143 protein-coding genes and 62 pseudogenes are annotated in these 199,472 nt (G+C 58.0%); 115 read left to right on the forward strand and 90 right to left on the reverse strand.

Annotation, left to right across the window (positions count from 1 at the left end; all coding sequences use genetic code 11):
- From repA (QMO82_RS02315) to QMO82_RS02350, 8 genes and pseudogenes are all read left to right on the forward strand, one after another.
- Positions 1 to 1,209 carry a plasmid partitioning protein RepA gene (gene repA / locus QMO82_RS02315; protein ID WP_011427337.1) on the forward strand — a complete coding sequence of 403 codons (1,209 nt, stop codon included), beginning with the start codon at positions 1 to 3 and terminating at the stop codon, positions 1,207 to 1,209.
- Positions 1,206 to 1,877: a plasmid partitioning protein RepB gene (gene repB / locus QMO82_RS02320; protein WP_225882624.1), complete on the forward strand. Its 672-nt coding sequence runs from the start codon at positions 1,206 to 1,208 to the stop codon at positions 1,875 to 1,877. Before repA (QMO82_RS02315) ends, repB (QMO82_RS02320) begins: the two co-directional genes overlap by 4 nt.
- Positions 1,878 to 2,488: 611 nt before the next feature.
- Positions 2,489 to 3,751 carry a plasmid replication protein RepC gene (gene repC, locus QMO82_RS02325; protein WP_088939835.1) on the forward strand — a complete coding sequence of 421 codons (1,263 nt, stop codon included), beginning with the start codon at positions 2,489 to 2,491 and terminating at the stop codon, positions 3,749 to 3,751.
- A 533-nt stretch (positions 3,752 to 4,284) separates the two neighbouring features.
- Positions 4,285 to 4,691 (forward strand): annotated as a pseudogene (locus tag QMO82_RS02330) (transposase).
- A 102-nt stretch (positions 4,692 to 4,793) separates the two neighbouring features.
- On the forward strand, positions 4,794 to 5,327 hold the full coding sequence (locus tag QMO82_RS02335) for a hypothetical protein (RefSeq protein WP_246807262.1): 534 nt from the start codon (positions 4,794 to 4,796) through the stop codon (positions 5,325 to 5,327).
- Positions 5,327 to 7,411 (forward strand): recombinase family protein, encoded by a 2,085-nt coding sequence (locus QMO82_RS02340; RefSeq protein ID WP_283196499.1) that lies wholly within the window; start codon positions 5,327 to 5,329, stop codon positions 7,409 to 7,411. Before QMO82_RS02335 ends, QMO82_RS02340 begins: the two co-directional genes overlap by 1 nt.
- Before the next feature lie 28 nt (positions 7,412 to 7,439).
- Positions 7,440 to 7,526 (forward strand): annotated as a pseudogene (gene tnpB, locus QMO82_RS02345) (IS66 family insertion sequence element accessory protein TnpB); the annotation flags it as partial.
- A gap of 417 nt (positions 7,527 to 7,943) precedes the next feature.
- Positions 7,944 to 8,555 carry a hypothetical protein gene (locus QMO82_RS02350; RefSeq protein ID WP_011427344.1) on the forward strand — a complete coding sequence of 204 codons (612 nt, stop codon included), beginning with the start codon at positions 7,944 to 7,946 and terminating at the stop codon, positions 8,553 to 8,555.
- Positions 8,556 to 8,898: 343 nt separating this feature from the next.
- On the opposite strand, the gene QMO82_RS02355 is transcribed toward QMO82_RS02350, so the two are convergent.
- The gene (locus tag QMO82_RS02355; RefSeq protein ID WP_133118182.1) at positions 8,899 to 9,159 is read right to left on the reverse strand and encodes a hypothetical protein; all 261 of its coding nucleotides are present in this window, start codon (positions 9,157 to 9,159) and stop codon (positions 8,899 to 8,901) included.
- Between the two features lie 52 nt (positions 9,160 to 9,211).
- Between QMO82_RS02355 and QMO82_RS02360 the strand changes: the two genes are divergently transcribed.
- The 12 genes from QMO82_RS02360 to QMO82_RS02415 all read left to right on the forward strand — a co-directional run bounded on the left by QMO82_RS02360 (position 9,212) and on the right by QMO82_RS02415 (position 21,947).
- Positions 9,212 to 11,722, forward strand: coding sequence for a two-component system VirA-like sensor kinase (locus tag QMO82_RS02360; RefSeq protein ID WP_011427346.1), 2,511 nt, complete (start codon positions 9,212 to 9,214; stop codon positions 11,720 to 11,722).
- Between the two features lie 199 nt (positions 11,723 to 11,921).
- Positions 11,922 to 12,659: a type IV secretion system lytic transglycosylase VirB1 gene (locus QMO82_RS02365; protein ID WP_011427347.1), complete on the forward strand. Its 738-nt coding sequence runs from the start codon at positions 11,922 to 11,924 to the stop codon at positions 12,657 to 12,659.
- A 139-nt stretch (positions 12,660 to 12,798) separates the two neighbouring features.
- Positions 12,799 to 13,125: a type IV secretion system protein VirB3 gene (locus QMO82_RS02370; RefSeq protein ID WP_011427348.1), complete on the forward strand. Its 327-nt coding sequence runs from the start codon at positions 12,799 to 12,801 to the stop codon at positions 13,123 to 13,125.
- Positions 13,125 to 15,494, forward strand: coding sequence for a VirB4 family type IV secretion/conjugal transfer ATPase (locus tag QMO82_RS02375; RefSeq protein ID WP_183906978.1), 2,370 nt, complete (start codon positions 13,125 to 13,127; stop codon positions 15,492 to 15,494). Before QMO82_RS02370 ends, QMO82_RS02375 begins: the two co-directional genes overlap by 1 nt.
- Positions 15,495 to 15,510: 16 nt before the next feature.
- Positions 15,511 to 16,173, forward strand: a complete 663-nt coding sequence (gene virB5 / locus QMO82_RS02380; protein WP_011427350.1) for a pilin minor subunit VirB5 — start codon at positions 15,511 to 15,513, stop codon at positions 16,171 to 16,173.
- 98 nt (positions 16,174 to 16,271) lie between these two features.
- A complete protein-coding gene (locus tag QMO82_RS02385; RefSeq protein WP_011427351.1) occupies positions 16,272 to 17,159 on the forward strand; it encodes a type IV secretion system protein in 888 nt (295 codons plus the stop codon).
- Positions 17,160 to 17,188: 29 nt separating this feature from the next.
- The gene (locus QMO82_RS02390; protein WP_011427352.1) at positions 17,189 to 17,356 is read left to right on the forward strand and encodes a type IV secretion system lipoprotein VirB7; all 168 of its coding nucleotides are present in this window, start codon (positions 17,189 to 17,191) and stop codon (positions 17,354 to 17,356) included.
- Positions 17,343 to 18,056, forward strand: coding sequence for a type IV secretion system protein VirB8 (locus QMO82_RS02395; RefSeq protein WP_042119589.1), 714 nt, complete (start codon positions 17,343 to 17,345; stop codon positions 18,054 to 18,056). The genes QMO82_RS02390 and QMO82_RS02395 overlap by 14 nt, the downstream gene beginning before the upstream one ends.
- A complete protein-coding gene (gene virB9, locus QMO82_RS02400; RefSeq protein WP_011427354.1) occupies positions 18,053 to 18,934 on the forward strand; it encodes a P-type conjugative transfer protein VirB9 in 882 nt (293 codons plus the stop codon). The genes QMO82_RS02395 and virB9 overlap by 4 nt, the downstream gene beginning before the upstream one ends.
- Positions 18,931 to 20,034, forward strand: coding sequence for a type IV secretion system protein VirB10 (gene virB10, locus QMO82_RS02405; RefSeq protein ID WP_183906977.1), 1,104 nt, complete (start codon positions 18,931 to 18,933; stop codon positions 20,032 to 20,034). The genes virB9 and virB10 overlap by 4 nt, the downstream gene beginning before the upstream one ends.
- A gap of 40 nt (positions 20,035 to 20,074) precedes the next feature.
- A complete protein-coding gene (virB11, locus tag QMO82_RS02410) occupies positions 20,075 to 21,109 on the forward strand; it encodes a P-type DNA transfer ATPase VirB11 (protein WP_011427356.1) in 1,035 nt (344 codons plus the stop codon).
- Positions 21,110 to 21,206: 97 nt separating this feature from the next.
- Positions 21,207 to 21,947, forward strand: a complete 741-nt coding sequence (locus tag QMO82_RS02415; protein WP_011427357.1) for a response regulator — start codon at positions 21,207 to 21,209, stop codon at positions 21,945 to 21,947.
- 81 nt (positions 21,948 to 22,028) lie between these two features.
- On the opposite strand, the gene QMO82_RS02420 is transcribed toward QMO82_RS02415, so the two are convergent.
- Together QMO82_RS02420 and QMO82_RS02425 are read right to left on the reverse strand one after the other, a co-directional pair.
- A complete protein-coding gene (locus tag QMO82_RS02420) occupies positions 22,029 to 22,646 on the reverse strand; it encodes a conjugal transfer protein VirC2 (RefSeq protein ID WP_077991683.1) in 618 nt (205 codons plus the stop codon).
- A gap of 2 nt (positions 22,647 to 22,648) precedes the next feature.
- Complete coding sequence (locus tag QMO82_RS02425) at positions 22,649 to 23,344, reverse strand: conjugal transfer ATPase VirC1 (RefSeq protein ID WP_011427359.1); 696 nt, start codon at positions 23,342 to 23,344, stop codon at positions 22,649 to 22,651.
- Between the two features lie 891 nt (positions 23,345 to 24,235).
- On the opposite strand from QMO82_RS02425, the pseudogene QMO82_RS02430 reads away from it, so the two are divergent.
- Positions 24,236 to 24,941: pseudogene (locus QMO82_RS02430) on the forward strand (IS5 family transposase); the annotation flags it as partial.
- Positions 24,942 to 24,957: 16 nt separating this feature from the next.
- Here QMO82_RS02430 and QMO82_RS02435 read toward each other — a convergent pair.
- Positions 24,958 to 25,194 (reverse strand): annotated as a pseudogene (locus tag QMO82_RS02435) (transposase); the annotation flags it as partial.
- Between the two features lie 59 nt (positions 25,195 to 25,253).
- On the opposite strand from QMO82_RS02435, the pseudogene QMO82_RS02440 reads away from it, so the two are divergent.
- Positions 25,254 to 26,453: pseudogene (locus QMO82_RS02440) on the forward strand (IS256 family transposase).
- Positions 26,454 to 26,524: 71 nt separating this feature from the next.
- Here the strand turns inward: QMO82_RS02440 and QMO82_RS02445 are convergent.
- Positions 26,525 to 26,832, reverse strand: a pseudogene (locus tag QMO82_RS02445) (group II intron reverse transcriptase/maturase); the annotation flags it as partial.
- A gap of 544 nt (positions 26,833 to 27,376) precedes the next feature.
- Positions 27,377 to 27,827: pseudogene (locus QMO82_RS02450) on the reverse strand (helix-turn-helix domain-containing protein); the annotation flags it as partial.
- Between the two features lie 529 nt (positions 27,828 to 28,356).
- Between QMO82_RS02450 and virE1 the strand changes: the two are divergent.
- From virE1 to QMO82_RS02465, 3 genes are all read left to right on the forward strand, one after another.
- Positions 28,357 to 28,554, forward strand: coding sequence for a type IV secretion system effector chaperone VirE1 (gene virE1, locus QMO82_RS02455; protein ID WP_011427363.1), 198 nt, complete (start codon positions 28,357 to 28,359; stop codon positions 28,552 to 28,554).
- Between the two features lie 3 nt (positions 28,555 to 28,557).
- Entirely contained in the window at positions 28,558 to 30,225 is a 1,668-nt protein-coding gene (locus tag QMO82_RS02460; protein ID WP_011427364.1) for a type IV secretion system single-stranded DNA binding effector VirE2, read from the forward strand.
- A 65-nt stretch (positions 30,226 to 30,290) separates the two neighbouring features.
- Positions 30,291 to 32,240: a virA/G regulated protein gene (locus QMO82_RS02465; protein WP_167862631.1), complete on the forward strand. Its 1,950-nt coding sequence runs from the start codon at positions 30,291 to 30,293 to the stop codon at positions 32,238 to 32,240.
- A gap of 31 nt (positions 32,241 to 32,271) precedes the next feature.
- On the opposite strand, the gene QMO82_RS02470 is transcribed toward QMO82_RS02465, so the two are convergent.
- Positions 32,272 to 32,517, reverse strand: a complete 246-nt coding sequence (locus QMO82_RS02470) for a hypothetical protein (protein ID WP_183906976.1) — start codon at positions 32,515 to 32,517, stop codon at positions 32,272 to 32,274.
- Here QMO82_RS02470 and QMO82_RS02475 point away from each other — a divergent pair.
- A pseudogene (locus QMO82_RS02475) lies at positions 32,434 to 33,105 on the forward strand (IS3 family transposase); the annotation flags it as partial. The gene QMO82_RS02470 and the pseudogene QMO82_RS02475 overlap by 84 nt on opposite strands.
- Positions 33,106 to 33,127: 22 nt before the next feature.
- Here the strand turns inward: QMO82_RS02475 and QMO82_RS02480 are convergent.
- Positions 33,128 to 33,545 (reverse strand): annotated as a pseudogene (locus QMO82_RS02480) (recombinase family protein); the annotation flags it as partial.
- 144 nt (positions 33,546 to 33,689) lie between these two features.
- Between QMO82_RS02480 and QMO82_RS02485 the strand changes: the two are divergent.
- From QMO82_RS02485 to QMO82_RS02510, 6 genes and pseudogenes are all read left to right on the forward strand, one after another.
- Positions 33,690 to 33,973 (forward strand): annotated as a pseudogene (locus QMO82_RS02485) (IS21 family transposase); the annotation flags it as partial.
- Between the two features lie 71 nt (positions 33,974 to 34,044).
- A pseudogene (gene istB, locus QMO82_RS02490) lies at positions 34,045 to 34,743 on the forward strand (IS21-like element helper ATPase IstB); the annotation flags it as partial.
- A 933-nt stretch (positions 34,744 to 35,676) separates the two neighbouring features.
- Positions 35,677 to 36,123: a T-DNA border endonuclease subunit VirD1 gene (gene virD1 / locus QMO82_RS02495; RefSeq protein WP_011427368.1), complete on the forward strand. Its 447-nt coding sequence runs from the start codon at positions 35,677 to 35,679 to the stop codon at positions 36,121 to 36,123.
- 27 nt (positions 36,124 to 36,150) lie between these two features.
- On the forward strand, positions 36,151 to 37,395 hold the full coding sequence (locus tag QMO82_RS02500; RefSeq protein ID WP_167862633.1) for a relaxase/mobilization nuclease domain-containing protein: 1,245 nt from the start codon (positions 36,151 to 36,153) through the stop codon (positions 37,393 to 37,395).
- A 1,901-nt stretch (positions 37,396 to 39,296) separates the two neighbouring features.
- Positions 39,297 to 41,297 carry a type IV secretion system ATPase VirD4 gene (virD4, locus tag QMO82_RS02505; RefSeq protein WP_011427370.1) on the forward strand — a complete coding sequence of 667 codons (2,001 nt, stop codon included), beginning with the start codon at positions 39,297 to 39,299 and terminating at the stop codon, positions 41,295 to 41,297.
- Positions 41,298 to 41,462: 165 nt separating this feature from the next.
- Positions 41,463 to 41,612: pseudogene (locus QMO82_RS02510) on the forward strand (helix-turn-helix domain-containing protein); the annotation flags it as partial.
- 110 nt (positions 41,613 to 41,722) lie between these two features.
- Here QMO82_RS02510 and QMO82_RS02515 read toward each other — a convergent pair.
- A complete protein-coding gene (locus tag QMO82_RS02515) occupies positions 41,723 to 42,868 on the reverse strand; it encodes an IS4 family transposase (protein ID WP_183906975.1) in 1,146 nt (381 codons plus the stop codon).
- A gap of 163 nt (positions 42,869 to 43,031) precedes the next feature.
- Here QMO82_RS02515 and istA (QMO82_RS02520) point away from each other — a divergent pair.
- From istA (QMO82_RS02520) to QMO82_RS02545, 6 genes and pseudogenes are all read left to right on the forward strand, one after another.
- Positions 43,032 to 44,290: pseudogene (gene istA / locus QMO82_RS02520) on the forward strand (IS21 family transposase).
- A complete protein-coding gene (istB, locus tag QMO82_RS02525) occupies positions 44,287 to 45,168 on the forward strand; it encodes an IS21-like element ISRel3 family helper ATPase IstB (protein WP_003563080.1) in 882 nt (293 codons plus the stop codon). The pseudogene istA (QMO82_RS02520) and the gene istB (QMO82_RS02525) overlap by 4 nt, the downstream one beginning before the upstream one ends.
- 151 nt (positions 45,169 to 45,319) lie before the next feature.
- A pseudogene (locus QMO82_RS02530) lies at positions 45,320 to 46,431 on the forward strand (IS3 family transposase).
- A 61-nt stretch (positions 46,432 to 46,492) separates the two neighbouring features.
- Positions 46,493 to 46,738: pseudogene (locus QMO82_RS02535) on the forward strand (transposase domain-containing protein); the annotation flags it as partial.
- 3,812 nt (positions 46,739 to 50,550) lie between these two features.
- Positions 50,551 to 50,862 (forward strand): annotated as a pseudogene (locus QMO82_RS02540) (IS21 family transposase); the annotation flags it as partial.
- 81 nt (positions 50,863 to 50,943) lie between these two features.
- Positions 50,944 to 52,163 (forward strand): IS3 family transposase gene (locus QMO82_RS02545; RefSeq protein WP_183907042.1). Its coding sequence is split into 2 segments (ribosomal slippage): positions 50,944 to 51,280 and positions 51,280 to 52,163, totalling 1,221 coding nucleotides; the frame shifts between segments, so codons are not numbered across the junction.
- Positions 52,164 to 52,249: 86 nt separating this feature from the next.
- Here QMO82_RS02545 and istB (QMO82_RS02550) read toward each other — a convergent pair.
- Entirely contained in the window at positions 52,250 to 53,131 is an 882-nt protein-coding gene (gene istB / locus QMO82_RS02550; protein ID WP_003563080.1) for an IS21-like element ISRel3 family helper ATPase IstB, read from the reverse strand.
- Positions 53,128 to 54,386: pseudogene (gene istA / locus QMO82_RS02555) on the reverse strand (IS21 family transposase). The gene istB (QMO82_RS02550) and the pseudogene istA (QMO82_RS02555) overlap by 4 nt, the downstream one beginning before the upstream one ends.
- A 141-nt stretch (positions 54,387 to 54,527) precedes the next feature.
- On the opposite strand from istA (QMO82_RS02555), the pseudogene QMO82_RS02560 reads away from it, so the two are divergent.
- Positions 54,528 to 54,710 (forward strand): annotated as a pseudogene (locus tag QMO82_RS02560) (IS21 family transposase); the annotation flags it as partial.
- Positions 54,710 to 55,286, forward strand: a pseudogene (locus QMO82_RS02565) (ATP-binding protein); the annotation flags it as partial. The pseudogenes QMO82_RS02560 and QMO82_RS02565, both read left to right, overlap by 1 nt.
- A 772-nt stretch (positions 55,287 to 56,058) precedes the next feature.
- Here the strand turns inward: QMO82_RS02565 and QMO82_RS02570 are convergent.
- Positions 56,059 to 56,895: an IS5-like element ISRel20 family transposase gene (locus QMO82_RS02570; protein ID WP_011427384.1), complete on the reverse strand. Its 837-nt coding sequence runs from the start codon at positions 56,893 to 56,895 to the stop codon at positions 56,059 to 56,061.
- A gap of 1,918 nt (positions 56,896 to 58,813) precedes the next feature.
- Here QMO82_RS02570 and QMO82_RS02575 point away from each other — a divergent pair.
- The 4 genes and pseudogenes from QMO82_RS02575 to QMO82_RS02590 all read left to right on the forward strand — a co-directional run.
- Positions 58,814 to 60,292 carry a trehalose-6-phosphate synthase gene (locus tag QMO82_RS02575; protein WP_183907038.1) on the forward strand — a complete coding sequence of 493 codons (1,479 nt, stop codon included), beginning with the start codon at positions 58,814 to 58,816 and terminating at the stop codon, positions 60,290 to 60,292.
- A gap of 500 nt (positions 60,293 to 60,792) precedes the next feature.
- The gene (locus tag QMO82_RS02580; RefSeq protein WP_183907039.1) at positions 60,793 to 61,848 is read left to right on the forward strand and encodes an NAD/NADP-dependent octopine/nopaline dehydrogenase family protein; all 1,056 of its coding nucleotides are present in this window, start codon (positions 60,793 to 60,795) and stop codon (positions 61,846 to 61,848) included.
- A 1,055-nt stretch (positions 61,849 to 62,903) separates the two neighbouring features.
- Positions 62,904 to 63,209, forward strand: a complete 306-nt coding sequence (locus tag QMO82_RS02585; RefSeq protein ID WP_011427381.1) for a hypothetical protein — start codon at positions 62,904 to 62,906, stop codon at positions 63,207 to 63,209.
- Between the two features lie 579 nt (positions 63,210 to 63,788).
- A pseudogene (locus QMO82_RS02590) lies at positions 63,789 to 64,807 on the forward strand (IS3-like element ISRel21 family transposase); the annotation flags it as partial.
- A gap of 23 nt (positions 64,808 to 64,830) precedes the next feature.
- On the opposite strand, the gene QMO82_RS02595 reads toward QMO82_RS02590, so the two are convergent.
- Together QMO82_RS02595 and QMO82_RS02600 are read right to left on the reverse strand one after the other, a co-directional pair.
- Entirely contained in the window at positions 64,831 to 66,894 is a 2,064-nt protein-coding gene (locus tag QMO82_RS02595; protein ID WP_011427411.1) for a recombinase family protein, read from the reverse strand.
- Positions 66,884 to 67,081 carry a hypothetical protein gene (locus tag QMO82_RS02600; protein WP_183907041.1) on the reverse strand — a complete coding sequence of 66 codons (198 nt, stop codon included), beginning with the start codon at positions 67,079 to 67,081 and terminating at the stop codon, positions 66,884 to 66,886. The genes QMO82_RS02595 and QMO82_RS02600 overlap by 11 nt, the downstream gene beginning before the upstream one ends.
- 668 nt (positions 67,082 to 67,749) lie before the next feature.
- Here QMO82_RS02600 and QMO82_RS02605 point away from each other — a divergent pair.
- Entirely contained in the window at positions 67,750 to 68,586 is an 837-nt protein-coding gene (locus tag QMO82_RS02605) for an IS5-like element ISRel20 family transposase (protein ID WP_011427384.1), read from the forward strand.
- 124 nt (positions 68,587 to 68,710) lie between these two features.
- On the opposite strand, the pseudogene QMO82_RS02610 reads toward QMO82_RS02605, so the two are convergent.
- Together QMO82_RS02610 and QMO82_RS02615 are read right to left on the reverse strand one after the other, a co-directional pair.
- Positions 68,711 to 69,559: pseudogene (locus tag QMO82_RS02610) on the reverse strand (IS256 family transposase); the annotation flags it as partial.
- A gap of 52 nt (positions 69,560 to 69,611) precedes the next feature.
- Positions 69,612 to 70,600 (reverse strand): annotated as a pseudogene (locus QMO82_RS02615) (IS5 family transposase).
- A gap of 200 nt (positions 70,601 to 70,800) precedes the next feature.
- Here QMO82_RS02615 and QMO82_RS02620 point away from each other — a divergent pair.
- Complete coding sequence (locus QMO82_RS02620) at positions 70,801 to 71,754, forward strand: hypothetical protein (RefSeq protein ID WP_011427388.1); 954 nt, start codon at positions 70,801 to 70,803, stop codon at positions 71,752 to 71,754.
- Positions 71,755 to 72,062: 308 nt separating this feature from the next.
- Here QMO82_RS02620 and QMO82_RS33715 read toward each other — a convergent pair whose 3' ends face one another.
- The 5 genes and pseudogenes from QMO82_RS33715 to QMO82_RS02645 all read right to left on the reverse strand — a co-directional run.
- Complete coding sequence (locus QMO82_RS33715) at positions 72,063 to 72,368, reverse strand: hypothetical protein (RefSeq protein ID WP_009996984.1); 306 nt, start codon at positions 72,366 to 72,368, stop codon at positions 72,063 to 72,065.
- Positions 72,368 to 73,933: an IS66-like element ISRel19 family transposase gene (locus QMO82_RS02630; RefSeq protein WP_283196500.1), complete on the reverse strand. Its 1,566-nt coding sequence runs from the start codon at positions 73,931 to 73,933 to the stop codon at positions 72,368 to 72,370. The genes QMO82_RS33715 and QMO82_RS02630 overlap by 1 nt, the downstream gene beginning before the upstream one ends.
- A gap of 72 nt (positions 73,934 to 74,005) precedes the next feature.
- The gene (gene tnpB, locus QMO82_RS02635) at positions 74,006 to 74,353 is read right to left on the reverse strand and encodes an IS66 family insertion sequence element accessory protein TnpB (protein ID WP_009996986.1); all 348 of its coding nucleotides are present in this window, start codon (positions 74,351 to 74,353) and stop codon (positions 74,006 to 74,008) included.
- On the reverse strand, positions 74,350 to 74,712 hold the full coding sequence (locus tag QMO82_RS02640; RefSeq protein WP_029875542.1) for a transposase: 363 nt from the start codon (positions 74,710 to 74,712) through the stop codon (positions 74,350 to 74,352). Before QMO82_RS02640 ends, tnpB (QMO82_RS02635) begins: the two co-directional genes overlap by 4 nt.
- 107 nt (positions 74,713 to 74,819) lie before the next feature.
- Positions 74,820 to 74,999, reverse strand: a pseudogene (locus QMO82_RS02645) (IS3 family transposase); the annotation flags it as partial.
- 342 nt (positions 75,000 to 75,341) lie between these two features.
- On the opposite strand from QMO82_RS02645, the gene QMO82_RS02650 reads away from it, so the two are divergent.
- Complete coding sequence (locus QMO82_RS02650) at positions 75,342 to 75,539, forward strand: hypothetical protein (protein WP_183907041.1); 198 nt, start codon at positions 75,342 to 75,344, stop codon at positions 75,537 to 75,539.
- A complete protein-coding gene (locus QMO82_RS02655) occupies positions 75,529 to 77,592 on the forward strand; it encodes a recombinase family protein (protein ID WP_011427411.1) in 2,064 nt (687 codons plus the stop codon). Before QMO82_RS02650 ends, QMO82_RS02655 begins: the two co-directional genes overlap by 11 nt.
- Before the next feature lie 23 nt (positions 77,593 to 77,615).
- Here QMO82_RS02655 and QMO82_RS02660 read toward each other — a convergent pair.
- The 5 genes and pseudogenes from QMO82_RS02660 to QMO82_RS02680 form a co-directional block, all read right to left on the reverse strand.
- Positions 77,616 to 78,644, reverse strand: a pseudogene (locus QMO82_RS02660) (IS3 family transposase); the annotation flags it as partial.
- A gap of 171 nt (positions 78,645 to 78,815) precedes the next feature.
- Positions 78,816 to 79,110: pseudogene (locus tag QMO82_RS02665) on the reverse strand (hypothetical protein).
- Positions 79,110 to 80,744 (reverse strand): IS66 family transposase, encoded by a 1,635-nt coding sequence (locus QMO82_RS02670; RefSeq protein ID WP_183907035.1) that lies wholly within the window; start codon positions 80,742 to 80,744, stop codon positions 79,110 to 79,112. The pseudogene QMO82_RS02665 and the gene QMO82_RS02670 overlap by 1 nt, the downstream one beginning before the upstream one ends.
- A 59-nt stretch (positions 80,745 to 80,803) precedes the next feature.
- Positions 80,804 to 81,156, reverse strand: a pseudogene (tnpB, locus tag QMO82_RS02675) (IS66 family insertion sequence element accessory protein TnpB).
- Positions 81,153 to 81,560 (reverse strand): transposase, encoded by a 408-nt coding sequence (locus QMO82_RS02680; protein WP_183907037.1) that lies wholly within the window; start codon positions 81,558 to 81,560, stop codon positions 81,153 to 81,155. Before QMO82_RS02680 ends, tnpB (QMO82_RS02675) begins: the two are co-directional and overlap by 4 nt.
- Before the next feature lie 515 nt (positions 81,561 to 82,075).
- On the opposite strand from QMO82_RS02680, the gene QMO82_RS02685 reads away from it, so the two are divergent.
- Both QMO82_RS02685 and QMO82_RS02690 read left to right on the forward strand, forming a co-directional pair.
- Positions 82,076 to 83,974 (forward strand): potassium transporter Kup, encoded by a 1,899-nt coding sequence (locus QMO82_RS02685; RefSeq protein ID WP_183907036.1) that lies wholly within the window; start codon positions 82,076 to 82,078, stop codon positions 83,972 to 83,974.
- An 898-nt stretch (positions 83,975 to 84,872) separates the two neighbouring features.
- A pseudogene (locus QMO82_RS02690) lies at positions 84,873 to 84,995 on the forward strand (IS5/IS1182 family transposase); the annotation flags it as partial.
- A 156-nt stretch (positions 84,996 to 85,151) separates the two neighbouring features.
- Here QMO82_RS02690 and QMO82_RS02695 read toward each other — a convergent pair.
- Positions 85,152 to 85,541: pseudogene (locus QMO82_RS02695) on the reverse strand (transposase); the annotation flags it as partial.
- Positions 85,542 to 85,595: 54 nt separating this feature from the next.
- Positions 85,596 to 85,880 (reverse strand): annotated as a pseudogene (locus tag QMO82_RS02700) (transposase); the annotation flags it as partial.
- Positions 85,881 to 86,056: 176 nt separating this feature from the next.
- Here QMO82_RS02700 and QMO82_RS02705 point away from each other — a divergent pair.
- Positions 86,057 to 86,395: pseudogene (locus tag QMO82_RS02705) on the forward strand (transposase); the annotation flags it as partial.
- Positions 86,396 to 86,545: 150 nt separating this feature from the next.
- Here the strand turns inward: QMO82_RS02705 and QMO82_RS02710 are convergent.
- Together QMO82_RS02710 and QMO82_RS02715 are read right to left on the reverse strand one after the other, a co-directional pair.
- On the reverse strand, positions 86,546 to 86,719 hold the full coding sequence (locus QMO82_RS02710; protein WP_165779457.1) for a hypothetical protein: 174 nt from the start codon (positions 86,717 to 86,719) through the stop codon (positions 86,546 to 86,548).
- A gap of 147 nt (positions 86,720 to 86,866) precedes the next feature.
- The gene (locus tag QMO82_RS02715) at positions 86,867 to 87,772 is read right to left on the reverse strand and encodes a hypothetical protein (RefSeq protein WP_011427397.1); all 906 of its coding nucleotides are present in this window, start codon (positions 87,770 to 87,772) and stop codon (positions 86,867 to 86,869) included.
- A gap of 212 nt (positions 87,773 to 87,984) precedes the next feature.
- Between QMO82_RS02715 and QMO82_RS02720 the strand changes: the two are divergent.
- Positions 87,985 to 88,386, forward strand: a pseudogene (locus tag QMO82_RS02720) (zincin-like metallopeptidase domain-containing protein); the annotation flags it as partial.
- A gap of 6 nt (positions 88,387 to 88,392) precedes the next feature.
- On the opposite strand, the gene QMO82_RS02725 reads toward QMO82_RS02720, so the two are convergent.
- Positions 88,393 to 88,569 carry a hypothetical protein gene (locus tag QMO82_RS02725; protein ID WP_183741011.1) on the reverse strand — a complete coding sequence of 59 codons (177 nt, stop codon included), beginning with the start codon at positions 88,567 to 88,569 and terminating at the stop codon, positions 88,393 to 88,395.
- Positions 88,570 to 89,049: 480 nt separating this feature from the next.
- Here QMO82_RS02725 and QMO82_RS02730 point away from each other — a divergent pair, with 480 nt between their 5' ends.
- The 3 genes from QMO82_RS02730 (at position 89,050) to QMO82_RS02740 (ending at position 90,665) form a co-directional block, all read left to right on the forward strand.
- Positions 89,050 to 89,358: a DUF736 domain-containing protein gene (locus QMO82_RS02730; RefSeq protein WP_011427400.1), complete on the forward strand. Its 309-nt coding sequence runs from the start codon at positions 89,050 to 89,052 to the stop codon at positions 89,356 to 89,358.
- A 322-nt stretch (positions 89,359 to 89,680) separates the two neighbouring features.
- Entirely contained in the window at positions 89,681 to 89,845 is a 165-nt protein-coding gene (locus QMO82_RS02735; RefSeq protein WP_165779456.1) for a hypothetical protein, read from the forward strand.
- Between the two features lie 328 nt (positions 89,846 to 90,173).
- The gene (locus QMO82_RS02740) at positions 90,174 to 90,665 is read left to right on the forward strand and encodes a hypothetical protein (protein WP_042119538.1); all 492 of its coding nucleotides are present in this window, start codon (positions 90,174 to 90,176) and stop codon (positions 90,663 to 90,665) included.
- 141 nt (positions 90,666 to 90,806) lie between these two features.
- Here QMO82_RS02740 and QMO82_RS02745 read toward each other — a convergent pair.
- Positions 90,807 to 91,266: pseudogene (locus tag QMO82_RS02745) on the reverse strand (IS110 family transposase); the annotation flags it as partial.
- Between the two features lie 218 nt (positions 91,267 to 91,484).
- Between QMO82_RS02745 and QMO82_RS02750 the strand changes: the two are divergent.
- Positions 91,485 to 91,610 (forward strand): annotated as a pseudogene (locus tag QMO82_RS02750) (IS5/IS1182 family transposase); the annotation flags it as partial.
- Between the two features lie 63 nt (positions 91,611 to 91,673).
- Here the strand turns inward: QMO82_RS02750 and xopAG are convergent.
- Positions 91,674 to 93,353, reverse strand: a complete 1,680-nt coding sequence (xopAG, locus tag QMO82_RS02755; protein WP_011427403.1) for a XopAG/AvrGf1 family type III secretion system effector — start codon at positions 93,351 to 93,353, stop codon at positions 91,674 to 91,676.
- A gap of 303 nt (positions 93,354 to 93,656) precedes the next feature.
- Positions 93,657 to 94,245, reverse strand: a pseudogene (locus tag QMO82_RS02760) (IS5 family transposase); the annotation flags it as partial.
- A 155-nt stretch (positions 94,246 to 94,400) separates the two neighbouring features.
- On the opposite strand from QMO82_RS02760, the pseudogene QMO82_RS02765 reads away from it, so the two are divergent.
- Together QMO82_RS02765 and QMO82_RS02770 are read left to right on the forward strand one after the other, a co-directional pair.
- Positions 94,401 to 94,859 (forward strand): annotated as a pseudogene (locus QMO82_RS02765) (IS256 family transposase); the annotation flags it as partial.
- A 934-nt stretch (positions 94,860 to 95,793) separates the two neighbouring features.
- Entirely contained in the window at positions 95,794 to 96,951 is a 1,158-nt protein-coding gene (locus tag QMO82_RS02770; protein ID WP_011427406.1) for a hypothetical protein, read from the forward strand.
- 543 nt (positions 96,952 to 97,494) lie between these two features.
- On the opposite strand, the gene QMO82_RS02775 is transcribed toward QMO82_RS02770, so the two are convergent.
- A complete protein-coding gene (locus tag QMO82_RS02775) occupies positions 97,495 to 99,072 on the reverse strand; it encodes a hypothetical protein (RefSeq protein ID WP_103671223.1) in 1,578 nt (525 codons plus the stop codon).
- A 516-nt stretch (positions 99,073 to 99,588) separates the two neighbouring features.
- On the opposite strand from QMO82_RS02775, the pseudogene QMO82_RS02780 reads away from it, so the two are divergent.
- Positions 99,589 to 99,753: pseudogene (locus QMO82_RS02780) on the forward strand (transposase); the annotation flags it as partial.
- 97 nt (positions 99,754 to 99,850) lie between these two features.
- On the opposite strand, the pseudogene QMO82_RS02785 reads toward QMO82_RS02780, so the two are convergent.
- Positions 99,851 to 100,054, reverse strand: a pseudogene (locus tag QMO82_RS02785) (transposase domain-containing protein); the annotation flags it as partial.
- Positions 100,055 to 100,060: 6 nt separating this feature from the next.
- Between QMO82_RS02785 and QMO82_RS02790 the strand changes: the two are divergent.
- Positions 100,061 to 100,177, forward strand: a pseudogene (locus tag QMO82_RS02790) (transposase); the annotation flags it as partial.
- Positions 100,178 to 100,429: 252 nt separating this feature from the next.
- Here the strand turns inward: QMO82_RS02790 and QMO82_RS02795 are convergent.
- Positions 100,430 to 100,603, reverse strand: a pseudogene (locus QMO82_RS02795) (IS3 family transposase); the annotation flags it as partial.
- Between the two features lie 349 nt (positions 100,604 to 100,952).
- Here QMO82_RS02795 and QMO82_RS02800 point away from each other — a divergent pair.
- Complete coding sequence (locus QMO82_RS02800; protein WP_183907041.1) at positions 100,953 to 101,150, forward strand: hypothetical protein; 198 nt, start codon at positions 100,953 to 100,955, stop codon at positions 101,148 to 101,150.
- Positions 101,140 to 103,203: a recombinase family protein gene (locus tag QMO82_RS02805; protein ID WP_011427411.1), complete on the forward strand. Its 2,064-nt coding sequence runs from the start codon at positions 101,140 to 101,142 to the stop codon at positions 103,201 to 103,203. The genes QMO82_RS02800 and QMO82_RS02805 overlap by 11 nt, the downstream gene beginning before the upstream one ends.
- Before the next feature lie 23 nt (positions 103,204 to 103,226).
- Here QMO82_RS02805 and QMO82_RS02810 read toward each other — a convergent pair.
- Positions 103,227 to 103,433 (reverse strand): annotated as a pseudogene (locus tag QMO82_RS02810) (transposase); the annotation flags it as partial.
- 134 nt (positions 103,434 to 103,567) lie between these two features.
- On the opposite strand from QMO82_RS02810, the gene QMO82_RS02815 reads away from it, so the two are divergent.
- Positions 103,568 to 104,827 (forward strand): IS110-like element ISRel25 family transposase, encoded by a 1,260-nt coding sequence (locus tag QMO82_RS02815; RefSeq protein WP_029875536.1) that lies wholly within the window; start codon positions 103,568 to 103,570, stop codon positions 104,825 to 104,827.
- A 243-nt stretch (positions 104,828 to 105,070) separates the two neighbouring features.
- On the opposite strand, the pseudogene QMO82_RS02820 reads toward QMO82_RS02815, so the two are convergent.
- Positions 105,071 to 105,879: pseudogene (locus tag QMO82_RS02820) on the reverse strand (IS3 family transposase); the annotation flags it as partial.
- Between the two features lie 57 nt (positions 105,880 to 105,936).
- Between QMO82_RS02820 and QMO82_RS02825 the strand changes: the two are divergent.
- A pseudogene (locus tag QMO82_RS02825) lies at positions 105,937 to 106,029 on the forward strand (hypothetical protein); the annotation flags it as partial.
- Between the two features lie 17 nt (positions 106,030 to 106,046).
- On the opposite strand, the pseudogene QMO82_RS02830 reads toward QMO82_RS02825, so the two are convergent.
- A pseudogene (locus QMO82_RS02830) lies at positions 106,047 to 106,337 on the reverse strand (IS21 family transposase); the annotation flags it as partial.
- A gap of 661 nt (positions 106,338 to 106,998) precedes the next feature.
- On the opposite strand from QMO82_RS02830, the gene QMO82_RS02835 reads away from it, so the two are divergent.
- From QMO82_RS02835 to QMO82_RS02865, 7 genes and pseudogenes are all read left to right on the forward strand, one after another.
- Complete coding sequence (locus QMO82_RS02835) at positions 106,999 to 107,205, forward strand: hypothetical protein (protein ID WP_225882632.1); 207 nt, start codon at positions 106,999 to 107,001, stop codon at positions 107,203 to 107,205.
- A 195-nt stretch (positions 107,206 to 107,400) separates the two neighbouring features.
- A complete protein-coding gene (gene virB2 / locus QMO82_RS02840; RefSeq protein ID WP_077991700.1) occupies positions 107,401 to 107,766 on the forward strand; it encodes a pilin major subunit VirB2 in 366 nt (121 codons plus the stop codon).
- Positions 107,766 to 107,982: pseudogene (locus QMO82_RS02845) on the forward strand (type IV secretion system protein VirB3); the annotation flags it as partial. The gene virB2 and the pseudogene QMO82_RS02845, both read left to right, overlap by 1 nt.
- Positions 107,980 to 108,450, forward strand: a pseudogene (locus QMO82_RS02850) (SUMF1/EgtB/PvdO family nonheme iron enzyme); the annotation flags it as partial. The pseudogenes QMO82_RS02845 and QMO82_RS02850, both read left to right, overlap by 3 nt.
- Before the next feature lie 394 nt (positions 108,451 to 108,844).
- Positions 108,845 to 109,351 (forward strand): hypothetical protein, encoded by a 507-nt coding sequence (locus QMO82_RS02855; protein ID WP_011427416.1) that lies wholly within the window; start codon positions 108,845 to 108,847, stop codon positions 109,349 to 109,351.
- Positions 109,352 to 110,413: 1,062 nt separating this feature from the next.
- Positions 110,414 to 110,623, forward strand: a pseudogene (locus QMO82_RS02860) (DUF1403 family protein); the annotation flags it as partial.
- Positions 110,624 to 110,625: 2 nt separating this feature from the next.
- A pseudogene (locus QMO82_RS02865) lies at positions 110,626 to 111,012 on the forward strand (SMC-Scp complex subunit ScpB); the annotation flags it as partial.
- A gap of 51 nt (positions 111,013 to 111,063) precedes the next feature.
- Here QMO82_RS02865 and QMO82_RS02870 read toward each other — a convergent pair.
- Positions 111,064 to 111,360 (reverse strand): annotated as a pseudogene (locus QMO82_RS02870) (DUF1403 family protein); the annotation flags it as partial.
- Between the two features lie 125 nt (positions 111,361 to 111,485).
- Here QMO82_RS02870 and QMO82_RS02875 point away from each other — a divergent pair.
- The 3 genes and pseudogenes from QMO82_RS02875 to QMO82_RS02885 form a co-directional block, all read left to right on the forward strand.
- Positions 111,486 to 112,386 (forward strand): annotated as a pseudogene (locus QMO82_RS02875) (site-specific integrase); the annotation flags it as partial.
- Between the two features lie 186 nt (positions 112,387 to 112,572).
- Positions 112,573 to 112,974, forward strand: a pseudogene (locus tag QMO82_RS02880) (transposase); the annotation flags it as partial.
- A 192-nt stretch (positions 112,975 to 113,166) separates the two neighbouring features.
- A complete protein-coding gene (locus tag QMO82_RS02885; protein ID WP_011427421.1) occupies positions 113,167 to 113,619 on the forward strand; it encodes an RICIN domain-containing protein in 453 nt (150 codons plus the stop codon).
- A gap of 194 nt (positions 113,620 to 113,813) precedes the next feature.
- Here QMO82_RS02885 and QMO82_RS02890 read toward each other — a convergent pair.
- A pseudogene (locus QMO82_RS02890) lies at positions 113,814 to 113,989 on the reverse strand (IS256 family transposase); the annotation flags it as partial.
- Between the two features lie 1,409 nt (positions 113,990 to 115,398).
- On the opposite strand from QMO82_RS02890, the pseudogene QMO82_RS02895 reads away from it, so the two are divergent.
- Positions 115,399 to 116,818: pseudogene (locus tag QMO82_RS02895) on the forward strand (ISNCY-like element ISRel10 family transposase).
- 6 nt (positions 116,819 to 116,824) lie between these two features.
- On the opposite strand, the gene QMO82_RS02900 reads toward QMO82_RS02895, so the two are convergent.
- Positions 116,825 to 117,562, reverse strand: a complete 738-nt coding sequence (locus tag QMO82_RS02900; RefSeq protein WP_011053407.1) for a hypothetical protein — start codon at positions 117,560 to 117,562, stop codon at positions 116,825 to 116,827.
- 241 nt (positions 117,563 to 117,803) lie between these two features.
- On the opposite strand from QMO82_RS02900, the gene QMO82_RS02905 reads away from it, so the two are divergent.
- The 12 genes and pseudogenes from QMO82_RS02905 (at position 117,804) to QMO82_RS02960 (ending at position 132,379) form a co-directional block, all read left to right on the forward strand.
- A complete protein-coding gene (locus QMO82_RS02905) occupies positions 117,804 to 118,010 on the forward strand; it encodes a LuxR family transcriptional regulator (protein ID WP_183907023.1) in 207 nt (68 codons plus the stop codon).
- Positions 118,011 to 118,336: 326 nt separating this feature from the next.
- A complete protein-coding gene (locus QMO82_RS02910; RefSeq protein ID WP_170961508.1) occupies positions 118,337 to 118,513 on the forward strand; it encodes a hypothetical protein in 177 nt (58 codons plus the stop codon).
- Positions 118,514 to 118,714: 201 nt separating this feature from the next.
- The gene (locus QMO82_RS02915) at positions 118,715 to 119,746 is read left to right on the forward strand and encodes a DUF3991 and toprim domain-containing protein (RefSeq protein WP_183907022.1); all 1,032 of its coding nucleotides are present in this window, start codon (positions 118,715 to 118,717) and stop codon (positions 119,744 to 119,746) included.
- A 64-nt stretch (positions 119,747 to 119,810) separates the two neighbouring features.
- A complete protein-coding gene (locus QMO82_RS02920) occupies positions 119,811 to 120,416 on the forward strand; it encodes a DUF1419 domain-containing protein (protein WP_183907021.1) in 606 nt (201 codons plus the stop codon).
- A gap of 146 nt (positions 120,417 to 120,562) precedes the next feature.
- Complete coding sequence (locus QMO82_RS02925) at positions 120,563 to 125,662, forward strand: helicase-related protein (RefSeq protein WP_183907020.1); 5,100 nt, start codon at positions 120,563 to 120,565, stop codon at positions 125,660 to 125,662.
- A gap of 584 nt (positions 125,663 to 126,246) precedes the next feature.
- On the forward strand, positions 126,247 to 127,989 hold the full coding sequence (locus QMO82_RS02930) for a ParB/RepB/Spo0J family partition protein (RefSeq protein ID WP_183907019.1): 1,743 nt from the start codon (positions 126,247 to 126,249) through the stop codon (positions 127,987 to 127,989).
- Positions 127,990 to 128,084: 95 nt separating this feature from the next.
- Positions 128,085 to 128,561 (forward strand): hypothetical protein, encoded by a 477-nt coding sequence (locus QMO82_RS02935; RefSeq protein ID WP_183907018.1) that lies wholly within the window; start codon positions 128,085 to 128,087, stop codon positions 128,559 to 128,561.
- Positions 128,558 to 129,437 (forward strand): annotated as a pseudogene (locus QMO82_RS02940) (hypothetical protein). Before QMO82_RS02935 ends, QMO82_RS02940 begins: the two are co-directional and overlap by 4 nt.
- Entirely contained in the window at positions 129,434 to 129,793 is a 360-nt protein-coding gene (locus QMO82_RS02945; protein ID WP_183907017.1) for a hypothetical protein, read from the forward strand. Before QMO82_RS02940 ends, QMO82_RS02945 begins: the two are co-directional and overlap by 4 nt.
- On the forward strand, positions 129,790 to 130,197 hold the full coding sequence (locus QMO82_RS02950) for a hypothetical protein (RefSeq protein WP_183907016.1): 408 nt from the start codon (positions 129,790 to 129,792) through the stop codon (positions 130,195 to 130,197). The genes QMO82_RS02945 and QMO82_RS02950 overlap by 4 nt, the downstream gene beginning before the upstream one ends.
- A gap of 368 nt (positions 130,198 to 130,565) precedes the next feature.
- On the forward strand, positions 130,566 to 131,153 hold the full coding sequence (locus QMO82_RS02955; RefSeq protein ID WP_183907015.1) for a hypothetical protein: 588 nt from the start codon (positions 130,566 to 130,568) through the stop codon (positions 131,151 to 131,153).
- A 302-nt stretch (positions 131,154 to 131,455) separates the two neighbouring features.
- A complete protein-coding gene (locus tag QMO82_RS02960) occupies positions 131,456 to 132,379 on the forward strand; it encodes an ArdC family protein (RefSeq protein WP_183907014.1) in 924 nt (307 codons plus the stop codon).
- A 6-nt stretch (positions 132,380 to 132,385) separates the two neighbouring features.
- On the opposite strand, the gene QMO82_RS02965 is transcribed toward QMO82_RS02960, so the two are convergent.
- Complete coding sequence (locus tag QMO82_RS02965; protein WP_183907013.1) at positions 132,386 to 132,562, reverse strand: hypothetical protein; 177 nt, start codon at positions 132,560 to 132,562, stop codon at positions 132,386 to 132,388.
- Between the two features lie 441 nt (positions 132,563 to 133,003).
- On the opposite strand from QMO82_RS02965, the gene QMO82_RS02970 reads away from it, so the two are divergent.
- The 4 genes from QMO82_RS02970 to QMO82_RS02985 all read left to right on the forward strand — a co-directional run bounded on the left by QMO82_RS02970 (position 133,004) and on the right by QMO82_RS02985 (position 135,131).
- Entirely contained in the window at positions 133,004 to 133,312 is a 309-nt protein-coding gene (locus QMO82_RS02970) for a DUF736 domain-containing protein (RefSeq protein WP_015341939.1), read from the forward strand.
- A gap of 318 nt (positions 133,313 to 133,630) precedes the next feature.
- Positions 133,631 to 133,798: a hypothetical protein gene (locus tag QMO82_RS02975; RefSeq protein ID WP_183907032.1), complete on the forward strand. Its 168-nt coding sequence runs from the start codon at positions 133,631 to 133,633 to the stop codon at positions 133,796 to 133,798.
- A 337-nt stretch (positions 133,799 to 134,135) separates the two neighbouring features.
- The gene (locus QMO82_RS02980; protein ID WP_183907012.1) at positions 134,136 to 134,627 is read left to right on the forward strand and encodes a hypothetical protein; all 492 of its coding nucleotides are present in this window, start codon (positions 134,136 to 134,138) and stop codon (positions 134,625 to 134,627) included.
- Positions 134,628 to 134,957: 330 nt separating this feature from the next.
- Positions 134,958 to 135,131: a hypothetical protein gene (locus QMO82_RS02985; RefSeq protein WP_183845370.1), complete on the forward strand. Its 174-nt coding sequence runs from the start codon at positions 134,958 to 134,960 to the stop codon at positions 135,129 to 135,131.
- A gap of 33 nt (positions 135,132 to 135,164) precedes the next feature.
- Here the strand turns inward: QMO82_RS02985 and QMO82_RS02990 are convergent, their stop codons facing one another.
- The 5 genes from QMO82_RS02990 to traC all read right to left on the reverse strand — a co-directional run bounded on the left by QMO82_RS02990 (position 135,165) and on the right by traC (position 138,928).
- Positions 135,165 to 135,422 (reverse strand): WGR domain-containing protein, encoded by a 258-nt coding sequence (locus QMO82_RS02990; protein ID WP_183907011.1) that lies wholly within the window; start codon positions 135,420 to 135,422, stop codon positions 135,165 to 135,167.
- A 195-nt stretch (positions 135,423 to 135,617) separates the two neighbouring features.
- Complete coding sequence (locus QMO82_RS02995) at positions 135,618 to 136,079, reverse strand: thermonuclease family protein (RefSeq protein WP_210306219.1); 462 nt, start codon at positions 136,077 to 136,079, stop codon at positions 135,618 to 135,620.
- A gap of 372 nt (positions 136,080 to 136,451) precedes the next feature.
- A complete protein-coding gene (gene traG / locus QMO82_RS03000; RefSeq protein ID WP_183907010.1) occupies positions 136,452 to 138,419 on the reverse strand; it encodes a Ti-type conjugative transfer system protein TraG in 1,968 nt (655 codons plus the stop codon).
- A complete protein-coding gene (gene traD / locus QMO82_RS03005; protein ID WP_183907009.1) occupies positions 138,412 to 138,627 on the reverse strand; it encodes a type IV conjugative transfer system coupling protein TraD in 216 nt (71 codons plus the stop codon). Before traD ends, traG begins: the two co-directional genes overlap by 8 nt.
- 4 nt (positions 138,628 to 138,631) lie before the next feature.
- A complete protein-coding gene (gene traC, locus QMO82_RS03010) occupies positions 138,632 to 138,928 on the reverse strand; it encodes a conjugal transfer protein TraC (protein ID WP_183907008.1) in 297 nt (98 codons plus the stop codon).
- Between the two features lie 256 nt (positions 138,929 to 139,184).
- On the opposite strand from traC, the gene traA reads away from it, so the two are divergent.
- The 4 genes from traA to QMO82_RS03030 are packed head-to-tail and all read left to right on the forward strand — an operon-like array spanning position 139,185 to position 144,838.
- The gene (gene traA / locus QMO82_RS03015; protein ID WP_183907007.1) at positions 139,185 to 142,496 is read left to right on the forward strand and encodes a Ti-type conjugative transfer relaxase TraA; all 3,312 of its coding nucleotides are present in this window, start codon (positions 139,185 to 139,187) and stop codon (positions 142,494 to 142,496) included.
- Positions 142,493 to 143,059, forward strand: coding sequence for a conjugative transfer signal peptidase TraF (gene traF / locus QMO82_RS03020; RefSeq protein WP_183907006.1), 567 nt, complete (start codon positions 142,493 to 142,495; stop codon positions 143,057 to 143,059). The genes traA and traF overlap by 4 nt, the downstream gene beginning before the upstream one ends.
- Positions 143,049 to 144,212 carry a conjugal transfer protein TraB gene (locus QMO82_RS03025; protein ID WP_183907005.1) on the forward strand — a complete coding sequence of 388 codons (1,164 nt, stop codon included), beginning with the start codon at positions 143,049 to 143,051 and terminating at the stop codon, positions 144,210 to 144,212. Before traF ends, QMO82_RS03025 begins: the two co-directional genes overlap by 11 nt.
- A gap of 17 nt (positions 144,213 to 144,229) precedes the next feature.
- Complete coding sequence (locus QMO82_RS03030) at positions 144,230 to 144,838, forward strand: TraH family protein (RefSeq protein WP_183907004.1); 609 nt, start codon at positions 144,230 to 144,232, stop codon at positions 144,836 to 144,838.
- 16 nt (positions 144,839 to 144,854) lie between these two features.
- On the opposite strand, the gene QMO82_RS03035 is transcribed toward QMO82_RS03030, so the two are convergent.
- The 3 genes from QMO82_RS03035 to QMO82_RS03045 form a co-directional block, all read right to left on the reverse strand.
- A complete protein-coding gene (locus QMO82_RS03035; RefSeq protein WP_183907003.1) occupies positions 144,855 to 145,232 on the reverse strand; it encodes a DUF5615 family PIN-like protein in 378 nt (125 codons plus the stop codon).
- Entirely contained in the window at positions 145,229 to 145,861 is a 633-nt protein-coding gene (locus QMO82_RS03040) for a DUF433 domain-containing protein (protein ID WP_183907002.1), read from the reverse strand. The genes QMO82_RS03035 and QMO82_RS03040 overlap by 4 nt, the downstream gene beginning before the upstream one ends.
- A gap of 103 nt (positions 145,862 to 145,964) precedes the next feature.
- Positions 145,965 to 146,186 carry a helix-turn-helix domain-containing protein gene (locus QMO82_RS03045; RefSeq protein ID WP_183907001.1) on the reverse strand — a complete coding sequence of 74 codons (222 nt, stop codon included), beginning with the start codon at positions 146,184 to 146,186 and terminating at the stop codon, positions 145,965 to 145,967.
- 237 nt (positions 146,187 to 146,423) lie between these two features.
- On the opposite strand from QMO82_RS03045, the gene QMO82_RS03050 reads away from it, so the two are divergent.
- Positions 146,424 to 146,744, forward strand: a complete 321-nt coding sequence (locus QMO82_RS03050) for a transcriptional repressor TraM (protein WP_183907000.1) — start codon at positions 146,424 to 146,426, stop codon at positions 146,742 to 146,744.
- A 3-nt stretch (positions 146,745 to 146,747) separates the two neighbouring features.
- On the opposite strand, the gene QMO82_RS03055 is transcribed toward QMO82_RS03050, so the two are convergent.
- The 14 genes from QMO82_RS03055 to QMO82_RS03120 all read right to left on the reverse strand — a co-directional run bounded on the left by QMO82_RS03055 (position 146,748) and on the right by QMO82_RS03120 (position 158,601).
- Positions 146,748 to 147,452, reverse strand: coding sequence for an autoinducer binding domain-containing protein (locus tag QMO82_RS03055; RefSeq protein WP_183906999.1), 705 nt, complete (start codon positions 147,450 to 147,452; stop codon positions 146,748 to 146,750).
- Positions 147,453 to 147,531: 79 nt separating this feature from the next.
- Positions 147,532 to 148,272, reverse strand: coding sequence for a LuxR family transcriptional regulator (locus QMO82_RS03060; RefSeq protein WP_183907030.1), 741 nt, complete (start codon positions 148,270 to 148,272; stop codon positions 147,532 to 147,534).
- Positions 148,273 to 148,453: 181 nt separating this feature from the next.
- Positions 148,454 to 149,749, reverse strand: a complete 1,296-nt coding sequence (trbI, locus tag QMO82_RS03065) for an IncP-type conjugal transfer protein TrbI (protein ID WP_183906998.1) — start codon at positions 149,747 to 149,749, stop codon at positions 148,454 to 148,456.
- A gap of 11 nt (positions 149,750 to 149,760) precedes the next feature.
- Positions 149,761 to 150,204, reverse strand: a complete 444-nt coding sequence (trbH, locus tag QMO82_RS03070) for a conjugal transfer protein TrbH (RefSeq protein ID WP_183906997.1) — start codon at positions 150,202 to 150,204, stop codon at positions 149,761 to 149,763.
- A 2-nt stretch (positions 150,205 to 150,206) separates the two neighbouring features.
- Positions 150,207 to 151,019 (reverse strand): P-type conjugative transfer protein TrbG, encoded by an 813-nt coding sequence (gene trbG / locus QMO82_RS03075; RefSeq protein WP_183906996.1) that lies wholly within the window; start codon positions 151,017 to 151,019, stop codon positions 150,207 to 150,209.
- A 17-nt stretch (positions 151,020 to 151,036) separates the two neighbouring features.
- Positions 151,037 to 151,699 (reverse strand): conjugal transfer protein TrbF, encoded by a 663-nt coding sequence (locus QMO82_RS03080; protein ID WP_034523051.1) that lies wholly within the window; start codon positions 151,697 to 151,699, stop codon positions 151,037 to 151,039.
- A gap of 20 nt (positions 151,700 to 151,719) precedes the next feature.
- Entirely contained in the window at positions 151,720 to 152,901 is a 1,182-nt protein-coding gene (trbL, locus tag QMO82_RS03085; RefSeq protein WP_183906995.1) for a P-type conjugative transfer protein TrbL, read from the reverse strand.
- Positions 152,895 to 153,095: an entry exclusion protein TrbK gene (trbK, locus tag QMO82_RS03090; protein WP_183907029.1), complete on the reverse strand. Its 201-nt coding sequence runs from the start codon at positions 153,093 to 153,095 to the stop codon at positions 152,895 to 152,897. Before trbK ends, trbL begins: the two co-directional genes overlap by 7 nt.
- On the reverse strand, positions 153,092 to 153,889 hold the full coding sequence (trbJ, locus tag QMO82_RS03095; protein WP_183907028.1) for a P-type conjugative transfer protein TrbJ: 798 nt from the start codon (positions 153,887 to 153,889) through the stop codon (positions 153,092 to 153,094). Before trbJ ends, trbK begins: the two co-directional genes overlap by 4 nt.
- Positions 153,867 to 156,317, reverse strand: coding sequence for a conjugal transfer protein TrbE (locus tag QMO82_RS03100; protein ID WP_183906994.1), 2,451 nt, complete (start codon positions 156,315 to 156,317; stop codon positions 153,867 to 153,869). Before QMO82_RS03100 ends, trbJ begins: the two co-directional genes overlap by 23 nt.
- 10 nt (positions 156,318 to 156,327) lie before the next feature.
- On the reverse strand, positions 156,328 to 156,627 hold the full coding sequence (locus QMO82_RS03105) for a conjugal transfer protein TrbD (protein ID WP_183906993.1): 300 nt from the start codon (positions 156,625 to 156,627) through the stop codon (positions 156,328 to 156,330).
- Positions 156,620 to 157,000 (reverse strand): TrbC/VirB2 family protein, encoded by a 381-nt coding sequence (locus QMO82_RS03110; RefSeq protein WP_183906992.1) that lies wholly within the window; start codon positions 156,998 to 157,000, stop codon positions 156,620 to 156,622. Before QMO82_RS03110 ends, QMO82_RS03105 begins: the two co-directional genes overlap by 8 nt.
- Complete coding sequence (gene trbB / locus QMO82_RS03115) at positions 156,990 to 157,967, reverse strand: P-type conjugative transfer ATPase TrbB (protein ID WP_183906991.1); 978 nt, start codon at positions 157,965 to 157,967, stop codon at positions 156,990 to 156,992. Before trbB ends, QMO82_RS03110 begins: the two co-directional genes overlap by 11 nt.
- 10 nt (positions 157,968 to 157,977) lie before the next feature.
- Positions 157,978 to 158,601 carry an acyl-homoserine-lactone synthase gene (locus QMO82_RS03120; protein ID WP_183906990.1) on the reverse strand — a complete coding sequence of 208 codons (624 nt, stop codon included), beginning with the start codon at positions 158,599 to 158,601 and terminating at the stop codon, positions 157,978 to 157,980.
- Between the two features lie 376 nt (positions 158,602 to 158,977).
- Here QMO82_RS03120 and repA (QMO82_RS03125) point away from each other — a divergent pair, with 376 nt between their 5' ends.
- From repA (QMO82_RS03125) to QMO82_RS03140, 4 genes are all read left to right on the forward strand, one after another.
- On the forward strand, positions 158,978 to 160,201 hold the full coding sequence (gene repA / locus QMO82_RS03125) for a plasmid partitioning protein RepA (protein ID WP_040140230.1): 1,224 nt from the start codon (positions 158,978 to 158,980) through the stop codon (positions 160,199 to 160,201).
- A complete protein-coding gene (gene repB, locus QMO82_RS03130; protein ID WP_183906989.1) occupies positions 160,198 to 161,235 on the forward strand; it encodes a plasmid partitioning protein RepB in 1,038 nt (345 codons plus the stop codon). The genes repA (QMO82_RS03125) and repB (QMO82_RS03130) overlap by 4 nt, the downstream gene beginning before the upstream one ends.
- A 182-nt stretch (positions 161,236 to 161,417) precedes the next feature.
- Positions 161,418 to 162,632 carry a plasmid replication protein RepC gene (gene repC / locus QMO82_RS03135; RefSeq protein ID WP_183906988.1) on the forward strand — a complete coding sequence of 405 codons (1,215 nt, stop codon included), beginning with the start codon at positions 161,418 to 161,420 and terminating at the stop codon, positions 162,630 to 162,632.
- Between the two features lie 125 nt (positions 162,633 to 162,757).
- Entirely contained in the window at positions 162,758 to 164,146 is a 1,389-nt protein-coding gene (locus QMO82_RS03140; protein WP_183906987.1) for a hypothetical protein, read from the forward strand.
- Between the two features lie 169 nt (positions 164,147 to 164,315).
- Here QMO82_RS03140 and QMO82_RS03145 read toward each other — a convergent pair whose 3' ends face one another.
- Together QMO82_RS03145 and QMO82_RS03150 are read right to left on the reverse strand one after the other, a co-directional pair.
- Positions 164,316 to 164,849, reverse strand: coding sequence for a hypothetical protein (locus QMO82_RS03145; protein ID WP_183906986.1), 534 nt, complete (start codon positions 164,847 to 164,849; stop codon positions 164,316 to 164,318).
- Positions 164,850 to 164,966: 117 nt separating this feature from the next.
- The gene (locus tag QMO82_RS03150) at positions 164,967 to 166,124 is read right to left on the reverse strand and encodes a site-specific integrase (RefSeq protein ID WP_183907026.1); all 1,158 of its coding nucleotides are present in this window, start codon (positions 166,122 to 166,124) and stop codon (positions 164,967 to 164,969) included.
- Positions 166,125 to 166,561: 437 nt separating this feature from the next.
- On the opposite strand from QMO82_RS03150, the gene QMO82_RS03155 reads away from it, so the two are divergent.
- The 5 genes from QMO82_RS03155 to QMO82_RS03175 are packed head-to-tail and all read left to right on the forward strand — an operon-like array spanning position 166,562 to position 171,157.
- On the forward strand, positions 166,562 to 166,849 hold the full coding sequence (locus tag QMO82_RS03155) for a hypothetical protein (protein WP_183906985.1): 288 nt from the start codon (positions 166,562 to 166,564) through the stop codon (positions 166,847 to 166,849).
- Positions 166,846 to 168,252, forward strand: coding sequence for a His-Xaa-Ser system radical SAM maturase HxsB (gene hxsB, locus QMO82_RS03160; RefSeq protein WP_183906984.1), 1,407 nt, complete (start codon positions 166,846 to 166,848; stop codon positions 168,250 to 168,252). The genes QMO82_RS03155 and hxsB overlap by 4 nt, the downstream gene beginning before the upstream one ends.
- Positions 168,249 to 169,331: a His-Xaa-Ser system radical SAM maturase HxsC gene (hxsC, locus tag QMO82_RS03165; RefSeq protein ID WP_183906983.1), complete on the forward strand. Its 1,083-nt coding sequence runs from the start codon at positions 168,249 to 168,251 to the stop codon at positions 169,329 to 169,331. Before hxsB ends, hxsC begins: the two co-directional genes overlap by 4 nt.
- Complete coding sequence (gene hxsA / locus QMO82_RS03170) at positions 169,328 to 169,981, forward strand: His-Xaa-Ser repeat protein HxsA (RefSeq protein ID WP_011427310.1); 654 nt, start codon at positions 169,328 to 169,330, stop codon at positions 169,979 to 169,981. Before hxsC ends, hxsA begins: the two co-directional genes overlap by 4 nt.
- A gap of 24 nt (positions 169,982 to 170,005) precedes the next feature.
- A complete protein-coding gene (locus QMO82_RS03175; RefSeq protein ID WP_183906982.1) occupies positions 170,006 to 171,157 on the forward strand; it encodes a hypothetical protein in 1,152 nt (383 codons plus the stop codon).
- On the opposite strand, the gene QMO82_RS03180 is transcribed toward QMO82_RS03175, so the two are convergent.
- From QMO82_RS03180 to QMO82_RS03215, 8 genes and pseudogenes are all read right to left on the reverse strand, one after another.
- The gene (locus QMO82_RS03180) at positions 171,151 to 173,064 is read right to left on the reverse strand and encodes a DUF4236 domain-containing protein (protein ID WP_183906981.1); all 1,914 of its coding nucleotides are present in this window, start codon (positions 173,062 to 173,064) and stop codon (positions 171,151 to 171,153) included. The genes QMO82_RS03175 and QMO82_RS03180 overlap by 7 nt on opposite strands.
- A gap of 487 nt (positions 173,065 to 173,551) precedes the next feature.
- Positions 173,552 to 174,289 carry an IS21-like element ISRel16 family helper ATPase IstB gene (gene istB, locus QMO82_RS03185; protein ID WP_007539334.1) on the reverse strand — a complete coding sequence of 246 codons (738 nt, stop codon included), beginning with the start codon at positions 174,287 to 174,289 and terminating at the stop codon, positions 173,552 to 173,554.
- Positions 174,290 to 174,300: 11 nt separating this feature from the next.
- Complete coding sequence (gene istA / locus QMO82_RS03190) at positions 174,301 to 175,827, reverse strand: IS21-like element ISRel16 family transposase (RefSeq protein WP_183907025.1); 1,527 nt, start codon at positions 175,825 to 175,827, stop codon at positions 174,301 to 174,303.
- Between the two features lie 368 nt (positions 175,828 to 176,195).
- Positions 176,196 to 177,053: a DUF3800 domain-containing protein gene (locus QMO82_RS03195; RefSeq protein WP_166486932.1), complete on the reverse strand. Its 858-nt coding sequence runs from the start codon at positions 177,051 to 177,053 to the stop codon at positions 176,196 to 176,198.
- Between the two features lie 386 nt (positions 177,054 to 177,439).
- Positions 177,440 to 177,715 carry a hypothetical protein gene (locus QMO82_RS03200; protein WP_042119506.1) on the reverse strand — a complete coding sequence of 92 codons (276 nt, stop codon included), beginning with the start codon at positions 177,713 to 177,715 and terminating at the stop codon, positions 177,440 to 177,442.
- Between the two features lie 7 nt (positions 177,716 to 177,722).
- A pseudogene (locus tag QMO82_RS03205) lies at positions 177,723 to 178,701 on the reverse strand (caspase domain-containing protein).
- Positions 178,702 to 179,073 carry a TIR domain-containing protein gene (locus QMO82_RS03210; RefSeq protein WP_097667942.1) on the reverse strand — a complete coding sequence of 124 codons (372 nt, stop codon included), beginning with the start codon at positions 179,071 to 179,073 and terminating at the stop codon, positions 178,702 to 178,704.
- Between the two features lie 202 nt (positions 179,074 to 179,275).
- Complete coding sequence (locus tag QMO82_RS03215) at positions 179,276 to 179,413, reverse strand: hypothetical protein (RefSeq protein WP_176539351.1); 138 nt, start codon at positions 179,411 to 179,413, stop codon at positions 179,276 to 179,278.
- A gap of 45 nt (positions 179,414 to 179,458) precedes the next feature.
- On the opposite strand from QMO82_RS03215, the pseudogene QMO82_RS03220 reads away from it, so the two are divergent.
- A pseudogene (locus QMO82_RS03220) lies at positions 179,459 to 179,637 on the forward strand (transposase domain-containing protein); the annotation flags it as partial.
- Between the two features lie 155 nt (positions 179,638 to 179,792).
- Here the strand turns inward: QMO82_RS03220 and QMO82_RS03225 are convergent.
- The 5 genes from QMO82_RS03225 to QMO82_RS03245 form a co-directional block, all read right to left on the reverse strand.
- Complete coding sequence (locus QMO82_RS03225; protein WP_183906980.1) at positions 179,793 to 181,337, reverse strand: E2 ligase fold family C protein; 1,545 nt, start codon at positions 181,335 to 181,337, stop codon at positions 179,793 to 179,795.
- Positions 181,338 to 181,340: 3 nt separating this feature from the next.
- Entirely contained in the window at positions 181,341 to 181,706 is a 366-nt protein-coding gene (locus tag QMO82_RS03230; protein WP_245424011.1) for a Mov34/MPN/PAD-1 family protein, read from the reverse strand.
- Between the two features lie 119 nt (positions 181,707 to 181,825).
- Positions 181,826 to 182,443 carry a putative metal-binding protein gene (locus tag QMO82_RS03235; RefSeq protein ID WP_011427320.1) on the reverse strand — a complete coding sequence of 206 codons (618 nt, stop codon included), beginning with the start codon at positions 182,441 to 182,443 and terminating at the stop codon, positions 181,826 to 181,828.
- Positions 182,440 to 182,745 (reverse strand): DUF2604 domain-containing protein, encoded by a 306-nt coding sequence (locus QMO82_RS03240; protein ID WP_011427321.1) that lies wholly within the window; start codon positions 182,743 to 182,745, stop codon positions 182,440 to 182,442. Before QMO82_RS03240 ends, QMO82_RS03235 begins: the two co-directional genes overlap by 4 nt.
- Before the next feature lie 374 nt (positions 182,746 to 183,119).
- Positions 183,120 to 184,736: an amidohydrolase family protein gene (locus QMO82_RS03245; RefSeq protein ID WP_246807264.1), complete on the reverse strand. Its 1,617-nt coding sequence runs from the start codon at positions 184,734 to 184,736 to the stop codon at positions 183,120 to 183,122.
- Positions 184,737 to 184,879: 143 nt separating this feature from the next.
- Here QMO82_RS03245 and QMO82_RS03250 point away from each other — a divergent pair, with 143 nt between their 5' ends.
- On the forward strand, positions 184,880 to 185,110 hold the full coding sequence (locus tag QMO82_RS03250; protein WP_165779395.1) for a hypothetical protein: 231 nt from the start codon (positions 184,880 to 184,882) through the stop codon (positions 185,108 to 185,110).
- Positions 185,111 to 185,253: 143 nt separating this feature from the next.
- Here the strand turns inward: QMO82_RS03250 and QMO82_RS03255 are convergent, their stop codons facing one another.
- The 4 genes and pseudogenes from QMO82_RS03255 to QMO82_RS03270 form a co-directional block, all read right to left on the reverse strand.
- Positions 185,254 to 185,445: a hypothetical protein gene (locus QMO82_RS03255; RefSeq protein WP_239789426.1), complete on the reverse strand. Its 192-nt coding sequence runs from the start codon at positions 185,443 to 185,445 to the stop codon at positions 185,254 to 185,256.
- A gap of 162 nt (positions 185,446 to 185,607) precedes the next feature.
- A pseudogene (locus tag QMO82_RS03260) lies at positions 185,608 to 185,757 on the reverse strand (nucleotidyltransferase); the annotation flags it as partial.
- 23 nt (positions 185,758 to 185,780) lie between these two features.
- Positions 185,781 to 187,241, reverse strand: coding sequence for an FGGY-family carbohydrate kinase (locus tag QMO82_RS03265; protein ID WP_225882626.1), 1,461 nt, complete (start codon positions 187,239 to 187,241; stop codon positions 185,781 to 185,783).
- Positions 187,242 to 187,481: 240 nt separating this feature from the next.
- Positions 187,482 to 188,468 (reverse strand): sugar-binding transcriptional regulator, encoded by a 987-nt coding sequence (locus QMO82_RS03270; RefSeq protein WP_042119508.1) that lies wholly within the window; start codon positions 188,466 to 188,468, stop codon positions 187,482 to 187,484.
- Between the two features lie 154 nt (positions 188,469 to 188,622).
- On the opposite strand from QMO82_RS03270, the gene QMO82_RS03275 reads away from it, so the two are divergent.
- The 8 genes and pseudogenes from QMO82_RS03275 (at position 188,623) to QMO82_RS03310 (ending at position 196,877) form a co-directional block, all read left to right on the forward strand.
- Positions 188,623 to 189,954 (forward strand): iron-containing alcohol dehydrogenase, encoded by a 1,332-nt coding sequence (locus QMO82_RS03275; RefSeq protein ID WP_183907024.1) that lies wholly within the window; start codon positions 188,623 to 188,625, stop codon positions 189,952 to 189,954.
- Positions 189,955 to 189,957: 3 nt separating this feature from the next.
- Positions 189,958 to 190,763: pseudogene (locus QMO82_RS03280) on the forward strand (HAD-IIB family hydrolase).
- Between the two features lie 60 nt (positions 190,764 to 190,823).
- A pseudogene (locus QMO82_RS03285) lies at positions 190,824 to 191,083 on the forward strand (carbohydrate ABC transporter permease); the annotation flags it as partial.
- A gap of 155 nt (positions 191,084 to 191,238) precedes the next feature.
- Positions 191,239 to 191,733, forward strand: a pseudogene (locus QMO82_RS03290) (extracellular solute-binding protein); the annotation flags it as partial.
- A gap of 77 nt (positions 191,734 to 191,810) precedes the next feature.
- Positions 191,811 to 192,536 carry an SDR family oxidoreductase gene (locus tag QMO82_RS03295; RefSeq protein WP_086005040.1) on the forward strand — a complete coding sequence of 242 codons (726 nt, stop codon included), beginning with the start codon at positions 191,811 to 191,813 and terminating at the stop codon, positions 192,534 to 192,536.
- Positions 192,537 to 192,595: 59 nt separating this feature from the next.
- Positions 192,596 to 193,655, forward strand: a pseudogene (locus tag QMO82_RS03300) (ABC transporter ATP-binding protein).
- 73 nt (positions 193,656 to 193,728) lie between these two features.
- Positions 193,729 to 195,777 (forward strand): bifunctional aldolase/short-chain dehydrogenase, encoded by a 2,049-nt coding sequence (locus QMO82_RS03305; protein WP_011427331.1) that lies wholly within the window; start codon positions 193,729 to 193,731, stop codon positions 195,775 to 195,777.
- 76 nt (positions 195,778 to 195,853) lie between these two features.
- A pseudogene (locus QMO82_RS03310) lies at positions 195,854 to 196,877 on the forward strand (glycerol-3-phosphate dehydrogenase).
- Here QMO82_RS03310 and QMO82_RS33720 read toward each other — a convergent pair.
- The 5 genes and pseudogenes from QMO82_RS33720 to QMO82_RS03330 form a co-directional block, all read right to left on the reverse strand.
- Positions 196,769 to 197,143 carry a hypothetical protein gene (locus tag QMO82_RS33720; RefSeq protein WP_210306222.1) on the reverse strand — a complete coding sequence of 125 codons (375 nt, stop codon included), beginning with the start codon at positions 197,141 to 197,143 and terminating at the stop codon, positions 196,769 to 196,771. The pseudogene QMO82_RS03310 and the gene QMO82_RS33720 sit on opposite strands and share 109 nt — an antisense overlap.
- Before the next feature lie 10 nt (positions 197,144 to 197,153).
- Positions 197,154 to 197,459 carry an FAD-dependent oxidoreductase gene (locus QMO82_RS33725; RefSeq protein ID WP_011427333.1) on the reverse strand — a complete coding sequence of 102 codons (306 nt, stop codon included), beginning with the start codon at positions 197,457 to 197,459 and terminating at the stop codon, positions 197,154 to 197,156.
- Between the two features lie 77 nt (positions 197,460 to 197,536).
- Positions 197,537 to 198,349, reverse strand: coding sequence for a Ulp1 family isopeptidase (locus tag QMO82_RS03320; RefSeq protein WP_011427334.1), 813 nt, complete (start codon positions 198,347 to 198,349; stop codon positions 197,537 to 197,539).
- Positions 198,350 to 198,479: 130 nt separating this feature from the next.
- Positions 198,480 to 198,701, reverse strand: a pseudogene (locus QMO82_RS03325) (hypothetical protein); the annotation flags it as partial.
- The gene (locus tag QMO82_RS03330; RefSeq protein WP_063503098.1) at positions 198,674 to 198,892 is read right to left on the reverse strand and encodes an acyl-homoserine-lactone synthase; all 219 of its coding nucleotides are present in this window, start codon (positions 198,890 to 198,892) and stop codon (positions 198,674 to 198,676) included. The gene QMO82_RS03330 and the pseudogene QMO82_RS03325, both read right to left, overlap by 28 nt.
- Positions 198,893 to 199,472 lie beyond the last annotated feature (580 nt).

The following is a 199,472-nucleotide window of genomic DNA, read 5'->3' on the forward strand; positions in this document are numbered from 1 at the left end:
ATGATAACAAACCAGCAGCAGATCCAACAAGCTGAATCGTCGGCGATGAAGATCAGGCGACAGTCACAGTTGTTGTCTTCGCAACTCCAGTCAATTCGCGAACGACTTTATGAGCCTGAGGCTGCAAAATCCCTTAAAACATTTACGTCGCGCGAGGTTGCTGCGCTACTCGGCATTGCGGAATCCACGCTACGCCAGATGTCGCTTGACGGTGAGAGCGCTATCCCCGACCGACAGGACAACGGCCGGCGGATCTATACGCTTCACCAGGTAAATCAGATACGTGAGCATCTCGCCCAAAAGCGTCCAAACGAAGCACTGGTGTTTTTGCCCCGACGCCGGGCGGGTGACAAGCTACAGGTTGTTGCCGTCGCAAACTTCAAGGGCGGCTCGGCTAAAACTACCACAACCGTGCATCTGGCGCACTATCTGGCAATCCGGGGGCTTCGGGTGCTTGCAATTGATCTAGACCCGCAAGCATCATTGTCGGCAATGTTCGGATACCAGCCCGAGTTCGACGTTGATGAAAACGAAACTGTCTATGCCGCGATTCGTTACGATGATCGTCGCAGGTCTGTTCACGAGGTAATCAGACGAACCTATTTCGCAGGAATCGATTTGATCCCGGCAAACCTCGAGTTGATGGAGTACGAACACGAAACTCCGCATGCTATCGCGGATGGCTATGGGCGAGGAGACGAGATCTTTTTTCGCAGGCTTTTGACGGTCATCAGCGAAGTTGAGGCGGACTACGATATAGTCCTTGTCGATGCCCCTCCCCAGCTCGGTTACCTTACGCTCGGCGCCCTCTGTGCTGCCACCGCGCTGCTTATCACAATTCATCCAGCAATGATTGACGTTGCCAGTATGAATCAGTTTCTAGCTATGATGAGTGATCTCATGGGCGTGATCGAGAAACGCGGCGGTACACTCAGCCACGATTTCATCCGCTATGTGATCACGCGACACAACCCCAACGACGGTCCTCAAGTTAACGTCGTCACTTTGTTACGCTCCCTGTTTAAAGAGGATGTTTTGGCTCCGGCTGTTGCCGAGACTACTGCGATTGCAAGTGCCGGGCTTGAAAACAAGAGTCTTTATGAATTGTCAAGGGGTGTCGGACGCGATACGCTTAGTCGCGCACTCGAGTCGGTGGATTCGGTCAATCGCGAGATTTTCCATCATATCAAAAACGTGTGGGGTAGATGATGGTCAATCCCAAAGAGCGAAACCAGCGAATGAAGAGCCTGTTTGCTCAGGTCGATACGGAGGTCCTTGCTAAGCAATCGGCACCCTCACGCGCCGAGCAGGAAAAGCGGCGAGTCGGTTCGGTGGCTGTAAAATCAATGGATCGTGCCTTCGTCTCGATCGAAGATGAGAACAGGCGCCTTCATGATCAGTTGCTTTCGTGTGAATCGGTTATCGAACTCGATCCCGATCGAGTCGCCCCGTCGTTTATCAGCGACCGCTTGGATATAGAGGGCGATGGTACGTTTCAAGCGTTTGTCGAAGGGATTAGAGAGGCCGGGCAGAAACTTCCGATCCTCGTGCGTCCCTTGGCTGGGAGGCCAGGTCAATACCAGGCTGCATATGGCCACCGGCGTCTTCGCGCTTGCCAGATACTTAAACGCCCCGTCAAGGCGATCGTACGCGAGCTAAGCGACGAGGAGCTTGTTATCTCACGGGGTATTGAGAACTCGGAACGACTCAATCTATCCTTCATCGAGCAGGCCCTGTTTGCCTTTAATCTGAAGGAGCGGAAGTACTCGCGGGAATTAATATCGAACGCGCTTGGACGTAAAGAGGGCCAGCGCCTCGCCTCGATATCGATTCTTACAAATACCGCGGCCCTGATACCTGAGGGACTCATCCGGTGATCGGCCCGGCGCCGTCGGTTGGACGTCCAAAATCGGAAAAGCTGGGCGCTCGCGTCCACAATCGAATCCTGAACGCCCGGCAAAGGGAAATCTTGGCGGAGCTGACTGCGTCTCCAGCATGGGCTCAGTGCCGAAGCGACCAGCGGTTCGCGCTCATCATGGAAGCGTTTGATCTTTCTGCAAAAAGCAAACCGGATATTGTAGAGTCGCCTTGGACGATGGCATCGTCATAGTAACGAGGCGTACCGATAATTCGACTCGCTTTTCAATTCCTGACGATCGACTTCCGGGGCTTTCGGACTGGCTGCTGCAACGGCTACCCGATCTCTTTCAGGAGTTCAAAGACGACAAGGGAAGGGTTCTGGAATGATCTAGAAACGAGAAATGGAAAAAGGGCCTATCGACTGCAATCGACAGACCCTTCAATCACGGCCAACGGAGCATCTCGGCACCGTCAACGTCAGCTCTAGCGGGCTAATTCTAAGACGGATAAGGGTGTTAATCAAGTCGCTGTAACTGTCAGGGACGGTTTTTTTGCGCTTAGCTTCCGGCGGCTTCCTGAAAAATCGCATTATTGGGACTGCGATCGAGAGATCCGCAGCAGGATAGCTATGACTGAAGCTTTGTCAGTGGCGTCGTTCCGACGCGTGACTCCTGGAATTGCCGCAAGTGCACGTCTTGCAATGGCAAACGACATACCAGATACGACAAAATCGGAAATGGCTTTGCTCCTGAAGAAGGCTGCTCCAGTTTTGGGCATAGATGGCACGACGTATCATGTAATGGATATCCTTCTCGGTCTTTCCCAGGCCGATGACTGGAAAGGCTCTGGGCGTCCAATCGTGGCCATATCTAATGCGAAACTCGCTGAGTATACGCTGCGCTCGCAGCGCACCGTAATGCGATGCATCCGACGGCTCGTAGAGGCGGGTGTTGCAGCCTACCGGGACAGTTCGACAGGTCGGCGCTTTGTATATCGCAACGATAAAGGCGAAGTGACGGCTGGCTTTGGAATTGACTTCACACCATCCCGTGTAAGGGCTGGCGAACTTAAGCAGGCGGTGATCCAGTACCATCAGCAATTGAACGCCGAACTCGCTGCCAAACGCGACATCAGCCGCCTGTCGCGTGCGATTGAAGATCTCTGCCTGTCCAATCCCTCGCAGATGACGACTGAAAGATCCGAGCTCGAGTCCATACTGGCGGGTGGGGGCGGGTTGGTTGAACGCGCAAATCGTATAAGTTCGCTTCACGAACAGGCGTTGGCTGCATTGGCGCCGGAGGACATTCCGTTCCGTTTGTCATGCGAGGGTGACATTGATGACAGCGCTAATATCAATACAACCCATGAATCAGAATCTGAAAGTAGAAAATTGCGGGCCCGCTCTACAGAGCGGGAACAAATTAGCAAGAACGACCGCTCCGCGGTCGAAATGGCTTTTAAAAGAAAGTCTCGCGAAGCGGAGGGGGTTAAGCAAGACAACGGAAGTTGCGATGGCCGCGACTCTTCCACGATCCAAGGGGAGGTTTTGGGCTCTGTGTCAGTTGGGCTCATTCGCGCGGCGTGCCCCGGTGCTCAATCAATGATAGGCCAAGAGTTCGAAAGTTGGTATGCGATCGGCCGGTCAGGCGAAACGCTGCGCAGGATGATAGGGTTGTCCGAAGCAGGTTGGGCAGATGGTCAGAAGAAAGTGGGCCAGTACGCGGCAGCGGCGATCTTAGCGACCGTGCTTGAAAAGTCAATTCGAGATCCGGAGCAGATTTCCAGGCCGGGGGGCTATTTCCGGGCCATGATAGATCGAGCGATCGACGGAAGGCTGAACCTGGAGCGGAGCCTTTTCGGACTGGCAGACAGCAGGTATGAAAGTTCATGAGAGGAGTAACAGCTGTTACCTGTCCGGCCGGCCCAACAACTGATCGCTTGCGTCCATATGTGCGGCCTGTTGTTGCGTTCGCACATGAACGCTGGCCAAGATGGTTTCCGCAACACAGGCCCAGACATCAAGTCGGCCTTGAGGGTCCAAAGGGATGCCCAGAGTATCCTGTGTCCCGGATCGATCGATCACACCATCTGCTATTATCTTGCAAGTTGTCGTATTACCAACACGTGGTGAAGATCACGTTTCTCCTCTCGAAACAGAGATTCATGCGACTTCAGGTCGCACTCCGGCGTCAAGGACGACGCGGTCTCCCCCAATTTTTCCGCCGCTGCGCTTCTCAGAAAAATCGGTTCCCCCGCTTGCCGCCGCTGGCGGTCGCGTTCCGCGATCCCTGGCCCCTCGCGGCTACGGTGCGGTCTCCTTTCGTCAGAGACAGAAAGGAGAAACTGATATGTCCGATGACTGGTACGTAAGCGTCCGAGGAGCGCCGCCTTGAGCGCGTAGGATGAATCTGTCGTTTTGTGGCTATGGACAGGCATATGGACAGTTTTCGGACAGCGGTGAGCCGGCTTGAAATCATCGACATGGGGCGTCGGCGGCGTTTTACCGCCGAAGCGAAGCTGAAGATGCGTTTTCTGGCCATCGTCGCCAGGTTTCCGCGACGGCGGCGAAGCATGGGGTTTCCCGCTCGCAACTGTATCGCTGGCGTCAGTTGGTGCAGACCGGCAATCTGGGCAGCATTCGGATTGAGGGCTTCGTGCCGGCGTTGATCACGCCGGACGCCCCTGCGCCCGTGCCGGCTGCATCGAAGCCGGTGGCGGGTGGTGGTCGTATGGAGGTGCTGAGCGCGAACGGCCGGCGCGTGATCGTCGACCGTGACGTAGACGTCGCTGTGCTGCTGCGCATCCTGCGCGGGCTGGAGACGTTGCGATGATCCCGATCCCGACAGGCGTTCGGGTGTGGCTGGCGACGGGCCATACGGATATGCGGTGCGGGTTCCCGTCCTTGGCGCTGCGGGTGCAGGAGGTGCTGAAACATGACCCGCTGGGCGGTCATCTGTTCTGCTTCAGGGGCAAGCGCGGACAACTACCGACATTCTGCATACGTTTCCCGTTATTCGACGATTGCCTATCCTTGGCACCCGCTGTTCGGGAGGAAAGTGCAGGTCTCACCGTTCAGGCGTGGCAAAAGTTTAACCTGCATCTACACGGATGAGCGTCCAGATCTGTGCCGCGAGTTGCCGAATTGGATGTTCGATCAAAGCTATTGCACTACCATGGCGCTAGGGCTGCCTGAGATCAGCATTGCCGGTCTCAACGAATTGGCAGCGGCGCTGGCATCGTTCGGCGCGACTCACGCAATAGGAGCAAAATACCGTCCTTCGAGGAAGAAGGAGAAGGATGATGCGAAGCAGGCGACATCAAAATCGCGACCAACTCGTTCTGCAGTTGGAGCGCCAAAATCTACAGGTTCCGGCGGTCAAGAACGTCAAAGGGTTGGAGGAAGCGCTGGCGGATCTTCTGCTGGAAGCTTTGGACGCGAACAGAATGACGAAGACGGGAGGCGTTGATGAACACGAAGATCACGCCTGACCATCTTGGCCGCGCCGCTGTGGTCGATGTCCGCCAGTCCACAATGACTCAGGTCACCGGCAATCTGGAAAGTCAGCGCCGGCAGTATGATCTGGCTGGAGCTGCCGCAACGACCGGCTTTGCATCGGTGACCGTAATCGATGACGATCTCGGCCGCTCCGGCTCAGGCAGCATGGAACGGCCTGGATTCGAACGGCTTGTGGCACAGGTTTGCTCCGGCGATGTGGGAGCGGTCTATTGCATCGAGGCATCCCGCCTGGCGCGCAATGGCAGGGACTGGCATCATCTGATCGACCTTTGCGCCCTTGCCGGTACGCTGGTCATTGATCCGGATGGTGCCTATGACCCGCGGCTCGTCAACGATCGTCTGCTGCTTGGATTGAAAGGCACGATGTCGGAGTATGAGCTTAGCTTGATGCGTCAGCGCGGCATCGCAGCACGCGGTTCCAAGGCTGGACGCGGGGAACTGCGGTTCATGTTGCCGCCGGGCTTGTGCTGGAGCGAAGTGGGCAAGATCGAGATCGACCCGGACGAACATGTGGCTGAGACGATCAGGCTTGTCTTTGCCAAATTCCGGGAGCTGGGAAGTGGACGACAGGTCTTTTTGTGGCTGCGGTCGGCCGATATCAAGATGCCGGTCGTTCTGCGCAATGTGGACGTCTGCAAGCTCGTCTGGAAAGCGCCAGCGTACCACAGCGTCATGCAGATCCTCCACAACCCACTCTATGCAGGCGCCTATGCCTTCGGAAGACGCGCACAGCGAACGCGGATCATCGATGGTCGCGCTCGCAAGGCCACCGGGGTGCGCAAACCCCGGGATGAATGGAGCGTGTTGCTGCGCGACAATCATCAAGGTTACATCAGTTGGCGGGAATACGAGGAGAACCACAAGCTCCTGGCCGAGAACGCGCACATGAAGAAGAACTGCGATCGCAAGTCAGCGCGTGGCGGCCGTGCCCTTTTGACCGGGCTGATGCGATGCGGTCGCTGTGGCCGAATGATGCGCGTCTTCTACGGCAGCGCGAAGGGCAACGCGCATCGCTATCAGTGCCGCGGCGACGATGCACACGTGGGTGTCGGCCTTTGTATCGGCATTGGCGGCGTCAGGGTCGATCGCGCCGTTGCGGTCCAGATTCTGGAAGCGGTGTCTGATCGTGCCGTCGAAGCGGCAATCTTCGCCTCGGATCAAGTCGAGCGGTCCCGAAGAGATGGCATTGCGGCACTCGAGCGGGATCTCGAAGGCTCACGCTACGAAGCGCTGTTGGCCAGTCGCAGGTATGAGCTTGTGGACCCGGCCAAGCGGCATGTTGCACGCGAACTGGAGGCCCGATGGAATGATGCCCTGGAGCGAGTGGGCGTGCTTGAGCGCAAGATCAAGGACCTGTCCGCGCTGTCAGCAGCGCGCCCCGTCATCGATCGTGGCCGACTCCTGCAGCTTGCCCAGGATCTCCCGACCGTCTGGAATGCGCCCTCCACTGAGACGAGAACAAAGCAGCGGCTCATTCACATCCTGGTTCAGGAGATTATTTGCGATCTCGACGATGCGACCAACGAGGCGGTGCTGTTGATCCATTGGACCGGAGGTCGGCACACAGAGGTGCGTGTGGCGCGCGTCAAGACCGGAAGATATCCTGCTGAGCTCGCACCATCGGCCGTCGAAGCACTGCGCAAACTGGGCGGACATTGGCCAGATCGGGAACTCGCGGTCTCCCTCAATCGGATGCTTTGCAAGACAGGTAATGGCGAGAGCTGGACGGCCGTGCGTGTTCGTGACATGCGCGAGCGTCTGGGAATTCCCGAATATGATGCCACCAAAGTGGAGATACCGATGATCAGCTTGATGAAAGCGGCGGAGAAACTCGGTATTTGCGTGGGATCGGCCAAAAGCCTGGTGCAGAGGAATTCTTCCTGCAACGCAAATCCTTCCTGGCTCGCCGTGGATGGTTCCGGTAGATGCGTTAACCTCGGAAGCCGTCCAGGGGTGCAGGGTGTCGTCGATCGACGCCCCAAGTTTTATGAAGATTATCAATACGATAAAGTCGCCCGGTTGCCCGGAATTTGATGGAGGGATGCATTATGAAGCGCACTGTGGTGATCTGATCAAGGTCGTTTGGCACGATGGCCAGGGAGCCTGCCTGTTCACAAAACGGCTCGAAAGAGGCAGGTTTAAATGGCCTTCGTACTACGTCCATCAACTCGCAGTGCTTGCGGGTTTCAGGCTTATCGTCCTCGCCAATCGCATCGACTGCGCGGACGCATTCTTGCTGGAACTGCATGACGAGCTCGCCGAGGGTTGCGGCAGACAATGCAAAAGCATCGATGCGAAGCTTCAAGGATCTTGTTTCCCATTTGCTTTGTTCTCGACTGCCTACACGCACCTGGAATCCGGGTCTACTAAAGCCTTGGGCCGGGCGCCCCCCGGATTCCGCCATACCTTACTCCCAGCGCCTCCTGAGGAATGCGCGCCACTAACGATCAGTGAGTCTACGGCTTTTGTCTTGATCCCAACGAAGTGTTTCTAATGAAATACAAAATGCCTTGATGGATCGCGCCTGAGGGGTAATGTGATTGAAAGAAACAAGAGGAGCTCAATTATGGATAGTTCCACTCTGCAAGGTGGCGGATCCGGAACTGTAGCCGCGCATGACGCCCGCGAGACACAATTGCTTGATCTACCCGACTCGCTGCTGACGGAAGTAGCGAAACGTTTGACTACAGAAAATCCAGTCGAGACAGCGGAAAATGTCGCAAATTTTAACGAAACTCATGCCTTGACCAGCCTTTCGACTCGAACAGAACCTTTCGAGACGTTTAAATCGCGCCTCAAAATACTCAGCTATCATGCGAAACTGCTGCCTCACACGGTTAGGCACGCACCAACACTTCCAGACGGGGAACGGCTGACTGAAAACCAACTGGCACGCATGCAAAGCGAAGTTGCATATCGTCCAGTGTTGGGCACCGCGTATACCCATCACGCTGGCCAAGCTCCAGAACGGTTGGCAGGGACCGACTTGGCCCGTAGAATCGAGGGCATCTCTGACGAGGTCTTCGACGTGGCGGAACCCGTAATGTTTAGGGAGATCTCCGCTCATGAGTTGATGCCGAAGATTCGGCCGATCGCCAAATCAATTAAGGAAGCCCATGACGGTGCGCGAGCGGAATTGATGTCTGCGGATAGGCAGAGGGAAGGACGCGGTCGATAATATTTCCCGCGCCGCTACAGTGCCTTAAAGCATGTCGCGCAAAAGTGTGCAGCGGTTTTGCGGCAACGACATGCGTTAAAACAAAGAGCTAAAGCGCGTCGCATGAATCAAGTTTGACGCGACGCGCTTTAGTTGCAAACATTCCAATTGACGGGCTAATGCGTCCGTCGGAATCATACGAAGCTTCCCGGATAATGTCGTGTTCGAATTCTGATGAAAAGTCGGCGACGACGCTCTGTACGCACGATTAAAAACGCGTCCCTAGTGAGGTATCCCATTACGATGGCTGGCGCAGCGGCTGATGGCCCGCTCAAAATGACAAAAGCGCCGAACCGGCAGCTGTTTAACGATTGAGTGTGGCTGGCAACGGACGACCGTACCCGCTACGCCTGCCATGTAACTCACTCGGAGATGCATGATCAACCGCTTTGCTTTCTTCAACGACGGCATCTTCGGACGATGACGGCGACAACTCCTCTGTTTCTGGCAGACGCGCAAAAAATACTCCTGCGACCGGAATATTCTTCGGCATGCGGACCAATATTTCATTTGAAACCATTTCACGCGACCTTTGCACGTCGCGACCATTTACAAACCCTGCCATGCGGTAAGCGTCGCCCGGGTGGTCAATCGCCGGCGCGGGGAGGTATGTACGGATGAATGAAAGATATTCACCGACTCGCCAGAATTTCAAAATGGGTGCAAGGTCGTGGTCTATCCCAGCCCTCACCGTTACTGCGGTGATCTTTGGCGTGATGGCAGTTGTATGCTGGCAGGACAACGAAACCAATTGGGCAATCCTTACCCAGCTGCGAGCGATCAATATCGACAGCGCCTCGTTGCAGCGGGATGTCCTCCGCGCCCGTACCGGTATGGTTACGACCTACCGGCCCATCCTTTCCAGGTTAGGAAATTTGCGAAGAAATCTGGAAAATCTTAAGCTGCGGTTTCAACAATCTCCCCTTTTGAGCGGCGACGATTTCTCTCAAATGCTGAACCAGCTGAAGGTGTCCGTGGACACGACCGATGCTGCCGTCGCAACCTTTGGCGCGCAGAACGTCCTCCTGCAGGATTCGCTGGCCAGCTTCACCCGCGCGCTCAGCATTCTTCCAGGACCGTCGTCTACGGATCAAAGGGGCCAATTCCTGAAACTGGATAACCTGATGCTGCAGTATATACGTCAGCCAAGCCCAGCTCTTTCGGGGGCGATTAGCCTTGAACTTGACAGGATCCAAAACACCCGCGGTGCAGATGAAGCCACGTTGCGCATACTTTCGCGCGAGGGGCCAATTATTCTGTCGCTCTTGCCCCGGGTAAACGATGCGGTAAACGTGATTCAGATCTCCGATGCCACTGAAATCGCCGAAAGATTGCAGCGCAGATGTCTGGAGGCGTACAGCTTGGAAAGCGTGAGGGAGCAGCGTGCACGAACCTTCCTGGGTTTTGTTGCGGTTTGCCTCTGCATCTACATCATTTCACTGGTCTACCGGCTACGCCGCAAGACTGACTGGCTAGCGAGGCGGCTGGACCACGAGGAATTGATCAAGGAGATCGGCGTTTGTTTCGAAGCTGACGGAGTCTCGGCGCCATCGCTTGAGTCCTCGGCGCAAGTTGCGCTTGAAATTATCCAGCGCTTCTTTAATGCCGATGCATGCGCGCTGGCACTGGTGGACCACGGCGACAGGTGGGCTGTTGAAACTTTCGCCGCGACGCTTCCTTTGCCGGTATGGGAGGACCGGACGCTACGCGAAATGGTCTCGCTTGCCAAGTCGAATGAACGGGCGTCGGTGTTTCGCGTCATGCCGACGCGCAAGACTGGCTGTTTTTCGCGGGAAATTCCGGGCCTCTCGATACTTCTGGCACATAAATCCACGGATCAGTTGATAGCAATTTGCTCCCTGGGCTACCAAAGCTATCATCTGCGAGCGAGTGCTGGTGAAATTCAGCTCCTCGAACTCGCTACGGCCTGTCTATGTCATCACATCGATGTGCGGCGCAAGCAAACCGAATGTGGTATTCTTGGGAGACGCCTGGAGCATGCGGAACGCCTTCAGGCAGTCGGAACACTCGCCGGTGGAATAGCGCACGAATTCAACAACATCCTGGGCGCGATCATCGGGCACGCCGAAATGGCGCAAAATTCATTGCGTCGATCTTCGGTCGCGCGAAAATACATCGAGCATATAATCTCTTCGGGCGACCGGGCCAGGCTCATCATCGACCAGATTCTGACGTTGAGCCGAAAGCGGGAACGCGTGATCACGCCGTTCAGTGTCTCGGAACTCGTGACGGAAATCGCGCCATTGTTACGCGTTGCGTTGCCACGCAACATCGACCTCAATTTCCGGTTTGACGACAAACGGACCGTGGTCGAGGGAAGTCCTCTTGAGCTTCAGCAGATGTTGATGAATCTATGCAAGAACGCGTCACAAGCCATTAATACTGACGGTCGGATCGACATCGTCGTTGACCGGATTGTATCCGGACCGAAAGCACTGGCGCATGGTATCATGCCAGCCGGTGATTATGTTCTTCTATGTGTCAGTGATACCGGTGAAGGCATTTCCGAGGCTGTCCTGCCTCACATTTTCGAACCGTTCTTCACCACGCGCGCTCGTTGCGGTGGTACTGGCTTGGGGCTCGCCGCCGTCCACGGGCAAGTCAGCGGTTTTGCAGGATACATTGATGTTGCTTCAGCCGTTGGCGAGGGGACGCGTTTTGACATCTATCTGCCGCCATCCTCTAGGGAACCCGTCAGTCCCGACACATTTTTCGGCCGCTATGAAACGCCGCGCGGGAGGGGCGAGACAGTAGCACTCGTTGAGCCTGATCTCGTCTTGCGGGAGGTTTACGAGGACAATATCGCAGCTCTGGGCTATGAGCCTGCTGGTTTTAGAACATTTGGTCAGTTTCAAGACTGGATTTCGAAAGGCAAACAAGCCGATCTGATTCTGATCGACTACTCGTCCCTTCCCAGAAATCAGGCTGCGATTGCCCTGCAGCCGGCTTTCAAGACCGCCGTCATCGTCATTGGAGAAAGTGGCCTGAACATGTCTTCCCTGGGGGACGACATGTTGAGCGCCCTGTTTCTGCCGAAGCCCTTATCTTCCAGAACCATGGCGTATGCAATTAGTCTCAAGATCAGGACACAGGGTGCTATCCGGTGATTTCCCGCACCGGAGAGCTGTGTCTCCAAAGGGCGGGCTCTCAATGCCTATTGTGAGCCGGCCGCGCGCTTCATATGACATCGAAAATAAAAAATCGAAAATCCTAGTGTAACCGAACTGCCGATAATCGTGAGCATCAAACTGCGGCATCTTTTCCAACGAAGAGGGCCCGCTTTGGTGACGATTTGAGGAGACTGGAATGCTCAGGGAAACGGTACCGCTTTCGATCGTCATGCTGGTCTGGGTGTGCCCGCCGAGCGACGCGGCGCCGCTCTCTTTTGACGAGTTCAATCGTTTCGCTCGCGAATGCGCCCCCTCCGTTGCACCATCTACGCTCGCGGCGATCGCAAGGGTCGAGAGCCGCCTTGATCCGCTCACTGTACATGACAATACCACGCGCGAAACGCTTCGCTGGAACAACCACGCACAGGCAGCACAGGCCGTGATGGAGCGCCTCAAGGCCCGGCACTCGCTCGATGTCGGTCTCATGCAGATCAATTCTGGGAATTTCTCCGGTCTGAGCCTGTCAGCCGCCCTTGCCCTTGACGCATGTACCTCATTGTCCGTCGCGGCAAAACTGCTTGGTCGCAGTTATGCAGGGGGCGAAACGCCCAGTATGAAGCAACTGGCGCTTCGCAAGGCAATCTCGGCCTACAACACCGGTGACTTCACGCACGGCTTTACGAACGGCTACGTCCGAAAGGTCGAACTCGCCGCTCAACAACTCGTCCCGCCGATCACCGGGCGAACAACGGATGATCGCGATAAGCCGCGATCCGAAGAAACATGGGATGTTTGGGGCTCATACAAACGTCTTTCTCCCGAGGGCAAGTCTGGCGGCGCGTCCGGTGCGCCAACTGTGCCTGACCGGGACACTCGCAGGATCGAAGACGACGATCGACTGCCGTTTGACTTGGATCAAGGAGGTCAGCAATGAGGCAATGCATATATAGATGTCGGCTAAACCTGAATCGGGTCGCGCTCTCGAACGCCGTGATTCGCGCCGTATCCGGTTCTGCATCTAGCATGGGAGGGGCAATGTGGTGGAGCATTTTTTCCTCAAGCCCGGCCGGCTGATGAATGAGCGTCTCGAAGAAGCGACCCTTTACCTGGCAGCGACACGACCCGCTTTGTTTCTCGGGGTGCCGCTGACTCTGGCGGGGATATTCATGATGTTGGGCGGTTTCGTCATCGTTGTCGTCCAGAACCCGCTCTACGAAGTGGTTATCATACCCTTATGGTTCTCAGCACGACTTGTCGTGGAGCGAGATTACAACGCGGCAAGCGTCGTCCTGCTATTTTTGCAGACGGCCGGAAGGAATGTCGATGGTCTGGTTTGGGGTGGCGCAAGCGTCAGTCCGAATCCAATCAGGGTTCCCGCAAGAGGCAGAGGAATGGCGTAATGCTCGGCACAAGTGGCACGACCGAAAGATCCGGTGAAGTCTATCTACCCTACGTCGGACACCTCAGCGACCATATCGTCCTTCTCGAAGACGGCTCGATCATGACCATGGCACATATCAGCGGCGTGGCGTTCGAACTCGAGGATGCCGAAATGCGCAATGCGCGTTGTCGTGCATTCAACACGCTCCTGCGCAATATCGCCGATGATCATGTGTCGCTATATGCTCACCTAGTGCGTCACGACGATGTGTCGCCAGCACCGGCGCGACATTTTCGCAGCGCTTTTTCTGCCAGCCTGAGCGGAGCCTTCGAACAGCGGGTCCTGTGCGGCCAGCTTCTTCGCAACGACCACTTCCTCACGCTAATGGTCTTTCCGCGGACAGCGCTCGGGAAGGTGAAGAGGAAGTTCGCCAAACTCTACATGAAGAAGGAAAATGAACTCGCAGGCCAGATCAGGCACCTGGAAGACCTTTGGCATGCCGTTGCCGGTGCTCTTGAAGAATACGGCCTGCGACGCCTCGGCGTTCGCGAGAAGCAGGATGTAATTTTCTCGGAGGTTGGAGAGGCGCTGCGGCTCGTCATGACCGGTCGATTTGCACCGGTACCGGTCGTCAGCGGCTCACTGGGCGCCTCGATCTATACCGACCGTGTCATTTGCGGGAAGCGGGGGATCGAGATCCGGACGCCTAAAGAAAGTTACGTCGGATCGATCTACTCGTTTCGAGAATACCCCGCGCGAACGCGACCGGGTATGCTCAACACCTTGCTGTCCCTCGATTTTCCGATTGTTCTGACGCAGAGCTTTTCATTCCTGACCCGCGCGCAAGCGCATGCGAAGCTCAGCCTCAAGTCGCGCCAGATGCTAAGTTCCGGCGACAAGGCCGTTACCCAGATTAGCGAACTGGCCGAAGCGGAGGATGCATTGGCCAGCAACCAATTTGTTATGGGATCACACCATTTGAGCCTCTGCATATATGCGAAGGATCTTGAGAGCCTCGCCGACAAAGGAGCCCGGGCCCGGACGCGACTTGCGGATGCGGGAGCCGTCGTTGTCCAGGAGGGCATAGGCATGGAGGCGGCCTACTGGTCGCAGTTGCCGGGCAACTGCAGATGGCGCACACGCCCGGGAGCCATCAACTCGCGCAATTTCGCCGGCCTGGTCTCATTCGAAAACTATCCCGAAGGTGCCCGCTCTGGACATTGGGGCGATGCGATCGCGCGCTTCCGCACCAACGGTGGAACTCCATTCGATTACATTCCCCATGAGCACGATGTCGGCATGACGGCGATATTCGGTCCGATCGGCAGGGGAAAGACGACGCTTATGACATTCATACTCGCCATGCTCGAGCAGAGCATGCTCGAGCGTGAGGGTGCGGTCGTCTTCTTCGATAAGGATCGTGGCGGTGAACTGCTCGTTCGCGCCACCGGAGGAACGTATCTCGCGCTTCGCAGAGGTGTGCCCAGTGGACTGGCCCCGTTGCGCGGCCTGGAAAATACAGCAGCCTCACGTGACTTTCTGCGGGAATGGCTTGTCGCGCTCATAGAGAGCGATGGGCGGGGCGGAATATCCCCCGAGGAGAACCGGCGGCTGGTGCGGGGTATCCATAGACAGCTGTCGTTCGATCCCCCTATGCGCTCGATCGCGGGGCTGCGCGAATTTCTGTTGCACGGGCCTGCCGAAGGGGCCGGAGCAAGACTGCAGCGCTGGTGCCGCGGCAATGCGCTGGGCTGGGCATTCGACGGCGAGCTTGACGACGTTAGGCTGGACCCTTCGATTACCGGTTTCGACATGACGCATCTGCTCGAATACGAGGAAGTATGCGCTCCCGCGGCAGCATATCTCCTGCACCGTATTGGAGCGCTGCTCGACGGGCGCCGGTTCGTGATGAGTTGCGACGAGTTTCGCGCCTATTTGCTGAATCCCAAGTTTTCAGCCGTCATCGACAAGTTCCTGCTGACCGTACGCAAAAACAACGGGATGCTGATACTCGCGACACAGCAACCCGAACATGTTCTGGAATCGCAACTGGGCGCAAGCCTGGTTGCCCAGTGCATGACGAAGATCTTTTATCCGTCGCCTACGGCAAATCGGTCGGCCTACATCGATGGACTGAAATGCACCGAAAAGGAATTCCAGGCGATCCGCGAAGAGATGGCTGTGGGCAATCGAAAATTTCTGCTCAAACGGGAGAGCGGAAGTGTCATCTGCGAATTTGATCTGCGCGAAATGCGAGAATATATCGCCGTACTTTCGGGACGTGCGAACACAGTGCGCTTTGCAGATCAACTGCGCGAGGCACGGGGAGAAGACCCCTCTGCCTGGCTGAGCGAATTCATGAACCGTTACCACGAGGCAAAAGACTGATCAAAGGTGGGAAACCATGAAGATGTCGAGACTAGTTACTGCGGCTGTTGCCGGTAGCCTTCTTTCTGTCGTACCTGCCAGGGCGCAGATGGTTGTCAGTGACCCGGTGGCAGATGCCGAAACACTGGCGACGGCGCTCGCAACGGCAGATAATCTCGCCCAGACCATTGCGATGGTGACGATGCTGACGTCGGCCTATGGCGTGACCGGCTTGCTGACCTTACTCAACCAGAAAAACCAGTATCCCGCCACGAGGGACCTGGATACCGAAATGTTCTCGGCGCAACGGCCCGCGTCGACCACGGCGCGTGCGATCGCCGGCGACGCCGACCGTACCGTGACTGGTAGTGACGCTGAAGCGGACCTGTTGCGGTCGCAGATCACCGGTGCTGCAAACAGCACGGGAATTGCAGCCGACAACCTGGAAGCGATGGACAAACGACTGAAGGCGAATGCGGAAACTTCAGCACAGCTTTCCCGCTCCCGCAATATAATGCAGGCAACTGTCACCAATGGGCTGCTCCTGAAGCAGATCCACGATGCAGCGATTCAAAATGTCCAGGCGACCAGCTTGCTGACCATGACCACTGCGCAGGCGGGCCTTCATGCGGCGGAAGAAGCGGCCGAACAACGCAAGGAGCACCAGAAGACCGCGGCCATCTTCGGGGCGCTGCCATGAGGACGCGCAACCTGTCAGTGTCGCCGATTCGCGCGCCGGGGACGCCAACAGTCCTGCCCGATACTCCGTGACAAGACAGTCGAGATCAGGTGCAAGCGATGAATTTCACCATTCCGGCGCCGTTTACGGCCATCCATACGATCTTCGATCTGGCCTTCAAGACACGTCTTGATACAGTGCTGGAGGCGATCCAGGAGAAAGTGAGCGCTCCGCTGATCGCTTGTGTTACCCTCTGGATTATCGTCCAGGGTGTTCTTGTGATGCGTGGTGAGGTCGACGTACGCGGTGGTATCACACGGGTGATCATGGTCAGTGTCGTCGTTGCCCTTGTCGTCGGGCAGGCCAACTACCACGATTATGTGGTTTCCGTGTTTGAAGAGACAATCCCGGATTTCATACAGCAGTTTAGTGGCAGCGGCCTTCCACTGCAGACGATCCCCACGCAACTGGACTCGATGTTCGCGCTCAGCCAGGCCGCATTCCAGAAAATCGCGTCCGAAATCGGACCTATGAACGACCAGGACATTCTTGCCTTTCAGGGGGCTCAGTGGGTCTTTTACGGCACGCTCTGGTCTGCCTTCGGAATCTATGATGCCGTCGGCATTCTCACGGAGGTGCTTTTGACGATTGGTCCGCTAGTCCTCGTGGGATACATCTTTGATCGCACTCGCGATATCGCGGCCAAGTGGATCGGACAACTCATCACCTACGGTTTCCTGCTGCTGCTGCTCAACATTGTGGCGACGATAGTCATTCTGACCGAGGCGACTGCACTCGCCCTTATACTCGGTGTGATCACGCTTGCCGGTACGACCGCGGCTAAGATCATTGGTCTTTATGAACTCGACATGTTCTTTCTCACCGGGGACGCACTCATCGTCGCCCTGCCGGCGATCGCCGGCAATATCGGTGGCAGCTACTGGAGCGGTGTAACCCAATCTGCCAACAGCCTGTACCGCCGCTTTGCACAGGTTGAACGACGCTAGGGTGAAACATTGCGCCAAAGGAGGACTCAATGAAATATTGCTTGCTGTGCTTGGCTATCGTTTTGACCGGTTGCCAGACGAATGACAAACCGGCGAGTTGTAAAGGACCTATTTTCCCGCTGAATGTGGGACGATGGCAACCTGCGCCGTCAGATCTTCACCCGGGTATGGCGGATGGACAGCATGAAAGGGTCTGACTATGCGCTGCTGGTAGGGCGGGAAAAGCTGGCCGAGCACTACAAGGAAGTGGAGGCTTTTCAAACCGCACGTGCGAAATCGGCGCGACGTCTCTCCAGAGTGGCTGCGGTTGTCGCAGCCGTCGCAACCTTGGGCAATGTCGCTCAAGCGTTCACGATTGCCACAATGGTACCGCTGACAAGGCTTGTGCCGGTGTATCTGTGGATCCGGCCGGACGGCACAGTGGACAGCGAGGTATCCGTCTCGCGCTTGCCTGCCACCCAGGAAAAAGCCGTCGTCAACGCCTCATTGTGGGAGTATGTCCGGATGCGCGAGAGTTACACCGCTGATACTGCCCAGTACGCCTATGATCTGGTCTCGAACTTCAGCGCCCCGGCGGTGCGCCAGGATTACCAGCAGTTCTTCAATTATCCCAATCCAGGTTCACCTCAGGTCGTCGTCGGAAAACGCGGCAGGCTGGAGGTTGAGCACATTGCTTCGAACGATGTAGCGCCGGGTGTGCAGGAAATTCGCTACAAACGGACCCTCGTCATCGACAGCAAAATGCCGGTGGTGAGTACGTGGACCGCAACAATTCACTACGAAAAGGTGAACAGCCTGCCCGGCAGATTAAGGCTTACCAATCCGGGAGGTTTGGTCATCACATCATACCAGACATCCGAAGATACCGTTTCCAACGCGGGCGCCGGCGAACCATGAAAAAAAAAGAGCTTCTCACCTTGGCATGTCTGCTGTTTGCCGCGACCGGCGTGATGGCCGAAGAAACGCCAACGCCAGGCAGACTGGACCCGCGTATGCGTTATCTGGCCTACAATCCCGATCAGGTGGTACACCTGTCGACGGCGGTTGGAGCCACTCTGGTTGTTTCGTTCGCAGCCAACGAAACGGTGACGGCAGTGGCCGTTTCCAACAGCAAGACTCTCGCGGCACTTCCACGCGGAAACTATCTGTTCTTCAAAGCCAGTCAGGTTCTGCCGCCCGAGCCGGTGGTGGTGCTGACCGCAAGCGATGCCGGGATGCGGCGCTATGTCTTCAGCATCTCTTCCAGTACGCTGGCACATCTCGATAAGGAACAGCCTGATCTCTACTACAGCGTACAATTCGCCTATCCTGCCGATGAAGCGGCGGCCCGCCGAAAGGAGGCGCAGGACAAGGCAGCCGCAGACCGCTTGCGTGGGGAAGCGCAGTATCAACGCAGGGCGGCAGATTTGCTGGATCAGCCCGCCACAACAGGGGCCACCGGAGACAGGAACTGGCACTACGTGGCCCAGGGTGATCGTTCGCTGTTGCCGCTCGAAGTATTCGATAACGGATTTACAACTGTATTCCGCTTTCCCGGCAATGTTCGCATACCCTCCATCTACACGATTGATCCTGACGGCAAGGAAGCGGTTGCGAACTATTCAGTCAAGGGGAGCTATGTCGAGATTTCTTCAGTTTCTAGTGGTTGGCGGCTGAGAGATGGTAACACCGTTTTGTGTGTCTGGAATACTGCCTACGATCCTGTTGGCCGAAGGCCGGATACGGGTACGGTCAGGCCGGATGTGAAGCGCGTGCTGATGGAGGAGAGAGGGTGATCGGGGATGATCAGCAACCGTCCCACGATATCGATGCCGGCGGATCCCTTGTCTCCGGCACACATCACCAGCGACTTTCGGGACCCCGCAAGCTGATCGTTGCAGGTCTTGTTCTTGTGCTTTCACTTGGTCTCATCTGGCTCGGCGGGCGACAGAAGAAGGCGGATGCAAACCCGCCACCGTCTCCCATGATCTCCACGAACACGCAGCCGTTTCATCCGGCACCAATCGAGATTTCACCCGATGCCCCGCCGGCCGAGAGAGCCGTCCAGTTGCCTGCTCCGGAACCAGCACGCAGTGAGCCGCAGCCGGCGGAAACACCGATCTTCGCGTATACCGGTGGCGATGACCGCCCCGGTCATGGCGCCACCGGCCGGCAAGATGACAAGGACGAAGAGCGGACGCCGCCGAACGGTGAGGTGTCTGCAGGAAGCGATGTTTCGATACGCATGAAGCCCACCGAACTCCAGCCCAGCAAGGCAACGCTGTTGGCCCACCCGGATTTCATGATAACCCAGGGAACGATCATCCCGTGCATCCTGCAAACGGCAATCGACACGAATTTGGCTGGCTATGTAAAATGCGTATTGCCCAGGGATGTTCGCGGCACGACCAACAATGTTGTGCTACTTGATCGTGGTACCACAGTCGTCGGCGAAATCCAGCGTGGTCTGCAACAAGGAGATGCGCGGGTATTTGTTCTTTGGGACCGCGCGGAGACGCCCAATCATGCCATGATTTCGCTTTCATCGCCCGGCACGGATGAACTCGGCCGCTCGGGATTGCCGGGCACCGTCGATAACCACTTCTGGCAGCGCTTTGGCGGCGCCATGCTCCTTAGTGTCGTTCAAGGGGCATTCCAGGCAGCGAGCACCTATGCCGGCAGCTCGGACGGCGGAACGAGCTTCAACAGTATCCAGAACAACGGTGAACAAACGGCGGATACTGCTCTCAAGGCAACCATCAACATACCGCCGACCCTGAGGAAAAATCAGGGCGATACGGTCTCGATTTTCGTGGCTCGTGACCTTGATTTCTCCGACATTTACCAGCTTCGCGTGACGGGTGGCGCGACCCGATACCGGCAGCACCGCCGCTGACAAAGCCAACTTTTTCGCTCACAGAACGGGATGTGATACAATGGAGGTCAATACGCAGCTGCGATTTCTTCTCAATCCGGTTTTGGAATGGCTCGACGACCCGAGGACCGAAGAGGTTGCGATAAATCGACCTGGCGAGGCATTTCTGCGCCAGGGCGGCATCTTCACCAAAATGTCCCTGCCTCTGTCATACAACGATCTCGAAGATATCGCCATTCTGGCAGGCGCATTGAGAAAGCAGGATGTCGGACCACGAAATCCCCTTTGCGCCACTGAACTTCCGGGTGGTGAGCGGCTGCAAATTTGCCTGCCGCCCGCTGTCCTGGCGGGCACTGTGAGCTTGACGATTCGACGGCCAGCTTCCCATGTTTCCGGTCTCAACGGGGTTACGGACCGTTACGATGTTTCAAGATGGAACCAGTGGGAGAGGCGAAAAAGGCGCCGGGATCAACAGGATGAAACTATCCTCAGGCACTACGACAGCGGCGATCTGGAGGCATTTCTGCATGCATGCGTCGTGGGTCGGTTGACGATGCTGCTTTGCGGCCCAACCGGGAGCGGCAAGACGACGATGAGCAAGACTCTGATCAGTGCAATCCCGCCGCAGGAACGGCTGATCACAATCGAGGATACCCTCGAACTCGTCATTCCACATGAGAACCACGTCCGGCTGCTCTATGCAAAAAATGCGGGCGGACCGGACGCTGTAACCGCCGAGCACCTGCTGCAGGCCAGTCTGCGCATGCGGCCGGACCGGATTCTTCTCGGAGAGATGCGTGACGACGCGGCATGGGCCTATCTGAGTGAAGTCGTCTCAGGGCATCCGGGATCGATTTCCACCATACACGGCGCCAATCCTGTTCAGGGGTTCAAGAAACTGTTTTCACTGGTGAAAAGCAGCTCGCAGGGCGCTGGCCTGGAAGATAGAACACTGATCGACATGCTTTCGAGCGCGATTGATGTCATCATACCCTTTCGAGCCTACGGCGACATTTACGAGGTGGAAGAAATCTGGCTCGCCGCTGATGCGCGCCGTCGGGGAGAGGCGATTGGCGATCTTCTGGATCAGCACTAGATGTTGCTCAACTTTCAAGCAGGCGAGATATGTATCGGGTTATGTTTGTAACAAATCATTTTTATGCACGCTCAGCCTCAGCCGCTGGGATCCTGGAATGAAAGGTGAACGGTTGAAACACGTTCTTGTCATTGATGACGACCTCGCGATGCGGCATCTTATCGTCGAATGTCTCACGGTTCATGCCTTGAAGGTGACTGCCGTAGCCGACAGCCAGCAGTTTAACCGCGTCCTCTCATCCGAGACCGTCGATGTTGTGGTCGTTGATCTCAATCTGGGACGTGAGGATGGGCTTGAAATCGTCCGCACGCTAGCAACAAAATCAGACGTTCCGATCATAATCATCAGCGGAGATCGCCTGGAAGAAGCGGACAAGGTCTTGGCTCTCGAACTCGGAGCCACCGATTTTATCGCAAAACCCTTCGGAACGCGGGAGTTTCTGGCACGGATCCGCGTTGCCTTGCGTGTGCGTCCGACCGTCGCCCGCACCAAGGATCGGCGCACATTCTATTTCGACGGCTGGACACTTAATCTCAGACAACGCCGTTTGACTTCGGAAGGCGGCGCCGAGGTCAAGCTCACTGCAGGTGAGTTCAACCTTCTGGTCGCATTCCTCGAGAAACCGCGCGATGTGTTATCCCGCGAGCAGCTTCTGATTGCGAGCCGGGTGCGCGAAGAGGAGGTATATGACCGAAGCATCGACGTCCTCATCCTGAGGCTTCGCCGCAAGCTCGAGCAAGATGCGGCGAACCCTCGGCTGATCAAGACTGCAAGAGGTGCCGGCTACTTCTTCGATATTGATGTGAATGTTTCCTACGGAGGAGTGATGGCTGCCTGATCTGGCGTAGCAGCCATCCGGCGGTTCGATCCCGAACCAATTTTTCCCGCGTCCGGCAGGTGCTCGAATTGTTCGGGCATCTCACGTCCTCCGGCCGCGTCCCGGTGCCTTCGCCGCGTCAAAGAATGAAGCAAGCGCGGCGGTGGCGAGTTTAAGGCCAAACGCGCGCGAAGTCTCCAGTCCGGATGGATCGAAGTGATCGCGTGCGATTTTCAGCGCCGATACGGGGAGCATGCGGGATGTCTGAACAATGACGCGTTTTTCGGAAGTTTCCTGAGGGATTGGATAGCTTTGGGAAGCCTTGCTAAACGATCCGTCCATCAGCATGGTTTCGAAATCGTCGAGCGCACGACGCAGTATCATCTGCAGAGACTTGGAAGCGCTGTATTGCAGGATCAGACTGTCATATATTTCTGATACTCCAGGCGCGGGCGGCCGCGCTGAAAGAAAAACCTGGACCTTTTCCGGCGCCGTGCTCGAATTGAGCGCATCCACAGTTCTTATCGATTGCGATTCGGGGCCGGAACGCTTGGCAAGAGCAGATGTCGTTCGTCGCTCTTCATGGCCGGCTCTTTGGGGCAACCGTGGCGCGGCTGCATCCCGGGAGAAATGTTGCAGGTCCGGATGAATAATCCCGGGTCGAGCTGCAGCAAGCCGCTTCGCTTCGTCGACGGACAGGGCCGGTTTGCGGATACCCATCTTCAACCCTCCAGGGCGTCGCCAATCAATTTTGAGATGACCACGAGTTCCTCCATCGCAATCCTGATATTCCGCTCAAGCAGACGCATCGTTGAATCAGCTCTCATGTTCAACAATGTGAGATGCAACATGCCGCGTTCCTTCATTGCGGCAAAGGCATCCCTCTCGTGCATGGGAGCCTGCACAACCGGGAGGCTCGCGAGCATGTCCGACATCGCGCGCTGCGATGTGGTCAATCGGCCGACCGGAACACGTTGTCGCAATACGGTTGTGGGAACTGCGAGGTTCTCGCTCAGCAACAGCTCGATAACGTAGCGGTAGGTCGACAATGCCTCGTCAATATCGAGCGGGGTCAACATTGTAGGGATCAGAAGCATGTTTGAGCTGGCAATGATGGTGTTGTTGAGTTCGCTCGATCCTCCATGCGTATCTGCCAACGCATAATCAAATCCCTGAAGCTCGGCGTCCTCATAGGCTGCCTCGAGAAGGGCCATCTCCTCGGCGGCGTAAACCTCGCAGCAAGGGTCCCAGGTCCCGCTGCGTATTGCATTTTCCTTCCACCTCGGCAGCGGCCGGTTCTCGTCGGCATCGAAGAGAGCCACCCGTTTGCCGTCGTTTGCAAGGGCAGCGCAAACACCCATGAGCGCAGTCGTTTTGCCTGCACCTCCTTTGAAGGAGCAAAATGTCAGAAGTTTCATTTTTTGTCCTGCCTGTGGTGTGACACTGAAATGGCGTCTGCCTGTTCGTATATTCCCGTGTTTCTTCGAGTATTCATGAGGGCATCTATTAATCGAATTTTATATTTCATTCCTGTTATATTGATCGCGAATGTAGCAATAGACGGCCGTTCCAGAAGTGTAATAGGCCTCGATCCGACAACGGTCAGCATGAATCGCACGCTTATGTCCGTGAGGCCAATACGGCGGTAGCTCGCCTCGTGCTGACGAGGACGGTACGCGCAATGTAAAGGGAGATTCCGGTCCTCCTCGCTCACTAGCCGCGAGCGCAAACGGCCAAGAGACGCCCGGCGCGGCCCGCTCCAGGCGGCTTGAACGACAAATCGTGCACGGCCCCATCCATCTCCATCCCTGCATGATCGATCGATGTTCAAGGAGATAGTAGGGACACCTCGATCCCAACTGGCATTTCAAGATGGCCAAGTGCATGTCCGCGGCAGACGTCCCAGAAACATTGGCTTGTGGCCTGGAGCGTGTGTCGACCAATATTCAGACCGCAACGCCCAAATTTTTCGACAGAACGAACTGAGGAGGGAGAACGGCGATTTCCCCACGACCATGTAGCACTTGTTCTAACTTGAACGGGAAAATCCCGGCAAGCGCGAGAGGTGAGCCGCTGCGTTTGCAAACTTTGCAACGGGGGGCACAATGCGACCACGCGAGATCCGCCATTCCTGGCAGTGCAGGCAAATCCCTTTGAAGGCTCGATCATCGACCGCGGAGGTCGAATGCGACTGACGAGATCGATGAATGGGCGGGGGAGCGCGGGTCTAAGAGCTGACCGGAAAAAGAGTTGAGTGAAATCAGCCAGTTGTGATTCTGTTTGTTTGCTTAGGACGAACGGAGACCACAATGGGCTGGACTGATTTCACCCGTCGGCAATATGCCCGACGCGCAGTGCGGTATGCAAGCGATCTGACGGACCGGGAATGGGGATTGATCTCGCCTTGCCTGCCTGGACCGAGGCGGTTGGGCAGACCGCGCAGCACCGATCTTCGCGAGGTCGTGAATGCGCTGCTTTACATCGCCACGACGGGGTGCCAGTGGCGGATGATGCCCAGAGATTTTCCACCTTTTACAACTGTGCGGTCCTATTTCTATGAATGGCGAGCGACAGGGTTATGGGGCCGGATCAACCATCATCTTGTGATGGAGGCGCGTGACTTGGAAGGTCGGGAGGCCTCGCCGTCTGCGGGCGTGATCGACAGTCAAAGCGTGAAAATCACGGAACGTGGGGGAATTTCGGGCTATGACGCGGGCAAGAAGATCAAGGGACGCAAGCGTCATAGTGTCGTCGACACGCTCGGACTGATGGTCGGCCTCATCGTTCACAGCGCCGATATTCAGGATCGCGACGGCGCGCCTGCCGTCCTCAAAACCATCAGGCGCTGGCCGTGGCTGAGGCATATCTTCGCCGATGGTGTTTATGCCGGACCGAAGCTGAAGGGCGCACTGCAAAAGATCGCTGCGTTCACTCTCCAGATCGTCAAGCGGATCGATAAGGCCAAGGGGCCTCGAGGTTCTGCCGCGTCGCTGGGTCGTGGAGCGCACCTTCGCATGACTTGGCAGATGCCATATCCAGCGGCCTTAAAGTAGTTTGCGCATTCTGCCGCAGTGAAGCGAGGCATCAAGGCCCCGACCGCATCCCATAGAGCATCGATCTCTCGCTCGGCTCGGCCTCGCAACATGGCTTTCAGCTTCGAAAATGCGTTCTCGATTGGATTGAAGTCCGGGCTATAGGGCGGAAGGAACATGAGCTTGGCGCCGGCACGTTCGATGGCATCGCGGACACCGGCTATCTTGTGTGCAGGAGGGACTGTCAGGAATCCTGTGCGTGAGGCCATGATGATGGAAAGGAGAGAATCATCACATGGCTATCGACAAGGAACTTCTGGACCAGCTTTTGGCTGGCCGCGATCCGTCTGAGGTGTTCGGCAAGGATGGCTTGCTCGACGATCTGAGGAAGGCGCTTTCAGAGCGCATTCTCCATGCCGAGTTGGACGAGCATCTCGATGACGAACAGGCGGAGGGCAACGCCAATCGTCGCAACGGCTCTTCGAAGAAGACGGTGCTGACAGGACGTCAAAGATGACGCTGTCGATCCCGCGCGATCGGGCCGGGACCTTTGATCCGAAGCTGATTGCGAAATACCAGCGTCGCTTCCCGGACTTTGATCACAAGATCATCTCGATGTATGCGCGCGGCATGACGGTGCGCGAGATCCAGGGTCATCTCGAAGAAATCTACGGTATCGAGGTGTCGCCGGATCTGATCGCTGCGGTCACCAATGCTGTTCTCGAGGAAGTTGGGGAATGGCAGAACCGGCCGCTCGAGCTTTGCTATCCGCTCGTGTTCTTCGATGCAATCCGGGTCAAGATCAGGGATGAGGGCTTCGTCCGCAACAAGGCCGTCTATATCGCGCTTGCCGTTCTGGCGGACGGCACCAAGGAAATCCTCGGCCTGTGGATTGAGCAGACGGAAGACGCGAAGTTCTGGCTGCGGGTGATGAACGAACTGAAGAACCGGGGCTGCCAGGACATCCTGATTGCCGTCGTCGACGGGCTGAAAGGCTTTCCAGAGGCGATCACCGCTGCTTTCCCGCAGACGATCGTCCAGACCTGCATCGTGCATCATCCGCCATTCGCTCGAATTCGTGTCATGGAAAGACCGAAAACCGGTTGTCCCGGCGCTGCGGGCAATCTACCGCGCCAAGGACGCCGAAGCCGGAATGAAGGCGCTAGAAGCGTTCGAAACCGGATACTGGGGTCAAAAATATCCTGCCATCGCTCAGAGCTGGCGACGCAATTGGGAACACGTCATTCCTTTCTTCGCCTTTCCCGAAAGCGTGCGTCGGATCATCTACACGACCAACGCCATCGAGGCGTTAAACTCCAAACCCCGGCGGGCAGTCCGCTCGCGGGGCCATTTCCCCAGTGACGATGCCGCCATGAAGCTGCTATATTTAGTTCTGAACCACGCGGCCGAAGACTGGAAACGTCCGCCTCGCGAATGGTTCGAGGCCAAAACCCAGTTCGCCGTCGTCTTTGGCGAACGGTTCTTCAACCAATGACGAACCGGCCTCACGCACAGAATTCCTGACAGTCCCGTGCAGGCAGGTTATCCATAATGACCACGTCTCTAATCCGGCTCAATCATCTGCTTGACCACCATCTGCGCGATCCGATCACTGACCGTCGGCACACCCAAAACCCTTTCGCCTCCAGTCTTCTTTGGAATGGAGACGGCGCGCACCGGCGGCGGAAAGTAAGCCCCAGAAGACATCCGATTCCAGATCTTGTAGAGATTTCTCGCAAGGTCTTTGTCAAACATCTCCAGGGTCTCACCGTCCACCCGGCTGCACCACGGTTGGCTTTGACCGCTTTGTAAGCTTCGTACACTTGCCGCTTCTCAATCCGAAACGGCTTGTCTGTCGTACCTATCGAAGTCATCCTGTTTCCAGTTGTTCCAAACAATACGACCACCTGATCCGATCCCTTTGCTCCGGCCCCATTACAGGGCCCTCAACGCTCATACGGATCGGTCCGCCCCAGTCTCCTGCATCGGTACTCTCGCCTTACGGTTTCTCCGCTTGGGCTTCTCCCTTGGCATCAGGAGCCTGGTTCCTGCAGTTCCGCGTGAAAGCCTGTGTCCAACTCACGCCCCTCTACGCCGGTCGCCGCCCGCCCAATCATCAGGCACCCGGCGGACTTGTCCCAGGATGACGAAACAGTCCTGGTTTCGACGACGCTTATATTCATAACGGCGCGTCTTCGGAGGGTTCACTTTTGTTCGTCTTTCGGACACGCACCTGCTCGGATCTCGTCCGACTTTTCATCCGGCGCGCACCACCACGGCTCTTTGCCGCAGCAGCTCGGACTGGTTTGAGACCCGCTCCTGAAAGCCGATCCCGGAGGGCCATCCTCCATCATTCACGCAGCTTCACGTTACGGGGTTAGCTCACACTGAACTCCTTCCGTGCCTCTGCAGCACACTTTCGTCGATGAAGATCAGTTTCTCCGGATCGAGGTCCAATTGACCATCGAACCAGGCGCGCCGGCGCTTCAGGACGTCCGGTCGGTCCTGCTCCAGTGCGTGTGCGGTCTTTTTTAAAGGTCCACCCACGGCCTCGGAGCCAGGCGCCAAGTGCGCTGCGGCTGATCTTCACCTGCCGCTCGACGGACAAGCGCTCAACCATCTCACCGAGCGTCACATCCCTACGCTCGTCGATCAACGCGACAACGAATTCCTCGTGTGCATCCACTGCCGAAGGTCGTCTCCAGCCCTGTGGCCGAGCAGTTAACTCACCCTCTTTCGCTCTTGCGATCCAGCGGATCGCTGTCGAAATCCCAACACCGAAACGAGCCGCAGCCTGCCGAGCCGACATGCCCGACGCAGACGCTTTCAAAACCCGTATTCGGAGATCATCACTCAGGGCCTGTCCCATCATCCACCTCTCCGCTGTGGATGTTGAATCAGCTTCGGTCGCTCTCGTCACCTCACAATCGATTCATCAATCGCAGGACATGCTCTAGCAAGAGTTTCAGATGAAGCGCGATAGTCGTTCCAAGACCGGGGCTCAAATGGTAGATTCCACACACATTCACTTCAATTCGGGAGGCAAAACTGTGTCCGAAGAGAGACTGCTGGCGCAGGAGCCTTGAAATTCAGAGCACGGCAAGAATGTTGATGCGGCTTACATCGCGCGCGGGGTTCCGATTGGAGCCGCTGTCTGCCGACAGTCAAGCTGAAAAGGCGGCAATTCGGCGAACTCAAAGTGCGAGTTGTTCTGAACGATCTTCGGCCGGGAACGTGTGATGTCGACCTTGCGTCGGAAGAGCCGATTGCGGCCCGGCTCCCCAGCAAAACGGCTCCAAGTCTGAGGAAAGGGTCGCGCTTAGCGCCCTGCAATCGCTCAGGCCGTTCAAGGCCGCGGAGATGGAGAACGTCGCAAGTTTTGCAGGAGAAACAACGACATGGCGATCATTAAACTAAATGCGAATAAAACCAGGCCCGTCTCCTTGCCTGAGGAGCCGCGAGAAATTCACACAGAAGCGTTCAGCATCAATCACCGCTCAAACGGTTTCACGAGTTTGGATCTCGAAATGATTGAACTGGAGAATTTTGTCCTCCGGTGCCCGCTGCCCGAAGAGAATCTCGCAGGAAGGATTTAAACGATGGATCCGAAAAGCGAAGACAATGGGGAAAATATCCCTGTGACTGGCGAGCGCGACTTCGAAAATGCTGTTGTCGTCGATCCCAAGCGTCAAAGGAAGGAAGCACTAGACTCAAGCACGACTCCTGATATCGAGATGACGGGTAGCCACGAAACTTTCGAGTTCGACATCCCCGGGACCCCAGCTCACACGGAAAATGTAAGCTCTCAGTTCGACGAGATGCTTAATTCCCAATCCAGTCATGATTCCCATAGCGTCCACGGCAATCAGTCCGAAGTGGACAATGAGTTATCCAGCCTGTTCGCCAATATGGTTTTGCCTGGCCATGATCGGCGTGCAGACGAGTATATTCTGGTTCGGCAAACTGGACCGGATGCGTTTGCCGGTACGTCTAAAGGTGATCTTGAGCATCTACCCACCAAAGCGGAATTCAACGCAAGCTGCCGCCTCTATAGGGACGGGGCCGGCAATTATTATCCCCCGCCTCTCGCATTTGAAAGAATTGACGTCCCGGCGGAATTAAGCGCGAGATGGCATAACCTTGAGCCAAAAGACCAGGATAAGGCGCGTTTTCAATACAAGTTGGAAGTCTGGAATCGTGCTCACGCAGAGATGGGCGTCACGGGTACGAATATATTCTATCAAACAGATAAGAACATAAAGCTCGATCAAAATTACAGATTGAGGCCTCAAGACAGGTACATACAAACGAAATATGGCCCCCGAGAGGTTCAGAAGCGCTACGAACACCAATTCCAGGCTGGCTCGCTTCTGCCTGATATTCTGATCAAGACCCCGGAAAATCATGTCCATCTAGTGTACAGGTCTGCCGGTGACAAGTTCGCCAATAAGTCCTTTGCGGAGTTCGAGCGGATAATAAAGACTAAGTATGGTAGTGACACCGAGATCAAGCTGAAATCGAAGTCGGGTATCATGCATGATTCCAGGTATCTGGAGTCATGGGAACGGGGAGCTGCGGATATCCGCTTCGCGGAATTCGCAGGAGAGAATCGAGCTCACAACAAAGCTTTGCCGCTTGCGACCATCAATATGGGAGGGCAGCCGGATGGGCAGGGAGGAACGACTCGCGATCGCTTCGTTAGCGTCGATTTCCTAATGCAACACGCCCCCAACTCGCCCTGGTCGCAAGCTTTGAAAAAGGGCGAGCAATGGGATCGCGTTCAAGTCCTTGCCCGCGATGGTAATCGCTATATGACCCCTGCCAGATTGGAATATTCCGATCCGGAGCATTTCGCTCAGGTGATGAATCGAGTTGGACTACCCCACTCGATGGGCCGACAAAGCTATGCGAATTCCATAAAATTTGAGCAGTTTGCCGGGCAGGCGGCAGTGATTGTTGCGAACGGCGCAGATCTACGTGACATTCGAGATCTTTCTTCGGAAAAGCTGCAACAACAGCTGACCGAGAACAACGTTCTCATTGCGGACCGAAATGAGAAAGGCCAGCGAACCGGTACCTACACGAGTGCTGCGGAATATAAGCGGCTCTTAATTAAGTTACCAGACGACGCGGCCCAATTGCTTCGCGAACCGACCGATAAATATTCGCGTGATTTTGTCCGTCCGGATCCCGTGGTACGGCCAATCGTTGATAGTCGCCGGAACTACGAAAATCGACAGCGTGGTCAAAGCATAAACGGGCTGTGACGTTCCGCCACTGCGGGAGCGATGAGACCTGTACCGTCCGAAGTAGCTAGTGAAAGAGCTCAGCCGTGGTCAGCATCACAAAAAAGACTGTCACCAAATCGCTTACAAGTGACATGCGTCGTGCCACCAAGCGCCTGTATGAGCAAATGTGTAAAGCGTTGCTTACGGAAGAGAACGCAATGAGGCGGCAGGCACGGCTCGAGATGCCGAAAAAGAAGCGAAAATATACTGTCGATATGGAGATGGTCGACAAGCTGGACGCCGGCTTTCGAGGTGAAATAAGCTATAAAATTTTTGGAAATAAGCAGCTTCGAATCGACCGCCCAAAAGAACTAACCCGTGAGCACGGTATCTTTGAAAAAACGAAGAAAGTTCTAAAGCGCAACGCAGAAACGGGCGCAGTTTATTTGAGCCTTCACGAAAAGAAGAGTTGGGCTAGGGTTACGAGCCATCAGTACGCTGAGGACGGCACTCTTCGCACGAAGCATGTAAAATATCGAGACGGGCGCTTCGAGGAAAAGTGGGAGCGGGACGAAACCGGTTCCCTTGTCCGGACACGGTATGTCAACCGAGGCAGGCTCAGTGGTCGGCTGTTTCGGCCTGTTTCTGAGGAGCTGAGTGCGCCTGAGCCTGGCGGACCAGAGAACAGACTCTACCGCAAACTGACTCGTCAAGTAGGGTCCAGGCGGGAAACATTTGAGCGGGACGACAAAGGCGGCCTTGAGCTAGTCGGCTATAAACGCCCCGGCTTTTCCAGGAATACAACGAAATCGGAAGATCGCCATACCTCGCAAACGAAGATTCGGAAACTTGGTGGGACATTCAGCAAATCTTACAGGTCCCTCCTGGACAAGGAAGGCAACGAAGTAGGCCGAGATATCCTGAGTCACCGTCGGATGTTCAACAAGAGATCGGCCATCTACGATGAGTCCACAAAGCAATTGACAAGCATTAAACACACCTTCGGCAAAATTTATAAGAGTGAGTCGCAATACCTGAGCGCTGAGATAAAGAAAGTCTCAAAAAAGATACTCGGAGTGACGGTTCGTCGGAAACTGACGGCATTGAGCGAACCTGAACTTTGCGCGCAGAGACTCCGTGTTTCGGAATCGGTCGAGCATAGGAAAGCCTGGCAGGAGCCCACCGCTATCACCAGATCTTCGCCAAGGGAGGATCCTAGCATCCCTTTGGTGTCGAATCCGGACCGGACTGACCGAGTTCGAAACGGCCGTGGTGTCCAGACCGAAGCCAAACTCACGCTCGTGAACGACAAACCAGTTGATCTTGCTTCACAAAACTCCCCCCTATTTCTCCAACAGGCATCAGAGCAGCAGTTTGGTTTGCAACCACAATCTCCGTCGTCAGCAGTGCATTTTTCGGATTCGGCTTCTAAGGCGGAAGGGGTTACACTAGGCAAAGGTCCAATATCGCAGAGTCCTCGTCGCGGCAATGAACGGGAGGTGCGATCGGAAGAAAATCTTGACAAGTATCTCGGACATTCCGTCTCGTCAAATGAGTCTCTGTCGGAGATCACGCTTCATGGATCGCCGCAAAAACCAACACTAACCGGCTTGCGGGAAACGCCACCACACTCATCCTTGGATCTGCAATCGTCTGACGCCATAAACGATGCTCAGGCTCCGCAGGTAACTTCTTCAGCGGTCAGTCATCAGTCTGCTCCGGAACAAGAGCTCTTGAGTTTTTTGAATGGTGTGCCAGCCCCAGTGCATAGTGGCGGAGAGCGTATTGCTGAGCACAACCGAGATGTTGCTGCATCAAATGCGGCTTTTGATCCGCAGTCATTGTTCGGCGAACCAGACTTGTCACGCGCTTCGGAATTAAGGCTGGAATTTCCAGCGCAAGGCGACCTTCTATCGGATGCGGAACAGCAAGCGTTGCTGAACGGGTTGCTGGCTATACCGCTACCGGCTCGTTCTGTGAATTCCGAACGATCGATGATTTTGGAAGGTTCACGGAGTCGAGAGCGGCCCGTGTCAGGAGGGCTTTCGCTATAGAGTGGGAAATGAGACACCCCGGCAAGGCGCTTCACGCCCTCACCCTCGGCCACACAAAGTTATCGATGATTTGTAAACTCGGAACAAATTTCATCGATTCTGCGAAGGTCTTCTCCACTAGGATCGGGTTGTTCAAGACCAACCTGACGGAAAGACCACCGATGACCAATGACATGATGAGCGTGCGCTCCTCGGATTTTGCCGAATGACGATCCGCTACGAAACCAGGCGCAGCGATGACCATGACCTTCGAGAGCGGATGAAGGCGCTGGCGCATGAACGCCGCTGCTTTGGATATCGACGCCTTCATGTGCTGCTCATGCGTGAGGGTCGCCTTGTGAACCACAAGCGGCTCTTCCGGCTCTATCGGGAGGAGAAGCTGTCAGTGCGCAAACGTGGCGGCCGGAAGCGAGCGATCGGCACACCCGCGCCGATGCTGATCCCGATGGCAGCCACTGATCGATGGTCGCTGGACTTCGTGTCGGATTAACTCACCGATGGTCGCAGGTTCCGGGTGTTTGCGGTCGTCGGCGATTGCACCAGGGAATGCCTGGGCCTCGTCGCCGATACGTCCCTTTCCGGCCTGCGGGTTGCCCTTGAGTTGGACCGGATCATCGAGGAACGAGGCAAGCCGAAGATGATCGTCAGCGACAAATGGCAGCGAGTTCACCAGCAACGCGATCCCGCAATGGACGGATTGGACCAAGGTGGAATGGCACTACATCGCACCGGGTAAGCCGATCCAAAATGCCTTCATCGAAAGCTTCAATGGGCGGCTGCGAGACGAATTCTTGAATGAACGCTAATCTCGGCACTGACCCATGTTGCTCGCTCAGCGCTTTCAAACTGGCGCAGCGATTATAATCCTGTTTCATAACGCCCATCGTTTATGTTGTGGAAGAGATTAGGTTTTCCTGATCTGGATGCGATCCTGTGGGGTGTCGAGGGTTCTGCCGGGCGCGATCGAGGATCTGACGTGCTTGCGGGGTGGCGAGTTTGGAACGGCTGAAGATCCATGGGCCATCGGGTAGCGGATGAGCCCCCTCAATATCGCCAGCCTCGGCCGCCAGACGCGGCGTTCCCGACCAACTTCGCCGCACCGCCCAGATTAAGCCACGGCTCGACCCCGTCGACCTGGGGACGGAAGACCGGAATCTTGCGATATGACCTCAGCGCGGTGACCCGCTCCCGTGTCCACCGATTGCCATTGCCGGTCGTCAGTCCGTTGCGATTGAGGACACCGGCAATCACATCATCATTGGCGATAAGGACTAGCTGTCGTACGGCGTCGACGATATCCTCAGGCTGTCAGTACCGGCGCAATACTCCCCAATAGTGCCGTTTGAGTCTTCCCCAGGTGCTGCGGCCATCGGTCTTCCGGGGCGCGCCCCGGAAGACCGATGGCCCGTCATCGCCGATACTCCTTCCGATGGTCGGAAGGGGATGTTGGTGATCAAGCTGAGGGAGACGATCATGATCCTGGATCTGCATCAGCAGGGGCTGACGGTGTCAGCTATTTCCAGAGAAACAGCCATCGATCGCAAGGCGGTGCGCAAGTACATAGAGCGAGGCCTCGAAGCTCCGGCCTATGGTCCAAGAAAGCCTCGGGCGACGGTCATCGACCCGTTCGCTTCATACCTGCGGGAACGGGTAAAATCCTACCCTGGTCTGACGGCAGTCGATTATTTCGAGAACTGCGTGAACGAGGCTATACCGGCGGCTACACGGCTGTGACGGATTTTCTCCGCGAGGTTCTCGCCTTCTACGATGCCATCGGCAAGGTCCTGGCGCAGGAGGGCCGCCCATGAGCGCGACCCTTGATTCCATTCCGTCCATGATCGATCGTATCCCTCATGATCTCGTCGGCCTGAAGATGCCACGTGCACTCGAAGCTCTCGACCATGTCGTTCGACGCGTCGAGCACGGTGAGCTTTCCGCCCTGGAAGCCATTGATATCCTTCTCTCCGAGGAACTCACCTTACGCGAGAACAGCCGGATCAAGACCGCACTGCGAATGGGTAGGCTTGCCACGATCAAGACGCTCGCCGGCTTCGACTTCACCTTCCAGCCTTCGCTCGATCGCGATCGTATCCTCACCCTGGCGCAGCTCGGCTTCGTCGATCGTCATGAAGCCGTTCATTTCCTTGGCCCACCGGGAACAGGCAAAAGCCATCTCGCCACAGCGCTCGGCGTCGAAACCGTGAAGGCCGGAAAGAGCGTGTATTTTACGACGCTCGCCGATCTCATTGGTTCGCTTGCCCGTTCCGAACGAGAAGGCAGGCTTCAGGATCGCATTCGCTTCTTCTGCAGGCCAAGCTTGCTGATCGTCGACCAGATCGGCTACCTGCCGGTCGTCCAAGGCGGCGGCAATCTCTTCTTTCAGCTCGTCAACGCCCGATATGAACGCGGCGCGATGATCCTGACGTCAAACCGAGGCTTCGCGGAATGGGGCGATGTGTTCGGAGATCCCGTCGTCGCGACGGCGCTGCTCGACAGATTGATTCAGGAGATGCCGAACTCGCGGCACAGCGCCGCAATCTTCTCGCCATCCAGAGCCCGCGCAACGAATTTGAGACGCTCGTCCATGAGATTACACTCCTGCCAAGGCACCTTTGCTCTCCTCGCAAAGGCCAAAAGTGTAACCCATGTCTCCGGTATGAACTGTCACCCTTCTCTCGGGAAGGACACTCACGGATCGGTCGAACATCCACGCCGGGACTTCAAAAAGCCGATCAGAAGAAGCGCCAGAAAGGCTGCAGCGAAAAATAGCCGTTCCTTTGGTCAGCGCCTCATGGACGTGGACGAACTGACCGGACCAGGGATGCCACGGATACAAAAGCTCACGAACCTCCGTCCCGTGGGTGTTCTGTCGTCGTGTTGTACAATAATTTCCGGCCCTCGGCTGGATGACACCTGCCGAGTTCTTCAAACAATCAACCCGCGACTTGATGCGGTGCTGCGCAGCCGGAATGGCTCCGCACCGCAACCCGCCGTTACCGCCCCGAATACAGCAACCGCTGGAATGAATTCAAAATTGGATAAAACTTAGGGGCAAGGTCAATCACCGAGTAAGCTCCCGGAAAGGGCCGCCTTCCAACGCTGATGTGAATATCGGAAGTCGTAGAACCGCTGCTGTTTGCGTCGGTGTCCAGTCCCAAGCCAGCAATCGCTCCAGTCTGCTGAACCGCAACCTGTCTCGGCTTTGGCGTCCCACAGACTGGCGTCTGCCCGCTCATTTGTTTTCGTTCTTTTAATTTGCAAGCAGTTCAATGAAAGACGGTTTCGCTGTTGTTATAATGATTGCGATTGTAATAATATAAACTGAAATTGTGGAAGTATAATATTGATTTGGGATTTAATAGGACTAGGCTTTCCATTGCTCCTGGCGGCGAAGCCCCGGACGGAACAAAATCGTTCCAATTCCATGGAGGAAGTCATGGCGCAGGCCAAACCGGCTCCGTATGATACTGCTACCGACCAGCATAATCGCGTGTGTATCGACGGCTTTAAGGTCGTAAGCACGCGTTTGCGATCGGCTGAATATGAGACCTTCTCCCACCAAGCGCGCTCGCTGGGACTGTCTGACAGTATGGCCATGCGCGTTGCAGTGCGCCGCATTGGGGGCTTTCTCGAAATAGATGAAAAAACGCGTGGTAAGATGGAAGGTATTCTTTTGTCCATGGGAACGCTTTCAGGCAATATTGCCGCCCTGTTGTCTGCTTACGCGGATAATCCGCGGCCGGATTTGGAGGCCCTGAGAGCCGAACGTATCGCTTTCGGCAAGGCGTTCGCCGACCTTGACGGCTTGCTCCGTTCTATTTTGTCCGTATCCCGCCGGCGTATAGATGGTTGCGCTATGCTGAAAGACACATTGCAGCGCTGACGTGGCACCCGCCCGGGAGCATGTTCGATGCCGGATCGACCTCAGGTTATCATTCGCATAGTACCTGATGGTGGAACTAGGACCCTCCAGCAGATCATCAATCAGCTGGAGTATCTCTCCCGGAAGGGAAAACTCGAGTTGCAGCGTTCAGCCCGGCACCTCGATATCCCCGTGCCGCCGGATCAAATCGCTGAACTTGCCCGAAGCTGGGTGCAGGAGACCGGAGTTTATGACGAAAGTCAGCCGGATGAGCGAAGGGAACAGGAGTTGACCACGCATATTATCGTAAGCTTCCCCCCGGGCACAGGTCGAGCAGATGCTTATGCGGCGAGCCGCGAGTGGGCAGCCGAGATGTTTGGGTCAGGCAACGGGGGCGGGCGATACAACTATCTTACGGCCTTCCACGTTGACCGCGATCACCCGCACCTGCATGTCGTGGTCAACCGCCGCGAACTTCTGGGACGTGAGTGGCTGAAGATTTCGCGGCGCCACCCGCATCTGAATTACGAAGCCTTGCGCATGAAGATGGCCGAGATTTCGCTCCGCCACGGCATTGTCCTTGATGCCAGCTCACGAGCAGAACGTGGTATCCTTGAGCGTCCGATGACTTACGCCCAGTTCCGGCGCCTTGAGCGGCAGGCCAGCCGGGTCCGGTTCGACGATGCAGATACGGAACAGGGGTCACCGCGTGAAGATCATCCCTTGCAGGACCAACCTGTGGATACGTTGCCTCCTGCCGGGCCTTCGAGCAAATCGAAGGCCGCAGTTCAACCGTCCGTAGCACATAACGCGTCGCCCGTTCCCTTGTTGGAGAGCGCAGGATTCGTTCCGGCGGGCAACCTCGGTGATGACGCACCAAATGCTGTCCGGGACGGCGCATGCAAGCCAAGGGACAATTCCGGAGTTCCTGGCACAGCAAACCAGAATGCGGTGCAGTCGCCAGACACCGCGCAAGAGAATCGAAAACGACGACGCGATGATGCTGGCGAGCCGAGTGGGGCAAAGGGCGGGAGATCAATTGCCACCGAGCCGGAGACAACCGCCCGGGAGCAGAACGATCGCAATAACCCCGCAACATTGCTGGCCGCCCCCCCCAGGTCACTGTCGTTGAATGACACCGCCCGTAGCGGATCGGCGACTGATTCACTGCCTGCGGTTTTCGAAAGCCAGCAGCAGAGACGGCTTTCCTCGAAGCGGGCACTTGAGGACGAGGCACCGGGTGACCGAAAACGGGCAAGGGATGGGAGCAGCCAGGATCGTCGCCGGGATTAGGACGCAGGTAAGGAGCCAATCATGACCCATGGGCAGTTCACCGATTATCGCGCGCGTCCGGCGCTGACAGTCTCGGACGACGGCCATGGAACGGCAACAATCCCGGCGCTGGAGGGGCAGATCAAGGTACGGGGCGGCGGAGAGGGCGCGGCAGTCGCGGCCGATCTGCCGACACGACCGAATGAAGGAGTGCACCCACATATCAGGGAAATGCCGGCGAGTACTGCTGCCGGCCTCATCGAGGCCGCTGCGGACTCGCCTGGCGCATTCGAAGCGACTGCAAATGTACCCGCCATCCTGCACAATAACAAAGGTGATTTCCGCGCCGCCATGCAGCACTTGCGCTCGCTTGAACCGGAACGATCAGACAGGCGCGCCGGTGAACCTGCCATGTCGCCGGAGCCGCCAGCACGGGCCGCGAAGCGACTGCGCGGAAACCAGTCCCCCGGCTGGACAGTCAAATCGGCCGTACAGCGGCAAAGCGCGCTCGGCAGTCTCTGCCAGCCGAGCAACGCCCATCCGAAGCGAGTGTATACAACATTCGGCCACCGACAGAAACAACACGGGGAAACTGGCAGGAAAGCTCATCAATTCCGGACGCCACTCCCGTCTACTTACCCCATTCGGGTCCACCCGCGCATTGGTTCGGGAGGGATACCGATACGGATAGAAACTCGGCTGATACCATTCCGCTTGCGAACTGGGGGGTGGAGGAGACCGTGAAGCCGAAAATCTTGCGGTTCATGCGAACACTCCAACTTCCGACACGATGAGAGGTTCTCGCAGCGTGACACATACCGAAGTTCTGGACGATGCCGGCAGTACCCGCACGAAAGAACTCCACAGTCGTTTCCGCGAAGAAACGACCCCCGGATCATCTCAGGGGTTATTTCCGGGTACGCAAACCTCGCCACAAGGTCGCCACGAGGATATCCCCGACCTGAACGAAGCAGCTCTGGCCGAAATCGATGCGGCATACGACGCCCCGTTGAGAATGCCCGGGGGGACGACGAGTGTCATACCGGATATGCAGTCCGGATCAGGCGAGGCATTCCCCGGGGTCGTGGACGGGCCCTGCGTCGATCCGGAGATGCACGCTGTTAAACGCCATGGACTCTTGCCGCAAGCACCGGAGTGCGCTGCAGCGGAGCCCTGTGGCTGGCCTGGCTTCACATCGGCCGATCTTGAAAAAATCGATGCAATCGTGAGTTTTCGCTCGGACGGTTGGTCCCCGACGCGAAACATTCCGCCGAAATTCACCGCGGCTGGTCCCGACAGCGTCTCCCGGAATGGGCGCGCTGTCAGAAATTCGCGCGGGATGCCGGCCTGCGACACGGCGCACGCCGGGAATTTTCCGATCTGTCCGGCGCTGAAACGGCTCACATCAAGAAGTGTGCGCGGCTCGCAACGACCACTGCTGAAAAGGGAAAGCAACAGATATCGTCTCCGGCTGACCTGCGGTCCGGTTCAGGCAACCCATATCCCGACGCAATCAGCCGCCGGTCATCTGCCCACAATGTCCCACGATGCCAGTCAACTGACGTCATTGTGGCTCCGCGAGCCCGAGATGATCTGTAACGAACTAGTAGCAAGCGCTTGCCCGACGCCGGTTGCCTGCATCGCCAGACCACGAAAAAACGTCGGGCACGCACCCGCTAGGTTTCATGATACCGCTCCTGTTCCCGGACACCATCGTCCTAGCAGAAGGGGTAGGTTCACGCCTTTTGATGATGTGATGCTGTCGGAAATCGACGGCTGGATGAACGGGACCGCGGGAGCCGGCCACCGGCCAGCCGACCGGAACCGCGATCGCGTGAAGGTTACGACCGTTGGGTTCTGTTCTGGCAGCGCCCGGACCTCAAACGCGATTTCCGATTTGTCCCGCAGTGTTTGGTGAAGAGATGAACTCGAGCAAGAGCACGCCCCTACGTTTGGCCGTTAGTGTCGTATGCTCGCTGGCAGCCGGTCTTTGTGTTGCAAGCTTGTATGTAACGTTCCGCCAAGGCTTTAATGGCGAAGCGATGATGACCTTCAGTGTCTTCGCCATCTGGTACGAGTCGCCGCTCTATCTGGGGCATACGACCTCGGTATTCTACTACGCTCTGGCCATTGTCGTATCAACTTCAGCCGTCGTTCTACTCAGCCAACTGTTCGTGTCGCTGCGCAACCGCGAGCATCATGGAACGGCTCGCTGGGCGGAATTCGGGGAAATGCGACGTGCCGGCTACCTGCAGCGTTACACCAGTATCAATGGTGCGGTGTTTGGCAAGACCTGTGGTCCCCACTGGTTCGGCAGCTATCTGACCAACGGCGAACAGCCCCATAGTCTGGTCGTCGCGCCGACGCGAGCCGGCAAGGGCGTCGGCGTCGTCATTCCGACGCTGCTGACCTTCAGGGGCTCGGTGATAGCACTCGATGTCAAAGGTGAGCTTTTTGACCTGACGTCCAGGGCACGAAAGGCAAACGGCAACGTCGTTTTCAAGTTCGCGCCTCTGGATCCGGAGCGACGGACCCATTGCTACAATCCGGTTCTCGATATTGCGGCAATGCCTCCCGAGAGGCAGTTTACCGAGACACGCCGACTTGCTGCAAACCTTATCACTGCGAAAGGCAAGGGAGCGGAAGGCTTCATCGATGGCGCACGAGACCTTTTTGTTGCGGGTATCCTTGCTTGCATCGAGCGCGGCACTCCGACAATAGGCGCAGTCTACGACCTTTTTGCCCAGCCTGGCGAGAAGTACAAGCTTTTTGCGCAACTCGCGGAAGAAAGCCAGAATAAGGAGGCTCAGCGCATCTTTGACAACATGGCGGGCAACGACACGAAAATCCTGACCTCCTATACGTCGGTGCTCGGCGACGGCGGTCTCAATCTTTGGGCTGATCCGCTGGTCAAGGCAGCGACCAGCCGATCCGACTTTTCCATCTACGACCTGCGTCGCAGGAAGACCTGCGTTTATCTTTGTGTAAGTCCCAACGATCTTGAGGTCGTTGCTCCGTTGATGCGCCTTCTTTTTCAGCAGGTCGTGTCGATTTTGCAGCGATCCCTGCCAGGGAAGGACGAGCGCTACGAAGTTCTGTTTCTCCTCGACGAATTCAGGCATCTGGGCAAACTTGAGGCCATCGAGACCGCGATCACCACCATCGCCGGATACAATGGCCGTTTCATGTTTATTATTCAGAGTCTCTCCGCGCTGACGGGTACCTACGACGAGGCGGGCAAACAGAACTTTCTCAGCAATACCGGTGTGCAGGTATTTATGGCCACCGCTGACGACGAAACACCGACATATATCTCGAAGGCTATCGGGGAATATACGTTCAAGGCGCGCTCGACCTCCTATAATCAGACACGCATGTTCGACCAGAACATCCAGATCTCCGATCAGGGGGCACCGCTTTTGCGCCCCGAACAGGTGCGCTTGATCGACGACAGGAATGAAATCATCCTCATAAAGGGGCACCCGCCACTTAAACTGCGAAAAGTGCAATATTACTCGGATCGCGCGCTGAAGCGTATTTTCGAAGCCCAGACCGGTTCGCTCCCCGAGCCAGCGCCCCTTGTGCTGCCGGAGAACATCAATCGCGGAGACCTGGAACAGCCGACTGTCCTCGCGGCGGCGCGAGAGCCCGGCGACAAGGATTTTGTAGGCGACAATGCGGAAACCGATGGGTACAACGGCAACTGCAATCACGACAACGATGGGGCCATCGGATTTGATATCCCGTACGGCCCGATTGAAATCGACGATCTGGAGGAATACGCCAGCACAGCTTGTGTCACCGCCGATGCCGGCCCGTCTGCCGAAGTCGCTCCGGCTCTGGTTGCGCAAGAACAATTGCTGAAACGGATAATCGCGCTTCAGCAACGGTATAGGTCTGGCTCGTCAAACCCCGGGGATTGATTTGAAGCAGCGTCGTTCGGCATCATTCGATGCCGGAGTCGGTCAGATATTGCGGTTCGATCGATGCGGTGCCAGACCTAGAGCATGTCCTGCGATTGATGAATCGATTGTGAGGTGACGAGAGCGACCGAAGCTGATTCAACATCCACAGCGGAGAGGTGGATGATGGGACAGGCCCTGAGTGATGATCTCCGAATACGGGTTTTGAAAGCGTCTGCGTCGGGCATGTCGGCTCGGCAGGCTGCGGCTCGTTTCGGTGTTGGGATTTCGACAGCGATCCGCTGGATCGCAAGAGCGAAAGAGGGTGAGTTAACTGCTCGGCAGAGCTGGCTCGGGAAATCTACACAGCTAGGATAAGTGGAATTTCTGCCTGACTTCGGCTTAGATGCCGGGAACAGGAGCACTGCTGTCCGGTTTAAATTGTGTCACCATTGGAGGCTCATCTGGCCGGGATTTCCGGGAGGGCTGTGGCGTGGCTTTAGCAGGCGGTCGATCCTTTTGCGGTGCATCAGGTTGGTGCGCACCAGGCGGGCGAAGGCCAGCGGGCTTATGATGGTGGCCTGGTCGGCCTTTGCCATCTGCAGCAGCAGATAGGCGATCAGAGCGACGGCCACCTGGATGCGCACGGCATTTTCGCTGTTGCCGAGGAAATGGCGGATCTTCAGCGTCTGCTTGACCCAACGGAAAAACAGCTCGATTTCCCAACGGCGCTTGTAAAGCGCGGCGATCTCCTCGGCCGGAGAGGTAAGATCGTTGGAGAAGATGCGCAGCACCTTGCCGGTCTCGATCTGCACGCCGATCTCGCGCACCGGCCGGTTCATCGGGTTGCGGCGGCTCTTGGCCTGACGCTGCGGCAACAGGCCGATGCGGTCGAACAGGATGCCGGCATCCTCGTTTGCCGCCTGCTCGGCGCTCACCGTCAGTTTCGTGTGGGACTTTAGGCGGCTGACGATGCGGCAGCCGGCGGCGTCCAGCTTCGCCCACCAGCCGAAGTCGTAATAGCCGAGGTCGAAGACATAGGTGGCGCCGGCCTCGATCGGCATCTCCTTGGCGGCGGTGATGTCGTTGACATTGGCCGCGGTGACGGCCGCATAGATCGGCCGTTCGGCATTGGCATCGTAGACGACGTGCATCTTGGCGCCGCAGGCCTGATCGGAAAAGCGGGCCCAGTGCGATCCCGCCCCGGAAAGGCGCAGGCTGCTGCCGTCGATCAGATAAACCGCCTCGCCGACGACCCGCTTGAGCCCGCGCCCGGCGCGAGCCACCATCTGCGTGAACAACTCTGCAAAAACGGCGCTCGGACGCAGGCCGTTGGCATCGGCGAAGGTCGAGCGCGACACCGGGCGAGCGCCGAGATGGTAAAGGCGGGCAGTATGGCTTTCCAGGGAGCCGACGATCTCGCGCGGGCTGACGGCACCGGCAAGCTGGCCGTAAAGCAGCGCGATCAACTGGCTCTTCGTCGACAGCCGCCGAACGTGCTTGTCGGCCTGATGCTCCTCCACAAGTCTTTCGAACACCGTCCACGGAATCCGCTTCAACAGATCATGAAAGACGCTATTGTCATGCCGCACGGTGTTGTTCCTCTTTCGTGTTGTCAGTACCGGAGCAATACTCCCCAATAGTGCCGTTTGAATCTTCCCAGGAGCTGCGGCGCTGGTCTTCCGGGGCGCGCCCCGGAAGACCAGCGGCGCGTCATCGCCGATACTCCTTCCGATGGTCGGAAGGGGGATATTGGTGATCAAGCTGAGGGAGACGATCATGATCTTGGATCTGCATCAGCAGGGCCTGACAGTGTCAGCTATTTCCAGAGAAACCGGCATCCATCGCAAGACGGTGCGCAAATACATAGAGCGGGGCCTTGAGGTCCCGGCTTATGGACCGAGAAAGCCTCGCGCGACGGTTATCGATCCGTTTGCTTCATACCTGCGGGAGCGGGTGAAGACCTATCCCGGCCTCACTGGTAGTCGGTTGCTCCGAGAACTCCGGGATCGAGGTTATGCCGGCGGTTACACCGCCGTCACGTATTTTCTTCGTGACGTGCGACCTCCGGCAAATCCAGGTTTCGAGGTTCGCTTCGAGACGCCGCCAGGCGAACAGGCCCAAGTCGATTTCGCCCAGTTCCACGTCGTTTTCACTGACGAGCCAATGACGCAAGGATCGTTTGGTTGTTCTCGATGGTGTTGGGTCACAGCCGCCTCATCTGGGCACGCTTCGTCATGCATCAGAATCTGCCGACCGTCCTACGTTGCCACATCGCCGCTTTCGAGGCGATTGGTGGTGCGCCGCGGGAGGTGCTCTACGACCGGATGAAGACTGCCGTTATCGGCGAAGGTCAGACGGAGGGCATCATCTACAACCGTGCTCTCATCGACCTGGCCCGCCATTATGGATTTCATCCTAAGGCGTGCAAGGCCTACCGAGCCAAGACAAAAGGCAAGGTCGAGCGGCCGTTTCGGTATATCCGCGAAGACTTCTTCCTCGCTCGTTCGTTCCGCAATCTCGACGACATGAACGCCCAGCTCCGGCACTGGCTCGACACCGTCGCCAATCCAAGGAAGCACGCGACGACCCAGCGTGTCGTCAACGAGGCCTTCGCCGAGGAGCGGCCGTATCTGCGGCCGCTACCTCTGGCACCGTTCAAATCCGTTCTGAAGCTGGAGCGCCGCGTATCGCGGGAAGGCATGGTCAGCGTCGGCGGCAATACCTACAGCGTTCCGGATGCCACACGCAGTCGCATGGTTGAGGTCCACTCTCTCGCCGACGAAGTCCGCATCTTCGAGAACGGCACACTGATCGCCACTCATCCTGTGCTGGAGGGCCGCAAACAGCGCCGAGTCCATCCCGATCATCGACGATCGATGACGCCGCAACATAGGCCAAGGACACGAGACGAATCCCTTGTCGTCAAGCCTGCCGGCGACACCGTGCTGCAGCGGTCGCTCGCCTTCTATGACGCCGTCGGCAAAGTCCTGGCACGGGAGAGCCGCCCATGAGCGCGACCCTCGATGCCATTCCATCCATGATCGACCGTATTCGCCATGATCTCGTCGGTCTGAAGATGCCGCGCGCACTGGAAGCACTCGACCATGTCGTGCGCCGCCTCGAGCACGGTGAGCTATCTGCCCTCGAGGCTATCGATATCCTGCTGTCCGAGGAACTGACCCTGCGCGAGAACAGCCGCATCAAGACCGCTTTAAGAATGGGCAGGTTAGCGACGATCAAAACCCTTGCCGGTTTCGACTTCACCTTCCAACCTTCCCTCGACCGAGATCGCATCTTCACCCTGGCCCAGCTTGGCTTCGTCGATCGACACGAGGCCGTGCATTTCCTCGGCCCACCTGGAACCGGTAAGAGTCATCTTGCCACGGCGCTCGGCGTCGAAGCCGTCAAAGCTGGAAAGAGCGTCTACTTCACGAACCTTGCCGACCTCATCGGTTCGCTGGCCCGTTCCGAACGGGAGGGTCGGCTTCAGGAGCGCATTCGCTTCTTCTGCAGGCCAAGCCTGCTGATCGTCGATGAGATCGGCTACCTGCCCGTCGTCCAGGGCGGCGGCAATCTATTCTTCCAACTCGTGAACGCCCGATATGAGCGAGGTGCGATGATCCTGACATCAAACCGCGGCTTCGCTGAATGGGGCGATGTCTTCGGCGATCCAGTTGTCGCAACGGCGCTGCTCGACAGACTGTTGCATCATGCCGTCGTCGTTCAGATCGAAGGATCGAGTTACCGATTGCGCCAGCATGCCGAACTGATGCCGGAGCATGTTCGCTCCAAAGCCCTCATCGCACCACCGGCATTCGCCCCACCTCAAAAGCCGCGCGGGCGGCCGCCGAAAAATCCTCAATTCTCCCTGGCATCCACGTCGGCATAAGTGGGGAATTTTACTTCGGCACTTCTGGGGAAAATTACGCGGCATTGACACGTGTCCGAGATCGTCGCGAAACGCTCGAACATGAGTAGAATCAACACCGTGCACCATGTCCACCAAATTTAAACCGGACAGCAGTGGAACAGGAGAGACCATGACGAGAGACCGCGCCGGAACCATACCCGGCCTTCAAGGCAAAGGTGGCGCTTGCCGCCATCAGGGGCGAGCAGACGCTGGTGGAATTGTCCCAGCAGTTTGACGTGCACGCCAACCAGATCAAACAGTGGAAAGACCAGCTCCTTGAGGGGGCGACAGGCGTTTTCGGTGATGAAGCGAAGGCGGAACCGGCGGGTCCAACCGTGGATGTCAAAACACTGCACGCCAAGATCGGCGAGCTGACACTGGAGAACGATTTTTGTCCGGTGCGCTCGGCAAGGCGGGATTGCTGGGCGGAAAGAAATGATCGACCGCGCACACAAACTGTCGGTCGTGCGCCAGGCGAAGCTTCTCGGCTTCAGCCGTGGCAGCGTCTACTATTCTCCACGTCCAGTGTCGGGTGGCGATCTTGCTCTGATGCGCCGATTTGATGAACTGCATCTCGAATACCCGTTTGCGGGAAGTCGGATGTTGCAGGGGCTTTTGAGGGGAGAAGGGCTGGAAGCTGGGCGATTGCACATTGCCACGCTGATGAAGAAGATGGGCATTGAGGCTATCTACCGCCGCCCAAACACTTCGAAACCGGCTCCCGGTCACAAGATCTATCCTTATCTCCTGCGAAAACTGGCGGTCATCGGCCCAACCAGGTATGGGCAATGGACCTGACTTACATCCCTATGGCACGGGGCTTCGTCTATCTCTGCGCCGTCGTCGACTGGTTCAGTCGTCGGGTTCTGTCGTGGCGGTTGTCGATCACGATGGAAGCGGACTTTTGCATCGAAGCGGTCGAGGAAGCGCTTGCTCGTTACGGCAGGCCGGAAATCTTCAATACGGATCAGGGATCGCAGTTCACCTCCATCGACTTCACGGCGGTGTTGAAGAAGGCCGAAAGCGCCATCTCGATGGACAGCAAAGGCGCATGGCGGGACAACGTCTTTGTCGAGCGGCTCTGGCGGTCGATCAAATACGAGGAGGTTTACCTCCACGCCTATAAAACCGTCTGAAGCTCGCGCTGGCATCGGCACCCGACGCCCACATTCATCCCTTGACCGGCAGACGCCGGATCAGGCTTACTTCAACGCGCTGGCACCGATGATTGTGGCAGCATAATCGAGGCGGAAATCCACTTAGAAAAACGCCCGAAGCTGTTCAGACAAACCGAGCCAGCTCTGACAACATTCTCGAACGCGACATCAGGGTTTTTGCGACGGGAAGAAAATCGTGACTGTTCAGCGACACTGCTGACAGAGCCAAGGTCAGCGCAGTGATCTATAGTTTGATGCTGACCTGCCGCGCCTGTGGCGTCGACCCTCTGATCTGGCTGCGGCACGTGCTTACTGAGTTGCCGCAGCGAGACGACTACGCCGACATCGGCGACCTGCTACCGATCAACTTCTCGAAAACCTCCGCCGCCTAACGGAGCCGGATATCGCTACCGATGCGAGGCGGCTCCAGCGGTGCCGCAGCCGTCAATGCGCATCGAAAATCGCGCTTACCAATCTTCGGCAGGATATATCCTGATGTATATGCCGTGCGGCTGGTGGCAACGCTTTAGGGAGATCAATTTCTTAATGGTAAGTCACGGGGTGCATATCCAAGCCCTCTTGCCCTCGAAAAGCCAACAAATGTCACCGTCAAATGGCGTGGAATGACCTTTGATATCACTATCCGTCGCTGTCGAGCTGCAGATATGCTTAAGCAAAGGGCCACACAATTATTCGATAGCGTTTCGATCGTAAAAATGCCATTATTCGTTTCGAGTTCCTTGATTAGTTAAGCTATATATATCACCTCACCTTTTATCATTGCTACAACGACGCATTCTTCATCATATAGAAAATTAAACAAATCTCTCCTATCTTGCAAGTATGGTATGGCTAACCTACAAATTGATGGATAATGAAGGTTATCACATGCGGAATGCCCTGTTCGACGCTACTAGGAGCTACGCAGTTCATAAGAGAGGGACGGTTAGAGTCAAATACCTTTATCTTGAGAGTGCGGATGCAGAACGCTCTGTGGACGCTGGACGGTTGGTCGGAACCGGAACATATGAAGTTCAGACCTACCCTCCGTATGCCGCTCCTGTTGATGCAAAGCCCTGGTTCATCGTTGTTGACAGCAGCGCAAACCTGAATGGCGCGATTGATGTGATAGCATGGGGGAGAGCGATAAGGTCATGATCGAAATCCCCGCTCATTGACCTGGCGCTTATGGAGTGTTTTGCGGTTTGTTGCTTTTTGCATGTGTTTGTTTCCCTTAAAGTCCTTGTATTTAACCGTCATATGCGGCGGGTAATAGATTATTATCAATAAGTCAGGTCAACAATATGCTTGTGTTGATTATTTCTATGCTTCCGATGCTTGGCGACCGCTGATCGAGCAGCCACGGACGGGCGCGTCACGCCACTATTATACTATATTGCTATTTATCACCTCTTTACGATTATTTGGCGTCGTAAGTTTGAGACGATGAGTATTTTCCTATTGCCTCTCGTTATTCTAATCAATTAACTCCAAGTAAGTTCAAGGAAATACTATTCTGGTATTGAACGACCAGGCCTTCTATCGAACCCGTGGAGTGCGAGGCGGGGACCGTTACCCGACTTGGCCAATCAGCAAATCAAGGCAGTCGGTCGTCGCCGGAAACTCTTATGCCTTAAGACATAAATAATACAGATTATCCAAAAGATATATATAAAGAGTCGCATTCATTAATTCGAATAAGAACATAATAAAATTAACGTGAAAGCAGGCGTCAGCATAACACAGTACCCTCATAAAAAACAATTAAATAAAAGTGGCGGCGCAAAAACAAAGGCGCACACGCCGCCATACATCTTGAAGATAACAGAAATACAACACGCACTCAATTGAGCCAACGGTGCGGAACCTCGATTTGGCCGTAAAAAGAACAATCATCCTGCTAAGCTCCCTGAAAGACGGCCGGCCATGATTGCAGTTGGTAATAAGTTTTTCCACTTATGATCGCTAAAGAATGTCGGCGCCTCCCAACGAAGACGGCGCGATCGCTATAGTAACGTAACCAAGGGGAAAACTGGGTAAGGGCAGAATGCACGTTTTGACTCACACCAAAGGTTTACCGCATGACACTTGATGTCGTTTGCTAATTAGGTTTGCACTTATTTAATGGACATTGCGTTTGCCAGTTATCCGCGCTCTGCGTAGTTGCTTACGACAATAATGACGGATCAAAAATAGCCTCAAAATTAGCGGGCATTAAGAAAGTTGTAGTACTAAACAAGATAGAATTTTATTTCAACAATTGAAATATGATGCTCTGGCATCAACTTACAAGTACAAGAGCGATAAGAAACATAAGCGGGGATCCTAAACCCCTGACTGAAGAAAAACAAACTCGCCGGGCCCACATGGCAGCCTGCTTCGAGGCGCGTCTACTCATGCGAAAGCTCTGCCGAGGAAATAGCAAGAACGAAAGCGATGAAGGCCAGAGCACCGCCTATAACATAAAGGCCTTTGCACAGCGCCACGAGCGCGCCAACTGCAACCATCAGCGCAAACGTCATGCCGGGGTTTGGTGATTTTAGGTAAGATTATGGTTGAGGGGAGAGAACCAAATTCGTTCTTCGAAAACGTTCGACGCTTAGTAGGCAGGGTAAGGATGGAGATTGTCTTGGAATGCCAGAACCAATGAGGCTTATATAGGGGATTTCCGGGTGCGCGAGTGACTCCAGGCATTCTGGCTCTATGACCAAGGTTTGTCGCATGGCTGTTCGTGTCTGGAGAAGGGCGCCCTACCTCATTGAGCCGCATTTTTAAAATTTTCAATCGGCAGATATGCCGTTTCGGTGCAATGAGAAGGCATTTTGAATGCCTCTCGTACCTCGCGAAGAGCCGCAGCTTCTGTGCAGTCCTTGGATGACGCTGAAGGTAGAGATCGCAGCTTTAGGTTCTGCCATAGGGCTGCCCGAATAGAGGCAGACCCCTGACCCATCCCACCAGACTATCTTGACCCGGTCTCCACAGTGCGCTTCATAATGCATCCCTCCATCAAATTCCGGGCAACCGGACGACTTTGATAATCTTCATAAAATGTTTGGCAGGATATATAGACATGTCAATTTCAATGGTTCCTACATTTCTAAGTTTCTGTGCATTGGAGCGTGTGTTTTGTAAGCCCCCCGGCCTGAGACGGTGAGCACATTGGTGCCCATGATCGTGTCGGAGGCCGCGCCGGCGGTCCAACCCGCCGTGACGGAAGCGCCGGCCCCGCCGCACCCCCGCCGGAAGCGCAGCGACGTCACGATCGAACTGGGTCGCGACCGACGCGTCCGCATGGACGCCGACATCGACACAGAAGCGCTTCATCTGCGATGATCCCCATTCCGAGCGGCGTGAAGGTCTGGCTGGCGACGGACCATACCGACATGCGCGCAGGCTTTCCCGGATTGTCGCTCTTTGGCCGTATGGGAGTTGCGCCGCGCCAAGCAGCTATTAGCGGGGCGGTAAATCTTCCAAGGCCACCTCCAACATTCAAGCTAATCTTAGCCCGGCCGCGCCGCAGACACCTCCGCCGGCTGTCAGCCGTTTCGACGATGGTCTGGGAAGGGAGCCGTCGTCAAAATGCCCTGTCTCCCTCGTTTGCTCAGTAGCTTCACGCTGTGCTTTCGTCGTCAAAGCCGGAAGGAAAAAGCATGACTAAAGAACTGCATACGACATAAGAGAGATGCGACAGTCGCCGCCTCTTGGGATGCTGGCTAAACGTCAACGTTTTGAAGGAAGACTGGCGACGTGCACATTCGATGTCGCCCCCGGCACTGGGGATCGTCTCATCTGGGTTGGCGCGCTGCACGTGGCCGCGTAAAAAACGGATTCTCTCAACGGTTTGGTGCTTTTTCAAGAACGACTGGCATCTATTGCTCGATCCATCTCCACCCTATTGCAGAAAAAGGTAAATGTCGCTCTGCATGCCTGATGGCCCCAGAGTGGCCGTGTAGGGCACACCATGGATACTGAAGTTGGTCTGGGGGTTGTCCGCGCTCGGCAGCAAGTCATCCCAGTACATTGCAAGCCGAAGGTCCTTCGGTGCCGGTTGATTGCCGTGTTGTTGCCAGCTCGAGAGTCTCCGTTGCGGCATCGACGTCTTGCTGCCCCGAACCCCTCTCCGGCGCCAGCGACTGCGGCGTCACTCGCATCGAACCGCCCACGGAACTGCGACGCGGCACACGGTCGCCGGCGCTACTATCGTGCGAACCGCCGGTTCGAGAGCTGGGCGGCATTCGAAGCGCATCTGGACCGGTGGGTACGCGATGTTGCCGACCAGCGTGAACACGGCACGACTGGCATAGCGCCAGCGGAACGCTTTGCCGCGGAGGCTGGGGCGCTTCGCCCGCTGGCTGGCCGCGCGCCGTTCGGGCAGTTGCGGGATCTCATGCGCAAGGTTCAGGCCGATTGCGCAATCGACCTCGACACGAACAGCTACTCCGTGCCTTGGCGTCTGATCGGCGAGAGCGTTCAGGTCGTGGTACTGGCAGGCCGTGTGATCATCCGTCATGCGGGCCATGTCAATGCTGAATTAGCCCCCGAAAGGCCCGGACATGCTCCGCCACTTAGCTAAGTGGGTAGGAGTAATGTTGGTAATATGACTAGCAGCAATTTTAAGATGGAAGTCCTCGCCGGGCCGGAACGTCGGCGGCGTTGGAGCACGGCAGAGAAGCTGGCGATCATCCACGAAACCTATGAGGCGGACGCGACGGTGAGCATCGTCGCGCGTCGGCATGGCATCCAGCCGAACCAGTTGTTCGCCTGGCGCAAGCTGGCGTCCCAAGGGGCACTGACGGCGACGGCCGCCGAGGAGGAGGTCGTTCCGGCTTCCGAATACCGAGCACTTCAGGCCCAGGTGAAGGAGTTGCAACGCCTGTTGGGCAAGAAGACGATGGAGAGCGAAATCCTGAAGGAAGCTCTCGAAATCGCCGGTGGCCCAAAAAAACATCTGTTGCGCTCGCTCTCTCTTCCGAGGGGGATTTTGGAATGAAGACCGTCTGCGAAACTCTAGGTGTCGCCCGCTCGAATATCGCCGCGCGTGCCGCAAGCTCCCCTTCCAGAGCCAGAGGACGCCCGCCACTCCCGGATCGAGAACTGGTGGAGCACATCAAGGCCATCATCGCCGACATGCCCACCTACGGCTATCGGCGTGTCCATGCCATCCTGCGTCGGAATGCCCGGAAAGATGGGCGTTCGTGGCCCAATGCCAAGCGCGTCTACCGGGTGATGAAGCTGCACAATCTGCTGCTGGTGCGTCATACCGGAGCGGTCGATGATCGCCTTCACGACGGCCAAGTCGCCGTCGAGCGTTCGAACGTCAGATGGTGCTCCGACGGCTTCGAGATCGGCTGTGACAACAAAGAGAAGGTCCGCGTCGCCTTCGCCCTCGACTGCTGCGACCGCGAGGCAATCGCCCATGTCGCCACCACGCAGGGCATCAAGAGCGAAGACGTGCAGGACCTCGTGATCACCGCTGTCGAGAACCGTTTCGGCCGCATCAACGTGCTATCCGAGCCCATCGAATGGCTCACCGACAACGGCTCCTGCTTCATCGCGAAGGACACCGCATCCTTGCTACGCGACATCGGCATGGAGCCGTGCACGACACCGGTGCGAAGCCCACAGTCGAACGGAATGGCGGAGGCGTTCGTCAAAACCTTCAAGCGCGACTACGTCTCGGTCAATCCAACCCCGGATGCTGAAACCGTCATCGCTCAACTGCCATTCTGGTTCGAGCATTACAACAATCTTCATCCACACAGTGCTTTAGGATATCAATCGCCGCGCGAGTTCATCAGCTCGCGATCTCAAACCTGAGCATGTCCGGTCTTTTGGGGGCAACTCCACGGGCCATGTCAATGCCGCGTAATTTTCCCCAGAAGTGCCGAAGTAAAATTCCCCACTTATGCCGACGTGGATGCCAGGGAGAATTGAGGATTTTTCGGCGGCCGCCCGCGCGGCTTTTGAGGTGGGGCGAATGCCGGTGGTGCGATGAGGGCTTTGGAGCGAACATGCTCCGGCATCAGTTCGGCATGCTGGCGCAATCGGTAACTCGATCCTTCGATCTGAACGACGACGGCATGATGCAACAGTCTGTCGAGCAGCGCCGTTGCGACAACTGGATCGCCGAAGACATCGCCCCATTCAGCGAAGCCGCGGTTTGATGTCAGGATCATCGCACCTCGCTCATATCGGGCGTTCACGAGTTGGAAGAATAGATTGCCGCCGCCCTGGACGACGGGCAGGTAGCCGATCTCATCGACGATCAGCAGGCTTGGCCTGCAGAAGAAGCGAATGCGCTCCTGAAGCCGACCCTCCCGTTCGGAACGGGCCAGCGAACCGATGAGGTCGGCAAGGTTCGTGAAGTAGACGCTCTTTCCAGCTTTGACGGCTTCGACGCCGAGCGCCGTGGCAAGATGACTCTTACCGGTTCCAGGTGGGCCGAGGAAATGCACGGCCTCGTGTCGATCGACGAAGCCAAGCTGGGCCAGGGTGAAGATGCGATCTCGGTCGAGGGAAGGTTGGAAGGTGAAGTCGAAACCGGCAAGGGTTTTGATCGTCGCTAACCTGCCCATTCTTAAAGCGGTCTTGATGCGGCTGTTCTCGCGCAGGGTCAGTTCCTCGGACAGCAGGATATCGATAGCCTCGAGGGCAGATAGCTCACCGTGCTCGAGGCGGCGCACGACATGGTCGAGTGCTTCCAGTGCGCGCGGCATCTTCAGACCGACGAGATCATGGCGAATACGGTCGATCATGGATGGAATGGCATCGAGGGTCGCGCTCATGGGCGGCTCTCCCGTGCCAGGACTTTGCCGACGGCGTCATAGAAGGCGAGCGACCGCTGCAGCACGGTGTCGCCGGCAGGCTTGACGACAAGGGATTCGTCTCGTGTCCTTGGCCTATGTTGCGGCGTCATCGATCGTCGATGATCGGGATGGACTCGGCGCTGTTTGCGGCCCTCCAGCACAGGATGAGTGGCGATCAGTGTGCCGTTCTCGAAGATGCGGACTTCGTCGGCGAGAGAGTGGACCTCAACCATGCGACTGCGTGTGGCATCCGGAACGCTGTAGGTATTGCCGCCGACGCTGACCATGCCTTCCCGCGATACGCGGCGCTCCAGCTTCAGAACGGATTTGAACGGTGCCAGAGGTAGCGGCCGCAGATACGGCCGCTCCTCGGCGAAGGCCTCGTTGACGACACGCTGGGTCGTCGCGTGCTTCCTTGGATTGGCGACGGTGTCGAGCCAGTGCCGGAGCTGGGCGTTCATGTCGTCGAGATTGCGGAACGAACGAGCGAGGAAGAAGTCTTCGCGGATATACCGAAACGGCCGCTCGACCTTGCCTTTTGTCTTGGCTCGGTAGGCCTTGCACGCCTTAGGATGAAATCCATAATGGCGGGCCAGGTCGATGAGAGCACGGTTGTAGATGATGCCCTCCGTCTGACCTTCGCCGATAACGGCAGTCTTCATCCGGTCGTAGAGCACCTCCCGCGGCGCACCACCAATCGCCTCGAAAGCGGCGATGTGGCAACGTAGGACGGTCGGCAGATTCTGATGCATGACGAAGCGTGCCCAGATGAGGCGGCTGTGACCCAACACCATCGAGAACAACCAAACGATCCTTGCGTCATTGGCTCGTCAGTGAAAACGACGTGGAACTGGGCGAAATCGACTTGGGCCTGTTCGCCTGGCGGCGTCTCGAAGCGAACCTCGAAACCTGGATTTGCCGGAGGTCGCACGTCACGAAGAAAATACGTGACGGCGGTGTAACCGCCGGCATAACCTCGATCCCGGAGTTCTCGGAGCAACCGACTACCAGTGAGGCCGGGATAGGTCTTCACCCGCTCCCGCAGGTATGAAGCAAACGGATCGATAACCGTCGCGCGAGGCTTTCTCGGTCCATAAGCCGGGACCTCAAGGCCCCGCTCTATGTATTTGCGCACCGTCTTGCGATGGATGCCGGTTTCTCTGGAAATAGCTGACACTGTCAGGCCCTGCTGATGCAGATCCAAGATCATGATCGTCTCCCTCAGCTTGATCACCAATATCCCCCTTCCGACCATCGGAAGGAGTATCGGCGATGACGCGCCGCTGGTCTTCCGGGGCGCGCCCCGGAAGACCAGCGCCGCAGCTCCTGGGAAGATTCAAACGGCACTATTGGGGAGTATGCTCCGGTACTGACAGGCCAGGTCGTGGCCGATCATGTCCTGTGCCAGGGCCGGCGGCAACGGATCGTGGACCGGTCCCATTTTGTCGGCGTGACCGGTGCCGAGGGATCCGTGCGTACAGCTCCCTTGGAAATGCCTCCGGCCACCTTGCTGCGGCCACTCGCGGAATACGAGGCGGTTGTTGGAGGAGGATGGTGATGGCGAACGTGGATCACGACCTACTCATCGCAACACTCGATCGACTGAAACTTGACGGCGATCCGCGATCAGCTCGACACTCTGCTTGACGAGGCGGCCCGCTCGAAGATGAACTTGCGCGAAGCTCTGACATTCCTGGTATCGCGAGAGATCGCCCGGCGCGATGAGCGGCGCATCTCCATGTCGAGTAAAGTCGCACAGTTCCCGTTCGTGTGCGAACTCGACGGCTTTGAGTTCGAGGCGCAGCCGTCGCTTGATCATGGGCAAATCAGGGAACTGGCGACCTGTCGCTGGATCGCTCACGGCGATACGGTGCTATTCCTTGGGCCTCCTGGTACCGGTAAAACCCACCTTGCTGTCAGCCTTGGCCGCGAGGCGATCCGCCAGAACTACAACGTGCAGTTCGTCACAGCCGCGACGCTGGTGGCGATGTTGGCCAAGGCCCACATCGACGGCTCGCTCGACAAGCAGTTGGCGATCCTGGCTCGTCCGAAATTGCTGATCATTGACGAGCTCGGCTATCTTCCCTTCGAGGCGAATGCAGCGCACCTGTTCTTCCAACTGGTGTCCCGGCGCGCTTTTCGCGAAGCCGATAGCTGTCTCCTCGGATGGTGATCACCGTCGCTTGAAACAAGCGAAACGACCAATCAATGGAGGGGGTCAATTCCTCGCTTCGCTTGACACCTGGCGGGCATGTCGCCTTGATTTCTCATCGACGAAACCACGGTCGGACGCGAACTGAAAGCTCCCGGCTTTGCCAAGCTGTCGCCAGAAGGTCTAGCCTATTCCAATCGGACTGCTTTCGTGTAGAAGGGCCCGGGTAAAATAGAACTGCAACGAAGCACGTTTACAGAGCCATAGTTCTTGTTGGCCTTGTTTCTGTCATAAAACTCGCAACTTATGACGAGTGTTGCAAACACAAATGCAATAGTACAGCGCCAGGCCAAGTATGCCAGACTTGATCACTCGTCGACCTCGTCGTTGTCGCCCATTGGAAGCGCCACATCAAGGACCGCAATTACGTCAAAGCTGTCGCCAGCCTTCCGTCTCTTTGTATGCCCGACCAGATTTCGAAGAGGCAACTTGGCGCTTGGATACAATGTGAGGTGAAAGGTGTATCAAACGGACCAAGCATTCCGTTCAGTGAAAAGGCGTTCTTTGACGAGTACGTCGTTTTCAATTCACTATCCTGAACAATTCTTGGCTCTCTCTGAGCCTCTGAGCTACCTAGCTTTCCGCGTATAAAAAATCCTTTATTGTTTTGCGTTCCGAAGAGCCACGCAACCTTTCCAAAGGTGAAAAGGCACCAGATTCTAAATAGGTTTCACTAAGAGCCCGATTCAAAAGTTCATTCGTATATCCAATACCTTGCGATGCGCCTTATGAGCATTCTGATTGAAGCGATTTGCGCCCATGCGGTTGCGCTTTCGATCGATTTCTCCCAATCCTTGGCGAGACGGCGGCAGCGTCCAAGCCAGGCGAAAGTCCTTTCCACCACCCATCTCTTGGGCAGGACGACGAAGCCCTTGGCGTGATCCGAACGCTTGACGATTTCGATCGTCCAGTCACCATGGCCGCTCATTGCTCGCCTCAACTTGGCTCCGGCGTAGCCACCATCGGCGAAGATGTGGCGCAGCCACGGAAAACGGCGGCGGATCGCCTTGAGGACATGGGGTGCGCCGTCGCGATCCTGTATGTCGGCAGCATGGATGAACACGAAGATCAGAAATCCAAGCGTATCGGTGACAATCTGACGCTTGCGGCCCTTAATCTTCTTGCCTGCATCATAGCCGGATATTCCGCCGCTTTGCGTGGCCTTGACGCTTTGGCTGTCGATAATCCCTGCCGTCGGTTGCGCCTCCCGTCCCTCGATTTCCCGCGCCGCCATCACCAGAAGCTGGTTGATGCTCTGCCACAGTCCGATCGCGCGCCAAGCATAAAAATAACCGCGCACTGTCGAAACCGGCGGAAAATCGCCCGGCAGTATGCGCCATTGGCAGCCGCTCGAGGCGATATAGAGGATCGCCTCCGCGACCGAGCGCATATTCGTCGTCCGACGCCGCCCGCCACGACGCGCTGGCGGGATCAGCGGTTTGATCAACGCCCATTCCCGGTCCTTCAAATCACTTGGAAAACGAAGCACGTCTCGGTTATGCTCACGGCGAGCGATAGCAGTCCAGCTCATCGAAACCCCATTTGATTTAGCACCAATAGGGAATCACAACTGCCTGTTATCGCTCAACTTCTTTTAAATCGGGCTCTCAGGCATTGGCAGGATATATCCTGATGTAAAACATCGTGTGAGTCTGGAAGGTCCACTTCCGGCTCATGTTTTACATCGGAGATGTCGCTTTCAGTCTATGTAACAAGGTTTTAAGTTCTTGCTAGACAGTGATGCGCCCTCCACCTCGCCACCGGCCGCTTCCATCGTGAGATACGGCGGCCGTACCCTTTCCAACTGTCCTTCGGTGGTGAATCCAGTAACAGAAAGCGACAGCACAATGGCAACAACCTGGTAACTAAGTGGGCTTGCCGCCTATTCCGTTTGTAAACATTGGAAAATTTCATTATCAATAAAGAAAGATATCAACGTGCCTGGCTTATATTAAACATTGAAAATAAAGACATCGCGCTAAACTTGCGAAATAACGTTAAATATGACAACTTCTACGAATAGCAATAAGAAGTCACACAGTGGCACAGGATCGACCATTCGTGGTCGGTGAGTTCGTAGCGGCGACGCGTCATAGAGGCTCCCTCATTCGGAAGCCTTGAATCACGACACGCGAAAAACGCCAAGCAATTTATGAGTTCGCTGCCTGGAATTGTCTGGTTTGCAATACGGAATTATTAGATGATAAAGTTTGAGTTCGAATATCAAAAGTGCTCAGTGCATAAAAAATTGCGACGCAATTCATACAAATATAAATTCTTTTCATTAGCCTGACCTGGCTTATTCATAAAACGAAACACGTAGACGGACCTCGCCACAAGGCCGAGACATAAACACGATAGCAAACGCTTACAAATCAAGGAAAAAATAACAACAGTCAAAAACTGACTGAACGAACACAACAATAGACCCAGGCCAACGTACGGCAACTTCGATCATGCGTTTACCGCCGGCCTACGGCTGGCCCATATCCGACCACGTCGATCGAGCCCGTCAGAGGTGCGTTCCGATCAACAGCGATGTACCATGATGGCCCGGGGGGCGGGTTGGCCGGAGACTTGTCCGACAGAGACGGGCTTCCACTCAACCGTCTAGTGCTCACACATTCCTCAACCTCCGCTTTGCTCATATAGATGTATCCGAGGTCAATCGCGGGTATACCCTTTGCAATTGAGTAGTTCGTCTTGGCGTTATAGAGCGCAGAAGTCAGAAAACGAGCAGACGCATTTGTGAGTTGTAAGGGGGTCCACGACGACGACGACATCGTGAGGAGGCAGATGCTGCAAGTCTACGTTGTGTGATGGAAGGACAAGGAGTTGTGATGGCTAGAATGACGAGGAGGGATATAAATAGGGGACGGATTAAGTCCTTCCAGCCGTTGCAAAGTGGGTTTTTAGCCGGGCGAACAGAATAATGGCCTTTGCATGCGCGAAGCGCTAAAGAATAAAAAACTAGGGCCCTTCGCGAGACCCAAACATGGCTTACCGTTGGAGAACGACAGAAAGCGACAGCGTTAGGTTATTCTTATTGGCCACGCTTTGAGATGGCGACGCTTGATGGCTTTTCGCAAAAGACAAGAGGTCATTGATATCGCCCCGCGAAGAGCCGCCGCGAAAGCTCAAGGGATTGACCCTGAACACTTATGATGCGTGGATGTGGAGGCCCAATAAGGAAGAGCGCCCCGTGGCGCAAACAGCCCGGTTAGAATGCCCCGCAGTCGCAATCAAACTAGAGCCACCAAATCGATTGAAGAGGCACAATGCGTCACGCGCAAGGCTTGGCTTGGCTTGGCAAGGTTTGGCTTGGCAAGGCTTGGCTGGATATATAGCTTTGTAGCCTTTCTTTGTTTGTATGTATAAATAAGATTACGTATAATGCGAAATTGTGGCGAGCATTTTAATAGTAGGATTTCAATAAATACATTTGAATTATGAAGTGTGTGAGGCCGCAAAACACACTTGGTTCATCTACGGTAAATTGTTCAGAATGCTGTGCGCTGACGGAGCATGAGTTTCTAGGATGCCCGGTCGACCCAATCGACACGCAGGGTCGTCTGATCGTAGTTTCCAACAGAATTCGCCGTGATGCGTCTCCTGGTAACAATTCAGGCGGGTTGGCCGTCGCCGTGAATGCTGCTTTGAAGTTGAGGGGAGGCATCTGGATGGGCTGGTCCGGAAATACTGACGCCGAGGCTACATCAACGAAAATGACTCGAGAGGGAAATGTAACGTACGTCGAAGTTGACCTCACCACCGCCGACGTCCGGGACTACTACAACGGCTTTTCCAATCAGACCCTTTGGCCTCTTTTTCACTCGTTTAAGGATCGTGCGGTTCTTAGCGAAGATTACGAGGTGGCCTACCGGCGGGTGAACGCCACCTTTGCGGAAATACTTTTTCCTTTGTGGCGTCCGGATGATGCAGTATGGGTGCATGATTACCACCTGATTCCACTGGCTGAAGAACTAAGGAAGCTAGGTTCCATAGGGCGTGTCGGTTTTTTTTTACATGTCCCGTGGCCGAAGTTCGAAGTGCTTCATGACGTGCCTGTACACAAGCTTTTGCTTAAAGCAATGTCCAGCTATGATGTGATAGGCTTTCAAACACGCAATGATTTGACAAATTTTTATGAGGCTGTGAATTGCTGCAATGAGGGTGGAAAACTAGAGAATGACGTTGTTCTCTTGTTTGGGCGGCGGATCAAACTGGGTGCGTACGCTGTTTCCATTGAAACCCTGAATTTCGCGAAGTCCGCTGCGGCTGCGGCGAAGCAGCCGTCGATGCGTCAAATGGTGGAAAGCTTGCAGGGGCAGACGCTGATTATATCAGTTGATCGCCTTGACTACACGAAGGGCATCCTGGAGCGTGTGAGGGCTTACGAAACGTTCCTTAAAGGTAACCCCTCGTATCTCAGGAAAGTGACTTATCTCCAGATCGCTCCCATATCCCGCTCCGACGTTCTGGAATATCAACAATTGCAAGCGGCGGTCGCGGAAGCGGTCGGCAAGGCAAATGGCGCAATCGGGACGGCGGACTGGACGCCTCTTCGCTATATCAATTCTGGTTCGTCTAGAGATGAGCTTGGCGCTCTTTTTAGGTTGGCGAGGGTTGGATTCGTAACGCCGATCAGGGATGGCATGAACCTCGTGGCGAAGGAATATATTGCAGCGCAAGACGCGGCCAACCCTGGCGTTTTAATTATTTCTGGGTTTGCTGGCGCCGCGCAAGAGCTTTCTGCGGGTATTATTGTAGATCCCCGAAATATTCAAAGTATGGCTCAGGCAATTGCAGACGCCTTAGAAATGCCGCTTACTGAGCGTAAAGATCGTTGGAGGAATATGATGACCTGGCTGTTGGAACACGATATCAACTACTGGACCAATACGTATCTTAATGACTTATTTAGCTAAAGCACTACTGTCATGGGACGAATATTATTTATTTATACGTTCATATGTATAACTCGTTGTGCTGAAAAGGCGAGATCCATGTAAAGATCAATACAGTATACATCGTCTGCCTGAGTCAAATTATTGGTATGAATTAGTTTCGCTAACTAGCTTCGTAATTTTCTTTATCTCTAGTGTATGGCTTATTTAATCTGAAATAATGTAGCTATATTATTTGTTGTATAAATGGCGCATTTTGTTTCCAAAAGGCGATCTAAAAGACCCATGACTGCCTCCAAAAGACAGTCTTGAATCTGATTTGCTCACTTTTGGGAATCCCAAGAGTCCACGGCTTCTAGATCGTATGGTTGTGCGCCATTGTGATTGATGGGCCACTCCAAGACTTTTGCTAGCGCATAATGCGTAAGTGCTTACGTCAAAAATCCCTTTCATCGATTATAAATACGGAGTTTGGCAAGGGGAAATTCACATCTCAATCCTACAATCAAATTTCTCTAAATATGAAAGTCCTTATTATCGGCGCCGGTAATCTTGGAAACGCGTTCGCCGCGGACTTATCCAGCCGAAATCATCGGGTTTCAATTTGGACTCACCCCAGTCATCCCGGCAACAGCATCAAGATTGCCAATGAAGGGCTAGAAGCAAAGGGGGCTGTTGTTGGGCATTTCTACCCCACCATTCTCCCAGACCTTGGCCATGCCGTATCCGAGGCAGAAGCAATCATTGTTACCATTCCCGCTAAGGCCGGCGTTAAGGAAGAGCTGAAGGTCAGGCTGGCTGAACATGACCTCGCAAGCAAGATCCTTATATGGGTTCCCGGACTTTTGGCGAGCCTGGTTGGGGTTAAGCTAAGCACTGCTGCCACGTTTGAGGCGTCCAACTCACCTTATGGCTGCCGTATCGATGAAGGTAAGGCTTTCATTAAGGCCTTTAAAAAGGTGATTGAGATTGCCGCTTTCGATGCTGACAGTGAGACGGAGTATCGAAGTCAAGTCGAAGCTCTCTTTCCAAGTAGGCTTGAATGGCGTGCAAACATACTGGATGTCGCCATGCACAACACCAATTTCATCACTCATCCGGTGACCGTGATAGAGAACGCCCAGCGCATCCTGGCTGGTGAGAGCTTTCGCTTTTATAGGGACGGTATGACCCCCTCCGTCTGTGAGAAGATGGAGAAACTTGATGAACTCCGCATGTCCGTTATTGCGAAGTTCAATTTTGCAGGGATTAGCGACATCGGTCTGGTCAATCGTTGGTATGGAAGGAACGAGCCAAACTATCTCGCGTTTGCGCGCAATTCTCCCTCTCACAATGCCACGCTTGGAGTTCCCTCCGACATGCAGCACCGTTACCTTACTGAAGACTGCCGGATGCTCCCCTTTTACAGAGGCCTTGCAGAAAAGTTCGGTATCAACGCCGAGATCGCGGACTGGGTTTTGGCTCAAGCACGGGCTTTAGCCGGAGAGGACTTCGAAGAAACCGGACTGACCCTAGCTAAACTGGATATGGAGGGTCTCTCTGGGGATGAAATCGTCGCGAAATGGGGTGCAAATTAATCCAGAAGTACCGAAACACAATCTACGTTTGTGTTTTCGCGGAAGTTATAAGTGTTGTTATGCTCTACATTATGCGGTTATTGCCGCTCCCCGTAGTGTGATGATGGCGTTCAACCGAGCCCTAAGGCTCTAATGCATTATAAATGAAAGAACGCTAAATCGGATTGTACGTGGTTGTGATGTATCTGCTCGCTCTTATGTATAAATAAAGCGGCCTTTGTTATCGTTTTTAATGTAAATCAACAAGATTGTGCGACTATCTTAAGTGTGAATTACCATTCCGTGCTCCCCGTGAACTGCACCCTGATGCCGAAATTTTCGACTACGCGAAATCCGTTACCCTTAGAAAGCCAAATATTACGTAGATTTTGATAAAATAATTTCGGCAACGCTATTTCAATTTGAGCGGTTAAAGGTTGCGTGTTTGCAGCTGCCGACGGAGGGATACTGTAATAAAAAATCAAACACAGCTATTTAAATCAAGTGGAATTACAAAAACGTGTTCAACCAAAGTACCATAATCCATATATTGTATTCTTTGATAAGCCGCGTAGACTACCATCCCGCGAATACACGCTTTTGATTTGAGAAGGGTTAGGCCGTCAATACAGTCGGCTTCGACGAAAATATGCTAGGGATTACTTTGCTCCTGCAAACCGGACCTCACTGGGCATTTGAGCCCTGCCCTGACGTCATTCTCACGAAAATGGCTCGTCACCCGGTCTATAAATTCTTATCACTGACCAACATATTTGCCAAAAAGGCCGAAATTTCTTGCAATGTCTAGCCAATTTCCCGAAGCACCGTATCCTATAATTCGCGAGATGTTGGGGCAGCAGATGGCTTTTTTTGTCTGCTTGAACTCCGAAAAGGTAGGCCTGTACTTTAAATTTTCTGCCGTTTGCAATAGTGATTGAATATTTTGTACAGATCAAGTTCGCGGTCGATTGGGAACCTTTGGAGGAAAAACTGGCAAGCGAGAATAAAGATGCGCTCGTGGCAATGCAGAAGATCAAATCCATTGATATCGTCGAGTTGGCCGACAAGGGGTGGGGGTGGCTGACAACTTCAAGGAAAACGTAAAGGATGCCTATTCTATTGCTGAGCGGATTGCTCTGGGATATGAACCAGCGAGGGATAAGCCATTGCTTGATGCAGTCGGCAAACGAATCATGATATCGAAAGCTGTGCCCAATTACCCCCATATTGAAAATCTCGATCAACTGAAGACGTTCTTTATCTGGTTTAAACAAATCAAGAGTTTTGACAACGAGCCCGGTTGCGCCAGCGGGATCGCAAATTGTTTTACTTTTAATCATTATCTTGACGCGACAACTACAGCACAATCACTAACTCAATGATGACCGGTCTTACAGGTGTCCCGTGAACAAAACTGCGCTGTCATTTTCAAGTGACGACAATAAGATAAGGCAAAAAGTCTTGCGCCACGTGATTGTGCCCCACAAGCGTTTGGACGCGATAGGCGGGTTTCGTCCTGTGTGAGGTAAGCGCTGACGACAGAGCAGATAACCACTCCCCAATTGGTGCCTTTATTCACTGATTTTTGTGCAATTAATTATAGGGGCAATTTTCAAGCCAGTATTCCGAAAGTCTTTGAGTCACGTGATGCTCAATAAAACGATGGATTTATGCGCACGGCGCTGTCAGTAAGTCTCGTAAGCCATGACGATAGCACAGTGGAAGGCGCATATTTCAAAACTGGCGGCTTATCTTCGCTGGCAATAAGTGGACGTTCCATTTGCCGTCGCACCAAAGGGCCGCGTAACCCTGCCCTGTTTAACGAATGCGTGTTTGATCCTGATATGTCTAATTGGTTATAAAAGACGATCTTGGCGGGTGATCTGAACCCTTCAAACTGGACCAGTTTTGGTTAGAGTTTTCCGGTGCATTTTCCTGGCTGGGAAAGGGACCAGAAGACGATGAAAGCGTCGCAGTTTTCGGACGCTCAGAAGGCGTTCATTCTGAAGCAAGGTGATGAAGGCGTGTCGGTTGCTGAAATCTGCAGGAAGGCGGGGATCAGCCAGGCGACTTATTTCAACTGGAAGAAAAAATACGCGGGCATGCTGCCACCGGAGATGAAGAGGCTGAAACAGCTCGAGGACGAGAATTCGCGCCTGAAGAAGATCGTCGCGGATCTGACGCTGGACCGCGAGATGTTGCAGGATGTCATCCGCCGAAAGCTCTAAGGCCTGCTCGGAAGCGGGAGATGGTGAAAGGCATGTACTGTGATTGGGCGATCTCGATCCGACGTGCTTGTGGAGCGTTGAACTTCGATCGATCAACTCACCACTATACCTCTCGCCGTGCTGATCAGGCCGGTCTGGAACGTCGTATTCGCGAGATCTGCGAGATCCGTGTGCGGTACGGCTATCGCCGCGTGCATGTGCTTTTGGAACGCGAGGGTTGGGGCACCAACATCAAGCGAACCTACCGCATTTACAGGGACTTGGGGCTACAGTTGCGGAACAAGACACCGAAGCGGAGGGTAAAAGCCCAGCTTCGCGAGGATCGGCACATGGCCGTCGGACCCAACGACGTCTGGGCGATGGACTTCGTTCACGACCAACTCGCAACGGGTAAGAAACTGCGCGTGCTGACGGTGGTCGACACCTTCTCGCGCTACGTGCCGGTGCTTGATCCACGTCATAGCTATAGAGGCGAAGACATCGTGCAAACCCTTGAACGGGTGTGCCAAAAAGCCGGCTATCCGAAAACGATCCGTGTCGACCAAGGGACCGAGTTCGTGTCGCGCGACTTGGACCTGTGGGCCTATTCCAAGGGCGTGACGTTGGACTTCTCACGCCCCGGCAAGCCGACTGATAATGCTTTCATCGAAGCGTTCAATGGCCGCTTCCGTGCAGAATGCCTGAACCAGCATTGGTTCCTGACCCTTGCGGATGCCCGCGAAAAGATGGAGGATTGGCGTAGATACTACAATCCTGTTTCATAACACCCATCTTTCTATGTCATTGAAAGAAATAGATTTTCCTGATCTGGAGGCGATCCCGCGGGGTGGCGAGGGTTCTTCCGTACACGATCGAGAATCTGACGTGCTTGCGGGGTCGCGAGTTTGGAACGGCTGAAGATCCATGGGCCATCGGGTAGCGGATGAGCCCCCTTAATATCGCCAGCCTCGGCCGCCAGACGCAGCGTCTTTGGCGATATCCCGAGTAACTTCGCCGCACCGCCCAGATTAAGCCATGGCTCAACCCCGTCGATCTGCGGACGGAAGACCGGAATCTTGCGATATGACCTCAGCGCGGTGACCCGCTCCCGTGTCCAGCGATTGCCATTGCCGGTCGTCAGTCCGTTGCGATTGAGGACACCGGCAATCACATCATCATTGGCGATCAAGACGAGCTGTTTCACAGCGTCGACAATGTCGTCAGGGGTCGCATTTCTTTGGCTACGGTGTCGCTTCGGCAGGCGCAGTTCGGTGTGGACGCCTCCAACCCAATGAATGACGAGGACGATCTCAGAGGTTCCATCATCGAGATCGGCGACCACTTCATTGATGAGCGTGCGCACGATGCGCTTCTTCAGCCTTGCATCGGTTGTCGGCGCCGTCCAGACGGCGCGAAGGTTTCCCGCAAGTGCGGTTACCTGTGATGCGGACATGGGGAACGGATGCGGCGTAACTGTCCGATGTTTGGCAATCTTGGCCTCGATCTCACCGACGCCAGTCAGCGCCTTGTTCCAGCGTGCTTCCAGCTCCGACGTCACCAGCCTATTCTCTGGATCGGCCGCGTCATATTGCCGGAATGCCCGGTCGGCTACATAGCGTGCTGCCTCGAGGTCGCGCATCAGGGCATCCTGAACCTGATCGCGTTGGTTGGCCATATTGCGTTCCGCCTCGACGGCGGCGGCAATGGCTCCTGGCTCGACCACGCCGAGAAGTGCCTCTTCGATCGCGTCATCGACCCGCAGACCGCCGAAGGCGATGCAACGTGGTTCGCCGTTGTCGAGCAACCCTCGCCAACAGGAATAGCGCGGGATGTTATGGTTGGCTCCTGTGTAACGAACCGTCAGCTTCCGGCCGCACCTTTTGCAGCGGAACAGGCCGGCAAGCAGAGCGTCGCCATGCTTCGGCGCTCCATGATGGCGACTGGCCGGTACATTGTCGCTGACCATCTTGCGGATCTCCTCCGCCCGTTCCCAACTGATGTAACCTTCGTGCGCATCCGGGATCAGCGCCAGCCATTCATCACGCGCCTTGCGGCGAATTCCAGATCGGCCATCGTATCCTGGTACGGAACGACTCTTACCATAAGCATAAGCGCCGCCGTAGATCGGGTTCGCAATCATCCGGTGGATGGTGGCATAATTTGGCCTGCGCCAGATGACGTCACCGTTGGCGCACCTGACGGGCAGGTCCAATCCCTGCTCAAGGAACCATAGCAAGGCCTGCCGGGCACTCCCGAGTTCGGTGACCTTGTCGAAGACGAGTGCGATGGCTTCCTGGATGCGCCGATTGGGATCCTTCTCGATCCTGTCACCGGCCTTTACGAAGCCGGCCGGAACAGTGACGACGAGTTCACCGCGGCGAGCCTTCTCATAGCGGGCGGAAAGGGAACGCTGACGCAAGAGATCGAGTTCATACTCGTTGAGGCTGCCCTTCAAACCCAAGAGCAGGCGGTCGTTGCCCTGGCGGGGCGCATAAACTGCTTCCTGGTCGACCAGGACGGTATCGACAACGCGGCACATCTCGATGAGTTGCTGCCAATCGCGGCTGTTCCGGGCGAAGCGCGATACCTCACGCGCGGCCACGGCGCCTACCTTGCCAAGGCAGACTTCCGCCACCATCCGATCAAATCCAGCGCGGGTCACGCCGCCGGCGGCCGAACGACCAAGGTCGTCATCCACCGTCTCTATATGTGACCATCCAAGCGCTGCCAGACGGTCGCGCATGGCGTACTGGAGGGCGCTGCTCTCTCGATTGTGCAGAACCTGGTGAGCCGAGGACTGCCGAACATAGAGGATGGCCTTCCGCTCCAGATGATGCGGCGCGATCTTCTCATGCATCATGACCGGCCTCCTTCTGTTGGCAGGCATGTCCGCACTTTGCGTGATCGACGAACAGCCGCACGATGAGCACCGTCAACGCTTGGCGGGTCTCCTCCGGCAACTCCGGCCATTGCGGCGTCCCTGCCGTCTTCCCCCGCTGCGGGGCCGAGAACAGATCGAACTGGCATGTCATGGACTGGCGAGGCATGAACATCTCTCCGACTCGTTTCGTGAAAGACCAATGCTGCGCCCATTACCGAAGATTGCGATGAGGCATCAGCGTCCTTCAGCAATCTTGCCAAAGAATGCAGGCTTGCGAGATCGACGTGCGGGACCGCCAGGCTGCGCCAACAACCACTCACTGATCGGTCGAACATCCACGACGGGACCTCAAGAAGTCGACCAGAAGAAGAACCAGAAAGGCTGCAGCGGAAAATATGCGTCCCTTTAGACACCGCCTCATGCACGTGAACAAGCCGTCCGGACCAGGGATGCCACGGATACAGAAGCTCGCGAACCTCGGTCCCGTGGGTGTTCTGTCGTCGTGTTGTACAATGAGGAAAGACCTCATGGTGCGATCGGCAACAAGGTGCCGATCTCGTTGGTGAATTCGGGAGGCGCAACCAGCCCGCCTCCCTGAATGAAGCCGGAAAACTCTAGCATCCGGTGGTCCAACGTTTGGGAGCGGTTCAAGACCGCCGAGGCTCTAATCGCTGCCGGATGAAAGTTCGGTGGCAGGTGACGGGATATATAGCGACGTAGAGTTCGTTTGTCCGTATGTCCGTTTATCCCTAGGATTAGAGCCCGATTTAAAAGAAGTTGAGCGATAACAGGCAGTTGTGATTCCCTATTGGTGCTAAATCAAATGGGGTTTCGATGAGCTGGACTGCTATCGCTCGCCGTGAGCATAACCGAGACGTGCTTCGTTTTCCAAGTGATTTGAAGGACCGGGAATGGGCGTTGATCAAACCGCTGATCCCGCCAGCGCGTCGTGGCGGGCGGCGTCGGACGACGAATATGCGCTCGGTCGCGGAGGCGATCCTCTATATCGCCTCGAGCGGCTGCCAATGGCGCATACTGCCGGGCGATTTTCCGCCGGTTTCGACAGTGCGCGGTTATTTTTATGCTTGGCGCGCGATCGGACTGTGGCAGAGCATCAACCAGCTTCTGGTGATGGCGGCGCGGGAAATCGAGGGACGGGAGGCGCAACCGACGGCAGGGATTATCGACAGCCAAAGCGTCAAGGCCACGCAAAGCGGCGGAATATCCGGCTATGATGCAGGCAAGAAGATTAAGGGCCGCAAGCGTCAGATTGTCACCGATACGCTTGGATTTCTGATCTTCGTGTTCATCCATGCTGCCGACATACAGGATCGCGACGGCGCACCCCATGTCCTCAAGGCGATCCGCCGCCGTTTTCCGTGGCTGCGCCACATCTTCGCCGATGGTGGCTACGCCGGAGCCAAGTTGAGGCGAGCAATGAGCGGCCATGGTGACTGGACGATCGAAATCGTCAAGCGTTCGGATCACGCCAAGGGCTTCGTCGTCCTGCCCAAGAGATGGGTGGTGGAAAGGACTTTCGCCTGGCTTGGACGCTGCCGCCGTCTCGCCAAGGATTGGGAGAAATCGATCGAAAGCGCAACCGCATGGGCGCAAATCGCTTCAATCAGAATGCTCATAAGGCGCATCGCAAGGTATTGGATATACGAATGAACTTTTGAATCGGGCTCTTAGATATCTGGATAAAAAGATCGTGTCCACGGGAGTGGTGTAGCTGACGGCTGATTGCCGTGCTTTCCCGACATGGGTCGGAAGGGGATATCAGCGTGCCACAGCGGGGCAGGCTGATTTGGGGATCATCGCTCATTTGGGCCATGGTCTCAAGCATCAGATACCTGGCACGCTGGACGGCCCATTCGTCATTCTGTTCGAGCAGCAATGCACCGACGAGACGGACGATGGCATCGTCGTTCGGAAAGATGCCAACGACCTCAGTGCGGCGTTTGATTTCGCCGTTGAGGCGTTCAATTGGATTCGTCGAGTGCAGCTTTGCCCGGTGCTCTTTCGGGAAGGTCATGTAGGCGAGGACATCGTCTTCAGCGTCGTCCATGATGGTCGCGAGCTTCGGCACTTTCGGTCTGATCTGGTCGGCGACACTGCGCCATTGAGCGCTTGCTGCCTCCGGCGTCTCCTGGGCAAAGGCCGTCGCGATGAAGGCGGATACGACCCGCCTGCCGCTCTTTCCAGCATGCGCCAGCACATTCCTCATAAAGTGAACGCGGCACCTTTGCCAAGTGGCATTGAGAACCTTGGAAACGGCAGCCTTGATGCCCTCATGTGCATCGGAGACAACCAACTTCACCCCGCGTAGACCGCGGCGTGTCAGCCTGCGGAGGAATTCCGTCCAGATCGGTTCGGCCTCCGAGGTGCCAACTTCCATACCCAGGACCTCGCGCCGACCGTCGCTGTTGACGCCGACCGCGATAATGACGGCGACTGAGACGATGCGGCCGCCACGCCGGACCTTGAGATAGGTCGCGTCCACCCAGACGTATGGCCACTCACCTTCAATCGGCCTGTCGAGGAACGCCTTCACTTTGACGTCGATCTCTTCGCACAGGCGGCTCACCTGGCTTTTGGAGATGCCGCTCATACCCATGGCCTTGACCAGGTCGTCGACAGAACGGCGTTGGTGCAGCGATCGCCGTGTAAGAGGACGTCTGTCTTTGATGCCTTTGCTACTCGGTAGCTTGTCTGTACCGGACAGAATTCGGGCGTGCACATTCCAGCATTCGATTGAGGACGGCGCAGCCGATGGCGACCTCCGTCTGCTGGGCGCCGAATGAGCGTGCCCTTAGCCGGCGGCCGATGATCGATTTGTACCGACCGATCGCGGTCTCGACCAGCGATCGCTTGCCATATCCCGTAGCGACTTGCCACTTCAACCGGCCATCGGCGTTAATCGCCGCAATGTGGCGGTCTCTTTGGCGGGAGGGACCGGCGTCCGGCCGTTCTATCGCATTGGCGCGTGGTGGAATGACGACCGCCGCGTCAGGACTGTGTCCGGCGACGGCCTCATAGGTCGGGTTTCCGTCATAGGCGCCATCGGCCGTGAACTGATCGATCGGCATGTCGATCTAGTCGAGCAGCGGCTCCACCTGCGAGGCGTCGCCGGCATCCTGGTCCGTCATGGCGTGTGCGATGATGTCGCCGCTGTCGGCATCCAGCGCCAAGTGCAGCTTGCGCCATCCCCGACGGGATTTTGTTGCTTGCTTTTCTTCCAGCCATTGGCCTGCACCGTAGATCTGCAAGCCTGTACTGTCGATGAGGACGTGGAGGGTCCCTTGTCCGGGAGACGAAACTCCTGCCGTTTCTTTGGCGCTCTCGGTTTGCTTGCCCTCCGGCTCAGCGTCGTGTGATCGGGAACAGCGAGATCCAGGCCGATCAGCTTCAGCACCGACGAAACAAAGCCCTCCGTCTGTCGGAGACGCAGGCCGAAAACCAATCCCAGCGTCAAAGCAGTCTCGATCGCCAGATCGGAATAGCGTGGCTGGCCACCGCGTGTCGTCCGCTTCGGCGCCCACCAGGACGACAATGCCTCCGGCGAGATCCAAAGCGTCAGGCTACCGCGCCGACGAAGACCTGCCTCGTATTCCGCCCAGTTCGTCAGCTCCAACTTCATCTTGCTGATGCGATGGCGTCGGGAGGCGTTGTGTTTGAAAGGCATCGTTGCAAAGACCGGTTATTGCGATTGCCGACCACCTACGCCAATGCAATTAACGATCCACGCACCAACGCCCCAATCACCAAATCAGGGCAGAGGGCCCTCGGCAGAGGCATACATTGCATCCGTAACCCAATTAAACAATACTTCGCGGGAAGCGCCTGGTATCATGATTGTACTGCGTTGAAATTAGGTAACGTGCTATGGATAGGACGAATGCGACCCGTCAAGCTACAAGTAGTTTGAACGCTTTCGATCGGTTAGATTCCGACACCGCCGGCAAGATTCTTGGTTGCTTAGTCAGCAACGAAGCTCCAGAAACGATGAAATCTCTAAATGCGTTACGACGCACCAGTAAGAGATTGCGCAACATCGTGGAAAACGATGAAAGTACCGGGGCTTTGTACCGCAGTTTGAGCCGGTTGAGCAAAGCAATCGACATCATCTATCGCACCGCGATTCCGGAGAGTGGCTTCGATTATCCCGACGATAATCCAGGTCACAGGGCGTACGCGCATGTTCGCATTGAAGCCGTTGAGGCGACTTTACATCTTCAACCGGCATTTAGGAAACGTGAACTCGTGGCGCATGTTATGAACATGGAACACGGCTTGGAACAAGCTTGGGCGATTGGACGACTGGCCGGGAATCTTAAGATTTTCGATCAGATCGAGAGCAACGCTATCCTTCAGAAATCATTCGAATATTTCTCGGATGAACTTGAAGACATGAGTGACGTGCTCATGGTGGCGGGCGGGATAGCGCTTGTCGAAGCCGACGTTAGAATGACTCCGCTCCAAAGACGGATGGTACAAACCATTCTGGAATCCAACGGACAGCATCATGTTCTAGATGCAGCAATTAACATCTGTCAGAAACGAGCAGAACGTAGAAGTGAGCTCCGTACAAAATGGGAAGACAAAATAAGTGCTTCAAGGACCGGTTGCAGCGTATCAAATTTAGACCCTATAATAACCGGAATCGAAAAGTCCATCCAAGAGTTAGTGACTGGTTACCAGGGAAGTGATTACGGCCGCATGTCGAAAGCAGCCGAAATTCAGATGCATTTAGCGGACTTAGTGAAACGCACTATAGATACCCATCAGAGTAGGGGTTTCGAGCGAGAACACAGAGAGCGATCAGATTTTGGGCGATAGGCAGACAACAACCTAAAATCGATGCCATGACGGACCGATGCTGCTCGAACAGGTGGCGTCGGTCACTTGATGCTTGAGGCCAAAAAGTCGATCCCGTTTCGAAATAGCATGCCTCAAAACTGAATGGGTCGCTCTCACCATTCTTGTAAGCGTAATAGGACGTTCCGCTCGACAACTTGGCTCGCGAAGCTTCCGCGATTGGTTCATCGACGCCTGCAATGACCTTGCCCCCAAGTTTTATCGTAAGCGTCCGGCGAACGCATTGTAAGCGTCCGGCGAACGCATTTTCGGGTGTCGAGAGATGGAATCTATAGGCCGCGTTTCATCTCATCGGCCATGATGCGGTCGATTATTTCAGGATCGCACTGTGTGTCGATGAGGAACTCGCGGATACCGCCGTCCCACGTCCTGATGTCGGCGAGTAGGCTTTGAAGTTCTTCGATGCCATTCTCGGTCAGACCCTTCGTGCCGTCTTCACTGCCATCGCCGACGTAAACCAGTTCGCCTTCGGAGATGTTGTCCGAGTTTGCGGTCACTTCTTCGATCAGTTCGAGGTTTTCGCCGATCATGCCGGCGACTTGGCTGAGTGTGTAGATGAACCTCGAGCGCGCCATCAGGCGGCCTCGCATCGAGCTTTTGCCGGCGTCCAGTTCCAAGGCAGGAGGTCTTCAATTCGGTCTTCGGGGTGATCCTGGATCCGGGTCAGGACATCCGTCAGATAGACCTCTGGATTATGGCCTTGCAGTTTGACCGTCTCGATGATGGTGAGGATGTTGGCGATGCGCTCGCCGCCCTTGTCCGAGCCGGCAAACAGCCAGTTCTTCCTTCCAATTCCAAGCGGACGCATGGCTCGTTCAGCGATGTTGTTGCCGATTTCGACACGGCCATCGTCGATGTAGACGCTCAAGGCTGCCCATCGCGACAGGGCATATCGCATCGCCTCGGCCAGCCTCTGCTTCTGAGGCAAAGTCGAGAGTGTCGCCTCGATCCAGGCCTTGAGTTCGTCCAGAACAGGCCGGGCATGGTGTTGGCGCAGGGTGCGCCGCTCGTCAGCCGACATGCCTCGGATACGGTTCTCGATATCGTAGAGAGCGCCGATGCGTGACAGCGCTTCCTCAGCGATCGGAGACGGCTTGAGCTTTATCACATCATGGAACTTGCGGCGCACATGCGCCATGCAGGCGGCTTCAATGATCTGGTTGCCATAGAGCTTCTTGTAACCCCCGTAGCCGTCGGCATGCATGACGCCGCTGAAGCTTGCCAGGTGATCAGCCGGATGTGCGCCCCTGCGGTCGGGGCTGTAGTAATAGGCAATGGCTGCGGGAGTGGCGGATTGATAGCCACTGCCGTCAAAGATGTAGACCCAGACCCTGCCGGTTTTTGTCTTGCCCCGCCCGGGGTCGAGAACATCGACCGGGGTATCGTCCGTATGTATTCGGTCGAGTGCGGCGATATGGGCCCTGATTAACAGGACAAGTGGTGTCAGCAATGCAGATACCCGGCCGACCCAGTCGGCCATTACGGATCGGAAGATGTCTATCCCCAACCGGTCGTACATCTCTGACAGGCGGTAGAGGGGAATGTGATCGTCGAATTTGGCGATCATGATGTGGGCGAGCAGCCCCGGCCCGGGTTTGCCGCGCTCGATCGGCAAGGTCGGCATCTCGCCAGCCACTGTCGTATCGCATTCCCTGCAGATCATGCGCTTCTCGACATGCCGGACAATCTTGACCGACGCCGGCACGTGCTCCAGCACCTGGACCACTCTGTCGGCCGCCTTCAGGAACGAAGTGCCACCGCAGGTCGGGCAATTGCAGGGAGCTGCATAGACCAGTTCTTCGGTGGTGAGATCATCGGGTAGAGGCTTGCGCTTCGGCTTCTCGGATGCGTCGTCCAACTCCGGCAGAGGCGGTTTCCCGGAGCGCTGTTCAGCCTCGGCCCGGGAGGCCTCGATCTCCTCCAACATCAGCTCGAATTGCTCGATCTTCCTGTCGATCTTTTCCGAAGACGCGCCATGTTGCCGATGTCGGAGAAGCTCCAGTTGCGCGCGAAGAAGCCCGATTATGGAGTCTCGCTTGATGACCTCGGCTTCCTGGCTCTCAAGTTTTGCCGCCTGTTCCGCGACGAGTGCGCGCAAAGTATTGAGCTCGTCCTGACTGTCCAGCGGCGCTGTTTCCATATCCGCGAAACTAGCCGATTTGCCTCTGACGCACCAGCGTTAAGCTTCCCATGCCCCTGCAAAATATAGCTTTTATCCCGTTCGGCCGGGAGCGGAAGTCCACGCCGGGCGTCGCCAATCGATCCCCTCAACGAGCATCGAAAGCTGCGCCTGCGTCAGGTGCGCTACACCCTCTTTCGCCGTCGGCCAGGGAAAGTATCCGCGCTCCAAAATCTTGTAGAACAGACAGAACCCCTGGCCATCCCACCAAAGAAGCTTGATCCGGTCCGCGCGTTTTCCGCGAAAGCCGAAGATTGCGCCCGAGCCCGGTGCCTCCCTCACGACCGTCTCGACCAGCGCGGACAGACCATCAATGCCACGCCGCATATCGGTCACTCCGCAGGCCAGATAGACCCTCACATTCCCCGATGGGCCGATCATACCGCCTCCACGCAAGCGACGAGCGGGCCAAGCAGCTTCAACTCAACGTCAACCGCAACCTTCAAGCTCCGACCGTTTCGAAGCAAGATCTCAACGATCGTCGGCCTTGTTGCTGCGGTAGACGGCTGGCTTACGCCAACCTCCTCCGTGATTTCCACCGGGAGGAACACCGTCGGCCGATCGGCATAGTTGAATGATTGCCGCCACAAGCGGATCTGGCCCGGATGAATGTCGTGCCGGCGCGCCACATCGCCAATGCGAGCACCGGGCTCATCAGCTTCCGCAAGTATCCTCAGCTTCGCCTCGTCCGACCAACGCCGTCTGCGCTCGGTACCGGACATGATCTCTATGCGAGCCATGAAACCTCTTCGTTCTGGTATTAATGTCAGCACTAATGCTGGTTCTAATGCCAGAACATCGCCTGATTTGGCCGATCAGCAAAAACAGCTCACCGTACGCTCACGTTTTATCCAGTTTTGAGTTCGCTCCGACGGTTTTTGGTTGCTGTATTTGCGGCGGTAGCGGCGGGTTGCGGTGCGGAGCCATTCCGGCTGCGCAGCACCGCATCACGTCGCGGGTTGATGGTCTGGGCGAACTCGGCCGGTGTCAGCCAGCCGAGGCCGGAATGCGGTCGATGATCGTTGTACAACACGACGACAGAACACCCACGGGACCGAGGTTCGCGAGCTTCTGTATCCGTGGCATCCCTGGTCCGGACGGCTTGTTCACGTGCATGAGGCGGTGTCTAAAGGGACGCATATTTTCCGCTGCAGCCTTTCTGGTTCTTCTTCTGGTCGACTTCTTGAGGTCCCGTCGTGGATGTTCGACCGATCAGTGAGTGGTTGTTGGCGCAGCCTGGCGGTCCCGCACGTCGATCTCGCAAGCCTGCATTCTTTGGCAAGATTGCTGAAGGACGCTGATGCCTCATCGCAATCTTCGGTAATGGGCGCAGCATTGGTCTTTCACGAAACGAGTCGGAGAGATGTTCATGCCTCGCCAGTCCATGACATGCCAGTTCGATCTGTTCTCGGCCCCGCAGCGGGGGAAGACGGCAGGGACGCCGCAATGGCCGGAGTTGCCGGAGGAGACCCGCCAAGCGTTGACGGTGCTCATCGTGCGGCTGTTCGTCGATCACGCAAAGTGCGGACATGCCTGCCAACAGAAGGAGGCCGGTCATGATGCATGAGAAGATCGCGCCGCATCATCTGGAGCGGAAGGCCATCCTCTATGTTCGGCAGTCCTCGGCTCACCAGGTTCTGCACAATCGAGAGAGCAGCGCCCTCCAGTACGCCATGCGCGACCGTCTGGCAGCGCTTGGATGGTCACATATAGAGACGGTGGATGACGACCTTGGTCGTTCGGCCGCCGGCGGCGTGACCCGCGCTGGATTTGATCGGATGGTGGCGGAAGTCTGCCTTGGCAAGGTAGGCGCCGTGGCCGCGCGTGAGGTATCGCGCTTCGCCCGGAACAGCCGCGATTGGCAGCAACTCATCGAGATGTGCCGCGTTGTCGATACCGTCCTGGTCGACCAGGAAGCAGTTTATGCGCCCCGCCAGGGCAACGACCGCCTGCTCTTGGGTTTGAAGGGCAGCCTCAACGAGTATGAACTCGATCTCTTGCGTCAGCGTTCCCTTTCCGCCCGCTATGAGAAGGCTCGCCGCGGTGAACTCGTCGTCACTGTTCCGGCCGGCTTCGTAAAGGCCGGTGACAGGATCGAGAAGGATCCCAATCGGCGCATCCAGGAAGCCATCGCACTCGTCTTCGACAAGGTCACCGAACTCGGGAGTGCCCGGCAGGCCTTGCTATGGTTCCTTGAGCAGGGATTGGACCTGCCCGTCAGGTGCGCCAACGGTGACGTCATCTGGCGCAGGCCAAATTATGCCACCATCCACCGGATGATTGCGAACCCGATCTACGGCGGCGCTTATGCTTATGGTAAGAGTCGTTCCGTACCAGGATACGATGGCCGATCTGGAATTCGCCGCAAGGCGCGTGATGAATGGCTGGCGCTGATCCCGGATGCGCACGAAGGTTACATCAGTTGGGAACGGGCGGAGGAGATCCGCAAGATGGTCAGCGACAATGTACCGGCCAGTCGCCATCATGGAGCGCCGAAGCATGGCGACGCTCTGCTTGCCGGCCTGTTCCGCTGCAAAAGGTGCGGCCGGAAGCTGACGGTTCGTTACACAGGAGCCAACCATAACATCCCGCGCTATTCCTGTTGGCGAGGGTTGCTCGACAACGGCGAACCACGTTGCATCGCCTTCGGCGGTCTGCGGGTCGATGACGCGATCGAAGAGGCACTTCTCGGCGTGGTCGAGCCAGGAGCCATTGCCGCCGCCGTCGAGGCGGAACGCAATATGGCCAACCAACGCGATCAGGTTCAGGATGCCCTGATGCGCGACCTCGAGGCAGCACGCTATGTAGCCGACCGGGCATTCCGGCAATATGACGCGGCCGATCCAGAGAATAGGCTGGTGACGTCGGAGCTGGAAGCACGCTGGAACAAGGCGCTGACTGGCGTCGGTGAGATCGAGGCCAAGATTGCCAAACATCGGACAGTTACGCCGCATCCGTTCCCCATGTCCGCATCACAGGTAACCGCACTTGCGGGAAACCTTCGCGCCGTCTGGACGGCGCCGACAACCGATGCAAGGCTGAAGAAGCGCATCGTGCGCACGCTCATCAATGAAGTGGTCGCCGATCTCGATGATGGAACCTCTGAGATCGTCCTCGTCATTCATTGGGTTGGAGGCGTCCACACCGAACTGCGCCTGCCGAAGCGACACCGTAGCCAAAGAAATGCGACCCCTGACGACATTGTCGACGCTGTGAAACAGCTCGTCTTGATCGCCAATGATGATGTGATTGCCGGTGTCCTCAATCGCAACGGACTGACGACCGGCAATGGCAATCGCTGGACACGGGAGCGGGTCACCGCGCTGAGGTCATATCGCAAGATTCCGGTCTTCCGTCCGCAGATCGACGGGGTTGAGCCATGGCTTAATCTGGGCGGTGCGGCGAAGTTACTCGGGATATCGCCAAAGACGCTGCGTCTGGCGGCCGAGGCTGGCGATATTAAGGGGGCTCATCCGCTACCCGATGGCCCATGGATCTTCAGCCGTTCCAAACTCGCGACCCCGCAAGCACGTCAGATTCTCGATCGTGTACGGAAGAACCCTCGCCACCCCGCGGGATCGCCTCCAGATCAGGAAAATCTATTTCTTTCAATGACATAGAAAGATGGGTGTTATGAAACAGGATTGTAATCGCTGCACCAGTTTGAAAGCGCTGACCGAGCATACGCCAGTGACGAGAAGAGCGTTTCATTCAGGAACTCGTCTCGCAGCCGCCCATTGAAGCTTTCGATGAAGGCGTTCTGGATCGGCTTGCCGGGCGCGATGTAGTGCCATTCCACCTTGGTCCGATCCGTCCATTGCAGGATCGCGTTGCTGGTGAACTCACTGCCATTGTCGCTGACGATCATCTTCGGTTTGCCTCGCCCCTCGATGATCCGGTCCAACTCACGAGCAACCCGCAGGCCGGAAAGGGACGTATCGGCGACGAGCGCCAGGCACTCCCTGGTGCAATCATCGACCACGGTCAGCACTCGGAACCTGCGCCCATCGGTGAACTGATCCGACACGAAGTCCAACGACCAGCGATCATTGGCTGCCATCGGGGGCTGCCATCGGGATCAGCATCGGCGCTCGTGTGCCTATCGCTCGCTTGCGGCCGCCGCGCTTGCGCACGGCCAGCTTTTCCTCTCGATAGAGCCGGAAGAGCCGCTTGTGGTTCACAAGATGTCCCTCACGTCTGAGCAGCACATGAAGACGTCGATAGCCAAAGCGGCGGCGTTCATGGGCCAGCGCCTTCATCCGATCGCGAAGGTCATGGTCGTCACCGCGCCTGGTTTCGTAACGGATCGTCATCCGACAATAGCCGATGGCTTTACACGCCCGCCGTTCGCTCATCTGATGTTGATCAACCAGATGCGCGACAGCTCGCCGCTTTGCTGCGGGCGTCACCACTTCTTTCCCAAAAGGTCTTTCAAAGCGGCATTGTCGAGCATGGCATCTGCCAGAAGCCGCTTCAGCTTTGTGTTTTCGTCCTCCAGCGTCTTCAGCCGTTTGGCTTCCGACACTTCCATGCCGCCGAACTTCGCTTTCCATTTATAGATGCTGGCATCGCTGACACCGTGTTTGCGGCAAAGCTCCAAGACCGGCGTGCCAGCCTCGTGCTCCTTCAGAATCCCGATGATCTGTTCGTCTGTGAAACGGTTGCGCTTCATTCTCTGGTCCTCTCAATGGGCCAGAGCTTACTTCAAAATGGATTATTTCGACGGGGCAAGGTCAGCAAGGTTCGCAATAAGATGAACGATCGGCTCTCCGAATCCGCTCCGTACTCATCCTGGTGAGGGAGATAGTTCGTAACCATCCGGCCAAGGCCGCGGGGCTTATGATTACGGCTCGTCTGCCATGATGCGTTCGATCTTTTCCGGATCACGTTGCTCGTCGAGAAGAAATTGGCGAACGCCGCCTTCCCAGGAGCGCACGTCGGCAAGGAACTCCTGCAGGCTCTAGATGCCCGCGGTCGGTAAAGGTTGTGATGCCCTCGTCGGGGCCGTCGTAGACATGGATCATCTCGCCGTAGTCGATGTTGTCGGAATTGCTGGCGATTTCTTCAAGCAACTCGAGGTTCTCACCGATCAGCGTGGCGACATATTCGATGGTGTAGACATGCGTCGGGCGCGCCATCAGGCCGCCACCTGCCGGGCGCTTACGGCGGACCAGTTCCACGGCAATAGTTCCGGCAGCCTTGATACTGGAAGGCTGGGCATGCGGGCGAGCACGTCCGCCAGCCAGGCCTGCGGATCGATATCGTTCATCTTTGCCGAGACGATCAGGGAATACATGAAAGCGGCACGCTCGCCTCCACGCTGGGAGCCGGCGAATAGCCAGGCCTTTCTTCCCAGAGCAATACCGCGCAGGGCGCGTTCGGCGGCATTGTTCGAAAGGCAAAGCCTGCCGTCGTCGAGGAAGCGGGTGAAGGCGTCCCAGCGACCCTCCTTCTCGAACATGTAGTTGATCGCCTTGGCGACGGGATTGTGCTTGGACATCTGGGAACGCTGGGCCATGAGCCATTCATGCAATTCCTCGACGAGCGGGCGAGCATGCTGCTGCCGCGCCGCGAGACGTTCCTCGACGGACATGCCGTTCATGCCGCGCTCGATCTCGAAGAGCGCGTCAATGCGGGCGACGGCCTCAAGTGCGACAGGCGATATCTCGTGGGCAGGTTTGCCCTTGCGCACGTTGCCGGCGATGTCAGCGAGTTCGAAGAATTTGCGCCGCGCATGGCTCCAGCAGAGCACGCTCTTGACCGGCGTAGGGCCGCGGTCCGCACGGTAGAGGTCGTTGTAGCCACCATAGGCATCGGCTTGCAGGGTGCCGTGCCATCCGGCGAGATGCGTGTTGGGGGGGGGCTTCTCGCGATCGGGAGAGAAGTGGAAGAGTGCGGCGGGAGGCGCGCCGCCCGCGAAAGGGCGGTCATCGCGGACGTAAGTCCAGAGCCTCGCCTGCTTTGTTGCTCCCCTGGCCAGAAGCGGCACGGTGGTGTCGTCACCATGCAGCCGCTCGGCGGCCAGAACATGGGCACGGATCAGGTCATGGATCGGCTGCAGGGCCGTCGTGCAGGCTCCGACCTGATCGGCCAGTGTGGAGAGACTGAGAGCGACGCCTTCCCTGGCGTAGCGCTCAGCCTGGCGGTTCAATGGCTGATGTTGGCCGAACTTCTCGAACAGGATCGTCGCCAGCAGGTGCGGTCCTGCCCATCCCCGCGGTGTCGCATGGAAAGGGGCCGGTGGCTGGCTGATCTTCTCGCAGTCCCGGCAGGTGAACTTCTCGCGCACCGTCTGGATCACCTTCCACTGGCGCGGAATGATCTCCAGCGTCTCGGTGATGTCTTCGCCCATCTTCACGATGCGGGGCGAGCCGCAGCAGGTGCAGGTCGAGGGAGCTTCGATGACCAGGCGCTCACGTGGCAAGTGCTCGGGAAACGGCTTGCGGGCCGGCCGGCGGCGTTCGAAAGCCGAGACATTTGTGATCTTCGCTGCCACGCGTTCCGCGGCGATCTCGTCCTCGGTGGCGTCGGCCTCGAGTTCTTCGAGCTGCAATTCCATCTGGTCGATCAGCCGGGTGCGCCGTTCCGAACTCTGGCCATACTGCTCGCGGCGCATTTTGGCGATCTCGAGCTTGAGGTGCCGGATCATCGCCTCGGAGGTCGTCACGACGGCGCGCACCTGCGCGAGGTCGGCCTCGGCGGAGGCAGCACGCGCTTCTGATGCCGCTAGCGCGGCGCGCAATCTGGCTATCTCCGAAGCAGCATCATCCATAGCCGAAAGCTATCATGCCGCATGCCGAAAGCCGAATAAAAACAGAGTAATGGAGACGATTAGCCTGCCTTCGAAGGCCGCTGCGTCCAGCGCGGGTTGCGCCAGTCGATCCCTTCCAGGAGATATCCCAACTGCGCCGCCGATACCGGCACAGCGGAGCCATTCTGGCTGACCGGCCAGATGAACTTTCCAGCTTCCAACCGCTTCAGGTAAAGCGACATGCCGATCCCGTCATGCCACAGGACCTTGATCAGATTACCCTTGCGACCCCGAAAGCAGAAGACCTCACCGCCATCAGGGTCCCACGGTCAAGGCCTTGCTGGACCTTCAGCGCCAGGCTGTTCATGCCGCAACGCATGTCCGTCACGCCACCCGCGATCCAGACCTTCACACCAGCGGGAAACGCGATCATGACCCATCCACGACGGGCAACAGGCGGGCAAGAATGGTCGGATCAAGCGAGGCTGGGATCATCAGTCGTCGGCCGTTCGGCAGGCCGATCTCGATCAACTTATCGCCGTCCGCCTGGAGTGGAGCCATCATCTCGGAAGATGCTGCAGGCGGCGGCAAAATCGAAAGCGGCACGAAGCTCGTTGATGCGGAAACGCTCAGAAGCCCGCTTCGGCACTCCCGCCGCCAGGTCGTCAACAATGACCGCGACAATCCATAACGCCGTGCTGTCGCCGAACCCTGCCGGTATCCGTGCAGACTTTCTTCGACAATCCGCACCTTCTCTTCATCCGACCAATCTCGACGGCGACCAAGATCGTCGACGGACAGAACCTCAATGGGGGAAATGATTGTAGCGCATAACATAAGGCATGGACTTAAAGCCAATCAGCAAATCAAGACAGACGGCCTTCGCCGGATGGATACGATGAGGCCTTTCATCCATCTGTATGTTAAACGCGCTACCGATTTCAATCGACGCACAGTCGCTTGTTACAAACGAAATCAAAATGTCGCGCCTCAGCAGACGCGCGGACGTGCCCGACAAATTGGCACTGCGTATCGTGTGCAGCGTCAGTGATCAGCCTTCGCAAAAGCAACAGTGCCAGCCGCGGGCGAAACACGCTTCAGGACTATGAAGAGCCAGATCGCAGCGCTTATCTGCACGGCGACCTGGAACCTCTTGAGCACTACAGATGAAGCTCGATTCAATTTTCCAGATCGGTCGAGTTCATGAGATAAGCTCTCAAAGAAGGCTTGTGTCAGCGAGGAGTCCTTCGACAGATCAATGATCTATACCCGCTGCGAACGTCTAATTTTGTTAGGCACTCCAAGCGATGCGGGAAAAAAGAGGCTGGCTCTGAGGAGCTTGTTGAAACTTCATGTCCGAAGAGAGCCATCCGCACGAAGGCCACATGACGCCAAGCAAACTGTTCTATCTCGCGCTCGGTTCCGTCGGTGTCGTCTACGGCGATATCGGCACGAGCCCGCTCTACGCTTTTCGCGAGGCGCTGAAGCCCGTGGCCCATGACGGCCTCACCCGCTTCGAGGTGATCAGCCTGATCTCGCTGATGATCTGGGCGCTGACGATCATCGTCACCATCAAATATGTGCTGTTTCTGCTGCGCGCCGACAACGAGGGAGAGGGCGGCACGCTGTCGCTGCTTGCCCTGTTGATGAAAACCGCCAACGGCCATACCGCCATCCTGATGCTGCTCGGCCTGATGGGCGCCGCCCTCTTCCTCGGCGATGCGATGATCACGCCGGCGCTATCGGTGCTCTCGGCCGTCGAAGGCCTGAAGCTCGTCACGCCAAGCTTCTCGGAATATATCGTGCCGATCTCGGTGGTGATCCTGGCGCTGCTCTTCGTCGTGCAATCGCGCGGCACCGGCGCCGTCGCCAGGTTCTTCGGCCCGATCACCGCCGTCTGGTTCCTGGTCATGGCCGCCGCCGGCATTTCCCACATCTCCGATGACTATGGCATCCTCGCCGCCTTCAATCCCTATTATGCCGTCAGCTTCCTGCTGCATGAGGGCTTTTACGGCGTCGTCGTGCTCGGCGCCGTCTTTCTGACGGTGACGGGCGCCGAGGCGCTTTACGCCGATCTCGGCCATTTCGGCCGCCGCCCGATCCAGTGGGCCTGGTTCCTGCTGGTCTTCCCGGCGCTGACGCTGAACTATCTCGGGCAGGGGGCTCTGGTTCTCGGCAAGCCGGAGACGATGTCGGATCCCTTCTATCTGATGTACCCGAAATGGGCGCTGCTGCCGGTCGTCATTCTGGCGACCGCCGCGACGATCATCGCCAGCCAGGCGGTCATCACCGGCGCCTTCTCGATGGTACGCCAGGGCATCAACCTCGGCTTCCTGCCGCGCATGGAAATCCTCTTCACCTCGGAAACCAATACCGGGCAAATCTTCGTGCCGTCGGTCAATGCCGTGCTGTTCATCGGTGTCATCTTCCTGGTCCTGAGCTTCAAGACCTCCGATGCGCTGGCGACCGCCTATGGTATCTCCGTCACCGGCGCCATGGTCGTCACCTCGATCATGGCCTTCGAATTCGTTCGGGCCCGCTGGAACTGGTCGCTTCCGCTTGCGGTGGTCGCGCTTGCGCCGCTGGTCGTGCTCGAATTGATCTTCCTCGGCGCCAATCTTTTGAAGATCCACGACGGCGGCTATATCCCGATCCTGATCGCCACCGCCTTTACCGTCATCATGTGGACCTGGCGCCGCGGCACCGCGATCCTGATGGAAAAGACCCGCCACACCGATATTCCGCTCCCCTCCTTCGTCAGCGCGATCGAGCGTAAGAGCGACCATTCGCCGGCCCAGGTTCCGGGCACCGCGATCTTCCTGACCAGCGATCCGGAATCGGCGCCTGCCGCGCTTCTCCACAATCTTAAGCACAACCATGTGCTTCATGATCGCAACGTCATCCTGACGATCCGCACGGCCAACAAGCCGCGCGTCCTGAACCAGGACCGCTTCAGGATCGAGCAGATTTCCGAGCGCTTCTTCCGCGTCGAACTGCTCTTCGGCTACATGGAAGCGCAGAACGTCTCGCAGGCCCTGGCAGTGTTACGCAAGGCCGGACTGAAGTTCGACATCATGTCGACCTCCTTCTATCTCGGCCGCCAGAAGGTAATACCGGACACCAATTCAGGCATGCCCTACTGGCAGGACCGGTTCTTCATCCTCCTCGCGAATGGGGCCTCTCTACCATCAGACTATTTCCACCTCCCCGCCAACCGGGTGGTTGAACTAGGATCGCAGATTATCGTTTAGATGCGGCCGAGACGGCGGCCAGAGAGTACCACCTCGGCGGTGTTTGACAAACAACGGGTTGTCCAAACTTCGAGCAGGTTGCGAACACAATATCTGCTTCAAATGCAGAGCGCGCCTCATGTATCCATCCCGTTGGATTAGAGCCGAAACCGACCTTCTTCACAGCAAATCAATTAGCACATTCAAATTTCACGCGGGGTAAAAATTGCAAAAGGAGACGGAAGCATGAGCCTGAACAGGAAAGCAGATACCGCAGACAGCCGCTCGGATCAGGAACCGGCCAGAGTCGACGACACTCGATCGTCAGGGTCCCCATCCGCTTCTGAGGTCGGGCCGTTCCGGTAAAAAGATCATTTTTTCAACAGTTGCTGTTGGACTTTACCTACGGATGTGACTTTTTTATCCGCTACAGCGATATGGCCGCTGAACATTAAAGGGGCACGGATATACGATAGCGGCTTCAGCCGGGGGCGCGGCTTGCTCAAAGCGGCAAGCTAAGGTCTTCGGCGGCGATATGGCTGACAGTTTCGACGAACAGGGCGCACTCGGCCTGCATGACGTTTCGTTCAAGACGCTAACCGCCAAGACGTTCGCCGGCACGAGGACCGCGAGGGACCAGTCGGGATTGCGGCGCAGCCGGGCGACGGCCCTGAGGATTTCCTGTTTGAGTGGGCGGAGGCTGCGGCCGCGATATCGCGAAACGGAAACGCCTGCGTAGGCGGCGGCCGTATATTCACCCGCGATGATGTCATTGGCGAACTGCGCGATTGCCGTGCCGGGGCTGCGATTGTTCTCGCCGGCAAAATCAAAGGGCGTGGGGTTGAATGCGGCGATGAACTCATCGAACCGGCGCGGGTGTGCGTGACGCCGAACCTGATCACACCTCCGCATCCGGCCGTTCGTCCACTGGCGAAAAGCCGGTATCTCGGATCGACATCTCGAAGCTGTTTCAGGGGCTTATAATGGCGACGTCGGAATGACCGGCTCAACCTGTGGTCGCATTCATGAGCACGCGGCCACAAGGTGCCCGTCTAGTTTACGATGCCTCGCTGACAGCAGAACAATCGGGCACGGCGTTTGTTTTCACAAGCCAAATCCATGACTTCGGTCACGCGAACGCGCTGCAGACAGTCGCATATCGGAGTTACGCGGTTCTCTCAGAGCCCGATTCAAAAGTTCATTCGTATATCCAATATCTTGCCATGCGCCTTATGAGCATTCTGATTGAAGTGATTTGCGCCCATGCGGTTGCGCTTTCGATCGATTTCTCCCAATCCTTGGCGAGACGGCGGCAGCGTCCAAGCCAGGCGAAAGTCCTTTCCACCACCCATCTCTTGGGCAGGACGACGAAGCCCTTGGCGTGATCCGAACGCTTGACGATTTCGATCGTCCAGTCACCATGGCCGCTCATTGCTCGCCTCAACTTGGCTCCGGCGTAGCCACCATCGGCGAAGATGTGGCGCAGCCACGGAAAACGGCGGCGGATCGCCTTGAGGACATGGGGTGCGCCGTCGCGATCCTGTATGTCGGCAGCATGGATGAACACGAAGATCAGAAATCCAAGCGAACGGGTCGAGATTCCCTGGATATACGCTTCCTGGATAACGGCCGTCAGAGCCTTTTCCGCCATGCGGCGCGGTTCAAGGAAGCTCGGAAAGTAGCTGCCTTTGCGCAGCTTCGGGATGCGAAGCTCGACCGTTCCAGCTCGCGTTTCCCACTCGCGGTCACGGTGGCCATTGCGTTGTGCTAGCCGCATGGGGTTCTTCTCGCCGAACTCTGCACCCGTAGCCGAGCCTACTTCCAGCTCCATCAGCCGCTCGGCAGCAAAGCCGATCATCTCACGCAACAAATCTGCATCCGCGCTCTTCTCAACAAGTGAGCGCACGTTCATCATGTCATTGGTCATCGGTGGTCTTTCCGTCAGGTTGGTCTTGAACAACCCGACCCTAGCGGAAAACACCCATGGCCTCCCGCAAAGCCGATCACCCGCTACAGCGCAACGAGAAGCGCGCGGGCACTCGGCTTTGCTACCTCCCGCCACCTACACCATCTGCTGGGACACGATCATCAAATGGGGTTTCGATGAGCTGGACTGCTATCGCTCGCCGTGAGCATAACCGAGACGTGCTTCGTTTTCCAAGTGATTTGAAGGACCGGGAATGGGCGTTGATCAAACCGCTGATCCCGCCAGCGCGTCGTGGCGGGCGGCGTCGGGCGACGAATATGCGCTCGGTCGCGGAGGCGATCCTCTATATCGCCTCGAGCGGCTGCCAATGGCGCATACTGCCGGGCGATTTTCCGCCGGTTTCGATAGTGCGCGGCTATTTTTATGCTTGGCGCGCGATCGGACTGTGGCAGCGCATCAACCAGCTTCTGGTGATGGCGGCGCGGGAAATCGAGGGACGGGAGGCGCAACCGAGTGGACACCGGTGCCTGGGCCGAGGTATTCCGGCAAACCATCATCGGGTATGAGCGCCCCATGCACGGCCCGGGTGGAATTGCCCAACCGTTTTACCCGCTCGTGAAATGACCCGACCGGGCTTGCCTGAACCGCATCCTTAACCCCGTGACTTACAAGCATGATGTTCGCGAGATTTTTGCCGTTTCCACCGGATTGTCGGAAGGCATGTGCTTCGCAATTTCGGTGAATAATTCAGGAGGGAAATAAGTCTGCTGTTCGACACGGCTCCCGGCACTTGGAGAGCTTTGAACCTCGGTGGCCTGCTGTTGCTTTTCTCTATCCATCAATCAGCCTCCGATATGCATTGGATGTTCACAAGCTATCATCTCGACCCGGTAGGCTAAATCGAACTTTGACTACATTTGAAATTACATGTTGTCTGCTGCCTCTCGGCACCGGAGCAAACTTCCGGCGTCAGCTCATCAGCGACGCTATCTTCCCTCGTCGTATTGCCGCCTCGGTCTGGTGGCACTCATCAGTTCCGCGCGCGACATTTCGCCGGCTTCCGTGGTTGCATTGGCAATCGACTCTATTTTCTCCATACGCTGCTTGCTCGATAGAGCGACGTTGCCCAAGCAGGACACGGTTTCTCGCTGAATGATTTCAATATTTTCATCCACTGAACGATCGGACCTGAATACGGTGGGAGCCGGCTGGGTTTCTAGAAAGCGCGCGACCTCCTCTGCGGTCGCATAGGCAGCCGCCAACTCGGGATTGCTGTTTCTCGCGTTTAAGACGCGTGTTCGCAACTCTGAACTCAGCGTGCCATGGTTAGTAGCGAGTATTCGGGCGGCATAGTTTCGGACGCTCCCCTGGGCACCTTCGCGCTCGAAATGGAAAATAGCTCTGTCGATGAGCCGATCCCTATCTTCCGGAGCGAGGACTTGTAAATGCTTCGTGATAGCACTGATTGCTGCGAGCTGCTTGCCGGCATTTGGCAGATCGAGGATTCGATCCACCAAGGCAGTTTTCCTGGTCCTGGTTTGAAACGGAAGAGTTGGCGCAATGGCAAAAGCTCGCAAAGTGGCTGTCGCAGCCCCTTGTCTAAGGTCGGGATTAGCTGAGAACCCTTCGGAGGGTATTGCCGCCTCGAACAGGGCTTTACTTGTGTTGCCTAGCCGATTTATCCGCGTGTGAAACGTTCCAGCCTCAGACTTTTCGACTGCATCTTTTGCCGAATGCCCGGCCAATTTAAGCCGAGTCATATTATTGGCAGATTCCACGAAGTCTTCGGTAATTAGACGTTTTGCCACTTCGCCGAAGATCGCCTCCGGCAATCGAACCGGCCTGCCGGTCCCGATTCCAGCAATGCGGCGCGTCGATTCTTCGCTATGCATATCTCTGGTATCCTGTGCCTGTTTAATGGACAAAGTACCGTATCACGAGCCGGAATCGAGGTCTGAAATATCTCGTTTAATCTGCAAGAATACGACGCCTTCCGGCACTTCCTTGCTGTAAAAGGCTAAATCCCCGCGCCGCCGCTCGGCTAAAGCGACATAGAAGGAGCTACGACAGTCGCCTCCCATCTCAAACCATTTGAAAGATCGGGCAGGCCTTTTACGCGCCGGCCGCCGACATCATCCAGATGCCGCCGTTTGAGAGCTTCAAGAATGCGGCAAGTTACTATGCGATCTTGAGTCACGAGGTCACACATTTCACGGCGCCGGCGCATCGCCTCGGCCGCGACCTCAGCCGCTATGCCAAGGACAAATCCGAGCGGGCGCGAGAGGAACTGATCGCCGAACTCGGCAGCTGCTTTCTGTGCGCCGACCTCGGCATTGTTCCCGAGCTCGAACCCCGGCCCGATCACGCCTCGTACCTCGACTCCTGGCTCAAGGTCCTGAGCGACGACAGACGGGCTATTTTCCAGGCGGCGGCACATGCGCAGCGGGCCGTAAGTTTCCTGCACTCCCTGCAGCCCGAAACCGCTGGCGAGCGGCTCGCTGCCTGAGGGCCATCAGTGTCGGTCGTTGGTCTCGCCAGCGGCCGGCACCTGTTCAGGCTTGGACGCGGAGAGCGTGTCAGGATCAGCCGTGAGGTCCAGTTTGCCCCAGATCCAGGTTTTCCGGTCGATCGGTTTGAGCTTCCGGGACGGCCTGATTTCGACGGTAAACGGCTTTGGCTGCGGACGCATAGATCCTCCAGGCGAGGATTCGCGAGCACGACAATAGCGCGAAGAACGGGCAACGCAGCGCCCTTGTTCGGCTGTTTCCGGACGTTTGATTTTGACATGTGGCAAGGCGGCAGGCCCGCGGTCGCAAGGGTCCGGCAGGCAGTCGGGGCGCGGCTGCCATCGTCATATTCCTTCCGCCACTGAGCCAGGCCACGTCCTTCGCGGGCTCGATGAGGCATGTCTGATCGAAAAACCGGCTTCGCCTCGATCGTCTTCCCGCAACGGCCTTCCAAAACCTTCTTCCCCTGAGCGCGGTGCGCCCATTCCTCGCGGAACAACAAAGTTTCTCCTGGCCGCCCTCCATTTCATTGCGGCCCTACGAGCCACCCCATTGCGCGGGCGCAACGGGGACCCCGGGGGTGCGGTCCGATCGTCCCCGATCTTTGCGACAGCCATCGAGGCCGCGATGGGCGCGGCCCGAAACAACAAAGGAATACGACAATGGCAACCATCGGCACCTTCACCACCTCCGAAACCGGCTTCAATGGCTCGATCCGCACGCTCGCCCTCAACGTCAAGGCCCGCATCGCCCGCGTCGAAAACCCCTCCGACAAGGGCCCGCACTTCCGCATCTACGCCGGCAACGTCGAGCTGGGTGCGGCCTGGCAGAAGCGCTCCGAGCAGGACCGCGACTACCTCTCGGTCAAGCTCGACGATCCGAGCTTCCCCGCTCCGATCTACGCGACGCTCACCGAGGTCGAGGGCGAGGACGGCTACCAGCTGATCTGGTCCCGCCCCAACCGCGACTGAGATCAGGATAGGCCCCGCCGCCGAGGCGGGGCCAACCGGCGTCAAAGATAAGCCGGCGGCAGGCATCGAGCGTTCCGCCGGCTTTTTCGGTGCGATACGGAACCGGAATTTGTCTGCTCAGATGACGCTATCGTGCCGGGAAGAAATGCCGGCCTCGAGGACGAGCGGTTGCCCCCAATTTTGCCTCCGCTCCGGTTCCCTCCACTCCAACAAAATCGGCTCTCCCACTCGCCGGCTCCGCCGGTCGCTTCCGCGCTCCTTGACCCTGCCATCTCTTCCCGCCCCGCCGTCTCGTCTTTCACGAACTCAAGGAGATGAGACGATGACCATCGAACAGCACATCGAGGAGCTGCGCGCCGAGTTGAGGAACGCCTGCGACGCCGTCGAGCGGCGCCAGGTCGAAGCGGAGCTTCAACTCGCCCAGGCCGATCTGGCCGCGGCGCTTGCCGAACAGGACGGCATCATCGACGCCGAGCCGCCTTTCTGAGGCGGCTCTCATTCTGCTGGAATATGAGCCTGTCGGCCGGATCGACCGGCCTCCCGGTTGTCAGGGATTTCACCCCTCAACGCTCCCCTCCGGCTCACACCGGATACGGTCGCGTCCCCTCCGGGTCCGCGGGTCTCTTCTCTCTCTGACGTCCCAGTTTACTCCAGCAAATCCGGCGTCAAGGACGGCGCGGTCTCCCCCAATTTTTCCGCCGCCTTCGCTTCCCGAAAAAATCGGTTCCCCCGCTTGCGCGCCACGTCCCGCGGTCCTTGACCCCTCTTTGCCACGAGTGGCCGATCTCTGTCATCAAGATGAAGGAGATCACACAATGACATCTGACCAGAACCTTGCGCTCTACACCAAGCTTTCCGGTTTCCGGCTCGTCGTCCTGGCGAACCGCTTCGGCTGCGATACCGACGTTTCGCGAAAGCTCCATAAGCGACTGCTGGAAGGACTGGAGGCGGCTGCTGGTCGTATCCGGACCATCATGGCATTGGAGCGGAGCATTCTTGCCGGCGACGACGACCATGCCGCGTACCGGCTGGAAGGTGAGATCGAGATCCTCGGGCGCTTCACCATCATCCTGCTGGAGGAGCTCGACATCGATTTCGACACGCATGAATACCGCATCAACGGCGGCGATTGGTCCAGCGCTTTGACGGCGGACTATACCGGCGTCGACATCGACTATCCGGAGCTGATTGCGCTCACCGATGACGAACTCGGCTCACTTGCGCCGGTCATCAAGGATATCACATGCGAAACCGGTATCGCGGTAAGCGCCTCCCGTGTCAGCAACATCAGGTGCTCAGGATCGTAATCAATCCTGCGGCGGGCTCGACCATCCGGAGGGCGGCGACAGCGGCCCTTCGTTGAAATGCCTGCGAGACCATCGCAATGATGGCGAGAACGGCCCGCTGAGCCTCTTCCTTTCGACCTGCCGTCATCTGTCATCGGGGATGCCCTGACGCGTCACGATGCCGAACTCGGCCAAGTGGCCGCGCAAGGCGTTCACAAACATCGTCCGCTGCCGCTCAAAAGCTCGCGGACCCGATGCAGCATCAGCACACTCTGTTGCTCGTCGCTCTTCACCGGAACGAAGCGCATAGTTGGCCGCGTTACCGCCTCGCAGATCGCTTCGGCGTCGGTCGCATCATTCTTATGACGCTTCACGTAGGGCTTAACGTAAGACGCCGGCATCAACCTAGCCTCGTGACCCAGTGCCATGAGAACCCGAGCCCAGTGGTGTCCGGTCGCGCAAGCCTCGATTCCGATCAGGCACGGCGGCAATACCTTGAAGAATGTAACGACATCGTCACGGCGAAGCCTGCGACGGCACACGATCGCGCCTGCCTCATTGATCCCGTGAACCTGAAATACTGCTTAGCGATATCCAGGCCAATTATGGTAACCTTCTCCATGGATGCATCTCCTGATGTCAGTTCGACACCCACATCTTGGCACATTGCGATGCCGAGAGCGGAGGCCGTCCATCACATCAGGTCAGGTCACAGGTCATCATAAAACTTGCTCGTGCACGTCGGCCGACCGGGGAAGGTGTGTTTCCCTTCGAAAACCTGTTCATGTCCACGCACCCCTTCATCGTGACGCCGAACCTGATCACACCTCCGCATCCGGCCGTTTCGTCCACTGGCGAAAAGCCGTTGACTGGGATCGACATCCCGAAGCTGTTTCAGGGGCTTATAATGGCGACGTCGGAATGACCGGCTCAACCTGTGGCCGCGTTCATCAGCACGCGGCCACAAGGTGCCCGTCATAGATTACGATGCCTCGCTGACAGCAGAACAATCGGGCACGGCGTTTGTTTTCACAAGCCAAATCCATGACTTCGGTCACGCGAACGCGCTGCAGACAGCCGCATTTCGGAGTTACGCGGTTCTCTCAGATCCGGTTCTTTCCTAAGAAGACTTCCTTCCGCAGGCTTTGAATGAGGCGAATTGCCTTGCAAACGGCCCGATATATTCCTGCCGCCATAGTACTCTTCCGCCGCTTTTCGGCAGACTTCACGATAGAAAGCGTCTGCATCCTCAACCGTATATCCAGCGCCCACAAAACAGCCACGCGCCACCTCGTGGAGTGTATGCCGAATCGAACTCGTGTCGTCGTATACGGCGTTAAGGCAGGCTACGATCACAATGACCTCTTTCTTTGACAACCGTGCCTGACCACTCATCAGACGCGCGTGGTTCATGCAGGCGACGGCGTTTGCGCATGTAAATGAGTCACCAAGTCCAGAACAATCTTCGAATCCGTCTCCTTGCTCATTCAGCTTTACATGAGCGATCGGCAGGTTCTTCATGCCTGCTATTTCCGGGTGGTTCAGATCCTCAACAAGCTCGGGATCATAGCCGGATCGCAGTTCCTGGAGCCAGATGTCTAGCTTGTGCAGCCACGGCCCCACCAAACTGGAATTGCGCTTGAGCTTATTCTTCTTGGGATCCTCAAACATTAAGGTCGCATCGAGCTTTTCCGTTTCCTCTTTGGAGAGCAAACCATGCTCGATTAGCGTCTTCATCAGAACGTTTTCGGCATGTCCCCAGTGCGCCTCAGCAGCATATACCTTTCTGAAGTTTAGGATCGTCTGACCGGCCGCAAACTGCGCCTCTTCGCTAAGACCGCAGGTCTTACCGGCCAGGAGCGGCTCGAGCATCTCGACGCAGTTCTTGAACGACAAGCCCTTCTCGCTTCGGAAAGTGTTCCTGAAGTGCCGGACGCCGTTGTTGATGAATGGATGAGTAATCGATCTTGACGTGTATCCATACGCGCCGGTCTGCTCGTTGAAAACTCCCGTCAGCGCATACTTATTCTTCTCGTCATAGATTGGGCTTTTTGTTAGGTCGAAGTTTTTCGGAACCTGAGGCGGCATATACCTTGCCACGCAGTCGTCCTTCACGAGAAGGCCCCTCATGCAATTCAGATTCAGGGCGAGCGACCGGCGGGCATCAGCAGAGTCCACCCGCCGCGCAATGTGAACACGCGTCGCTGCCCGGTAGTCAATCATGGTGACAAATTGTCTATCGCCGCAGGTACGAATTCGATTTATCGGCGGCTTGTTTAGACGCTGAGTTTCAGCGGTGGCCGCATGATACCGCGTGTGAGCTTCTCGTGCCCTGCCTTGAGCCCTCCTGAGCCGCTCACTGGAGGTGAATCCTTTTTTACCGTCATGCAGCGATGTGGTGGAGAGGGGAAAGTCATTGACGATCTTATCGTAGGCGTAGCCCCCAGCAGCTATTAACAAGGCGTACTTCAACCCACGCAGGTTTTGCCCTTGGGATCTGCTATACCTTGTACTTGCTCCTTGTTCTGCAAGCTCCTTCTTTGGTTTCGCAGGATCCGCGCCACCTGAGATTGCGGCGCGCGGGGAAGGACGCACAGTGGGTGAGTTAACCGCTACATCGCGCGCAGTCGGTGTCTTGGTGGCCGGCCCCGGCCTTTCAACGATCCGTAGTGGCGAAAAGCGTGGAAGTTGCTTAATCCCAATTCGCATCTCACTGCTCCTTAAAAGTTAAAATTGGAACTGTAACATTAACGACGCATCGATCAAAAGTTGGGATGTGACGGCTTGACCAGAGTTGGCCGGATGCTGGCTTGGCGACTAAGACGCATGTGAAACTCCCCGCGCCACTATTTCTCAAAGCAGAGGCATTTCTGTGGAGGATGTGGTTATATACCACAATGCTTGGGATGAGCGTCAACGCATGCGCGTTACAGTTGTAATGTAGCTGCTGCGGTCCGTTCACGCGTCGAGCTGGCACCTCTTCAACCACAGGAGATTGACTTCCTCTCGGTTTCAACAATATCCGCACCTTGCCAAGCGTCGTGTCAGGAGCCGAATGTGGGCGATAGTGATCCAGGCCTCGGCTGATGCGACGGACTTTTCCCAATCCTTCGCCAATCGTCGGCATCTGCCAAGCCATGCGAAGGTGCGCTCCACGACCCAGCGACGCGGCAGAACCTCGAGGCCCCTTGGCCTTATCGGTCCGCTTGACGATCTTGAGCGTGAACGCAGCGATCTTTTGCAGTGCGCCCTTCAGCTTCGGTCCGGCATAAACACCATCGGCGAAGATATGTCTCAGCCACGGCCAGCGCCTGATGGTTTTGAGGACGGCAGGCGCGCCGTCGCGATCCTGAATATCGGCGCTGTGAACCATGAGGCCGACCATCAGTCCGAGCGTGTCGACGACGATATGACGCTTGCGTCCCTTGATCTTCTTGCCCGCGTCATAGCCCGAAATTCTCCCACGTTCCGTGATTTTCACGCTTTGACTGTCGATCACGCCCGCAGACGGCGAGGCCTCCCGACATTCCAAGTCACGCGCCTCCATCACAAGATGATGGTTGATCCGGCCCCATAACCCTGTCGCTCGCCATTGTAGAAATAGGACTGCAGGCGGAACATCCCTGGGCATCATGGATCGCTAGACCTTGCCCATTCCTTTTCCCAAAGATCGAAGAGGCTGGCGACGATGGCCATAGACTTCTTCTGACGCAGCGTGGAGCGGCTGTCGGCATCCCGACCGCGGGCCTCAGCCCCCGGATTCATTTCATGAGGAACGTGCTCGCGCATGCTGGAAAGAGCGGTAGGCGGGTGGTCTCCGCTTTCATTGCAACGGCCTTTGCCCAGGAGACGCCGGAGGCAGCAAGCGCTCAATGGCGCAGCGTCGCCGATCAGATCAGACCAAAAGTGCCGGAGCTCGCCACCATCATGGACGATGCGGAAGAGGACGTGCTTGCCTACATGACTTTTCCGAAAGAGCATCGGGCAAAGTTGCATTCGACGAATCCAATCGAGCGTCTCAACGGCGAAATCAAGCGACGTACCGAGGTCGTCGGTATCTTTCCGAACGATGATGCTATCGTCCGTCTCGTCGGCGCATTGCTGCTCGAACAGAATGATGAATGGGCCGTCCAACGCGCCAGATACATGACCCTTGAGACCATGGCGCAAATGAGCGATGATCCGCAAATCAGTCTGCCCGCTGTGGCTCGCTGATATCCCTCCGACCCAATGTCGGAAAGCACGGCCATCAGCCGCGACCTACACCACTTCCATGGACACGATCCCACGGGCGTTTTAGACTGGATCGAGCTGGGAGGTTTGCTATTAGAAGATATGAAAAGTCGTCATCAAACCGCCCGAGCTTGGGTTCGGCGCGGCTTTTACCTTTTCTGGTCCTTGAAGTTCTCCATCGCAAATGCTGGAACTGTTGCACGGATTCGAATTGCCCCGGCTTAATTTGCTCAACGATAACCAAATGAGCGTTTTAGCGCAACGATGTGCTGGGTGACTGCGAAGTAGTTTGCACATTTCTGCATTTGAAGATCGTGACGACTTTTGCGGACGGTATCCCCACAAGTCGCCAATGAAGCGGTCCGCTCTTGAGCGTATAACAAAACCTGCTTCACGTAAGGTCGGTGAAGGCCGCAGGTTAGGCTGCTTTAATCAATCCGTGCGACAGCCACTCCGCGGGCGCGGCTTGCCGACCTTCTCAACCGCATCGCCGCGCGTCATCTTCGCAAGAAGGATTGGCTTGCATAGCTAACGAGCGACAAATGCAACACGATTTTGGTTCAGCTAGTCGGTTCTGGGTGTTAGACGTACGACTTGGAAACACCGGAGTTACACGACGATGGATTGCGAGACCAAGCGTCCTCTAGCACAGAGCGCGCGCGGCCGACCGAGATTGCGAAACGCTTGAAAGCGAAAACTCCGGTCGAAAACGCAAACCCACACGGTCTTTCCAACTCACCGCCAAACATGAGGTTTGGCCGAAGACGCTTCCTTCAAACATTTTAGGGGCGGCTCAAACGGGGGCCGATTCAACCAGCGCTTTGCGTAGCATAGCAGCAGACCGCGACGCCTTTAAGATTGCAGGCCGTTTAACACTACTCCCCGTCGACTCAGCAAACAAAGAGACGAGTTGAAAATGAACAACGAGTTTTCCATGAAAGACAGCTTGGATACCTTCGTTGCACTGGCGAACCTATCAAGGTTAAAGAAACGCTGGGCCAACCGCACTAATGAGTTGTGGGATATGGCTGAAGCTACAATAGCACGCGAACGGGCGGTAGGCTATATCGGGGAGTGCATCGCTGAAGGAATCCATAGGCGTGAGCCGGCGGTCTTTTGTCCGGAGATTCAGACTCGCTTCCACGCTGTGGGCCTTATGATTGATGAGCATATTGACCCAGGCCGCCCAACACTCAATCGGCGGCGCTTGCTGATTGAACGAGTTGGGAAGTTTACCGACTTCGCTCCCTACCAGCAAGGGCTCGGCTGGACTGCTACCGGTGAAACAATCGCTGAGAGCTTAAATGCTATTGACAAATCCGAGGAGCTTTTTCGGTTCCTTCGAGCGCGGGAAAGGGGCCTGCCCAGACAGGTGCGACCCACCATCCCGTTCACGTCTGAGCAGGCAATAGAGCTGGTTGATGAGGTGAGCCATTTGTATGAGGATATTAGAGAGCGCCTGTACACGATAGACCATTTATTCCAAGATCGGTCGAGGGACGACGTCGCGTTGATCCATGATATCGAGCCCAGTATCGGCTTGCTTTCCCATCAGTTGGAAAGGGAAAAGCGAGATCCAACGCTGGTACGCCTTGATGGTGAGGCCGAGGCGAGGCGAGCGGATGTCGATCATGACCCGTTCTTCGAGGCGCAATCTGCACCCTCGCCCGCATCAGGGACAGAGGGCTTAAGCAGCCGAACGGCCTCGCCTGGTAGCAACGAATTGTTTCGGGACGAAAATGTCTCTCCTGAAAGGTCACAGCGATCGAACGAGGACAGCCACTCTTCGGGGGCGTTCGATGACGACCGGTCGGCGTGGAGAGCGTATGTGACTGGAGAAGGGAGCCATACCAAAGCTGCAACTGGTCGTATGGAAGATGGTGTAGATGACGCGGAGAGGCTAGCTTTTGACCCCGCTACCATTAGCTTTCGCAAGTCAAAAGGCACTTCGTTGCAAGAACCGGCCGCCGCGCTGGGATCGAAGGCGGCGCATGATGAGATCAATGGATCGGAAGGCAATCGACGCGAATTAAACGAGCGTAAGCGGACTCGCAGCCCCGGGTTAGATTATTAAACTCACGATTCGCGCGTTCGAGCGGCCGTTTGTTGCAAGAGAGAAAATCTCTGATGCCGCTCTGGTGCGTGCAAGCCATGCGCCCGCCTTCGCGCAGCGGCGCATAAGGCCGCGGCCCGTGATGAAGTCCCCGGATCCCCGGATCGGGTTTCAATCAAATTAACGCGCTCGGAGCGTCTTGAGAATCTCGGATTAATCCAATCCCCGGTTCGTCCGGTTCCCATCATCTCATCACCCTCACTACCTGCCGTCCAGCTTGCTACTCCGTGTTGCCGAACGGCAGATCCTGTTATGCCGCGCAAGCACTAAGCGGCAAGCAGACCCCATCTGGCGTCGACACCCTTGGTCCCGGCAATGCAGGTAGTCATCCTCCAGGGGCATGCCGGAAGGGGATCGCGCCGCGATTACCTCTCCATGTATTGATCCGGTATCGACAATCAAAATTGTCCGCGAGCGCTCCCGCAACGAGCGAGAGGATCATTTAAAAAACAACGTGGTCGACCCTTGACAGGTGGCCAGTTGCCACGAAAAGTTACCTATCTCTCAGAGGCTGATCGAGTTGGCCCTCTCACGTTCCTCCAGTTCGCGTGGCCGCTTACTCCCATTAGGCGATTTGCCTATTTCAATATCTCCATTGACGTTATGGCTGGAAGAGCCGGAAGTCCCTTGTAAGGGGTGCGGCGCTTTTATTTTTGGTGATATAGATCGTGCCAGATTTTCAGCCGGCGCCACCACCTTTGACTCATTGCGATGCGGCAGTTTTAGTTTCTGTTGACCAGGCATATTGGCTGCCTTGGCAAGTTCAAGCATGACTTGGGAATGTTCTAAATCGATTTTGCTCGACCGTACGGGTACTGTTGATCTCTTTAGATGATCATTCTCTGGCAGTTCGCGCAGACGACCTTGCCAGGCTCGGTGGTAACCCTCTATGGTTCGCACAAGCCTTTCCATCTCCAAAGTCCTTGATTTCAAGACGCGCGAATAGCTGCGGAGCAACGAGAAAAGGGTCGGGGAATCTGCTGCCGTACTGTTCCGCTCCAGCCAGTATTCCCGGTGTTCCGACGCCGCTTTGAGGAACCACGCGCGGCTCGCGAAGTTTCCGCGACGAGGGCCAACGACCGCGTCCATGGCATCAAGAACACGCGTTGCCATTTCCTTGGCGACTCTGTTACGCCCTCGTTGAGGAGGCGCTCGACGTATTGAGTCCCTAATCCCTTTTGGCAGTTGCTTGGGCAGGAAAAAACGATTACCACCACGCTGCCAGGTTAGGTCGCAATGCCGTTGTATCAACCTTGCGATGTCTACAGCAGTTTCTGGAGTTAACCTTTGTTGCGGTAGTAACTCCGATCTCCGAGGAACGATTTTCTCTTCAATGGCTCTGATCACCGTCACTTTGCCATAGTGAAAGGAGTTCGGGATGAAGCCTATTTCGCCAGTGGTGGCCCTCGTTTCCACAATTTCCGCCTCCCGCTTAGCCCAGCGTGACAAGATTTCGCCACTTTCCCAAACCTCATCTACTACCGCCTGGCGCAGACCATTGAAAAAAGCGCCGTCCGGCACGATCTTGTCCAACAAAGTATTGAGCTCCTTCAGAGTGGCCTTCTGTAAAGCTGGATTTCGGGGCGTACCGCTTGAAAAGTTTTCATCGAATTGATGAAGCTGCAGTTCATCGCGTCTGTGACCCAGAATTTCAATGTGTGGGAATTCTCGCGGGTCGCCTTCTTTGGTTTTGGCGTATTGCTGCAGTTTCTCATAAAGTGCAGCAGCTACATTAGGAGAAAGAGCTATCGGGAACTGCGGGCGCCTTGCATAGATTTTATCAATGACGCGATGGAGTTCGTTAGGATCCGGGTTCGCGGTAAGCTCACCAATATTAGCTCGATGTATTGCATTCAATGCATAGAGCCGTTGTTTATTATATGCAGGCGTATCGGGAATAGTTCGACTTAGAAGCCGGTCTATTCGAATTTCAAGTGCGTCCTTCAAGGAGCGGCCGGGGACTGGTCGCGGCCACTCTAATTCATTTCTAATGCTGCCGTCTGGAACATAGGCTGGAGTTCGGCTTCGCATGACATCCGTTAGATACTTGACCGCCATAATTTCTCTCGTGCGATTGGCCATAGTGCGTGGTCCTTCTCACTTTCCGAAGCGCAAGCTTCATCGCCAGCGTTCACACTAAATCGCGTCTTTGATGACGCATTGTCGCGTTGAAGCAAAACTTGTTCTAACAGCGATACTTTAACCCTGGGACGCCAGCAGCTCTAAGAAAACCAGGCCTCCTGAGCGGCGTCCGATTCTGCTTTTGAATTCGCCGATGTCGTTCACTGTCCTGATATGAACTATACCATGGAGGGCGAGTTGCTGGGGTGTGATTGCGTTACATCCGAAGCTAAAAGACCCCATCTGGCGTCGATAACCTTGGCCCCGGTAATGCAATATTCGATGGCGACCTGTCGTTGATGCGCCGGATCGACCGGCTATCATCTCGAATACGCCCATAGTACGTATCCGTCCGGCGAAGGCCGTCTATCCTGAATTGCCGATTGGCTTTAAGTCCATGGCCATGCGCTACAATCATTTCCCCCATTGAGGTCTTGTCCGTCGACAATCTGACCTTGACCAGGGAATGAAGCGCAACGTTTCACAGACGAACAGATCATCACCGTTCTGAGGGAGCACGAGGCTGGCACGCCGGTCTCGGAGCTTTGCCGCAAGCACGGCGTCAGTAATGCCAGCATCTATAAATGGAAGACCAAATTCGGCGGCATGGACGTATCGGAAGCCAACCGGCTGAAGACTATGGGACGCGCTTCACCTACCATGACACGGTCGATCATCTTCGAGGAGGCGACCGCCAATCGAGGTTCTCGCCGATCATGCTGGCGACTTCTTTCAGCGTTTAGATGAACCTTGAACGTGCCATCACGCAGCCTCGCATCGCCGGCGTCCAAAGCCACGGCAGTAATTCCTGGAGGTGGTCCTTGGGGTGATCCTGTATCCTGGTCAGGACGTCTGTCAAATAGATCTCCGGTGGATTGTGGCCATGGAGTTTGGCAGTCTCAATGATGGTCAGGATATTTGCGATGCGCTCGCCGCCCTTGTCTGGCCCGATGGCACGAAGGGTCTGACCGAAAATGGAATCGACGACCTTCAAAGTCTCCTCGCCGACATCCGGACGTGGGATGGTGGAATCCGCCAGTTCCTCGTCGATGAACAATGCGATCCTGTTCTTCAGTGCCATCGCGCGCACAAAAACTGGCTATTTGCCGAGCAAATCACTCATCGCAGGGGATATCGTAGAGCGCACTCGAGGATCTCATCCGCGGCATGCACCCGATACGACCGCTGCGCACACACCTATTTCTCAAGCATATGCATCGCTGCAGCCGTCATCTTCTGGATGTGATTTAACGAGTCCTGAGCCTAGTGATTAAGGCCGCGACGCTCCGACGAAGCGAGATGACCTGCCACTGAATTTTCATCCGACTGCGATTGGAGCCTCGGCGGTTTTGAATATGCCAAGTGGCGCGGTGTGAGCAACCGGCGGAAACGCGAAGCTTTCATCTTGCGCAGCGTTGGAGCCGGTTGCGGCGATGGTCCCGGCATAGTCTGCCGGGGTCTGATATCCGAGCGATGAGTGCGGCCGGAAATTTATTGTACAACACGACGACAGAACACCCACGGGACCGAGGTTCGCGAGCTTCTGTATCCGTGGCATCCCTGGTCCGGACGGCTTGTTCACGTGCATGAGGCGGTGTCTAAAGGGACGCATATTTTCCGCTGCAGCCTTTCTGGTTCTTCTTCTGGTCGACTTCTTGAGGTCCCGTCGTGGATGTTCGACCGATCAGTGAGTGGTTGTTGGCGCAGCCTGGCGGTCCCGCACGTCGATCTCGCAAGCCTGCATTCTTTGGCAAGATTGCTGAAGGACGCTGATGCCTCATCGCAATCTTCGGTAATGGGCGCAGCATTGGTCTTTCACGAAACGAGTCGGAGAGATGTTCATGCCTCGCCAGTCCATGACATGCCAGTTCGATCTGTTCTCGGCCCCGCAGCGGGGGAAGACGGCAGGGACGCCGCAATGGCCGGAGTTGCCGGAGGAGACCCGCCAAGCGTTGACGGTGCTCATCGTGCGGCTGTTCGTCGATCACGCAAAGTGCGGACATGCCTGCCAACAGAAGGAGGCCGGTCATGATGCATGAGAAGATCGCGCCGCATCATCTGGAGCGGAAGGCCATCCTCTATGTTCGGCAGTCCTCGGCTCACCAGGTTCTGCACAATCGAGAGAGCAGCGCCCTCCAGTACGCCATGCGCGACCGTCTGGCAGCGCTTGGATGGTCACATATAGAGACGGTGGATGACGACCTTGGTCGTTCGGCCGCCGGCGGCGTGACCCGCGCTGGATTTGATCGGATGGTGGCGGAAGTCTGCCTTGGCAAGGTAGGCGCCGTGGCCGCGCGTGAGGTATCGCGCTTCGCCCGGAACAGCCGCGATTGGCAGCAACTCATCGAGATGTGCCGCGTTGTCGATACCGTCCTGGTCGACCAGGAAGCAGTTTATGCGCCCCGCCAGGGCAACGACCGCCTGCTCTTGGGTTTGAAGGGCAGCCTCAACGAGTATGAACTCGATCTCTTGCGTCAGCGTTCCCTTTCCGCCCGCTATGAGAAGGCTCGCCGCGGTGAACTCGTCGTCACTGTTCCGGCCGGCTTCGTAAAGGCCGGTGACAGGATCGAGAAGGATCCCAATCGGCGCATCCAGGAAGCCATCGCACTCGTCTTCGACAAGGTCACCGAACTCGGGAGTGCCCGGCAGGCCTTGCTATGGTTCCTTGAGCAGGGATTGGACCTGCCCGTCAGGTGCGCCAACGGTGACGTCATCTGGCGCAGGCCAAATTATGCCACCATCCACCGGATGATTGCGAACCCGATCTACGGCGGCGCTTATGCTTATGGTAAGAGTCGTTCCGTACCAGGATACGATGGCCGATCTGGAATTCGCCGCAAGGCGCGTGATGAATGGCTGGCGCTGATCCCGGATGCGCACGAAGGTTACATCAGTTGGGAACGGGCGGAGGAGATCCGCAAGATGGTCAGCGACAATGTACCGGCCAGTCGCCATCATGGAGCGCCGAAGCATGGCGACGCTCTGCTTGCCGGCCTGTTCCGCTGCAAAAGGTGCGGCCGGAAGCTGACGGTTCGTTACACAGGAGCCAACCATAACATCCCGCGCTATTCCTGTTGGCGAGGGTTGCTCGACAACGGCGAACCACGTTGCATCGCCTTCGGCGGTCTGCGGGTCGATGACGCGATCGAAGAGGCACTTCTCGGCGTGGTCGAGCCAGGAGCCATTGCCGCCGCCGTCGAGGCGGAACGCAATATGGCCAACCAACGCGATCAGGTTCAGGATGCCCTGATGCGCGACCTCGAGGCAGCACGCTATGTAGCCGACCGGGCATTCCGGCAATATGACGCGGCCGATCCAGAGAATAGGCTGGTGACGTCGGAGCTGGAAGCACGCTGGAACAAGGCGCTGACTGGCGTCGGTGAGATCGAGGCCAAGATTGCCAAACATCGGACAGTTACGCCGCATCCGTTCCCCATGTCCGCATCACAGGTAACCGCACTTGCGGGAAACCTTCGCGCCGTCTGGACGGCGCCGACAACCGATGCAAGGCTGAAGAAGCGCATCGTGCGCACGCTCATCAATGAAGTGGTCGCCGATCTCGATGATGGAACCTCTGAGATCGTCCTCGTCATTCATTGGGTTGGAGGCGTCCACACCGAACTGCGCCTGCCGAAGCGACACCGTAGCCAAAGAAATGCGACCCCTGACGACATTGTCGACGCTGTGAAACAGCTCGTCTTGATCGCCAATGATGATGTGATTGCCGGTGTCCTCAATCGCAACGGACTGACGACCGGCAATGGCAATCGCTGGACACGGGAGCGGGTCACCGCGCTGAGGTCATATCGCAAGATTCCGGTCTTCCGTCCGCAGATCGACGGGGTTGAGCCATGGCTTAATCTGGGCGGTGCGGCGAAGTTACTCGGGATATCGCCAAAGACGCTGCGTCTGGCGGCCGAGGCTGGCGATATTAAGGGGGCTCATCCGCTACCCGATGGCCCATGGATCTTCAGCCGTTCCAAACTCGCGACCCCGCAAGCACGTCAGATTCTCGATCGTGTACGGAAGAACCCTCGCCACCCCGCGGGATCGCCTCCAGATCAGGAAAATCTATTTCTTTCAATGACATAGAAAGATGGGTGTTATGAAACAGGATTGTAGTCGTCCGCCCATTCGGCAATGGCGCTTCGGGCATGATCGAGACCGAAGAACAGGCTTTCGTTGAGCAGTTCGTCGCGCATCCGGCCGTTGAAGCTCTCGACATAGCCGTTCTGCATCGGCTTCCCCGGCGCGATGTAGTGCCAGTCGACCTTGTGATCCTTCGACCAAGCAAGGATAGCATTCGAGGTGAGTTCGGTGCCGTAACACCTTCGGAAGTCTGCGTTGAATGAGGCTTTGACCAGCTGCGTAGCCCCCATCAGGCGAAGCAGGTGGTCATAGCCAGGCCTCAGGTCTCACAGTGGTTTTGCGAAGCCACACTTAAAGGAGACAGGCTATGACCGATTGTGACATTGCCGCATTTACCCCCGTTCTGGCAGCTATCGATGTTTCCAAAGAACGCCACGAGGTGCTGATCGAAGCACCGGACAAAAAGCGTCGACGTCGAGTGAGCGTGCTCAACAATCTCGATGAGTTCGATCGCCTCATCGGCCTGCTGCGTAGCTATCAGCGTCCTGTCCGTGTCGCCTTTGAGGCAACGGGAAACTATCATCGCGCATTGGCATATCGGCTCGGCTTAGCGGGCTTCGAGATCAAATTGATCTCGTCCATCGCACTGGCTCGGACCAGGGAGGCACTGCATAATTCCTGGGATAAAAATGATCCAAAGGATGCCCAGGTTATCCTCCATATGATGACCATTGGTGCCGAGCAGTTCTACCATGACCCGTTGATGCGCGGCACCAACGACATTCAGGAGTTGTCGAAGACCCACGATATGATCTCAAGGTCGAAGACCGAACTGTGGCATCGGATTCTGACGCATTACCTGCCGTTGTATTTCCCTGAAGCGGATCGCTTCCACCGCAGTTCGCGCAGCGACTGGTTCTTTGCTTTCCTTGAACTGTTTCCGTCTCCGCACTTCATCGCAGCCATGAACAAGGACGCTTTCATCAAAGCTGCCTGGGAGGTGGTTGGTCGCAAAGTTGGCAAAGAGCGTTTGTTGGCAGATATTTACGCAACGTCCGCCCGTTCGATAGGCCTTCCAGTTGCACCGGACTCTGACGCTATCTGCATGTTTCGTATGATCCTGGCCGAGGGCAGAAGCCTAATCGCCCAACGTAATGAGATCGAGGCGCGTGCGGTTGCGATGCTGAAGGACAACGCAGATTACCAGCTCTTATGCACAATCCCCGGCATTGGCCCAATCAATGCTCTGACAATCATGGCAGAAGCTGGGGACCTGCGCCGGTTTCAACACCATCGCCAGTTCCTGAAGTTCTGCGGCATGGATCTTGCGACAATCCAGTCAGGAATGTTTCGAGGCCAGACCAAACTCTCCAAATATGGAAATGCACGGCTGAGGCGGACCTTATGGATGGCAGCTCAAGTCGCGATATTGCAGCGCGCCAACAGCTTCCGCGACAAGTTCGAGCGATACATCACCAAGGACCGTCACAACACCCATTTACGTCGCAAGGCGTCAACAGCAATCGCCGCCAAGATGGCCCGCACCGTACATGCGGTTATCAAAAGCGGTGAACCTTATCGCCCCTTCTTTGAAGGGACGATCCACAGCGGAAGGACCCTTCTCTGACAGTGCCGTGGAGGCGTTGAGCTGCTCAGCGACCTCGTAGATAATGTTCAGGCCTTCCGCTCGACGGCAAAAAGGATCTCGTCTTAAGGACGGTGAGAGCCGCGATCATGCGTACTCTGTGTTTGTTATGGGAGAGACCGTTCGTTGACGATTGGCCGGGCCTACATCATAATTCAAACGCATCGGGAGACCGACGCGATAACGACCTGCTGCCAAAACGGCGTTTCATTCCGATTATAGGACGTTGTCGGAGACGATCATTCCGGGCTTGCCACGTCGTTCGATCAGCGTCGTCAGCTCCCGTGCGACGCGGCGGCCGGAGATCGAGGTGTCCGGGATTGCTGCCAGGCATTCGCGCGTCACGTCATCGACAATGTTGAGCACGCGGAATCGTCTGCCGCAGGCAAACTGGTCGTGCACGAAGTCCAGCGACCAGCGGGCATTGGCCTTCGCTTCGACCAGGATCGGTGCACGCGTGCCGACAGCACGGCGTCTGGCTTTACGCTTGCGAACGGAAAGACCCTCCTCGCGATAGAGCCGGTAGATGCGGTTTACCCCGGACAGCTCTCCCTCCCGCCGAAGCAGCACGAACAGCCGCCGGTAGCCGAAACGCCGACGCTCGTTGGCAAGGTCACGCAGCTTTGCTCGCAACTCCGTCTCCGGCGGTCGGTTCGCCTGGTAGCGGATCGTCTTGCGGTCGGCGGATATGATCTGGCAGGCCCGCCGCTCCGAAAGACCCATCACGGCCTTCAGATGCGTGACGGCTTCGCGCTTGGCGGCAGGCCCTACCATTTTTTTGCAAGAAGCTCGCGGAGCGCGGCCGCATCCAGCAACTGCTCGGCCAGCAGCTTCTTCAGTCTCGCGTTCTCGTCTTCAAGCGCCTTTAGCCGTTTCGCCTCGGAGACTTCCATACCGCCGTATTTGGCCTTCCAGTTGTAAAACGTCGCTTCTGAAATCCCGTGCTTGCGGCAGAGGTCGGCTGCCTTCGCACCAGCCTCCTGCTCCTTCAGCACCGCAGTAATCTGCTCTTCGGTAAATCTCTGCTTCTTCATTCGTCCGTCCTTTAATGGGCCGGACTCTAATCCATTCTGGAGGAAATTCTCAGTGGCAGGTCAGAGATGATCAAATTCTTCACGACTGCAAGACCATGCCTTGTTGGTGTGGAAGCTTGCGCCACGGCGCATTATTGGGCCCGTGAACTGATTGTCAATGCCGCGTGGGCGGCGTGTTCCTGGCGCATCGTCGGCGAAAGCCGTTGCTCGAAGCTTCTAAAGAGCTCACAAAAGCGGCTGTAGCCGTAACCGTCGGGATGCGACCCACGATACTCCTCCCACAGGATGAGCAGAGTCACGCCGGGCTTCTTGAGTTCGACGGCAAGATCGGCCCAATTGGGTTCGACACGGCGTCTCGTGCCCTGTTTGATGCCGTTGCGAGCGAAGAGCTTGTTCTCGAGCGCATCGTCAGTGAGTTCGCCCGGCAACGGCCAGCTCAATCCAATTGCTGCCGCGCGCTGCTGTTATGCGGGTTCGTGACGAAAGTTCACGATCCGTTCGAGCTTAGCGTGTCGCCAGGAACAAATCTTGTTCCGACCCCAAATACCCCGCTCATTCGGACCGTGCAGCGCCGAATGAAAATCTGGCGCAGTACACAGGCCAATGCGCTGGTGTTCGGGCCATTCGCCGATGCGGCGCGGCAGACGGAAAGTATAGAGGTCGGGCAGTGAGATCATTACCGAACAATGCAGGATCGTCATCCGCGCTCTTACCGCCAGGTTGGCCTTCGACAACCGACCCCACCGGAAAACATGATGACCGCCCGCGAAGCCGCCCGCTCGCTACAGCGCTATTGAGAGGCGCGCTCGCGAGCGGCTTCGCTACCTCCGTCACCTGCACCAGGTGCGGGGATACGATCGGAACAACCCGTGAGGCATTCGAGAACATCCGAGTGAGGCAACGACATTATTCTCCGGGAACACTCTTGGGTGAGGCAATACGAGTCTCAACTAGATTGCGCTACGCACCGGTGCTGTTCAATTTTCGCTTCAAATGAGATTGAAATGTAGAAATCGAAAACTCTAGTGTAACCGAGCCTCCCGATAATCGTGAACATCAGATGACGGCATCTCTTCCGACCGAAGGGGCTGTGTTAGCTATGAGCACGCGGAGATAGGAATGTTGAAGGCAACGGGGCCGCTGTCGATCGTCTTGTTGGCCTCCACGCGCCCGTTCAACGACGCGCCGCCGTGTGCTGGCGGCGAGACGGCTGACGAGGAGCAATTGGCGCTTCGTCGGCCAATCTCCGCCTACAACACAGATTCTTCCACGCACGGCTTTGCGAACGCTACGTGCGAAAAGTTGAAATGGCCGCTCAACAGCTAGTTCCCCCGTCAACCGAGCAGCCGAAGCATGACCGGGAAAAGTCGGCATCCGAAGAATGGGATGTTTGGAGTTCATATACGCGTCGTTCTCCGAAGGGCGGCGCGATCCATCCGGTCCGCCACCGTCGCCGGACCAGGACGAGCGTAAATCCGGAGACCAACTCTTGTTCGATCTAAACAAAGGAGATTCGCAATGATGCGATGCTTTGAGAGATACCGCGTACATCTGAATCGCCTCTCCCTGTCGAACGCGGTGATGCGCCTGGTATCTGGCTATGCTCCTAGCGTGGGCGGCGCGATGGGTTGGAGCATGTTCTCCTTTGGGCCAGCTGCGGCCCAATCCGCAGGTGGCGGCACCGACCCGGCCACAATGGTTAGCAACATTTGCACGTTTATCCTTGGTCCGTTCGGCCAGTCACTCGCCGTTCTTGGAATCGTGGCGATCGGACTCTCCTGGATGTTCGGTCGCGCTTCACTGGGTCTTATCGCCGGCGTTGTCGGCGGCGTTGTCATCATGTTTGGAGCGAGTTTCCTCGGCAAGACGCTGACTGGAGGTGGTTGATTAGTAACCGTCTGGGAGAAGCCCTTTACCTGGCGGCGACACGGCCCGCATTGTTTCTTGGGGTGCCGCTAACGTTGGCCGGGCTATTTATGATGTCTGCCGGCTTTATCATCGTTATCGTTCAGAACCCGCTGTACGAAGTCGTACTCGTTCTCTTATGGTTCGGAGCGCGTCTTGTTGTGTACGAGACTTAATGCTGCCAGTGTGGTCCTGCTGGCGGCTCGTGGTGGATTGGACGACGCAGAATATGCCTGGGGTAACGAGTTGGAGCCCGAGGCCATGCCGATGGCAAGCATCTGGCAGGGGATTTCCGTGAGATCGTCGAAGCTTAAGGGTGCCGAACGCACCAGCGCCGTCGCGTCGTTCCCGGCAAACGGCCACGGCCTCTATGACATGATCGGCGACGTATGGGAGTGGACGACAGACTACTGGTCGACGAGTCACCCCGAGCTCGCACGACATTCCTGCTGCATCCCGAGCAACCCGCGCGGCGGCGATCCGGAGGCGAGCTACGATCCTCGGCAACCGGAAATTCGCATCCGCCGCCGGGTCCTGAAGGGCGGTTCGCATCTTTGCGCGCCGAACTATTGCCGGCGTTACCGCCCGGCCGCCCGACATGCCGAGCCGGAAGGCACCTCGACCAGCCATGTCGGCTTTCGCTGCATCAAAACATTGACGGGCTGAGGAGTGACGCGGGCGGGGGCATGAGTTCGCTTGGACTGTCGACAGTATGGATAGGGAGGAGCAGACTGCGGCTGAGCGCGACGCGATCCAGCTACGGACTGGCGTTCGCCAACTCGGGAGTGATCCGGCGCCCGCTTTCCGCAAGCCCGCTTCAAGGGCGTCGGCGACGTCGGTCTTGAAGCGTCTCTCCCGGATCTTCCGGCTGAACGTCTGCTCGAATCCGGGGTGGAAGCGCCTGAGATCGGCGAGGCCCGCGGGGGCCTGCGGAGATCCAAGCTGAGCGAGGGACGCGGCCCGCAACGCCCTGACGAGAAGGTCTCCGCAATTCACCTGTTCTGCAAGGAGGGAGGCCGTCGACCATTCTTGCGATATGCGTTGAGCGCAAGAACCATCGTTGCTTCCCGCGGCGGCGGTTCGACGGCGCCCGAGCTTCTCCCGCCAGAGCGACACCTTCCTCGACCAGGCCGGCGGCGAACATGACGGTGGCAAGCTTGGCCGCTACCTTCGGACTGCCGGGATTGAGCGCCTGAGCGCGCCTGCCAGCTTCGATCGCAGCCTCGGGGCGCCCGCTCAGAAACTGCGCCACCATGAGGGCGGTGTTCGCCCGTGCAGAGAGGGGGGCCATCGCGACCGCCTGGTTAGCGAGGCCGAGCGGCCCATCCGTATCCGATGGATCGAGGGCGAGCTGCGTCCGTGCGAGCGTCGCCAGCACTTCCGCACCAGGTCGATCCCAGTCGACGGTGCGCCGCAGGCAGCGCTGCGCGGCACGGATGCTCGTCTCGCCCTGGGAGATCGAGGGGATGCCGGCCTTCAGGACGCAGACGTTGCCTGCGGCTCGGCCCGGCGCTCGTTCGATCTCGAATTGCCCGATCCCACCGAGCTCTCCGGCAAGCTTCAGTGAAAGCGACTGGACAAGCACCTCCCTCGCGGATACCGCCGATCGATCGTCGGCGTCGATTCCACGCCGTTCTTGACGACATGTCCGTCGGCGTCGTCGGTGACTTGCCACCAGATCGTCCGCACCGCTGATCGGCATAATATTTGAGTTCCGCCGAATAGAGATTTCTCCGGCCGTCGGTGGTCATGGGCTGCCCGGTCGACGTGGCAACCGTCAGCGTATCGAACCCCGTCAGCGCCGAAAGCAGAAAGTCCCTGGTAACGCTCGCCTCGCCCTCGAGCCGCTTCTCGGACGCCGACATGGTCACCGCAAGCAGAGGCTTTTCGATCACGACCGGCCGCGTACTCAACCGCGCCGCCCGCCCCGTAACGGATGTCAAACAGAGGATTGCGACAGCCGCGAAGCGCGGATACGGGAGAATGATTTTCCTTGCCCCTTGCTCTGAAGACTGCAACTCCTGCTCTCAGCCCGTCGCCTCGTCTTCCAGCTCTTCGGTCGGACCAATGTCCTCCTCCCCGAACGCCAGCCGATAGCGCCCTTTCGGCACGCTCAGCATGATCCGATGATCGCCGGACATAGTATTGCTTCAGGAAAGTCCGCACCCGACCGACTTCGATGCGAACAATGGGGTCGGCGGGATCGAAGCTATGGGGTCTCGCCAGCACGTCAATCGCAATGTCGTAGGCCTTGACGGGATCGTGGTGCCCTTCAAACCGTCTTTGCACCAGATACGACGGGATCGTGCGGCTGCGCTCCGTCGCCTGGAACTTCGGATCTTCCAGAAGGCGGCGAAACTCCACGCGCGCCGCATCCATGCTGGCTTCGCAAGCCCTGCCGTGCGTTCCCCAGCGTTCATAGCCGCCCCCCGCTAAGCCGTGGTTCAAGTCGAAACAGACCAGACGGTCTTATCGCTCAAATGACGAGAGGTTTGCAATCGGAGTTGCTGATATACCGTTGCATGATCGCGCCCAGGTAGCTCGGTGGCCCTCACTCCTGCCGTGTTTTAACATTCGCGACGCGGTCTTGCTGACCGCCGCGGGAGATGATCCAGGGGCCGGCGGCAAGGCGCGGCTATTGGCGGTAGCGCCGAAGGTCCGGACCAAGGGCGCCGATCCGGTCATTCGCCGATTGCTGACCGAAGACGCGGTACCGGCGTCCGCTCCGGGCAGCGCTCTGTCACGCTGGGCGGCAAACCGCCTGTTCGAGCGGCTCGAAAGTTTTGAGGCGGTGCGCGCACTGTCCGGCCGGTCCTCCTTCCGGATTTTTGGGCTGTGACGATGGCGGGATCGAGCGCAGCCAAGACCAGTCGGCGACAGGCGAAAGGGCGACAGCAAGAAGTCCTGTACGATCGCGAGCTCGAGGACCTGCCGCCGGAGCTGCGCTGGCGGGAATAGATGCTGCGGGTCGAGGCGGTGTGATTTTTGCCTCGGCCGAGCCGATCAGGCGAGAGACCCTGGCGCGGGTGGTCGGCAAAGACTGTAGCATTGACCTGTTGATCGACGATCTCATCGAGGAGCTGTGGGATCGACCGTACGAATTGGTGTCGGTCGCGGGCGGCTGGCCGCACCAAACACGATCGCGGTTCGCCGAGACCATCCGAACTTCGGCAGCGCCAACAAGGGGAGGGGGCGGCGGCACTGTTCGAGTTCAAGGCGATGGTTGTTTTCCTCCCCGTTGCGGCCGTGCATCCTGGCGGCGACGGCGGCCGATTTGAGGGCGAGGCGATCGCGCCAACAGCCCAGCCATGGCGGGTCTGCACGGATTAGATCATCGAGCGATTTCAAAGCGATAGCTGCGGCAAAGGCAGCATCGGATTCGCTGACGTCGCGGCCGCGTGCCAATCCCCAACCTGGTAGACGGTGAGGCCATGGCGACGTCGTTGGAGCGGCGGCAATGAGCGAATCCGTGCGGAAGAGCATAAACATGAGCGCGGTTTTTGCCACCAATAAAGGATCAAACCGCACACCTTGCCGGCACGGTGATATGAACGATAAACTTCCATTGTCGTTCATTAGAGAAATGACGCAAATCACCGAGCAAAACAGCGAAATTCACGTCGAGGCGGGCTCTTCTCCGCCCCTCAGCACGGCGGCCGCCGGTGACATTTCCGCGCCGCAGTGGTCGGCCGCCATCTCGTTCCGTGTGGTGCCGCCGGCAAGGGTTGGGTGCTTCCGCCCGACCCACAGACGGTCGGCCTCTACATCACCGCTTGTGCCGCCGGGAGTGACGGGATCACCGCCTCGCGCGACAATCGCCGGTCGCAAGTCGAATTCGGTCAAACGATCGAGCGGCGACTTTCGGCGCTGACCTGGAATTATGCCCGGCGTGGCACAACGCTCGACCGAAAGGACCGCCATGTCGCTACTGTGCTCGCCGCGATCCGCAACACCCACGCCACGCAACCCCGCCAGAAGGAAGCGGCGCTGCCCGAACACCTGATCGCCATGCTGGAGACGTTGCCCCGCGGCACCTTCTGGGGACTGCGCGACCGGGCGATGCTGCTGATCGGTTTTGCCGGCGGGCTGCGGCGTTCCGAGATCGTCGGGCTCGACGTCGGCCGCGACCAAACGAAGGAAAGCCGCGGCTGGGTCGAGATTCTTGACAAGGGCATGGTCGTCACGGTGCGGGGAAAGCGCGGCTGGCGAAGTGGAAATCGGCCGCGGCTCGTCGGACGCCACCTGCCCGATCGTGACGCTGCAGACCTGGCTCAACCTTGCGAGGATCGCGCACGGCCCCCTGTTCCGGCGGGTGACCGGTCAAGGCAAGGATGTTGGCCCCGAACGGCTGCTGGATCAGGAAGTGGCGCGCCTCGTCAAGAAGGCGGCACTGGCTGCCGGCGTGCGACCCGACCTTACCGAAACCGAGCGTGCGGAAAAGTTCTCCGGCCACTCGCTGCGCGCAGGCCTGGCCTCCTCGGCCGAGGTCGAGGAGCGCTAAGTGCAGAAGCAACTCGGTCACGCATCCGCCGAGATGGCCGCAAGTACCAGCGCCGGCGCGACCGCTTCCGGGTCAACCTTACCAAGGCATCCGGGCTTTGACACGCCCCCTCCTCTGCCACCGTGCGGCGGCAAAGAAAACTCGAGGGTTTTCAGATTGGCATTCAGCCGACCGCGGAGGGCTGAAGCGGCGGCTGCCAACGCCGCGTTACAGCATCGCATGCCGACGGCCCGGGCCAGGCGTCGTAGGAGCAGATCCCATCAGCCGCAGCAGCCTTTGGTCTGCGATTATCCGCCTTCATCGCGACGGCCTTTGCCCAGGAGACCCCGGAGGCAGCAAGCGCTCAATGGCGCAGTGTCGCCGATCAAATCAGACCGAAAGTGCCGAAGCTTGCCACCATCATGGACGACGCTGAAGAGGACGTGCTCGCCTACATGGCCTTCCCGAAAGAGCACCGGGCAAAGCTGCACTCGATGAATCCAATTGAGCGTCTCAACGGCGAAATCAAGCGACGCACCGAGGTCGTCGGCATCTTTCCGAACGACGAAGCCATCGTCCGTCTCGTCGGTGCATTGCTGCTCGAACAGAATGATGAATGGGCCGTTCAACGCGCCAGGTATATGACGCTTGAGACCATGGCCCAAATGAGCGATGATCCCCAAATCAGCCTGCCCGCTGTGGCACGCTGATATCCCCTTCCGACCCATGTCGGGAAAGCACGGCCATCAGCCGCGACCTACACCACCTCCCGGGACACGATCATAGTACGATTTGGCACATACCTTGCTCAGACCACGGTGAAGGCTCACACACCCGATTGTGTCACACCGTCGGGCGGAGACCTGCCTTCACGAAGCCAACAAATCAACAGGAGGCAAGAAATGGGACAGTACGTAATCGAGTTTAAACAGAATCCAGACTTCGTGCTCGGGGTTGACGACCAGAAGGAGGGCGCTAAGGTTGTACTCCGCAAAAAAGACTCGACGGTTTATCGCCACGCTCTCTGGGATCTGAACTCAGATAGTGGCGCCATCACGTTGAACTCGAGCGCTGGCAATCTGGCGATTGGATCCGATCGCCTTGATCCACAAGCTCAGCTCTCGCTCAAGGTTTACAACCCCACCGACGAGAAGCAGCGATGGGAGTTGCTCAAGAAACCAGGCTTCATCCTTAGCAACGGCGACAACCGGCTGTGCATTGACAACGACGCTCGTGGAACGAGTACCGGCAATCGGATCTGGCTATTCCAGTTTAACGGTTCGCCTGCTCAACAATGGAATTTCGTCTCTCTTTCGAATAGGCTCATGTCGACCTTTCAAGAGGCTGCCGAGTAATCCTCGAGCATCGGATTGGCCGAATCTTCGATAGCTCCCCTGCGGCCGCCAAAAATTCCAATCGCGCAAGACCTGCAACGAGATGCAGGGGCTCCTTCGGGGGCCTCTGTTTCAACGGCTCTGCGGCGGCTCGGCCATCCCCCTGATCAAGGAAGCTATGGCGGCTGGCGAAATCATCTGGGCACATGCCCCATGCGGCGCGGTTCAAGGAAGCTCGGAAAGTAGCTGCCTTTGCGCAGCTTCGGGATGCGAAGCTCGACCTCTGCACCCGTGGCCGAGCCTACTTCCAGCTCCATCCGCCGCTCGGCGGCAAAGCCAATCATCTCACGCAATAATCTGCATCCGCGCTCTTCTCAACGAGGGAGCGCACGTCATCATGTCATTGGTCATTGGTCATTGGTCATTGGTGGTCTTTCCGTCAGGTTGGTCTTAAACACCCGACCCTAGCGGAAAACACTGATGGCCGCCCGCAAAGCCGATCACCCGCTACAGCGCAACGAGAAGCGCGCGGGCACTCGGCTTTGCTACCTCCCGCCACCTACACCACGTACTGGGACACGATCCGTACTCTATTTCCTTCGAAAGGAATCCATGCGCGCCGCAAGGCAAGTGTTGCGGTGTTCGCGAAAGCTTTCTGTGTTCCTGCGTGCCATGTGTACATCAGGCGAAGCGGTCAGATGGCCGGCGCTAAGGCAAAGGGGACACACGTGACCGATATACCCCTCAGGGCCTGCTTACACCAAGAAATCGCCCGAACAGGTCGGTGGCGCAGTTAAAACTAATCCTCACAGCGCGAGTGCCTGATCATCAAGGTAGCCGGAAATCCCACTTTGGTCGAGACATCCTATTCAACGCCATGAAGAGGCAGCCACAAAGCTGGCTTCCAAGAGAACTTTTAGCCTAACCATCAATTCTAAAAAGCTAAAAAGCCAGGTTGCCAGCAACGCGATCACAACTCTCGCAACGTTGTCACCCGAATTCCCAGGGGCCATCTTCGGCGTCAACGCCGGAGGCCCTATCTGACTTTCAAAGCATAGAACTACGTCAGGTATTGGACATATGTGTGAAGAATCCGACACGGCACTAGGCTGTGCGATCATGATATGGAGGCCGCAGCCCAACGACAATTATCAATCGGCTTCGCTGATCGATTAAGCTGGCGAAGCCTGCCGTCATAGCCGCATTTGGCACGCTCGTGCAGATGCGCGCCAGCAATGACGAAATTGCCAAGCGGCGGGAAATCGCCACAGGACCTGAGTCTGTCGTCAAAAAATCCATACATGGTAGAAGTTACCCCTCACTTCCGGCGAACACGGTATCGGCATCTCGCGGATACCAACTCTCGAACCTTTGGGGTGGGAGGGGAGCGCGAGGGGAAGCGGCCACGGGGCTCACCTCGCCCTGCTGTGGTCGGGTCCCACCCGCCGGGACAGATAAGTCCAGCAAAAGGCCCGATGATGTGAACTGACCCCCGAAGGTCGATGTCCAGCTTTCGGGGGTCAATCCAGATGGTCCGGGGCCTAGGGTCGGGGCGTCACGCCGATGCTTCGTGCAAGGCTCCCTGCCCTTCACTCCGGTTTGCAGGTACTTGCCGTCAGATTTTTTCGGTTCCATAAATTAGATTATGCGATATGTTATTGTAGAGGCTATCTAGTAATGCGACAGTTGGGCCAGTTAGAGATGCGACAATCTCGCCTCTCGACGACTGGTCAATGCCAATGTCGGGAGCAAGGATGACGACCTTCAGCCTGGTCGAGACCATGAGCGGTCGGAGTCGTCATGTCCTTTATGATCACTATGTCGCAGAAAGAATTGCATCGCCTCGAACTCATCCAGAAGATCCGTGACGAACGCCTGAGCGTTGTGCAGGCCGCCGAACGGCTCGACCTCAGTCGAAGTCAGGTCCATCGGCTGCTGCAGGCCTATGACCGGGATGGTCCGGCCGGGCTTGTTTCCAAGAAGCGATCGCGACCGAGCAACCGGCGCCATAGCGAGGAGTTTCGCAATGCGGCGCTGAATCTGATCCGTGAACGCTATCTGGATTTCGGTCCGACGCTGGCGCGTGAGAAGCTGATCGAGCTGCACCGGATCTCGGTCGCCAAGGAGACCCTGCGGCAATGGATGACCGAGGCCGGCATCTGGGTCTCGCGTCGGGAACGCAAGAAGCGGGTTTTCCAGCCACGCGGCCGACGTGATTGCTTTGGCGAACTGGTACAGATCGATGGCTCGCATCACTGGTGGTTCGAGAACCGTGGGCCCAAATGCGCCCTGCTCGTCTATATCGACGACGCCACCGGCAAGCTGCTGCATCTACGGTTTGCCGGCTCGGAGAACACCTTCGACTATCTGCACGCGACCAAGGCCTATCTGCAGCAATGGGGCAAACCGCTGGCCTTCTACAGTGACAAGCACGGCGTCTTTCGTTCGACCCATGCGTCGGAGAAGGACCGGACGAGCGGCCTGACACAATTCGGCCGCGCGCTTTATGAGCTGAACATCGACATCATCTGTGCCAATACCCCGCAGGCCAAAGGCCGCGTCGAACGTGCGAACCAGACACTGCAGGATCGGCTGGTCAAGGAAATGCGGCTGCGCGGCATCGACACGATCGAGGAAGCCAACGCCTATGCGCCTGAGTTCATTGCGGATTAACGCGCGTTTTGGCAAACAGCCGCGTAATCCGAAGGACATGCACCGGCCGTTGGCCGACCACGAGAACCTCGATGGCGCCATGTGCCGCAAGGAAGTTCGCACGCTGTCGCAGGCTTTGACGCTGCGCTATGACAAGGTGCTGTTCATCCTTGATCCGACAGATCTTTCCAGGTCCCTGGCGGGTAAGAAGGTCGTCGTTTGCGACTATCCGGACGGGCGCCTCGAGATCATGCACGAGAGCTTTGCCCTGCCCTACCGAACCTTTGACACGTTACGCTCCGTGCATCGCGCCGAGGTCGTCGATAACAAGCGGTTGGACGACATGCTGTCTGTTGTCGCCGAGCTGCAGGCTGGGCGGGAGCAGCAGCGCAGCAAGGGCGGACCACGGCGAACTGGGCAGACGGACCATATGTTCGGCATTCGCGATGGCAGCACGGGGAACGGCTACCAGAAGCGTGGACGCAAGCCGAGAACGGATTACATGAACGATCCGGCGGTGATCGCACGGCGGGAGAAAGCGTTATTGAGGCAGCCGGCTGCGGAATAAAGGGCGTCAATGCACGCCGATATCGCTTTGCGTATCTGACTCCAATTGCAGGCAGGCGGACCAAAGCGGCGTCTTGTGGAAGGCTCCGTCTTGAAGAAGCGTGAGCCCTTCTCGTGCCTCATAAAGCAGGCCCAGCCAGCACAGGCGCCGCAGGACGCCATATTGGAGATCGGATTTGAGCTCCCAGGCTTCCAGGGTCATTTCGGTGGCGGACAGAGGTGCCGTGTCTGGATAGAGGATCTTCACGACGTCCAAAGGCGTACAGCCTTCTCTCGCCTTGATATTGAGAAGATTGAGGAACATGCGCCACCAGCGTAGGCGCGCTTGCACCTCAGCTTCCCGCTCGGTGGCATGGACATACGAGTAGAGATAGTCTGTGGCCACGAGATCGAAGAAGGCTTGCGGGTTCACCAGAAACTCCCGGCCGCGTCTGGTTGGCAGCAGCACATCCTTTTTCCGGCGAAGCAGCTTCAGATGGCGGGTCATGTCCCGCACGACCCAGAGCGGCGGCATGTCGCTTTCGTTCAGCACTTTGTTCATGCTGTAGAGGTCTTCGGCTGTGAAGTCGGGCCACAGGAAGTTCACAGCGGCCCAATGTACGAATTTGCGGTTCATAGCACCGGTCGCGGTCAATCCTATGCCACCCTCACCGTCAGCATAGGCAACGGACAGAAGCATGCCGCGAAGAAGAGGTGACAGCGCGGCGACATCGACGTCACCCTGCAGCTTGATTTCCGGAAGCATCGTGCAGCTTTGATCCCTACCCGCTCAATTCAGATAAAAGCGAGTATCAGCCGGCGACTGAACAATTGCTATTGAGAAAGCTAAAGCCGAAGAGGTGTTCTTTCACCCGCCCCCGCTCCGCCCTTTCAACCCGGCCCAGCCGGTCGGATCGGGGGCTGATCATCGGTGCCAGTGTCGCGTTTCTAACTGGCCGACAGCGTCGCAGCCCTATTCGGCTTTGACAGTTATAACATAACAACATATGAAGACATTGATGCTGCCACCGTTAGAAATGACGTGCCTGCGCTGGGTTGCTCGAGGCAAAACCGTCGCCGAAATCGCCCTACTGCAGGGTAAGAGCGTCACCGAAATCGAGCTTTGCCTGGAACATGCGCTTGTCTTGCTCGAAGCAAAGACGGTTAAGGAGGCCATTGCGAAGACCAATGGGCCTCATTCCGATCAACATTGAGCAACCAGCTTAACGCGATCAGCGGGCAGCCAACAACGCGTCCCGCCGGTTCGAAGACACGAGTAATCGGCAGCGGGGAACGCGAGGACTTGGCACCAACCTCGAAAACCGTACGGCAAACGGCGGCTCAAGACGGCAGCAAGCCAAATCCCGCTCTCTGTGATGGCGTCCTGGCTCGGTCCCGGATCTTCCACGATCAACCCATAAAGGGTCCGCTAGCAAGCTGCGGCCGCTTCCGCTTTGCGTCGCGGTGATCGCGCCCGGACCCCGGGCCTTTTGAGGAGCCATCGAGCGGGAATTGGCCCGCTCCCGAAGGAGCCTCTCAAATGTCGCACGATCTCTCTCTCGCCCAGTCCCACGCCTTCCAGCTCTCCCGTGACCTGATGGTACCGGTCACCCTCTTCGAGGTCGACGGCGAATACGGCGTCATTCCTTCCGATGAGATCGACGCCGACGACGATCTGGCGATCGTGCATGAGTACATGCCTTGGCCGGCTCATTGAGCCGGCACCGCCGGGGCGTGCCCCTTGCGAGCGGCAGGCCGCAAGGGAAGCTTCGCCGCGTCCAATTTCAGCTTGCATGATCCGACAATTGCGCGCCCGCGCCCTTGCGGTCTTTGCTCTTCGGGGCCTGCCGAAGGCGTCGGAGAACCGACGGGCAAGGAAGGACTATGGAGGCCGATCGCCGGGCGATCGGGAGAAAAAATGAAGAGAAGAGAGATAGAAGCGCTGCGCGAGCAGGTCAGTTGTGTGGCAGTGCTTGAGCATGCCGGGTTTGCAATAGACGCGAAGGAAAGCACACGGCGGGCGGTCAAGTTCCGCCGCGGCGGCGAGATCGTCATTGTCACCCATGAAGGGCGCGGATGGTTCGATCCTTTGTCCGACGCGAAGGGCGATGTGTTCCGGCTCGTCGAGCATCTCCATCGGGTCGGCTTTCTCCAAGGCGCTGCGCGGGTCGCGGCTCTCGTCGGTTTTCAGATCAAGGAGCCGGAATGGCAGTCGACAAAAGATGGGGAGAGATGCGACCTCTCTCTTCCCGATCGTTGGCAGTCCCGCCGGCGTCCGTGGCAGGGTTCCGCGTCATGGCGATACCTCAATGGCGAGCGCCGCCTGCCAGCGAACGTGCTGCGAATGGCGATCAAAGGCGACCTCCTGCGCGAAGGTCCGCAAGGCAGCATGTGGGCGGCGCACCGGGACCAGACGGGAATTTTGACCGGCTGGGAAGCGCGAGGTCCGCAATATCGGGGTTTTGCATCCGGAGGAACCAAGGTTCTTTTCCGCTTCGGTTCCGACAGCCCATTGCGTCTGGCGGTCACGGAAGCGGCGATGGATGCCATGAGCCTCGCGGCGATCGAAGGTTTGCGGCAGGGCACGCTTTATCTCAGCACTGGCGGTGGATGGTCGCCGACCACGGAGGCGGCGTTGCGGGAGTTGGCCTCGAACCCGGGTGTACAGATGGTTGCGGCAACGGACGCCAATCCACAGGGCGACATGTTTGCCGAACGGCTGCGGACGCTTGCCGACGATGCCGGCTGCGACTGGACGCGACTTCGCCCGATCGAGGAGGATTGGAACGACACCCTGAAGATCAGGGAAATGGAAAAGAGGGAAAGGATGGAAGGAGGAGGCGTGCCGCATGCGCGCCGCCGGCATCAAGGGAAGCTTCGCCCGGCGGAGCCGACCCTTGACCCCGACGGTCGCGATGCCGGCGGCAGCCAAGGGGTCATGAAGGACTGAAGAGGAAGGCAAGGTCGAGAGGACAGTGCCGCGCTTCGGTCCGAAACCTCCGAAGGAGCTGCAGATGAACCCCTCTCCCGCAATCCGAAAAGTCCTCCAGGGCGTCGCAAGCCGGCCGCAGATGTTCCGCATGTTCGACCGTCATCTCCAGCGGCCCAACCGTTGGGAAGACGACGCAATGGCGCTCTATGCTGGCGAATGGTTCGAGATCGGCGAGACCGAGCACGACTATATGTTCGAAATCCTGCCGCCGCTCTGGATCCGCGGCTCGATGTTTGCGATGCGCGAGTTCCTGACCGGCTCGGTGACATCAGTGTTCTTCGCACTCCGGATCGACGATGCGATCCGCTATTTTCACGGCTATTGCGACCTTGCCGTCCAATCGTCCGTCGAGACCATGCGCCTTGCGATTATCGAGCGTGAGAGCCGCCCGGTCCGGGCCATGACGCGCGCGGAACGCCTCGAACATATCTGGAGCAGCACGGCGGACGACTATCGCGGTTATGCGGGCGAGCGCTGGCCGGAGGCCTCGCGCGGCAAACGTACCGTGATGATCTACGGCGCTAAAGGCGGCACCGTTTTGAAGCTGCTGGAAAAACTCAGCGACGACGAGATCGCCGTCAAGCTGCCGGTACAACTGCGCCACCTCCCCTCGCCGATCGCGGCTTGAGAGTTTCCGTTTGCATCCGTGCGCGAAGCAATCGCGCTCGGCCTACCATAGCCGCGCAGCCCATGCAGGCGGCCGCCTCCACCCCTTCGCGTTCCTCGACTGCCCCTTGCGGCAGATCGATGACGCTTGTTCACAAGGACCTTTCGATGAGCAACGACCCCTTCACCCTCGATATGTTCGGCAGCAGCGCTTTGTCATCAGGATTCGGTCTTGGCGTAACCGCGTTCGGTGCTTTTGCCGCCAACGACGACGAGCCTGACCCGACCCCGCCGTCTCCGGCGCCGGCGCGACGTCTGCCGGCGACCAACCGGCCGGTCCCGCGAAAGCAAGGGCAGCGTGCCAACTTCTATCTCGAAGACGGGGACCGCGAGCTCGCCGTGACCTGGAAGGAACGCGCGCGCATCAACGTCGCGGCAATCCTCACCGCCAACGAAATCGAGAAGATGAAGCTGCCGGCGACCCCGGCCGCGCAGGCGAGGCTGATCCGCTTCACTGGTTTTGGCGCCGGTGAATTGGCGAATGGTATGTTTCGCCGACCGGGGGAAACCGATTTCCGCACGGGCTGGGACGACCTTGGCAGCTCATTGGAATCGGCCGTCAGCGAGGGGGAATACGCGTCACTCGCCCGTTGCACCCAGTATGCCCACTTCACGCCCGAATTCGTCATTCGGGCAATCTGGATGGCCATTCAGCGCCTCGGCTGGCGCGGCGGCCGTGTGTTGGAACCGGGTGTCGGCACCGGGCTCATTCCTGCGCTGATGCCGAAACAGTATCGCGAACTGAGCTACGTCACCGGTATCGAGCTCGATCCCGTCACGGCTCGCATCGTGAAACTGCTGCAACCGAAGGCGCGGATCATCAACGGTGATTTCGCGCACACCGACCTCAATGCGATCTACGATCTTGCCATCGGCAATCCGCCCTTCTCCAATCGGACGGTTCGCTCCGACCGGCAATATCGTTCGCTCGGTCTTCGGCTGCATGACTACTTCATCGCCCGATCGATCGATCTCCTGAAGCCGGGCGCCCTGGCCGCCTTCGTCACCAGCGCCGGCACCATGGACAAGGCGGATAGCACCGCACGCAAGCACATCGCCAAGTCCGCAGAACTGATCGCCGCAATCCGACTGCCCGAAGGCAGTTTTCGGCGCGACGCCGGCACGGACGTCGTGGTCGACATCCTCTTCTTCCGCAAGCGCAAGGCAGGCGAGCCGGAAGGCGACCTTTCCTGGGTTGAACTGGCGGGAGTCCGGCCGGCTGTGGAGGACGAGGGGGCGATCCGCGTGAACAGGTGGTTCGCGCAGCATCCTGATTTTGTACTCGGCGATCATGCCCTGACCTCCGGTCCCTTCGGGGAGACCTATACGTGCCGGTCACGCGCCGGCGAGGAGCTCGACGCGGCGCTGACGGCAGCCATCGCTCTTCTTCCGGAAGGCCTTTATGACGGCGAGCCGACCGCCATCGACATCGATCTGGAGGATGAACTTGCCGAGATCGTCGATCTGCGCCCCGACAATGCCAGGGTGCGCGAAGGCAGCTATTTTGTCGACGTCAGACATGGTCTCATGCAGGTCGTCGACGGCGAGCCTGTTCCGGTTCATGTGCGCAAGGCCCGCAGTGGCGAGGGAATTTCGGAAAAACACGTCCGGATCATTCGCAAACTGATCCCGATCCGCGATGCCGTACGTGAGGTCCTGAAAGCCCAGGAACTGGATCGGCCGTGGCGGGACTGCCAAGTGCGGCTGCGCATCGCCTGGTCAAACTTCGTGCGCGATTTCGGTCCGATCAACCACACCACGGTTTCGATCATCGAGGATGAGACGACGGGCGAGGTTCGTGAAACCCATCGCCAGCCGAACCTGCAGCCCTTCCGCGACGATCCCGACTGCTGGCTGGTCGCCTCCATCGAGGATTATGACCTCGAAACCGACACTGCCAGGCCCGGGCCGATTTTCTCCGAACGCGTCATCGCGCCCCCTTCCCCGCCCGTCATCACCTCCGCGGCCGATGCCTTGGCCGTCGTCCTCAACGAACGCGGGCGCATCGACCTCGAGCATATCGCCGAGCTTTTGCATTGCGACATGGATGCGGTTCGCGAGGCGCTGGGTGACGCAATCTTTCGCGATCCCGCCGATGGCTCATGGCAAACCTCCGATGCTTATCTCTCCGGCGCCGTGCGCACCAAACTTGCTGCTGCGGCAGCCGCGGCCGAGCTCGATCCCGTCTTTGAGCGAAACGTCCGCGCGCTTCAGGCGGTGCAGCCCGCCGACCTTCGTCCGTCGGATATCACCGCCCGGCTCGGTGCTCCCTGGATTCCGGCCGCGGATATCATCGACTTTGTTCACGAGACGATGGGCGCCGAGATCAGGATCCATCACATGCCGGAACTCGGCTCATGGACCGTCGAGGCGCGACAGCTCGGATGGACGGCGGCCGGCACATCCGAATGGGGCACCGACCGACGCCATGCCGGCGAGTTGCTTGCCGATGCGCTGAACAGTCGCGTGCCGCAGATTTTTGACGTCTTCAAGGACGTGGACGGCGAGCGGCGCGTGCTGAACATCGTCGATACCGAAGCCGCCCGCGACAAGCTGCAGAAGATCAAGCAGGCCTTCCAGAATTGGGTGTGGACAGATCCTGATCGCACCGATCGGCTGGCGCGGGTCTATAACGATCGCTTCAACAACATCGCGCCAAGAAAGTTCGATGGTTTACATCTGAAACTTCCCGGCGCCTCTGGCGCCTTTGTTCTTTATGGACACCAGAAACGCGGCATCTGGCGGATCATCGCGTCGGGCTCGACCTATCTCGCGCACGCCGTTGGTGCGGGCAAGACGATGACGATGGCGGCCGCGATCATGGAACAGCGCCGGCTCGGGCTGATCGCCAAGGCGATGCTGGCGGTTCCGGGCCATTGCCTGGCGCAGGCGGCGCGCGAGTTTCTCGCGCTCTACCCGAATGCTCGCATTCTTGTCGCCGACGAGACCAACTTCACCAAGGACAAGCGCGCTCGTCTCCTGTCGCGGGCGGCGACGGCGACCTGGGATGCGATCATCATCACCCACTCGGCATTCCGGTTCATCGCCGTGCCATCGGCGTTCGAACAGCAGATGATCCAGGATGAGCTCGAACTCTACGAGGAGCTGCTGACCAAGGTCGACAGCGAGGACCGAGTCTCGCGCAAGCGGTTGGAGCGGCTCAAGGAAGGGCTCAAGGAGCGACTGGAGGCGCTGTCCACCCGCAAGGACGACCTGCTGACGATCTCCGAAATCGGCGTCGACCAGATCATCGTCGATGAGGCGCAGGAATTCCGCAAGCTTTCCTTCGCTACCAACATGTCGACCTTGAAAGGTATCGATCCCAACGGCTCGCAGCGCGCCTGGGACCTCTACGTCAAGTCCCGCTTCATCGAGACCAAGAATCCCGGCCGGGCTTTGGTTCTCGCGTCCGGTACGCCGATCACTAACACGCTCGGCGAGATGTTTTCGGTCCAACGCCTGCTCGGCCACGCGGCCCTCGCCGAGCGCGGCCTGCACGAATTCGACGCCTGGGCCTCGACCTTCGGTGACACCACGACGGAACTGGAGATCCAGCCATCGGGCAAATACAAGCCCGTCAGCCGCTTTGCTTCCTTCGTCAACGTCCCGGAACTAATCGCCATGTTCCGGTCTTTCGCCGACGTGGTGATGCCCGAGGATCTCCGCGGATACGTCAAGGTGCCTGCAATCTCGACCGGCCGCCGACAGATCCTGACGGCCAAGCCGACGCAGGCCTTCAAGAATTATCAGGTAATTCTCGACGCCCGCATCAAGGCGATCGAGATGCGCGAGGGGCCGGCCCAGCCCGGCGACGACATCCTGCTCTCCGTCATCACTGACGGTCGCCATGCCGCCATCGATCTCCGCCTGGTCGACGCGGACAATGACAACGAGCCGGACAACAAGCTCAACCTGCTGGTCCAGAACGCCTTCCGGATCTGGCAGGAGACCTCGCAAGGCGCGTTTGTGCGACCCGACGGCAAGCCCTTCGACCTCCCAGGTGCGGCGCAGATGATCTTCTCCGATCTTGGGACCATCAATGTCGAGAAGAGCAGAGGTTTTTCCGCCTACCGCTGGATCAGGGACGAGCTCGTCCGCATGGGCGTTCCGGCATCCGAAATCGCCTTCATGCAGGACTACAAGAAGACCGAGGCCAAGCAGCGTCTGTTCGCCGATGTCCGCGCCGGCAGGGTCCGGTTCCTGATCGGCTCGTCGGACACGATGGGGACTGGCGTCAATGCCCAGCTTCGTCTCAAGGCGCTGCATCATCTCGATGTTCCGTGGCTGCCCTCGCAGATCGAGCAGCGCGAGGGCCGAATCGTGCGCCAGGGCAACCAGCATGACGAGGTCGATATTTTCGCCTACGCCACCCAGGGCTCGCTCGACGCCTCGATGTGGCAGAACAACGAACGCAAGGCCCGCTTCATCGCGGCGGCACTCTCCGGCGATACCTCGATCCGTCGGCTGGAAGATCTCGGCGAAGGGGCGGCCAATCAGTTCGCCATGGCTAAGGCCATCGCCTCCGGCGACGAACGGCTGATGCAGAAGGCTGGGCTCGAGGCGGACATTTCCCGTCTCGAACGGCTGCGCGCCGCACATGACGACGACCAATATGCCGTGCGCCGGCAGATTCGTGACGCCGAACGCGATGTCGAGATCTCGGAGCGGCGGATTGTGGAAATCGGCAATGACATCGAGCGCCTGGTTCCGACCGCGGCCGACGCCTTTGCCATGACTGTCGTCGGCGAGGCTTTCAACGAACGGAAAGCCGCCGGTCGCGCCTTGATGAAGGAAATTCTCACCCTTGTGCAGCTCCAGCAGGAAGGCGACAGCGCCATCGTCTCGATTGGAGGCTTCGATCTCATCTATTCCGGCGAGCGGTTCGGTAGAGACGACGGATATCGCTACACGACCCTGCTCCAACGCACCGGAGCGGATTACGAAATCGATCTGCCGGTGACCGTGACGCCGCTTGGCGCCGTCTCCCGCCTCGAAAACGCGCTCGATGGTTTTGAAAACGAGCGGGAACGCTATCGCCTTCGATTGCAAGACGCCCAGCGGCGTCTCGCCTCCTACCGTTCGCGCGAGGGCGGCCTGTTTGCGTTTTCCGAAGAACTCGCCGAGAAGCGCCGGCAACTACGGGACGTCGATCAGGCGTTGGCAGCCGTGGCACGCGAGGAGGGTTTGGCCGATTCGGACGCGGCCTGAGTTCCGACGCTATTTGCCAGAATTCCGTCCGCTCGGGTTTTGGAAGCGCTGCAGCACTCACATAGCTGCAGTGCACAAATGTGTTTTCCAAGTGGTCAAAAATCGAGCATAGTGCACACAGCTGATGCACATGGCGGCTTTCCTCCCAGTTCCGCCGCAGCAGCTGTTCCCCTCTGGAGGTTTATCGACCTTCACACTTCATGGGCCGCGGTTTCCGCTGGCCCATTTTTTTGTCTCCCATCTTATCCCGATCGACATCCAGTCGCCTGCAAGCCGATGCGTTTTGCAGGCCGACGCGTCAGCCGCCGAAATGAGAGGCAAGCAAGGGAGAAAAGAAGGAAGAGGGAGCTGAACCGGTCGCAGAGCAGCCCGCCGGTCGCCGCTGACGCTCAACCGCCGCCTCCGCATCGCCGCCACTCGTCCTTCGCAGGGCTGTCAGCCCCGCTCGTCCTTCGCGGCAGCAATGCTCGGCCGCAGTTGCACCCGGCCGCCCGCTCCGCGGTCCGGGAAGTGTCTTCGAAAAGAATGAAGACGCGAGAAGGGCAGGCAGAGGGCCGTGTCCAATCCCCTGGAAGGAGCATCCCATGCAACTCATGAAGGTCGATCCGCGTGCGCTGAAGGACAACCCCGACAACACGCGCCAATCGAAATCGACGCCGCAGGCCGACGCCCTGCTTTTGGCGACGATCAAGGCCGTCGGCGTGATCCAGCCGCCGGTCATTTTCCCGGAAGCCCGCGGCAACGGTTACGTCATCGAAGCCGGTCACCGGCGCACCCGCATGGCGATCGCCGCCGGTCTCGAGGAAATCGACGTGATCCTGGTCGAGGCGGCCAACGACAACGGCGCCATGCGCTCCATGGTCGAGAACATCGCGCGCGAGCCGTTGAACCCCGTCGACCAATGGAGGGGCATCGAGCGGCTTGTCGCGCTCGGCTGGACCGAGGAGGCGATCGCCATGGCGCTTGCCCTCCCCGTCCGCCAGATCCGCAAGCTCCGTCTGCTCGCCAACGTGCTGCCCTCCATGCTCGACCAGATGGCGAAGGGCGACATGCCCAACGAGCAGCAACTGAGGACGATTGCGGCCGCATCGTCCGAAGAGCAGAAAGAGGTCTGGAAAGCCCACAAGCCGAAGAAGGGCGACACGGCAGCCTGGTGGCAGATCGCCAACGGCCTCTCGAAAACCCGCATGTATGCCCGCGATGCAAGCTTCGGCGACGATCTTCGCCTGGCTTACGGTATCGAGTGGGCGGAGGACCTGTTCGGCCCGGCCGATCAAGACAATCGCTACACCACCAATGTTGAGGCTTTCCTCGGCGCCCAGCAGGAGTGGATGGCGAGTAACCTTCCGAAGAAGGGCGCAATCGTTGAGGTCAACAATTGGGGCCAGCCGGACCTGCCGAAGAAGGCCGAACGCATCTACGGCAAGCCGGCCAAGGGCGATTGCACCGCGATGTATCTCGATCGCGACGGCAAGGTGCAGAGCGTCCACTATCGGATGCCGGAGCCCAGGAAAACCGATGGGCGATCCGGTCCCGCCGGTGGCGCTACGAGGGAGACCGATGACGATACTGATGCCGTCGGGAAGACCAGGCCCGAGGTCACGCAGAAGGGCAAGGACATGATCGGGGATTTCCGTACCGATGCGCTGCATGAGGCGCTCGCCCGCGCGCCGATCGAGGACGACATGCTGATGGCGCTCCTGGTCATGGCCTTTGCCGGTACCAATGTTCGGGTCGATTCCGGCGCCAACGAGACCGTGTTCGGGTCGAAGCGTTTTCAGCGTCATGTCACGCGCCTTTATTCCGCGGACGGAAGGTTGTCGCTCGACATGGACAACGTGCGTGTCGCCGCCCGGTCCGTTCTCATCGATGTGCTCTCATGCCGGCGCGGCATGTCGAACAGCGGCGTGGTCTCGCGTATCGCCGGTGAGGCAGTCGGCGCGGACGGTTTCCTTCCGAACATGGGGACAGAGGATTTCCTCTTGTGCCTGTCGCGTCAGGCGCTGGAAGCCGCAGCCAAATCGGTCAATCTCGTCCCGCGGGCACGGGTCCGCGAAACCCGCGCGGCACTCGTCGATCATTTCGCGGCCGATGCTGCCTTCGTCCTTCCGGCGGCGCTGTTTGCGCCTGACCCGAAGGACATTGCAGATCTCATGAAGCACGCCGATGATCTCGTCGGCGACGACGGCGATGGTGCTGAGGGCGAGAGCATCGGTGTCGACGGGTTCGATCCAACGGCGACGGGACATGACGATCTCGTCACCGACCCGGTGAGTGATGCCGCCTCCGACGAGGAGGAAACCGCCTACGGGATCGCGGCGGAATAGCCGCCGCCCGGTCCTGCTCCCCTTGATCTTCCGCCGCCGGTCCTCCCGGCGGCGGTTTCGTTTCCACCACCCGCAAAAACTTGAAGGAGGATGCGATGTCCGCGTCTCTGATTTATGACCTCGCCCCGATCGGCTCCATCGTCGCCTGGTCGGATGGTACTCCAAGACCGCCCGAGCGCCACAAGAAGAAGCTGTCAGCTTGGCAAACGCGCAATAGCCTGGGTCGGCTGATCCGCAAGGAAGGCGAGCGCAACGTCGGCGCCACCAGTCTGACACCGTGTTTCACGCTGCATGAAGGCGATCTCGGCGCAAATGGCATCATCGCCGTCCGTATCCACCGGACCATTTCGCTCGACAGCGGCCTGACGTTCAAGGTCGTCGAGCGCCCCGCGCTTGGATCTGTTCGTGTCTTCGATCGCCCCGGCGCTAATGCAGAGCTCGTTCACCTGGCGAACAATCGGCAGGCGGCCGCGGAATGGCTCACCCGGCATGGATATCCGCATGCCGTTCTCGAGGAGGTGACGGCCGACGAAGTCGCCGCCGATCATGTCGAGGGAAGGACTGCGGCATGAGTATGCTTCCTTCGCAATGCTCCGAAGTCTCCGCCCCTGAAGCGTCAGGGGTGGAGTTTGGTAGAAGCGCCGACGGCATGGCTGTTGCGCGCGTGGGCGATCTCGTCTTCGCCATGGTTCCCGCCCGGGATGGTCAGTATTTCCTAGCCAGTGCCTGGCGCGTGTCCCAGCCGCTTGCCGAACTGAAGCGCGATGATTTCTATTCGCACCACGGCTCTGTCGAGGGTGAAGCCGATTTCCGCAACCGCATGATCGAACAGTCCGGACACGGCCGCGAACTCAGGCTCCTGTCCCGCCAGACCGTCCGGGTGACCTGCAGCACGCCATGGGGTCCGTCGCAGGGCGCCACCGTATACGCAGACGGAATTGTCTGCCATACGACGGCAGGTCATGGCGGCTTCAGGCTCTCCGACGCCCGCAATGCCAAGGTCCACTCGATGCTCAGAACGGATGGCGGCTGGTATGAAGAGGATGCCGCCTGGGCAATCGTTGCGCTGACCTTTCCGGACCTGTTCACGACCTATGAGCGCAAGTGCGCCGACAAGACGATCCGCGACAGCTGGCCGGATGCCTGGGAAACGATTTTCGGTCGGTCGCTCGCACCCGACGAATCGTACGAGAAGGACGCCCAGGCGTTCGCACGGGAACATGCCGGCGACTGGATCGTCATCGCGGCACTTCGTTCGGACCATCATCCAGGTATGACCGAGGTGATCGCCACCATCGGCGGCACGCGCGGCGAGCGGGTGGAAGAGCGCCGGTTTCTGGAGCGACGAGTATGCGGTCGGCCGCTTAGGATTCATCATCGATGAGACACGGCATGCCATCTATGAGGGTTCCTCCAGCTTCGCCGCATGGCGCGGGAGGGCGGCATGATGTCCAATCCCGAGCACCGCGCCGCGCAGTTTACCAGAATGGAATCGGCGCGACGGCAGACGCAGCACCAGCTCGATCTGATCGACCGGCAGATCCTGCGACGCATGACGACGATCATTCCCCAGCTTGGTCGCCGTCAGTCCGGATATCGTCGTGGCAAGGCGCCGGAGCCAGGCGCCTTCCTCGAACGCTACCGGGCCAACCTGGCAGCGATCACCGCCGAGCGTCAGCCGGAAATCGATGCGCTTTCGAGAAAACTCGCCCGACAGGATGCGGCACTCGCGTCGCTGCGGGCGCGAGCCGGTTCCGACGGCAAGGTCGTCGCAAACTCGGGTCGTGGAGGCTGGACGCCATGAGCACGATCGGAGACCTGGAGCGAAGAGCAGGCATCGGCACTTCACCGGCGGAGCGAACCGCTTTCTGGCTGCAGTTCCATCACCTCGAAGGCGAAGCCTGCCTCAATGCTGGTGTCGCTGAACTCAGGCGGCTGATCGCCCAGAGGGAAGCACGGCCGGATCCCAGACCAAAAACGCGCGCCGTTCGTCTCGCGCGCGAGGTCCTGCCGCCTTTGACGCGGGAACAGGAAGCCGCAGTTCAGGCCTATGCGGCCAGGCATGGAAGGCGCTGGAAATCGATCCTCAACAACGCCTGGATGGGCGGGCCGCCGCATGATGACGGCGGTCTGCTGCGCGGACTTCGTAACTCACACGGTCCGACCTGGCTACAATCCTACAGGTTGCCCAAGCCGGATAGACGATAGGTCGAGCGCTTGACGTCAGCGGGCGGGAAGGGTGGAGACAGGCGGCAGCGCCTGTCGTTTCGTTCGAGGACTCCATGATTCCTCCCCTGCCGGATCGCCCTTCGGTTTTGCTGCGGTCTGAACCGGCGGCCGTGCGCTTCAAGGCCGCTGTCGCGCCGCGGGGCGGCCGGACCCCGCCGTCCTTCACGGAGCAGGTTCGCGTGCTCATTCGAGGGCAGGCTGCCCTCGTCGCACGCAAACCGGCTCCGCTCGTCCAGGCAAGGCCGGACCCTGAAACGCCCGTCTTCCGCCGGTTCGGGATGACCGCACCGAAGGGCAAGCCGGCATGGGGCCGGAGCCCGTTCGGACGACCTCGAAAGGAAACGATCATGGCCACGCCCGCACCCTCCTCTCGCCAACCCGCCCGCGTCGTGCAGCTGCGCAAGGGCGCCACCATCGAAATGGTCCGGCTGACATGCCCCGACGCCAGCCAGGCCCTGAAGATCGCCGAGAGTTTCGGCACGGCGATCGTCGACAGCGACGGCATTCGCGACCTGCACGAACGGCTCGTCATCGACACCGCCGATGCGCTCGGTGATGGCCTGGGCGACAAGGCCATGCAGATCCACCTGCAGCGGATCGTCGGCGCCTTCGTCGGCTCTGCCCACGGCGCCGGGCAGTTCTATAGCCGCGCCGTCACCGAGGCGCGCGATGCCACCGCAAAGGCCGCCAACGATGCCCGCGACGAGGACCTCGACGGTCCCGTCGGCTATGACAGCGCCGCCCAGCGCAAGCGCGAATTCGCCGCCGACATGGGCATACAGGCCCATTCGCTCAGAATGGCGGCTGAGGGCGCAGTCGCCGCCTATGCCCAGGTGATCGGCGAGACCTGGAAGCCTTTCGACCGGCCGGTCGAGCAGCCGGGTCATTCGCTGGGCCGCAAGGCCGCCGAAGTGCAGATCTCGGCCTTCGACTAGGCCTTACCGGCGGGGCTCCGGCCCCGCCTTCGACAAACGCGAGAACGGCCGGTTCCCTGACGGAGCCGGCCTGTTTTCGTGTCGCTGACGCGGCCAACAGGGAAACGGAAAACAGGCAGGTGGCACGCCCGTCGCGGCCCGTTTCGCTTGTCGAGTCTGCAGGAGCCACCGGCAGATGCAACGGCTCCGCCGTCCTCCACTTAAGTTTCGGCCGTTCCGGTGCATCCGCCAGCTGATCGGCTCCTGCCTTCTGCCCTCCTCAACGGGCCGCGATAGGCGCGGCCTCAAATTGGAGGCTGAAGATGAGCAATATGGAGAAACAACGGGTCGATCTTTATACCCGCATCACGGACAGAATCGTTGAGGATCTGGCGAAGGGCGTGCGGCCGTGGATTAAGCCATGGAAAGCCGGGAACATGGCCGGCCGTATTACCCGGCCGCTGCGTCATAACGGGCAGCCCTATTCGGGCGTCAACGTGCTGCTTCTCTGGTCGGAGGGAAACGCCCGGGGATATACGTCATCCACGTGGATGACGTTCAAGCAGGCACTCGAACTGGGTGCCGCCGTCCGCAAGGGCGAGACCGGGGCGACGGTCGTCTTCGCCAGCCGGTTCACCAAGTCCGAAACCGACGGAAATGGCGGCGAGGTCGATCGGGAGATCCCTTTCCTGAAGGCCTACAGTGTCTTCAACGTCGAACAGATCGACGGACTTCCCGACCAGTATCGCCATGAGCCGGCTCTGGTTCTCGATCCGGTCGAGCGCATCGACCACGCCGACCGGTTCTTTCGCAACACGGGTGCCGCGATTCGCCACGGTGGCAACCAGGCCTTCTACTCGCCGGCCGCCGACATCATCCAGATGCCGCCGTTTGAGAGCTTCAAGGATGCGGCAAGCTATTATGCGATCTTGAGTCACGAGGTCACGCATTGGACGGCGCCGGCGCGTCGCCTCGGCCGCGACCTCAGCCGCTATGCAAAGGACAAATCCGAGCGGGCGCGAGAGGAACTGATCGCCGAACTCGGCAGCTGCTTTCTGTGCGCCGATCTCGGCATTGCTCCAGAGCTCGAACCCCGCCCCGATCACGCCTCGTACCTTGGCTCCTGGCTCAAGGTCCTGGCCGACGACAGGCGGGCGATCTTCCAGGCGGCCGCACATGCGCAGCGGGCTGCCAGTTTCCTGCACTCCCTGCAGCCCGAAGCCGCTGGCGAGCGGCTCGCTGCCTGAGGACCGTCAGCGTCGGTCGTTGGTCTCGCCAGCGGCCGGCACCTGTTCAGGCTTCAACGCGGTGAGCGTATCAGGATCAGCCGTGAGGTCCAGTTTGCCCCAGATCGAGGATTTCCGGTCAATCGGCTTGAGCCTCCGGGACGGCCTGATTTCGACGATAAACGGCTTTGGCTGCTGACGCATAGATCCTCCAGGCGACGATTCGCGAGCACGACGATAGCCCGAAGAACGGCCAATGCAACGCCCTCGTTTGGCTGTTCCCGGACGTCTGATTTTGACATGTGGACAGGGCGGCGGATCCACCGTCGCAGGGTCCGGCAGGCAGTCGGGGCGGAGCTGCCATCGCCATATTCCTTTGGCCCTGAGCCAGGCACGTCCTTCGCGGGCTCGATGAGGCATGTCTGATCGAAAACCGGCTTCGCCTCGATCGTCCTCCCGCAACGGCCTTGCAAAACTTTCTTCCCCTGAGCGCGGTGCGCCCATTCCTCGCGGAACAACAAAGTTTCTCCTTGCCGCCCTCCATTTCATTCCGGCCCTCCGGGTGCGGTCCGATCGTCCCCGATCCTTGCGACAGCCATCGAGACCGCGATGGGCGCGGCCCGAAACAGCAAAAGGAACACGACAATGGCAACCATCGGCACCTTCACCACTTCCGAAACCGGCTTCAACGGCTCAATCCGCACACTCGCACTCAACGTCAAGGCGCGCATCGCCCGCATCGAAAACCCCTCCGACAAGGGCCCGCACTTCCGCATCTACGCCGGCAATGTCGAGCTGGGTGCGGCCTGGCAGAAGCGCTCCGAGCAGGACCGCGACTACCTCTCGGTCAAGCTCGACGACCCGAGCTTCCCCGCTCCGATCTACGCGACGCTCACCGAGGTCGAGGGCGAGGACGGCTACCAGCTGATCTGGTCCCGCCCCAACCGCGACTGAGATCAGGATAGGCCCCGCCGCCAAGGCGGGGCCAACCGGCGACAAAGACAAGCCGTCGGCAGGCATCGAGCCTGCCGACGGCTTTTTCGGTGCCATACGGAACCGGAATATGTCTGCTCAGTGGATGCTATCGTGCCGGGAAGAAATGCCGGCCTCGAGGACGAGCGGTTCCCCCAATTTTGCCTCCGCTTCGTTTCACTCCACTCCAACAAAATCGGCACCCCCACTCGCCGGCTCCACCGGTCGCTTCCGCGCTCCTTGACCCCGTCATATCGTCCCGCCCCGCCGTCTCGTCTTTCACGAACTCAAGGAGATGAGATGATGACCATCGAACAGCACATCGAGGAACTGCGCGCCGAGTTGAGGAACGCCTGCGACGCCGCCGAGCGGCGCCAGGTCGAAGCGGAGCTTCAGCTCGCCCAGGCCGATCTGGCCGTGGCGCTTGCCGAACAAGACGGCATCATCGAGGCCGAGCCGCCTTTCTGAGGCGGCTCTCATTCTGCCGGAATATGAGCCGGTCCGCCGGATCGACCGGCTTTCCGGCTGTCAGGAATTTCATCCCTCGACACTCCCGCCGGCTCGCGCCGGATACGGTCACGCCCCCTCCGGGGCCGCGGGTCTCTTCTCTCTCTGACGTCCCAGTTTACTCCAGCAAATCCGGCGTCAAGGACGGCGCGGTCTCCCCCAATTTTTCCGCCGCTGCGTTGCACTTCGCTTCCCGAAAAAATCGGTTCCCCCGCTTGCAAGCCGCGTTCCGCGGTCCTTGACCCCTCTTTGCAACAGAGTGGCCGGTCTCCGTCATCAAGATGAAGGAGATCACACAATGACATCTGACCAGAACCTTGCGCTCTACACCAAGCTTTCCGGTTTCCGGCTCGTCGTCCTGGCAAACCGCTTCGGCTGCGATACCGACGTCTCGCGAAAGCTCCATGATCGACTGCTCGAAGGGCTTGAGGCGGCTGCCGGTCGTATCCGGACCATCATGGCATTGGAGCGGAGCGTTCTTGCCGGCGACGACGACTATGCCGCGTACCGGCTCGAAGGTGAGACCGAGATCTTCGGACGCTTCACCATCATCCTGCTGGAGGAGCTCGACATCGATTTCGACACGCACGAATACCGCATCAACGGTGGCGATTGGTCCATCGCTTTGACGGCGGACTACACCGGCGTCGACATCGACTATCCGGAGCTGATCGCGCTCACCGACGACGAACTTGGCTCACTTGCGCCGGTCATCAAGGATCTCACACGGGAAACCGGTATCGCGGTAAATGCCTCCCGTGTCAGCTACATCAGGTGCACAGCATCATAATCAATCCTGCGTCGGGCTCGATCATCCGGAGGGCGGCGAGAGCGGCCCTTCGTTGAGATGCCGACGAGACCATCGCGATGATGGCGAGAACGACCAGTTGAGCCTCTTCCTTTCGACCTGCCGTCATCTCTCATCGGGGATGTTGCAGCCCGTTCGTCGGGACGCAACCTGGCGGCAACAGAATTTTCCCCGCCGCGCCGCGGCTCCTCGCGCAGCAAAATTCAGCCGCCGCCAGGTCCTCCACGTCCGTTTCGGCCTTGTCAGGTGCATCCCTCCTTTCCGGTCCGCGCTCTCACCCCGCGATGACCGCATTTCGAAAGGAGAAACGCCATGCAACAACTCGCCCAATTCCTCGCCGCCACCGGCCGCCGGCTCCGGACTCTCGGCAAGGTGATCAGCCACTTCTTCCGCAAGGGCAAGCTCGGCCTGAAGCTTGCGATCAAGATCCCGTTCTTCGTCGAGATCGAGGTGTCCTTCGAGACCGATTGGAACCGGCGCCGATGAGGAGCGTTCAAGGCCCGTTTCGGCGGGCCTTTCTCAACTCAGCACAGAGGCGCGCGGGCGGTAACCGCGTTTACGCTTCTGACGCAGCAGATCGAGAAACAGTTCGACAGCTTCCTCTTCCCGTCCGAAATGATGGACCATCATCTGCCCCTTGCTTCCAATGCGGCCCCATTTGCGCAGGAGACATACGTCTCCGAACAGGTTGGGTTCGATCGACATGGCATAGTAGCGGGCCATGTTCTTCAAGGCGTCCGAGCGCTCGACATAGAGGTGATAGGGCTGCGCGATCATGAGGTCAGAATCCCTGATCTCGGGAATCCCGTCCAACGACACTTATGAATCGGTCGGTATTGATTGATTCAGATCTGTTATGAAACGCGAGTGGTGGGCTTGGGCGAGACGCCTTCGGCGCACGGCTCTACTCGCTTACGCTCCCGAACCCGCCGGGCGGTTTCGGCCATCCGGCAACGATCCTCTCGCGGGTCCTCAGCCGCACCATCCGTGTCTTGCACCGTCCCAGCGCCTGGCAAGGCCCTCGTTGACGAGAGTGGCTCCGAGCGAGTGTCCTGATCGTATTACGGTCCGGAGCTTGCGGCCATACTTGTCTTCGTCGCGCCAGCTGGCCGCCAGTGAGAAGTTGCCTCCATTGAGCAGCGCAAGCAGGCGGGCTTTCGCGGCCTCGCCTTTGATCCGCTCCGCCTCACAGCGCGGAGGGCTGAGTTCCGGCGTGTCGATATCCGCGATGCGGATTTTCTGCCCCTGGAACCAGAACGTATCGCCGTCGACGACGCAATTCACATGACGGCCGCCGCCGCAGATTGAAAACGCGGCCGACGACGAGTCCGTTACCGGTGTCTTGGCCACAGCCGGCAGTCCGGGGAGGTTGCCGGCGCCGCCGAAGGCAAGCCAGCCTGCCGCAGCAACGACGATGGCTGAGATGACTGCCATCAGTAATTTGCGCGGACCGCTCTGTCCCGTTCGAGGTTTTCCCTGCGGGCTACGGCGATCGACCTTGCCACCGGATTTCCGCGGCCTCCTGAACGGAACCACATTCGAATTCGCCACTTGCCCGCTCCTCTCCTGCTTTCCTCAACCTATCTCGGACCCGGTTTCATCTGCGTTTACGGAGACTCTCGGCCTCGACCTTCAGTAGGGTCGGTAATATGGTGTGCGCTAGCGGGGCGCAGGCGGTCCCGCCTCCCCTGCGGGCCACTATGTTGAGGCTCCTGCGGCTGCGCTATTTCCCGCTCTCGCACGACGAGAATTCCCGAAATCCCGCCCTTCGTGCGGTCGCTATGCTGATTTCTCCGATACTCTTCATCATCCTCGATCGCCCTTGCTCGTTGCACTGCGCGCCGGCTCGATCGGCTGGGTTTCAGCTGTGTCGTCGTGCCTGTGAAACCTGTTGGTTCCGACGCAAGCTTTCATGTCGTCGCGCCGGAACCAGATCGCGCGACCGCATCGAAGCGGAGCGTTGCCAGCGGTGAACACGATCTGCTCGTCAGCTCGCATGCGAAGAACTTCATGAGGCTGGATCAGCGGCCGCGCCGCCAGCTGTTTCGATCGCGTGCGCGAGGATCCCTTCGCCTGGAAACTGCGGCTGACCTGGTCGATCTCGACCGTCGTCATGCCGCAGCGGCGCGAGATGTAATCCGCTGTTTCCGGATCGTTGATCGCCGCAAACGAAATCCAGCTCGCGCTCTCGAACCATTTGCTGGCGGCATCACGACCGCCATAGGTTTCGCGCATCTGCCCGATGGACTGGTAGATCATGATGAGCGTGATGCCGTACTTTCGGCCGGCGTCTCGAGCGGTTTCCAAGATCCGCATGTAACCGAGCCGCGCCACCTCATCGAGGAGGAACAGCGCCCTACCCTTCATCGAGCCATCGCGATTGTAGATCCCGTTGAGGAACGAGCCGATGATGACGCGCGCCAGGCCCGCATGCGTCTCCAGCGTCTTGAGGTCGATGTTGATGAAAATGTCGGTCTTTCCGTCGGCAAGATCGCCCGTCGAGAATGTCTTTCCGGAGACCAACGCGGCATAGTTCGAATACGACAGCCAGTGGGTTTCTTTGATCGCATTGGCGTAGACGCCGGAGAAGGTTTCGGGCGTCATGTTCACGAAGGCTGCGACATTCTCCTTCACGAAATCCGACTCCGAATTGTCGTAGATCTCCTGCAGGCGTTGGCGCAGTTGCGGCTCCGGCTCGGAGAGATTGGCGCGAACCTGGCGCAGCGTCTGGCTTTCCTTCTCCGTATGGCCGGACAGGCAAACGTCGGCGATCATCGCCGTCAACAATTGCAATGCCGAGGCTCGGAAGAAATCGTCGCGCACACCGCGCATGCCGCCGCTATCGCTCATGATCCATGAGGCGACGGAGGCGATATCCTCTTCCTTCGTCCCGCCGAACTTGCCGATCCAATCCAGGGCATTGAAGCCTGTTTCCGGCCTCTTGGGATCAAGGACGAACACGTCGAGATCGGCGCTCGTTCGGTGGGCCGCGACCATCGGCGCCACCTCGTTCGATGGATCGAGAACGATCAGCGAGCCGCCCCATTTAAGCGCCGTCGGTATCGTCACCGACGTCGTCTTGAAGCCACCGGAACCGGCGAAAACGATGCCATGCGACGAACCGAACGAGCCGTCGAAGCAGAGCAGCGGCGACTTGCCGCCGGCGCCCCATGTCTCCGGGTCGTCGGCGCGAAACGCGCGCGCTGTGGTGCTGTCCTTGTCGACACGATATCGCTCGCCGATCACGACGCCGCCGGCATCAGCGAACAGCTTTTCCGCTTCCGGCAAGGTCATCCAGGCGGCCTCGCCATGTAGCGCCCGCTTGCCGCGGATGCGCTTCGGCTCCGCACTGGCGAATGCCGCATTGCCGGCAAACGCGACCCGCAGAGCAAAGCATGAGGCCATCGCCGCCGCCGTCGCTCCGATCAGCGTCGCGGGATCGACATAGGAGAAAATGGACTTACCGGCCGGAACCTTATCGGTGAGCGCAGACAACCTCATCGTTTCGCGAATTGCGGCGATTAGGATCGTCGCCGCACCGCCGGCGACGACGCCCCATCCAGCCGTCTTGATCCTGATCGCGCCGGCGCTGGTCAAGACGATGCCGACGAGCCCTGCACTGACATACGGCAGCGCGATCCCTGCTCGGCCCAGTGTCTGCCGTGCGGCTTCCGTCTTTCCGAAACCGGACAGCCAGTGCTCGATTCCGGTCAAACCAACGGCGACCACGATCATCAGTGCGGCTGGGGCAATGAAGAGCAGGATCCTATTCATCGATTTTCCCGAAGGCCTCCGCGCCGATCGCCATCAGCCGTGAACGTTCTATCTCGTCGGCTTTGAGCCGCTGGCGCAAATCGATCAGCGCTCCCAGCAGAAGGGCCCGTTTCTCGTAGCGAAGACCGGCCTTGACGATCAGGCCGCCAAGCTCGATTTTCTCCCGCGTGTCCTTCTTGCGGGCATCGGACATGGTCGTGCGTGCCATCCGCTCAAGCCTCAGCAGTCCCGCCCGCAGTCGCGCCAGCCGCGTTCTGCGCGGACGATGCGCTGCTTTCGCCGGCGTTACCTCCTTTCTTCCCTCCGGTCGTAGCGGCCTTTCCTCCGCGAAACCGCTTCGCCAGGTCCTCGAAGGCCGCCTGCAGTTCGGACTCGTCGATCTCGATCTCGCCAAGGCCGCCCTTGAGGGCGATCCGACCGATGCGCTCGGCTTCACGGGTCTCGGCGGCCTTGAGCTGCTCTTGGAGTTTGGCGATTTCGTCGCGGATTTTCGAGGATGGCTTCTTCATTCCGTTTGTCTCCCTTGGGTGAGAAAGCGTCTCTTTCGAACCCAACTTCAGGGAGCGGAGTGCGGAACGCACTACTGTGAATCCTACAATCGCCAAAGCGCGAGCTTTGGTGAATGATCCCGGCCGTTCCGAAGGAGCGGATCCGAAGGGCGCAATTATACGTCGCTGAAGCGACGCCCTAGCTTGAGGCCCCCGGCAGGCCTGCCGCTTCCGACGAACCCATTGATTTCGTTCGCAACCGGGAAAGAGTTCCGCCGTGGCCGTCCCCCATTTCTCCGTCAGCGTCGTCGCCCGTGGCTCTGGCCGCAGCGCCGTGCTGTCGGCCGCCTACCGGCACTGCGCGAAGATGGAATTCGAGCGCGAAGCCCGCACGATCGATTACACCCGCAAGCAGGGATTGCTGCACGAGGAGTTCGTCATTCCCGCCGACGCGCCGGAATGGCTGCGCTCGATGATTGCCGATCGTTCGGTGTCCGGCGCTTCCGAGGCTTTCTGGAACAGGGTCGAAGATTTCGAGAAGCGCTCCGACGCGCAGCTCGCCAAGGATGTGACGATCGCCCTGCCGATCGAGCTGACCGCCGAGCAGAACATCGCGCTGGTGCGGGATTTCGTTGCGCAGCACATCACGGCAAAAGGCATGGTAGCGGACTGGGTCTACCATGACGCGCCCGGCAATCCGCATGTTCATCTGATGTCGACCTTGCGACCGCTGACTGCGGACGGTTTTGGCGCCAAGAAGGTCCCGGTAACAGGACCGGACGGCAGTCCGATCCGCAACGACGCCGGCAAGATCGTCTATGAGCTCTGGGCTGGGAGCATCGACGATTTCAACGCGTTTCGCGATGGTTGGTTTGCCTGCCAGAACCGGCATCTGGCGCTCGCCGGTCTCGACATTCGCGTCGATGGTCGCTCCTTCGAGAAGCAAGGGATCGATCTCGAGCCGACCATCCATCTCGGCGTCGGCACGAAGGCGATCGAGCGGAAATTCGATGGTGCCTCCAAGCCGTTGGAGCTCGAACGCCTGGAATTGCAGGACGCCAGGCGGAGAGAAAACGTCAGGCGCATCGACAGGAATCCCGAACTCGTCCTCGACCTGATCATGCGTGAGAAGAGCGTCTTTGACGAACGGGACGTGGCGAAGATCCTGCACCGCTACGTCGACGACGCGGTGCTGTTCCAAAACCTGATGGTTCGGATCCTGCTCTGCCCCGAAACCTTCCGCATCGAGCGCGAACGGGTCGACCTTGCCAGCGGTACCCGCGAGCCGGCCAAGTACACGACCCGCGAAATGATCCGGCTGGAAGCGGAGATGGCCAATCGCGCCATCTGGCTGTCTCAGCGTTCGTCGCATGACGTTCGTGACACAGTGCTTGCCGCGACATTTGCGCGTCATGAGCGTCTGTCGGACGAGCAGAAGACAGCCATCGAACATGTAGCGGGACCTGAGCGGATCGCTGCCGTGATCGGCCGTGCCGGCGCCGGCAAGACGACGATGATGAAGGCGGCGCGAGAGGCATGGGAAGCGGCCGGCTATCGGGTCGTCGGCGCAGCACTTGCCGGCAAGGCGGCCGAGGGCCTGGAGAAGGAAGCGGGCATCGTCTCTCGGACGCTTGCGTCGTGGGAACTCCGTTGGCACCAAGGCCGTGATCAGCTCGATAGCAAGACGGTGTTCGTTCTTGACGAGGCCGGCATGGTGTCATCACGGCAGATGGCGCTGTTCATCGAAGCCGTGGTGAAGGCCGGCTGCAAGCTCGTTCTCGTCGGCGATACCGAACAGCTTCAACCGATCGAGGCAGGTGCCGCCTTCCGCGCCATTGCCGATCGCATCGGCTATGCCGAACTCGAAACGATCTATCGCCAGCGCCAGCAATGGATGCGCGATGCTTCGCTTGATCTCGCGCGTGGCAAGGTCGGCAGCGCAGTCGATGCTTACCGCGCCAACGGCAAGATAATAGGATCGAACCTGAAAGCCGACGCGGTCGACAACCTCATCGCTGCCTGGGACCGCGATTACGATCCGGCGAAGACGTCTCTTATCCTGGCTCATCTGCGCCGCGACGTGCGCATGCTCAACCAGATGGCGCGCATCAAACTCATCGAACGCGGGGTTCTCGACCAGGGAACTATGTTCAAGACCGCCGACGGCGAACGCAACTTCGCCGTCGGCGACCAGATCGTGTTCCTGAAGAACGAGGGATCGCTGGGCATCAAGAACGGCATGCTGGCCAGGATCGTCGACGTGGCGCCAGGACGCATCACCGCGCGGATCGGCGATGGGGAGAATGCCCGCCACGTGCTGGTCGAACAGCGCTTCTACAACAACCTCGACCATGGCTATGCCGCGACCATCCACAAGAGCCAAGGTGCCACCGTCGATCAGGTCAAGGTGCTGGCCTCCCTTTCACTGGACCGCCATCTCACCTATGTCGCCATGACCCGTCATCGTGAGGACCTGGCCGTCTATTACGGTCGCAGATCCTTCGCGAAGAACGGCGGGTTGATCCCGATCCTGTCGCGAAGGAATGCGAAGGAAACGACTCTCGATTACGAGAAGAGCGCCTTCTATCGCGAGGCGCTTCGGTTTGCCGAAGCCCACGGTCTGCATCTCGTTAACGTCGCCCGAACCCTGGTTCGAGACCGGCTGGAATGGGTCGCCAGCCAAAAGCAAAAACTTGCCAATCTCGGCGCCCGCCTTGCCGCCGTCGCCGGCAAGCTCGGATTCGTTCGCGGCGCCGCGCAGTCCCCAACCCAAAACAGCACCAAGGAGGCAAAGCCGATGGTCTCGGGCATCACAACCTTCACCAAATCGATCGACCAGGTGATGGAGGACAAGGTCGCCGCCGATCCAGGATTAAAGAAGCAATGGGAGGAGGTCTCGACCCGCTTCCACCTCGTTTACGCCCAGCCGGAAAGCGCGTTCAAGGCAGTCAATGTCGATGCAATGCTGAAGGACGAGACCATTGCGAAATCCACGCTGGCGACGATCGGATCGAACCCTGAACACTTCGGTGCGCTGAAGGGCAAAACCGGGATGTTCGCCAGCCGCGCCGACAGGCAGGAGCGTGAGAAGGCTGAGACCAATGCGCCGGCGCTGGCCCGTAATCTTGAGCGCTATCTGCGCCAGCGGGCGGAGGCGGAACGCAAGTTCGAGGTCGAAGAACGGGCCGTCCGTCTGAAGGTCTCGATCGATATTCCTGCACTGTCGCCAAACGCAAAACTGACATTGGAGCGCGTTCGCGACGCGATCGAGCGGAACGATCTGCCTGCCGGCCTCGAATATGCGCTCGCCGACAAAATGGTGAAGGCGGAACTGGAGGGTTTCGCCAAGGTTGTATCGGAGCGGTTCGGCGAGCGGACCTTCCTGTCGCTTGCCGCGAAGGACCCGAATGGACAGACCTTCAACACCGTGACCTCGGGAATGACGCCCGGACAGAAAGCCGAGGTTCAAGCGGGGTGGAATTCGATGCGAACGGTGCAGCAGCTCGCCGCGCATGAGCGCACGACCGAGGCGCTGAAGCAAGCGGAGACCCTGCGTCAGACGAAGAGCCAGGGGCTCTCGCTCAAATGAAGATAACCGTGTTTGCGTTTGGGATGCGACGCGCTCAGAGGACGAATGCAATCGTGCTCTTGGCCTTGGCGACGTCCATCGTTGGCACCGGTGTTGGTGCGGCAATCGTCGGCGGCTTTCGCATCAACCTGACACCGAGCGAACCCCTCGGCCTCTGGCGTATCGTGGCGCTCGATCGCCCGGTGTCTCGTGGCGACCTCATCTTCATTTGCCCTCCGCAAACGGCGGCGATGGTGGAGGCGAGAGAGCGTGGCTATCTCCGCTCCGGCACCTGCCCGGGCGGCGTCGCGCCGCTCATCAAGACGGTCGTCGCCGTTGCCGGGCAGAATGTCGAAATCGGCGCCGGCGTCACGATCGATGGGCGACCAGTTCCTTCGTCCGCTCCGGCAGAGCGGGACGGCAATGGCCGGCCGATGAAGCCATATCCCGGCGGCGTCGTACCTGACGACAGCGTCTTTCTCCATTCGCCGTTCAGGAGCTCGTATGACTCGCGCTATTTCGGCCCGCTGCCCGCCTCCGGTATCCTCGGCCTGGCGCAACCGGTGTTCACCTATGCGCCGTGAGTACCTCCAGCCAACCGCATTGATTGTAGGGTCTGTCATCGTCGGATGGGTGGGATGGAGCGGTCACGCCCTGCTTCTTCCACTCGCCCTGGCATTTCCTGTCCTCTGGGCGCTTGCGCGAACGAGACTGACTGCCGCGGTCGTCTCGGCCGGTTATTTTCTGGCGGCCTCTCGGGGATTGCCGCAGGGCGTTGCGAACTTCTACTCCTCGGACCTCCGGCCGGGATTGTTGCTTTGGTTCTGTGCGTCCGCCGGCTTCGTCATCGTGCATACCAGCTTCTGGACCACGAGGACGGGTGCTCGATCGGGCCACTATCTCCTGGCAGCGGCTCTGATGGCCATTCCGCCGTTCGGCATTACCGGCTGGGCTCATCCGATCACGGCCGCGGGCGTGCTATTTCCAGGATGGGGATGGTGGGGACTGGCTGCGGCGACAGCCGGCCTCATGGGCCTCGTAACCCGCATGTGGCCGGCTGTCGCAATCGCCCTACTAGGCTTTTGGGCGTGGTCCGCCGCATTCTGGACCGAGCCGACGCTACCCGAAGCTTGGCAGGGCGTCGATCTCGAATTGGGCGCATCGCTAGGCCGGGACACCAGCATGCAGCGTTACCGTGATCTGATTGCCACGGTGACGGATCGGGCATCCGGTGACATCCGCCATGTCGTACTCCCCGAAAGCGCGCTTGGCTTCTGGACGCCGACCGTCGAACGGCTCTGGGTGCGAGCTCTGCGGGGAACTAACGTCACCGTCATCGCAGGGGCCGCTGTCGTCGATGCAGGCGGATACGACAATGTTCTGATCGCGATCTCCGGTGACGAGAGTCGCCTCCTTTATCGCGAGCGCATGCCGGTGCCAGGCTCGATGTGGCAACCTTGGCGTCCCTTGCTTGGGGCAAGCGGCGGCGCGCGCGCCCATTTCTTCACCAGTCCCTTCGTGACCGTTGCCGACAGTCGGGCCGCACCTCTGATCTGCTACGAGCAGCTGATCGTCTGGCCCGTCCTCCACTCCATGTTCCACGATCCGGACGTCGTCATTGCCGTCGGCAACGGCTGGTGGACCAAGGGGACATCCATCGTGGCTATCCAGCGCGCGAGCACGCAGGCCTGGGCGCGCCTGTTCGACAAACCCGTCATCTTTTCCTTCAACACATGAGTTCCAAGGAGCCCGCAATGCTCGATGCTGCCCTTATTCAACAATGCGCCGACCATTCGCTGAAGCCCGCGATCGTCGAGCAGTTCGTGACCGCTGCGGGCTCGAATGACCCACTTGCCGTCACTGTCAAATCGGGTGGCCGCTTGATCCTCGTCCCCAAGGCGCCATCGCCGGACGAGGCGATGGCGATCGTCCGGCAGTATGTCGGCCAGGCCGTGGTTCGTGTCGGCCTGACGCAGTTTCCGGCAGGCGTCGGCGTGAAGGACGCGGCCCATATGAACCCCGATGTTGTCGATCCTTGCGAAAACCTCCGCAAGGGTACGGCGATGTTCGCCAAGGTTCTGCGGATTGTTGCCAAGTGGTACGGCAATCCGAAGAGCGACGTCTTCCCCCAGATTTTCGAGGACGCGGTCTACGCCTGGAAGACAGGAGAGTTCGAGGGCGTGAGCGTGTTTCAGGCGCCTGATCCGGGCGGTCACGTGACGGCCGCCAGCGCGCCAGCCGTCAATGAGGATGTCGCCAACGGTGAGGATCATGAGGATTCGCAGCCTGAGCGGTCTGAGGAAAGCCGCAACGCTGGCTCGGCGGAGATGCGGATCGACCTGTCGAGGATCGGAGGAAAATGATCTCGTGGGAAGGCGACTATGCCTCCGGAAGCGAATAGCGCGTGAGAACCGCGTCCTCTCCATCGAGGGTCACTTCGATGACTTCGTTGACAATATCCCGTGCCTCGGCCAAATCCTGCAGTATGAGCGCAAACAAATGGCGTTGCAGCGCAGGCAGCACCTGTGGGACGATAACGACCAGGCCCGCATGTAGATCTTCTCTTGCGTAGAGCTTCCTGAAGTCGCGGGCATTGTTCGTCACGAAGGTGAAATCTTGCTCGATGATCCGAGGCATCAGATCCCAGTCGGTTTCGCCGCTCAGTCCCAGCCAGTTCACATGGAAGCATTCGTGGTCGTGCGCTTGCGCCACGGCCACGAGAGACGTGTGAAGGCATTCATCGATAAGAAACTTCACGAGGTCGAGCCAGAGGGTTTGGAGACGTTCTCGTTCCGAAGGCTCAGGCGCTTCACGGATTTCACCTTCAGGCCCTGCTCCGAAAGCTTCCGCGGACGTCCTCTGGCGGGATGGGCCGCAACCCAGATCTCGGCAAGTTCCACCATGCGCTCGGTGAGCGAAGGATAGCCCTCGACGATTTCCGCTGTACTTGCGCCTTGCGTCTTCATCGCGGCAATCGTTCGCACGGGAACACGGGTTCGCTTGAAAACCGGCTCGCCGCCAACGACCCCTTTTACGCTTTCAATTATTCGTTCGGCTTCTCGAAGCGCCTCGGCCCGCGCGGCGAGTTGTTCTCGTGCCCGCGCAACGTCGATAATGAGATAGTCGTCTGCCCTAACGGTTTCGGCGTCGGGGTTCTGGTCGATCGTATCGAATAAGCGCTTGCGGCGCTCGGCAGACAAGATCGATCCGACGCCGTACCAGAGCTTCAACCGAAGCAGATCCTCATCGGTGAGTGCTCGACCCCTGCTACCAACTAGATGCATCTCGATGATGCGCTTGTCGATCGCATTGTGAACCGATTTCACAGCGATCTCGCTGACAGCCGCAGCCTCGGCGGGTGTGTAGGCGTGCGATGTGCTGGCCATAATCATTCTCCTTGTGGAGAATATATAATGCTGGTGACGTCTTTCGTAAAGATCGGCCAAACTATTTTCGATCTTGCCGCTCTTAGAGGCTAGCAAGGTGGTTTCACTTCTTCTCCGGCGACCGTTTCAGCAAATCAGACGCTTCTACGTCCAGGATCGCTCCCAAGCGATCCACCACGTCGATGCTCGCATTGTAAACGCTACGCTCCAGGGAGCTGATGTAGGTGCGGTCGATACCTGCTCGAAAAGCAAGCTCTTCTTGCGACAGGCCTTTGGCCCGGCGCGCGGCTTTCAGATTTCGTGCAAATACCTCTCGAATCTCCATGCTCGAGAGAGCATCGGCTTGTAGAGTATTTCACCACGGAGTATTCTCTACAAAAAGCGATTCCGTTACACGAATCAAGAGGATGCCGCGGATTATGGAACCTTCTCTTCGAGCGGAAGGGTGAACCCGCATGTTTCAACTCAATGCCATCCTGCGGTAATCTGGTGTCTAATTGCGGCGTATGCGACGCGAACGAAGCCGCGTGCTTGCGGCCGTAAAATGAAAGGGGAGACAAGGATGAAGGACGCCAGCTCATCCGGGGCAGACGAAGGAATAGGAAGAGATTCTCGCTACAGTTCGATGCAAAAATCGGAATTAGAGGTGCTGGCTGTTTCCGCGATCCGCGAGCACCGCCGGCTGCTCGCAGCCGACCAGGCCGTGTATGACGAGTGGGCGCTCGCCAGCGATGATCCGTCGATCACCGGTTCGGTGCTTCAAACCCTTCAAGACGAATACATCGCGCGCCAAAGGAAGTCTGAGACGCAGCAGGAAGAGCTCTCTGAAATCCTGGAGGCACTCGGGTACGTTCCCGACGTGCCACTGGAGGGTGACGAATAAACGTCAGACGAGGCCGCGATCCTTGGCAATGGCAACGAGTTGCGGCACAGACTGGGCGTCAAATTTTTCACGAGCCTTGTCGAGATAGTGCTGCACGGTTCTAGCATTGATGCCGGTGAGCACCGCTGTCTCGGGTGCGGTCTTTCCCTTCGTCGCCCACATAAGGCACATCACTTCACGCGGTGACAGCGTTCGCTTTGGGGCGAGGCGCATCTTCGCAGCGATGAATCTCAATTGGTAGTGAATGGCCATCAAAGCCTGCAGAGCTGGAAGTGTTTGCTGCAATTCATCGAAATCTGTTCGTGCCTCCGAGGTTGCAAACGTCAGCATCATGTGTGAACCGAAACTGCCGTCCAGCCCGATCGTGACGCCGCGACGGATCCCGTGATCGAACGCCTGATCTCGGAACTTTCGAAGTTGGGACATGCCTCGAGCCGGCCAATCATCTGCGGCCCAGACAAAGGCCTCGCGTCGGCGCCTGGCTTCAGTAACGACTGGATCGATGCGTGAATAATGATTGGCTAAATATGTTTCTTGCCATTCTTTTGGATAGTTGTTGAAGGTGCGAATTTCGGTGCCTGACGCGTCGACATAAGCATATCGCTCAAGCCCGAATGCATTGCCGTAGTTACGCAACGCTGTTTTGATCGCTACCTCATCTTGCGACGCCTCTATCGTATCGATCAAATTCCTCAACGCGTCGTTCAATCCCACTCTCCCTCTGTTCGTCGGGCTGTCCGAACATGCAGCGGGAATGCGCGGAGATAAATCCCCCGGACTGATACCCCTAGGTTGGGGTACCCAGATGAGGAGTGATAAGGTTCAGGTGTACTGCATGGGCTATGGCGGCTGACAATGTGGGGCAACCCAGCTTATAGCGTGCCGATTTCAGATATCCCCGCGTGGTATGTTCAGACAGTCCCAGGATTGTCCCGATATCCTTGCTGTCTTTTCCGCGCGATGCCCAATGGAGGCATTCTATTTCCCTTGTTCCAAGCGTCGGAACGGGATCGTTTTCACCATGAAGTTCGAAAACTGCTTTGCGGTGCAGAAGAAACCCTAGCTCCTGCCACTCCGATAGGAACCGCTGTTCGATCGAAGTCCATTCTTCATCACTCTTTTGGGAATTGATCGAAAGGAGTGATCGGCGTGATTTGTCGACGATCGGGATCGATAAGCCGTTGCTCCCAATTCCGTGCAGTTCGGCATCTACCATAAACTCGTGCGCGGTTTCAGGAATATCAATCTCACGCCAATCAAAAGGCAGCTGACGAGAAAAGCCCTCTCGAATGATTGGGTCGATGTTGACATAGTCGTTGAGCAAGTAGCGCGAGACCCAGCTGTCGGGATAAGTGGTTCTAACAAACGGCGCGTCGACGCTGTCGACAATTGTTCTCGCAAAATGAAACGTGATGAAATCCACCGGATAATGCTGCTGGAATTCGTCCAACGCGGCCGCCACCGTCGTTGCATTTTTGATCGCGCTAAACGCTCCTAAGTAGCTAGGCGAGTGCTGATTTTCGTGCATGCTTTCTTTCCGTAGAACGATAATTTTTGCTGAAGGTCTATCATAAAATCGTAAAGCTTGCTCAAAATACAACCCCCGGGAGCGATTTTTGACTTTATCTAAGGCCTCATCCATCGCCGGATGTATTCTTCAATCGACTTGGAGCCATCCAACCAGTGAAAAAATTGCTTGCTCGAAAACGCTACTGCCGGTAGCTCGAAGGAAAAATAATGTCCTGATCAACGAGTACGTTGAATTTATATCCCGGCCGAATCCGGACCGTCGGCTGAACATTCAGGTTCTTCGAGATCGTCTGTTCCGCGACGCGACCGAAGCTTTCCGCGAAATTCCGCCTCGCTGCATCTGAGGCCGTGTCCTGCGTCGCAAGGGTCGAACTTTCGGGCATCGACATATCGATCCCCGTCCCAATGATGGCCACCAGGGCGGCGGAACCGAAGGTCCTCCAGAGGTGGCGGTCGACCTTGTCCTGGAAGGCGCCATATCCTTCGGCGTCCGTGCCGGCCATGCCGCCGATCTGAAGGGTTGACCCGTTCGGAAAAATGAGGTCCGTCCAGACGACGAGAACGCGTTCCTGGCCGAAGGACACCTTGGAATCGTAGCGGCCGAAGAGCTTTGCGCCTTGCGGGATGAGAAGACGATAGCCGGTTGCGCTGTCGTAGACATTCTGGCTGACCTGAGCGGTAATGCGCCCTGGCAGGTCGGAATTGAGACCGGTGATCAATGTCGCCGGGATGACCGAACCGCGCTTCAATTCATAAGGCGACATTTGGGGCACCACATGGTCCGGCAGGTAACCGAGATCCTTGATGTCCTGATTGAAGAAATCCTCTTTCGACGTCTGCCCGTTCTGATCGACGTTTTGTCCCATCAGTCCGGATTTCATGGCGGCGGCATAAAGGTCTGAAGTGCTGTTGGCTGCGAGATTTGTCGGCTGACGATCGGCGTTATTGTTGGAGTTTGCTGCCTTCTCGACATCGGAAATGTCTACCTTTAGCGGTGAATCGAGCGCCGTGGAACGAGCCTGGAGACGCGCCATCCGCTGCCGCTGCGCCTCGCGCATATATTGCTCATCCTGCTCCCGTTTCAGGCGAGCCTTCCACTCCTCTTCGGATTCGAGCCTTTGTCGACGATCTTGTCGCTCTTCCGGTCGGCGCTCGACGACCGGCTCGTGCTTTTCTTCTTTCTCCATGACGACGGGTGTCGGCTGAAACACCTCCTGCTTTTCTGGGTCACCGATAATGCCGTCCGTGACACCCCGCTTAAGCTGGTCGCCGAAACTGGTCGCAGGGGTGTTGGAAGCACCCTCGATGTCGCCAAGATTGAAGGAAAGCCCGCGCAGCGACAGACCAATCACAACGACGCCGACGAACAGCACGATGACAATGATTGCGACGATGATAGGCAGGCGGTTGAGCCGGCGCATGCCCTGCTGATCGTCGGCTTGGCTGGAGGTGCCAAGCTGGAGCGACTGGACCATGTTAATCTCCGTCAATTTTTTCGCTGCATGATCGAAAGGGGACTGGCCGGCGTCGCGCCTGCCGCCGTCGGCGCGTAAGCGCGGCCAAGAGTGATGGAAGGCGTCGAGACCTGCACCAGCACCTGTCCGTCGAGGCCCTCGATAGCATAGGCAAGATCGACCGGCCTGACGTCTTTGGCGATCTTGCCATCGGTGACGACCGTGTAGCCCCACCCCTTCAGGGCCGCCTCGAGGGCGGATGCGAACTCCGATGTGTCCGTCTCCATTTTGATCGTGGTCGTAGCACCGGCCGGGCCGATCTGTTCAGCCAGACGACTTGCCATGTCGCCGGCGATGGCGCTTGCAGCCGGTCCGGTGACGGCCGTAGGCGTGGAACTGGTGGTCAGTGCGTCGTCCGCCGTTTGGCAGCCGGAGAGCAGCGCGACCGCGATGAAAAACGCGAGAAGCCTCAGCATGGTCAGCCTCCCCGCCGAATCGTGACCTTCTGCTGCCGCCAACCGACACCGGATACGAGGATCGCCTTGTCGATCGCATAGTCGACAGTCATCATGTCGTTCTTCATCCGGTAATTGACGATGCGATTTTGACCGCCGGAGACGACGAAGAGCACCGGCGCGTCCTGGCCGGAGATCGACTTCGGGAACTGAATGTAGGTCTTCACCCCGTCCGAATAGACCCGCTTCGGTTTCCACGGAGCACCGCCGCTGATCGAATAGGAAAAATTCAGCTTGTCCGGCGCCGTGCCCGGAATGTCGCCCGTTTCGAGCCGGGCGTTGATGTCGGCGAGCTTGGTCGACACGTCTTCCGGATATTCGAAACCAATGCGCGCCATGTACTGGCTCGGATGGGACTTGAGCTGGATATGATAGGTGCGCCGTGATGTCGTCACGACCATTGAGGTGAGAAGGCCTGGCTCCGACGGTTTGACTATGAGATGGATCGCCTGTCCGCCTGTGGCCCCCGAAGTGGCCGGCTCTACCTTCCAGCGCACGGTGTCGCCAACGAGGACGTCGCGAACGATCTCGCCACCCTGAAGTTCGATGTCGCAGACCTGTAGAGGAGAGCAGACCACGGACGGCTGGGTCTCGCCGAACAGAAAGATGACCTTTCCGTCCGGACCTGTCGTGACCAGCCCTGGTGTGCCGCGCCACTTTCTGGAAAGATTTGTTCCTCTCACCTCGTTGCTCGTCATGCTTTGCGCCTGCGCGCCCGCCGCAAGCAAGAGTCCTGCCATGCAGCCGGCGGCTGCGATTAGTCCCGTTTTTTTCATTGAAAGAATCCCTGCCCTTAAAGCTGTGCCGTCCAGTCAAAATCCCGGACGTAGAGGCCGATCGGATTGAGGCGGATCGTCGCCTCATCCTGTGGCGCGGTGAGCGTCACCGTTGCGATCCCGCGGAAACGGCGTGTGCCGGTTTCCTTGCCCTTGCGGTCCCGCTCGTATTCCGTCCAGTCGATCTGATAGGTCTGGTTCGACAGCGCAACGATGTTGTTGACCTCGATGGCAACTGTCGAAGACTTCGCCTTCTCGAATGGAGAATTGCCCCGAAACCAGGCGTTGACCTTCTCGGTCGACGGATCGGACGTGCGAAGAAGGGCGTAGGTGCGATCGATATATTGCTTCTGCACCACCGCATCCGGCGTGATCGAGCGAAAGCTCGTGACGAAGTTACCGAGCGTGGCGCGCACCACGCGGACATCGGCATACTCGATCTGCTCGGGGAAACCTGCCGTGACCGCAGTTCCGAGCTTGTCGACCTCGACGATGTAAGGCACGAGCCTCACTTGCGTGCTTAGATACATCGCGTAGCTGAAACCGATGACGGCCATGACCAGGCCGAGGACACCGACAATGCGCCATGCGGCGGCGGCCTTCACATAGGAGCCATAACGTTCGCTCCATTCCTGGCGGGCGGCAAGGTACGGGTTTTCCGGGGCGCGGTTCGCTGCCATTTATTCTTCCCTTGTCTCGATTATGGTTTGTCGTTGCGTTCGGGAGGAGGCTTCGGTCCGCTATGACCGCCGCGCTGTTCATCGAGCTTCGCATTGGCCAGTCCGAGAATGGACCCAGCGTAGGCGCCGGGAGAGCCGATTGCCTTTTCCTTCGCCGCCGATCCGGCTGCTTGCGCGCCGGAACTGAAGCTCGCGCCAATGCCGCGAAGAGCGGCACCTGCAACGGATGAACCGCCAGTTCGTGCGGCTTGAGCCGCCGCGAAGCCCGCGCCGGCGGCGCCGGCAGCGAGGAAGCCAGCGCCGGCGGCGAATGATGCCCCTTGCCCGCCGTGGCGGATCGCTTCCATTCCTCCGGAAACCGAGGCGCCCTGGACAACGCCCTGGATTATATTCGGGACATACATGGCGATGATGAAGACCACGACGGAAATACCGGCGATGGCCAAGGTCGTAACGAACTGATCCGACGATGCGGTCGGGGCATTGGCCAGGCCCAAGAGGACCTGCGATCCGATCTTGGCGATCATCACCAAGGCCATGAGCTTCATGCCGACGCCGAATGCATAGACGAGGTAGCGAACAGCAAAGTCTTTCGTGAAGGACGAACCGCCCAGGCCAAGCATGATCATGCCGGCGAGCAAGCCGACATACATCTCAACCATCACCGACACGAAAATCGCTGCGACCAGCGAGAAGGAAATGACAACGATGCCCATGGCGAGAACGGCGGCAATCGCGAGCGCATTGTCTTCGAACACCCCGAACTGTGCCTGCTCCGACATCTGAGAGGCGACGCGGATACCGGCGTCGAACACTTCAGCAGGCGACGCTGAACCGCCGCCGGCGCCAATCTGGAAAAGGCTGTCGACCACCGCTCGCGCAAAGGTCGGACCTTGGGTCAGAACGAATGCGAAGAACCCGACAAACATGATCCGCCGCACCAGTTCGGCGAACCAGCTGTCCAGCGAGGCTGACTGGATCGCCAGCCAGACGGCCGCAATACCGATCTCGATCGTCGCGAGAATCCAGAATAGGGACTTCGCCGCGTCCATGATGGTGGTTTCCCACCCCTTCGCAGCAGACGAGACCTGGTTTTCCAGCTCTGTGAGGACCTGTCCCTCTTGAGCGAATGCGGGAACAGCATAGGCGACGAAGAAGAGACCTGTAATCAGGAACGAGCGTGCGACAGTCACCTTCACCATCTCGGGCGCATCTCCTGACCTTCCTTGATCGGCGGCAGCTCCTTGTCGGAGCCGAAGAAATTTTCCCGGACTGCGCGCTGCTCCTCGGTGAGCGCAGGTACTCCTGTGTTTCGCGAATTGACGATCAGCACTGTCGCTGCAGACGATGCAGCGGCGATAGCCAACAGCAAGGCAATCAGGACGGAGCGGCTCACCATCGCGGTTCCATTTTCTGGCCTTCCGGAACGCTCTTGACCTCAGCGTTGAAGAACTTTTCCCGCCGCGCCTGCGCCAGGTCCTTGTCGGTCTGTTCCGTCTGAAGCCAGGTTCCCATCATTGTCATCTGTTGGGAGACGAGACCGCGAAGCTTCTGCATTTGCGAGACTTGCTGAGCGGCGATCTCGTGGCCGACCTGCAAAGCCTTCATCTGTCCGTCAGCCGTTTCGGACATCGACCGCAGCGAGGACATCGTATCTTCCTCGCTATCGAACTGGTCGGCCGTGAGGCTCGCCGCCTTCAACGAGCTGGCGATGGTGTCACGGTTGGTGTTCGACCAGGACTGGTAGGTCGAGGAGAACGTTGCGTTGTCAGGCAAGTTGGTCTTGAGATCGGCATAACTCTGAAAGCGCTGCTGAAGAACGTCGTCCGCATTCCCCATCGAAAACGCGATGCTCTGTCCCTGGTCAACGATACTGCGCAGCTGGTTGAGATCGCTTTCGACCTTCCCCCAGACATGGTCAGGAAGTTGCGCAGTGTTTTGCAGCATGTTCTCGTAGATCTTCAGCTGGTTCTGGATCTGCTCTGCAAGCTGGCTGATCTGGGTCAGCTGATTGTCGACCTGGATGCCGGAGCTTTTCATGAGATCCACGAGCTGCGCATTGTTGGCGAGCTGCGTCCATTCCGTCGCAGCGCCGGTGGCTGTACCGGCTTGCACCGAACCTGCGGTTACGATCGTGAGCGTGGCGGTCGCTAGGCAAGCAAACCATCTATTTGAGTAGCGATGCGGCATCGTGAACCCCTCTCGTTTCAAGCCAGTGGATCGGCCAGTCGCGGCCATGTTCGGATTTCAGTCCCCGGATGCGTTTGAGGTCCTCTTTGCCCGACGCCCCGACAAAGCTCAGCGCGACGGCCCCAAGCGACATGTCGAAGAGCCGCCGGCCTTCTGGCGTGGCGACGTAGTATTCGCGCTTCGGCATGGCGGTAGCGACGATCTCGATCTGCCGCTCGTTGAAGCCTATTCGCTCGTAGAATTCTCGCGTCCCCGACTCGCGAGCAGCGCCATTCGGAAGGCAAATCTTGGTGGCGCAAGATTCCTTCAGCACGTCGATAATGCCGGACCGTTCGGCATCGGAGATCGATTGGGTCGCAAGGACGACAGCGCAGTTCGCCTTGCGCAGCACCTTCAGCCACTCGCGAATTTTGTCGCGGAACACAGGGTGGCCGAGCATTAGCCACGCCTCGTCAAGCACGATCAGGCTCGGCGACCCATCCAGCCGCTTCTCGATCCGGCGGAACAGGTAGGTCAGCACTGGCACGAGGTTACGCTCGCCCATATTCATCAGTTGCTCGATCTCGAAGGTCTGGAAGGCACCAAGCGTGAGGCCATCCTCTTCCGCATCGAGGAGCTGGCCCATCGGGCCATCGACGGTGTAGTGATGCAGTGCGTCCTTGATCTCGCGCAGTTGCACGCCGCTGACGAAATCCGAGAGCGACCGACCAGAGGCGTTCGCCATCAGTCCGATCTGCCGAGAGATGGCGTTACGATGATCGGGGGTGATCGTGACGCCCTGCAGACCGACCAACATCTCGATCCATTCCGTCGCCCACGCCCGGTCGGCATCACTGCTGAGTTCGGACAATGGGCAAAAGGACAACGCCCTGCCCCCTTCCACATTGTCGCCGCCGATCTCATAGTGATCGCCGTCAGCAGCGAGCGTCAGGGGTAGAAGCGAACTGCCTTTGTCAAAGGCGAAGATCTGCGCATTATCATACCGGCGAAACTGTGCGGCGATCAGTGCAAGCAGCGTCGACTTGCCCGACCCCGTTGGACCAAAGATCAGCGTGTGGCCGACATCATCGACGTGCAGGTTCAGGCGAAACGCTGTCGAGCCGCTCGCAACCTGCATCAAAGGCGGGGAATTCGGCGGATAAAATGGGCATGGCGCAACCGGATTTCCGGACCAGACCGAGTTCAGAGGAATCAGGTCGGCGAGATTGCTGGTGTTGATCAGCGGCTCGCGGATGTTGCAATACCAGTTGCCCGGCAAGCTACCGAGATAGGCGTCGGTGGCGTTGAGCGTTTCGATTCGCGCGCCGAAACCTTCCGCCTGGATCAGCCGGCGGACCGCTTCCGCTTTCTCCTGCAGCGCCTCGCGATCACTGTCGAACAACACGACGACCGGTGTGTAATAGCCATAGGCAACCAGCTGCGACGACGCCTGCGCGATCGCATCCTCAGTCTCGGCCACCATGGTCATCGCGTCCTGGTCGACGGATCGACTTTGTGTCTGGAATATCTGGTCGAAGAACGGCCGGACCTTCTGCTGCCATTTCTTGCGTGTGCGTTCGAGCTTCTGCCGTGCTTCCTCGGCATCAAGGAAAATGAAGCGCGATGACCATCGATAGGTTAGCGGCATTAAATCAAGACTATTCAGGATCCCTGGGCAGCTTTCGGCCGGCAGGCCATCGATCGCAACGATGCCGAGGAAACGGTTTTCGACCTTTGGCGTCAGTCCGTGCTCAAGCTCCGCGGTGGCGATCCAATCAAGGTACATCGGAACATCCGGAAGCCGGATTGGATGGCTTTCGCCGGTGGTGCAGAATCGGGCGAACTGAAGCAACTCGTCATATCGCGCAATTCGCTCCCCTCCCCTTTCGACCGTTTCGCGGGTTTCCATTCGCCGGATCGAAAGAGTGTTGGCAAAATACTGCTCAAGCTCTCGCACCGCGTTCTTGAACACGAAGAGCACCGTATCCGCGTAGGATTTTTTCCGGCTTTCCTCATCCGAATAGATGTATTTGCTGAGAGCAGTCTTCTTGGACTCGAGCGGCCGGTAGGTCAGGATCAGCGCATGCTTGCTCTCGAAATGCCCCTGCTCGCGTGCGAAATGCGCCCGACGCTCGGCATCGATCGCGCGGGTCACCGGGTCCGGGAAATGGCAACGGTCTTCTGTGGGATAGTTGACCGTCGGAATGCGGATGGCCTCGACCTGGATCATCCACCCGCTTCCGAGCCGCGACAGAACGGCATTGATCTGCCTCGACAGCTCGTTGCGCTCGAGGTCGGTCGCGCTTTCGGAGTCCGGGCCAGCGAAATACCAGCCGGCCATCAGGCTTCCGTCCTTCAACAGGAGGACACCATTGTCGACGAGGCCGGCATAGGGAACGAGATCGGCGAAGGATGGGCCGGTCACCCGGAAGCGTTTGAGAGCTACCATGGCCGTCTCCTCAATACCGTCGCCACGGCGAAGTGGTCGCCTTGTAGTAGGGCTTGTAGGAAATGTGCCTGATATAGACTTGCCGCATCAGCGGGTCGGACTTCGCCATCATCCTGAGCAGCCCGACGATCACGACCCATACAGCGACGCCGAAGAGCGCCGAATAAACAGTGAGGACGACGAAGATCAGGATCACCGCTGCAAGACCCGTGATCAGCACCAGCTCCCGGTCGGCGCCCATCAGTAGGTTCGGGCGCGAAAGCGCGCGGTGGATTCGGTTGCGCCGCAGGCCGGAAAGGGACTCAACCATGATCGCCCTCCCCTCCTCCGTTCGAAACAATCGTGATCTGATCGTCCGTCAGCCCGATCGAAGCGCCGGTCGCTCCGAACAGGCCGACGATGCTGGTGGCGCCGAGCAGGATGCCGGCGACGAGAACGACGTACACAAGTCGCCGCGCGAAATCGTTGAGCTCCCCGCCGAAGATGAGCATGCCGCCGGCAATGGCCACGGCTGCAAGCGCGATCGCACCCGCGACCGGGCCGGTTATCGACTCCTGAATCTGCTGCAGCGGTCCTTCCCATGGGAGGCTGCCGCCGGAACTGGCGAGCGCCGGCGCGACAGAGGCAAGAACGATGGGCCCCGCCACGAGCGCGGAGGCGATGAGGGTATGCTTACGCGACATGGCGCGCCTCCTGTTCTTCGGTGAGCTGATCGGATTCGATCTCGTATTGTCCGTTGATGAACCGCTCGACTTGAATGATGTCGCGAACAAGCCGCCCACGCGGCGTCCGCTCAATCGAAATGACCAGGTCGACGGCCTCTCCGATCACCTCGTGCATCGGCTGCTGGCTGGCCTCTGCCGTAAGCTGCTCAAGACGGCGAAGCGCCGACATGGCGGTGTTTGAGTGAATGGTCGCCACGCCGCCCGGGTGACCGGTGTTCCAGGCCTTGAGCAATGTCAGGGCCGCGCCGTCGCGGACTTCGCCGACGACGATCCGGTCGGGACGCAGCCGCATGGTGCTCTTCAAGAGCCGCGCCATGTCGATTGTATCGCTGGTATGAAGGAGAACGGCGTTTTCGGCCGCGCATTGGATTTCCGCAGTATCCTCAAGAATAACGAGACGATCCTCCGGCGCAGATTTGACGATCTCGTCGATCACCGCGTTCGCAAGAGTCGTCTTGCCCGAGCCCGTTCCCCCGGAAATGACGATGTTTAGCCTCGCGGAGATCGCGCTGCGAATCGTCGACGCCTGGTATTCTGTCATCACGCCGGTGCGGACATAATCTTCGAGCGGAATGAGACGTGATGCCCGGCGCCGAATCGTGAAGGCAGGCTTGGCGACGACGGGGGGCAACAGTCCCTCGAAACGGTGGCCGCCGATCGGGAGCTCGCCGGAGATGATCGGCTGTTCCGTGTCCACTTCGGATTGGAGCGCATGGGCCACGGTACCGATCACCATCTCAGCGGCAGCAGACGACATCTCGCCGGCGGGCGCAACGCCGTGACCGAGGCGTTCGATGAACAACTTTCCGTCCGGATTGAGCATGATCTCGACGACAGTCGCGTCGTCCAGGGCAACGCAAAGCTGATCACCGAGCGCCTCCTGAAGTTTACGGACAAGACGGGGGTGAGAGCGAAGCTGGTTCACGGATTTCTCCTTACGCTGCCTGGCTGACAGTGGTGAGTTCAGAACGGAAGTTGGAGGGGCGGAGCCTGAGGAACGTGTCCGCATCGGCGGGCAGAGTGCCCGCTACGGCCATCGTCACGCCGATCTTCTTGGGTTCGCCCAAGCGCTGCAGCGGCCATCCGACGCGAGCAAGGATCCGCTCGAATCGAAGATCGGTCACCGTCACAATCTCGGTATAGCCATTCGCCATGCACCATTCGATGATGCCGGCGAACATGGTCAGTGTAGCCTCGTGGACCGAGCCGTTCTCCCTCCCCTCAGCGAGAGCCGTGTCGACGCAGAAGCGGGAACTCTCGACCATCGCGGCATGACCGTTGAGTTGACCGTCGGGGAGAAGCGACGGGAAAACGTCGGCCACCATGGTTGGACCAAGGGTAGGTAGGAGCCTCGCGCACCCTGCCAGTTGGCCGGTCTCGGCGATGGCGAATACATAGGTCGGCCGAAGCGCGTCGAAACCATCAGACTCGCACCCCGCGGTTACGTCGACTTTCCAACCCAGGCGATCGGAAAACACCCGCGCACGCAGCTGGTAGTGGATGTGTAGGAGATGCGCTTCTTGGATCGTCCGTGGCGTTGAGAGCGCGAGAGCCTGCATGAATTTCTCCGTCGTTGTTGTTCGGCGGGCAAATCAGCACAGATTGGAATCGAGGGGCAGTTGTAGGATTCAACATGCGCGTTGCGAGGTGAGTCGCGGTTCATGAAGGTTGTGGTGCTACAGAACTTCCAAATCTGCCTGCTGTGATACTGTTCGGATTTGTAGGATTCACAGGAGAACAATCCGGGATCATGGAGCCGTAGAGCGGAGCCTAACTCTCGGAGCGGAAAAGCAAAAATCCGAATAGTTTCGTGGAGATTGTCCCCGGTCGTTAACCTTTCGTTAACCCTAAACTTCTGGACCAGTTCGGAGAATCGTGTTCTATCTTTGGCGGGCAATGGCCGGTAAACCGGTAGGAAGCCGCCAAGAGGGACAGATGGCGATAGCAAACCGAGTAGAAGCAGTTGTTGGCTCGAAGGAAGATGCCGGCAGCAAAATCATGCGCCATGCCGGGCTCTTGTCCGGGCAATTGCAGCAGCTCAGAACTCGTATGTATCCGCCAAAGTCAGAAAAGACCCTGCGTCCCTTTCTGACCAACGAAGTGTCGAAGCTGACGTCTATACCCGATTCCACCCTGAAGCTCATGTCCACCGAAGGGCGTGGACCGGTTCCCAGCAGGCTGGAAAATAACCATCGCGTGTACACTCTGGCCCAGATTAATGAACTGCGTGAATTGTTCGCGATGCAGAAACCTGCAGACGCCTTGCGATTCCTTCCTCGTCGGCGTGCCGGCGAGCACCTCCAGGTTCTTGCGATAGCCAACTTCAAGGGCGGCAGCGCGAAGACGACAACCTGCGTCCACCTTGCCCACTATCTCGCCCTTCATGGGTATCGCGTCCTCGCACTCGACCTGGACCCGCAGGCATCCTTGTCCGCTTTGTTCGGTGCCCAGCCGGAAGTTGACGTCGGCTCGAATGAAACGATCTATGCCGCTTTGCGTTACGACGAAGCCGAACGTCGTCCAATCCGCGAGATAATTCGTAAGACATATTTCGACGGCATTGACCTCATTCCTGGCAATCTTGAAGTCATGGAGTATGAGCACGAAACACCACGGATCTTGGCGAACAAGTCCAGCTCCGGCGCGATCTTCTTTGAGCGGCTGAAACTCGCCCTTTCGGAAGTCGAGGCTGACTACGACATCGTGATTCTCGACACTCCGCCGTCGCTCGGCTTTCTGACGTTGAGCGCGATATACGCCGCGACTAGCATGATCATCACGGTCCACCCGGCCATGCTGGACGTCGCGTCAATGAGCCAGTTTCTTCTCATGATGGGCGATCTGATTAGTGTTTTGAACGAGAGCGGCGCTCAGCTGGACCAGGACTTCATTCGGTATCTGGTCACGCGGCACGACACAAATGACGCGCCGCAGTCGCAAGTCGTTGCGATGCTTCGGCACCTGTTCGGCTCCGATGTACTATTGCCAACCGCCATTGAAAGCACCGCGGTTGAGGCAGCTGGTTTGGCGAAACGTTCGGTATACGAGCTCGAATTGGGGCAGATCGGGCGCGATACTCATAAGCGTGCCCGCGAGGCAGTAGATGCTGTGAACGAGGCGATAGTTCGCCTCGTCAATGACAGCTGGGGGCGAACATGAGTAAATCTCCTCGCAAGTCGATTGTCGCCAGCTTCGGGTTGCTTTCTGCTGAGCTGGAGAGTGATCAGGCTGCGGATCAACAGCAGCCGTCGCAGACCCCTGCCCCGGTTCCGGGCAATCGTGTCGGAGCAGGTGTGATCGGTGCTGCTCATCGAGCGATCGATGACATTCGAACCGAGCGAGATCGCTTGAAGGCTATCGTTGAGTCGGGCGGTGGTGCGGTTCGCGAGTTGGATCCGTCACTCATCGACCCCTCCCCTTATCCGGACAGGCTGCCGGACGATGACGCAACGACCTTCGAGGTGTTCAAGCGGTCGATCGAGACTGAGGGGCAAAAGGTTCCGGTCCAAGTCCGCAAACACCCCTCGTCGCCAGGTCGCTATCAGATCGTCTACGGGCATCGACGCTGGCTCGCTGCCATGCAGCTTAAGAGGCCTGTTCGCGCTCTCGAAGTCGAGATTTCCGACCTCGACCTAGTTCTCGCACAAGGTATCGAAAACGCAGGGCGTCAAGACCTCACCTGGATAGAGCGGGCGCTATTTGCAGCACGGATGGATGAGGCGGGGATCAAGCCTCGGCACATCTATGCGGCGCTCTCGATCGAAGACGCAGAACTCGCACGGATGCGGAATGTCTACAGGGTCGTTCCGGCGGATATCATCGAGGCCATTGGGCGGGCGCCAAAGATTGGGCGGCCACGCTGGCTCGATCTTGCCAAGACGGTAGCGGGCGACCCGGGAACGCTGGACGCCGTACGGGCGGCGCTGGATAGAAAAGGCAGTGCAGTTGAGACCTCCGATCAGAGGTTTCAGCGTGCTTTAAATGCCCTTAAGCCAGCATCGACTGGCCGTCGGAAGCCAACCCCGATTACGGATAACAGTGGAACGAAGCTCGGCGCCCTAACGATTTCCTCGAAAGAGGTTCGAATTTCTGCGGAGGGCGCACTCGGGATCGAGTTTTTGAAGTTTGTTGAGGCTGAGGTCCCAGCGCTGACTGAGCGCTTTGCCAGCCTGCGAGAAAACGAAAAACCCTGACAGCTGTCAGGGCTTAGAAGAAGGAGCGCCGCAAAAGAAAAAGGCCCCCAAACGTTGCCGTCGTGGAAGCCTCTCTCAATGTGTGACAACTAGAGAATCGCATTTCCCCGAATCCCAGTCAAGAGTCTTTGGCACCGTAATTTGGTGGATAGGTTTCTTTTGCCTTTTTGAAGGTGAAGAAAATGCAGATTGGAAGTGTGACGACGCCCTTTGGGCGGCGGCCGATGACGCTTGCCTTGGTAAGGCGGCAAATCGAGGCGCGCGAGATTAAGCCAGGCAAGACGGCGGACAAATGGAAGGTCTTTAGGGATGCTTCCGAAGCGAGGGAATTGCTTGGGCTGCAGGATCGCAGCCTAGCTGTCCTGGACGCACTCCTGAGCTTTTATCCGGACAACGAATTGCGCCAGGATGCGCAGCTCATCGTTTTTCCGTCCAATGCACAATTGACGCTTCGGGCGCACGGTATCGCCGGCGCTACACTTCGCAGACATCTGGCTCTTCTTGTCGAGGCCGGACTGATCGTGCGGAAGGACAGCGCGAACGGAAAGCGTTACGCCCGGAAGGACAAAGCGGGTGCGATCGATAGTGCATTTGGCTTTGACCTGTCACCGCTGCTCCTGCGGGTGGATGAGCTCGCCATGATGGCGCAGCAGGTCGTTGCCGATCGTTTTGCGCTCCGGCGTGCGAAGGAAAATCTGACGATATGCCGGCGCGACGTTCGTAAGCTCATTTCTGCCGCGATCGAGGAAGGTGCGTCGGGCAACTGGGAAAGCATCGAAGCGATCTACATCGGTGTCGTGGGCAGGATTCCGCGCTCTCCGACGCTTAGCGACGTGAATTCAATCTTGGATGAGATGGAGCTCCTGCGGCAGGAGGTCATCAACATCCTTGAAACGCAGCAAAAAGACGAAAATATCAGCACCAATGCTGATCATAATGAGCATCACATACAGAATTCAAATACCGAATCCTGCAATGAATTTGAACCTAGCTCTAGAAATGAGCAGGGCGCAAAGGGAGTGGACGATGATCGGCCAACGAGGGAGCCAATCAGGAATTTTCCGCTTGGCATGGTGATGCGGGCTTGCCCCGAGATCGCGATGTATGGGCCGGGCGGTACGATCGGCAGTTGGCGCGAAATGATGAGTGCAGCGGTGGTCACCCGATCGATGCTGGGCGTCAGCCCATCGGCTTATCAAGAGGCCTGCGACGTGATGGGGTCGGAAAACGCGGCGACGGCGATTGCTTGCATCCTCGAACGGGCAGGGCACATCAACTCGCCGGGGGGATATCTCCGAGATCTCACACGCAAAGCGGCACGGGGCGAATTTTCCCTCGGACCGATGCTGATGGCGCTCCTGAAAGCGGCCAGCGATAGCGGGCTTAAGGCGGGATGAAATAAGGGTGAGAAATTTCCAGCAGGTCACAAAACCCTGACAGGTGGCAGGGTTTTCTAAGCAGAGCCGTGGAGCTGTTAAGAGCAAATGGCGCGATCGCCCGGCAGGCGGGGACGAAAGGAACGATGAAGTATCCGATGCGGCGCAGAGTGCTCGACATCACTCCGGTGTATGTCGATAAAAGGAAGGGCATATTCGATACGAATAGAATTGGGGACGAGATGGTTTGGGCGACGAAGACCAAAGGGTTAGAGCTGACGAAGACAACAGGACACCCGCCGCCGCGTAAGCCACAAATACGAGGGAGGGCGCCTGCCACCAAAGCTATCACATTCACGCCCGCGGAGCTTTTTGGCGCAATGGCAAAATGCTCCCATCTACATGTGGTCAATTCGGCGGCTGTAACATCCGAGTCAGAAACGTGCCGTCACCTCCTAAACGAGTATGTCGATGACGACGATGACAGCTTCGCCATTCTTGAGACTGCAGACCGGCTAAAAGACTTCTCTCGCACCCACCTTGCAGGAGTCGTGGGAGCGGGAATCTCTTACCTCCAAATGATCCGCGATGGTTACACCTGGTGTGATCACTTTGAAAATATGAGCTTGGCCGGAGCGGCCCCAACGAAAAAGTCACCGGATTTTGTTTTCAGTCGCCGAGATGACAAAACCGTCGCGCTCACGGAGTCGAAGGCGACACGAGGCAGTTCACGCAAACAGTTCGACACCACCGTCAGACGTGGTTACCTCCAACAGGTCTCACCGTATCTCGGTATGAGGGTAGGATCGTCCGTCGCAAGTCACGGCTTCGCGATCGGGTCATGGATGACTTCCGCAAAACGCGCCGAAATCGTCATTCATCATACGGCGCCTCCATCTGGAAATGGCGATGGGTCCGACGAAGGGGCTGATCCAACCGAAGTGCGCCGCGGGAACTACCTTAATGCCCTGACGCTGCTGCTCGGTCCAGATGTTTCGCGTGCTGCGCTATCAGGGGAGTGGTCTGCGCGCGGGAGGCAATTTGTCATGGCGCGTTGGCTCGGACATGAATGGCTCCTCGGCTTCGCACCATTTCACAGTCCCTATGTCTTTGATGAAGAAGATAAGATCCTTTGGGAGAATAGCCACAAGCTGGCGCCGTCTTTGTGGGGCTTCAACAGATTCGCGCTCGAATGGAACGTTGCACGTCAGTTTTTCATGTCTTTGGAACGGAACGACACGCTCACAAATCCCCTCGAAAACATCCCAGAAATGGACGACCGCCTCATTGCTGAGGCTCGTTCTTCCGACAGTGCGGTTTTCCCAGATGGCTTTGCGGTAATCGGGAAAGACGCAGATCTTGAACTTGTATCGGTCAATCCGATCTTTCCACAGGACCTCGAGCAAGCGAAACTCGAACAGGAGGTCAAGAGGATCGCAGTTCAGGGGAGCGAGGTCGAACGTCTCGGTTGGGACGAGGCGACTACCAAAGAGGAGGAAGAGAAGCAGCTGCAACAAGTTTGGCTGACGGATTGAGTCTTGCATACGGGGAGAGGACAGCTGTTTCGAACGTGCGCAGCGACCAAAAAGAGGGCACGCGCCGAGTCGATCATGGGCAAAAGGGATATTAAACGTACCGCGTCTCCAGCCGCGTTAGCCATGCCCATGGTGTTTAGGAACTGATATTAACCCGTCACACACAATCTTATCTGGCCCAGATTTTCCACCATTGTCTCTTCTGGCCATGGAGAGTGGGGAAGGGTGGCCGCGTCGTTGGCGAAAGCGCAGTGAACTCGGGTGCTGGCTCGCAGCAATAAGACCGCCAAACGCCATCGACATTCTTTTCGAATGCAGTGAGATCTATTCCCCCGTCGGAAAACCGCTCGTTCGTAGCTGTAGGCATCTCATAGCGCCAGAAAAGATACGCAATTCCCTCGTGGAAACCGTCATCCCAACTTTCGTGAAAGCCGGCCTTCTGCAGTTCCGACTTGGCGCAGCGCATCAATTGTGATGGCCCACGGCTTGAATTTTCGAAATCCTGCTGTTGGCACTTTGTCGCTTCGGCCAAGGTGGCGAAAAAGCATATTCGATAAACACGACTTTGCGGTTCGCGCTGCGTAGCTGCCTTAAGCACCGCATGCGGAAAGCCTGCTGTGGTCCAGCGCCTGGCACGAAACATGCCGTCCGTAATTGATTGAAGATGGTCGTTAAAATCCACTCGGTATAGAAACTCTGGCACGTGTCCTCGCTGTGATGTTGCGACGCCGCGATACCGAAGATTCGCTTCCAAATCACTAACCGAATTGGCCGGTGTTTTCGTTCACGACGTACCTCCGCGGAAAGAAGCGTGAACAACTCATAAAAGAAGCCTTGCCGCGCGTCCTCTGCGCCGGCCTGCACTATTGTAGTAACTTGACGCTTGCTGCACGGATCGATGCCGCGACTGTTCCATGGCTTCGGGAAGGGGGATCCCGCGATTGGCCGCCTCGGTGAGGTATCCCGATCGCAGCCCATGGGCCGAAAACTCCCCCGGCTCGAGTCCAGCCATCCGCACGCGCTGCTTGACAATATCATTGACCGCCTTCGGATCCAGCGCCCGGCGAGACACATTGCCCCAGCGATCGATCGCCCGAAACACACTGCCGCCGTCGATTTTGGCCGCCGCCAGCCAAACGTTCAGCGCCTCGACCGGCCGGCCGGTGAGGTAGACGACCTCGTCCTGGCCGGCGCCCGAGTTCTTGGTGCGGCCGAGGTGAATGGACAGCGAGGGCAGGGAGCCTCCGTGCTCATCGTTGATCGGCGCCTCGCTCGTCAGCTGTTCTTTGCGCAGGCCGGCCACTTCGCTGCGCCGGCGGCCGCCGGAGCCGAAGGCGACCATCAGGATCGCCCGATCCCGCAGATCGCGCAGGCTGTCGCCGCCGCAGGTCACCAGCAGTTTGGCCAGCACGTCACCGGTGACCGCCTTGGCGCTCTTGCGGCGGCGTGGCCGCGGCACGGCGCGCGCGGCGAGCCGCAGCGCCGATCGCAGGGCAGGGGAGGCGAAGGCCCCGTCGAGGCCGCGCCATTTGGTCAGCGTCGACAAGTTGGCGAGCCGTCGGCGCACGGTGTCCGGCGCGTGCGGCCCGATCGACCGGAGAAAGCCCCCGTCTCGCAACGCTTGCTCGACTTCGGCCGGCATGCCGTGCTCGGGATCGGCCTCTCGCCGTGCTGGGTCCCACAGATGATGGGCGACGAATTTCAGCAGCAGCGCCTCCGGCGCCGGCCAGGGCAGGCAGCTGCCGGTCGCCGCCAGGCACCAGGCTTCGAGGTAGCCGAGGTCGGATGCGAGCGCGCGAAGCGTGTTGTCGCCCATGCCCTCGTTGACCAGATGTCTGAGCGTCTCGACGTCCTGGTCGGAAAGAATCTCGGCGAGCTTGTCGCGCCGGTCAATCGGCAGCACCGCGGCGATGGTGTCGAGGGTTTCGGCGCGCCGAGCGATGGCGTCGGGCGCTGATTTCGGGGCGATGATGTCCAAAAACACCTCCTGAACGGCGAAAATCCGGATACCGAAACGGCGCCGGCGGCCGTCCTTTGCCCCGTTTTCGCTGATTTGCGGCTTGAAATCAATCACTTCCGATAAGCATTACTTATCGGAAGCGAGGCGATCTCTAAATGATCGCAAGCCATGACGGAAGTAAAATGGTATCTTGGCTTCCAGGACAGAAAAGAACGGCGTTGATTCATATGGTTAATGAAGTGGAAACGGCGAAATTTTGACCGTTGCTGGGAGTAAGCGGGCACAATGACCTGATCAGTCACTGGGGGAGGCCTAGCCTGCCCGCGCCACGGCGGCCAGCTCGAGCTAAAATGTAAGGTGGACATCCTGTTGTTCTCAGCAAATTGCAATACAACCATCTGGTGATCCAGCGGCCGAGTTGGTACGATTGATGCGGAGAGGATCGCCATTGTCCGATGGAAATAACAGAATTCAGCACGCCGACTCAGAGATATGAACGACGCACTTTGATCGAGTTCGACGAAGCGCATCGACCTTACCTTGCTGCGGCCATCCTGCGTTTCAATGCGGCGAATGCTGTGGCAAGGGTTGAGGTGTCGAAGCAAATTACGCTATCCGATGACGGTACGTCGCCCATCGACGAATTGATCGCAAATTTTCACCACTGCCTCTACCGAGAGAAGATATATTCGGAGACGCTTCCCCTCCGTCGGGCTCTCATCAAAGGTGTTCTCGGGCGATGACTGTCTTCCCACTGAAATTCACGCGGTTGGCTTCTGACTACCTGTTCGCTGACGACGCCGGTGGATATTTCCGGGCAGATGGCAGATTCCTTGAGCGATACGCCGGTGGCGATCTGACTGCCTCAGATACCAGGTTTCTTCATTCGAACGGGCATGCATTCGATGAAGTCGGCGACCCAGCATATATGGGGTTTGCATATCGGTGGGCACAGCGACTGCATCGTCCGCAGGAGCTGAACTACGTCATTATCGTGCCGACACTTCGCTGCAATTTGGCGTGCGGCTACTGCCAGGTGTCACGGGTAAACGAAAACACCAGTGGGTTTGACTGGACCGAGGACACGCTCGCCCAGGTTCTTCGTTTTCTAGATGGCATGGACACGGCAAGTGCGAAAATCGAGTTTCAAGGCGGCGAACCGCTTTTGCGATTGGATTTGCTGGAGACGGTTCGAGAGTTTGCGCGGCGCAAATTCAAGGACGTAAGCTTCACCGTTTGCACCAATCTGCAGTCTGTTTCCGATGAAGCCTGGGCGTTTCTCGACGCTTCGGACACATTGATTAGTACGTCGCTTGATGGCGAACTTTCGGCTCACCAACGGCAGCGGACAATCACATCCCGTGACACCGACCAGTTTGTTTCGAACCTTCGCTATGGGATCGGAAGGCTAGGGCAAGGTAAAGTGTCGGCGTTGCCCACGCTTGATGTCAACAATTTGCCAACCCCGAACCAGATCATTGAGACGTTCGGTGACTTCGGCTTTCGTTCCATTTTCCTCCGGCCTATCAACCATCAAGGTTTCGCTCGGAAGCGATACCGGACAATGGGCATGGATGAGCGATGGAACGACTGTCATGGCCGATTCATCGATGCGTTGATCGAGCACAATTGGACAGCAGATTTCCCTGTCGAGGAATTCTACTTCACGCATTGTCTTCGCCGGGTTCTACGCGGCGGCCATAACCACCATGTGGACCTTCGCAACCCGAACTTCCTCGGTAAGGACTACATAGTCATCGATTTCGACGGCACGTTTTATCCGTCGGACGAAGCCAGGATGGTGACGAGAGTGGGGCAGATCGACCTGAGTGTCGGCAATCTTTGGGATGGCATCGATCAGGCAAAGCTGGATGTCCTGAATGAGGAAGCGACTAACTCGTTCCATCCAGATTGCATCCACTGTCCATACCAAGCGGCCTGCGGCATTGACGTGATCGACGACCTCTCCCGGTACGGTCGTATCGACGTGCCGAAGCGTGACACTACCTTCTGCCGACGCCATACCGCGATCTTCGACAAGATATTCGAGCTGCTCTATTCGGATGACAAAAAAGCTCACAAGAGCCTTGCGGCATGGGCCGAAATTCCGGAGTTCGATCCTTCGCTGGCTCCGATACACAGATGATCGATTTGCGGCTTAAGATCGATGACGTTCCAATCGACCATCCAAGTATCGTTCGCCTGCGCACCGACACGGTGGAGAGTGAGCATGATGCTGTCCTGATCGATCGTGACCACGAGAGTCAAATCCTCGATCTCGCGGGCTATTCGCTTCGAGTTTACTGCGATCCCCAAACTGATCTCGACGGCGACGTGCTCCTTCTAGTACCTGGTCGAAACTCGGCTCATCGATTGCTGCGAGCAGGGTCGAGGCACAACACCTTCCTGGTGACCGAGCAATGCGACCAGCTCTGCGTGATGTGCTCGCAGCCTCCGAAGAAATATCACGTCGACCTCTTCGACCAATTCACAGTCGCCGCCACCTTGGCCCCGGAAAACGCGCGCATCACGATATCTGGCGGCGAGCCGCTGCTGCACAAACGAAGACTGTTTCAATTCCTCGCAGTCGCCGCGAAGGCTCGACCCGACATCTCATTTCATGTTTTGACCAACGGCCAGTTTTTCGAACCTGGCGACATTGCCATAATTGATGGGGTCGGAAGGGAGCGCGTGTTGTGGGGCATTCCATTGTATGCGCCTCATGCCGAACTTCACGACAGCATCGTTGCAAAGCGGGGTGCGTTTGAAACGTTGTCGCAGAATTTCGTGACGCTAATGAGGGCCGGGGCGGCCGTCGAGCTTCGGACGGTTGTCCTTCAGCAGAACTGGGATGTGTTGCCACAGCTTGCGGACTACGCCTCGACCCGGCTTCCGTTCATTGATGTCTGGGCCATCATGCAACTAGAAAATATCGGTTACGGCAGAATGAATTGGGCGCATTCGTTCAAGGATACGTCGCTGGATTTCGGCCAACTGGGGAGCGCCATCAATCTCGCGATTGGGCGCGGTATTCATACTCTTCTTTATAATTTCCCGCTTTGCACGGTTCCCCCACCGTACCGGCATTTGGCACCAAGCACGATTTCAGACTGGAAGAACAAATTCCTGGAAGAGTGCGGCGAGTGTACGTTGCGCTCTACTTGTGGTGGATTTTTTGAATGGTATAAAGCTGATCAGGGATTTGGGGGACTGTCACGACAATGAAGAAGCGCAAGGTTTACCTGTTGCCGTCATTGATTGCGGCTGGGTTCATGCCGTCGAAAGGCGATGCAGCGCCACTTGTCGGCCTTACCCAAAAGAAGCCAGAACCCACTCTCTTTGAGCGGCTGCGGGTCAAGCAGGCCTACACCCTCGCTGGTCATAGCTCACATTCGAGCCACGCAAGTCATAGCAGTCATGCTAGTCACGCGAGCCATGCGTCAGGCTCTGGGGGCGGATACGTTGTGCCGCGCGGCGACTACAACAACAGCACGACCTATACGCAGCCCGACCCGACGCCGAGCTATTCGCCCAATCCGGGACCGGTCATCAGAAGTCTACCGACGACTCCCAACATACCGGCGACGACTTCGACTGGCAGCTATTCGACGGGGGTTGCCCCGCAATCCTCCGCGGTGAATACAGCCCCAATGCCCCTGAAGACGTTGCCGGGCAACTCAGACAAATTTCGGCGTATCGTTATTCAGGTTCAGACCGCTCTGGTTGCCTTCGGCTATTTCGGCGGCCCGATAACAGGGCAGGTCGACGCCGCAACGAGGGTTGGACTTAATAAAATGCAGGATGCCTATGGGCTGAAGGTGACCGGAACGATCACGCCTCAAGTTCTCACAGCTTTTGGTATTTCAACAAACTGATCCGATCAGATTAGGGAGGGAGCGATGCGCTCGTCTGTTTTCATTTCCTGCCTGATTTCATTGGCCGCGCTAATCGCAAGCCCCAGTCACGCAGCGATCAGATTTGCCCACGTGAAAGCGGCGAACAACGACATCTTGTTGATTCAAGGAACGTTCGAGCCCAGCGATCTTCCTGATAAGCTCGAAGCCGAAATCAAGAACAGCGCTCCGAAATTCATCGCGTTCAATTCGCCGGGCGGTGATACAGATGCCGCGATCGGATATGGCCGGGCTATTCGTCGGATGAAGATTTCGACGCTGCAAGTTTCGGGTTCGAAGTGCGAGTCTGCATGCTTACTCGCTTTTGCCGGTGGAGTGCGGCGTTATGCGGAAGACGCCTCGATGCTCGTTGATCGAACACTTCTCTCGCCGGGAAGCTCGGGCCTGCAAACCGGAACCGAAAGATACAAGGCCTACCTTGCGGACATGGGCCTCGACCCCACCTTGTTCACGTTTGTCACCAGTCTGGCCGACGGTGATCGACGGGTGCTGTCGCTGATCGACATGGCTGGCTTTGGTCTCGTGACGGGGCAGCCTACCCCCTATGTGGCACCGACGGCGGAAGAAACTGCCGTATCCAACGAGGCGCCCTCGACAGCATTGAACGGAGCCGCGCTCCAGTTTTTCCTGGAAACACAGCGGACCTGGTCGACGAACGAAGGAATGTCCTTCCTCGCGAACAATTACGGAGATTCCGTTGTCTATTACGGCTCCCCGCGCTCGAAGGCGGACGTCCTAAATGAGAAGCAACAGTTCGCTGAACGGTGGCCTGTGCGCATTTATGCCGTGCGGTCTGGCACAGCACACGCAGCATGCTTTGATATCTGTACCGTCGTCGCTGTGGTCGATTGGTATACCTACAGCCCCTCACGTAAAAAATCCTCCTCTGGCGCGGTGATGACATGGGACCCCGCGACCCACAAAATTCTGGCGGAGAACGGTAAGATCACGACCAAGGATAATTCGGTAGCTGGACCAGATCGGATTATTCGTCGCTGGCTGACCGACAACGCTGCGTGCTCGTTGTCCTACGCGGAGGACGCTTGTAATTCACAAGCACTGCTTCTTACGGAATTGACCAACAGCGGCTGGTGCCGCAGACTCGACGCGACTTGGGGGCCGTGCACTCCTCAATAAGTCCGACCACCGGACTGGAAGGTGTTTTGCACCTTGGGCGTGGTTGTTTGGCGCGAAACTGGCCGTTGACCAAGCAGTTCCTTCGGTACCCATCCCATCACTGACGGACCACCAGAGACATGGACCCATCCGCTTTCCGTCTCAAGGATGGCGAGCAATGCATTCTGGCCGACTGCGCCGACCGGAATGTATTTTGCACCGGGTCCATCCCTCAGTTGGAAGGGCTGCTTCATGTAGGCAAACTTTGGCTCCGGTGGGGCGATGTAAGGCAGGGCAGGCGGCTCTGATGCCGCGTCTAATGTAGACGCCGCGGGCGCAGTCGCGGCTGCCGTAAGCCCCTCGAAGATCGTAGAATCGGGTGTCGGCTCCTGATCAGCCCCAAGGGAGGCAGGTGTCGAAAATGCCGGATCATTTACTGTTGCCGTAGCGTCAATGTTCGGTGCCTGGACTACGACTGCCGGCTTACCGGTTTCCGAAGCAGAGGCAGAAGGGGTTGTGGGAGGGGTCACCATCGTCGATGGTGATGGTGACCCTTGTGCTGAACCGGCAGCAGAGGACGCGGGCCTTCCCAGCGTTGACGATGACGATGCGATTTGCCCTGAACCGGTGGGAACAGCGCCCTGCGTTGTGACGGGCCTAGTCGATTTCTCCGCGTTTTGGAGTGCGGCGATAGCAATAGGAAGTCCAAAGATGCCCCCAATGATGAGGGCTATAGCAGGCACACCGGGCTTTCGTCTCTGTTCATCCGGCAGATGCGAACTTGGTGCCACTGGTGGCGATACCGACGTCGCGGTCGGTGGGATCGCCTTCAGGGCTTGTGCAGCCTCCATCTTTGCCTTCGCTAAAGCTTGGAGAGCGGCGACGAAACTCGCCAGCTTTCCCACTTGCGAAAATTCCAGTACCTCGTTGAGACCGCTGTCGCTTTTCAGATGAAGGGTATCGTACAGACAGACAGGCAGCTGGCGGTTATTCCGAAAACGCCGATCAGGCCCGCCACTCTTGTTGGGGTGCTGCCAAGTGCGGTCGACGACCTCCGCGTCATGAGGGACATGACCATCTTCGATAAACCGTGACGCCTGCCAGCGAGCGCGGAGATCAGAATATGACATTGCACCGAAGCGCGAATTGTGGGCGACCAAAGCAACGTCTGGCATGAAATAAATGATCTGCTTGCCGACATGTATCGAGGGCGGTGTGATGTTGCTCTTGATAACCTTCGGCAAAGCGTAGACGAGCTTCGTGGCGGTTCGCTTCACCAGGTGAGATGCGCCTGCATTTCGTTTCCAGGTCGTTAGATCGTTGATCGCACCGCCAGCCTCGATATGCCATTTCCCGGCACAAGAGCTCAAATTGTCGAACGCCGCGATCGTTTCCTTGTACGCCTGCTCGACCGGGCCATCGATATCATAGAAGAGAACTGTCGACCGGCGGTACGAGTCGAACCACGACCCCACCGCCCAGGCGGGAAGGGTCGCGATCAGGACCCAAATCCCCACTGGCGGCGCTTTCGCCAGCACAAGGATGCCGAGGAGGGCCGTGAGCCATCCGAAAAGAGCCGACAACCGCCATTGATTGGCCTTCGCGTTGATTTCGTCCAACACTTCGCCGAAGTTCTCGTCGCGCATCAACAAGACGTCGCCGGACTCGAACTCGATCATGTTGACCGCAGGTACTTCAAAAGTGACCTGAGCGGGCGGTGGCTCGCTCACAGCCCGCTGTCGACGTTGGCCAGCATTGCCAAGTGACGTTCGATAATATAGTCCGCCTCGTCCGGCATGGATATAGTGGCCCCGAGATCCGGTACCGACCCTTAAGCCCTTCGCGCCGACAGAGACGCCGATACCTCCTTGGGAAAAATTAAACCGGAATGGTCCCGCCTTGACTGACTTGCGTATGTAGAATGGCACCCCATGCCCCCCAGTCCCATTGCAACGTGGATGTTACACAGATTCCTGGCTGCAACGAAGAATTTTGTGACTTGGCTTTTCGGGTCCGGCCCCGATCGATAGCCGCCAACAGCTCATAACGGCAAGGCAGTTCAATTCTACAAAAATTAACATCGCAGCCTGATGTGCCGGTTCGCACACATCATCGTTTTCCAAGGAACTATCCTAAGGGCAAGGTGGTCGGGATCGAGCTTCTGATCGACGAAGTCGGCAGCCGCGCGGGACGGTGACCGTGGAATTCATCGCGCGGGGGTATGTCGACAACAACAGCCGCTTGCTGATAGGTTACGCGGGAACGAGCGATGCCAGCTCGTACATGATTGCCGATTCCGATGAAGCCGCCCCTTTGTTCCGAGATGATTGCGCCCCGGGATTCCGGGATGATCTCGCCCCCCTGAGGCTGGGGTCCTGCTGGCAGTGATTGTTGTCAGTTCATTCGTGTAGCGAGTCAAGATTTCCGGCGCTGATTTCGCCGCAAGCTTTCCCCGGATAGGTCTATGCGATGGGCGTTGTGAACGAGGCGATCGAGGATGGCATCGGCGTAGGTTGGGTTGCCGATGATCTCATGCCAGGCTGATACCGGAAGCTGACTGGTAATGATTGTCGAGCGGCGGCCGTAGCGATCCTCGAGGATCTCCAGAAGGTCGTGGCGAGCCTGCTCGTTGAGCGGTTCCAGACCCCAGTCATCGAGGATCAAGAGCTGGACGTGCCCGAGGGTTCGCTGCAGCCTTGCATAGCGGCCATCGCCGTGAGCGAGAGCAAGATTGGCAAACAGCCGCGGCACGCGCTGATAGAGAACCGAGCGATCATCGCGGCAAGCCTTGTGCCCGAGCGCACAGGCCAACCAGCTTTTTCCGACGCCAGATGGCCCGCAGATCGCGAGGTTGTCGTGGGCATCGATCCAGTCGCCGCCGATCAGCTTCATGAACAGCGCCCGATCGAGACCGCGCTCGCTGCGGTAATCGACATCCTCAGGCACAGCATGGTGGCGCAGTTTGGCAAACCGCAGACGGGCGGCAAGCTTGCGATCGTGGCGCGAGCTCCATTCTCGTTCGAGCAGCAGCCCGAGCCATTCGGCATGGGAGAGTTGTTCGCTCTCGCCGTTGCTGATCAGTTCGTTGAACGCCTTGGCCATGCCGGTCAGGCCCATGGCATTCAATTTATCAAGGGTGGGATGTGCAAGCATATGTCGTCTCCTCAGTGGTAATAGCGGGGGCCGCGGATGTTGGAGTGATTGATCGGCTCGGGTGATGCTGTGCTTGATGACGAAGATCGGTCGAGGTGATTGTCGAGAATGGAGCGCACCGATCCATAGGTTCGAGCGCCGATTTCCAATGCTCGGCCGCAGGCCGCGTTGACCCTCTCGCGTTCGAATGCTTTGACGAGGCGGATAATGCCCAGGCAGGCTCTGTAGCCCTGTTCCGGATGCGGCCGATCAGCGAGAATACGCTCGCAGAGCAATGCAACGTCCGATCCGATTGCCGACGCCTCGCGGCTAATGCGCTCTATCGTCCAGTCGGCAAAGCGGCGATGGGATGATGGCATGTGCTCGGGAGTTGTCGTGTGCTTGCCATTGCCGCTCGAACGCCGGTGGGCGGCAATCCGCTCGCCCTTGTAGAAGATCTCGATGGTATTGGCGGTGATGCGTGCCTCGACTTGCTCACGGGCAAAACGATAGGGCACGGAGTAATAGTGCTTGTCGATATCGACATGATAATCGAGCCCAGCCCGGCGTATCTTCCATTCAGCAAAGACGTATCGTTCGACGGCAAGCGGCCGCAGGGCCGGATAGTCGATCTCTTCAAACAACTGTCGCCTTGTGCGCCCGACACGACGCAGAACACGGGTGTCGTTGAGATCGGCGAGCAATTCCATGATTGCCGCATTGACGTCGGCAAGGCTGTAGAAGACGCGGTGGCGCATTCGGCCAAGCAACCAGCGCTCGACAATGCGAACCGCTGCCTCCACTTTCGCCTTGTCCCGCGGCCGGCGTGGTCGCGTCGGAAGAACAGAGCTTCCGTAGTGAGCTGCCATCCCGGCATAGGTGCGATTGACCTGCGGATCAAAATGGCAGGCCTTGATCACGGCCACTTTGGCGTTGTCAGGGACAAGCAATGCCGGCACGCCACCAAACGCCTCAAGCGCCAGCAGGTGGCACTCAATCCAGTCGGGAAGTGTTTCGCTCCAGCGGGCGTGTGCAAATGACAGGCTCGATGCCCCCAACACCGCAACGAACAGATGCGCCTGTCGCGTCTTTCCCGACAATCTGTCGACGACCACCGTCACTGTGTCGCCGGCATAATCGACGAACAGCTTTTCGCCAGCCGCATGATCCTGGCGCATCGTCACCGGCAGCTTCACCGCCCAAGCGCGATACAAATCACAGTAGCGGCTGTAGCGATATCCATCGGGATGAAGGCCGATATACTCGTCCCAGAGGATCTGCAGCGTCACATGCTTGCGCTTCAGCTCCCGGTGAACATGCGCCCAATCCGGCTCGACACTGCGACGGTGACCGGTCTTCGTGCCGGCAGCCTTATAGAGAGCCGCCTCCAACACCGCATCGCTGACATCGTCGCCCAAAGGCCTGGAAAGTCCGGCACGCTCCAAACGGCGCAACGTCTCGCGCACCGTCGAGGGCGCCGTACCAACGCGCACCGCAATCGACTTGTGGCCAAGGCCTTCCTCAAATCTGTATCTCAGAATCTCGCGGACACGCCGCATCTTTAGTCTCTCCGCTGGCATCGCGTTCCTTCCTCTCGAGCAACTGAAAGGAAGAACGTCTCACCAGCAGGACACCCCGACAAACAGCCCCAATCAGGGGGCGGCATCATCTCGGAACAAGGGGGCGGTTAATTCTCGGAATTGGGGGGCGGCATCATTTCGGAATGCGGGGGCGGATTGCCTCGGAATCTGCATACATGATTCGACGAATGTTTCGTTCAGACCACCGTCAGGTTAATTCGGTTTAACGAAAAATTCCTTGCAACAAATCATGGGGTACGATAGTTATTCGGCCGGGCCTGGCCCACGAGATCGCCTTTGCGGTCGCCCAAAAGCCTCGATGGAAACATCGGAGGCTTTTTGAGTTTTTAGGTCTTCCGCTCGATATTCTCAAAGCAGCTATATTTGGATCCGAGCATCGGCCGCTCGTCTTCCTTAATACGGCAGTCAATCAGCTTTCCATCGCCGATCAGGCGCTGGTAAGGACGATTGCTGGCATGATAGCCGCCCATGCAGATCGGCCAAAGATACAGATCCGCCAGTTGTGCCATCGGTGAAGTCTTCCGCTTGGTCTTGAACTCGTAGAGCGCCTGGGTAAACCGCTCGGGGGTCAAGGGGCCATACTTATCGGAATTGTCCTTAGCGAACGGCATTCCCTCCGCCTTTAGAGCCTTGTAATAGCCCTCTAGGTCCGCATCTTCGGCCTTGTTGCAGCGCTCAGGATGCACGCGCAGCTTCATGCCTTGGGCGATAGCGTATTTCGCGGCGCGTTCGACGACGACAGTGAAGGCGGTTTTGCAGAGCATCCAAGGATTCTGCTTGTACTGCTCGAGGTATCGTCCACAGTATCCGGGACGGTCGACAGTGCACGCGATACCCACCACGGGCGCCTCTCGCATTAGAATGTAAAGTTCTTCGTAGAATGCTCCCAGCTTGTCCTTCTCCCAGCCCCGCAGGAAATCGAAGTTCTCGTTCTGCGATCTGATTTCCGACGAGTGCAAGGGCGCCGTGATTTCCCATTTCTCGCAGAACTTTGCGTGAAGATCTCGGGCGTTGTCCTCTTCGTCACTTCGAACCAGGATTCCACCGAGTGCGAACCAGTCATACCCGTGCGCCGCTTTCTTCCCGACCTTGTGGGTGGGATGTCTAGTTCCGGAATCGTCGAGGTAGAGGTTCAAGGTGACAGGCAAAGCAATCTCTCGTGGCAGTCCATAGGATTCGTTCAACTCGACTACTAATACCCGCAAATACATAATTTTTGCTCACTACCATCCACCTTGATGTCGCTTAGCACCTGCTCAAGCTTGCGGCGGTTGGTGAGGAATATCGCACGAAGCTGGGGGCAGTCAGGCGGCTGATTCAATCCTGACGAAGGCGGTCGGCAGAATGGTCAAGAACAGCAGCCAGTGGTACGTCAGCTTTCCATATACATCGGCCACGTCGGCTTCGATCAATGAACTGGTCTCCCGGATACAAATCAGGTGGTTGCCATCGTAGGCTAGATAAAAATGTGCGGAATCCAGATCTCATTGCGCCGTCAGATCAGCCGGCGTTGCAGCGCGACCTTGCTCCAATTAACCCGATCGGTGAGAAAATGAGTTTCCTAGCCTTTTCACTTAGGACATAGGGCTTCGATGATCGCGGGGAGATATTTCCGCACCTGGTCGCGGTCGCTCTCCTTCTCATTCTCGGACAGCTCCGCATATGGCGTCGCGATCTGACGATCCCACTGCGCGACAAGGTCGGCAGGTATTAGCAGACTTCCATCGGTCTGCCGGATTCCCTTAGCATGCATGTACTTCTGCCAGTGCGACCAGCGCTCGTGTTCGATATGCGCTAGGCCTTCCAAAGTGCGCTGCAGGGCCTCTTCAATTTCTTTCCGTTTCATCAGCCGTCTATATCAGATCCTTCGCCGCCAGCCGCCTGTAGTGCTCTCCGAGGGCAGTCAGTCGAACAGTCTTCGACTCCATGGCGGCATGCCACATGTGCGGAGCTCCCTCGGGGACCAGCAAGCCGACGCGGTTGTACTTCTGCAGGATAGCAAAGATGGCGTTGTGATCCGGATCGGGAGCGGGAATGCCTCGTGGATCGGTCGCCCACGTGTCCGGCCGCTCCGGCTCGTAGGTGGGGTCAAGGTGCATCTGGTACCCAGCCGACGGGAAGAATTCGGAAATCCTCCGCAGCTCGCCGAGCTCAAGCGGCGGCCGAACCTTCCGCAGAGACACGAAGCGCTTCACGTTGGTTTTGAAAACAGGGCGTTGTGCCCATGGCCCGAGTGACTGATCGACATGAGCGTACACGCCGCCAGGGGTGACTTCACCAATCAGGTTGGCTGCAGCCCCGCCAAGCGCGTCTACCAGAAGGGAAGTGAAGACCCCGGCACCGTTCTCCTCGCTGGCATACTGCTCGTCGGTGGAGGCTGTGAGAATGCTGACGCCATCGCTGATCTCCGCAACCTTCTGCTGAAGCGCGCTCCCTCCAGCTACGCCGCTATGGCAACTGTCGAGGATGATGACACGGTTGGCGATCTTAGAATTGTTGGCCATCGTCATGATCTCCGCCAGCGAGACGCCGTCGTTGCCGGTCTTCACCTCGGACGAGCAGAGATAGCCGCCCGTCGCCTCGACGTGCCCGTGACCCGCGAAGTAGAGCAGCGAGACCTCGCCATCTCCATCGAAAAGCTCCTTGATCGCGCTCCGAAGCTCTTCCCTCGGAACCATGTCATTTGGGCCGGTGCCTGTGATATGGCGGACGCCGAAATTCACCGATCCGTCAGCATGGCGGGGATTTGACCGCGAAGGAATCGTTCACACACCCATAGAGCGGCGACACATTATCGTAGTAGTCAATGCCGACGACGAGAGCTTTGCGCATTTAGAGGCTATCGATCCAGTTCGCGATATTGTCCCAAGTCCAGACCATGGTATTTAGGCCTTCGATCTTGGTGCGGTCGTCCTTGTAGCACCACATCCCGCGCACCAGCTTTCCCTCTTCCCTTGCGCACTTGATCTCCCACTTCTGACCACTCGACTTGAGTGAGTTCTCACTGACGAGAACAAGCACGCCGTCTGACCGCCTGATGCGGGTTCGCACGCGCGCTTTCCAATCCTCATCGTAAGCTTCCTTCACCGACATATCCACGTATTCGAATGGGGAGCGGGTATTGAGTGACTGACCCTTGAGGTAGTCGCGGCAACGAACGTCTTCGATCGCAAATGCTACAAAAACAACTTTCTTGTCGGCCATGCGTGCCCCACCTTCCGACTGATTCTCTTTCTGGAACACTATCAAAAAATCCGAGCGAGTAGTAACGACGACGAGCAGAAAAAGTTGTTCTTGCCGGTCTTCAGCCCCCGCCGCCGCCCCTACGGCCTCGGTCAATCAAGAGCGCCTTTAGCAAAATTGGTCGTTTTTGTTGGCGACATCGCCGCTTTCAGCGTCGCTGGTCTCAGCCGGTCTTAGTACCGGCTTGGCGGTTGCCGAACCTGTCGAACTCGGACTTTGAATCGATGCCCTGTTCGACATCGAGCGGGATATCAACGGGCTTGCCGCCGCCGATTAACGCTTGGAGCGCCGCCGCAGTCACGTTTACCGCTCATCGACGATCTGCAGGCCCGGCTTCAAACCGAGCGGTGCAGATCGTGCCGCCTGCATGGCCACACTGATCATGACGGCAAAGCTCAACAACATCGAGCCGCAAGCATGGCTTGCCGACGTTCTTGCCGCGTCGCTGACACGCTTATTGCCAGGCTGGAGCAACTGCTTCCGTGGAATTGGACACCGCCGACCATCGACGCTCAAGCGGCCTGACCTGCGGCCTCCACCGTATGAACCGTCGAGAGATACGGCCGTGAAAGTGAATGTTGCGGCTGCTAAGTAAGCATCGCAGTACAGCTCCATCTAGCGACGTGACGTGAAGGACGGGATAGCGCGACTCTGAGGACTGATTTGTCGGCAAACAAGGATCATTTTTTGCCGAAGCCGCCTACCTCCGGTGCCTGGTACTTGGCGCGGTAAACGTCTAAGTAATCCTCATCCTGACAAATGCAGCGACCCAGCCGATCCTTCTTGCGCCGCTCTGTGACTATGTCACTAGGGATATTGCGTAGCAAATTAAGTTTGGCAGTGGTCCAATCTGGCGCATTGCCTGCCGCCTGCTTGATGATTTCTCCGGCCAGCATGATGCCGGCCATCGCCGACTGGAAAGCCATCGGAACCTCGACACGCACCGGCTTGCTCCCAGCTGTGAGCTCAAACACAACGCCGCCGCAGATGGCGCCTCGGTAAAGGTTCCTCAAGGGCTGGTCTACGAATTGAAGGAGTGGCTCAACGGGGACTGTCAGCCGGCTTGCGATATCTCGCATCAATTCCTCGCTAACGGGGGTACCATCGTGAAGCATAGGTCGCACTATATCTATTTTCCGGTCCTCGAGGCCGAGGGCCTCGGCAATGACTTGGTCCTCGTCGGGAACCGTTCCGTTCGGTATATACAAGCATGCAAGGCATGCCATCTCCCCCTCAAATCCGTGGTGCGACACTCCGAGGTCACCGCGCTGAGTCCAAGAATTGATAGTCCAGCGAGGTAGCGTACCTTGTACGGCAATTCGATCCGCCGCCGTATCTAGTGCGACTGCCACATGCTGCATGGAGCGGATGATTGGCAGCGTTTGCCATCTGGCGCTATGGCCGTCGATTGTAAGGTTGCGTTGAGCTTTCAGGTATCGCCAAGCAAGCTTCACCTTGCTCTGGCCAATATCCCGCTCGAGCGCCAGCACGTAACGCTGAAGATTCCCTTGGTCTACCTGCTCGCCATCAACCACCTGCAAGTGCCCTTGCAAGTGCGGAACGCGGGAGAGCGCCCACACTGCGCCGTTACCGATCGCGCCTAGCCCGAGAAGGAATAAATCATCGAGCGCGGTGTCGGAAAGTGGCGGGTTAGCGCGCGAGCCAGGAGCGTAGTCAAACAAGGAAAACGTGACCGCCTTGTCCACTGTCGCACCGGGGATCTGATCTCTGAATATATGTCGAAATAAGTTCGACGCAGCAATGCACGCGGCGGCACCTGCGCCGAAAGCATTGTTACTGCCGGCGGTTCCGACCGGCTCCTCTGGGGAGAATTTTGCAATCCACCCGTCAGAGCCGAGGAAGAACTTTGGGCAGGAGATTTCGGGGTTGGTAGAGCCAACAACCAGACAATGCGAAAGCGCCGATGATCCACGGCGAGCGATTGTGATGTCTTCGTTGATTGAGCGAGCCAGTGAGGCGAGATTCTTGGCTAGCTTTTTTGCCTCCTCTCCCGAAGGCAACAGGCAAATGGTCGGATAGAGGCGCGCCACCAACCTGACCAGGAGATCGAGTGACGCTCTGCCCTCGGTCGCGCATGCCTGCTCATCAAACGCAATTCCGATCACTAGGTCGTTGAGCAGGTCCTCAAAATCCTTGGGGTCGAAGCCCTGGAGAATTTGTGACGCCGCCGTGGCCGCGCGAACGAAGTATTTCGCCAATGCCATGTTTCAATCCACGATTTCTATGAGACGGTTCACCGTTTCCTGCGACACCGCCATCCACTTTCCCGCTTTGTTGAGCCGGTAAACAGCGGTCTGCGAGAGATCAGTGGGACCTGTCGCAAAGTCCGGCACGACAAGCGAGAGCGAGCCGACCGCCGTTGCCAACGCGTATTCGTCGTCTGTATCGGAGTGGTACGCGTCACTAGGGTGACTGTGAATCTGCGCGAGGATGCGAAGCCCGTTATCGAAGAGCCACATGTTTATGCGATGCAACTCGGTTCCGTCGACGTGAACGCCGACTCCCGCCGCGGATCGAATAAGGCGTTGCTGAGGGATGAGCGCTCGCTCGACGGTTGCGATTTCGGCTGCCACGGTCCCCACCCAGAGCCCCAGTCCCTCGTATCCAGAGCGGCCTACCTCTGCCAGATGCTCATGCACATCGTTGACGGCCGCGCGCGGGACTACGAAGCGTTCGACAGCGGCGAGACCAATTACCTGGGTAGAGCCGCTGCGTCCATCTGGAAGCCTGAGAAGTTCATTTGAATTTGGTACTCTAGCATCCGTATTGGATTGATCCCGCTGGCCCAAATTTGTTCGAGAATAAAGTGCAACGAGCCTTCGCCAGAGCGACGATGCAATAGCCATAAGTCACCTGTATGAGCCGGATGATCGTGATATTCTCGAACCCCGGGAAGGCAAAGGAACGGGGTCTCGTCGGGGCTATGGGCCTGAAGCAGCTCTTGAACAGATAGCCGCTGTTGTTGCGCCAGAGTGGTTACGGTTTCTGGCGACGCTTCTTTCAAACCGTTGAGACGCAGCATCTTAAAACCCAGGCTTTTCGCCGGCAATGCAGTCCCAGTTGAGGGATCAACGAACGTCACCGACGGTGGCTCAAGGTCGTAGTTCGTGAAATCCAGGCGTACCGCGCACACAAGCGACCGGGGTGTGACCTTCAATGCGACAAACAAAACCAAGACAGTAGGAAACGTGGCGTCCAAAAGGAACCAACCTCGCCGGCGATACGAGTCTTCAAGCTCCCGATACTGTGCGACTTCGCGTTCGAACTTTCGTCGAGAAACCGCCTCGTCGACGAACTGACTTTCGGTCAACCTGCGGCTCCAGCCTTAAGGCTCAGGAATAGCTTCTGTCCGGCTGTAATTCCAAGATCCTCAATCTTCTTGCTCGCGTCGAACACTGTCCCGTTCTCATCCTTGAGTTCCCAATTCTCAGGAGGCTGCCCTACGTTGCCTGATTCCTCCAGCGCCTTGGCGATTGCTGTATGAAGAGGTGCATTAACATTGGCTTCAACAGAAACCGGTTCGCCATTCACAACAATCGTCAAGGTTATCTTGTTCTTCGATCCGGTTTTTTTGCCCGCAGCCTCAGGAGCAGTATTCGGAGACTTTGCCATGCTTACTCCATCAATTGAGCGATTCGTATCTAAAGTTTAACTGAATAAAATTACGAGTAAACCTGTAGTAGTCTGACAGGCCCTTCGCTTCGGCTTAATTTCGGGCTGCTAAGGTGTCGCGTGCGATTATCTTGAGTTCCTGGCTTCCAAACGGCGTCTGCTATGCGCCATTCGAGATCTTTGCCGCTGATCGACCGTCTGCGTACAACGTGAGCAGCAGCCCGCACCCGCTTCCGAATCGGTCGCGCTAGTTCAGACCGAGCCGATGTCTGCTACGAGGGGATGCGAGACGGAAGGCTTAGTAACAACAGGGTCGTTGGTTCTGATCCCTTCAAGGCGCTCACGTTCGGTACAATGAGCCGGTCGCTGCTTGTTCACCGACCAAAGAGACTGGCGACTAGGCGCGAGCTTGCAGAGGGAAGGCGACCCTCATCCAGTCCATTTGTTCGATAGTAGGCGAGAAGTCGCTCGCGCCCGAGTGTTCCTCGTTCCAAGGGAAGGAAACGAAGCGCATTACGACGGAAGATCTTGTCGCAAATATCGTCCGAAAGACCGCAGTCGGTGCGCAGGAAGGCGTTCACGCTTTCGATATAGTGATTATAGCCTGCCTCCTTCCCAAGCATTATCCAATCGCTCCCGTAAACGATGTGATCGCAACCGCTGTCGAATTTTTCCAGCCATTTGTTGAAGGACCTCGCAAGGAAGTCTCGTTCTTTCGAGCCAGCCGAAAGCACCTCCGAAAAATAGCTGATGTCGGCGACCACGTTCCCGCCGGGATTTTCCTTGATGAATTCACCCAGCCGCCATTCCCAACTGCCATCCGGCAAAGGCATTCCTTCCCGTCCAGCCGACGGTGCGCGGAAACGACCGAAATGCGCGATACAAACCCGTAACTTGGGGAACTCCTTGAACACGGGGATCCGGTAGGCCGGATCGCCCCGCTTTGCATAATCTGGACCGGAACCGTTCGACGAATAGCCATGAGCCAATATTGGGGCATCAACATCGACACAGAGCTTGTAGAGGTCTCGAAGCGCAGCATCGAGTTCCTCGTTGGGCTCAAATCCCAGGCTCTTCACTGTTCGCTCCGGATATGGCGGCTGGTTGCCCTCGGGACGAAAGCCCATCGGCGGGTAGAGCTTGATGCCGATGAAACCATGTTTCATCAAAGCCGAATGGGCAGTCGCAAGCGAGCTTACGCTGCTTTTCCCTTTCCGGAATGCCACTTCCCGGAGTGGATCAAATCCCATGTAGCCGTGGACGACGGGACCGGATTTAGCTTTCGCCATGCGCTGCGAAATCCGGTCCATCACTACCATCTGCCGGGGTAAGGGCGAAGAGTCTACATCTTCATAGAGCCACTCATCATAATCGACGAGCGCCGGCGTTAACAGGAGCGGATTGAAGCCCTGTGCCTTGCTGTCAGCAACCAGGCGATCGACAAGGACGTGCCGGTAAAGGCGAAACAGGCTGAACCAATTGAGATAGCGCCCCACAGGATCTTGCCTCAGGAAAGCGCGCTGGCTGGCTCCGCGGGCTTCTCCAATCGTGAGCGGTTCGTTCGCGCGCAAAGTCTTGATCGGGTCACCGAGCATATAATTTAGGAACTTTTCCTCGGAGATAGATGATCGTGTCGACAGATCGCCCGGGTCTGCCATCGTAACGATCCGCCGCCTCTTCCGATCGAGTTCCAGGAGATGCTGGCTTGTGTCTTCGACCGCCGCTGCGCGCGCTTTGTCGACCGTCAGCGAGGCCGCTTTTCCGTTCCGTCCGGTCTCGAGAAACGCGATCTCCTCATCCGCCGTCGGTGCGCTACCGGTGCCGAGTAGCTTCAGAAGAAGTGCGATGAATTCGTCGGTCACGTCGGGATCACGAACTGCGAGAATGCGGGCGGCCGACTGCTTGGGAAAATCTTCGAAGACGACTTGCCGCAGGAAGCGGGTGGTCGGCAGATCCGACGCATTGAAGACGTGGCAGTGAGCGTCGACCAACGGGACGCCTTCGCCCGGTACCGACGGGCTCGGTCGTCCGCAACCCGCAGTCAATGCGACAGCAGACAAAGATGCCTGCGTTAGAAAAGTTCGACGTAACATAACCATCCCCCAACTCGGCCTCGATGCAATGCAGACATGAAATGCCCGCCAAGCGTTCTGATCGTCACGAGGGTTCAAAAATTCAGCCGGGCGATCATCGGGCAGTGATCGGAAATAGCCAATACTTGGTCTTTCCCGTTCGGGGTGCCTGCTTTGTTGCCACCAAGGTTTCCGATGCTCAGATGTTCGGCCGGGCCATCGCCTTTGATTCCGGGGCCGACGAGGATGTGATCAAGGCCTACCGGATTGCGGCACTCGAGATAACTGTCTGATGCGAGCAACTGTGTTTCCGGCATGGTCAGGTCGCGGATTTCGGCCTAGGTGCAAAGTGCCTGCCCGGCATCGCTGATCTGGCAGTGCTCGTCGAGAACCTCGAGATTGGCAGCCGCCGGCTGACCATCGGCGAATTCTTCTATTAGAGACCGCGACAGCACGCCCGCCGGCCGGGCGATGAGGTTCCGCTGGCGCCGGTCCTGGCCGGCCGCTGGTCGCGCAGTTCGTGCCAGAGATTGCGGTTAAAATCGCCGAGGAGAACGATCCTGGCGCCATCGGCCGCCGAGCGCTCAATCCAGCTTTCGAGCGGGTCGATCTGTTGCTGCAGGATCATGCAGTGATTACCACTTTCCTCCAGATTTCCACCGTCGAATGGCGACACGCAGCTCGACTTGAGGTGGACATCCATGATGCGAAGCAGTTTTCCATCGATCTTGAGTGTGACCGCAAGACCAGGGCAGCCAAGCAGACGAATGCGCTTGCGGCGGGAAGATCAGCGCCGCAACAGGCCGACGAAATCCTCAAGATCAGTGATCGCCGGCAAGGGGGCCGTAACCGTCGTGCTGCGGGTGATCTGGTTGAAGTCGGCAAATTTGACCTTCATGGTCACGGTCTTGGCGCCAACCTCAATGGCCTCGCAGTAACCCACACGCTTGCAAGCCATGCAGACTATCTGTTCAGCTTGCGAAGCGAGAGATAAACGTTTGCTTGCCGGTGCGACAATTCCGCCCAGGCGTGGTTTTTCGTAAGGTCCGGATCAACCTGTTCGGCGAGGCGCGACATTGCATCTGCGGCCGCATGAAAGCCTGAATACCATCCGGCACCAACGGCAGCCGACATGCCCGCGCCGAGAGCGGATGCTTCATTCGAGAGGCTGCGGATGACGGGAAGGCCGGTCGAATCGGCGACCATTTGCCGCCACAACGCACTGCTGGCGCCGCCTCCGATGACAAAGACGCGGTCGGCTGCCACGTCCCTTCGCCGCATTTCATTGAGCGATCGAACAAACTCCAGCGTAATCGCCTCCATCGACGCGCGATAGAGATGCCCCATACCGGTTTCAGGCCCCATGCCGGTGAAGCTTGCGCGCGCATTTTCGTCCCAGTGGGGATCCATGCACCCTACGAGATAGGAGCAGACCGTGACGCCGCCCGACCCAACGCCAAGGCTGTTTGCCTCAGCCTCAAGGCGTTCGAAAATTCGGGCACCGTTACGACTGCCGGCGAAGGTATCCAGAAGCCAGTTCACAAAATAGGCGCCTCCGCGCTGGCAGCTTTCCAGAAGATAGCCCTCGCCGCTGGGCGAGGCCAGGGTGCGCCAGTAGCGGCTGAGTTCCGGTGTTTCCGACCACCCGCCGCCAACGACTGCCGTGCCGAGGTTCAGGTAGACAGCGCCGGGGTTTATCGCATTGACGCCGAGACCTGCGCAGTTTCCGTCGCCTCCGCCGGCAAAGACGGGTGTCCCGGGACGAAGACCCGTTGCCGCCGCTGCTTCTGCTGTGACGCGGCCGATCGCGGAGCCCGGCCTGTTCAGTGGCGGCAGCTTTTCAAGCGGAATACCCAGATGATCGAGGATCTCGCGTGACCAGACTTTCTTTTCGATATCGAGAATCCCGAAAGGATCGCCGCTGGTCCAGCTGGCCTGCGCTTCTCCCGTCAGCTTCTGCGTCAGGAAGTCATGAACACTGAGAATCTGCGCGGCATTGTCGAGAAGGTCCGGCTGGGTTTCGTGGAAAAACCGCAGACGGTAGACGCAGGGGATGACGTCGATCGGTTTGCCGGTGATCGCGTGGAGCCGCTCTGCACCGATCTCCGCGGCAAGCGTGCGCACCACGTCCTTTGCGCGGCGGTCGAGCCAGAGCGTCGCCGGGGCAAGTGGCTTTCGATCCTTGTCGAGCAGAACCATGGTTTCGCGCTGGTTTGATATCGCAATGCCATCCACGCGGGCAGGGTCGATCTCACGGATCAGCGATGAAAGCGCCATGCAGGCCGCTGTCCACCAGTCGTCGGCATCCTGTTCGGCATGCAGCGGATGTGGTGTTGAAATGACATGGGCGGCCCGACCTTCTGCCCGGGGTGTGCCATCGGCGGTCCAGGCAACCGCCTTGACCGATTGAGTCGATGAATCCATGCCAATGACGTATCGTTCGTCAGGCCGCATGCACGCTCCTCCACAGACGGAGGTACTCTCCGCCGATCTCCCTTGCCGGTTCCCCGGCTCCTCCTGTCGGCTTTACCCAACACTCCTCACACCGCGCTGAACGCGGTGTCCTGCGAAAGCGTTTCGTCTCTAAGGTCTGCTCCTGACGCTTTAGTTCTTTGTTTTTACGCATGTCGCTTTGCAAAATTGGTGCAATTTTACGAAACATGCCTAAAGCTCCAGCAACGCCTCTCCCGTGGCGACGTCGGTTACAAAATGTGTCGCATAGCCCGCTTCAAGGGTAGCGACGATGGCGGGTAATTTGGACACTCCCCCGGCAACACAGATCCGGCTTGGGACCTGGCGCAGATCGCCAAGGGTGATGCCGACCATGCGGTCGTCATGATCCCCCTCGACGGCGGCGCCGTGGGCATCCAGAAAACGGCCGATGATCACCGCGGCGGCGCCGCGGGCGACGTAGTCATCGATCTCTTCTTGACTGGCGATCCCGGAGACCCGAACCGTGCTGCGAGGTCCCAGATCACCGACGCCAAAAAGGATGCGATTGCAAGAATGCACCAGGTCCATCTGCTTTTTAAGCACGGGTTCGGCGAGCAGCGCGGCTTTCAGTTCGCGCGTCGACAAGACGGCCGGCGCCAAGAGGTTGACGCAGCGCGCCTGGATGCGATTTGAAAGCAGCGACGTACAAAGTTCCGGTGAAAACTCCGGCTCGCCGGTCGAGCTACCGGAAACCTGCACCACGGTCAGGTTCGATAGCGGCCGCGTCAGGACAATCTGATCCGCGACGGCAAGTACCGTACGGCCCCAGGCAACACCGATGACGTCGCCGTCCTCAATTTGGTCTGCGAGCACCCGGGCGCCGGCGTCTCCGAGGCGTTGGGACAGGCTTTCATCCGTGCCATTGGGAATGACGAAGACGCCGGAAAGCCCGTATTTGCTCATCAACGCCCGCGCAACGCTGGTACGGCCGCCGGCCTTCGGGTTGATGACGACGGACACAATCCCGCGCTCGCGAGCCTCCTGCAGGTAGTTGACGATCGTGGCGCGGGAGACATTCAGCTGCTTCGCGATCTCGCTCTGCGTCAGCTGGTCGGCATAATAGAGCCACGCCGCCCACATCACGGTATCATCGAACTCAGTGGGCACTGATGTCCCGGTTTCGTCGCCGCGTTTCACTGAAGATTTTGCTCGTCCCATGGGGCTATATGGCAGAGGTGCGTGTCATTTGTCAATCTTTGTTGTCATGTGTATTGACAAATGGCAATCAAGGTTGTCTTTTGTCTTCCCAACGCAGAAAGACGGCAGCGCAAGCCCTGGAGGGGGAGCGGCGGTGTCGGCAAAGGAGGATCGCATGGCAGTCACAATGCCTTACGGCGGCTGGACGGCGTTGATTGATGACATCGTGGGCGGCAGGTGGAGCAACCCGGAAACGGGCATGCTGGCATCCGTTCCCTACGAGAAGATCGTCATTGAAGAGAGCCTGGACGGTCGCGAGGCAGCGCTGGTTGCTGGCCTTGAGCTAGGCGATCGCTATACGGTTGTTGCAGATGCCGATACCTGGGATGCGATGGGCTCGCGCGTGGCGAAGGCACTGGGTTCGCTTGCTCCGGTGGATACCGTTATCCTCGAGCATCCCCATGCGGACATGGCCAATGTTGCAGATCTGAGCGAAAGGCTGGCCGGCGCCGAAGGCGTCGTGGCTGTTGGCTCCGGCACGATCAACGATCTCTGCAAGTTCGTTACCGGCCGCACCAATCGCCGCTATGCCGTGTTCGGTACGGCGGCCTCGATGAACGGATATACGTCTACGACGGCTTCGATCACGCTGAAAAGCGGTCTGAAAGTGTCTTTGCCGTCCCATGCACCGTCCGGCTTCTTTATCGATCTCAACGTCAATGCCGCAGCTCCGGCCTATCTCTCGGCCGCCGGCTTTGCCGATTGCCTCGTGCGTTCGGTGGCGCAGGTTGACTGGTGGATGTCTCACAGGCTGATCGGCAGCCTTTATTCCACGGTACCCTACATCATTCAGGATGCAGATGAGCAGGAGCTCAATACACGCGCCAAGGGTATCGCCAACGGCGATATCGCCGCCAATGGTTACCTGCACCGGGTGCTGACAATGTGCGGTCTCGGCGTGTCCTTCACGGGCATGTCGAACCACGGTTCGATGGGTGAACACCAGGTGTCACACTATATAGACTGCTTTGCCGGAGAGAAGCATCCGGGGACCTTGCATGGCCAGCAGGTCGGCGTTGCGACCCTCTCGATGGCAAGGTTGCAACGCCTATTCCTCGATAGCGAAAAGCCACCGGTGATCCGCCCCACCAAGATCGACCGAGAGGGTATGAACGCCCGCATGGGCCACGAGATTGCTGCCCAATGCTGGCAAGAAATCCAGCCGAAGGCCTTCGATGCGCGGGCCGCCGCTGAAATCAACGAAAAGCTGGCCGATATCTGGCCGACGCTGCGCCAAGAGCTGAAAGCCTTTGCGCTTCCGGTTGAAGACATGGAGCAGCTTCTAAGAGATGCCGGAGGCCCGATGACATCAGCCGATCTCGGCTTACCAGTGGAAACATACAGAGAGGCGCTCGTGCATTGCCGCGAAATGCGCAATCGCTACGCCTTCCTCGATATAGCCGCCGATGCGGGGCTGCTCGAGGACTTCGCTGCCGGGGAGGTGTAGGCCATGCGCCCGGTTGCCGAGATGCCGAAAGATGTCGCTGGCGCGGTTCGCGTGCTTTTTGCTGACATCGACGACACGTTGACTAATGAGGGGCGGCTGCCTGCTGTCGCCTATGATGCGCTCGAGCGGCTGAGTGCGGCCGGCATCGCCGTTGCCCCAATTACCGGCCGGCCGGCGGGTTGGTGTGACATGATCGCCCGCATGTGGCCTGTCGTCGGCGTGGTCGGCGAAAACGGCGCTTTCTATTTCGCCTATGACGAGGAAGCACGTCGTATGCGCCGCAGTTTTGCGATCGGCGAAACACAACGCACCGCCGATCGCCAACGGCTGGCGCGGGTCGGTGACCGAATTCTGTCGGAAGTTCCCGGCGCTGCAATTTCTGCTGATCAACTTTACCGTGAGGCCGACCTCGCCATTGATGTCTGCGAGGATATCCAGCCGCTTGCCAACACCGATGTCGATCGTATCAAGCATATTTTCGAGAAAGAGGGAGCCGTTGCAAAAATCTCTTCGATCCATGTCAACGGCTGGTATGGCGCCTATAACAAGCTGACCACGAGCCGCCGGTTTGCGGCCGATATTCTCGGCATGGATATCGATGCCGAGAAGGATCGTATCGTCTTTGTCGGGGACAGCCCCAACGACGCTCCCATGTTCGGTTTCTTTCCAAACGCCTGCGGCGTCGCCAATGTTCTGGATTTTCGAGGAACCTCGATAGCGAGCCGACCTATGTCGCGGCCAGGAAGGGAGGCTATGGATTCGTCGCGGTGGTGAACCGCATCCTAGAAGCACGGGGACAGGCGGCATGAGCGGCTCGGTTTACGATATCGCGATCATCGGTGCCGGCATCATCGGCGCATCGTTATGCGATGGCCAAGGGCGGCATCGCCGCCAGCGCGGTTCTCTGCTTCATCTTTTCGTGGACGGAATTCCTGTTCGTGCTGACGCTGACGCAGACGGGCCTCAAAACGGTTCCGGTCGTGTCTTCGACCTTCGTGACCTCCATCGGTACCGCATGGGGCAACATGGCAGCGCTTGGCGCAGCCGCTATCGTTCCGCCTTTATCGTCATTCTGCTGGTGCAGCGCCACCTGGTTCGCGGCCTCGCCATGGGGTCGCTCAAACAATAGAAAAAGAAGGGAATGGGCCTGGAGGAGGCCTGCTCCCGGCAAACGAGAAATTCGGCCCAAGCCCGGTCCCGGATATGGAGAAGGAAGAAAGCATGAATGAACATGACAGAAAATCCTATCTCGCCCTGGTGACGGATCGTTTCGTCCACGGTCGCTCCCAGACCACGGTTTCCGGGCTTTGCGAAGCCGTCATTCCGCCGCAACCGATCGCGCTGCACAAGCCGGAAGAGTGCGGTTATGGTGAAATCCCGGGTGCTGGCCACCAGGGCGGCTCTTTGCTCGCAGTCTCCAAATATTCGAAGAGTCCGGACGCCGCATGGCTGTTCATGCAATGGGCGACCTGCGCCGATAGACAGGCTCTCATCACTACGCTTGGCGGTGGAACAGGCCCCACACGCGCATCCGTCTATGACGACCCGCGCGTCAAGGGCAACGCCCGCGTCGGCGCCGGCACGACGCGGCATCTGCCGGTCGTGCGGGAAACGATCGCCAAATATATGGGATCGGAACCGGGTCTCCCGGAATGGGCGCAGATTTCGTCCGACACCATCCCTGTGAGCCTCGGCAAGTATTTCGCCGGCAGCTATGGCTCGCAGAAGGAAGCGATGGATGACATCGCCACGCAGATAGAGACCGTTATGAAGGGCTGATGACAGAAGTGGGAAGCGGCGGCGCAACCGCGATGCCCCTTCCTCAGACACTTCGCTGGAGAAAGAGGATGGAGAATGTGGTGGACAAACCTTTGATCGCAATTACCGGTGCGAGTTCCGGCATTGGCGAGGCCGTGGCCCGGGCGTTTTCCGCGGCCGGCCACCCGTTGCTGCTGATTGCCCGCAGGCTGGACCGGCTGCAGAAGCTCTCCCTGCCCAACGCGGTGCTGAAGCAGGCCGATGTGCGCGACCGCGAAGCGCTGGTTGAAGCTGTCAAAGCCGCCGAGACCCAGCATGGACCGGTGGACATGATGTTTGCCAACGCCGGCATCGCCCGGCTCGGAGATATCGCCCGTCAGCCGCCTGAAGAATGGGACGAAATGATCGACATAAACACCAAGGGCGTGATGAACAGCGTCCATGCGGTTATGAACGGCATGATCGAGCGCAAGCACGGGACGCTGATGATGATGAGCTCGATCGCCGGGCGGAAGGTTTATCCCGATCATACCGTCTATTGTGGCACCAAGTTCTTTGTCCATGCCGTCTCGGAAAGCCTGCGCGAATATCTGTCGCCGCATAATGTCCGCGTCATCGTCATCTCACCGGGCATTATCGATACGGAGGTGCTGGACAGCGTGCGCGACGAGACGACGCTTGCCAACTACAAGGCGAACAAGGCCGAGATCGGCGGCGGTATTTCGGCGGATATCGTGGCGGAACTGATCCTCGACGCCTACCAGAAGCCGCAGCGCGCCATCGTCCAGGAAATCGTCATCACGCCAACCCGGCAGAAGTATTGAAACGTGGCGGCCACCCTCCTCCATCAGGGGCAGGCTGCGCAAACGGAGTTAACACCCCCATGGCGACCGTGGTATATCAGCGCATCGGAAAGTACTTCGGCGCCTTTACGATCATGCGAGACATCTCGTTCAAGATTGAAGGCCATGAGTTCGTTGTTCTGCTCGGGCCGTCGGGCTGTGGCAAGACGACTTTGCTGCGCATGACGGCGGGCCTCGAGACCGTCACGGAAGGCGACTTGCTGATTGATGGCAAGCGCGTGAATGACGTGCACCCGCGCGACCGCTCGATCGCGATGGTGTTCCAGAACGCTTTACCCGACGATGAAGGTCTACGACAATATCGCCTTCTCTCTCGAAGTCGCCAAAGTGCCCGCCGCGGACATCAAGAGGCGTGTCGAGTGGGCCGCGGCGACGTTGAAGCTGACGGATTATCTCGGCCGCTACCCGAAGGAGCTTTCCGGTGGTCAGCGCCAGCGTGTCGCCATGGGCCGCGCCATGGTGCGTGAGGCAGCGGTGTTTCTCTTCGACGAACCTCTTTCGAACCTCGATGCGAAGCTGCGCGCGCATATCCGTACCGAAATCCGTCAGCTGCACAACCGGTTGAAAACCACCACCATCTACGTGACCCACGAGCAGGTCGAGGCCATGACAATGGCGGGCAAGATCGTCGTTATGCGTGCCGGCAAGATCAAGCAGATAGGTTCTAACGACGACGTCTATGACAGGCCGGAAAGCAAATATGTCGCGGATTTCATCGGCTCCTCGGCCATCAACTTCCTCCCCGGAACGGTCGTCGTGGCCGATGGCGTTCCCGCCGTCGACACGGCGACCGGACGGGTGCCGCTGGATGCGTCCACGCGGGAAAAGCCGGGGCAGTCGGTCGTGATCGGATTGCGCCCGACCGATCTCCAGGTCGATCCCGCCGGACCGCTTGCGGCTAAATCGATCCTGCTGGAGCGTCTGGGGCATGACGCGCAGTTGTTCTGCGAAGGGCCGGATGGCCGGTTCGTCGCGGTGGTTGACAAGGCCGCGCGGCTCGCGCCCGGAAGCGACGTCCGCTTCACCGTGCCCACGTCCAAAGTTCACGTTTTCGATACTGCTACCGAGGCGCGCATCTAGGTTCGCGGGCTCTTCCAATCACAGGTTTATCGCGCCGTGCCGGACCCGCCGGGCGGTCAGGAAAGGAACTTTTATGAAATCGCGCTGGTCGGTATCCGAATTTGCCTCGGTGGTCGATGGATACGTCGCCAAAGGTATCAACCGTGACCTCGCCATCCGCACCTACACGACCCGGTTGCTCGGCTGCGACCCGGAACTGGTTCTGCATGGCGGCGGCAACACCTCCGTCAAAACCGTTCTGACCGAAATGGATGGATCCGAGGTCGAGGTGCTCGGCGTCAAGGGCAGCGGCTGGGACATGGGCACGATCGAACCCCAGGGGTTGCCGGCAGTGCGTCTTGAGCCGTTGCGCGCCATGGTCGGCTTCGAAACGCTCTCCGATGACGACATGGTGATGCTACAAAGACGATTGCTGATCGATCCCTCTGCCCCCAATCCCTCCGTCGAGGCGATCCTGCATGCCCTGCTCCCGTTCAAGCACATAGACCACACCCATGCGAACGCCATCGTATCCCTGACCAACCAGCCCCATGGCGAAGACATCATCCGCGAGCTCTTCCCGGACTCGATTATCGTTCCCTATGTCATGCCAGGCTTCGATCTCGCCAAGGTCTGCGATGCTGCCTACCGCGCCAATCCCAAGGGCGATGGCATGATCCTCTTAAAACATGGCATCTTCACATGGTCGGAAGATCCGCGCACTTCCTATGAGGATATGATCGCGAAGATAGATCAGGCAAAAAAACGTATCGCCAAGGGGAGGGCGAAGCCGTTCCAGAGCGTCAGCGTACCGGGAGGACTGGCCGATACTGCCGATATTGCCCCGATCCTGCGTGGTGCGCTGGCGGTCGACACGGGCCAGGACGGCGAACCCAGACGCTTCGTGTTGGAACACCGCTCAAGCGAACGAATCCTCGATTTCTGCAATTCGGACAAGGTCGAAAGCCTCGTGCGCCGTGGCAATGCGACCCCGGAACACGTCATTCACATCAAGCGCTTTGGCGTGGCGCTCCCGGCGCCCCGGAAAGACAAGCTTGAGGAGTGGGCTGCCACGGTGCAGGAAGCGGTTTCCAGCTATGAGGCCGACTACAAGGATTACTTCGCCCGCAACAATCTTCGCGCGGGCGGGATCAAGCGAATGCTCGATCCGAAGCCGCGTGTCTTCTATGTTGCTGGACTGGGCCTCTTTGCCGCCGGCGCGGCGCACAAGAATGCGATAGTGGCTGCCGATGTCGCGGAGGCAACAATCGAGGTCATCAGCAATGCCGAGGGGATCGATGCCTTCGAGGCCCTTTCGGAAGCCGATCTCTTCGATATCGAGTATTGGTCGCTTGAACAGGTCAAGCTTATCAAGGTCCAGGAAAAGCCCTTGACACGGCAGGTAGCGATCGTAACGGGTGCGGCAAGCGGCCTCGGTCTGTCGGTCGCCGAAGCGTTAAAGGCGGAGGGCGCCGATGTCGCGCTGTTCGACATCTCGGAAGAGCCGCTGAAGGTGGCCGCGAAACGTCTAGGTGCGCTGCCCGTCGTCTGCGATGTGACCAACCCCGATGCAGTAGATCGCGCCGTGGCGGAGGTTGCCCGTCATTACGGCGGCGTCGACATCCTGATTTCCAATGCCGGAGCGGCTTTTCAGGGCAAGCTTCTCTCCGTCGACGAGGCCACGTTCCGCATGGCGTTTGAGCTGAATTTCTGGGGCCATCACTATGTCGCCCGGGCTGCCGTTCGCATCATGGAAAAGCAGGGAACCGGCGGTGCCTTGGTCTTCAATGTCTCGAAACAGGCGGTCAATCCGGGTGCTGATTTCGGTCCCTATGGCACGTCCAAAGCAGCGCTGATGGCGCTAATGCGGCAATATGCGGTTGAACACGGTGCATCCGGCATCACGTCGAATGCGGTCAATGCCGACCGCATTCGTACCGGCCTGATGACCGACCAGATGGTGGAGGATCGCTCCAAGGCGCGCGGCCTGCCCCCGGAGGAATACATGCGCGGCAACATGCTGAAGCGGGAGGTGACCGCCGCAGACGTGGCCGCCGCCTTCCTGCATCTCGCCAAGGCGCGCGCCTCGACAGGGGCAGTTATCACCGTGGACGGCGGAAACGTCGCCGCGATGATGCGATAACGCGCAAACGGCTTTTTCGTAGGCGGCGTGCCGGTCATCGCCGCCATCATCATATGGCATTGGAAGGACATCGGGCATAGCAACCATCCTCATCCTGGGCGCAGGCGTCATGGGTTCGGCCCTCGCCGTTCCCGCGACCGATAACGGGCACACCGTCCTGCTTGCGGGAACACCGCTCGATGCTGCCATCATCGACCGGCTCAAACAGTGGGGTGGCATCCATCCCGAGCTGGACGCACCCCTTTTCGATGCCGTGCAAGTCATTGCCGGTGGGGAACTGACGCCAGCGCATGTGGAGGCTGCCGATCTCGTTGTCGTCGGCGTGTCCAACCCCGGTATCGAGTGGGTCGCGGATCGGCTGAACGGGCTGCTCGTATCGGAAATACCCATCGCCTTCGTGACCAAGGGCTGGACCGAGATGGCGGCCGCGTGGTCACCTATGCCGAGACCCTGCCGCGCCGCATCGAGAGGATGTCGGCTTTCATTGGCATCGGCGGTCCCTGTATCGCGAAAGAGCTGTCCAACCGCTTTCCGACCCTCAGCGTTTATTCTGGCCGTGACCGCGAGGCGACGGAGCGAGCGGTGGAACTGATGCGCACGCCTTATTATCGTCTTGCGATCACCGACGACGTGACAGGCGTGGAGGCCTGCGCGGCCTTGAAAAACTTCTTTGCCATCGGTGTAAGCGCCATGCAGACACGCTATCCGGACCCGACGCGACCGGACGGGCAATCCAAAAACCCCACCGCTGGTGTGTTCAATCAGGCAATGCTGGAAATGGCCTCGCTTTGCGAGCGTATCGGCGGGCACCGCGCCACAGCCTTTGATCTTGCCGGTCTCGGCGACTTGCATGTCACGGTCGGCGGCGGACGCAACAGTAGGCTCGGTCACGGGGGCTGGGGCACTCGGTTTCCGAAATAAAATCCGGTGAGCTTGCGGGTGAAACGGTGGAAGGCATCGACACGGCTGGCGTTGTTCTCTCCCTGCTGCATCAAATCGACAATGCGGAAAACGAATTTCCATTGGCGACCGCCATCACCAATGCCGTGCAGGGAGACGCGAGAATGGTCTTTGATTTTAGCAAGCTCTGCACGCAGTAGCTCGGTCGCCTTGAACTGAGTGCTGCGGTGACGATCGTCAGGGTGCTGCCGGCGCCCTTCGCCCAACCGGGAAAGAGCGATGCAAGCTTTCCCAGTGCATCTTCAGCAAGCACCCGATAGGTCGTTATCTTGCCGCCAAGGACCGAGAGAAGCGGGGCCTTCCCCGGACCGCCATCAAGCTGCGGCAAATTGTCGCGCGTGGTCTCCTGGGCGTTGGCCGCGCCGTTGTTTAAGCGCCTGTACGACCGAATAGCTCCAGACCACATTCGGCGCGTTTCACATCCTTGCCAAATAGGAAGAAACTGCCTGCACGAGATAATCGATTTCTTCCGACGAAGCCGCGACGTTCTCGGGAGCAGCATCGTAATCACGATCGGTCGTGCCCACGAGCGTAAAGTCGTCTTCATAAGGAATGGCGAAGAAGATGCGACCGTCCGGATTCTGGAAAATGTAGCAGCGGTCGTGATCATAAAGCCTGTTGACGACGATATGGCTGCCCTGAACCAGCCGGATACGATCATTCGTCTTCAGACCAACGACATCGGAGATGACATTGGCAACCCAGGGACCGGCAGCATTCACGAGGGCTTTCGCGCGCGCCTCCGATTTTTCGCCGGGCTAGCCGTTCGGTGGGCCTATTAATGCGGGCGCCCTGAAGCTTATCGCTCCCTAAAGCGTTCTCTGCTTCTCGAGGAAGACGCCACTTCCACTCGTGCGTTACTTGGGGCCGTGAGGCGGTCCAGTAAAGCCTGCCGGTCGGCGACGAGGGTGTCGAGGTGCAGCGGCTGGCTCCCGGGCCGTTCTCCATCAGCCAATCGCGCGGCCAGCGCCCTGGTGGCGTCCACGACAAATACCCCGCAATCGTAGCTGTTGTCCTGCTGGGCCATCCGCACTCCATCCAAGCGGGCCCCCAGACGTGCTGCCAGCCCCTTTGCAATGGCGCTGTTCAGGGTGCCCAAGGAGTCGTAATGATAGGCGACCGGCTGGCGCCCGCGCAGATCGACAAACAAAAGCGACCAGTGGGTGCCCCCCGCGCCAGTCCCAGCATTGTTGACCGGAAGGAACACGAAGCTGGCCGTGCCGCTCCCGAAGTTGGCTCTGCCGCCATCGATGATGTCGTGGAAAGCGGCGGCCGCGTCGGCCGGGTTCCGAGCCATGCGCAAGAAATGGGCCACCGCAGGCGCCACCAACCGTGTCCGGGCGGCGATGTCGGGACTGGCCCTGCGCAGCGCCTCGCCAAGCAGTGCAAAATCGGCCGCGATATGCTCGTCTTCGAGCAAAGGAGGGATTGGCGCGCTCCCGACTAGCCGGTTGTCACCAATATGTTCGGCATCAAAAACCGTGTGGGTGACTGATTGGTACCCCGCCTGTTGCGCGTAGGAAGTGACAGGACCTGCCCTGACTTGATCTTCAAGCCTGATCTGCCGGTTCCCCGTTCCAAAAGCAGCCCTCCTGGTGTCGATGGGCGACAACTCACTGACATCCGCCAAATCGGATTCGGCTAAATCGGGAACGTCCTTGGGGCTTGCTTGCGATGACCTCTGCGCCTCCGCTGAGGTACTGTATTCAAGGCCGCCAAGCGCCGCATCGGCTGGACGGCGTTTGCTTGCGGATCGAGATGGCGCCACCGTCGGCCGCTGCCGGCGGTAGGACGATTTGGCTTCGCTCCCCTGTTGGCAAGGCTGCGGAGAGCATCGGGTTTGCTCGGCTGATGAACTGGTTCGTCGCGCCAGCAACGCGTTCGCCGATGTTCTTGATCTCGGCCGCGGTCAGCGACGGAATTTCATGATACTCCATCACATCGGAATACGCACCAAACCTTTGGCTTGGTTGATGGCCTGTTGCTCGGTCAGCTTCGTCGGCCTCGTGAGCCCGGTCTTGACCTCGGCATAACCATTTGCGAGGCACCACTCGATGATGCCCGCAAACCTGGTCAGCGTTATCTCATGTACTGAACCCGATCGCCTGCGCTCTTCAAGGGTCGTATCAACGCAGAAGCGGGAGCTCTTGACCATCGCCGGTGTGCGTTCAGCCTGTCCTCCGGTAGCCGTTGTTGGAAGCGGCAACGATGTAGGTTGGGTCTAGTCTCGAAGCCGGATGCTTGGCCGTCTACAACCTTGACCTCCCAGCCTAGCCGCTCCGAGAAGACGCGAGCGCGTAGCTGGTGGTGTTGGTGAAGGAGCTGAGTTTTGTGGACATTCCGCGGTTTACTGAGCGCGAACACCTGCATGAATTTCGCCGTCGTCGTTGAAGTCGGCACAAATCGGAGTCGGCCGCTAGTTGTAAATCTTACAAGGCAGATTCGGTCGTGAAGAATGGTGAAAGCGATCGGCGTGTGCTGGAATTGCGTTTCGATCGCACTTAGAGATGCGTTACGGTTGTAGGATTCATAGTAAAACAATTGGCGACACTGCTTGGAGGATAGCATCCTAAGTCTCTGTATTTATAGGAGGTCTGCCCTTGGGTGGCAGAGGTTTTACCCGCTGGTTCGTAACCGTTGGTTAACGAAGTATGGTTTGACGCAATCTGGGAATCGGGTAACTGCTTATCGACGGAAAATCACTGACGATCGCGAAAAAACCGTCGTGAGGAAAA

Source organism: Rhizobium sp. BT04 (assembly GCF_030053135.1).
Taxonomy (GTDB): Bacteria; Pseudomonadota; Alphaproteobacteria; order Rhizobiales; family Rhizobiaceae; genus Rhizobium; species Rhizobium binxianense.

Coding starts and splice junctions, on each gene's coding strand:
- repA (WP_011427337.1), top strand. CDS start 1: ATGATAACAAACCAGCAGCAGATCCAACAAGCTGAATCGTCGGCGATG.
- repB (WP_225882624.1), top strand. CDS start 1,206: ATGATGGTCAATCCCAAAGAGCGAAACCAGCGAATGAAGAGCCTGTTT.
- repC (WP_088939835.1), top strand. CDS start 2,489: ATGACTGAAGCTTTGTCAGTGGCGTCGTTCCGACGCGTGACTCCTGGA.
- QMO82_RS02335 (WP_246807262.1), top strand. CDS start 4,794: ATGACCCGCTGGGCGGTCATCTGTTCTGCTTCAGGGGCAAGCGCGGAC.
- QMO82_RS02340 (WP_283196499.1), top strand. CDS start 5,327: ATGAACACGAAGATCACGCCTGACCATCTTGGCCGCGCCGCTGTGGTC.
- QMO82_RS02350 (WP_011427344.1), top strand. CDS start 7,944: ATGGATAGTTCCACTCTGCAAGGTGGCGGATCCGGAACTGTAGCCGCG.
- QMO82_RS02355 (WP_133118182.1), bottom strand. CDS start 9,159: ATGGCAGGGTTTGTAAATGGTCGCGACGTGCAAAGGTCGCGTGAAATG.
- QMO82_RS02360 (WP_011427346.1), top strand. CDS start 9,212: ATGAATGAAAGATATTCACCGACTCGCCAGAATTTCAAAATGGGTGCA.
- QMO82_RS02365 (WP_011427347.1), top strand. CDS start 11,922: ATGCTCAGGGAAACGGTACCGCTTTCGATCGTCATGCTGGTCTGGGTG.
- QMO82_RS02370 (WP_011427348.1), top strand. CDS start 12,799: ATGAATGAGCGTCTCGAAGAAGCGACCCTTTACCTGGCAGCGACACGA.
- QMO82_RS02375 (WP_183906978.1), top strand. CDS start 13,125: ATGCTCGGCACAAGTGGCACGACCGAAAGATCCGGTGAAGTCTATCTA.
- virB5 (WP_011427350.1), top strand. CDS start 15,511: ATGAAGATGTCGAGACTAGTTACTGCGGCTGTTGCCGGTAGCCTTCTT.
- QMO82_RS02385 (WP_011427351.1), top strand. CDS start 16,272: ATGAATTTCACCATTCCGGCGCCGTTTACGGCCATCCATACGATCTTC.
- QMO82_RS02390 (WP_011427352.1), top strand. CDS start 17,189: ATGAAATATTGCTTGCTGTGCTTGGCTATCGTTTTGACCGGTTGCCAG.
- QMO82_RS02395 (WP_042119589.1), top strand. CDS start 17,343: ATGAAAGGGTCTGACTATGCGCTGCTGGTAGGGCGGGAAAAGCTGGCC.
- virB9 (WP_011427354.1), top strand. CDS start 18,053: ATGAAAAAAAAAGAGCTTCTCACCTTGGCATGTCTGCTGTTTGCCGCG.
- virB11 (WP_011427356.1), top strand. CDS start 20,075: ATGGAGGTCAATACGCAGCTGCGATTTCTTCTCAATCCGGTTTTGGAA.
- QMO82_RS02415 (WP_011427357.1), top strand. CDS start 21,207: ATGAAAGGTGAACGGTTGAAACACGTTCTTGTCATTGATGACGACCTC.
- QMO82_RS02420 (WP_077991683.1), bottom strand. CDS start 22,646: ATGGGTATCCGCAAACCGGCCCTGTCCGTCGACGAAGCGAAGCGGCTT.
- QMO82_RS02425 (WP_011427359.1), bottom strand. CDS start 23,344: ATGAAACTTCTGACATTTTGCTCCTTCAAAGGAGGTGCAGGCAAAACG.
- virE1 (WP_011427363.1), top strand. CDS start 28,357: ATGGCGATCATTAAACTAAATGCGAATAAAACCAGGCCCGTCTCCTTG.
- QMO82_RS02460 (WP_011427364.1), top strand. CDS start 28,558: ATGGATCCGAAAAGCGAAGACAATGGGGAAAATATCCCTGTGACTGGC.
- QMO82_RS02470 (WP_183906976.1), bottom strand. CDS start 32,517: ATGCGCCAGCGCCTTCATCCGCTCTCGAAGGTCATGGTCATCGCTGCG.
- virD1 (WP_011427368.1), top strand. CDS start 35,677: ATGGCGCAGGCCAAACCGGCTCCGTATGATACTGCTACCGACCAGCAT.
- QMO82_RS02500 (WP_167862633.1), top strand. CDS start 36,151: ATGCCGGATCGACCTCAGGTTATCATTCGCATAGTACCTGATGGTGGA.
- virD4 (WP_011427370.1), top strand. CDS start 39,297: ATGAACTCGAGCAAGAGCACGCCCCTACGTTTGGCCGTTAGTGTCGTA.
- istB (WP_003563080.1), top strand. CDS start 44,287: ATGAGCGCGACCCTCGATGCCATTCCATCCATGATCGACCGTATTCGC.
- istB (WP_003563080.1), bottom strand. CDS start 53,131: ATGAGCGCGACCCTCGATGCCATTCCATCCATGATCGACCGTATTCGC.
- QMO82_RS02570 (WP_011427384.1), bottom strand. CDS start 56,895: ATGAGCTGGACTGCTATCGCTCGCCGTGAGCATAACCGAGACGTGCTT.
- QMO82_RS02575 (WP_183907038.1), top strand. CDS start 58,814: ATGAAGTGTGTGAGGCCGCAAAACACACTTGGTTCATCTACGGTAAAT.
- QMO82_RS02580 (WP_183907039.1), top strand. CDS start 60,793: ATGAAAGTCCTTATTATCGGCGCCGGTAATCTTGGAAACGCGTTCGCC.
- QMO82_RS02595 (WP_011427411.1), bottom strand. CDS start 66,894: ATGATGCATGAGAAGATCGCGCCGCATCATCTGGAGCGGAAGGCCATC.
- QMO82_RS02600 (WP_183907041.1), bottom strand. CDS start 67,081: ATGCCTCGCCAGTCCATGACATGCCAGTTCGATCTGTTCTCGGCCCCG.
- QMO82_RS02605 (WP_011427384.1), top strand. CDS start 67,750: ATGAGCTGGACTGCTATCGCTCGCCGTGAGCATAACCGAGACGTGCTT.
- QMO82_RS02620 (WP_011427388.1), top strand. CDS start 70,801: ATGGATAGGACGAATGCGACCCGTCAAGCTACAAGTAGTTTGAACGCT.
- QMO82_RS33715 (WP_009996984.1), bottom strand. CDS start 72,368: ATGGCGCGCTCGAGGTTCATCTACACACTCAGCCAAGTCGCCGGCATG.
- QMO82_RS02630 (WP_283196500.1), bottom strand. CDS start 73,933: ATGGAAACAGCGCCGCTGGACAGTCAGGACGAGCTCAATACTTTGCGC.
- tnpB (WP_009996986.1), bottom strand. CDS start 74,353: ATGATCGGCCCATCGGGGAATGTGAGGGTCTATCTGGCCTGCGGAGTG.
- QMO82_RS02640 (WP_029875542.1), bottom strand. CDS start 74,712: ATGGCTCGCATAGAGATCATGTCCGGTACCGAGCGCAGACGGCGTTGG.
- QMO82_RS02650 (WP_183907041.1), top strand. CDS start 75,342: ATGCCTCGCCAGTCCATGACATGCCAGTTCGATCTGTTCTCGGCCCCG.
- QMO82_RS02655 (WP_011427411.1), top strand. CDS start 75,529: ATGATGCATGAGAAGATCGCGCCGCATCATCTGGAGCGGAAGGCCATC.
- QMO82_RS02670 (WP_183907035.1), bottom strand. CDS start 80,744: ATGGATGATGCTGCTTCGGAGATAGCCAGATTGCGCGCCGCGCTAGCG.
- QMO82_RS02680 (WP_183907037.1), bottom strand. CDS start 81,560: ATGTTATGCGCTACAATCATTTCCCCCATTGAGGTTCTGTCCGTCGAC.
- QMO82_RS02685 (WP_183907036.1), top strand. CDS start 82,076: ATGTCCGAAGAGAGCCATCCGCACGAAGGCCACATGACGCCAAGCAAA.
- QMO82_RS02710 (WP_165779457.1), bottom strand. CDS start 86,719: ATGGATAGAGAAAAGCAACAGCAGGCCACCGAGGTTCAAAGCTCTCCA.
- QMO82_RS02715 (WP_011427397.1), bottom strand. CDS start 87,772: ATGCATAGCGAAGAATCGACGCGCCGCATTGCTGGAATCGGGACCGGC.
- QMO82_RS02725 (WP_183741011.1), bottom strand. CDS start 88,569: ATGCGTCCGCAGCCAAAGCCGTTTACCGTCGAAATCAGGCCGTCCCGG.
- QMO82_RS02730 (WP_011427400.1), top strand. CDS start 89,050: ATGGCAACCATCGGCACCTTCACCACCTCCGAAACCGGCTTCAATGGC.
- QMO82_RS02735 (WP_165779456.1), top strand. CDS start 89,681: ATGACCATCGAACAGCACATCGAGGAGCTGCGCGCCGAGTTGAGGAAC.
- QMO82_RS02740 (WP_042119538.1), top strand. CDS start 90,174: ATGACATCTGACCAGAACCTTGCGCTCTACACCAAGCTTTCCGGTTTC.
- xopAG (WP_011427403.1), bottom strand. CDS start 93,353: ATGCGAATTGGGATTAAGCAACTTCCACGCTTTTCGCCACTACGGATC.
- QMO82_RS02770 (WP_011427406.1), top strand. CDS start 95,794: ATGAACAACGAGTTTTCCATGAAAGACAGCTTGGATACCTTCGTTGCA.
- QMO82_RS02775 (WP_103671223.1), bottom strand. CDS start 99,072: ATGGCCAATCGCACGAGAGAAATTATGGCGGTCAAGTATCTAACGGAT.
- QMO82_RS02800 (WP_183907041.1), top strand. CDS start 100,953: ATGCCTCGCCAGTCCATGACATGCCAGTTCGATCTGTTCTCGGCCCCG.
- QMO82_RS02805 (WP_011427411.1), top strand. CDS start 101,140: ATGATGCATGAGAAGATCGCGCCGCATCATCTGGAGCGGAAGGCCATC.
- QMO82_RS02815 (WP_029875536.1), top strand. CDS start 103,568: ATGACCGATTGTGACATTGCCGCATTTACCCCCGTTCTGGCAGCTATC.
- QMO82_RS02835 (WP_225882632.1), top strand. CDS start 106,999: ATGTTGAAGGCAACGGGGCCGCTGTCGATCGTCTTGTTGGCCTCCACG.
- virB2 (WP_077991700.1), top strand. CDS start 107,401: ATGCGATGCTTTGAGAGATACCGCGTACATCTGAATCGCCTCTCCCTG.
- QMO82_RS02885 (WP_011427421.1), top strand. CDS start 113,167: ATGGGACAGTACGTAATCGAGTTTAAACAGAATCCAGACTTCGTGCTC.
- QMO82_RS02900 (WP_011053407.1), bottom strand. CDS start 117,562: ATGCTTCCGGAAATCAAGCTGCAGGGTGACGTCGATGTCGCCGCGCTG.
- QMO82_RS02905 (WP_183907023.1), top strand. CDS start 117,804: ATGAAGACATTGATGCTGCCACCGTTAGAAATGACGTGCCTGCGCTGG.
- QMO82_RS02910 (WP_170961508.1), top strand. CDS start 118,337: ATGTCGCACGATCTCTCTCTCGCCCAGTCCCACGCCTTCCAGCTCTCC.
- QMO82_RS02915 (WP_183907022.1), top strand. CDS start 118,715: ATGAAGAGAAGAGAGATAGAAGCGCTGCGCGAGCAGGTCAGTTGTGTG.
- QMO82_RS02920 (WP_183907021.1), top strand. CDS start 119,811: ATGAACCCCTCTCCCGCAATCCGAAAAGTCCTCCAGGGCGTCGCAAGC.
- QMO82_RS02925 (WP_183907020.1), top strand. CDS start 120,563: ATGAGCAACGACCCCTTCACCCTCGATATGTTCGGCAGCAGCGCTTTG.
- QMO82_RS02930 (WP_183907019.1), top strand. CDS start 126,247: ATGCAACTCATGAAGGTCGATCCGCGTGCGCTGAAGGACAACCCCGAC.
- QMO82_RS02935 (WP_183907018.1), top strand. CDS start 128,085: ATGTCCGCGTCTCTGATTTATGACCTCGCCCCGATCGGCTCCATCGTC.
- QMO82_RS02945 (WP_183907017.1), top strand. CDS start 129,434: ATGATGTCCAATCCCGAGCACCGCGCCGCGCAGTTTACCAGAATGGAA.
- QMO82_RS02950 (WP_183907016.1), top strand. CDS start 129,790: ATGAGCACGATCGGAGACCTGGAGCGAAGAGCAGGCATCGGCACTTCA.
- QMO82_RS02955 (WP_183907015.1), top strand. CDS start 130,566: ATGGCCACGCCCGCACCCTCCTCTCGCCAACCCGCCCGCGTCGTGCAG.
- QMO82_RS02960 (WP_183907014.1), top strand. CDS start 131,456: ATGAGCAATATGGAGAAACAACGGGTCGATCTTTATACCCGCATCACG.
- QMO82_RS02965 (WP_183907013.1), bottom strand. CDS start 132,562: ATGCGTCAGCAGCCAAAGCCGTTTATCGTCGAAATCAGGCCGTCCCGG.
- QMO82_RS02970 (WP_015341939.1), top strand. CDS start 133,004: ATGGCAACCATCGGCACCTTCACCACTTCCGAAACCGGCTTCAACGGC.
- QMO82_RS02975 (WP_183907032.1), top strand. CDS start 133,631: ATGATGACCATCGAACAGCACATCGAGGAACTGCGCGCCGAGTTGAGG.
- QMO82_RS02980 (WP_183907012.1), top strand. CDS start 134,136: ATGACATCTGACCAGAACCTTGCGCTCTACACCAAGCTTTCCGGTTTC.
- QMO82_RS02985 (WP_183845370.1), top strand. CDS start 134,958: ATGCAACAACTCGCCCAATTCCTCGCCGCCACCGGCCGCCGGCTCCGG.
- QMO82_RS02990 (WP_183907011.1), bottom strand. CDS start 135,422: ATGATCGCGCAGCCCTATCACCTCTATGTCGAGCGCTCGGACGCCTTG.
- QMO82_RS02995 (WP_210306219.1), bottom strand. CDS start 136,079: ATGGCAGTCATCTCAGCCATCGTCGTTGCTGCGGCAGGCTGGCTTGCC.
- traG (WP_183907010.1), bottom strand. CDS start 138,419: ATGAATAGGATCCTGCTCTTCATTGCCCCAGCCGCACTGATGATCGTG.
- traD (WP_183907009.1), bottom strand. CDS start 138,627: ATGGCACGCACGACCATGTCCGATGCCCGCAAGAAGGACACGCGGGAG.
- traC (WP_183907008.1), bottom strand. CDS start 138,928: ATGAAGAAGCCATCCTCGAAAATCCGCGACGAAATCGCCAAACTCCAA.
- traF (WP_183907006.1), top strand. CDS start 142,493: ATGAAGATAACCGTGTTTGCGTTTGGGATGCGACGCGCTCAGAGGACG.
- QMO82_RS03025 (WP_183907005.1), top strand. CDS start 143,049: ATGCGCCGTGAGTACCTCCAGCCAACCGCATTGATTGTAGGGTCTGTC.
- QMO82_RS03030 (WP_183907004.1), top strand. CDS start 144,230: ATGCTCGATGCTGCCCTTATTCAACAATGCGCCGACCATTCGCTGAAG.
- QMO82_RS03040 (WP_183907002.1), bottom strand. CDS start 145,861: ATGGCCAGCACATCGCACGCCTACACACCCGCCGAGGCTGCGGCTGTC.
- QMO82_RS03045 (WP_183907001.1), bottom strand. CDS start 146,186: ATGGAGATTCGAGAGGTATTTGCACGAAATCTGAAAGCCGCGCGCCGG.
- QMO82_RS03050 (WP_183907000.1), top strand. CDS start 146,424: ATGAAGGACGCCAGCTCATCCGGGGCAGACGAAGGAATAGGAAGAGAT.
- QMO82_RS03060 (WP_183907030.1), bottom strand. CDS start 148,272: ATGCACGAAAATCAGCACTCGCCTAGCTACTTAGGAGCGTTTAGCGCG.
- trbI (WP_183906998.1), bottom strand. CDS start 149,749: ATGGTCCAGTCGCTCCAGCTTGGCACCTCCAGCCAAGCCGACGATCAG.
- trbH (WP_183906997.1), bottom strand. CDS start 150,204: ATGCTGAGGCTTCTCGCGTTTTTCATCGCGGTCGCGCTGCTCTCCGGC.
- trbG (WP_183906996.1), bottom strand. CDS start 151,019: ATGAAAAAAACGGGACTAATCGCAGCCGCCGGCTGCATGGCAGGACTC.
- QMO82_RS03080 (WP_034523051.1), bottom strand. CDS start 151,699: ATGGCAGCGAACCGCGCCCCGGAAAACCCGTACCTTGCCGCCCGCCAG.
- trbL (WP_183906995.1), bottom strand. CDS start 152,901: ATGGTGAAGGTGACTGTCGCACGCTCGTTCCTGATTACAGGTCTCTTC.
- trbJ (WP_183907028.1), bottom strand. CDS start 153,889: ATGCCGCATCGCTACTCAAATAGATGGTTTGCTTGCCTAGCGACCGCC.
- QMO82_RS03100 (WP_183906994.1), bottom strand. CDS start 156,317: ATGGTAGCTCTCAAACGCTTCCGGGTGACCGGCCCATCCTTCGCCGAT.
- QMO82_RS03105 (WP_183906993.1), bottom strand. CDS start 156,627: ATGGTTGAGTCCCTTTCCGGCCTGCGGCGCAACCGAATCCACCGCGCG.
- QMO82_RS03110 (WP_183906992.1), bottom strand. CDS start 157,000: ATGTCGCGTAAGCATACCCTCATCGCCTCCGCGCTCGTGGCGGGGCCC.
- QMO82_RS03120 (WP_183906990.1), bottom strand. CDS start 158,601: ATGCAGGCTCTCGCGCTCTCAACGCCACGGACGATCCAAGAAGCGCAT.
- repA (WP_040140230.1), top strand. CDS start 158,978: ATGGCGATAGCAAACCGAGTAGAAGCAGTTGTTGGCTCGAAGGAAGAT.
- repB (WP_183906989.1), top strand. CDS start 160,198: ATGAGTAAATCTCCTCGCAAGTCGATTGTCGCCAGCTTCGGGTTGCTT.
- repC (WP_183906988.1), top strand. CDS start 161,418: ATGCAGATTGGAAGTGTGACGACGCCCTTTGGGCGGCGGCCGATGACG.
- QMO82_RS03140 (WP_183906987.1), top strand. CDS start 162,758: ATGAAGTATCCGATGCGGCGCAGAGTGCTCGACATCACTCCGGTGTAT.
- QMO82_RS03155 (WP_183906985.1), top strand. CDS start 166,562: ATGGAAATAACAGAATTCAGCACGCCGACTCAGAGATATGAACGACGC.
- hxsB (WP_183906984.1), top strand. CDS start 166,846: ATGACTGTCTTCCCACTGAAATTCACGCGGTTGGCTTCTGACTACCTG.
- hxsC (WP_183906983.1), top strand. CDS start 168,249: ATGATCGATTTGCGGCTTAAGATCGATGACGTTCCAATCGACCATCCA.
- hxsA (WP_011427310.1), top strand. CDS start 169,328: ATGAAGAAGCGCAAGGTTTACCTGTTGCCGTCATTGATTGCGGCTGGG.
- QMO82_RS03175 (WP_183906982.1), top strand. CDS start 170,006: ATGCGCTCGTCTGTTTTCATTTCCTGCCTGATTTCATTGGCCGCGCTA.
- istB (WP_007539334.1), bottom strand. CDS start 174,289: ATGCTTGCACATCCCACCCTTGATAAATTGAATGCCATGGGCCTGACC.
- istA (WP_183907025.1), bottom strand. CDS start 175,827: ATGCGGCGTGTCCGCGAGATTCTGAGATACAGATTTGAGGAAGGCCTT.
- QMO82_RS03200 (WP_042119506.1), bottom strand. CDS start 177,715: ATGAAACGGAAAGAAATTGAAGAGGCCCTGCAGCGCACTTTGGAAGGC.
- QMO82_RS03210 (WP_097667942.1), bottom strand. CDS start 179,073: ATGGCCGACAAGAAAGTTGTTTTTGTAGCATTTGCGATCGAAGACGTT.
- QMO82_RS03225 (WP_183906980.1), bottom strand. CDS start 181,337: ATGGCATTGGCGAAATACTTCGTTCGCGCGGCCACGGCGGCGTCACAA.
- QMO82_RS03240 (WP_011427321.1), bottom strand. CDS start 182,745: ATGGCAAAGTCTCCGAATACTGCTCCTGAGGCTGCGGGCAAAAAAACC.
- QMO82_RS03250 (WP_165779395.1), top strand. CDS start 184,880: ATGCCCGCCAAGCGTTCTGATCGTCACGAGGGTTCAAAAATTCAGCCG.
- QMO82_RS03255 (WP_239789426.1), bottom strand. CDS start 185,445: ATGATCCTGCAGCAACAGATCGACCCGCTCGAAAGCTGGATTGAGCGC.
- QMO82_RS03265 (WP_225882626.1), bottom strand. CDS start 187,241: ATGGATTCATCGACTCAATCGGTCAAGGCGGTTGCCTGGACCGCCGAT.
- QMO82_RS03270 (WP_042119508.1), bottom strand. CDS start 188,468: ATGGGACGAGCAAAATCTTCAGTGAAACGCGGCGACGAAACCGGGACA.
- QMO82_RS03275 (WP_183907024.1), top strand. CDS start 188,623: ATGGCAGTCACAATGCCTTACGGCGGCTGGACGGCGTTGATTGATGAC.
- QMO82_RS03305 (WP_011427331.1), top strand. CDS start 193,729: ATGAAATCGCGCTGGTCGGTATCCGAATTTGCCTCGGTGGTCGATGGA.
- QMO82_RS33720 (WP_210306222.1), bottom strand. CDS start 197,143: ATGTGGTCTGGAGCTATTCGGTCGTACAGGCGCTTAAACAACGGCGCG.
- QMO82_RS03330 (WP_063503098.1), bottom strand. CDS start 198,892: ATGGTCAAGAGCTCCCGCTTCTGCGTTGATACGACCCTTGAAGAGCGC.